Here is a 230,686-nt window from a genome sequence, read left to right as displayed (position 1 = left end):
AGCTTGGTTTTGCCAGAAAATCATCCTTTAGCTTCATTTCCCAAAGTTCCAATTCATTTATTAGCCAATGAACCATTTATCATGTTTCCACGTCATCTAGGTGCAGCATTTTATGATTTAATTATCAGCTACTTTTGGGAAAATAGCATAAGTTTAAACGTAGTTCAGGAAGCTATTCAAATGCATACGATTGTGAATTTAGTTGCTGCAGGAATGGGAATCTCTGTGGTTCCATCCTCAGTAGAAAGCGTAAAACGCTCAGGGGTTGTTTATAGAAAAATCCAAGAAACTACACCAAAAGTAAATTTATATGTTTCATGGAGACAAGATGAAACATCAACCGTCGCTGACCACTTTTTAACAGTTGTGAGAGAAGCCTATTTAAGTTCTCAGTCTAAATCATGAAAATCCAGCCAGGGTCAGCTGGATTAAAAAATAATGATCTATAAGACAGACTTAAAAGCTTTCACCTGCTATGTACACGTTTCAGGTATGATAGACATAATGGAAAGAAGGGTTGGTGTTCTATGATGATCTCTGAAAACATATTCACCGTTCGTGGTTTGACCTATCGTATTCGGTCTGCTGCAATTGGCGATGCCAAGCAGTTATCAGCTCTCAAACTGAAAATTGATGGTGAAACAGAATATTTAGACCGTGAACCAGGCGAAGCCTTTCTTCATGAAAAAGATTTTCAGGTGTTGATTCAAGAGGATACAAAGCAAAGCAGGCATTTATTTTTGGTCGCTGATATTGAAGGAGAAATTGTTGGTTTCTCCAGGTGTGAGGGACATTCACTCAAACGCTCTGCTCACAAAGTGACTTTTGGCGTCGCCATACAAAAGGATGCTTGGGGCTATCACATTGGCAAAGAGCTTTTAGCCGCTTCTATTGACTGGGCTGATCAGCAAGGCATCCAGAAGATGTCACTTCAAGTGCTGGAAACGAACCAAAAAGCCATTCGGTTATATGAGCACCATGGCTTTCTGATTGAAGGGGTATTAAAAAAGGATAAACGTCTGGCAGATGGACTTTATTACAATACTGTTGTGATGGGCAGGCAGCGGCCAAGCTTCTGACTACTTACATCACATAGCCCCATACCATTGAAATCGCACTGTATATTAGAAGCAGCCCCATGACATACTGGAACGGTCTTTCATAAGCAGTCAAAAAGCGCTTATACAAAGAACCAAATAAGCTCCAGCTAAATGTACCGAGAAATCCAATAAGTGCGAGAATCAGCGTCCATATGACATACTGCATATTCGATTGTCCATATGGCAAAACAAATGTTGAAATCACAGTCAATCCATACAAGATCGCTTTTGGGTTGATAAATTGCAGCATCATACCAGGGATAAAATGATTGTAGCGATCAAGTGTTTCGTCATCCCCGCCTTTACTTTTCATGATTTTGACCGCTAAATAAATCATGTATGCAGCTCCGATGAACGCCATGACCCAGCCTATTTTCGGCATCACTTGATAGAGAATGATATTAAAGAAGCAACTCAAACACAAAATAACGAGAAATCCGATACCCACACCTAAACAAAATCGAAATGTTTGCTTGACCCCATATTTATTCGTAAAAACCATGGCCATGATGTTGTTTGGCCCTGGGGTAAAGCTGCTCACAAAAGCATAGATCAACATAGAAAGAATCATAGTTGCCGCCTCCCTTGTACGTTATTAAGACTTTAATTACTTTATTGCGTATGTTACGCTTTATTGTAACGTTTGGTCTTTATAAAGTAAATAGAGAAAGGAGTTTTTTTCATGGAAGATGTACAATCGATTATTTCTAAAAATGTGAGGCTTCTTAGAGACCAAAAGAAATTAAGCCTCGAAAAGATGGCAGAATTAACTGGTGTCAGCAAAACCATGATTGGACAAATTGAAAGAGGAGAATCAACCCCTACCATCACGACTTTATGGAAAATCGCCAACGGATTAAAGGTATCTTTTAGTGAGCTCATTCACGCACCACAGCCTGAAATCAAAGTAGTACGCAATGAAGATGCACAGATTTTAACGGAAGATGATGGGCGATATCGCGTATATACGACTTTTCCTTTTGATGACCGGGGGAAATTTGAAGTGTACAGAGTAGAAATTGATCCTGGCGGGTCGCTGCATGCAAATGAACACATTGGCGGGACAGAGGAATTGATCACTGTTTTTGAGGGGACGCTTAATGTATCCATTGGTGATGAGCAATACAGCTTAAAAGCCGGCGACTCCATTCGTTTTAAAGCGGACCGTACGCATGCATATAAACAAACCGGAGAACAAATGGTCCGGCTGCAAATGATTCTTTATTATCCTCATGAAAAAAGCTGACAGGCTTGTCCACCTGTCAGCTTTGCATTTTATTTAATTAAATCCTGGATCGCGTACCACTGTTCCAGTAAATGTGACACTATATTTTCCTAATCCTAATTCTTTAATAGAGGTTTGTTTTAAAATACCGACCCAGCCATCCTCTGCATATACAATACTTTCTGGGATGTTTGATGTCGTATATGTTCTTGTTACTGAAACAGTTCGACTGGCCTGAGCCGTTATTTCACTGTTTGTTTGCTCCTTTGCTTCCACTGGAGTAGTTGTGACCCCAGCACCCGTTAAGACAATTGCTCCAACCAAAACAGAAGACATGACCTTTTTCATAAAAAAATCCCTCCCTTTTTTTGTAGAACATAATAACCATACCATAATTCAGTACTTATATAAGATATTTTTTCATTTTTTTGAAAATTATGATATGATTGTCTTATGTTGGATAGAGAGTGTTTTATACTTCTGTGCTTTTATCCTCATCTCATTCCGTCAAACAATTGTGTACGGAGGTGATTTCATGAAAAAATGGCTCATCTGTTTTCAACTTGTTTTCCTCTTCACCTTGACGACCACACCACTTGCTTCTGCTGCTTCATGCCCTACAGTGAAACCTTGTGTCATTGATCCTTAAGCATCAAAAAGGTCGATCAAGCCTATTCACTTGATCGACCTTTTTCGTTATGCTTGCTCTGCTTCCCAGCGGGCAACCTCTTCTCTTACTTTAGGAGCGACTTCTTTTCCAAATAACTCAATGGCTTTTAATACTTGATCATGCGGCATTGAACCAACCGGTACATGAAGCATAAAACGCGTGATTCCTACATTTTTTCTAAGGTGAATCACTTTCTCTGCCACGGTATCTGGATCTCCTACATACAGCGCACCTTCTAACGTTCTCGCTGCATCAAATGTAGAACGAGTATATGGTCCCCAGCCTCGCTCTCTTGCTAATGTGTTCATCACATGCTGTGTGGAAGGGAAGAATTGGTCTGCTGCCAGTTCTGTTTCTGCCGCAACAAATCCATGCGAATGTGATGCCACGGTTAATTTCTCTGGGTCATGTCCTGCGTGCACTGCCGCTTGCTTGTACAGCTGTACAAGCGGTGCGAATTGTCTAGGACTTCCGCCAATGATAGCAAGTACTAAAGGCAGTCCCAATAATCCAGCACGTACGACAGATTCACGGTTTCCTCCACTGCCGATCCAGATTGGAAGCGGATCTTGAACAGGTCTTGGGTATACCCCAACATCCTGGATAGCTGGGCGATGCTTTCCGCTCCATGTAACACGCTCAGACTGCTGTAATTTGAGCAACAAATCGAGCTTTTCTTCAAATAATTCTTCATAGTCATCAAGGTCATAGCCAAAGAGCGGGAATGATTCAATAAATGAACCACGACCTGCCATAATTTCTGCACGCCCGTTTGATAGTCCATCTAGCGTTGCAAAATCCTGAAAGACACGAACAGGATCTGCTGATGAAAGGACTGTCACTGCACTTGTCAGGCGGATATTCTTTGTCTGTGTTGCTGCAGCCGCTAAGACAACAGCGGGATTCGATGCAGCGAAATCTTGTCGATGATGCTCACCTACGCCAAATACATCGAGACCGACTTGATCTGCTAAAATAATTTCTTCTACTACTTCTCGAATACGCTGTGCGTGACTGACTGTTTTTCCTGTTTGAAAATCAGGTGTTGTTTCTACAAATGTACTAATTCCTAGTTCCATGAATGGAACCCCCTATCTTATAAATATGTCACAAATTCAGAGACAGGCTTTCGGTAGCCTCTCGGTTGTCTGCTCTCTACTTTTTCTTTTCCTAGTGTGATCATTAACACAGGAACTAAATCCGAATCGATGTTGAGCACCTTTTTCATTGCTTCAGGGTCAAAGCCGATCATTGGGCACGTGTCCCAGCCCTTGTTTTTGGCGGCGAGCATAAACAGCATCGCAGATAATGAAGCATTGCGGATTGCCTCTTCTTTCTGAAAATCCGCTCCTCTCTGTTCATAAAAGCTCATCGTCTCTCTGACCATTTCTTCGTATTGCTGCGTGTTTAAAATGCCAAGCATTTTCAGACCTTCATAAATGTTCGCCGCTTGCTGATAAGCCTTTGGGTCTCCCAGTACAATGATCGCTGCTGAGGCGGAATGCACTTTATATTGTCCAAATGCGGCTTCTCTTACTTGTTCTTTGAGACCTTCTGTTTGGACGACGACATACTGTGTGTGCTGTAAGTTAAAAGCAGATGGTGCCATTTTGACCTCTTCAAAAATGCTGTTAAGCTCTTCTCTTGAAATCGAGATATTTGGCAAAAAATTTGATGCGGATCGTCTTTCACGAACCAATGTATCAAAGCTGAGAGTCATCTTGTTTCCCCTTTTCGTGAAGTTGTTCTGCACCTAAACCAATTTTTTTTAGTAATTCAATGAGCTGTTCTTTTTCTTCTTTTTCAATAAAGGATAGGTTTTGTGAAATGACATCTGTGTGTTTAGGAAAAATGTCGTCAAACAATTGTTTTCCTTTTTCCGTCAGTAATACATGAAATACACGTTTATCAGAGGGCGCACATTGCCTTTTCACGAGCTCTTGTTTTTCTAGTTTGTTCACGACATATGTCATACTTCCACTTGGGATTGACAGGATGTCGCTGATCTTTTGGACGGGATGTGGCCCCTTACTATAAAGCAATTCAAGGATCTGAAAGTTTTCAAATCCGATATCATAACGTTCAATGTCTGTTTGGATATTTGTAAAAAGGGCTTGATAGGCTTTCATCCACACGCGGAATAGCCTTAAGTCTAATTCATGTTCATGCTGCACCATGGCAACTACTCCTTTTTCAAGAAATCCTAAAACTAGGATAAATTTATCCTAACACTAGGATATATGATTGTCAACGAGTTTGTTTCATAAAAAAAAGACCACCTCAGGTCAGTGATCCTCTTCTTTTAAGACAAAATGCAATTCAGCTATCTGCTTGTATTGTTTGACTTCTTTTAATGAAAACTTGGATTCTATATCCGCTGGGGAAAACAGAGGAATGCCTCTTCCAATCATGACAGGAGCGATTTGAAGGTAAAGCTCATCAACCAATCCTGCTTTGATGAAAAACTGAAGCAGTTCCCCGCCGCCGACAATCCAGATATGCTGACCTTCTTCATGTTTTAATTTTTTCACAAATGATAAGATATCTTCGCGAATGATGTGAGTTCCTTTCAGACTGTCTTGTAAAGTACGTGACATGATATAACATGTCTTTCCTTCATAAGGAAACTCATCTGGTGACAGCTGTAGAACCTGCTCATATGTATTTCGCCCCATGATCAGCGTATCAACTGACGCATAAAAGTCATCATAGTTCGTATCTTCTTCGCCCTCTGTTCCTATTAACCAATCGAGCCTGTGATCCTCTCTCGCTAAATAGCCATCGATACTCATTGCCCCATAAAAAAGCAGCTTCCTTTTCTGACTCAATCTCATCACTCCTTACCCTATATAAGAACATACATTCTATTTTAATTGTATCAGAAAGGAAAGACAAAGTATACATGGATTTTTCATCATCCGTTTTCATGCCTTCAACACCGTGATTCAATAAGGTATCCTCTTCAGGTAATGATATAATAAAATCAGTTCAATCAATGATCATACTTGGAGGAGAGACTGATGATACGACGACTTGATCATATCGTGTTGACTGTACAACATATGGAGGACACCATTCGCTTTTATACAAACGTATTAGGAATGAAGGAAGAAACCTTTGGAGAAGGCCGTAAAGCGCTTCGTTTTGGTTTACAGAAGATCAATCTTCATGAAGCTGGTCATGAAGATGAGCGGGCAGCGGCTCACCCACTTCCAGGCTCTAGTGATTTGTGCTTTATCACCGATTTAGATATGGACAGTTTGCTGCTGCACCTTCGCAAGCAAGTCGTTCCTATTGAAGAGGGACCAGTCAGGCGCACAGGCACATTAGGTCCGGTTGAATCTGTTTATATCCGTGATCCTGATCTGAATTTAATTGAAATATCTCGATATATAGAGGAGGGTGATCCGTCATGACCCGCTTATTTTTGAGACCGATTGAAGAACAGGATTATCCGGGGATTCAAAAAGGATGCCAGCATGCAGAAACACTTTACATGACTGGCACACGCAAAACGTTCACACTAGAAGAAATTCGTTCAGCCTACACCCGATTTTTACAAGATGACAGCAGACGAGATTTCGCCATTTGTCTGTTAGACACGAAAGAAATGATTGGGGATGCAGCGATAGTGGATATTGATTTAATCAATCATACAGCAAGCTTCCGCATTGCGCTTCATGGACCAGAACATTTCCAAAAAGGCTATGGCACTGAAGCTGTCCGAATGGTTCAAGCATTCGCCTTTGAGACGTTAGAACTCAATCGCCTTGAGCTCGAAGTCTTTTCCCACAATCCGAGAGCCTTCAGAAGCTATGAGAAAGCCGGATTTCAATATGAAGGAAAAAGGCGTCAAGCGCTTTATTTCAATGGTACCTACTCAGATGTGATCATCATGGGCATCCTTCGTGAAGAATACAATCAGATGAACAGTGGAGATGCCCCTGCTTAAGAAGGGACATCTTTTTTAAAAAATTGAATCGCTGTGACGATGATCAAACAAATCATGGAAGAGAGAACGATAGAGACGCTTGATATACTAAGTGCCAAGCCTTCCCATCTGCCAATGAAGAAACTGGCTATCAATAAAACCAATCCAAATAGAATGAAGCATATAGGGAGGATCAGCCCCGCATGACGGTTTCTGCCTCTTTTCCCTGCCCACCATGAGAGACACAATACAACAATTGTAAAAATAGCGGTTTGCAGCCAAAACATGTTGTTTCAACTCACTTTCTCTTTTTTTATTTTATGACGATGGAGGTACTTCCAATGAACATGAGACCCATTGAGCAAAAAGACAACCCGTATATCGCAGCGATTATCCGCCAGTCACTAGAATCGGCGAATCTGGCGATTGAAGGAACCGCCTACACTGATCCCCACCTTGACCAGCTGTTCGAATACTATCAATCATTGACTCATGCAGCCTATTGGATTGCTGAAGAGAATGGCGATATTATGGGCGGCGTTGGCATTGCTCCATTTACTAACGAAATATGTGAATTACAAAAGCTTTATCTGAGTCCAAAGGCACAAGGAAAAGGTGCGGGCAAAAAACTGATGGATACGGCGCTGCAATATGCCTCTACATACTTTGAAGCATGTTATTTAGAAACCCGCCAGGAATTAACTGCGGCTACAGGCCTTTATCAGCGATATGGCTTTTCTCTTCTTTCAGAGCCGCTTGAAGGCTCTGAGCATTCTGCAATGGATGCTTGGTATCTCAAAACCTTTTCATCATGAACAATAAAACAATCGATAGGTTTTTGTCCGCTGAAAGCCTAACTTTTTTGCCAGTTTGATCGAAGTTAGGTGATGGACATCGCAATCCCAATGCGGTGTCCTCTTATTTTCAAGACAACTCTTGATCATCTGCTGACCTGCCAGCTGCGCTAAACCTTTCCCCCGGCAGGCTTCCTCTGTCCAAATATCTATCTCCACACGATCTTCACTTGAAAAAATGGAGACACATTCACTCACCACGTTCTCACCATCTAAGATAGCAACTCCGATTCCTTTTGATAGGAAGCGCGCCGCTCTCCCCCAATAGGCTTCGTAATAGCTAGGAGGAAAAGCCCTGCTTGCCTTGATCACCTGTTCATTTGTCCGCTCTACTCTGTAGCCTGAATGAGTCGCAAGAACATAAGATTTTGCTTGCGAAAAAACGTACGCATGTCTTTCCATCTCATTCAGATGTGACCCAAGACATTTTTTCATCATCACATCTGTTGATTGATTCGCTGAAAATACGGTAAACCGGCCATTTTGTCTTCTCTGCCTTTCGTAAACATCCACAATGAACGCCGAGCAGTGTGACAACTCCTCCTCTCTCTTCCCTGCAACATAATAAATGCCGCATGCTGTTTCGAGAAAATAAATACGAGGGTGCACTGCATCATCTACATAAAGATCCCCTTGTATGAAACCATCCATGACCGCATCTACAAACACTGGATATGCCGGATCGATCTGGCGAATTCCTTCTTTTATCGATGCTGTCCTTTGCTTTTCCAAAAGATGCATGGCGCCCCCTTTTCCAAACATGTTCTTTTTTTCCATTATATATAAAAAAATGCGCGAATGCAGTGACTCTTTGCAACAAGAATTGTTATGCATCAAAATCAAAAAATGGCACAGGCATTGAATCGTCTGAAGCCACAGTCATAAAAAAAAGAGACCTCACTCAAGGTCTCTTTTCTGTTATTCTGCCGCAGGCTCTTCTGCCTTCCCCTTCCAAATAAGGGTTAAGCCTAATCCGAGAAATAAGACAACACCTGCGAATAGAAATGGGAAATGTATATTTTGATCGAATAAAATCCCGCCAAGGGCTGGGCCGAAAATCGTACCTAGGCTTGTGTAGGTAGAGTTCATCCCTGCGACAAATCCTTGTTGATTGCCAGCGATTTTTGATAAGAAGGTCGTTAATGCTGGACGCAATAAATCAAACGCTAAGAAAATCACACATGTGACAATGAGGACTACCATAAAGCCTGAGACGACAGTTGAAACAAAAGCGAGCACCGCTCCAACAATCAAGCATAGCTGAATGACTCTTTTTTCCCCAAGGGTATTTACGAGTTTTCCAAACACCAGCACTTGGATGATGACTGCCACAATCGAGCTGACCGTAATAATCACCGCAATATCTTTTGGACCAAATCCAAACTTATGATTTGTAAACAGGCTGAAGACCGTTTCATACGCAGACAGTCCAAACGCGAGGACAAACACAATGATAAAAGCGATGAGATAGCTTGGATGGATCGATTTTTTCAAATCCTTAAAGAAGGTGGATTCCTTCACTTGATCCATCTGCTTCGCTCGCTCTTCTTTTGTTAATGGCTCCTTTAGTAAAAGCATAGACGAAATGACAGCTATAAAGGCAATCCCTGCTGCAAAGAAGAATGGCAGGCGTACGCCGTATTCTGCGATAAAGCCACCAATTCCCGGACCAATAATAAAACCGGTACTAATGGCCGCTGACACATATCCCATTGCCTTTGATCTTTCTTGAACGGTCGTGATATCTGCGACATAAGCAGTGACAGCAGGCATGATAAATGCCGCACTAATACCGCCTAGCAGCCTTGCAAAATACAGCACATACACGTGTGTCCCAAGACCGAAGACAAGTTCTGATAACGCAAATAGAAATAGTCCTGACACAATCATAATCTTTCTTCCATAACGGTCTACCCATCTCCCTGCAATAGGTGATGCAATGAGCTGAGCCACAGCAAACGCCGCCACAAGGTATCCCATCGTACTCCCTGTTAGATGCATCACATTCATGAATAGCGGCATGACAGGAATAATAAGACCAATGCCTAAAAACGCAATAAATATGTTACTTAATAAAATAACGAGTACAGCTTTTTGCTCACGAATCGGTTTTTGCATGATGTTTGTTTCCCCTTTATTGATTCAATTGTTACTCATGATGGTTGATTCCGTGAATAATCAATGAGATCGCTTGTTTTTGTAATTCTTTTTTCTCTTCGATTGGATCATTTTTATACAACACGTCTAATCCGTAAAAAACGGATAATAATATTTTCACCGTTGACTCGACATGCTGGATCGACCAGCTGCCATCTTTGTTACCTTTAAGTATGATGTCTCTCATCACATCATCAAAGTCGACATCAATCTTGTTCAGCCGTTCCATGACCTCGTCTGATGTAAAGGCACTTGCACAAAATTCCTCACTTGCTCTCATTAATGGGTAGTTAATGCCCATTTGACTGAGCAGCTCTGCAAATCCTGCGAGCTGATCAATGGCCTGGTGCATCGTTTGTTTTTCCTGATGCCACGTCTCCATCATCAAGAGGTGATCCTCTTCCATGATATGAAGGAACAAAAACTCTTTTCCTTTAAAATGGTGATAAAGATTGCCTTTACTAACTTCAGCCGCCTCTAGAATATCTCGCACAGATGTTTCTGAATATCCCTTTTTTGCAAATAAATCACGTGAAGCGGTGACGATTTTTTGCTTCGTCTTCTCGCTCTTTTCAGCCCCGCTTTGTGTACTTGTCATCTTTCACAATCCCTTCTATCTTGCTTTTCTTCATCAGGACAATTCAAAACCGACCAGTTGGTTTATTTTTTTATTATAAATGGATCTTATTCAAAATACAATGAAAAAGTCATCGAAACAATCACTTATGCCATCTCTTCATTTAAACTATCTTAATATTTAACTTCACTTAACTATAAATATTGCCTATAATGAAATAGAGGTGATGTCATTGGATGCAGAAATCATTCATTACAGTAAAAAAATCATTGAATACTCGAATGCACTAGGCTCCATCTATGTAGAAGAGTATCAACGATTTTTAAAACATGAATATGCAGATTTATCAGCCAAACAAGAGCTGACACTTGAATTATTACGGACAAAAACAAGAACAATCAACGAACTAGCTGATTACTTTGCAATTTCGGCAAGTGCCGCTAGCCAGCTTGTATCAAAGCTTGAACAACTTGGCTATGTCATACGAGAAATTAATCCACATAACCGACGGGAAATCATTGTTGATTTTGCTCAAAAGGGGCATGACTTTCACAAGAATACAGAAGAAATTCAATTGCACCTCATTCAAAAATATTATGCAAAGCTTCCAAAAGAAGATTTAAAAACATTATTGTCTCTATACGAAAAAATCTATCAGATTGCGAAAGAAGCGCCTTAATACGGTGTTTCTTTCTCCAACATTTAAGCTAGATAAACTATTAAGGAGATGAAAGTATGGATAGCATTCTTTTAAAAGATGGTCGTCATATTGGTTTGTGTGAATACGGGGATCTTGAAGGATTTCCAGTATTCTTTTTTCATGGAACTCCTGGATCAAGAGTGATGTTTTTAGATGATGACCCCATTTCTAAAGAGCTCGGTGTTCGTCTCATCTGTTTAGACAGACCAGGATTTGGTTTATCTACCCCTCAACCTGACCGTACGATTTTAGATTGGGCAAAAGATGTGTTGGAAGTAGCAGATCATCTCGGCGTTCACCATTTTTCAGTGATGGGTGTATCTGGAGGCGGCGCATTCGCTGCTGGCTGTGCTTATCAATTGCCGAATCGAGTCCTTTCAGCCGCTCTGATTTCAAGTACAACGCCATTTCAAAACGGAAAACCGCCTAAAAGTATGCTCAAAGAAAACAAATTGGCTTTTTTCCTCAGTAAGAAGTTTCCTTGGCTATTAAGAGCAAGCTATCGTTCCCAGAAGAAAATGATTGAGAACAAACCAGAGAAATTTAAGAAGCTGGCTAAAAACGGGAACAAGCATTTACATCCGTGGGACCGTCAATTCCTTCAAACCGATGAGCAGTTAGAGATGATGATGACACATTTACACGAAGCCACTCGTCAATCGGTGGATGAATGTATTCATGAACCAGATTTACTCTCGTGTCCGTGGGCATTCGATATGAAAGATATTCAAATCCCAGTTGATGTATGGCATGGAAAAGAAGATTCCATGGCTCCGTTTGTCGAAATAGAAAAAATGGCTCCTAACATTCCAAACGTCAAAACCTATTATATCGATGAAGCGGGACATTTTCTTACGGATGTAGACGATATTTGGCGAGATATTTTACTCTCTATAAAAACACGTGCAGAAGAGCATCATCAGGAGCACGTATAAAAAAAAGACCCGAAGCTTCGGGTCCCTTTCTTCATTAATACTTTTCATAATATGCCTGCACTTTACTTGGATCTTTTGTCTTCGTTAGAGCGAGCATAAGCAGAATGCGTGCTTTTTGTGGATTCAATGAATCCGATGAGACAAAGTGATGTTCATCATCCATTTTTTCATGGGTCACAATTCCATTTCCTGCACGGCTTGATCTCACGAGGACCACGTCTTTCTTCACGGCATCTGTTGCCCCTTTGATGGCTTCTGTTGACATCGTTCCATTTCCGGCTGCGGCAACGACAATGCCTTTCGCTCCTGCTTTTACTGCTGCATCATACATGTATTTTTGATCATTTTGATAGCCGTATAAAATATCGACTTGTGGTAATTCTTTTATGTTTGATACATCAAATTCACTTTCAGACGTATGTTTTCTTGTTGGTTCGTTATAAAAGGAAACCACTTCACCAGCAATTTCTCCAATGTAGCCTTGCTCAAGAGACTTGAAGGAATCGGTTGTGGTCGTGTTTGTCTTTGTAATAAATCGAGCTGATGCAATTCGGTCATTTAATGTGACCATGACCCCTTTGCCTTTGGCTTCTTTTGTGGATGCAATTTTCACAGCATGATACAAGTTCAGCGGGCCATCCGCACTGATAGCAGACGCTGGTCTCATTGAGCCAACGACCACAACTGGCTTATTACTTTTGACAACCAAATGTAAAAAGTAAGCAGTTTCTTCAAGTGTATCTGTTCCATGTGTGATGACAATCCCATCGACTTGATCATCGTTTAAGAGTTTATTGACTCGTTTGGCTAATTTTAAAAGAAGAGCATCATCCACATTTTCACTGCCTACATTCGCCACCTGCTCACCTGTTACGTTTGCAATATCCTTCAACTGAGGAACTGAAGCAATGACTTTATCGATGCCAAGTGAACCAGATTTATACCCTGTCGTATCTGTATCACTGTCTGAACTGCCAGCAATCGTCCCGCCCGTCGCTAATACCTTAATATTAGACAAGGACTTATTACCTGTTTCTACGGCTGTCGTTTTGTCTTTTGATTCCTTAGATGCGGTTTCGTTTTCGCTTTGATTTTTCTCTTGGGTACTTGTATTGGCACAAGCTGCTGTCGACATTAATAAAACAGAAAGAAGGACAGCACCTAACCATTTTGTTACGTTCATTCGATCATCTCTTTTCTTAAATGTGATGGATTCAAAGCTATATCTCTTTCTATAGGGTTTACTTTATACCAATCCTTCATTCATCAGCATGAGGCGAAAGTTACAGAACCAAATAAAGGCAAAAAGGTCATTATCACAATCATTTCTTTACATCTAAATACCTAACTTTTTTTAAAAAAGATAATATTGAGGTTGTTCAATTATTAACAGTAAACGATGCTAGATCATCAATTTATGATAAAATATAGTAAATTTTACAAAAAGGAGTATACATATTGCAAAAGCTTCAATCATTTCACAAAATCCTAATAACACTATTCCTTAGTTCGATTTTACTCAGTCTGTTCGTATGCTTCTATCCACCGATTCAGGGTGAGCCTACGTTTATGGTATTTTACGTTCCCATCTTTTTTGTTTATTATTTCGTCTTTGCGGTTCCTTTGCAGTTGTTGTTTTCTTTGCAACCAAAGGTTTTCCATCCACTTTATCTAGCTGCTTATTTACTGATTGCAATGGTTGTCATGCTTTTTGTGATTGATGGAATTGGGAGTTCAGTATCTATACCTATCGTCATCATGAGCAGTCTCATCTACTGGATCTTTGATTCTTTGCTTTATCAAAGAACATATGAAAAAAACACCTAATGTGAAGGTGTTTTTAGCTGCTCGAGTATATGCTCACAATGATCCAAGTACGCTTGGCTCAGTAGGAAATCTTTCGGTGCGGCGATCGCCGCTAATGTGATCAGGGCATTGGAATGATGAATGAGCGGATTCAGCATTGAATGCTCTACGTCTCTTATTGTTTGAATATGCAACCATTGAGGTGCTACTTCTTTCTCGTAGATCGTTTTCGTTTCAGCGGAATCTACGTTTCGGTCATTTTGTGCCAAAACCAAATAGATCGGTGATTGGATGCGCTTGATATCTGAAGTGGCATCGGCTTTCATGTTCTTTTGTATGAATTCAAATCGATCTTTTGTCATCTCTTGATCGTCCGTTTTCTTTTGATATGTGCGAAATGCCGCGCCTTCTTCTAATAATTTGTTTTGCTCATCTTCTTTTTCGATTGTTTTTTGAATTTGTTCTTGAGATGCATTCGTTTCTTTTAATGTTTGAAGTGTATTGTACCTTCCCTGTCTCATCCAATTGATAGCAGGCCCGACAAGGATGGAGGCTGTGATATCGGTTCGATCTGTCATTACTTTTGGGATCACCCAGCCCGCTTGGCTTGCTCCCCATAAGATGATTTGTTTTGATTGAAGATTATGCTCTTTCTTCGACCATTTGATCACATTCTCTACTTCCTTTGCACGATCATCCATGGATTGATGCAGCCAGTTTCCTTCTGATTGACCCACCCCGGGCTTATCCCATGATATAGACGCATAGCCTTGCTTTGCAAAGCGTTCCATTAAAGGTCTGTATCCTCCGTCATATGTGGCATTTTGTGGACCATCTCCGTGTACAAAAAGGACAATTCCTTTTATTGACTCCTTCTTAGGTGTTGTGACGATACCTGATAATGTCCCATCCGCAGTCTCCATGACGACTTCCTTTTCATTCATAGCAAAGCTGTTTTCATAAAATACAAATGCTGTGATAAAAATGAATGCCGATGCAGCGATGATCAGCCAAATCCTTTTTTTCAAGTTCTATTCCCCGCTCTCTGTTCAACTGTATACACCATGGAATCTTGGTACGTGACAGAGACTGGTACATTCTCATATAAGATCATATAAGAAGGCTGGTCAAACGGAGCTTCGTGTAGAAAAGCCTCAATTTCTTCAATGACTTTCTCTTCATCTTCGGCTAAAAAACTTTTAACCGCGTAAGAACCTGCATCCAGTCTCACATCGTAATCCTGTTCATTTGATACATAATAAGAAATGGTTAAGTCATCTTGCAGATTGATCACATAATATCTCTCCTCAAAAAGAGACAGATCCAGCTCCTTTTGGTGAACGATTTGTTTAAAGTCGAGCTCTGTTTCACTCTTTAGAAGATGATCTGGGATCTGTTTCAAATAACGAATTGGCCGATCTTGAGTCGTTGTTTGATTAAGCTGAAGGCTGTTTTGAATCGACAGCATATGCTCCAGACGCTGTTTCACTTCGCTCAATTCCTGTAATTGCTTCTCGACCTGATCCAGCATACCTCGATAGGACAGGGTCATACCGGGTTCTTTCGAAAAGCTCTCGCTGATATCTTTTAAAGAAAACCCCGCCTTTTTTAAGAAGAGGATTTGATAAAGGGTGTAAATTTCTTTTTCATCAAATAATTGGTATCCATTTTGAGCGACCTTCGCAGTGCGGACGAGATCCTGTTCTATATAATGACGAAGCGTATACTTTGTGATGTTTAATAGCTTACATACTTCTCCACTTGTTACATACGTCACTAGATTCCCTCCTTGTGTACATAGTCTAAACCATGTGGTTACCACACAGTCAATCATGCCATAAAAAAATCACCGAGGACATCTTCCCTCAGTGATGTGTCATTTCTATTTCATACTTGGACCAGCATGTGAAAAAATCGGATCTTTCAATTCAAAATCAAATGTCTTGCCGTCAACAATACCGACTGTTTTTTCATGATCATACAGCTCGAGCAGACAAGCTGCCATTTCTTTTGATGTATGATATTTCTTGATATTGCCTTCATATTCGAATTGATCTACATCTAATGAACGCTTTGCAAATTCCGATTCTGTTGCAGAAGGTGCTAATATTTTTGCCTGTAACTTAGCTCCCTTTTCTTTCAACTCTAGTGCCAGTCCTTCTGTAAAGGCACTCACGTAAAACTTTGTGGCCGAATAGGTGACGGCATTGCCGACGACTGTATAGCCCGCTCTTGAAGAAATGTTGATCAGCTGAGCCCCTTCTACTTGCTCATAATCACGAACAAATAAAGTGGATAAAATCGTTAAGGCTTCGATATTCAGATGAAGCATATCTCCAATTTTACTTACATCCTGTTCTCCTATCGAGCCGAAATGGCCGAATCCTGCATTATTAATGAAGGTGTCGAGCTCATATTCAGCCAATGATTCATAAAATGAATACACTTGCTCCATGTCGGTTAAATCGACAGACTGTATATTTACTTCGATATCGGGATATTGATCAAGAATCTCCTTCTTCAGTTCTTGGAGTTTCTCGAGCCGGCGTGCAGCTAAAATAAGATTTTTGCCTCGTGCTGCAAAGGCCAGTGCCGCCTCATATCCAATACCTGAACTTGCTCCTGTAATGACTGTATAGCTCATTTTATATCCCCCTATGAACGTCTTCTAACTAGTTAAATTATAACGACAGCACTTTGCTCTAGTCAATTTTGAAGAGAATCACAGGGGTGACTTGTCTAGCTTCATTCATCATGTTGGAGGATGTCATGTTGAGATTTTTTTGTTAATTTGTGAAAAACCAATTGGTAGGAATGTTCGATTAACTCCTCTACAAATGAAGCTGGAATGTCTGCATCAAGGTAAATGGAATTCCAATGAGTCTTATTCATATAATAGCCCGGAATAATCCCCTCATGCATCTCTCTTAGTTCTTCAGCACGTTGAGGGTCACATTTTAAAGTGATAACAGGCTTTCGATTCGCATCTCCGCCCATCATAGCAAACATCTTTCCACCAATATGATATCGATCTGCCTGCCATTCTGGCTGATAATCATGGGTGACTCCTTTTAAAGAAAGACAAAATGCCTGTAGATTCTCTTTTTCCATTAGATTCGCTCCTTTTTTAAGTCTACTATTCTTTCTATTATATCGACTATAAAGGCATATATCTGATCTTTTTCATTCACTTCACAACAATAAAGCACAGGCCCGCTAGGTTCTGTGCTTTTCTATCAATGCTTCTTTCTTATTCAAACGCCTTCTTCAATTGATCACTCATGAGATGCCAAGCCTCTTCAGCTATTTCTAAATCTCCGGCATGCGTGAAGGCGTGGGGAACTCCTTTAAACTGTCTGTACGTGACGTCTATCCCTGCTTCTTTTAACTTCTCCGCATATTGTTCGGCTTCTTGAGCTAGCGAATCTCTTTCAGCTGTGATAACGAGAGCTGGTGGCATTTGTGCCAAGGATGAACGATCGGCAAAGATTGGAGAAACGAGCGGATTGCGCGGATCTTGGCCTTGCAGATAGAAGGCATTAAAGAGCCTCGCCATTTCAACTGGGATCGCTTCTTCAAACGCTGGCTTTTGTGCTGGATCAGTGGCTAAATCAAGTGGCGGATAATCAAGCACTTGATAGACAATCGGGAGTTGGTTCCCTTTTTGAATATTTAAGAGACAAGCAGCCGTTGCCAAGTTTCCTCCTGCGCTATGTCCGCCAATGGCTACTCTATTAGGATCTATTTGAAGCTCATCAGGGTGTTCATACAGCCACTTCAGCACATCATAGCATTCATGAAGAGCGGCTGGTAAAGGGTGCTCTGGAGCAAGCTGATACTTTACATTGACGACGATACATTGGGCTCGGTCTGCAATGACCGGACACCAGTGGTTATCCATTTCAGCACTGCCTAGAATAAATCCTCCGCCATGTAAATTCACAAAAACGGGCAGCGGCTGCTTTGAAGTGTTAACTGGCTTAAATACCCATACCTTTGTTTCGCCAGCACTTGTTGGAATGTCATATTCCATTTTATTCACTTCAGGAGGATGGACTGGTTTTAGTTCCGATTGACTCGGTAATGAACCTTCAGCCGGTTGACGTAATGACTCAGCGATTTTGATTTGTTCTTGTAAGTTCATGATCTCAGTCTCCTGTCTTATTTATTTCTTCTTAACTCATTCGTTTCTTTTTCATCTTTTCCTTCTACTGAATCAGCAGCACATTCTCATTGGTTCACTTTTTATCTATCTCCCCATTTTCGCCCTCTTTGAAACAAGCATTGAGAATATAAAAAAAGCACTGCGGCGCTAAGTCCTCAGTGCTTTTCATCTGTTTTATGAAACTTGCTGTTCTACCTTCACTCGTTTAATAAAGAAAGCGATGATCAAACCAATGACAGTCATGATCACAGCAAAGATAAATGCATGCTGGACGCCATTTGTAAAGGCGAGCAGCTTGTTCATCGGATTTGCAGGATCAGCCACATTTTCCATAAAGCTGCGGGTTCCTGATGAAAGGATCGAAATACCAACCGCAGTACCAATGGCTCCTGACACCTGCTGCAATGTATTCATAATCGCTGTACCATGCGGATATAGCTCTGGCGGCAGCTGATTTAATCCATTTGTTTGTGCAGGCATCATGATCATCGCGATGCCGACCATTAATGTAATATGAAGGGTCACAATGTATCCAATCGATGTATTCACACTTAGATTGGTAAAACCTAACATCGTCACTGCGACGATAGCAAGCCCTGGAATCACAAGCCATTTCGGTCCAAACTTATCAAATAAACCACCCATGATTGGAGATAGCAGACCGTTGATAATTCCACCTGGCAATAGCATTAAACCTGCTGTAAAGGTCGTTAGTGCCAAGGATGTTTGCAGATACAATGGCAAAATCATCATAGCAGACAGCATGACCATCATACACACTAAGATCAGCAGTAACCCAATGACAAACATCGGATATTTAAACGGGCTTAAGTTCAGCATCGGTTCCTTCATATTCAACTGTCTGAGAGAGAATACAAGAATCCCAATGACACCTACTGCAATTGCAACGATCACATGCATACTGCTCCAGCCGCCGCCTTCACCGGCACTACTAAAGCCATACACAATTCCTCCGAAACCAATGGTTGAAAGCACAATCGATAAGATGTCGATTTTCGGTCTTGTTGGTTCTGTGATATTTTGCATAAAGATAAAACCAAAGACGAGTGCAGCTATTAATAGCGGAAGTGAAATCCAGAAAATCCAATGCCACGTCAGCGATTTCAAAATAAGACCAGAGACCGTTGGACCAACAGCTGGTGCAAACATGATCACAAGACCTATAATCCCCATAGATCTGCCTCGTTTATGAGGCGGGATGATCACCAAAATCGTATTGAACATTAATGGAAGAAGCAATGCTGTTCCGACTGCCTGTACGACACGTGCCACCATTAAAATACTAAAGACTGGTGCAACTGCTGCGATAAAAGTTCCAATGATCGAAAAGACGAGCGACGTCATGAAAAGCTGTCTTGTTGTAAACCATTGAAGAATGAGTCCTGAAATTGGTACGAGAATACCAAGTGTTAATAAATATCCTGTTGTTAGCCACTGAGCTGTCGTCGCTTCAATTCCAAAGTCTAACGTTAAGCTTCTCAGCGCCATATTTAGTGCCGTTTCACTGAACAAGCCAATAAAACCGGCTGTAATAAATGAGATAATAATGGGCAGCGTTCGAATATGAGAAGCTGCTGCTTGCTGTTTGTTCATAGTAGGTTGGCTCCTTTTCTTTTTCAATTTAAATCAATCATAGGAAGTGAGGACGGTCAGAAATGAGCCACTTCAATGTCTATTGAAAACAGATAAAATCTGTTTTTCTGCAGCGAATTGAGCGATTTTTTCGATTGTATAACCAGATTCATGAATATAAAACATCATTTCAGGCGTCATCGGAGAGGACATACAAAGTGTCGTCAGTTCAATATTCTGTATATTCGCTTCCCCTTTTTCATCTGCTTCTTCTAGCAAATCACGAATCATTTGCCTAAGCGATTGACTGTAATGACAGTCATACACTTTGCTTGTCTGCTCTAAATTCCCAGATATCGTAAGCATCCGAATCCAGTCTAAATGATGACCGACAATGAGATGAATTTCTTCGAGCACATAACGCAAACGTTCACGAACCGGCTGGTCACTGATTTTGCTCAAGTAAAGATGCAAAGCAGGGATCAGCTGTTCAAATTTTTCTCCAAGGATCGAAAGGCACAAATCACTTTTATTGGCATAACGGCGGTAAAGAGTACCCTGCCCAACACCAGCTGTTTTGGCAATTTTATGCATGCTGACATTTTCCACGCCAAATTCCTGAAACAAAGTAAAAGCGACCTCTTCAATTTCCTTCCCAATATCCTTTTCCATGATGCTTCACCTTCTTTACCTTCATCCATATTGCACTTCTCTCTATGTGTTCAATCAAAATTTTTTAGTTTTCATTAGGACAATTGTACCGGTATTATCTTACGGACAACTGTCCGCTTTGTCAATCATTCTTTAGTAAATAGCCTGAAAAAGATCATTTTCTTTCGTAACTTCCTATGAAATAAGAGAAAATCTAGTAAAAAATCCTCTTTAATATCATATATTAGACCGATTTTCCATTTCGAGAGAATCATGTATGATCAATTAAGAAAGCGCTTTCAAAACAAGAGAGGGGAATGCCTACATGTCTTACCGTGTGAAACGAATGTTGATGCTGCTTGTCACTGGAATAGTATTGAGTTTATCCACATTTACTGCGGGTGCCTCGGCCCAAACAGGCGGATCGTTTTATGAGCCTTTTAACAACTATAATACGGGGTTATGGCAAAAAGCCAATGGGTACTCGAATGGAAACATGTTTAACTGTACGTGGCGTGCAAACAATGTCTCCATGACGTCGTTAGGGGAAATGCGATTATCGCTCACAAGTCCTTCCTATAATAAGTTTGACTGCGGAGAAAACCGTTCCACTCAAACATATGGCTACGGGCTTTATGAAGTCAGTATGAAACCAGCCAAAAATGTTGGGATCGTGTCTTCGTTCTTTACTTATACAGGACCGACTGATGGTACGCCTTGGGATGAAATTGACATCGAATTTCTTGGAAAAGATACGACAAAGGTTCAGTTTAACTACTATACCAATGGTGTAGGAAATCATGAAAAGATCGTCAACCTTGGTTTTGATGCAGCAAACTCTTATCACACGTATGCATTTGACTGGCAGCCCAACTCGATCAAATGGTATGTGGACGGACAATTAAAACATACTGCCACTACTCAAATCCCTCAAACTCCAGGAAAGATTATGATGAACCTCTGGAATGGTGCAGGTGTCGATGAATGGCTCGGCTCCTATAACGGTGTTACACCACTCCACGCGCATTATAACTGGGTGCGTTACACAAAAAGATAACCACACCACAAAACCTGTGACAAGTCACAGGTTTTTCTTCATTTAAATAGAGCTGGTTTTTAGTTGATGAACTAGCTTTTGTTCATAACTGTGGATAATATCTTCATAACTTTCTATCTTGTAATCTAATCGCTTAATCGTCTCTTCGATTTCCTTTTGCTTTTCTACAAGTCTTTCTCTCTCATTGACCAAAATACTTTTTCGCGAGGACAGGGTATGATCCTCGCCCTCGATAAATAAAGCCGTATATTCTCGAAGTGCATCAATTGAGAGACCCGCATTTCTCATACATTTGATAAATTCAATCCACTGAATATCCTCTTCTGCATAATCACGAACACCGTTTTCATCACGACGGATCGGTCGAATCAAACCAATATTCTCGTAGTATCTGAGCGTAGCAGTAGATAAATTGAGCTGCTTGGCGGCTTGTGCTATTTTCATTGTTTTCACCCTTCTCTTCTTCTTCTCTCACCTTATGAAAAATGAAATTCCTTCTTCTCATCATCTCCAATTTGATAGAGAACGCAAGATGCTTTTGGCTCAATTCTTTATTTAAGGATGTTGAAAAGCCTGAAGAGGGTTCTCTATTGACTTAGAGTTCACTTTAAGACGTACAGTATAGAAGTAGAACAGAATCTTACTTTTGAAAGGATGATTTAGAATGTGTCAGACGCACCAATCAAACGTTTTAAGTGTTTCACATGCAAAAGCGAACTTTGAACGGACAACCATTGAACGAAGAGCGCTTCGTCCACATGATATTTTAATTGATATTCAATTTAGCGGGATCTGTCATTCAGATATCCACAGCGCCTTTGATGAATGGGGCGGCGGTATTTTCCCAATGGTTCCGGGTCATGAGATTACTGGAGTCGTGGCCGATACCGGCGATGATGTGACGAAGTTTCAGATCGGAGACCGCGTAGGTGTTGGCTGTTTTGTTGATTCCTGCGGCACCTGTGAATATTGCCAAAATGGAGACGAGCAATATTGCAAGAAAGGAGTCGTCCAAACCTATAATAACCTCGATTATGACGGGGAACCAACTTACGGCGGCTATAGTCAGAAGATTGTCGTGACAGAGCGCTTTGTCGTCAGCATTCCAGATCAACTATCCCTTGATGTCGCAAGTCCTCTTCTCTGCGCTGGCATTACCACTTATTCTCCGTTAAAGCACTGGAAGGCAGGTCCTGGCAAAAAAGTCGCCATCGTCGGGATGGGCGGACTCGGTCATGTGGCCATTCAATTCGCACGTGCACTTGGCGCTGAAGTCACAGTATTGAGCCGCTCTATGAATAAAAAAGAAGAAGCACTGTCATTTGGTGCAAAAGACTATTTTGCTACAAGTGATCCTAATACCTTTCAGACACTAGCCGGACAATATGACCTCATTCTCAATACGGTCTCTGCCAATATCAATATAGACGCCTATTTGTCCCTACTTCGTGTGGATGGAACCTTAGTGAATGTCGGTGCACCACCTGAGCCAGATCAATTCCACGTCTTTTCATTGATTACTGGCCGCCGCAGCATTGCCGGTTCACTCGTTGGCGGCATCCAAGAAACACAAGAAATGCTCGATTTCGCAGCTGCTCACCATATCGCACCACAAATTGAAGTGATCAACGCAAGTCAAGTTGATGAAGCGTATGAACGTGTGCTGAAAAGTGATGTGCGTTATCGGTTTGTCATTGATATTTCGACATTATGATCGGATTCTATCTGGAAAGACCAGCTCAATGGCTGGTCTTTTTTAATGGTGGATTTCCTGTTTTTCTTGTAGTGAGATTCTAGAGGATAAGTTCAAAAATCATCCAACATTTTCATGAAATAATCTCTTTTTTTTAGAACTAAATTTATTGACAAAAAATAAATAAACATGTTATTATTAAAAATTTGATTATTTTACCCCTAAGTGTGGTACCCTTAAAGTAGATACATGATATGGAGGCGGATGATATGTTTCAAATTGGTGATAACATTGTTTATCCAATGCACGGAGCAGGTATAATTGAAGCCATAGAAGAAAAAGAATTTTCTGATGAAAAACAACAGTATTATGTGATTAATATGTCAATCAGTCATATGAAAGTGATGATTCCAACACGGAAAATATCGGGTTCACGCATTAGACCTGTTACAGATATACTGGCATTAAACAATGTGATGGACATTTTCCAGCATGGCGAATCAGTTCAAATACCGACATGGAAAGAACGGCATACAATTAATACAAACAAAATAAAAACGGGTAGCATCCAAGACGGTGCTGAAGTTGTACGTGACCTGATGCGTATGAAAAAAGAGAAAGCACTAAATGCAAGTGAAAAGAAAATGCTAGATGATGCCCATGAATTTTTGCTAAGTGAATTAGAGGTCATCGAAGGGATTACAGAAAAACAAATCAAAAGTTTCTGTTAAGAACTCTGCCGCTCTTTTGGGCATCCCTCACCATTTTTGAATTCAAGTTCTCTGATCCACCCTTCAATTAATGAAAGAAAAAAGAATTTATTTAGGCAAATTCCGCATATTGTAAATCCAATATGCTATACTGTTGATAAACCTTTGAAGCATGAATTTTTTTACGATTACCTTGTAACATCTCCCTACTTGTACGCTGAGTAGGGTTTTTTATTGAAGAAATAAATGAAAGCACAAAAAAAACAGGCTCTCTACAGAGAACCTGTTTTATAAAAATGAAGATTAAGCAGTTTTTTGAACGTTAGCAGCTTGAGCTCCACGAGAACCTTGCTCTACGTCAAAAGTTACTTTTTGACCTTCGTCTAAAGATTTGAATCCGTCACCTTGGATAGCTGAGAAATGTACGAATACATCGTCTCCTTCTTCACGTTCGATAAATCCAAAACCTTTTTCTGCGTTAAACCATTTTACTGTACCTTGTTCCATGTTTGTTGCCTCCTAGTGCGTTATCACACAATGTATTATACTATCCTTGCCCAAAGTATCCTCAAGACGAAAAGTCTTTCTTCATGCTATCCTTTACGCCGAACAAAAATAATTAATCTTATTGTAACATGATTCGGAAATAATTGCAATTTAGGATTTAAAAGAGCACAAAATGTGCTATGGTAACACAAATAATACAGGGATTTAATGATGAAACGTTCATTTAGCTATGTTCAATCATTTGCGCATAAAATATGTTATTTTCAGCACGAAAAGCAATCTTTATCTAAATTCTCTCTAAAATTGACTGAACAAAGTTAGTTTTTCCCTCGGCATATTTGTGTTTGTCTTTTTTATTTAAACTTGATAGGTTCAGTTTGAGCTGCTCGTACTCATTTCTCACTAATTCGTTACTTCTTAAATAATCCCTGAAATTTAACTGTTCAAGTAAATACCTATTGCCTGTTTGATACATATGGATTTGGTGTGTACGTGGTTCTCCTTTGTTGAAATAGTGTCTTTCAGGTAATACATTGATTCCTCTATATGAATAACCAAGCTCTTGCAAAGCTGTTACACACTGTTTCCCGTCAAGAAAACAATCTATTTCAATCGCAATATCTATAATGGGTTTCGCACTCAAACCATTTACTGCTGTACTTCCAATATGATGCACATTCACCGTGCACTGCCCAATGACCTCTACTATTCGTTTCTTTTCCCTTTCAAATTCTTTGCCCCATTCAGCAGACCAAGGAACTAAAAAAACTTCCCCTCTTGGTAAACCAAGCATAAGCTCCACCCCTCCTTATTATTTCGTTGTTTAGTTGGAAATTTCAATAGTTTGAAGCCTTTCGATCGATTAGAATGACATTTATTATATGATAACTCATACAAAAAGCCCACTCACATAAGATGAGTGGACTTTTTCGTTCAGAAACTATAAAAATCATTAATACAGCCACGAACCCGAATCAAGAAATTTTCTATTTATACAAAGGTGTACAACTACATATTTTTCGACTCAAGTCTGTTTAACCAGTTATGGACTAGTGAGTTAAATACATCGGGTTGTTCGATTTGCAGGTTGTGGCCAGCCATATCAAGCACTCCAAAGGTTGCCCTTGGATAGTCTTCGATCAGCCGCCACGCATCGTGATATCCAACTACATTGTCTTGACGCCCTGTGATAATGAGCGTGGGATACTGAAATTCAGATGAAATGTCGAAGGTATAGCCATATCCATTTTGAAGAATGTTATTGATGAATTCATGATTTGTTTGTTTAGAAGGAAGGTAAATTTCATCTCGAAACCTCTCCCATTCCGGTTTTCCTTGCACAACTGCCATGGAGCAAAATTCATCCGTCTCCTCTGGAGAGAGTTGTGATATCAAGCTGCTTTTATAACGGTCTTCTCTGGCACGACTCTTTGATCGAATACAGGTATAGTCATTGGGGCCACAAGTAGTAATCCACGAACGGTTTCTAGGCGTGAATGAACAATACCTCTAGCTATGTACCCTCCATACGAATAACCACAAACAATAAACTGTTCATCAGGGATAATTTCGTCCAAAAGACGCAATACCGCTTCTAACATATCATCAGAATTCTGAATAGATGGATGCGGCTCGGAACGTCCCATACCCGGTAAGTCTATGTATATTCTCTTCCAACCGCTTTGTTTTTCAAATACCGGTTCAAATGCATGTAACATCACTTGATGGTCAAGTGTCCAACCATGCAATATAACGATCGGAAATCCTTCTCCAATGACTTTATGATAAATTGACATGTATTTGCATCCCCTTTTCTAGCGCTTCCCTAGTAATCTCAAGATTTTTTGTTGTTTTTCTTCAACATAGCTTAAAGTGAATAAAATCTTTGTTAGGAAGCTATGCTATGATTCCCTAACGAATTTCTCACGTAGATGGATTTTATTATGACTTTGATTTTTCTAATTGGTTTTCGCCCCATAAAAGAAGTTGTTCAAATATAGGGATCAGCTCTAGTCCTGCCCCAGTCAATGAATATTCTACTCTTGATGGAACTTCATTATACTGAACTCGTTGAACAATTCCGTTTTCAATCAGGTCCTTTAATGATTGATTGAGCATTGTTCCTGTAATTCCATACACTTTACGCTTTAACTCATTATATCGAATCTCCTTGTAACTACATAGTACAGCTAAGATTTTTAAATTCCATTTTCCCGCTAATATATTTAATGCATAACTCGCTGGAGCTATCGCTTTATTCAGCTCACTTTCAGTCATATTTTATCCACCCCTTAGTCAGTTTTTCCTTCCTTAAGCAGTTTATATTGCGTACTTGTTAAATCAATTCCATTTATTATAATCAAATATGTAAACCGTGTCATCCATGTATTAGAGAGCCAAATTGATTATAAAAACCCTTCAAGTCAATACTTTTTCAAGGAGATGGAGTGAGTAAATGAAAAATGAACAGATGCGCGCTGCACAATACACTAATTATGGATCACCGAATGTTCTTTTTGAAGATTCTATATCAAAACCTGTTATAGAGTCTGGAGAAGTACTCATTCGTGTACATGGGTCGAGTGTAAACTCTATGGATACGCTGTTTCGATCAGGCAAGTTGAAACTATTAACGGGTAATCAATTCCCTAAAGGGACAGGGGCAGATTTTTCTGGAGAGGTTGTTGAAGTAGGATTGAACGTAAAAAGTTATCAATTAGGTGATAAAGTGTGGGGAGTTCTTCCTATGAATATCAGGAGCCAAATTGGTAGTGCCGCTGAATATGTAGCTATATCACCTGAGAAAATATCTAAAACTCCTACAAAGATTGATCTCATACAAGCCGCGGCATTGCCTGGCGTAGGTGCTACTGCAATTATTGCCTTAAAATATCAAGCTAAACTTAGAAGAGGCGAAAATTTACTTGTACGTGGTGCAAGTGGAGGAGTCGGAAGCATTGCGATTCAAATTGGAAAAATGTTAGGTGCTCATGTAACTGCTCTTGCAAACGAAAAACATCTCACTTTTCTTCAAGAGCTAGGTGCAGACGAAGTACTTGATTATAAAAAGACGTATCCTACTGATCTTAAAAAGTTTGATGTAGTCATGGACACAGTTGGAACTGACCTCAAACATTATAGGCGCCTGCTTACAAAGAACGGAAGAATGGTTACTATTGGATTTCCTAGTTTTTCGTCTTTCATATATATATTAGCTTCAACTACTTTCGGTTCTCGTAGAGTTCGCACATTCAGCGCAAACCCCAAAAATGAACTTTTAAAAGAATTAGCATCTTATGTAGATTCCAACAAGGTCAGACCAGTTGTTGATAGCATTTATCTTTTATCTGATGTTGCCAAAGCTCATCATTCCTTAGAAACTGGAGGTGGACGAGGAAAACGTATCATAAATTTACTTGATAACAAATAAACCATCAAATGACATGACATTATTCAATTTTTCTGTTGTAAGAGGTACATGCTTGGTAGCCATTTCAAATCTTCCAGCTCTTCTAAAGTATTCAGCTGCTTCTAATGCAAAGTCTTCAATATCACTATACATTTTCCTACTTTTTAAGAACCCAAAACATCGGTCTAACAAATGCTTATCTTCTTTTAAATACAGACCTTGAAGAATGTTAAATTTCGAAATATACTCGACATCCATACAATTCAAATATTTTACATGTTATGATGAATTTGTAATAAAACCAAACTGAGGGGGAAGTATTATGAATAAACTTTACAAGGGATTAATTGTTTCAGTATTATCAATTTCTTCATTAGCTCTTCCAGCTTTAACAAATCAAGCTTCTGCGCAAGAACCTGCAAAAATTCACAATATAGCAAAGCCTACAAATGAAATTGGAACGGTCGATTTCCATATGCTAAGAAACTCAAACGTTGGATTGCTGTATGGCTATACAAGATGGGAAATCATCTCTGGCAGTCACCTTATTAGCATTAGTTCTAGTGGTGTCGTATCTTCTTACTCATCACTGGGCACGGCGTTGGTTTATGCCTATGATATAAACGATAATTACGTCATTTTTAAGATTACAGTTGAACCTCGATAATTAAAAAAGTCCACTTACTTAAGGTAAATGGACAAATTCATTTAAAAGTGATAAAAAATTAAAAAACCAAAGGTTTACCACCTTTGGTTTCTTAGATGCGGCCGAGAGGACTTGAACCTCCACGGGTTATTCACCCACTAGGCCCTCAACCTAGCGCGTCTGCCATTCCGCCACGACCGCGTGTATGATGTGCTCATATATTCATAAGTGCACTGTTTGAAAAAACAATGCGGGTGAAGGGACTTGAACCCCCACGTCATAAAGACACTAGATCCTAAGTCTAGCGCGTCTGCCAATTCCGCCACACCCGCGTGACAATGGTGAGCCATGAAGGACTCGAACCTTCGACCCTCTGATTAAAAGTCAGATGCTCTACCAACTGAGCTAATGGCTCATCTGCTATGCAGAAAAACATATAAAAAAATGGCTGGGCTAGCTGGATTCGAACCAACGCATGACGGAGTCAAAGTCCGTTGCCTTACCGCTTGGCTATAGCCCAACGAATCAAAAAACAAAACATGACCCGTACGGGATTCGAACCCGTGTTACCGCCGTGAAAGGGCGGTGTCTTAACCGCTTGACCAACGGGCCATAAAATAATGGCGGAGAAGGAGGGATTTGAACCCTCGCGCCGCTCGCGCGACCTACACCCTTAGCAGGGGCGCCTCTTCAGCCACTTGAGTACTTCTCCATTATGGCTCCGCAGGTAGGACTCGAACCTACGACCGATCGGTTAACAGCCGATAGCTCTACCACTGAGCTACTGCGGAATAATAAGACATGTTTCATTATATATATGCCAGAAAAATGTGTCAAGAATTTTTAAGCGTTTCATCCCTGCTTCATTTGCGACGGCTTTTATAATTTAACATATACTAATATAACAGTCAAGCCTTTTTCCATGCCATTTGTTTACTTGGCATAAAGCCCCCGACCTCTTCACGTAGACCAAGGGCCTTGATGCAGCCTTCCATGAGATTAAGACAGATGAAACTTTCTCATCCATTTATAAAAAGTACTTCTTGGCACTCCTGCTAGCCTCGCTGCTTCTGACACATGACCTTTTGTTTTATGCAGTGCTTCTATCACTGTTTGCTTTTGAATGCGTTCCCTGAATGTGAGTTCTTTTGGAGTTTCAGTACACTCTGCTGGATACAGCTTCTGCTTTTTCTGATCAATCGCCTCTAATACTGAAGCATATTGCGATTCACCAATCCATCCGCCTTGCGGAAAGAGGACCCTTAGATGTTCAAATAGGTTAAAAAGCTCTCGTATGTTTCCTGGCCAATGATACTCCTGTAATTTCTGAAAAAATGATTCAGGAAACGCCGCATGCCAGTGGTGCTTCTTTTGATAATAGCGATATAAACCATGAATGTCTTCTTTTCTTTCTCTAAGCGGCGGGATGTTGATTGGATAGACATGAAGTCGGTAATATAAGTCTTCTCGTATTTTTCCTTCCTTCAGCAGTTCGTTCATATTACGGTGAGTCGCTGTAATGATTCGAATATCCAAAGGGATTTCGTGTGTCCCGCCAAGCGGTACGACTGCCCTTTCTTCTATCACCCTAAGAAGCGCTACTTGCATCGCATATGGGATTTCGCCAATTTCGTCTAAAAAGAGTGTTCCTTTATGAGCTTGTTCAAATTTCCCTTTAGCTCCGTGACGTTTTGCCCCTGTAAAAGCCCCTTCAGCATAGCCAAATAATTCGCTTTCTAAAAGGCTTTCAGGAATGGCTCCGCAATTAACAGCAATAAACGGCCCTCTATGCCTTTCACTGGCAGAGTGAATAGCTCTAGCGGCCAGTTCCTTTCCTGTACCTGTTTCTCCCCAAATATATACATTTGCATCTGTTTGTGCCGCTCGTTTCATTTCGCTGAGCGTCTGTTGAAATACCTTACTTGTTCCGGATTCCCCGGGAAATTGAGCAAAAGAAACGGTTATGCTGCTTTTCGCTGCTTCTTCAAGGGAAAGGGATATACCTAGCATCTTTCCATCTTGCTCTGATTGAATGATCTGCTTTCCTCTGATAACAAATGGATGATCCTTAAGCCGCTCGACATCCATTCCATACCAGTCTGAAAATCGTTCTCTAATCGACCTGCTGGCAGAAACAATTTGCTTTTTTTCATTACAGACCACATACGGTTCGTCTGCTTCCACCTGCTGGAGACAGTGAGTGATTAGCTCCATCTCCCTCCTTTTTTGCTGGACTTGAATTTCTCTCTCGATGGCATAAGCAACCGTTGAAGCCATTCCAAGCATAAAAGGGTGCTTGTTATCCGTCATACAGGAGATGTCAATCACCCCTATGATTGTACCGTCTGCATCGCGAATAGGAGCGGCTGAACAACTCCAATGGTGAGAGGCGATAGAAAAATGCTCAGTTCCATTGATCGTCACCGCTTCTCCGATGACGAGTGCCGTTCCGATCGCATTTGTCCCTACATCAGTTTCGGTCCAGCGCGAACCCTCCATAAAATTAATTCTTCTTGCTTCCACCATCGTTCTTTCGCTTCCTGTCAGACTTAGCACATAACCGTCTGCATCGATGAGTAAGGCCAGCATGTCAGATTCTTTTAATTGCTGACTAATTTTATTTAAGTAAGGGAGAGCCGCATTTAGGAATAATGAATATTTCTTTTTTTGGGCACTGAATCTTTCCTTTTCTAACAACGACTGTCCTTTATCTAAATACGGATTCACATTTGCCTGTTTACACCTGTGCCATGATTCCACCACTCTCTTATTCAGACGAGACTGATCAAGCAAACCTTCACGAACAAAACGTTTCCACGTATTTAAATAACAAGGCGTCGGATTCATTCCATCCTCTCCTCTAGGGGCTTTTTATTCATTATAGATAATTATAAAAGCGCTTTCAATTATCATTAGCTAACCCAAGAAGTCAATCGGATAGAAAAGAAGCCTTTTTCAGCAGTGTACCGCTCGTCCAATGGTTTGCAGCAAGGCTTCGTGTATCGCCTCTGAAAGTGTCGGATGTGCCGCAATAAACTGCTCTAAAGTATCAGCGGTCAGCTCTGTATGCATCATCACCGCCGCTTGTCCAATCAGTTCTGTTGCATTTGGTCCGATGATTGAAACACCTAATATTTCTTGATATTGCGGTTCTACAATGACCTTTACGTGACCGGCTGGTTGATTTAAGATTAATGCTTTTCCATTTGCAGAAAATGCACATGTCCCTATCCGAATCTCCTCATATTGTTTTCTAGCACTCTCTTCATTTAAACCAACACTGGCGATTTCTGGAGAGGTGTAGATGCACCTCGGAATCACTTGCTCATTCATCTTTACATGTTCACCTGATGCATGGGATGCCGCAACCGTTCCTTCATGAAAAGCAGCATGAGCAAGCTGGACCCCACCTGTTACATCACCGCACGCATAGATATGCGGGTGATTGGTTTGCATATGTTCATTGACGTAGATGCCGTTTCTATCAAAATCAATACCAACCTGATCAAGATTCAATTCTCCAAGCTGCGGATTTCTGCCAATGGCCACTAAGCAAAGATCCGACTGAATTTCACACCGCTCTCCTTGATTATTCTCCACCACTACTTTTCTTGAAGAGGAATTAAGCTGTTTGACTGCGGCGGACGTCAAAATGTCTACACCCGTTTCTTCGAGCTCATCGTGAAGACATTGTGCTGTATCACGATCTTCTTCAGGTAAAATGTGCACTGCCCGTTCAACCATGACAACCTTTGATCCCATTCTGCTAAAGATGCTCGCAAACTCACAGCCGATCACCCCGCCCCCAATGATGCAAAGCGAATTTGGTATTGAAGAAAGTGACATGGCATCCTTGCTGTGAATGATCCATTCGCCATCAAAAGGTGCAAAAGGTAAAGCAGCAGGCGCTGCCCCTGATGCAATAATGATTTGTTTTGCTTGAATGATGTCAGACTTCCCTTCACTTTCTATCAATAGCTCATGTGCTGATAGAAATGAAGCCTTCCCATTCACCACGGTAACTTTGTTTTTATTCATCAAGTAGCGAACACCATCAGTGAGCTGCTTGACGACAGACTGCTTCCGTTTTTGGACAGCATTCCATTGGATGATAGGCTCATGTTCTGGAAGCTCAATTCCAAAATGTCCAGCCGATTTCACATGCTCATACATATCGGCGCTTTGCAAAAGTGCTTTGGTCGGAATACAGCCTTCATTGAGGCAGGTCCCCCCCAGCTGACCTTGATCAATTAACACAACCTCCCTGCCGAAACGGGCGGCTGTTATGGCCGCCACATAACCTGCTGGTCCGCCTCCTATAATGACCAGTGTCATGGTACGTTCACCTCCTTCCTATAAAAGAGTGGATATTGGTTCTTCTAAATGTGCTTTGACCGTTGATAAAAATGCGGACGCCGGCGCTCCGTCCAGCACGCGGTGATCAAACGTAAGACTGAGAGGCAGGATGGTCCCTTTGCACAATTCATCATCTCGATAAACCGGGGTGTCATACATTGTTCCGACGCCCAGGATACCCGCTTCCGGCGGATTCAAAATTGGTGTGAAATGCTCTACACCATAGGCTCCAAGATTGGTCAATGTAAAGGTCGAACCTTGGATTTCATCATGGAGAAGCTTTCCTTCACGTGCTTTTTGGCCATAAAATTTAATGCTCTTCGCTAGCTCTATCAGCGTTAACCGCTCCGCATGCTGAATGACCGGTACAGCCAATCCGTTATCTAACGCAGCAGCAATCCCAAGATGAACATTCTCAAAGGTTTCCACAACTCCGTTATGATATTGACTGTTCATCGCAGGATGTTCTAACAACGAAAGGATCGCTGCTTTGGCTACAAAATCGGTGATGGTCAACTTTGTATCGTAACGTGCTATGGCTGTTCCATTTAGCTGTTGTTGTAAGTTTGTAAGTTGTGTCACGTCCGCTTTCATCGTAATGGTTAATTGTGCACTTGTTTGCAGGCTCTCCATCATTCTTGAGGCAATTGTTTTCCGCATCATGTTAATAGGCTGATGCTCTGTCTCATTTTGTTTTTTCTCTTCTTGTTTTTTCTCTTCCCGTTCAGGAAGCGCATGAAGCACATCCTCTTTCGTAATTCTTCCACCTGGTCCTGTCCCCACGAGCGTATCAATGTCTAGGTTTGCGCTATTCGCCATTTTACGGGCAACAGGTGAGATTTTCTTTCTCTCTTTCTTTGGTTTTGACTGGTTGTCTCTAGCTTTCTTTTCCTCCACTTGTTCATTTCCTTCACCGATATAGCAGATGACCGTGCCAGGCGGTACACCTTCTCCCTCTGACACTTTTATATCCAATATGGTTCCTTCAGCAGGTGATTCGATCTCCATTTCAATTTTTTCGGAGTTGATGCTTGCAATGCTTTCTCCTTTATTTACGGTCTCACCAACCTCCTTATTCCAGACAGATACCGTTCCTTCTTTCATCGACATGCCCAATTTAGGCATCACAACTTCGACAGCCATCTCCCTCTCTCCTTTCTTTAGTTCAAGATCTTCTCATGACTCTTGCCAATCATCTCTAATACAGTGTTCACAACTTTATCAGGTGTTGGCAGATATATATCTTCAAGAGGTGGTGAAAATGGTACCGGTGTATGAGGAGCCGTCACTTTTTTGATTGGAGCATCAAGTAAATCAAATCCTTTATCTGCAATCAAAGAAGAGATATCTGCGGCAATTCCGCACCTTGGATTTGCTTCATCGACAATGACAAGTCGATTTGTTTTTTCTACTGAAGTCAGAAGGGCCTCTTCATCGAGCGGCGACAAGCTTCTTGGATCAATCACTTCCGCTTCAATACCTTGAGCAGCTAACTCTTCTGCTGCTTCGAGTGCTGTATGCACTTGTTTGCCTACTGCAAAGATTGTTACATCAGATCCTTCTCTCTTCACATCTGCTTTACCAAGCGGCAGTGTGTAATACCTCTCCGGCACATCTCCTGTGATATTGTAAAGCGTCTTGTCTTCAAAAAAGATGACAGGGTCCTGATCCTCGATGGCTGCCAGCAGCAGCCCTTTGGCATCATATGGTGAAGAAGGCACAACTACTTTCAAACCAGGGATGCTTGTAAATAGTGCATACAAACTTTGCGAATGCTGGGCCGCTGCTCTAAAACCCGCCCCATGTGTCGTTCTAATTGTGATTGGCACCTCTGCTTTTCCGCCAAACATGTATCGAAATTTTGCGCCTTGATTCAGGACTTGGTCCAGACAAGTACCGATAAAATCATTAAACATAAGCTCCGCAATTGGTCTTAGCCCTGTTGACGCAGCTGCCATAGCCGCACCAACATATCCAGCTTCACTAATCGGTGTGTCAAGGACACGCTCACGTCCAAATTCCTGTACGATTCCTTTCGTTACACCAAGAACACCGCCCCATGCTTCATCATCCTGTAAGTGATCTACATGAGCGCCTCCCGCAACATCTTCTCCCATTAAAATGACATCTTCGTCTCTTCTCATCGCCAGTTTAATCGCTTCATTCAAAGCACTAGACATGCTGATTTCTCTTGTCATTTCCCTCTCCCCTTTCTGATTTATTGATACGAAACATACACGTCGGTCAATAATTCGGATTGATCTGGATATTCACTTTCTTCACTGAATCTAACCGCTTCATCTATCGCTTCTGCTACAGCCGCTTCAATACTTGATATCTCTTGATCCGTCAGCAGCTGCTCCTTTAATAATTCATTTTTAAAAAGCGTGATGGCATCTTTCTCTTCTTGGTGTTCTGTTTTTTCTTGGCTTGTTTTGTAGCGCTGGGCGTCTCCTTCAAAATGACCATAATTCCGATATGTCATGCATTCAATCAATGTCGGACCTTCTCCATTTTTTGCTCGTTCTATCGCTTGTTCTGCTGCTTGATAAACGGCTGTCACATCTTTTCCATCTACTTGAATACCCGGAATACCATAACTGGCGGCTCGATCCACAATCGATTTGCAGCTTGAAGCATAGGAAAATGGCGTCGCTTCCCCGTAACCATTGTTTTCTGCGATGAAAATGACTGGCAGTTTCCAGATAGCGGCGAGGTTGATTCCTTCGTGAAAAGTCCCTTGATTGTTTGCACCATCCCCAAAAAAGCAAACGCTTACATTATCTGTCTTTTTATATTTAGCTGTGAGGGCTGCCCCGCACGCAAGTGGAAAGCCGCCTCCAACAATTCCGTTGGCACCGAGCATTCCTTTATCAAAATCTGCAATGTGCATAGATCCACCTTTTCCTTTACAAAGGCCTGTGGCTTTTCCATAGATTTCTGCCATCATTCCTTTTAGATCACAGCCCTTAGCGATACAATGACCGTGGCCACGGTGAGTACTTGTAATACTGTCTTGTTCATTCAGATGAGCGCAGACTCCGACAGCAACAGCTTCTTCACCAGCATAAAGATGGACAAAACCTGGCAAGATCCCTTTTGTAAAAAGCGTGTGTACTTGATCTTCAAATTGGCGGATTTCCTGCATTTTTTGATACATCCAAACGGCTTTTTCTTTTGTGAGTGCCATTTCCATGATAAAACCTCCTATCTTTTTTGCTTGCACTTCTATACAAGCAAAAAGCGTGCCAACATCATGGCGCTTGAAAGCCTAGGCTTTGAGCGATTCACATCGATCAAAAAAGAGACAAAATGAGACTTGCGTCTCTATTTGTCTCAATGTGTCTACTTCATCTCACAAAAAAAGCATCCCTAAAGGAATGCTTATCACTCTGAACCGATTGTACGCTTCCATTTTAATTTTCCTTTGCAGACGCCGCACACATAACGAGAGGTATCAAACCGTCTTTTCCTGATAAAATACTGACCGCATCCTGTGCAGACATATTCATGCCGTTTCTGTACACGCCGTTTATTTTGTACGGTCTTTAGCGGTGTACAAAAACGCGGGGCTCCTACTTGTTTTAATAACTCTTTAAAGGAACGGTCACGATGCTGATAGCCTTTCCCCTCAAGATGCAGATGATAATGACACAGCTCATGCTTAATGATCCCGATTAATTCTTCTCGTCCATGTTCCTCTAGGTATCGGCGGTTCAGTTCGATATTGTGTGTACCAAGTAAATATCGCCCGCCTGTCGTTTTGAGACGGTCATTAAAAACAGCCTGATGGCGGAATGCCTTACCAAAGAAATGCTCAGAAATATGCTCTGTTAACTGCTGTAACTCGCTCTCCTTCAATCAAGATCGTTCCTTTCTATAAAAACATCGAACAGGACAATTTCCCCTTTGCATACATTGAAGGTACACCCACTGTTTTGATCAAAGGAGGAATGGGCGATGCCCAACTGGCTGAAAAATCAGATGCAGAAGGCTTTTTTCGAAAAAAATCATTACCAAATCAAGTTGCTGAATCAATGCTGGTACTTCTACAGAAAAAAAAATTCAGTCACATCAAGGCACACCCCATCCTAAGGTGCGCCTCGTTTTTTGTTTACTCTGGTTTCAGCATGGAGAGGGCAACGCGGCCTTTTACCTGTTCAACGGAGTCCACCCATACAGTCACAATGTCACCAACTGATACAACGTCAAGCGGATGCTTCACAAAACGGCTGCTGAGCTTAGAAATATGGACAAGCCCGTCCTGTTTTACACCAATATCAACGAATGCGCCGAAGTCTACGACGTTTCTTACCGTTCCTTGCAGCTCCATTCCTTGCTTCAAGTCCTCCAATTTCAACACATCTGTTTTTAAAAGAGGTTTTGGTACTTCATCGCGCGGATCACGCTCGGGTCTTGTCAGCTGATCGATGATGTCCTGAAGTGTAATGATACCAATATCAAGCTGCTCTGCTGCTTCATCCAGTTTGACCTCTGCGATTTTCTCCTTTAATTGCTCTGTGCCAAGATCATTTGGTGTCATCTTGATCATGCGTAAGAACTGTTTTGTTTCTTTATAGCTCTCTGGGTGAATACCTGTCCGATCAAGTGGATCTTGTCCATCTGCGATGCGCAGGAAACCGATACACTGCTCATAAGTCTTTGCCCCAAGTCTTGGAATGTCCTTTAGCTCTTTTCTGCTTGTGAATCTCCCAATCTCTTCGCGGCGCTTGATGATATTCCCTGCGACGGCTTTTGAAAGACCTGACACATATTGCAGCAGCGCCTGTGAGGCCGTATTGACGTTCACACCGACTTGGTTGACGACCGTCTCTACCACGAAGGTTAACGAGCTGTTTAATTGCTTTTGGCTCACGTCATGCTGGTATTGGCCCACTCCGACAGACTTCGGATCAATTTTCACGAGCTCTGCTAAAGGATCTTGTAATCTTCGAGCAATGGATATGGCGCTTCGTTCTTCGACTTGCAGGTCTGGAAACTCTTCTCGCGCCAGTGCAGACGCAGAGTATACGCTTGCTCCTGCTTCATTCACGATCAAATAGGAGACCGGCTGATCCAACTCTTGAATGAGGTCTGCAATGAATTGTTCAGTCTCTCTTGAGGCTGTTCCGTTTCCAATCGCAATGACTTCAATATTTGACGATTGAATGATCTCTTTCACTTTTTGTTTGGCTTCCGCTTTTTTCTGCACAGGCGGATGCGGGTAAATGACGCCGATATGATGGACTTTGCCCGTATCATCCACGACGGCTAATTTACAGCCTGTACGAAACGCAGGGTCCACTCCAAGTACACGTTTCCCTTTCATCGGCGGCTGAAGTAGTAGTTTTCTTAAGTTTTCAGCAAAAATATGAATCGCTTGTTCTTCTGCTTTTTCTGTCAGCTCTTTGCGTATTTCTCGTTCGATGGAAGGCTGAATGAGGCGTTTATACGCATCGTCAATTGCCGCTTCGATAAACGGTCTCGCCGTCGTCTGTTTGCCTTTTATGACTTGTTTGTCGAGATAGAAACGAATATTTTCAGCAGGTGGCTCGATGGCTGCCTTTAAGATGCCTTCTTTCTCTCCACGATTAACCGCTAGTACACGGTGAGGCACTATCTTTTTGATGGGCTCTTGATAATCGTAATACATTTCATAGACATTTTTTTCATCGCTTTCGATGTCTTTTCCTGATGTGACTAGACTGCCCTTTTGGTACGTTTCGCTGCGAATCCATTTCCGCATATCAGGATCATCTGCCAGCTGTTCAGCAATGATGTGCTGCGCGCCTTCCAGTGCCTCTTCTACACTTGTTACTTCCTTTTCTTCGTTGATAAAAGAAGCGGCCTTCTTCTCGATCTCATCGTTTGGTAGCGTGAGTACATATTCAGCCAGCGGCTCGAGCCCTTTTGCTTTGGCTACATTTGCTTTTGTTTTACGTTTTTGTTTGAATGGCCGGTATAAATCTTCGACCTCTTGCAGTTTATGAGCCTGCTCAATTTTTTGTTTTAATTCATCCGTCAGTTTGTCTTGTTCTGCGATTAATCGGATGACTTCTTCTTTTCGGTTCATGACATTTTGGATATATGTATAGCGCTCTGAAATGGTTTGAATTTGCACCTCATCCAGTGAGCCTGTCTGCTCTTTCCGGTAACGGGCAATAAACGGGACGGTGTTGCCATCCTCTAAGAGCTTGATGACACTTTCAATTTGTTTTGTTGAAAGCTTTAATTCTGTTGCAATTTGTTTCAATAAAAAGTCAGATGTCTTCATACTTTGCATCCCCTCACTGTGTCTTCTCTTTTAGTGTATCAAAAAAACCGGCAAAACAGAAAAAAGGTCAGCTATTTTACGTGAGCTGACCAAGTACATAGGTGAGATCGTCCTTCTTGTCTTGTGTGTATGTTTCAAGTTGTTTGGCAATGTCTGCAACTGAATGACTATGCTTTAAACACATTCTCATGTTTGGCACATTCAATCCGTCTGAATACATAATGAATGTTGATCCTTTTTCGTAGGAATAGGTGTATGTTTTATATTTTCTAGGTTTCCCTGATAAGTATCCTGATGTCGGAAGTGGATAAATATAGTCGCCAGAAGGGGCATTCAAGATGAACCGAATATTACCAACCGAACAATAGGTAAATTGCTGCTGGGAAAAATTCACCTTTAAGATCGCAACTGTGGCTCCGCGTTTATTTTTCATCGCCTGATTGCATCTTTCGATGAGGGTCGTCATATCCTCATGTCCATATTCTTCGACAATTTCGCTGACTAAAGAAGATGATTCATTGGCGAACTGACCGCTGCCTAATCCGTCTGCCACAGCACAAATTAGTTCTTCATCATCTGCTTTAATAAAAAAACTGTCCCCGCAGCATGATTTCCCTTCTTTATTCGATTGATAGATAATGGCATTCACATGCTCGTGCTGTTCAATCTGCTTCATTACCCTAGCTCCATAGACGCATCTTCTGATAATGCATCTCGTAGCTTTTTAACTGCCTTCCGTTGCAGTCTCGATACATGCATTTGGGATATCCCTAGTAAATCGCCTGTTTCTTTCTGACTCTTATTTTGCAAATAAGTCAGGTTGATAATCTCTTTTTCTCGATCTGTCAGAACATGAAGCACACTCTCAAGCATCATTTTTTGGTTTACACGTTCGTAGCCCTCTTCTTGTGAGCCGACAACGTCTAAAATGGTGACTGTACTTCCTTCAGAATCAGCCTCTACGCCTTGGTCAACAGACAGTGCTTGATAGCTTTTGCCCATCTCCATGGTTTCCAGTACTTCTTCCTCTGTCACATCTAGGTACTCTGCAATTTCTTGGACTTTCGGTGATTTTTGCGTCTCTGTTGTTAGATGATCAACGGCCATCTTGATTCTTGGTCCAAGCTCTTTGATCCGCCTTGGTACATGGACACTCCATGTTTTATCTCGTAAAAAGCGTTTGATTTCCCCGATGATGGTTGGAATGGCAAAGGCTTCAAATGATTTACCGACGAGTGGGTCATATCGCTTAATAGCGCCAAGTAAACCAATCATTCCAACTTGTCTGAGATCCTCATGAAAGCTTTTTCCTTTTGAATATTTTTTTGCCAACATATCGACCAAGTTTGTATAGCATTCGACCAGCGTGAGCTGCGCCTGCTCATCTTGGTTGGATTGATAGCTTTGGATAAGGCGATCCACTTCATCTTTAGTTAGTTTCATAGTTTTGGATGGTTGTGTCATGGTCAACTCGCTCCCTGTTTAAAAACTTTGTCATCGCAACGGTAACTCCGGAGTTTGCTTGCACCTCGACTTCATCCATCAATGTTTGCATTAAGTATAAACCAAGACCTCCTTCTGCCAATTGATCCACCGTATGAGCAGATGTGTAAGGCCCTAATCCTTCCTGCTTTTGCTTAAAGTCAAAGCTACCGCCTTTGTCAGCAACAATGATTTCTAGACGATCCTCATAGACAAGAAAGCGAACTGCTACCTCTCCATCTTCGCCATGTTCACCTTTATAGGCATGCTGAACTGCATTTGTACAGGCCTCACTGACGGCAATTTTTAAATCTTCAATCTCTTCGTAAACATAACCCATTCGGCTTGCTACGCCTGAAAGAGTCAGGCGGATGATGCCTACGTATTCTGGTTTCGCTGGGATTTTCATCTCGATTAGATCTACTGATTCGTTCATTGTACCCCACCCTCTGTCTTTGCAGAAATGTCAATGATGTCCTTTAGTCCAGTAATTTCAAACAACCTTACAAGCCGTTCTGACAAGTTCTCAAGCTTTAGTGTTCCACCTGCTTTTTGAGCCGCTTTAAACAGCCCAACAAATACACCTAATCCTGTACTATCCATATACGTAACATCCTTCAAACAAATTTCAAGATGCTCTCCCGCCTCGGCTTTAGGCATGAGTGTTTCTCTTAGCTGTGGAGCAGAGTACACATCGATTTCTCCGCTGACACTAATTTTCGTTTTTTGATCTATTTGATGCTCTTTCACTGTCATATTCATTATGCATTCACCTCGAAATTCTTGTTTCCTAGAATTTTATATACCCGCATCTTCACTTTCTAAACCTTTCTTTTGAGCACAAGTAAAGTGAAGTCATCGTGAAGCTGAAAATCTTGTAGCTTGAGTAAGCTGGCATAGATAGCATCGACCATTTCCTGAGCTGAGTAGGATAGGTGCTCTGCTATAAGCGCTTTGATATCCTCCCGCTCTAAAAAGCCGTCCTCCGACTTAGATTCTGTGACACCATCAGAGAATAAGATCACCATATCTCCTATGTCCAAATGCTTCTCATACTGCTTATAATCAAAATCTGGTGCGATTCCAAGTACAAGCCCTTTTGCATCTAAATCGTAAAATTGGTTCTCTTTATTGCAATAGAAAAAGCCCGGCTCATGACCAGCCGATGCATATTTAAATTCATGCGTTTCTTTATTATAACTGCCATAAAACATGGTGATAAACATACTTGGGTCTACGTTTTGCTCGACAACACGATTAAGGGTTTTCAGCACTTTAGTTGGACCGCTCCCTGACTCAGGCAAGGAATCCATCGCATATTTAATCATCGACATACAAAGCGCAGCTGGGATTCCCTTTCCAATGACATCTGCGATCGCAATATTAATCGTATCGTGATCCGTCACAAAATGGTAATAATCTCCACTCATCTGTTTTGCCGGTACACTGATCGCCCCAATATCGAACGTATCTCCTTCTGGAATTTTCGTTTCCAGAAGGGTTTGCTGAACATTTGCAGCAATTTCAATTTCAGATTTAATTTCTTGCTGGATGCCTCTAAGTGTTAAATGTTCCTGATAGGCAAGTCCGTACCCAATCATGACTTCAATTAAGAAGTCTAGTGAATGAAAAACATCTTCCGGCAAATCAGGGTAAAGCTCCTGAATCACTTTTCGGTGAACACTCACTATTTCTTCAGGAGGTATTTGATGCTCAATGGTTTTACGGCTAAATTTTTGAGCTTGATAAAGCGATGTTTCAGTTAAATCACTGATATAACGACTGAGCAGCTGATGGTACCGCTGCTCCATTACCTCCTTAAAATCCATGGTTTCCCTCCTAGCGAAGCCACTTAACAGCTTGTATCTCCGTTCCTTGTTCTGGTGCAGAATCTAATTTAAATTCATCCATCAGTCTTCTGACGCCCGGCAAGCCTGCTCCGAGTCCGCCTGATGTAGAAAATCCGTCTTCCATCACTTTACGTATATCCATGATGCCAGGCCCCTCATCGGCTGCGATGACCTTGAGTCCACGCTTTCCGCGCTCCATCACTTCTTCTATACAAATCTGACCTTTACCAGCGTATAAATAGATGTTTCGAGCTAATTCTGAAATGGCCGTCGTAATTCTTGCTTGGTCAACTGTTCCAAAACCAAGTTCTTTTGCAACATTGCGCCCCAATTGTCTTGCTGCGACTATATCCCATTCCGTCAATATTTTCACACAGGATTGGTCTTTCATATCTATTCCCCCAATTCCCGCTTCAGTGTCTCAAGCCCTTGTTCAAGATCTAGTGCTGTCTGAATTTCTTCCAGTGATATACCAAGTTCAATAAGCGTCACAGCGACTGCCGGCTGTATTCCTGTTAATACAACTTTTGCCCCCATGAGCTTGGACATGGTGATCACATCACCTAATACCTTTGCGATAAATGAATCAATCATATCGACAGATGTTAAATCAATGACAACACCGTTTGCTCCTGTTTCATGAATTTTATTCAGTAAGTCTTCTTGAAAGTGAAGAGCTGTTTGATCATCAAGCTCCCACTGTATTGAAATCAGAAGACAGTTATATAGTTTTAAGATTGGAATCTTCGGGTGATTTCTCAATTGGTTATCCCTCCAATGAAACAATTTTTCGATTTGTCATTTCCAAAGCAGTTTGAATTCCTTTTTGAAGGGTATTCTTTGTTGTAACCTGTGATAAATCAATTCCAAGGTTAACGATCGTTTGGGCTATTTCTGGGCGAATACCGACAAGTAAACACTTCGCTCCTACTAATCTCACAGCCTCTGACGCTTGAATGATATGGTGGGCCACCATTGTGTCCACGACAGGTACACCCGTGATATCAATTAAGACGACCTGTGAGCGATGTTTGACAACACCATTGAGCAGGTTCTCCATAATTTTTTTCGCACGATCTGTATCAATTGTTCCAACAAGTGGCATGACGGTGATGTGCTCAAATACAGGAATTAGCGGGGCAGAAAGTTCCTGCAGCGCCATTTTTTGAAGGCTGACGGTTTTTTCCCATGAGATGGAGTACTGGTTTAAGATCTCGTTATGGATAGGTGTGATGAATCGATCGATTTGCCAAATGAGGTCATGACTTTCTTGTGTTGTATCTTTGTCATCGTTCATTTTTTCATATAAATGTGTACGGATTTCCGTTAGACCGTTTGCCAGTAACTTAAGTGATATACCCATTTGAACAATTTTTAAAGCAAAATTTTGCACTTTTTCTTCAAAATCCTCACTATACCCCTCTGAAAGAGATGTAATGATTAGTTGAACATATTCCGAACAGATGGTTTCATACATTTTGTCGTTCAGCATCATGTCCGTTTCTTTTTCTCCGAGTCGTTTTAAAATGTCCGTCCACTCTTTTTCTAATTCCTTTTGATGCTTTCTTGCAAAAGCTAACACGATATGATTCGACATGTTTTACCCCCTACTTACATTTAAAGCTCTTCTTTAGTCTTTCTTCATTATAACGTTAATAAAAATTGAACACAAAAAAAAGTTGCTCCAGTAGAGCAACCATATCTCACCATATTAAAAATCAATAAGAGCCAAACTAACTTGTAAGGCTTCATCAACCTTCTCCATCATCTCATCATCAAGATGTGTGATTTTATCTGTCAATCTTTGTTTATCGATTGTACGAATCTGTTCCAAAAGAATGACAGAATCTCGTTCAAAGCCGTAGCGCTTTGCATTAATTTCGACGTGAGTCGGTAATTTCGCTTTTTGTATTTGGGCTGTTATGGCTGCAACGATAGCAGTCGGGCTAAAGCGATTTCCAATGTCATTTTGAATCACCAATACCGGGCGAACCCCGCCCTGCTCGGAGCCAACAACAGGAGATAAATCAGCAAAGTAAACATCACCGCGTTTAACAATCAAATGTTTAACCCCCGCTGACTAATCGCTCAACTGTATTCTCAGCCTCAAACTCTGCGTATTGTGCCTCTGAAGAGATATTCAGATTAATTTTCGCCATCTCCATGTAGCCGCGTCTCATCGATTCACGATTTTGTCGAATATTACGTTCACGAATATACGTTTTTGTCGCTCGGTAGATCAATTCATTTCTTGTTACCTTATCCTGCTCTGCTACTCGTTCGATCTCAGACATTAAAGCCTCCGGCAGTCGAATCTTCATTTCATTTGTTGCGCTGGATTCAGACAAAAAACATACACCTCCACAAAACTTACGGATACCGTATCGATCCATTCCAAGACTAATCATACCATTATTCAATGCACAAGCAAAGCTGTTTCATGATTTCTTTTTTAGATGATGATATTGCGTTCGGCCACCCGTAAATCAAGATGATAATGGAGTTCCTCTTTCCCATTATACGCTTTTTTCCGAAAATCATACGGTATTTCCAAAATCTCTAAAAAAGGGAGAATGTTTACCCTACTTTTGTCGAATAAAAAAGAACGAAGTCAGTTTGACTATCGTTCTTTTGAATGTTGTTTATAAAAAACTTGGCCCGCCTTGAAGGAGCGGATTCCGCACATGCACTCTTTCGCCGTCCTCTATATATACTCTTGGAACGCGGTGGCCAATCGAGCAAGTGACTTCATAGTTAATGGTTTCAAGCCTTTTGGCGATTTCATCGACTGATACCATGTCTTCTCCTTGCTGACCAATCAAAACGACCGGCTCCCCTACTGGAAGCTTGTCTTTCAGTTCAATCATGAATTGATCCATACAAACCCTTCCTGCGATCTTCCGGCGCTTTCCGCCAACAAGCACTTCCGTTCCTGCCAGCTTCCTGATCCATCCATCTGCATAGCCGACTGGAACCGTGCCGATCCACGTATCTTGATTGGCTGTATACGTCGCCCCATAGCTGACACTCTCACCCTTTTGAATATGCTTTACATGGGCAAGCTTTGTATGAAGAGACATGGCTTCTTCGAGCTTGAAAGGCAATTCATCTTTGATTTCTTCAGACGGTGACAGCCCGTACATACTGATGCCGAAGCGAACCATATTAAACAAAACGTCTTTAAACCTTAAAGCTGCAGCACTGTTGGCGCAATGAACGAGCAGCTTGTCCGTATGAAGCGGCTCAAGCAGTGTTTGAAAGGTGTCGACCTGCCGATCAAAGTAGGCTTCATCCTTTTCATCTGCTGTCGCAAAGTGAGTAAATACGCCTTCCAGCTGTAAATAAGAGTGCTCGCTGACAAGCTTTTTCACTTCGTTCACTTGCTCGATCGTTTTCACACCTAATCGGTTCATTCCGCTGTCTATTTTCAAATGAAAACGTATCGGTTGTCCCATCTGCCCTTTCACCATTTTGGTGACGTCTCTCAGCCAATCGATGGAGTAAGCGGTCATGATGACATTGTATCGAACGGCTGCTTTGACATATTCCGGCGGTACAGCGCCGAGTACAAGTATTTTTGCTGTGATGCCTTTATTTCTTAAAGAAACGGCCTCATCTAAAAAGGCGACGGCTAATACGTCTGCTCCTGCTTTGAGAGCAGCTCTTGCCACTTCTATATCTCCATGTCCATATGCATTGGCTTTCACCACAGCCATCAGTTGAACACTTTGACCGATATGATCTTTCATATGTGAAACATTATGCTTGATTGCTGATATATTAATTTCTGCCCATGTGTCTCTATAAAAGGCATTTGTGTCCATCCGTCACACTTCCCTATTGAATGATTCAATCCTCTCATATGATACTAAAAATCAAGAATAAAGTGAAACAAATCAAAGAAAATCAGCCCTTGCATAGGGCTGATTTTTCATTTCTAAGGCTCTCGCCTGAGGTATTTATTTAGCTGACTGACCTTCTACACTCTTTGCAACCATCAACAGCTCTTCCTTCGATAGATCACTTGAAGAAATCAAGTAGTCCACTCCGTCAGATGTCCATGAAAGGGATTGATCTGTAAGAACCCCAACTGTCATGCCAAGGTCGACTGGCTCGCCGTTCATTGTCACAGGCGTAGACGCTTCAGCGACTCTCGCTTTTTCCTGAATAAGTGTGAAGGATTTCTTTCCGCCATACGTCATGACATAACGCTTCCCGGCATCTGTCATCATTTCTTTCTCTTCCATCTTCTTCACACCCTCTGGCATGTCAACTGGCGTTTTCACCGCAAAGCTGTCAGATGGGTCTGCACTTGTGGCAACATCCATTTGAGAGAGTGTCATGTTTTTCTTCTCATCAAATGCATCTTTGCCAAAGGATTTATTGAATTCAAAGTGAGAGAATTCCACTTTCACCATTGGCTTTTTGTCACTATCCAGCACTTTCACACTGGCAGGCGCCATCGTTTTTTTATGAAAGGTAATCTCTTGGGTAGGCAACATTTGGTTGTGCTGATAATTGGTTTTCGTTTCGAACACATACTTTGAATCTTTCGCTTTGAACTGAGCGGCACTGTCATTTTTAATGTCCTTCACGAGTGACTCAAATAAGTAGACCTGACTGCTATTATTCGGCCAATCACTGTGGAAACGGAAGCTCTTGTTCAATGAAGGTGTCAGCACAAACACACCATTGCCATTTCTTAAAATGACTTGACTCTGATCCTTTTTCGGATTTTCTAAATAGACACGGTAAAGTTCCGGCTTCTTGTACCAAATTTCTACTTGATACTCCTGCGGGTCATTTCCTGTCTCAATGGTCATTTTTGCTTTGGCTTTGTATGATGTCATTTCCTCTGCCTTTTTGTTTAAATCTCCAACGATATCCTGCTGAGATTTTTGACCGCATGCGGAGAGAATCAGTACAAAAAGGATTCCCGTTACAAGCAAAACAAAGCTTTTTCTCACCCTTTTCAACCCCTTCGTTAATTGTGTTAAAAGGAAGAAACCGCTTGTTTGACTTTAACAGTACGCCTCAAGAGTTAACTGCGTACCGCGAACCATCAAAGCCTGTTAGCAACACGCCCTTCCTTATCGCACTACCCAATATATGAAGGGGGGACAAACAATATGCAGACTAGCTTGACAACCTTTCAATTAAAACTTGTGCAGCAGCATATTCGTTCGTGTGAGTGATGGACACATGAACCTGGTCACCCTTCGTCTTTTCGCTTTTGATGAAGGGTTTTCCAAGTTCGTCTTTATGGATTTCCATATCATGAAAGCTTAAATGCCGGCCGATTCCCGTTCCGTATGCTTTAGCGAAAGCTTCCTTTGCTGCAAAACGTCCTGCCAAAAACTCCAGCTGCCTCTTTTCACTGAGTGTGTGAAAGATGTCTTGTTCACTTATCGTTAAAATTCGTTCTGGTAAACGAGGCTGTCTGCTAAGCACTCGCGCGAGCCGGTTGATCTCTACTATATCAATACCTATTCCTTTGATCATGAGGTACCTCCTATGATACTCGTACTAATTTGGATGTTCTCTTCATAAACGTGTTACTATAAACTTACCATTATCTAGTCAAAAGGGGTTTGTTATGTTTATTCGAACGGAGAGCTTTCAACAATTTATTAGATCGTATCCAATCGTCACAACGATCCTTGCTTTGCAATTTGGTCTATGGCTTATATTTGCGCTTCCTATCCCTCTTATACAGCTTGGTCACGACCATCTCGTCGGTTTCAATTATGGTGTAGCTACTGGAGAATGGTGGCGGCTCGTCACACCTGTTTTCCTTCACGGAAGTCTGACCCATATTTTGTTCAATTCTATGTCTTTGTTCTTATTCGCTCCAGCGCTTGAGCATTTGCTTGGGAAGGTTCGATTTCTCATTATCTATCTTGGTGCAGGGTTCATTGGCAATCTCGGAACCTATTGGGTGGAGCCTTTAGAGTATGTACATGTCGGAGCGTCCGGTGCGATCTTCGGTTTGTTTGGCGTTTATTTATATCTTGTTCTATTTAAACCGCATATGATGGACCGCGGCAATTCTCAGGTGATCTTAACGATTCTTGCAGTCTCTGTCATCATGACGTTCGTCAACTCAAACATTAATATCATGGCTCACTTATTTGGATTGATCGGCGGCATGCTCCTAGCACCTCTTACGCTATTTTTCCATTCAAAAAAAAGACGCTATTAACCTCATAAAAAATGTCGATCACTCCTATGAACAGGAAGCGGATCGACATTTTTTGTTTAAGAAGATTTATTTTTTTCATACGAATACCAATCCATTACACGTGTTGCATCTTCTTCCTCAAGGTGATGCACACCAAAGGAATCAAGCAGTGCAGAGGATTTCACAAAGGTGTGAATACTCGCCACTCGGCCTTTCTTTTGGAAGAAAGATTGCGTCATCGTATAGTTTTGCATTCGTTTTCTCAAGACAATGCCGGTGGTTTTGCCAATGCCTCTTGATGTCAGTTGAATCAATGGATCTTTGATCGTATAGCCTGATTGTTTATAAGCTAAATAGCCAAAAACCAAAGCAATAGGAAGCGGAATGAGTGCCAAATACCCCCATGGCGGGAAACGGACAGATAGGATCACGCCGACAAGTAATGGTACAAAGCCGAAAGAGATCAGATAGCGCTTGAGTGAACGCTTTGGCACCTTTTTCAGTTCAGCTTCTGGCTCCAAATGATAATCATCTGTGAATTGAGAGAGCAGTTCGTTGATTTTTTTCTTCCGAATCAGTGGAAATAAGACGGAAGAGGTTTCTTTTTCTGCAATAGAACCTCCTGCACTCACAAGCATCACCGTCGCAAAGCCAAAGGGTTCACGGAGAATATTTTCTTTGATTTTCACTGCTTGAATTCTCGCAAGTGGAATGGTCATTTGATGCCTCTCAATGAGCCCTCTTGTGATGATGATGTCTTTCCCTTTTCGTTTTGCGGTAAAATTTGCATATTGAAGGGCTGTTACCCCAACACTAAGAATCCACGCAATCAATACGGCAATAAATATGAGAATCGCATAAATCTCAACACTCGCATGACTTAAAAAAGAAAACCGCTTGAAGAATCCGTCCAAAGGAAGAATTTCATCTATTTGTGTGTAAATGGCGAGACACCCAGAAATAATGACTCCGATCCCGCTTGAAGTGGTCGCAGCCAAAAGCAGCTCTGGTATACCCATTCGGTAGGAAACATTGATTTCTTTTTCTACAGGTTGCTGCGCTGTCAGAGGATCATGCGGGACATCCCCATTTTCATCCACCATTTCTTCTTGCTGCAAGCTTTTCTTCCGGTTGAAAATCGATTGCTTTAATTGTTCCGCTTCTGCTTTTGTAATTGCCGTCAGACTCACTTCCGGTCCGTCTGTTCCGCCAGCTGTTTCGATTTGAACCCGCACCAAACCAAAAATCCGCTGGAAGATACCTTCACTTGTATTCACCGTTTGAATTCGTTCTAACGAAATATATTTTTTCTTTTTTGTGATGACGCCCGATTCCACGCGAAATTCATCCTCTTCCATTCGGTAGGTAAATCGTCTCCATGCTAAAACGGTTGAAACAGCTTTCCATAAAAGAAGCACACCAAGAATGATAAATGCATAAAAACGAATGCTCGAGTTCGAGTTCACAAAAATAAGCACGAAAAAAGGGATAATGAAGTTTTTGACCATGGATACGGCATCTGATATAAAATCAATGAACATCGAGATTGGATGTACACGTTTTGGTTCAGACATCATCTTCCGTCACCCTTGCTAAACGAGATATGTAATCACGAAGCTCATCTGCTTCTTCTAATTCTAGCGCCGGTATATCATGAACTGTGGCAGCAGTCGATATTTGAACAGACGCCAAACGGTAGCGCCTTAAAAGCGGCCCTTGTGATGTATCGACATGCTGGACACGAACCATGGGTACAATCACACGTGTAACGCGAATGAGTCCATGCTGAATTTCAATTTCATTTTCGAATACTTCGTAGCGCCAGATGCGATGACGGATTTTCGGTATAAGCCAAATGCCAAAAATGACCTGTAAGACCCATAAACCGGTGAGGATGGCGCCAATCCAATATGGCCATTGAAGATAATAACTAGCAACAAATACCCCAATGATGATGAGTAAGAAAATCAATGAGATAATTCCATTTTGAAGACGCCATACCTTTAAACCATTTAAACTAATTTGACGTTGCGGCTGTTTTCTCACATTCTTCCCCCATTCTCTTACTTTTCTATCAATATATTACGAAACAAATCCTAAAAAGTTTCAGCAAACCTGTTAAAAAAAGCGAACCCTGCAAAGGATTCGCTTTAGATTGTTGACAAAGTGCTAAAATGATGTTTATTTTAGCACTTTGTCTTCTTTTCAACGTGATAGAAAACCTTTGAAGTCTAGGAAGGGCGAGCACTGATGCGGAGCGAATTGAACATTCGTGAGCACCAGCGCGCAGACCTGACAACGAATGCGAGGGTTTGTCTACACGCTGAAGCGAATCCTGCAAAGGATTCGCTTTTGAATTAGCTATTATAAGATTTCTTTTGACGACGATCGCTAGAAGAACGATTGCGGTCATTTGAAGAGCGCTTTTTATCACCGTAAGATGAGCGGCTTTTCCCGCGATAGCCGCCTCCGCCGCCACCGTCTCTACGTTTAGAAGAGCTGCGGTTGTTACGATTGTGTTTTGAAATCATTGGTGCTTCATCTGTCAAACGAACAGGAGTTGCATCTGGCTCTTTTGTCATCATTTTGATGGCAGCCGCAACCACTGTGACAGAATCATGATCTTCTAGCAATTCAGCAGCAGCTGTCATGTAGAAGTTTAAGTTGTTTTCACTGATGATTGTGCGCAGACGATCAATGGTTACTTGCTGTTGACCTTCAATTGCTTCATCTAGAGTTGGTTCTTTCATACGTTCCATTTTACGGTTAGTCGTTTTCTCAATCGCACGAAGCATATCTTTTTCACGCGGTGTGATGAATGTCACCGCCATACCTGTACGTCCAGCACGGCCTGTACGTCCAATACGGTGGACGTAGCTCTCTGGATCTTGTGGTACGTCAAAGTTATACACGTGTGTTACGCCTGAGATATCAAGTCCACGTGCTGCAACGTCTGTTGCTACAAGCACATCGATTGAACCTTCTTTGAATTTGCGAAGCGCAACCATACGTTTCGCTTGAGTTAGGTCACCATGAATCCCTTCAGCTGTATAACCTCTAAGGTTAAGCGCTTCTGACAATTCGTCAACACGGCGTTTCGTACGACCGAAGACAATTGAAAGCTCAGGTGATTGAATGTCAAGAAGACGTGTCAATGTATCAAACTTCTTACGTTCGTGAATATCCAAGTAGAACTGTTGGATGTTAGAGACAGTCATTTCTTTCGCTTTTACTTTTACGTGTTCTGGGTTGGTCATGAAACGTTCCGCAATGCGCTTAATTGGTGCAGGCATTGTCGCAGAGAATAAAAGGGTTTGGTGTTCACTTGGTACATTTGAAAGGATCGATTCAATGTCTTCGATGAAACCCATGTTTAGCATTTCGTCTGCTTCATCAAGCACAACAGTCTCAACATTTTGAAGACGCATTGTACGACGGTTAATGTGATCGAGTAAACGTCCTGGAGTCCCTACGATGATATGAGGATTTTTCTTGAGCGAACGGATTTGGCGGCTGATATCTTGTCCACCGTAAATCGGAAGTACGCGCGCACGCTTGTCTTGGCCAATTTTGTATAGCTCTTCAGATACTTGAATCGCTAATTCTCTTGTTGGCGCAATGATAATCGCTTGGATATTTGGAGACGCTGGGTCGATTTTTTCTACAAGAGGAATACCAAATGCTGCAGTTTTTCCTGTTCCTGTTTGTGCTTGTCCAATGACATCTTTATTCTGAAGACCGAGAGGAATTGTTTCCGCTTGAATCGGTGTCGCTTCTTCAAATCCCATGCGGTTAATAGCTTTCATGAGACTTTCGCTTAATTGAAAATCTTGAAACGTTATAGTCAAATTATTCAAACTCCTTCTAATTGCTGTTTCAGTAATCTCGTGAATGATCATTAAAAACTGCCCTTACCCGAAAGGACAGGTCCATTATATACAAAGCCCGAATTACCCTACCTTATATCTTACCATTACACTATTTGTTTTTCAACAAGACAGAAATGGATATATCTACTGTTCCACAATGACAGATTCACCATCACTTTGATCTCCATCCATCCATTTCCACTTTTCGAACAGTTGAATTTTTCCGTTATCCAACTGCTTAGGTGTAGAATTGCAAGACCCGCTTCTCATGCTACCGTCTTTGCTGACATGGTGGTACCTAAAATGAAGTGTTCCATCCTCATTTACAGTTCCTACAAGTACACCAGATACAATACTGCCGCCTTGATATGTGCCCGTTAATATATTCCCGTCCTGACGATATTGAAATATGGTGCCTGCCGATACTTCTCCGTTACTCGAATTAGACTGCGGGACAAAGGTTTTTCCGTCATATTGAAACAACCGAATCAGCCACCTTTTCTTTCCTATTGTACCATAGGCTTGTCACTCATTCGACAAAAATGATGCAATTTTTAACAAGTGGGATTCAATTTATATTAGTTTAGCCACATTTTCGCTTTTCTATAGATTAAATTGTTTTTTTTAGAAATTGCTCTACTTTTTCAAACAATTGCTGTGCACACGGCTCGTGACAAACATGGTGTTTACAGTCAGGTAAATAAAATATTTCTTTCTGTCGAGACGGGATTTTATGATCAATAAATTGTGCACTTGAAGCTGGCACAATCCCATCGCTTTCCCCTTGAACAATTAACACAGGGAGGTGAAGCTTCTCAAGGGAGCTCTTCGTTTGCTTCACCAGCTTCATAAATTCTACAGCAGCTGACAGCGGTGTGCTCGTTAGCTTATGACGGTATCTATCATACAAAGGATTCGTATCAATCAATCCAGACAATGATTGCTTCACCATCTGCCTTGTGTCTTGAATCATTTGTTTTGGATTCACATATTTCGCCGCAGCACTTAAAAGGACGAGACGAGCAACTGGATACTTCGCTGCAAGATAAGAAGCAATCATTCCTCCCATAGAAAACCCGATCAAAAAAATGGTATCACATGTTCGGTAAAGAGAAAGAAGTTCTAATTCAGCTGTCGCAATCCATTCTTGAAAGAGAATGCCTTTTAGTTGAAGTTCATCTCCATGCCCCGGAAGCGTGACAGACTGAACGTTCCAATCTGTCTTCTGCTTTAAATATTGCGCTAGCGGTTCCACTTCATAGGGGGCGCCAGTGAATCCATGTATACATAGACAGCCAATCATTCTGTCACCTTCTTTGCCGCTCTCTTTTTATAGTGCAGTAATGACTTCTTCTAATCTCATGCCGCGAGAGGCTTTGACGAGAACAACATCGTCAGGACCTGCTACGTCAGCAAGTTTTTTCTTCAGTTCCTCTTTGTCCATAAATGAGAACACGCGCGCGTCACCGAATGATTTCTTTGCTCCTTCAGCGATGAATGCACCTAGGCGGCCATACGTCATCACATGATCAATAAATTCAGGCTTGATATAGCGGCCTAGTTCATAATGATACGTTTCTTCTTCGCTGCCCATCTCAAGCATGTCTCCAAGGACAAGAATGCGATTTGCGAAGCCGTCCATATCTCCTACAAGATCAATGGCAGCCTTCATGGAAGTAGGGCTTGCATTATACGCATCATTGATAACAGTGATTCCTTTTTCTGTTTTAAACAGTTCAAGACGCATTCCTGTTAACTTTGTTTGCATGAGTCCTTGGGCGATTTGTCTTTCATTCAGTCCGAAATGCTGGCCTATGGCAATGGCAGCAAGGGCATTCTTTACATTATGTTTCCCTAATACAGGAATGAGAAACCCCTGGGCATACCCTTCGACCTGAAATTCAGTTCCTTCTGCAAGCTGGTTGATATGCGTTACCTTGATATCACAGTCCTCTGCTTCTCCAAAGGTTTTCACTTGCTGCGAAAGTAGAGTCGCTCTCTCACGGATCAAAGGTTCATCTCCTAAATAATAAAAGGTGCCATCCTCTTTTAGCCCTTTTGTGATCTCACATTTTGCATCAGCAATGGCTTCTCTTGATCCTAAATCTTGCATATGAGATTCTCCGATATTAGTGATGACTGCTGCATCAGGCTCAGCTAGGTTTGACAAGAACTCGATCTCGCCTTTTGCACTCATGCCCATCTCCAATACAGCTATCTCTGTACCTTCTGGCATCGCAAGAATGGTGAGCGGAAGACCGATATGATTATTAAAGTTACCGTCTGTTTTATGAACTTGATACGTTGTTTGTAAGACGGAATGAATCATATCTTTCGTTGTCGTTTTCCCGTTACTTCCTGTAATACCGACAACACGAGGGTTTTCTTCTTTTAAATATGATTTTGCCAATTGCTGAAGTGCTGCCAGAGTATCGTCGACAAGAATGACAGGTACACCGAACGGTGGATTGGCTTCTTTTTGATTCCAAAGAACGGCTGCGGCTCCAAGCTCCACTGCTTTAGAAGCAAATGTGTGACCGTTAAAATGTTCTCCAATTAAGGGGATAAACAATGCACCTTTTGATACTTTTCGTGTATCTGTCGTCACTCCGTAAATTTGCTCTTCGCCAAAAGCTTGATTAGATAGTGTCCCACCAGCCATTTGGGCGATTTGATTCACTGTACGTTTGATCATGATTTTTTCGCCTCTCTTTCTCATTTCACGTTTGAAGGAAAAGAGACACTACCTAAGGATAGTGTCTGCTTGTTGCTCACATTAAAAAGTCGTTTTAATGGTTTGTTTTTCTTGATGGCGTTCAATTGCAAGTGACACTAGCTTTTCAATTAGCTCTGGATACTCTACACCAGTGTGCTTCCAAAGCAGCGGGAACATACTGAATGGTGTGAATCCAGGCATTGTATTCACTTCATTGATCAACACTTCGCCTTTTTCTGTGAGGAAGAAGTCTGCACGTACAAGACCAGAACCGTCTAGGGATTTAAATGCCTTAATCGCCATATCATGAATCGTCTTGTATTCATCTTCTGACACACTCGCAGGAATGATCAAATCTGTATCGCCATCTTCATATTTTGCTTTGTAGTCATAAAAATCTGTTTTAGGTGCAATTTCACCAACGACAGAGCATTTCGGCTCGTCATTTCCTAATACACCAATCTCGATTTCTCTTCCTACAACGCCTTCTTCTACGACCACACGACGATCATATTGGAAAGCCAAGTCGAATGCGGTTTGTAGCTCTTCTTTGCTGCGGCATTTGCTTATTCCAACACTTGATCCCATGTTGGCAGGTTTCACAAAGCATGGATAGCCAAGTACTTGTTCCACCTGTTCTAAGCTGTCTGCCGTGGCTTTCTCATAGTCTTTTTTATTGAAGGAAAGGTGCTTTGCTTGTGCAAGTCCTGCTTGAGCAAAAACATCTTTCATCATGACTTTATCCATACCCGCGGCAGAAGCAAGAACGCCGTTGCCGACATACGGGATATTTAGCAGTTCAAGTAATCCTTGCATCGTTCCATCTTCACCATTTGGCCCGTGCAATAATGGGAAGACAACATCAATCTTCTCATCAGCGGATGCAGGCTGTGGAAACATGCTCTCATTTAAAGAAGTTGGTAAAAACGTCTTTGCGCTCTGTTCAAATTGAAGCATTCTGACGTTTGATACTGGTTCAGTGAGTTTTTCTCCTCTTAGCCATTCGCCCTCTTCTGTAATATAAATTGGATGTATATCGAACTTCTCAGTGTTAAGTGCTTTTGTAACTGCAAGGGCTGTTTGCAGTGATACATTATGTTCGGCTGACTTTCCGCCGTAAATCAATCCTAAACTTATTTTCAATGGATACTCCCCCCACTAAAATTCATCTTTACTATCTTATCACTTTCAAGCAAAAATGCTCTAATTAATTTTTGTTGTTACGGAATTGAAATGATTTGTAAAGTTGTAAGCGCCTCCCGAGCATTTGTATGTCATTCGCCTTTATTTTATATTAAAATGACATTGAAAAGGAGTTGTGACAAATTGAAAAAAATCACAAGTACTGAACAATTCAATGAAATCATTCAATCTGACAAAGAAGTCATCGTTAAATTCTTTGCAACATGGTGTCCTGACTGTACAAGAATGGACATGTTCATTCCAGACATCTTAGAGGCGTATGCTCACCATGAATGGTTTGAAATAAACAAAGATGATTTCCCTGAATTAGCAGAAACGTATCAGGTCATGGGTATTCCAAGCCTGTTAATTTTCAAAAATGGCGAAAAAACAGGTCATTTACACAGTGCAAACGCAAAATCACCTGAAGAAGTGACAGAGTTTCTTCAAGGGCACGTTTCTTAAATCGTGAAACGAAGGACATCAGCAAACACTTGCTGGTGTCTTTTTTTCTCCATCTCTTACATCAAATCTCTTCATAAGACGAATTGTTCAGTCAAAACGTTTCAATGAGCGAAAGAATGTTTTATATAGATGCTTCTCTTACGACATGAAATGACAGGAATTATTTCCTGGGAAAGAATGAGCGTCGACTAGGCTTCGAATTTGTCGATTACGTGAATTTTCTGAATATATTCTTTACTTCCGGCATCGCGCTTTGTATAATAGAGGCGCTAATTGAAAATGATTATCAATTTCATCTATGTGGAATCCTATAGACGTTTATTCTTATAAAGGAGCGATGAGTCACATGTCTAAGAAGAAAATCAAAACGTATCAGCAATTGATTGAAGAAAACAAGAAAGCCATCATGCGCGATCCTAAAATGATGGAAAGTATATACGAAACCATCGACAAAAAGCATCAGAAGCAGCTTGCAGTTGCTGGACGTGAATCATAAACATAAGGGGGAGCAGTCAAAGCTGGCTGCCCCTCTCTTTTGTCTTTTACAACAAAAAAAGCCGATAAAATCTATGCTGTGATTTTATCGGCTTTTGTTTTAATGTGATTTCGCTACACGGTCCTGCTTCATTCCTAAATAAATGAGCATATATGTGAGATAACCCATGGTCATTGTTAAACCACCGAAGAAGAACTGAGAAAAGACAGGCTCCTCAAATGTTGTGACAGCAGCAAGAATGATCCAGCTCGCATATAAATAAACCATGAACCATTTCATGTTTCTTTTAAGTGTATACAGAAAGAAAAGACCCGCTAACGAAAAGATTCCCAGCGCTAGTCTGAAATAAATAAGATGATCAAACTGGAAGGCAAAAGACACAAACGAAAACGACAGCAGCAACAAAATGGGTAAAGCCGTAATGAAATTTTTCACGATAGTGCCACCTCCAAGACTCCCTCTTATTATAAGACAAAATCAGCCGGTTATCGTGAAATGCAGATTCGTTTTCACAAAGATGTCACGAATTTTTCTTGTTATTTGACACAATTTTTACACATTTACATCACGCTTCCAAAAAAGAACCCAAGCCGTGCCAACAAAGAAAACAAAATGCGCCCCTACCATAAATAGAGAAAACAAAGGGCTCATGCCTTGGAAGGGCGGCGGTCCTTGAAAGCTGTACTGAGTAAAGTCCGTATTAGCAAAAAGCAGAATTTTCCCCCACTGATTTTCTAAAAGAGACATAATAGGCACAAGTGATTTAGCCACATATAAAACAAAAAACGAGGTCACAAGCGCAACGAGGCTGTTCCTAAACAAGCTGGAACACATAATAGCGAAACTTGCCATCATGATCACTTCCACCCATTGAGATCCGATCACAGCAAATGTATGCTGAAATAATCGTCCCGTACTTTCATCAAATGCAGTACCAAAGAAAATAAGGCCAAATAGGAAAGCAATGACATAATAGAAAACAAACAAATATATGACCGTCAGCACAAGGGTGATGTATTTTGACAGGAAAATTTGCAGCCTTGTTTTGGGCCGTATCAATAAAAACTTGATCGTCCTTTTTTGAAATTCTGTTGAGATCAAGGTCGCGCCAATGACAACTGCGAGCACCTGTAAAATAAACACGACATTCGTGGAATAAGCAAAATAGTTGGCGACAGTGTCTTGTCCACCAAAGCTGGAAATGACTCGTTTCAACGCTAAAGCCATCGCCAATTGAAACACAACGATCAATCCAAGTGCAATGAACGTGATCTTTTTCCTCATCATTTTCTTATGCTCATTCTGGATGAGTTGAAGCATCTGCCGTCCCGCCTTCCGTCCATTTCATAAATGCCTCTTCAATTGATGGCTTTTGAGGCGTCATTTCAAGTACATCAAATCCAGCCAGAACAAGCTGTTTGTTCAGCTCAGGCACTTGGTCTTTGTTCAATTGAAGTAATACATGTTCTCCGTTTCGTTCATATGTATAGGCATGTGTATCGAGCCACGAAACCGCCTTTTCCACTGGCTGAATATTCATGAGCATCTGTTCTTTCCCCTCTATGTCTCGAAGCATGGCACTAGCTTTGATCTGTCCTTTTTGAATGATGATCATGCGGTCACATAACTCTTCAACCTCATGCAATAAATGTGTGGCGAATAATACGGACGTTCCTTCTTCTCTTACTAGTGTTTGCAAGTGCTCCCTGAATTCCTTCATACCGGCAGGATCAAGTCCATTTGTCGGTTCGTCTAAAATGAGCAGGTTCGGCTGATGTAATATGGCTTGTGCAATCCCAAGCCTTTGTTTCATCCCCAGTGAATATGTCTTCACCTTTTGATGAATGGCGTGCTCCAGACGAACTCTTTTCACCACTTCCTGCATTCGTTCCTCTGTCACTCCATCGTGCATCGCCGCATACAGTTCAAGGTTTTCAAAGCCTGTTAAATAAGAATAAAATTCGGGGTTTTCTATGATTGCACCAACAGATGACATCGCATGTAGGAAATCCTCATCCTGTGAATATCCATTGATCATGATTCGGCCATTGTTTTTTTTCATCAAGCCAACGATCAAACGAATCAAGGTTGTTTTTCCAGACCCATTTGGTCCTAGTAAGCCGACAATTTCCCCCTTCCCTATTTCTATAGATATATCTTGTAAGATCATTTTCCGGCCAATTCGTTTATCGACTTTCTCTACTTTTAGAACAGCAGACTCCAACGTGGCTCCTCCTTCTGATGTAAAACCTTTGGCGGCAAATAAGACCGCTCATTCTGTTAAAAGTATATCACGCAAGACAAGGGACTCCATGAAAAAAAGGCTGATCGAGTCAGCCCTTCTTTTACATTACATGGATAGGTTCGGTGATGCTGCGTCTTTCTCGTGTTTTTTTTCCGTTTCTGTCACAATCACCGCACATGCGGCGTCACCTGTAATATTGACAACGGTTCTTGCCATATCTAATAAGCGGTCTATGCCAAGGATGAGCGCAATGCCTTCAACCGGCAGATTCACAGAGTTCAGTACCATAGCGAGCATGATGAGCCCAACTCCTGGCACACCCGCTGTACCGATACTTGCTAAGACAGCCGTTAAGACAACCGTCAGCATTTGGACAAGCGTCAGTTCAACTCCATACACTTGCGCGATAAAAATAGTCGCGACCCCTTGCATAATCGCTGTACCATCCATATTAATGGTTGCACCAAGCGGCTGTACAAAGCTTGAAATCGGCTCTGGTACCTTCAAGCGTTTCTGGGCTGTTTCCATCGAGACTGGGAGGACTGCGTTACTGCTTGACGTACTAAATGCGACAACCATTGCTGGAGAAAAACCTTTGAAAAATGCCATCGGATTTCGTTTCGCTAAGATGGCGACAGTTGACCCATAAGTCAGGAAGAAATGCAGCACGAGCGCAACTAACACGACCGAGAAATAGAGGCCCATCGCTTTCATCGCATCAAATCCCTGGCTGCCAATGGCAGTTGCGATCAAACCGAATGTTCCGTACGGTGCGAACTTCATCACTATGCCGACAAGGTACATCATTAATTCATTTCCTTGTTCAAACAGCTTCAGCAAACCTTCCGTCTTCTTTCCAAGCATGGCAATGCCAAGACCTAAAAATACACAAAAGACGATGATTTGAAGCATGTTTCCTTCAACTAAAGATTGGACTGGATTGGTTGGAATGATGTTGAGTAGTGTTTCTGCCATTGATGGGGCTTCCTCTGCGGAATAATCAGCCGCTTTCGTATCAAAATGACCGATTGCTCCCGGCTTGATTAATAAGGCTAATGAAATGCCAATGATGATGGCAAAAGTAGTAGTAAGCAGGAAATAAGTAATGGTTTTTGCGCCGATTCTGCCAAGCTTTTTCGGATCACCTAGACCTGCTACACCTAGTGTGATGGAAAAGAATACGATCGGCACCACTAACATTTTAATCAGATTTAAGAAGATTTGACCTAGAGGCGTAAATAGATAAGGGTCTAACACTTTGAATACATTTGGAGCAAAAATGTTAAGCAATAGTCCTGTGATTGCACCTACAAACAAGGCAATAATAATTTTCGTCGCTAGCTTCAATAAACTCTCCCCTTCCTCATCAAAAAAGACCCACAAGAGAGTTTTCTCGTGGGTCTTTGTTTCCATACATGTACCACTGTTTACTCTCTTCACGCCGATGAGGTTAGCTGACGGGTTAGGACGAAGAGATGTCCTTTTTTCTCACAGAGAAAAATTCACCCCAAAAACATGGGTCCCCCATTCCTTTAGAAGGATTAAGCGTGTGGTAATATGATATTTTCATACTATTTATACCTTATTTTCGGAAAATTGTAAACAGGTTCATATGAACTTTTTAATTACTTTCTTCCTTATTCGTGACCTCCAAAATATCTAAAATGAACACAAAGATCGGGATACCAATAATCAGTCCCCAAATGCCGATGTAGTGTTCAGAGAAGATCAGCACAATAAATGTGAAGAAAATAGGGAGTTCTGTTTTTGCTGACATGAGCTTTGGGTTTAAGAAGTAGGCTTCAATCGCATGGATGATGACGATCACAAGCACGATATACAGGACATACATGCCGCCTCCAAGCGTATACGCAATGATGCTAAGTGGAATAAGTGAGATGACCACACCTGCCACTGGGATTAAGCCTAGCAAAAAGACCATGACCGCTAATCCAAATAATTGCGGGAATCCCATAATGCCTAGCGCAATGGTTGTTAAGACACAGTTAACAGTTGCAATAATAAACTGTGCTTCGAGTACCTTTCCAAACGTTCTAGAGAATTTACGTCCAAAGAAGGCGATTTCATGGTAGAACACAGAGATTTTACTCGTTTTGAACTTGTTCATGAATTGAATGAGGCGTTCCTTTTCGAACAGGAAGAACATGCTTAATATTAAGGACATAATGACCTGGATACTGAACGTACTGAAATCAGTTAAGTATGTATAGAGGAAATTAAACCCTTTCTCAAAGTAAGATGATATTTTAAAATCTCCGAATACGTTCGTGATGACATCAAAGAAGGGTAAATCTTGTGGATGATCTGCAATTTTCTTTCCTAAATGAAATAGCTGTTCCACCTGCTTGGCGATGATTGGCACAAACACGAATCCACCAAACGTCAATCCACCAGCCAAAAGAATATACAAAAGGGTAATAACCGATTTCTGCCCTATTTTCAGGAAGCGACTTAAAAAGCCTCTAATGACCTCTTCTAACCGATTCATCAAAAAGGTCAATATGAAGGTCAAGAGAATTAAATTCATCATTCCTCTTAATAGATATAAGACTGTCGCTAATACTACAAATACAGAAAACCGCTTAACACCGGGTTTTTCGAACAATTTTAAAAATGCCGCCATTACGTTACACACCTGCCAGGACTAAAGTCTATTTTTATCGGATCTGATATACATTATATCGGATCTTTCTGTAAATTATATAATAAAAGGTCAATGAGGTCTTACGATTCGCCCTAAATTTATCAAGCTTTAATGTTTTTTCTTTTAAGCACAAGAAAAAACCGAACCCCATGTAGACATAAGGTTTCGGTTTTTGGTTGTTTTTATACTATACAGCTTGCTTCATATTTCGCATTTCTTGAAGGGCTGTTTTGCTCTTCGCTTCGTCAAATTCCCCTTCACTTTTCGCCACAACAATTGTCGCGATCCCATTTCCAATGAGATTTGTGATAGCTCTTCCTTCGCTCATGAATCGATCTACTCCAAGCAGAAGTGCAAGCCCCTCTAGCGGAATGACCTGTAGTGCAGCGAGTGTAGAAGCCAGCACGATAAATCCGCTTCCTGTCACCCCAGCCGCTCCCTTTGATGTGAGCATTAGAACAAGGATAATGGTGATCTGCTGACCGATAGACAAGTCTACACCAAACACTTGCGCTAAGAAGACCACAGCCATCGATAAGTAGATCGAGGTTCCATCTAAGTTAAAGGAATACCCTGTTGGGATGACAAGACCCACAACAGACTTAGAGCACCCGTAGCGTTCCATTTTATCCATCATTCTTGGCAGTACGGATTCTGATGAGCTTGTGCCAAGAACAATTAATATTTCATCCTTGATAAATCGCAAGTAACCAAACAGGCTGAAGCCATACATTTTACAAATGATATTCAGCACAACGAAGATGAACAGGAACATGGTCATATAAACGGAGAGCATCAGACTTGCGAGCGGTTTAATCGATGCCAAACCAAAGTGTCCGATTGTATAGGCCATTGCCCCAAATGCACCGAGCGGCGCAGCACGCATAATATATCCAATGATTTTAAAGAAAACAAGTGACAGCTTATCAAGCCACTCAATGATTCCTTTCCCCTTCTCGCCAAGTGCAGCCAGCGCAACACCGAATAAAATAGAGAAGAATAAGACCTGTAAAATATCACCCTTTGCAAAAGCATCTACCATGTTAGATGGCACGATGTGTGTGACAAATTCCATCCAGTCGATACCCTGTCCTCCATTTTGGGTATACTGTGAAACATCCCCTTTTTCAAGCTTGCTATAGTCCAGACCTGCACCTGGCTTCATAATATTTACGACAAAAAGTCCGATGACCAAAGCAAGCGTCGTGACGACTTCAAAATAAATAAATGCTTTTCCCCCAACTTTTCCAACCTTTTTCATATCCCCCATCTTGGCAATACCAAGAACAATGGTTAAGAAAATAATTGGTGCGATGACCATTTTAACGGCATTGATGAAGGTGTCACCAAGCGGCTTCATTTCTTTTCCGACGTTTGGCCAAACCATCCCGACAATGATTCCGATAATGACAGCTGCAATCACCTGAAATGTCAGGTTCTTCAAAAGCCTCTTCATAAAAAATCAACTCCCTCACCCTTTGATGTAAACGCTTAACTATTATCTGTAGCTAAATGATAGCGGTTTCACCAAAGACTGTGAAGCTTATGAACATATCGTACATTTTGGTCTTTTTGGTCTCTTAGTCAGAATGTACGATATATTTATTGACAGGCCGGCCTACCCCGCCATATTGCATATCTAATTTCAGCTCGCCTTCTTTCACTAAGAAGTCTAAATACCGGCGTGCCGTGACACGGGCAATGCCGAGTGCATTGGCAACTTCTTCTGCAGACTGCGGGCCTTCCTGCAAGCCCATATAGGCTTTAATTTCATTCATCGTATGCACATTCAGCCCCTTAGGGAGCCAAGTATCCTTCAGCTTAACAGCAGGCTTTCGTATGATATCATCCAGCATCTCTTGAGAAAATTCTGCTGCTGTACGAATTTTAGATTTAAACGCTTTATAGCTTTCAAGTGATTCTTTCATACGTTCGAATTTAAACGGCTTGATGATATAATCTCGTGCGCCATTTTGAAGCATGATGCCAATGGTCTCTTTGTCCTTTGCCGCAGAAATAACGATCACATCCACCTGTATCTTTTGCTTTCTAATGTCTTGAAGCGTCTTCACGCCATCTTTTTTTGGCATATATACATCGAGGACAACAAGGTCTGGATGAATTTCTTTGATGAGCTGGATGCCCTGCTCCCCATTACCTGCGACTGCCGCCACTTGAAAGCCAGGAACACTCTTAATGAACTCTTTATTCACTTCTTGCACCATCGGATCATCTTCAATTAATAGCACCTTAATCTGAGTCATCTGTCTCTCTCCTCTATGATCATTGGGAATTCGATTGAGAAGGTGGTACCAATGCCGATGCTTGATGTAACTTCTACATTTCCCATCCCTTTGTCGATAATCGTTTTTACAATATACAGGCCATAGCCTGTTCCGCCTTCTTTGCCGTGTGTGAAGCCTTTATCGAAAATATAAGGAATCATTTCCTCTTCAATCCCGGAGCCGTTGTCTTCAATTAAAATCGCGAGGATATCCTCGGTTTGATCAATACTAATAGAAATGCGTTTTGTGTCTCTTTCTACAGTATCATAGGAGGCAAAGGCATTCTCGATCAGGTTGCCAAGCAGCTTCGTCATATCATGTTGATCTAGACGCTCAGGGAAATCACGTAGACAGCTATGTTCATCTACTTCGACCTTTATGCCTAGCTCCTTGCCCCTTCTGATTTTACTCATCAATAATCCCGCAACGGCATCATGCTGAATGACGCGGTGAAGAAAGTCCATCACATGTTCTTGCTCTTCCGTCGTTTGAAAGGCTAGATCGAGTGCCTGATCGGGTTTACCAAGCTGAATCAGCCCGGCAATCGTATGAAGCTTATTCATATGCTCATGATTTTGCACCCGCAGACCGTCTACAAAGTTCTTAACACCGGTTAGCTCCTCTGCCAATTTTGCCGCTTCTGTCCGGTCCTGAAAAATGGCGACCGCTCCAATAATTTTCTTTTTCATGACAATCGGAATCCGGCTGCTCATAATCCGCTTTCCGCTCATATGAATTTCTTCATTATAGACGGGTTCTGCGCGATCAATGATCTCTGGAAGTCTTGTGTCAGACAGCACATCCCAAATATTCCGGCCTACGACATCCCCTATCACGCCAAAGATTTGCTTCGCCTTTTCATTAAAAATGGTGATCATGTGCTGATTATCAATGGCGATGACCCCTTCATTAATAGAGTGAAAGGTTGCGGTGCGCTCCTCTAGCATTCTGACAATCTCATGCGGCTCCAGCTTAAACATTTGCTGTTTAATATGACGAGCAAGCAAAAATGAACCTACAAGCCCAAAGCTGAGCGTTAGCAAAAGGATCATGAGGATATCCCGCTTCATTTCTCCTAATATATCGATCATACTTGGCAGTGTTCTCCCTACAAGGACGACCCCTGTTTGATTAAATTGATCATCCTTCACTGGATAAAAGGCTCTGATGGCGGTCCCAAGCTCTCCCTCTGCTTCTGAGAAATAAATATGCTCGGCAAAAGCAGGCTCTTCATCTGTCCCCTCCGAACGCTGGCCAATCCTTGCTTTCACTGGATGTGTTAATCTCAAATGATCCATATCCATGACGACAATGTAGTCAGCGTCTTGAATAATCCGAATCTCTTCGATGGCATGCTGTAATCGGTCACGTTCCTTTGTTTGATCAGCTAACGCCTGCTTTACCTCATTCATCTCGGCAACTGTTCTCGCCGTGTTCATGAGCCTTTTTCGAAGCTCTCGTTCCTCTGTTTGCTGGATTCCCCCAACAAGGACAATTCCTCCGATTAAAAGGGCGAAAATGACAACGAAATATGTGAGGATGGTGAGCTTCCATCTAATAGATAATTGTTGTATTTTCAATCGATTTCTCATCATTTTTTTCACCTGTATCTTTACGAATTCTTCCTCGGTCAAGTATGCTTGACATAAGGGGGATCGGACGCATGAAGAATTTACTCGCCTATACACTATTGCTCTTGATCGGTTTTGTAACCGCTTTATACTTTGGTTTTTATCATATGATGCCAAAAGCAGCGACGACCTTTGACGATGAACAGACAGGGCTGAAGGATCAGCTTGTGTTCAAATTTAGCCATGTCGTGGCAGATAATACACCAAAAGGACTTGCCGCAAAGAAATTTGCTGAGCTTGTGCACGAAAAATCCGATGGGAAGATCACCATTCAAATTTTCTCCAACGGAAGTCTTTATTCTGATATAGAAGAAATTAATGCACTCAAAGAGAATCAAGTTCAATTTATCGCACCATCTACCTCGAAGCTCGGCATGCTATCCTCTGAGTGGCTGGCACTTGACCTTCCCTTTGCTTTTTCTAATTATGATGCGGTTCAAGAAGGCTTGCACGGTGCAATTGGACAAAGATTATTTGGCACCCTGCAAAAAGACGGGCTAAAGGGAATGGCGTATTGGACAAATGGCTTTAAGCAAATCACCTCTAATAAAGGTCCGATCAAACAGCCTAGTGATTTAAAAAACCAATCTCTCCGCATTATGCAAAGCGACATGATTGAAAAACAATTCAAACTCCTTGGCGCAAAGCCCTATCAGGAATCGTTTAATTCGACGTTTCAGCTATTAGAAACAAAAAAAGTAGATGGTGAAGAAAATACCATTTCAAATATTTATTCAAAAAAATTCTATCATATACAAGACTATATGACGATTAGTAATCACGGGTATTTGGGCTATGTGGTCTTAACAGATCAATCCTTCTTTGATCGCCAGACACCTGAAACGAAACGAATTTTACTTGAAGCTATGGAAGAAACAACAGCTTGGAATGAAAAACATGCAGAACAGATGAACAAAGATCAACTGGAGGACATTAAACGGGAATCGCCAATTGCCATTCATGAATTGACGCCAGCAGAAAGACAAAAATGGATGAAAGCCCTCGATCCTTTGTATGAGGAAGCCGAAAAAACCATTGGTTCCACCCTAATCAAACAGATTCGTGAGCTGCGTGCGCGTTATGAACATTCTCCAATCCATGCTTTTCAAGAAGAGGATAAGACCAAATAAAAAATCCCTTTGAGTAAGGGGATTTCAGATTGTTGACAAAGGGCTAAAATGATCTTGATTTTAGCCCTTTGTCTTCTTTTCAGCGTGATAGAAAACCTTTGCAGCCCTAGGAAGGACGGCTACTTTTGCGGAGCGAATTTGACATTCGTGAGCACCAGCGCGCAGGACTGACAACGAATGCGAGGGTTTGTCTACACGCTGTTTTATGCACCAGATTCACTCTGTTCTTGCTGCGTGAGCTCTTCTAGTCTTGAGACAATTCTTCGCTTTCGGTATTGCATCATGCCTGTTTCGGCAATACTTTTTAGTTGTGAGCGGTTGGAAACTGCGCCAAATAAAATCCCTGCTACGGGAACAAGCTGAAATAGTTTCTTCCAGCCAAATGAATCTCGGTAATTATAGACTACCTCACGCCATCCTTGGATTTGTGAGAACATGTTTTCGTGTTTCCCTTCGGAAGCATGATAGCTCCTGAGTTCTTTTAATATCGATTTCTTCCCAACCACATCAGCAGAGGTCAGCTGCAAGCATTTTATGATGAAGACCCGCTCTTCTTTGTTTTTAGGATCATAGCCATAGGTGACGGCAATATCCTGTAATGTTTTAAGGGAGAGACCAAGTACCGCAGGAATATCTGCAGCCAGTGTAAACATACCACCGACACCCGTTGTCGCCCCTTGTACCGTGGCGAGATTCGTCCTATTTTTCCCCATATGTTCACTAATGGCATCCATGATTTCAATTGGAGCTTTTTCTATATCTTCTATACGCTGAATCGATTCGTCGGCACATTTCTTTTGAAATTGATGGATGATGCCTTTTTCTGATGTCAAATAGGTACCGCCTGATTGAATGTAATGCCCCATTTCATCTAGCAGCACACCGATTTTTTTTTGGATAAAGGCAGGCGTCAGCTTGTCCAGCATTTGAAATGGCAGGCGGCTGAGTTTCTCCCAAAACCATACCTTTTGCTGATCTTTCTCCCACTGTTCAATCTGCTTTAATTGTGCTTTTAGCCACTCTCTTTCCTCCATGCCTTTTTCCTCCTTAGATGCTGCTGAAGTATTTGTTTGTTATTATACACAATCCTTTTCCATCATACGTATAGAACATTGAATCGGTTTCGAAAGGTTTGAAACTTTTTCAAAACGGTTATTGCTTAATACACAAACAAAAAGAGGAGTGATCAACATGTTAGGATTTCTAATTTCATTAGTTGTGGCGATTGTCATCGGCCTTATTGGCAGTGCACTCGCTGGAGGTAGTGTACCAGGAGGATGGATCGGTTCAATGATTGCAGGACTTGCAGGTGCTTGGATTGGTCATGGATTACTTGGAACGTGGGGTCCTAGTTTGGCAGGCTTTGCGATCATTCCAGCAATCTTAGGTGCAGCGATCTTTGTCATCATCTTAAGCCTGATCTTCCGTAGTGTGGGATCAAGGGTATCTTAAAAAAACAAATAACAGAGGAAGCAGTAGGGACACCGTCTATAAAGGCGGTGTTTTTATGTGTTGGATTGACAAGGTATCTATTTTTTTCACTTACATATGATAAACAAACCTATTAGTTCAGATAGTTGACTTTTCATGAAGATGGGCATATGATGATTAAAAATTGCATCAAGGAAACATTTTGTGCCCAAGCAAAACTTTGTAGAATCTAGGTGATGACATATGACAAACAAATACATCGAGGCACAGGCACACATGTCAGAGGCAGCTGAGCGTGCACTTGAAGGAAAAGTCAAGGGATTTAGAAGACTCCTTCCTTTTCTCGGTCCTGCTTTTATCGCAGCCATTGCTTATATTGATCCAGGAAATTTCGCCACCAACATTGCAGCTGGCTCCAAATATGGATATCTCCTTTTATGGGTCATTCTCATATCAAATCTCATGGCTTTGCTCATCCAGTCTTTATCCGCAAAGCTTGGAATTGCGACAGGCAAAAACTTACCTGAAATCGCACGTGAAGAGTTTCCAAAGCCCGTTTCGATTGGTTTATGGATTCAGGGAGAGCTCGTCATTATTGCCACGGATTTAGCTGAGTTTATCGGGGCGGCACTTGGTTTATACTTGCTCTTTCGAATCCCGCTGCTTGAAGCATCCATTATCGCGGCTATCGGTTCATTTGCGATATTGGAGCTGCAAAGACGAGGGTATCGAGCATTAGAAGCAGGTATTACAGGCATGTTGTTCGTTGTCGTGATCGCTTTCGCTGTACAAACCTTTGTCGCCAAACCAGATATCGCAAGTGTCGCTGGCGGACTGTTCATTCCAAAATTTGATGGCGCAGACAGCGTGCTGCTTGCAGCTGGAATTTTAGGTGCTACTGTAATGCCTCACGCAATCTACTTACATTCAGCTTTAACCCAAAGAAGAGTCGTCGGCAGAACGGAAAAGGAGAAAAAGCAGATTTTTCGCTTTGAGTTTTTAGATATCCTCATTGCGATGATCGTCGCCGGGGCCATCAATGCCAGCATGTTGATTGTGGCAGCCGCTTTATTTTATAAAAATGGCCTCTTTGTTGAAGATTTGGATGTTGCGTTTCAGCATTTTGGTACACTCGCAGGGCCTGTATCAGCCATCTTATTTGGTGTAGGTCTGCTTGTAGCCGGACTATCCAGCTCTTCTGTCGGTACATTGTCAGGCGATATCATTATGCGGGGCTTTATTCAATACCGGATCCCGCTGTATGTTCGCCGGCTGATTACCATCATTCCTCCTATTGCGATTATTGCATCTGGAGTGAATCCGACCTCTGCGCTTGTGATGAGTCAGGTCGTCTTATCGTTTGGGATTGCTTTTGCTTTAATTCCGCTCATTTTATTTACAAGTAAAAAACGAATTATGGGTGAATTAACGAATGCCCGCTGGGTGACAGGAATATCTTGGGTGATAGCAGCTCTTGTTGTAGCACTTAATCTCTTCTTAATTGTAGATACGTTTATGTAAAAGACAGTGTTGAGCTGTCTTTTTCTTTCCATTTGGTTATGGTAGAATTCCCCTGAGAGGATGTGGGTACATGTTTGTTTATCAGGATCAAGAGATATCCATGCGGCTGCTTGAGCCAAGAGACGCAAGAAGTCTGTATTTGCTCATCCAGCGGTCGAGAGAGCATTTACGTGAATGGATGCTTTGGGTGGATTCAACGCAGACAGAGGAAGACAGTATGGCGTTTATCCAAGGCGCCATGGAGCAAGCGATGCAGAACAACGGTTTTCAAGCGGGCATCTGGTCACATGGAGAGCTCGTCGGCATTATTGGCACCCATCAAATTCATTGGATCAATAGAACCGTTTCAATCGGCTATTGGCTCGGAGAAGGCTATCAAGGAAAAGGCATCATGACAAAAGCATGCCAAGCGGTCATTCACTATTTATTTGAAGAGTGCGGGCTGCACCGTATTGAGATTAGGGCTGCTGTCGATAACCAGAAAAGCAGACGCATCCCAGAGCGATTATCCTTTTCGCTTGAGGGAATTTTAAGACAATGTGAATGGCTGGGCAATCGCTTCACCGATCATTGTGTGTACGCCCTTTTACAGCCTGAATATATGAAACAAAAAACGCATTCGATGAATCAGCCCACTTAATTGTGTCGATTGCATGAATTATTTTACAAAGTGAAGCTTTGTAGTATCCGTTGTGATCGGCATCTGATAAAATAGAAGGAAAAATCGAGGTATGATGTATGTCTCTTATTATTTTATTTTACTTATGGATTGTCCCTTTAGTATTTGGTATTTTCTTCTCATTTCTAACAAAGAAAGCCACCTACAAACGCCGCTTTGTCCCATCCTATAGCATGATAGGACTCAGCATCGTTTTTCTCATTTTGGCACTCGTCTTTTCAGCCAGCCATTTTCTATTTATTTGCGGTATGTTCCTATTTGCCACCACCCTTGTTGGCACAGGCATCCCCTTATTCTTAGCCTTTGGAAAAACACCATCCTAAACAAAAACCACCTTTTCGCGATGGAAAGGTGGTTTCTTTTTTATTGAAGCGGCATTCGGTATGTCATTGTGGCATTTGGATGTTCTTCAATCGTCTTCATCATGTCTTGAAGGATCTCGGCTGCGCGATCATTTGAGTCATACTTGCCGAGCATCTTTGCCCAAGAAGTACTCCCCAAGATCATCCCTTCAATTTTTTTGCCGCTTACTGAGACTTCTTGGACATGAATGATAGTTTGTTGGTTTTGTGTGAGGATCAGTAGCATGGGTTTTTCTCCTTTTTCAATTTGTAATGATTTCTATTCATTTTAAGCTTTTTTAACTGATAATTCATTTGACCATTGATCAGTCATTGAATTTTTCAGCATATATTAAATCTGATTCATTAGGTTCTTCCTTAAACTCTTTCACATTACCCTCTTTATCATATTTTATGTAAGTCATCTCTCGGCCAGCAATACATTCACATTCATACTTTTTATTTCCATTCTCAAAAAACTCCACCTGATATCCCTCTGTAGTGTTCTTCCTCATATATCCTATTTTTTTCACACTGCCATTTGGATAAAATTCCACATACTTTCCCTGTTTAATACCTTTCTCTACATAGAAGTAATTTTCAAGATGTCCGTTTTCGTACATATCATAGGCTAGTCCCGTAAATAGTTTTTCTTTCCCTCCTTGAGTATATTCTACAATCGCTAGTTCATAGGGCCCCCCATACTCTAGAGATTTTTCAAACTCAACACCACTTTCTACAACTAACTTCTTTGTCAATATATCATTCAATATTTAAAAACCCTTTCCGTTTCTAAGTTTGAAAAACAAAAAACAGTTGCAAATAATTATATAATCCGTTTTCATTTGGTGAATTGGCTTCTAGCTCTTTCTTGATAATTAAAAATTCCTTCACCATATTCATCAGTATCAAATAATTTTCTAAACTCCGATCAAGACAAGAAACCTTAAAAGACATTTAGCCATCAAGGTTTTTATTTCATAATACTCTAGTTCAATGCATCTTCTAATGTTTTCTTTTCATGTTCTAACATACCACTTATGAAAATACCACATACTACTTTTTCTTTATCCAAAGCAAATCCTACTGTATCATTTTGCAAAATAGATACTGCATCATTTTCTGAGAATGAAATGAATACCTTATCCCTCCCAATATACACGTTTAATTTACCTTTTTCGTCTATATAGGTATTATCATTAGATTCTTCTATCTGAAAACTCGGTACACCTTTAACCATATTTAATTCTTCCATATCTAATTTCAAACTGTCCATTTTGTGTACATTTTCACTTAACGTTAGTGTAATTGAACGAATATTACCTGTATATTTCCCTAAACCTATTTCAATTAAAGATTTTTTGAAATCTCCAGTTCTCCAATATATCGTTGACTCTTTTGATATATTCCAACTACCAAATTCTATATTAATCGGTGTATAAAGATCATACTCAATGTTTATAGGTTGACTGTCTTTATATTCTATTACTTTTAACATCATCATTTCTCCTTTTAAGGCATATACACAGCATGCTTTATTACTGGTAGTAATCCGTCTCCGCGAGGTTTACTAAATATTAATTCCCAATTACCTACCTTCATAATTTCTTCATATTTAATTCCTTGCTTAGCAGCATTGTTAACAGAGCTTTGGAAACTCGACAATAAAGTTTGACTATTTATCGGCATACCATGTGTAGTTGCATCTCTAGTTATATACTCAACCATATGTTTTGTTCCGTTAGGGTGCACCCAGAACTTTCCATCAACTGTTGCTAATTCAAAAGATTTTGGGATTTTAGTACCTTCATAAAGTGGTTGAGTAACTTTTATATCCTTCCACACTGTACCATTGGCTACATTCTTAACAGTACCACCTTTAACCCCCATTTTCCCATGAAACCCCTTCGCCCCAAACGGCAAAAGCATTCCCAGCGCCGCGTTCATACTCGCTTCCTGTTGTTCTTTCGAGATCTTATTTCCAAACATATCTCGCCCCGTAATCGCTTCGCTGAAGCCGTTTGTAGCAGTGAGACCATATAAACCTTTTTGAGATGTTTTTAAGGCGTCAAAAGATTTTTGCGATGTCTTGTAGATGTCGACTGCCCTGACTGCGGCTGAGGTGGCTTGGGTCGTTTTATAGACGGCTTTTCCGCCTTTGAAAATGCGTCCTGCCCAGCCGACGATTGGAATATATCCTGCGGCTGCCATGCCGCCTGCGGCGACGCGCTGTCCTGCGGTAAGTTCTTCGCCTGTGATCGGGTCAACGCCTGTTGCGGCGCGTTTTGCATCGTTCACGCCAGTCAGTTCATTCACGATATTCCCGCCATAATCAAGTGCTTTTTCATACCAAGGACGGTTGGCGAGTGCTTCTTGTTCCTTTGCAATCTCGCGGGCTTCCTGTTGTTCTTTTTTAATGTTGAGATATTCGGAAGTTTGCTTCTCAATATCGCTTTTTGCCTTGTAGATTTCGCTATTTTGATACGCTTTCTTGTCAAAATTCATCGGAGAAATCGCTTTTCCATCATATGTGGCATTCATCATTTCCGTATACAATGCCATTGTAGCTTGCTGCTCCATTTCTGACAAAGCATATTCATCTTTTAAATTTTGATCAAGCTCTCTTAGGTCTTTCACTGTCTTTTTTCGCTCGTCTTCCGTATCTGCAATTTTTTCATCAAAAGTTTGACTATCAAATACCTCTAGAGAAATGAGGTCGTCGATGTCTTGAAAAATCGTTTTAAGCGCCTTTTTTTGATCCTTCACAATGCTTTTGGCATTTTTGACGCCCATATGTACAGCGTTGTCTAAAAAGTGTTCTTCTACAAAGGTGTCGCCGCCAAAGTTTGTATCATCTAGTGTCCCAGAAACACCTTCATGAAAGGCTTTTTGCTTATCAATGAAGCTGATAAACATATCTACATTTCCAGCCAGTTCTTTATAAAAGCTTTTAATGTTATCGGCACCTTTTCCAGTGAAATCATCACCAAGATTAGAAACACCTTGTAATGCTTTTTTTAAATCTACCAATTGTTCGCGGAGTTCCTGGTAGTGTTTTGCCCTTGCATCCATGGCACTTGTTAGTTCTTTTGCATCAAGTATCTTACCCAGAAGAAGTCACTCCCTCCATTATTGATCATAAAGTCTATTTTACCTTTCTCAGTGAATTGGAAAAATAGGCTTTAAGTTACAAAAATAATTTCCAAATATTTTAATAGAGACGAAGGCAAGTGACAATTGAAATGATTTCCCTAATCATCACAAAAAAAAGTCAGCCTTCTTTTCAGAAGACCGACTACTTTGTGTTTAGAAAAAGCGTTTGAGGCTTTTCTTGAGTGGAGGGATATCCAGCTCACCTTTTTCAAAGAATTTTTTCAATAAATATTTACTGAAGCCTGCTGCTTGGGTGTAAGTGATTTTCCCAGGTAACGGAGGTTCATTGTCTACAGCGACATCAATAATGACTGGTTTATCGGATTGAAGGGCTGTATCAAAGGCTGGAGCTAATTCTTCATGTGATGACACGGAGATTCCTTTTCCACCACATGCTTCTGCAAACTTAGCAAAATCAATATCCTCCAGCTCTATACCATAATTCATGTTTCCTTTTACCTGTTGTTCATATTCAATCATTCCTAAATTGTTGTTGTTTAAGATAACGACAACGATCGGCAGCTTATATTTTACAGCTGTCACAAAGTCTTGCATGACCATTGTGAAGCCTCCATCACCACAGACGGCAATGGCTTGTCGGTTCGGTTCATTCAATTTAGCTGAAATCGCACCAGGTAAACCGCAACCCATTGTGGCAAGCCAGCTGGAGATAATGAAATCCTGCTGTTTCATTTCAAAATGACGCGCCATCCATACCGTCACATTACCAACATCAACTGAAAGAATGGCGTCGTCCTCGACTGCTTCTTCTAGTCTAGCAATGACTTGCTGTGGTTTAATCGGTGAAGTAGCAACAGATTTTTCTTTATCCATTTCTTCTCGCCACTTCATCATATGCTCTGTACAAGCTTCAAGAAAGCCACGCTGCTCTTTATATTCAATATACGAAGTCAGTTCATGCAAACCACTCTTGCTGTCGCTCACAATTCCCACATCTACCGGATACCTTTTACCGATTTGATCTGGTTTAATATCTAGTTGAATGGCTGGCGTGTCCTCTGGTAAGTAGTCTCTATATGGAAAGGAGGTGCCAAGCATAATTAAGAGATCACATTCTTCCATCGCTTCATATGCTGGCTTCGTTCCAATTTGACCTAGATTACCTAGAAAATATGGGTGCCTGTCTGGCACAACCCCTTTTGCGGGGAGCGTGATGACGATAGGAGCAGCTGCCTTTTCTGCAAATGAAAGAAGCTCTTCTTTTGCATGTCTTAATCCTTTACCTGCTAAGATGACTGGCTTCTTCGCATTGTTAATCAGCTGAGCTGCCTTTAGCAGTTGATCTTTCTTTGGCCGTACTTCTCCCTCCACATAAAGAGGAGATGTATAGACGGGTTTACGCTTTATTTTTTGAGAAAACAAGTCATCCGATACGGTGAGAACTGCCACACCTTTATGGGTATAAGCTGCTTTAATGGCTTGATTCAATAAGTCAGGCAGTGCCTCTGCTGTCTGTACCTGCTGATTAAAGACAGCGACATCGTCAAACATCCGCTCCAATTTGATTTCTTGGAATGCGTCTCTGCCTACTTCAGCCGAAGCAACCTGGCCTGCAATTGCTAAAACTGGTGCACCATCTGCTTTTGCATCATACAGTCCATTTAATAAGTGGACAGCACCCGGCCCAGCGATTGATAAGCAGACACCCAGTTTACCCGTTAGTTTGGCATCAGCCGCCGCTGAAAGTGCTGCCACTTCTTCATGTCTCGTTTGGATAAATTTTATTTGGCTTGATTCATGCCTAAGTTCTTCAATCAATTCGTTTATGCTGTCGCCGGGCATTCCATAAATATGTTTCACGCCCCACTCTTCCAGTAGCGCTGTTACTTCTTTTCCTGCGGTTCTTTGCGGCATGTGAGAAAACTCCTTTTTTCTTACTCCATACCACCGCATCCTTTTGATCAAACGTTTCAACTTGCTTCTGCTACTTTTTAAAATGATAAGGCAGAGTCGCCACCACAATATCCCGCTTCCATAATAGGCGGAATCTTAATAAAAAGGCAGATTGATTGTGCAAAATGGTGTGCCATCTTTTTTTCGGGATAAATTGAGGCACAAGCACCATCACTTTATATTGATGCGCATTTGCTTTTGCTTCAACGGTTTCAAGAAATTTATCAAGCGGGTGTATGAGGCTTCGATAGGACGAATGAAGCATCACAAGTCGTACACCGCTATTAAGTTTTTCCCAATCTTCTTCAATTTTCTTATCCTTTTCTTTATCAAAGGATACATGAACCGCTATGACTTGATCTGACAAAGACTTTGCATATTGAACAGATTGTTCGACAACACGTGTGACTCCTGCTATCGGTACGATGACCACATTTCCTTTAATCTCAACAGGCTCTGTTTCATTCAATAAACGCAGTTGTTCTCCAACAGACAAATAATGCTTTTTAATGGAATGAAAGATAAATAAAACAATAGGCAGGAAAACAAATATTGGCCATACGAGATGGAACTTGGTCAAAATGAGAATCATAAAAACTGTAAAAGAAATCAGTGCTCCGACGATATTGATTGGCATTTTCGTTTTCCAGCCCTGCGGTTTTTCACGAATCCACTTCACACACATGCCGGTCTGCGACAGGGTAAATGGAATGAACACACCGACAGCATATAGCGGGATGAGGTGTTCTGTCTTCCCATCAAACAACCAGATGAGCAGCATAGAAGCTACGCCTAAAAAGATAATGCCATTAGAGTAACCAAGCCGGTCTCCTCTTACCGTAAACATACGCGGCATATATTTATCCTTTGCTAAATTGACAGCCAATAACGGAAAGGCTGAAAAGCCGGTATTTGCCGCTAATATTAGGATTAGCGCTGTGACTGCCTGAATCACGTAATAGAAAAACGTACGTCCAAAAGTGTCTGATGCAATTTGTGATACAACCGTTTCTTCTGGCTTTGGCGAGATGCCGAAACCAAATGCAAGCAATGTGACTCCCACAAATAAAACAGCTAGCAATCCACCCATCATCAACAATGTTCTCGCTGCGTTTTGTGCAGCTGGTTTTTTAAAGGATGGAATCGTATTTGAAATGGCTTCTACTCCAGTCAGAGCAGAACAGCCAGATGAAAAAGCTTTTAATAACAAAAATAATGTAATGCCTTGTACGTGTGTGCCTACCGCTGTATGTTCAGGTGCTGGCGGTACGCCGCCTGTTAATAATTTGAAACCGCCTACTCCAATTAATATCAGGAGTGAAAATACAAACAAGTATACAGGATAAGCCAGAATAGATGCCGATTCTGTTAATCCACGGAGGTTGAGCACCATAATCACGATGACCAATGCAATTGAGATCAAGACATGATATGGATATAGTGTTGGAAAAGCCGATGTGACGGCATCGGTCCCCGCTGAAATGCTCACTGCTACAGTCAAAATATAGTCTACAAGCAATGATCCACCAGCGATCAATCCCGGTTTTTCACCTAGGTTTCTGCTAGAGACGACATATGCCCCGCCGCCTTCTGGATAAGCATAAATGATCTGGCGGTAAGACAGAATTAACGCCATTAAAAGAATTAATACACAACCTGCAATCGGGAGTGAGTACCAAAATGCTGCTGCACTAACGACAGAAAGAACAATTAAGATTTGTTCTGTACCATATGCAACTGATGACAATGCGTCTGATGACAATAATGCCAACGCTTTGATTTTTGATAGTTTTTGTTCTCCTGCTGCCTGTGATTTTAATGGTTTACCAATTAAAATACGCTTCATCAAACTGTACATGTGATGCCCGCTCCTTTAGTGTCAAACGATTTAAGTTGCAAAAGATGGATCGCCAAAAAGACACAGAGGCAATAGAATGCCCCTGTGCCTATTGTTTAGATCACAGGTTGGTCTTTGCTCTCTTTAACGCTTACGAGGTTAGCTGACGGATTCGGGCGCATGAGACTTTGCCCTACCTTAAAAGGATTCACCCCACATGGTGTTTTATACCACCAAAATTGGTTCCCCCGCTCATCGAAATGATTCAGCGATTGGTCTTTTATAAAAGAGATCATACTCCCGTTTGACACCAAAGTAAAGAGATTTTTTCGAGGTCTTTTGACCGTTTATTAATCAGTCTTTTTGCGGTTTTTTCGTACGAAATAAACAATCATCACAACGACAAAAATGATCAGTACAGCGATACAAGCAAAGTAAATCCAAGAATCACCGACGCCTTGCTTTTCACCTTTTTTAAGATCATTTTTTGCATTGCTGACTGTTTGGTGATTAGAGAATACATCTTTGTTTTTACTTTCTATTGCAACTGTTGCGGTCTCCGTATTTGTTTGAAGGAAACGTATCACTTCATTTGATATATCAGCGTCAGCTGCCGTCATTCCTGAAAAAACGGTCAGGGCTTGGTCTTTATTCCATACAGATGGCTGCGTCCATACAATACGAGCTGTTGTCTCGTTGATCATGCCAAATGAGGATACATCATATTGACCCTTTTTCGCTGGAACGATGAGATCGTCTGCTTTTTCTTTTAAAAGAGAGAATGTCTGGATACCCCCGATGAAAATGAGAGAGTTCTTTTTCAATTGTTCATCTGTCACATTCGATGCTTTGATCAAATGATAGTGAGCAGCTTCCGGTTGACTAAATGATTCGGTCAGCATAGCCATTTGATTGATTGAGGCTTGATTGATTTGATCTGGCATAATGATCAATGTGTTTCCTTGCTCCGTTTCTGAAGTGTAAGGAAGCGGCCATGCGGCTAAGTCCGGTGTATCATTAGTTGTTCCTTCTGGTATTTGAAGAGAGCTGTTCTTATCAATGTAAATCCAGCCTTCTTCATCTGTATGTCTACAAGATTCCATGTTTTTAAAACCTGTTGTGACAAACTGTAAGTCCACATATTCGTTCTTTTGAAGCACTTGTGAATCTACTGGAATCGACACATGGTAGAACCCATTCTCATCTTTGTTTCCTAGTTTTGTTAACGGTACGTCGTGCGGTTCGTTATTGATCATCACTGTTAGACGCTCTGCTTTGTTCGCTGGATCTGATTTTTTAAATGATAGATTTAGTTTTGCACCTGATTTTTGTTGAGCCATTAATGCTTTCGGATAATAGTAATGATCAGATGCTGTCTTTTTGGTTCCAACTTTGACATCATCTGCGCCAAAATCTATTAAACGAATATGATGAGATGGCTTAGAATCATTAGCTGTCACCTTTTGCAACAGCAAGTCGGTTCCAGTGAGCTGACCTGTCAGTTCTGGCTGAGTCAAGACATTGATTTTTTCAGCAATTGTCTTTGGCTGCTTCGCAGTGACAAATAAAATGGGCTGTTCTTTTTTCTTTGCTGTCAGGGTTCTCACCGCTAACGTAAGTTGATCACCTTCTGTTTTAATTCCAGCCGCTTGCTCGAGCGATTTCATTCGTCCATTCCAGCTTCCTTTTGCTCCAACAGCAATAGTTGGGTGCGCAATTTGCTCGACGTCCTTTTCTTGAACGAGTTTGAGGTCTGCTAGACGGTCTTTGTTTTTCAACGTACGATATACTTTCATAGCCGCTTCTAATTCAGCCGCTTCTGGTTTATTTGGAATCACAATATCTGTTTGTTCTTCCTGATCACCTGATGGAATAAATGGCGAAGGGAAGCTGTCTAACGTCACGTCTTTCGTTTGAACTCCTTTGAACGCCAGCTCACTTTCAGGATATACTTTCAGCCAATTGGCAGGCGTCTCTTGGTTGATACACACACCTTCTTTTAACACACCATAAAATGCGAGCTGAATTTGATGAGATCCTTTTTTCAATTGCGCTTTGTTCAATTTGATTTGAATCGATTTTTTTGAGTTTTTTCCTGATACAGGGATCGTCTTTTCAATCTCTCCATCGATCATCACTGTGAAAGACGATGGCGATATTAGTAATGGTGAAGCCTCTATATTTAATGTAAGAGTGCTAGACTCTACTTTTTCTTTCTCCATTTGATAGGAAAGATCAATGCGGTCTTCTTGACCATACAAGGTCACCACATCTTCTGATAAATGCTGCGTTTCTGTTTGATTTCCTTTTGATGAGTGAACCCAATCGTCTTTCACTTGTACTCGATTGGATTGCGCCATTGCTTGACTTGCCATGAAAAAAGGCTGAATGGCAAGGGATAGCGCTAATATTAAAAACATCCATTTGACCGATTTCAATTTGTCACCCGCTTTTCTTTTGTTGTTGATCGTAACGCTCTGTTTTGTACCATTTCACTTCTTGTTTCAATAATCGGCTCTTCACCTCTACACATAAGGAGTACACGACAAGCGCAATCCATACTTGAGAATAGGTGAAGTACATGAGAACCACAATGAGAATATTTTGTTTGGTGAGCTCTGTTTTCTCAATACTTAATGTAATCATCACTTCTGTTAGAAAGAGGAAGAAGGCTAATCCCCACAGGATCAGTGCGACAGCCCCTACAGATAAGTGAAGGTCAACAAATAGGTTTACAATAAAGATGCCATTTGAGAGCAGAACACCGAAGAAGAATAAGAAATACGTAAAGAAGAAATAAAACAAATCGAAAATCATTCGTTTTCGTTTCAGCTTCATAAACTGCCTTAAAAATTTAAGGACAACATATTGATTTCCTCTAGCCCAGCGCGTTCTTTGCCGCCACCAGACCTTCCATGTCTCAGGCTCTTGTTCCCATGTGATTGCAGCTGGGAAAAATCGAATCACATATCCTAGGTTATACACACGGATCGTTAATTCGGTGTCCTCAGCCAAAGCTTGGGCATCCCAGCCGCCGAGCTCTTCTAAAATGTGCCGGCGGATGGCGAAGTTGGTACCTGGTATTGTCGCAATACCAAACCATTTCCATCTCCCGCCCTGCGCCATCCATTGGAAACAGATGGTCTCAATATTAATAAATTTGGTCAGCAAATTTTTGGCTGCATTGATCACCCTGAATTTCCCGACAACAGCGCCTGCTTTTGGGTCATTTAATAACCCAAGAACCAAATAATAGACAGCCTTTGGTTCAGGCATGTTATCTGCATCGTATACGCAAATCACTTCTCCTGTTGAAGCCTTCAAACCTTCATTCAGTGCAGTGGATTTTCCCTTCCCTGCAAATGGCGGCTTCGTTTCAATCATATGGACATGATCATATTGCTCACTGAATGATTGCACAATCTCTCCTGTGCGATCAGAGGAATTGTCATTAATCACAATGATTTCAAGGAGGTGTTTAGGATATGATAACTGAACCATCGCTTTTAACGTCTGCCGAATGACGACCTCTTCATTATGAGCAGGAATCAGAATACTGACGGTCGGCAGCTCTTTCCCTTGTTTTGTCCATTTAGGCAGCACTTTTTCATAGGTGAGGTAATGTTGAAAGCCGCCCTGCATGAGAAACATGTGGTATAGGAGCATGATCCAAATGAGCATTAATGAAAGATAAAATAAGACATCAGCCACCTAATTTTCTCTCCTTAAAAATTCGTTTTTTCATTGTCAGTCTTAAATACAATGTGTATAAAGCAAATGCCGCAATAAACAGCATGACCACAACTGTGAGAATTCGCAGCATATTTTCCATGCCACTTCGTTTGACTTTTTTTGTTTCGGAAATGTTGGATTGCTCTACTTGAATATGTCCATTCCCTGATGTTTGGATTTTTACATGTGCAGTTTGGACCGTCTGTTTTGTTTTCTTTACATCCAGCCATTCGCTAGAAGGAATTGCCTCCATCTGTGTGATTAACTCCTGTAACCCTGCAATCCCTAACTCCACGTCATAGGACAGCCCAATTGCGGCTGATTGCAAATGCTGCACGGATTGAATCGTCTGTTCAGTTAAAACATTTGAACCTTCTTTGTCAGACACTTGCTCAACTTGCTGCTGAGGATATAAGGTCATGCCGTGTAACATGGCAGGAGACGTCACGAGCGGCGATGCACCGGCTGTTTTCCAAGTGCGGTCTGATAACTGCACCTGTCCAAATAGGCTGGATACATGCTTTGAAATTACTTCATAACCTTTTTGTGATATCGCATCATGCGGCACCTCGAACGCAAGAGGATATAAGCCTTGCCTAGCAAGAAGCTCAATGCCCTTTGTCAGTTTTTCTTCTGTATAGGCGACTTCTTGCTGCTGATACGATTTGGTATACGTATGAAAGTCTTTTTCATTTGGGAATTGGCTTTTACTTCGTTTCTTCTCTGCATTTTTTGGATCATTTGTCGTGATGGGCTGATCATATTTTGCATCCCAGAACTCAAATCCCTGACCAGATTCCGCCGTTCGATACGTACGGTTAAAGCCATGAAGAATGATACTCGCTCCATTGCCTTGCAATTGTTTTAACACACTCACAAGTTTCGGGCGGTCACTCAGTGTGACTTCATCACCTGTTGCTCGATCTATCCAAACAGGGGTCACTGCAATTTGATAAGGAATATGCTGTGCAGATACGTATTGTCCAAGTTCTAGCAGCTTCTTCTCGTCACTTGCTGGACTGATGTTCGCGAGCATTACGTATTTTGTCTTCATTTGCACAGAAGATGGCATGTATTTTTCTAGCACTTCTGCAAGAAGCTTGTTGTGCTGCACGACATCTAAGATACCGATATATGCCGCACCTTCTTTTGTTTGAGTCACAAATGGCAGATCAGATTGACGTTTCTTCACTAGAAATTCATTTTCCAAGTCTGCCCCTCGAACCGTTAACACATTGATCCTTCTCTCTAGCTGACGGTATGTCTGATCATGTGTATGTTTCAATTGACTGATATGGTCTTGTTTGTGAAAAGTAAGCTTGGAGAATGGGTGGAGCTGTTCCGCATTGTATCCAATGGCGATGAATTGCTGTGATTCGTTCATTGCACGAATGGTTTGTTTTGACAAGGTTCTCTTTATTTCACCAAGATAAATGACTTGCTGAAATTCATTGATCCTCTTTTCAGCCAAATGTTCATCAGATACAATCGTCGTCTGTTTGGAAAAATGACCGGCGAGTAGATCCAGCATATGAACGGCTGGAGTCACTTCCCCCGATGGTGTGGAATAAACGATCAGTGTATTTGGCTGCGTGACAAGCGCCTCGGCTGAAGCAATGTGTTTAAACGAAAGAATCGAAAAAAGCGTGATCATCAAACAACATTTCATCAAAGAATTAAAGTTCATTCATCATCATCTCTTTTTCTAGTTCTTCTAAAAACTGCTCTGGCGTACGATAATCCGAGCTGCTTGTTAAATGACAGACATGAAATGTCAAGGTCACTTCACGACCGTTTAATAGGACATGCGTTTGCAGTTTATCCTTTAGCTTATCAAGGACAACTGACACATTTTCTTCTGGTGTATGGGTTAGCAGCAAGCCCATTCGTTCTTCAGATAACCGAAATTTCTTATCGGTTTCTCTTATGCTTTCGCGTATCTTGAGACTTAATTGCTGAAATAGGTGCTGCATTTCTTTTTCTCCATATAACGATTTGAATTCCGCTGCGTAATTCATATGAAGAAGGATAAAGACAAATGGCTGTTTGTACCGTTCTGCCCGTTTCATTTCCTCAGACAATTCGAGCTTCATCCGCTCAGCATTGTCAAACCCTGTTGTCGAGTCAATCGCCACAAATTGTTTGATGGCCTGTTTTTGTTGTTCAATGGTGTGACGCAGCGTATTAATCCGTTCATGCAAGCTTCCCGCTGAAATAGCGAAAAAAAGAAGTGCTACGCCCCAAATTACTACATCTTGTAATGTTTGATTTGAAAAAAGGGGATTTTCATGGCCAAGCTCTGTAAAGAACATGACACTTCCTATAAAGAACAAAATCAGTAAGGTGAAAATTAATGCTGGTAGGATACCAAATAAAACACCACAGCCTAACACGACAAATGTCAGTGCGATGATCATAAAGCTCTCCGCATCTTGTACGTTAAGGTAGCCCATAAACAAAATAAGGCCTGCAAACGTGAGGAGCAGAGAATAGTACAAGCGATACGTGTTACTGAACAACCGATTCATTTAGAAGCTCCCTTTCTGCAATTAGAGGCAATAAGTTATCAAATGAGTGTGTCTCTTTTTCGTTCATGTATCCTCCGTAATAAGGCTTGAGAGGATCTTGGGTTTGTAATTCTTTCATGCGGTGATAGACAGCCTTTGCAAATTTCAGCTCGTTTTGTTTAAGGGCATACAAAATGACGAGTGCATATACCGAAGGCGATTCATATGTGACAGATGGCTGCAGTGTACTCAGTTTGTATCTTCCGTACAGTTTTCCTTCTTGTTTAAACGACGTTTTAAGCCATTTCTTGATCTCGGACGTATTCACCTTTGCATGATGTGCATGTAAAGCTGTATAAAGTTGATCGATCATATTGATTTCTTGATCGAATGAATAGGTTTTTTTCTTTATGTCATAGGATTTAGGAAAGAATCCTTTTTTTCTCGGTGCTTGTTTTAGAATGGCTAATTGGTTACTGGTCATTTGTTTCGTGAATATTTGGAGGGATTCCAATTCTTTGATTGCTTTTGGGTCTATATAAGAGAGTGTGATTGTATGTGAAGTTCGATTGGTTGATGCATCATAATAATCGGACAATATGCCTTTGAACATGTTTTTTTCTTTTAACGCTTGAGCGATTTCTTTTGCTGTCGTTTGATACGCTGACTTCTTCCACAAACGATTTGCCTTTTGAAGTGCCGCCACTACACGTAAATCATCAACTAAAGCATTGGCCTTACTTTTTTGATCAGATTCAATTTGCCAGCTGAGAAGATGGTGGTCTATTAAAAATTGATCTTGCAGAACATCAAATTGTTGGTCAAATGAATTTTGATCTTTTTTTCGAACAAGATAATCCATCCAAAGTCCAAGTGATTCAGATAAGTAGATGTGCTGCTCTGCAAAAGAGGTGCGAATTAAGCCTTGATCTGTCATTAAGTGGTGAGTGATAAAATATTCTCCAGGTAAAACGGGCTGAGGTGATACTGGATCAGCTGATTCTTTCTGCTGTTCCCAGGTACATCCGCCTAGTAGAATGACAATGAGTAAAACAATTGCTGTACGATATATGCGTGTATGCATTCGTGTCCCCTTTCAATTCCGCGTTCTCTAAGCATCTAACGATTTATTATAGAGCGTTTTTGTTTAAATTTAAATGAATATTTTATGCCAATTTACGAGCCTTTTCGCATATTTATTCCCATTTTCAGAAAAACAATATGTCGATATACTTGATAACACTGAAAAACCCATGCGTTTCCGCACGGGTTTTTATAGAACTATTGATCTAATTTTAATTTCTTTAATTGTTCAGCTAGTGCGTTATTAATTGGTTCTTCCACTTTCTTTTGTTTCTTCATATATTTAGACACATCGTGCTTACTGGCTTTCTTTTGATTGGATTGAGATTTGCGTTTTTCGAAGACAGACAGCTTTTCTCTATGGCCGCATACACAAGCAAAGATTTTGCCATCGCCTTCTCCGCGTAGCTCGAGCTTTTTATGACAGTTCGGGCAGCGTGCGTTTGTTTTCTTCGCCACATTTTTACGATGGCCGCATTCTCGGTCCTGGCAAACGAGCATCGTGCCATGTTTTCCATTCACTTTCAGCATGAGTTTACCGCAGTCTGGACAATGGGTGCCAGTGACATTGTCATGCTTAAAGGTCTGGTTCCTCTGTTTGATTTCAGATACAGCTTGTTTGGCATATGACTTCATTTCACTCATGAATTGAGAAGCTTTCAATTGCCCTTTGGCAATTTTAGAAAGTTTTTGTTCCCATTCCGCTGTTAATGCAGGAGACTTTAAATCTTCAGGCACTAACGAGAGCAGCTGCTTCCCTTTCGATGTGATGAAAATGTCTTTGCCCTTTTTTTCGATTAAGAAGCTATTGAACAGCTTTTCAATAATATCCGCTCTTGTTGCTACAGTTCCTAGACCACCTGTTTCACCAATGGTTTTCACTAAGTCCTTTTCCTCGTTCTGCATAAATGCCGCTGGGTTTTCCATAGCAGATAATAGGGTCGCTTCATTAAAACGTGCAGGAGGTTTCGTTTCTCCTCTTGTCTCTTTCAGCTGTCGTACATCTAGTGACTGTCCTTCTGAAAGCAGCGGCAAATGTTGATCTGCCTCGGCTGATTCCTCTTCTTCATATGAGTCATCGTACACGGCTTTCCAGCCAGCTGCTTGCACGGTTTTCCCTTTTGCTGTGAACGTTTCACTGCCTATTTTGGTGATGACCGTTGTTTCCTCATACTCGAAAGGATTCATAAGTACAGCAAGGAATCGTTTGGCAATGAGGTCATATAATTTACGCTCTTTATCGCTTAATACTCCTGGGTACAGCTCTTCCTCGGTTGGAATAATCGCATGGTGATCTGACACCTTGGCATCATTGACGAAGCCTTTGTGCGCTTTCACACCTGATTGTAAAATCCGGTTCACATGCTGCGCGTACGGTCTGACATTCATTCCTTTTAAACGATCTTTTATTGTAGGAACGATATCCGCTGAAATAAATCGTGAATCTGTACGTGGATATGTGACGAGCTTATGCTGCTCATACAATCGCTGAAGCGTAGATAATGTTTCTTTGGCTGAAAAACCATAGCGTTTATGTGCATCACGCTGCAATTCAGTCAGATCGTACAGTCCCGGCGCAAAAGCTTTTTTCGCTGTTTTTTTCAACGCATCAACCACTGCTGGTTTTCCTTCGCAGGCTGCCAAGCGATCTTTGATCACATTCTCTTGGAATGTCCGGTTTTGCTTTGTTTTGGCATCCTGCCAGGTCAAAGTCAGTCCATCTACTTGTGCAGTCAATCCATAGAACGGCTTCGGCTGAAATTGCTGAATGTCTTCTTCTCGTTTTGCGATCATGGCGATCGTTGGTGTTTGCACCCGTCCGCAGGAAAGCTGTGCATTGAATTTTGTTGTCAGCGCTCTTGTTGCATTGATGCCGACAATCCAATCTGCCTCTGCACGCGCAACGGCTGAGCGATACAGGTTATCGTATTCTTTGCCGTCTTTTAATCGTTTGAAGCCTTCTTGAATGGCTTTGTCCGTGACAGATGAGATCCATAGTCGTTTCAAAGGCTTTTTCACATGCGCTTTTTCAAGAATCCATCGAGCGACAAGCTCCCCTTCACGTCCTGCATCTGTTGCGATGACAATGTCTTTGACATCTTTTCTCGCAAGCTGCGCTTTCACTGCTTGGAATTGTTTTCCTGTCTTTTTCATCACCACAAGCTTAAGCGGTTCGGGAATGATTGGTAAATCCTCTAAACGCCAGGATTGAAACTCTTTTCCGTAGCCTTCAGGATCAGCCAGTGTGACCAAATGGCCAAGCGCCCACGTCACAATGTATTGATCTCCTTCTAAAAAGCCATTTCCTTTTTTATGACACTTCAGCACCCGTGCAAGATCACGTCCGACCGAAGGTTTCTCTGCTAATACAACTGTTTTTGACACTAGATTTCACATCTCTTTCTTCTATCCATTCTTTTATTATAGCAGACGTAGAGATGCGGTTCTAATGACGGATTATTTCTTCAATCGTGTGATGATTTCGTTTGTGACTTCTTGCGTTTGATAGGCGCCGCCGATGTCTGCCGTTAAAAAGCCATCTGCTGTGACTGATTCGATGGTTTCGAGCAGATGTGTGCCCAGTTCTTCCTCTCCGAAATGATCAAGCATGAGTTTAGCGGTCCAGATTTGACCGATTGGGTTGGCGATTCCTTTTCCCGCAATGTCTGGAGCTGATCCGTGTACAGGCTCAAACATGGATGGGTATTTGCCATTTACATTGATGTTGGCGGCAGGCGCTATGCCAATACTTCCCATAATGGCTGCCCCAAGGTCTGTCAAAATATCACCAAACAAATTACTGGCAACAATCACATCGAATTTTTCTGGTCTTGTTACAAAGAAGGCTGAGAGCGCGTCAATGTGCTGTGAGTCTGCTGTCACCTCTGGATAATCCTTTGCTACGTCTTGAAACACTTCATCCCAAAAAGGCATGGTATGAACGATCCCATTCGATTTGGTTGCACTCGTCACATGCTTTCGCCTTTTTTCTGCTAATTGAAAGGCAAAACGCATCGCACGCTCTGTCCCTTTTCTTGAGAATACCGCATTTTGAACAGCAAGCTGATCTTCCCCTTGATAAATACGGCCTCCAATTTCACTATATTCACCTTCACCGTTTTCTCTGACAACTAGAAGATCGAAATCCTTTGGCTGAGCAAGCGATGAGCGAATGCCGCTCAGCTGTTTTGCAGGTCTGACGTTTATCACCTGTTCAAATTCCCGCCTAATCTTAATAAGCAGTCCCCAAAGTGATATGTGATCCGGCACTAAATTGGCATCTCCGACTGCTCCTAAGAAAATGCTGTCAAAGGCTTTCAATTGATGTAATCCATCCTTTGGCATCATCTCACCATGCTCTAAATAATATTCACAGCTCCACGGAAAATCCCGAAAGGTAAAGGACAGACCGCCATGCACTTCTGATACCGCTTTCAATACTCGTATGGCTTCAGGTACAACTTCCTTCCCAACCCCGTCACCTGGTATCGCCGCAATTGAAACATGCTTCATTTATTTCTCCCCCTTTATTATCAGTCGACCGTCGACCGTTTAAATTTGAGTTTACTAGAGAGTACATGTTCTTTCAATGGATAAAGGCACTTTTTTGATCAAAGCGCCTTTTTATTCTGCAAAAGCATCGAGGGTTTCTCCTTCTTCCTCCCCGTACCTTTTTTATCTGAAAGGAGCAGTCCGCCTAAGGTCAGTGCCGTTCCGAGTATCGACATGAGGGTCAATCTCTCATGAAGAACGATCATTGAAATGACCATCGTAATAATAGGAACGCCATAAATATACACACTCGCTTTCACCACACCGAGCGTTTTCACTGAAAAGCTCCATGTTAGAAAACAAATGGCAGATGCGAACAGGCCTAAAAACAATAAGTGAAAGGCAAACGACGGGTTCGACAATCGCTCCCAGTCTATACGAATTTTAAAATGCCAGATCAGGGGAAGCATCCAGAGTAAGCCGTAAAAAAAGACACGTCTCGTCACTTGAATGATATGGTATCCATATTGGTTGATGATTTTCGATAAAATAGAATAGAAGGCCCAGACAATGGTCGCCGTTAATGCTAGCGCATCACCGATTGGATTCAATTGGAACGTCGTCATTCCATTAAAGCTAATCAGTACAATTCCTGTCATCGCGATGAAAAAGCCTATGAAAAACCGGCGATGCAAAGGCTCATCTTTCAATAAAAAATAAGCCAATAAAAATGAGAAGAATGGCACAACCGAGCTGATGACTCCTGCATTCGAAGCGAACGTATAGGTGAGAGCGACATTTTCTAAAAAATAGTATAAGACCACACCACATAACCCTGCGAGCGCAAACATCGCTTCATGCTTTTTACGGTGCACCTTCATAGTGACTGGGTATATCAACATCAGAGCGAGATATCCAAGAAAAAAGCGGAAAAATAATATTTCTGTTGGAGAAAAAGCCGTTAACAATATTTTGGTTGAGATAAAGGTCGATCCCCATAGAAAAATGGTGAATATGGCCGCTAGATGACCAAGAAGCTGGTTATTTTTCATCTACTGTTACCTGCTTTGCAAAAATGTGCTGATATTGCCCTGGTGTGAGCCCAATAAATTCTGAAAAGAAATGACTTAAATGACTTTGATCTGAAAAACCGGCGGAGACTGCCGCATCTACAGGCTTTACTCCTCGTGAGAGAAGCTCCTTCGCATAATTCACTCTCACTGTCTGTAAATAACGATACGGCGTGATCCCTCTGTACTTTGTAAAAGCACGCAGAAGTGAGTATTTGTTCATGGAGACAAGCTCTCCTAAGTCGTCTAACGATATATTTTCCGTAAGGTGTGTTTCAATATATTGCTGTGCGTCTTGAACTTTCTGTTCGGCAGCATGCGCTGCTGATGCTTTTTCCTCTGATGTATCAGCATAGGCTTCAATCAGCTGCTTCATAAAGAAATAAAACGTTTCCTGTTTATTCAAAGCTGGGGCTTCTTCTGTCATCATTTGATGAAGATCATATAATGGCTTTGTCAGTTCACTTTGTGAAAACACAGGGGCTTTAAAGTGTGGCTTGTGCTGAAACATCTTCTCTATCACATCTGCTTCTATATTTAAACAACGATAATCTAGTGTCCTGTGATCAATCTGCTCGCATGCGTGATTGTCATATGGATTGAAAAGAAGAATGTCTCCCTTTTCAATGATGTATTCTTTATTTTGGCAGATCAAACGTCTTTGACCATCCTCAATAAATCCAATTACATAGTATGTATGAAAATGATTCGGGAACTTTTGCATGATGCCATGAAAGCGATACGCCTCTATTTGCAAGTCCTGATCAAAATGTACCGTTCGTTCTTCTTGTGTTTTCATGTCGATCCCCTCTTTCACTGAACTGATCATTAGTGTAGCACACCCTTTTTCTCTTGAATTGTACGATATTGACTTTTCCGATGTAGGCTTGCCTAGAGGGAAAAACTTGGATAACATGAGACAAAAGATGATGTGTAAATGAGGGAATGACAGGATGAATTCATTCGAGATGGAAAGACCAGCACCATACCATATGCAATTTTATGAACAGCTGAAGCAAATGATATTTGATGGACAGTTTCAGCCGGGGGAACGTATCAATGAGACACAGCTTGCCAAACAATTTGGTGTAAGCCGATCACCAGTGAGAGAGGCGATGAGGCTTTTAGAAAAAGATGAGCTCTTGATCGCTGATCATCGGTCAGGCTACTCTGTCTATACGTTAACGGAAAAAGATGTCGAGGAGCTTTATCAAATTCGGATCGCCCTAGAAACGCTTGCTGTTGAGCTTGCATGCAAGGAAGCCGCGCAAAGAGAGCTGGAGGAAATTGGGCATGTTCTCACGCAGGCAGACGAAGCAATCAAGCAGCAGCTGGCATCTAAAGACATCGTCCAGTTACATGAAGCCTTTCATCAAAAAATCATTCTAGCTAGTCACAATCACCGCTTATGTAAACAATTGAATCATGTGAATGCACTCATTCATTTTTGCCGCATCTTTCATTTTAGCGGCGGGGCGCGTGCTGAGACGATTCAAACAGAGCATGCTGCCATTTATTCTGAAATGAAAGAGCGCCGCTCCACAGAAGCCGTTCAAGCGATGACGAATCATTTGTTACATGATGTGATGCACTTAAAGCAAGTACTCTCTGAAACAAACACGGATTAAGTGATTTTTCTTTTTTTCCATTTTTTAAGCATTACATGAACATATTTTGAATTTTCCGTAGATTTTAGCATGTCCGGACAATCTTTCGTTTATATTAGAAGATGAGAAACTAGGTTTTATACAGGAGGATTTGTCTATGCATACAAGTATTAGCCGTCTTCGTAAGGCGGGTTTTATTGAGGGTATGTCTCTTTTAACCCTACTTTTAATTGCCATGCCTCTGAAATATTTTGCGGATATTCCGATGGCAGTCACCATTGTAGGCTCTCTTCATGGCGCATTGTTTGTCATCTATATGCTTATTTTGGCATATGTGACCTTTAAAGTTCGCTGGCATTTGAAATGGTCGATCGCTGGTTTTTTTGCGGCGTTCATTCCTTTCGGCAACTTCGCCTATGATAAGGTGCTCCGCCAGTATGATACAAAAGCTTAATCAAAAAAGGCTAAAACGAAATTCGTTTTAGCCCTTTTTCTCCTTTTCAGCGTGATAGAAAACCTTTGCAGCCCTAGGAAGGGCGGTTACTTTTGCGGAGCGAATTTGACATTCGTGAGCACCAGCACGCAGGACTGACACCGAATGCGAGGGTTTGTCTACACGCTGAAGTATTTTTTAAATCGATGCATATTTCACAATGGCTGCTTGACGTGTCATTTCGTGATATGCCACCCATAGTTCATCACCCGGCAGTACGCTAGTGATTGGATCGATTGACTGTTTCACTTCATACATCATGCCATCTCGCTCAATCTGAATGATCGCTAGCGGCTGATTGCCGATGACACCAGCAAATGCGACATGGGTCACTTTTGCACTTCCTTGTTTCTCTTGCATGAGACTGATTTCTTTATCCAGCTCTTCTTGTTTTGTCTGGATCGTGATTGGAGTTCCTGGTGCGACCTGCATATGATCAGGGATGAATTGGCTGACCGTTTTTGTAATAGACTGATCTCCGCTTGAAACCGTCACATCCAGCATGACAGGCTTCTGTCCATGAATCGCAACTGGATATTGCTTTACCCGCTGGATGGTTCCAGTTAACGTTACATCTTTCCCCGATCGATTCCGCACTTCATGGCCATAGGCTGCCATTTTCAACTGACCGCTGATGTCGACGAGATCGGCTTTTTCTCCTGTTCTAAATTCAAAACCAGCGGCTTGAATCATCGGAATGGTATACCTTTTCTGATCTGCTTCAAATGTAAGCGATAAGACAGTGCCTCGTCCTACGGTTCCATATGATTCTATATTTCTTAAAACAGCGCCTTTGATGAACTTTGGCTCACTTGTCTGTGAGAAGTCCCTCTCTTTTAAGAGCATCGCCTTTTTCTTCTTCGGATTGTAGAGAATGGCGATACGCTGACCCGGCTGTGGTATCTGGGCATAGGATACAACCGTTTTAACTGTCTTCTCGATGTTTTCCCCATCATATTGAAATTGCAGCTGCATTTTGACAAGTGGCTGTTCGTTGATGTAGGTACCCGTTTCTTTGACAGATACAATATTGGCTTCTAATGTGATACTGTCCTTGATCTTGTTCTTTCTCACCAGTCTCAAAATCGGCGGCAGGAAGATGGCTAGCACAAATAACAGCAGTGGAATAAACAGCCATATCGCCCAGTTGAGAATGAGCGGTCCGCCTTTCATGACATATTGCATAAAGGTGTCAACAGACGTTTGGTGAGCAGGACTTGCGTTTTCGATTAAGATCATTTTTTTCAAAGGAAATTCCTTTAGCTCTTTGCTCTTCGTCTCAAATGCACCCGTTAATTGATTGTCGATTGAATAATAGATCCAATCGCTTTTCACATTTTTATTGAAAGAGAGTCCTTCTCTTTGTAACGTTTCATATGAAAACGACTGCAAAAGCTTGCTAACAGACGTCGCCTTATTCATGCGGTGGTTATAAATATAACCAGTCAGCTTGCCTTTTGCTTCGTCCTTTGCTGTAGAGCCTGCAAGAAGAACTTCTTCCTCATTAAGCTGGTAGATAAGGGTTTGATAAATCGGTTTTGGTGTTGGGACGACTTCCCCAAGCCTTCCCTCTGCATTCACTTTCCTTGGTCTTTTTGGATAGTTAGATTCGACAGCGACTGCAACATTTTGGGATGTTCCGATCGTTTTTTCCAGCTGCTGCTCCACTTTATCTTCAATGAGGCTAAACGGTTCAGCGTTTTTGGAGACATAGACCCCAAGCTGATGCTTATCGTTTGAGACTCCGCTGACATACGCCTTCTGGTCATTTTTCAAAGTCAATTCAAATATAGGAATAGGCGTCTGTCCCCTAAAGGAATTCATGACGACATCCATAGAAACTGGCCTTGCTGGCAGCTTTAGCTCGTTGAGATTGTGCACATGAAACTGACCATCCTTTAGCTCACCGAGGACCGCAGCGGCGCCTTCCATTTCTCCCGTAAACACAAGCCGTCCATTCCATTGATATGTATTCGTTTTTAAAAACGAGGGTATCTGTAGATTTTGCTTAACGAGCTCTTTCTTTTCTCCGCTTGGCGTTAGTTTCTCGATCAACAGCTGCCCGTCTTTATTTTTTAAAGCAAGTAAGAGATTGTTATCTTGAAAGGATGGCAGCATTTCATTAAACGAATCGCTTGCTGTGGTCCATTCACTGATTCTTTTTCCTGCTTGAGGATCATACATGGCAAAATGGAGCTGCTGGTTTTTTGATACAGCACTCACCACTCGTTTTCCTTCATCAAATGTAAACATTCGTTTGACGTCATATTCCGTCACTTTCCCTGCTGACAAATCCTCTTGGTAATGGTTCCACACCAAGACACTAAGAATGATCGCTGGAATAAAGAAGACAATATATCGTAAAAAAATCACTGGTATTCTTTTCACTTGATCGCTTCCTTTCATGAGGTTCCTTTATCTTATACGTCAGTGCAGCGAGAATGTTTCAAGCGCTAGAAGAATACCATTCTAACCCCTAAAATCCATATTTTACAAACTTGGTTATTTGCGATAAAATCCAATCATATTCAAAAAAGGAGTTATCTCATTGGATAAGCTATCATCTATCATTCTAACAGCTTGGCTGCGTGTTCCCCGTTGGCTCAAACAATGGGTGCTCGTATCCATTACCATTTTCTTTTTTTATATGTGCTTTGTAAAGGGGCTGACTAGCTGGCATACCTTGCCGCCCATCACTTTACTATCATGTATCATCGGTTCCTTCTTCATTTGGCTGTTATGGCTAAAAGGTCAAAAAAATAAGTGAAATGGGGAAAATCATGAAAGAATCCATCAGTTATTTTGCTATCTCTTTTGTTCTGCAATTGGTTTGGTTTGGCATTGTGCACCCAAATAGAGGCGTGACACTCTTGGACATGTTCATTTTTTCTATTTTGTTTGCGGTGATGTTCTTTTTTATTCAGAAGATTTGGCGGTATCAGAAGAAAGGTCGAAGTGAGTGATCATGAAATGAACTCAATGAAAAAGGCTGCCAAATAGATGGCAGCCTTTTCCTTGCTTTTTTCATGCAAATAAATAATCAATGTGTGATCTCCGTTAAGGAGTGTATGAATTAAGATTCGATCATATCAGTGTGTCATATGTGTTCCGAGTGAACCTACGTTTGAAAGTAAACGCCATGGAAGTTCTGGATAACAAGACAACGAAAGCCCTACCTCTCATTCGTCCTTACGGCTCCGAAGCCGTGCCAGTGTGAATTGTAAATCAAAACGTCTTTTTTCCACTCTTCCGCTTTTATAGGGGGCGGGTGCAGAAGGAAAAGAATAAGTTTGTTCGCTTTAACAGCGTCTCGTTCTTATCAAGTAGAAGCTCTATTGCTTCTCATTATGTCATAGAAAAAAGAAAGTTTACTTTCTTTATTTATTTGCTTATTTCAACACTTAATATAAAACTATAACACACCCCCCCATCTTACGCAAGTGTTAAAGTGATAATTCAGCTGGAGTACGGTTTCCTTCATTCATGTAACGAATGGAGGTTGGATCAATCTTCAGAATCACTAGGTTCGGATCATCTTTTCCTTTAAACCATTTCTCCATCTCCTCAGACCAAAGGCGGTCGATCAGTTCTGGATCATCGGTTAATGTAGCGGTACCTGCGATTTCTGCATACGTGTCACCGAATCCTTCACCTGAATAACCAATGAGAATATGGACATTCGGGTTTTTTTCAATTTCGTCTGCTTTATGTGTTTCTTTGCTCGTTGGTGTATATAATGTCAGCCCTTCATGGAAAAAAGTCATGTAGCGGGTATGCGGCTTATCCTGTTCAACGGTCGCCAGTGTTCCGACCTTTTGTTCATCTAATAGGTTGAGTACCTTTTGTTTTAATTCTTCTTGTGACATATCGTTTCACTCCTTCAAATTTCATCCGTACTCTTAGGTTTCCACGACAATCCATTCATTAAACAAAGAAATGTGTTTTTCATAAAAAGAGATCTTCTGGCTGATGCTATAGAAAACAGGCTCAATGAAGGGAGAAGTTGAACATGCATCATGAAACGATGTTCCATTTAAGTTCACTTGTCATTGCGGCAGTTGTTGTGGGCATTATCGTATGGTCTGTCTCATCTGTGCAGAAGAATCGCAAGAAATACTAAACACACCGCCCAATCAGGTGGGCGGTGCGCTATTGATCATGTATTCATAAAGGAACCGCCGTTGACGTGAAGTGTTTGTCCTGTCATATAAGACGATTCGTCAGAAGCAAGCAGCACATAGCAACCGACATGCTCTACAGGCTGTCCTGGTCTTCCCATTGGGGTTTCTGCCCCAAAGCTTTCCACACTATCCTCATCAAATGTAGATGGAATGAGCGGCGTCCAAATTGGACCTGGCGCTACACCGTTCACCCGAATCCCATCTTTCACAAGCGACTGTGCCATAGAACGCGTAAAGCCATTGATTGCGCCTTTTGTCGCCGTATAATCAATCAGCACTTTGTTGCCTCGATATGGGTTAATGGATGTTGTATTAATAATTGTACTTCCCGGTTTTAAGTAATCCAGTGCTTTCTTCGTAAAATAAAAATAGGAATAGAAGTTGGTTCTAAAGGTTTGGTGAAGCTGTTCACTAGATATATCCTGAATCCGTTCTTTCGGATGCTGTTCAGCCGCATTATTCACTAAAATATCTAATTGCCCAAAGGCTTCAACTGTTTTTTCTACCGCTTTCTCGCAAAAGGCTTCGTCACCGACATCTCCTGCAATCGTTAAACATTTGACGCCTTCCTGTTCTACGCGCTTTTGCGTATCCTTTGCATCCTCATGTTCATTTAAGTAAACAATGGCGACGTGTGCCCCTTCTTTTGCATAGGCAACAGATACAGCACGTCCAATTCCACTATCTCCGCCTGTAATCAGTGCAACTTTCCCTTTGAGCTTGCCAGACCCTTGATATGATTCATCCTCAAAGATCGGCGCAGGATTCATTTCCCTTTCACTGCCTGGCTGCTGATCTTGTGTTTGGCGCGGAATGCCATTTGTTAAATATTCACGTAAATCCATGTGTAAGCTCCTCCTTGATTTGTTGATGTATCCTTTCATTACCACCTCATTTTTCCACTCAAACATCCCTGTGCGGCACAGATGCGTTTTGAAAATCAGTATGTTTCAATATGGATAAAATCGGTTACTTGATCATTAAAAAGGAGCGTTCTCACATGCTGTCAACCATTTCGAAAACCTTTAGCAAACCAAAAGGCTGGCTCGGAAGCATCGCAGGCTTCATTATGGCAAAAGAAAATAAAGCATTGAATCAGTGGGCCATCCAGCACTTAAATCTGACAGATGGTGAAAACATTTTGGAAATCGGCTATGGACCTGGCTACAGCATCAAACATATGCTTAAGCATTATGAAGATCTTCACATTGATGGGCTGGATGCCTCCTCCACCATGCAGGAGCAAGCACAGTCCCGCGTCAGCAAACGGTCAAAAGACAAACAGGTCCGGCTGTATGTAGGAAAAATCGAGAAAACACGTTTGCCGGGAGAGCAGTATGACAAAGTACTGTCTGTGAACAACTTTACGATTTGGGATGATCCAAAGACTGGTCTACTCAACCTTTATCACACGTTGAAACCGGGTGGAAAACTCGTCATGGTGATGCAGCCAAGAGAAAAAGGTGCTGATGCGAGCCGGACAAAAGAGATGGGTGAAAACATATTGAATGATTTACAGTTTGCGGGGTTTGACCATTTTTCTGTTGAGTATGAGGAAATTCGTCCAACGCTTGCTGTCTGTGTCACAGCCAAAAAGCCGAGAAGCGAATAAGCTCTAGGCCCAGCGTGTAGACAAACCCTCGCATTCTTTGTCAAATCTGCGCTTCGGTGCTCACGAATGTCAAATTCGCTCCGCTCCGGTGCTCGCCCTTCCTAAACTGCAAAGGTTTTCTATTACGCTGAAAAGAAGACAAAGGGCTAAAATAAAAATCATTTTAGCCCTTTGTCTACAATCTGAACCGAGAAGCGAATATGCTCTCGGCTTTTTTTCTTACCACTTTGCCTCTTTGACAAATTGATAGAACAGCTGATGTAATTTCTGTTCAATGTCTCCCTCTGATCCATGACCATAAAGCGTCATGCTTTCCTCACTTTCAATAATGGATGAACTGATCAGACTAAACATTTCAGACACTTCCTTGCCAAGCTCTTGCGGCGCCAGCATCATGAGCATTCGTGACATTTGCTGCTGCCCACCGTCCATGCTTTTGACCTCGTATGCCTGATCAAGATCATAAATATGAAAGATTGGTTCCTTGATGAATGCATGCTTTAAATGAAAAAGAGCAAATTCTGTACTAGGAATCCCTAAACCACCTTGCTGTTCACGTTCTAGTAAACCATTTGCTACCACATCCGCATGTATGATAAATCCTTCCTCTTCAAGCTGACGAAGCAGCTGCCTGATTGTTGCCTCATGCTGCGGCATCGCCTTTCTATTTTTAATGGTGAAATGGGACAAGATGCTGCGAATCACAGACATGTAATTCGTCACCCGCTCTGCAACCGCCATCATATTAACGGATTCTTGTACCAATTCTTTGGCAGCTTCTTTCATCCTTTTTTTCTCAATCATATAAGGGATCTTTCGTTTAATATGAGCCTTCACACGCATAGCATCATCCTCGTTTAAGAGCGGACTGACCATGATGTAATCGACATGCTCATATGGGATAGGAACGGTCGAGACAATCATGTCATAGCTTGATGCATCGATTTCTTTTAGTTCCATCAAGGAAGACAGATCGAATTCGGCGATCTCTGGCAATTCTTTTTTTAACCGAGATGCGAGCATTTTAGAGGAACCGATCCCGCTTGAGCACACGACCAATGCATGAATGTTTGTTTCTTCTTTTTTGATTTCAAGCACTGAGCCAAAGTGAAGCACAATAAAGGCGATTTCATCCTCTGGAAATTCGATCTCTGGAAAGAAACGCTCGACTCCTTCTTCAATTGCCATGAAAAGCAAAAAGTAGTCCTTTTTAATTTGTTGTGTAAGTGGATTATAGATTCTCATCTTTTCCTTTAAACGGTTCATGGCAGGTTCGAGATGAGACACGAGTCCCTCATACAATGAATCATTCTCATTTAAATGGTAGCCAGTTTTATTAGAAATAAAATCAATGAGCTTCTTCGTTCTAATCGCGATATCCAGCTCGATTTCATCAATACGGTATTCTTTCTGAAAGCTACGATTGGCACTGCGCAGATGGATCGTCATATATCCGACCTCTGCTTCAGGAATCTCCACATTAAACATGCGTTCAAGCGCTCTTGCAATTCGCAGTGATGATTCAAATTCTTTCGTCCGCTTTAGTTCAAGCAGCTCTTCCTCTTCCATTCGAATGGTTTCGCCAAGCTGAATCCGTTCGATAGCATAGGTTAAGTGAACGACAAGCGCAATATAGGCACTATCAGATAAAGAGAGTGACAGTCGATTTTTCAAATGAAAGAGAAGTCTTTCTACCTTGAGCAGTTGCCCTCTACTGACAACGCCAAACACTTTTTCCGTCGCTTTCGTTCGATGCTTGATATTCATTTCGATCGTTTCTAAAAATAATTGAATATCGAGCCGGTCTACAATGAGGTTGCCGACAATCTTTCGTTTTGCTTCCTCGGGTCCTTTTAATTCAATGCCATACCCACGTTTTCGGATCAGCTGCAAACCGTATGGCGCGATCCACTCCGTCAGTTCATCTAAGTCATAGCTGATGGTCGCATTTGTGACCTGCAAATCGGAAGCGAGTGTATATAATTTCACCGGTTCCTTTGCTTCAAGCAGCGCACATAGGATTAAGAGCTTCCGTTCGTCAGAGCTATATTCAATTTGATCCTCATTTGACATATGAGCAAGAAGCCGCTGTTTATCCTCCTGTTCACCGACTGCCTTCAAGCCTTTCCCCGGCTGTTTATCTAGTGAAAGATCATAATTCTTTAATATGGGTTTAATCGATTTTAGTTCTCTATGAATCGTCCTTGTACTCACCTGAACAGAATCGGCTATCTCACGAATGGTGACATAACGATTTTGCTGAATGATGTATTTGATGATCTTCTGTTCTCGTGCCGTTATGTACATGAAATGCCTCCTTCTGCAAAAATAGGTCTATTGTCGCACCTTAATATAAAACGCTATCAACAAATGATGCAATTTTAAGTTGATCTGACTTTGGCACATAGGCTGTGACAAAATTAAATACAACGTCTGATCATACACTTCTCCAAAATGACGGTCCATAATCCTTTTGATGAAATTGAACCTTTTGTTCATGAAAAGGCAGTGAACCCCCAGCTTTTAAAGAATACGTCGGATTGTATATTGGAGAGCCAAAGCAATAATCCATCGTTCCTTCTTCCGGGCGGAAGATGACGGTTCGCATTGTTCCAAACAGCTCCTCATAATTGTGTACAGCCAGACCATCAGGATATTCTGTCTGAAACAGCTTAACAAGAGAATCACTTGTTTGTTGTTCTTTTAAAGCCTCTATTAGCATGTCATACCTGACAACAGAATGATGTTTCGTCACCCCTTTTGCTGTTTGATCAGCAATCGGATGATTTGTGGCTGCAATATAACCTTCCTCCGGTCTTCTCACCATTTTGCGGCCATCAATGATTTCAATCACAGCCGCTTCTCCTTTTCGATCGGCAAGCATGAGGTGAACATTTGAGGCAACGGGCATTTCCTGAATAGAGCGAACGGCTTCCTCAACCGTTCTACAGTTTTCCAGAACAGATCGAATCACATGATACACTTGCAAGCCGGCAACTGCTGGAGGCTTTAAACCGGGTTCATTTCCAACCGGTGGACCACAAGCAGAGAATGTGACAGAAAGACCATGCTCATTCATCCCATCAGATCTGCCAAACAAGAGCAGCGACGAGCCTGTATGATATGCCAAGCCCTTCACATGTGTCGTCACAAGACGCATATCATCAAATATCGGGGAGAAATCATAATTACGTAGCATGACCGTTTGTTGACCCGCCGCCTTATTTCCCTGCCTCACACAGTGGGAACAGCCTGGCTGTAGATGAGATGAATAGAAAAAGGTCAAATAGCGCTCATCTAATTGCAGTTCATCACAAAATCCAGCAATCTCTTCTTCTAACTGGGGAAGATATGGGCGCATCAGCTGCTTCGTTTCTTTCACAGCCTCTTTTGCAAGCGGTTCTGTTCGAATGTATTGTGTCTGTAGCCATTGCTTCTTCTTCATCCAGACAGCCTGCTGTTTTCCCACTTCATAAGCGGTTCCTGTCATTTCTTGAAAATATGCACTGATTTCCTCCATGCCTGCACACCTCTTTCGCTTTCGTTTCTTTTATCATATCGAAACCCTCCTTCATTTAAAAGGACGAAAAAAACTGCAATCCCAATGGATTACAGCTGGTTACAGGATTGTTGAAGCAATGTTTTTGCCATTGTTTCATATCCTTTATAGTTCGGATGAAATTGATCAATCGATAAGTACTCATTTTCATGTCCTTCAAACGCCCGGTACACATCCACAACCTCTACATGCGGATTTGCAGCAAGCGAGCGAAGCTGATGATTGTATTGCTGAAGCCACCGCCCGGCTATTGGTATTTGCGGAAAAGGATTATATAAATTCATGAGATACACGCAATAGGGCTGCTTCTGCCCTCTTTTGATCCGAGCGATTTCTTGAATCATTTTGCTGAAATTTGCTTGGCAATGCAGCGTCGCTTGCAGCAGTTTCTTTTCATCTTCACCCTTTTCATACTGCTGAATCGCTTGAACAAGGTCATTCCCACAGCCTGTAATGGTGATGATGTCAGCTGCTGCAATAGCACGCCTCACATCAGATCGTTTGAACAGCTGAAAAATCTGATCCGTCGTTAACCCTGACTTTGCAAATACAGACAGCTCGACTGGCGCATGTGCCTTTTTTTCAAGCATCCACTGATACCGCTCAGCAAATCCCCCGCCAAATAAACGTGCCCCCACCCCAACTGTTAAGGAATCTCCAATCGCAACATAGGATCGTCCCACTCTTATCCCTCACTCTCTCCTGCCTTCTCTTATATATACGAAATCGGAGAACAGATGCTTGTAGCAGATGACTTAGAGGCATTCATCTTTTTTTCATGAGACGTCTTTACAAACTCTTTACTTGCGAGATCGACTGATTTTTTGTTCAATAAGAATAGGTTTTTTATGGTGAAATCCGTATCTCAAGCGTTTCAGAAAAGTTGACAAACTTTTTATCTCGATTTCAAGACTTTATACCTTGACTTCAAACTACATTGTGATTACAATAAAAATATCAGTTTTTATGTAACTGTGCTTGTTACATCTTTTTCATAGCATTCCACTATGATTAAAGATGCCACATATTCAGTGTATCTTTGGGATACGCTAAAAAAACCACTGAAACAGAAAGGATTGAATAAACATGGCAAAAGTTTTATACATCACTGCACATCCGCATGATGAAACAGTTTCTTACAGTATGGCTACTGCTAAAGCATTTATCGAATCTTATAAGGAAGCAAATCCAAGTGACGAGGTTGTACATATCGATTTGTACAAAGAAAACATCCCTCACATTGATGCAGATGTATTCGCTGGCTGGGGCAAGCTGCAATCAGGTGCTGGTTTCGATACACTTTCAGCTGAAGAGCAAGCGAAAGTTGCTCGCCTAAACGAATTAAGCGATCAATTCGTTTCTGCTGACAAATATGTATTTGTTTCACCACTTTGGAACTTCTCATTCCCACCAGTTCTTAAAGCATACATCGACTCTGTTGCTGTAGCTGGTAAAACATTCAAATACACGGAGCAAGGTCCTGTTGGATTATTAACAGACAAAAAAGCTCTTCACATCCAAGCACGTGGCGGATATTACACTGAAGGTCCTGCTGCTGAACTTGAAGCAGGTCACCGTTACCTTGGTACAATCGCGAGCTTCTTCGGAATTCCTTCTTTCGAAGGTCTTATCGTTGAAGGTCACAATGCTGAACCTGCGAAAGCAGAGCAAATTAAAGCAGATGCGATCGAACGTGCAAAAGCTTTAGGTAAAACTTTCTAATAAACTGAACGCGAAAAGCCAATGATCTTAACGGTCATTGGCTTTTTATTTATCTAGATGAAAGCCTAATTCTCTGGAGATACCGCTCGCGGCTTTTTTGACTTGTTCAATTAAGTATGGAAGACGTTCCTTTTGATAACCTGCTTCAAACCCTGCAATGCTAATACCTGCTGTGACTTCTCCAAGGTGATTGAATATAGGAGCTCCAACCGCAGCTGTATAGTTTTCAAGCTCCGAATAACTTAACGTATAGCCCCGCTCATTTGATTCTTCCAGTATGTTTCGAAGAACCTCTTTATCTGTAATGGTTCCGATTCCGATTTTCCCTAGCTCAATCGAATCGATATAGGCGATTCTCTCGTTCTCTGGTAAAAAGGAGAGAATACTTCTCGCGCAGGCTCCTGCATACAGGGGAGAGCGCCTGCCGACGGCGGTGTAGAGACGAACAGGCTGCGTCCCTTCAATTTTATCCACGTAAATGGCTTCGTCTCCTTCACGAACGATGAGCTGTACAGCTTCTCCCACTTCATCCCGCAAGCCTTCCATAAATGGTCTTGCAAGTCTCCGAATATCAAGACGATCCGCCACAAGCTGACCGTATTCTAGAAACATCAGTCCTAACCGATAAGCGCCTGAATCTTGCTTTTCTAATAATCCCATATCGCTTAACGAGCTCGCCATCCGGTGCACAGACGTTTTCGGCATGCCGGAAAGCTCAATCATTTCATTCAATGTTAATTGGTCACGTGTGATAAACAGCCTCAAAATCTCCATTGATTTCACGACGGTTTTATTTGTGTTCTGCATGTCCATCCCCTTTTTCTAAACGAAGGCTTCCAGCTTGATTCTGGCACCCAGCTCCTTCAGTTCTGCTTCTTGCTTAAATAGCGCCTGCTCTGCGTCCTGATGATCGATTCGCTTAAAATACAAATTCGCCCCAGGCATCGCTTGTGCAATGAGCGGCAGATCGACCGTCGCAACTTCTCCAATCCGCGGGTATCCGCCTGTTGTTTGCCGATCTGCCAGCAGAATAATCGGCTGACCGTCAGGAGGAATTTGAATAGAACCAAAGGCAACCGCCTCAGAAATCAATTCAAGCTTTTCTTTTAAATGAACCGGCTCCCCCTTCAAACGGCAGCCCATGCGATCTGATTGAGGTGTGACCTGAAAAGGCTGTTCGAAAAAGGTGCTTTGAGATGATTCTTGAAAAAAAGAAAGGTGTCTCCCTGGCAGCACCCGAATCACGGGCGATTTCCGCAGCGGTAAAAAATGCGTATAACTTACAGTCCAATCGGGTGCGCTGTACGCCGCCTGTTTCAGATTGCTTTTGAGTCTATCAGACAATCGATTTGCTACGAGTGATGGCTTTCCAATGGACAGGACGTCTCCTTTTTCAAGCGGACGTCCGTTCAGTCCACCGATTCCTGCTCTCACATAGGTGCTTTTGCTCTCCATGACCGGCTCCACATCGAATCCACCCGCCACAGCAAGATAAGAGCCGCAGCCCCTCTTACAAGGACCAAAGGTGAGCGTGCTTCCTGATCGAACAAAGAGCGGTTTCCATAAAGGGGCTGGCTCTCCATCGATGTCGATCTCTACATCAGCGCCAGTCACTGCAATAAGCGCATCCTTTTGACACGTCAACACAGGACCCGGCCCCATTAATGTGATTTCCAGTACGGCTTCGCTTTCCTCGTTGCCTGTGAGAATGTTGGCAATTCTAAGCGAGAGCGCATCCATGCCGCCGCTCGTTAAGACGCCATACTTTTGATAGCCTTTCCGCCCTTTATCTTGAATGGTTGTGAACATTCCTGGCTTGATGACATGAATACTCAACGTTCTGCCTCCTTCATGCTGAAAAATTCCTTTTCAGACATTTGGACAAATCTGACCTCGTTCCCTGCTCTCAATAGACTTGGGACTTTCTCGTCTGGTCGAAAGAGTGGCAGCGGTGTTTGTCCAATGAGCTGCCAGCCGCCAGGTGTGGAAATGGGGTAAACGCCGGTCTGCTTTCCCGCAATGCCGACAGATCCTTTTGGAATGGACATTCTCGGTGTTTCCCTGCGCGGGGCTGCGATCTTTTCAGAAAGCCCGCCTAAAAACGGAAACCCTGGTGCAAATCCAATCATATAGACAAGATACGTCCCTGCGGTGTGAATACGCACGACTTCTTCTGGTGTTAAATGATTGATCCGGGCGACTTCTTCTAAATCAGGACCCAGCTCTCCCCCGTAGCAGACCGGTATGTCGATGGTGCGGCGCTTAGCCTGAACCCCCTCCTGCCATTTCTCTTCAAGGAGTGTTTCAATATAGCTTTTCACCCATTCATAGGGGGACAAATCTTGTTGTTGAAGATGGGCAGATTGATAAACGGTGTACGGCTCGTAAAAAACAGTCACGTTTGTAAAGGCTTGAACAGCTTCCACATATCCGGCAAATGGATGCTGTTCAATACACGAAAACAAATGCACAACACGCTCATGAATTTCTTCACATATGTCTGTTCCTGCTTGAATCACGATCGCTGCATCTCCTAGCGGGTGGAAGGTGATAGAATTTTTTATCGTTGAAAATGCCACTTGAAGACCCCTCTCTTTCTAAAGCACACCGAGCTGTTGATCTCGTTGATCTGTGATGAACATATGCCCAGGTGCATGGGTAATCGCAATGTCTGGTTTTGTATGCATGACAATGGCTTGCGGCGTCACACCACATGCCCAAAACACCGGGACCTCTCCTTCTTTGATCACGGATGGTTCTCCAAAGTCCGGCTGATCCACATTGGCAATTCCGATCATCGCTGGGTCACCTATATGAATGGGGCCACCATGAACTGACGGGAACCTAGACGTCACTTGTACACTTCTTGTGATCTGATGCGCCGGAATAGGTCTCATGCTGACGACCATCGGGCCATGAAATACCCCTGCCCTTTCACAAGCGATATTCGTTTGATACATCGGAACGTTATGACCGTTTTCAATATGGCGAACAGGGATATCATTCAGCATGAGCGCATGCTCAAACGTAAAACTGCAGCCGATGAGAAAGGCAACCATATCATCCTCCCAATAAGCAGAGATATCTGACACCTCTTCTTGAAGAATCCCTTTTCTGTAAATACGGTATTTAGGAAAGTCCGTACGAATATCCGCTTGGGGTGCTGACCGTCTCGGCACTGGATCACCCGGCTCCAGTACATCAAGCAAGGGGCATGCAGCGGGATTGCGCTGACAAAACAACAGAAAATCAAAGGCAAGTTCTTTTTTGACGATCATTAAATTGGCTTGAGCATATCCCTCTGCTAGACCAGCCGTTGGTCCTGTGATTTCTTTTTTACGAATCAACTCTCTGATCTGTGAAGGCTCATATGTTTGATAGATATTCATTCGATTCAGCTCCATAGTTTTGGAATTTCATTGATGATGGTATACCCGCCCATCATTGCCATGATGACAACGACAAATGCGCCTGATACTGTCAAAAAGAATGGATGTCGATAATCCCCGACAATGTCTTTCTTATAAGCCGCTACCAGCAAGGTGCCAAGCGCGAGCGGTAAGATCAATGCATTGATTGCCCCAACTAATATCAATATGTTCACAGGTCTTCCGATCGTAATAAAACAAATGGTCGAGAGGGCAATAAAGCCGATGATAATGCCACGTTGATTTTGCTCAATTTTTGGTGAGAAGGTTTTAAAGAAGGAAACTGATGTATATGCTGCTCCAATGACGGACGTAATCGCCGCAGCCCACATAATAATCCCGAACATTTTATATCCGATATTTCCTGAAGCTAGTTGAAATACAGAGGCAGGCGGGTTGGATGGATCAATCTGCAAGCCTTTTGCGACAACTCCTAATGTAGCAAGAAAGAGTGCTACACGCATGATGGACGTAATGAGGACACCGAAAATAGAGCTTTTCGTCACTTGGGGCAATGCTTCCTTCCCCTTAATACCTGCATCCAGCAAGCGGTGTCCGCCAGCAAAGACGATATAGCCGCCTACTGTTCCGCCTACAAGTGTCACAATGGATAAAATATCAATTTTCTCTGGGACAAATGTTCTCACTGCCGCTTCTCCAACTGGCGGTGCTGTTGAAATCGCCACATACAGCATCAGGCCAATCATGACAAAGCCCGCTATCTGCGTGAAACGGTCCATCGCTTTTCCAGCCTCTTTGATCACAAAGATCAGAATAGCAATAACAGCACTGACCCCTGCACCGATTCGTGGATCGACTCCGAAGATGACCTGAAAACCGAGACCAGCACCAGCGATATTTCCGATGTTAAAGGCAAGTCCCCCAATGACAATCAAAACGGCCAGGACATACCCAAGACCCGGCAGAACCATATTTGCAATATCCTGTCCTCGTTTTTCTGACACGGCGATGATGCGCCATACATTGGTTTGCGCAAAAATATCTAACAAAATAGAGATGAGAATGACAAACCCAAAGCTAGCCGCAAGCTGCTGTGTAAAGACAGTCGTTTGTGTTAAAAATCCCGGTCCGATGGCGGACGTCGCCATTAAAAAGGCTGCGCCCATCAGCATAGACCGGTTCCCCTTTGGTGCCTTCGTGTGCTTGACTTCCTCTTTTTTCATGCTGTTTCCCCCTTTGATGACGATTTTTATTGAAAGGCTTTGAGATGAATGCTCGCTTCTTTTAGCTTTGATGTAATGGTTTTGGCAAATTGGAGCGCATGGATGCCATCTCCGTGAATACAGACCGTATCTGCTTTAAGCGAAATGTCTTCTCCTTGAACGGTACGAACCTTCCCTTCTCTCACCATACGAACGACCTGCTGAACGGCCAGTTCATCGTCTTCGATGAGTGCATGCGGTTCGCGGCGGGATGTCAGCGTCCCGTCTGCTTGATAGGTCCGATCAGAAAATACTTCATGCGCCACTTGAAGACCCATTCTCTCACCTGCTAACGCAAGTTCACTGCCTGAAAGCCCGTATAATACAAGACTTGGATCGACATGATACACAGCTTTCGCAATTGATTCAGATAATTCAGTATTCTTAGCCGCCATGTTGTACAGGGCGCCGTGTGGCTTGACATGCTGCATGGTGCCGCCTTCTGCCTTGAGGAAGGCTGATAGAGCGCCAATTTGATAGACGACGAGATCATAGGCTTCCTCTGCTGAAATCGCCATTGGACGTCTGCCAAATCCGACTAAATCTTGCAGACCCGGATGCGCGCCAATTCGGACCCCTTTATTCAGTGCCATTCTGACGGTTTTTCTCATGACTGTTGGATCTCCTGCATGAAAACCACAAGCGATGTTGGCTGAGGTGACATATTCTAAAATTTGTTCATCCGAACCGATAGTATATTGACCAAAGCTTTCTCCCAAATCACAGTTGATATCTACTTGATACATAGGATCCCTCCTTGTTGTTCCGAATAACGGAACCTAAAGTCCGAATATTCGAATTTATATTGATTATATCAATTTTGGACAGATTGCACATGACATTGTCAGAAAACATAACAATAGAACTAGGACATAAAAAAGCGAGAGGATATCGCCTCTCGCTTTTTCATCATGTTCTTTATTTAGACAGCACCCAATGCTGGATCGCTTTTGCTACACCGTGTTCTGTGTTAGGAGCTGTAATCCAATCAGCGGCTTCTTTTACCACTTCTTGCGCATTTCCCATCGCAATGCCTAATCCGGCTTCTTGGATCATGGCCATATCATTTAGGCTGTCGCCAAGCGACATGACATTGTCCATCGTACAGCCAATGCGTTCTGCTACCTTTGCAAGAGCTGCCGCTTTGTTAATGCCAGCTGCATTGACTTCGATATTGGTTGGACTTGAATTTGTAATCTCTAGATGACCATTTGTTTTCAGTGTATTGAGCACTTCCTCACGAACGTCATCGTCATGAATTTCAAAGCCGAATTTCAGCCATTCGTGGTCATGAATTCGTTCTGGGAATTCACCTCTCCACACCTTCTCCACAGTGGAAGCCCAGTAATCGGTTTCGTACCTATTTTTTAGATCCCACATCATTTGGACATGATCAGGATGCAATAGATCTCGTTCGATCAGCTGGAAGTTTGAATCCCAGATTTCACTTCCGTTTGCTGTCACAAGGTAAGAAGACAGCTTAAGCGGCTCAACCAGCTCTCGGCATGTCATCAGCGTCCGCCCTGTGCTAATCACCACATGGACCCCTTTTGCTTCAGCATCTTTAATGGCTTGTTTATTTTCCTCTGGAATGACATGTTCACTGTTTAACAGCGTGCCATCCATATCAATAGCAATCAATCGAATGTCTTTCTTATCAGCTTGTATGGACAAATTGAGTACCCCACTTTGTATCATTTTTTGTAACTATCTTTATTTTAATATAAAGAGGGAGATGGCACAAAGGGACGAGTTTGATCCCATAGAAAAAAGACCTTGTTACAGGTCTCTTCGCATTGGCTTAGCGTTCACATGCAATCCCGTCTTTATCACGGTCAAGTCGCTTATTTTTTTGGTAAAGTGCTTTTGACACATACGGCTTGTACTTTGTTTTGCCGCCTTTGTTTTTCGTGTTTTTGCTTTTCGCTACGCCGCCTTTATAGACTTTGTTCAGCGCTTTGCAGTTTTTGTAGGACTTGACTGTTTTTGCATCTGCAGTGTGGGTGTCGACTTGTGTAACGCTTAGTAAAAGACCTAAGGACAAGACAGCCACCATGATTTTTTTCAACATGTAGAATCCCCCTATTTTTTTATTTTTACATTTTTATCATATGTCACCATTTTTTGTTTTTCAAGACTATTGAGCTAAATATATTGATTTTTTTGGAATAAAACATGCTTTATATCCTATGTGGTACACTGAGTGGGAAACCTTTCCGGTTTTGACACGTATATGAAGAGAGGAGTTTTTCACATGAAAATGAAATATACCATTCTATATGTAAACGATGTTGAGGCAAGTATTCATTTCTATCAACATGTACTTGGCTTTCCTATGAAACTTAGGGTTGAATCCTATGTTGAGTTTGATACTGGAGATGTGACCTTATCAATTAACTCACGTCAGGATGTCAAAGATGCACTTGGATTGCCTGTCCCTGAAGCAAATCAATCCTCTCAAACGTTTGAGATTGGGTTTGTTGTGGATGATGTGGAACAAACCATTGCATCAATGAAGGAAAAAGGGGTTTCGATCATCAAAGAACCTGCAAAAAAACCATGGGGTCAAACCGTCGCTTATGTCGCTGATCCTGATGGTCATTTCATTGAAATATGTGATGCCGTCTCCTAATCCTCTTTAAAGGAGTGAACCAGTATGAGAAAAAAACATGCCTTTATCGCCGGTGTTTGTTCGATGATTGTGATTTGCAGTGCAGCTATTATTTTGCAGCACCATGAGTGGATAGGATGGGTCAGTGGTGGAATCTCTATTATTGGCGTCATGATGTCTGGACTTCTAATGGGGGCTTGGACAAGCGGAGAAGAGACGCGAGCAACCTATCATTCTGAAACAAAAGAGCATCGCATGTGGCGTCTTGATACGGCCTTTCTCATGATGATCTTTGCACTTCCGCACATGGCAGTGTCGATCTTTTATGTTTTGATGTAAACACTTGCTAAAAGGAGTTAGTCATATGGCTGTTTTTATCTTATTCGTTGTATTTGGCTTCCCTATTATTTCTGTGCTGATTGGCATTTTTGGCACAATGCTTTTGAAGAATGTTTGGATGCCGACTTTGATTGTCCTGTTAGCCAGCGTCATTCTCATGTACTCATACATTGGCGGGGATGAATCCTTTTTCATTTGGGTCATCATCTACACCGTCTTTACGTTGATCGCTGCATGGATGACAAAGCGGTTTCGGTTCAAGTAAAAAAGAACAGTTTGCACTGTTCTTTTTTTGATCAAATATCGGCGCACCATAGCTCAATTTCAATTTTCAGCTCAGGCCATCCTAAAGCTGATACATAAGCAACCGTCATTGATGGGTAAGCTGTTTTGAAGATTGTATCCCACTGAGGATATAGATGATCCCAGTCGATTTCTTCTGTTGCCCATATATTGACCTTGATGACATGCTCTTCATTCAATCCTTCTGATTCAAGGATTTTTTTGATATTTTCAAACGTATTGGTTACCTGGTCGTTTAAACTTGATGGTACCTGTCCATCGATATCTGTTCCGACTTGACCGGATGTAACAAATAATCCCGCGCCCTTTGGTACTCTTGTGATATGACTATAGCTGCCAACGGGCTTCGGCATACTTTCTGGGTTTTTTCTCGTGATTTTTTCCATATGATGTCCCTCACTCACTTTGATTTTTCTGCTAGATTTCTCTTCACGTAGACAGACTTCACCAATTTCTATCTATCCTAAAAGAAAACAGCAGTGGAGTATCCATAGCCACAAGGTAAGAACATCAATATTTTCTTTTTCATGACCGGAACACTCCTTTTGATTGCGTGAGCAAGGTTTTGTTTAACTATATAGTACCTGAAAAGAGACGTTCAGTCAAAATGGTTTATAGACGATAACGCGCAATGTCTTGATTCAATCGTATGCTTAGTTCATTGAGCCTTTCTGCTGCTTTTGCCACATTGGATATGGCTGTCACTTGTTCGTCTGTGGATGCGGTGATCTCTTCAATCGCAGCGGCATTTTCTTGAGAAATATGGGCTGCGCCTTGCATAGCTTTTGTGATGAGGTCGTTTTGCTCTAGTAATGCATTCAGCTCTTTTGCCATTGCGTCTGTTTCAACGATGGTTTGTGCAATCGACGTAGAGATGGCATTGAATTCATGTTCTGTTGCATGTACCGCGTCATCTAACTCAGCGAAACGATCCATTGTGTTTGACATCATGCCGGCTGTTGCCGTCGTTTCTTCTTTAATGCCTTGTACCATTTGCTGAATTTGCACTGCTGATTGTTTTGTCTGCTCAGCTAAATTCCGCACTTCACTCGCCACAACCGAGAAGCCCTTGCCGTGCTCTCCTGCGCGTGCTGCTTCAATGCTGGCATTCAACGCAAGTAAATTCGTCTCATTTGAAATATTTTCAATCGTATCTGTAATTTTAGAGATATCCTGTACTTTTGTACTTAATTGCTCAATGCCTGCTCTAATGCCTTGAGACGCTTGAATGGATTGTTCATTTGATTGTTTTAATTGCTGAACAATTTGCTGGCCCTGCTGCGAAGATTGATTCGATTGGTCAGAGATTCGTTTAATTTGGTCACTTTGTTCTTTGACGTTCTCAATCGATTGATTGAACTGGGTCATTTGTTGATTGGCTACATCAAGGTCAGATGCCTGATGAAGCGTTCCAGTCGAAATGTCGCCAATCGCTCGGCCAATCTCTTCACTGCTAGCTGAGGTTTCTTCAGATATTGCTGATAAATCTGTGGCTGATTCGACGAGTTGACTGCTCGTTTCCTGTAGACCGCTTACAAGTGTCCGGAGTTCTCCTGACATATGATTAAAGCCTTTTGCCAGCTGTCCAATCTCATCTGTTGTTTCTTTTAAACTCGTGCGTTCAAGATTCCCCGCCGCAATTTCTTTTGAAGCAGCAGTGACTTGCTTGAGCAGTCTGACCTTTCCTCGAGCAGCTAAATAAAAGACGCCAAGACTGAGAAGAGCGACACCTGCTGTAATGAGCATGATATAGAGCTTCATCTGCTCTAATTCTTTATAAAATTCATCCTGGAAGACGGCGATGCCGATACTCCAATTCCAGGGCGTGAACTGGCTCATATAGGCAAGCTTTTGCTTTTCTTCCCCAGTGGCATCGTCCTTATCTAAATAGGTCACATAGTGTGCATCCTCGCCTTCTGATTTGGCTCCAGCGACCATTTTTTCACGATTGGTCGTGTTATCTGGAATGACGCCAATGTCATTGACAGGATGGACTTGAGAGGAATAATCTGCTCCATATGCGACAAGATAGCCTTTATTTTTATAGATAAAATCTGATTTTTGAAATTGGTACCCTTTCCCGTTGTCATTTTTTGGCCCGCTCAAGTAAATACGGGCTTGTTCCTGTGCCTGTTCAAGCGTCAGTTCTTTTTTCTCTACACGATCATTCAACTGTTCAAGTGTAGCCATTGCTCCGCTGACGATGTGCTTTAAATCTGCTTTCCCCGCATCAATTAAGACATGTTTCGCTAACAAATACCCCGTTGTCCCAACAAGTCCGCCGGTTAAGATCGTGATGACGATAATGGCAGACATTAATTGAAAAAAGACACTTCTTGACGCAAACATTTTCCTTTTCATATACAAATTCCCCCTTACTTCATATATCGACAAACGGGGTAAAGTATTAAAAAGTCATCAAAAAATCCCTTTCACTCGTTGGAAAGGGATTTTCTAATTATCGAGCTGTTTCTTTAAGAATGGCTTGATAGAGATCATCTGTTGGCGTGAGGCCACATACTTCTTCCAGCACACCTTCAATGCCTTTTTCTTTTCTTAATTCCTGCAAACGAACCGCTTCTTCGTCTTCGGCAAAGTCATAAGCGAGAGCTGCAGCAATGCCTTTGATTAAGTACACTGGCTGCTTGATCTTTTTCGCCGGACCGATTAAACGGTCATCTGCTCCTAGCTTTCTAAGAGGAGAGCGTGCGACACGAGTGACTTCGTCGGAGATAAAAACATTTTCGAATCGTTTGATGATTTTTTGAATATACGCATCATGTTCTTCTTTTTCAAAGCCATATGTGTCGATTAAATAACTGCCCGTTTCGTGCAGTGCCCCTTCAACCACCTGGCGAATCTCTGGTGTATCGACGGCTTCTTTAATCGTTTGAACGCCTTGCTGATACCCGACATAAGCCGCTAGTGCATGTCCTGTATTGACAGTAAAGAGCTTGCGTTCAATATACGGCGTCAAATCTTGTACAAAGGTCGCTCCGTCAATCTGAGGAACATCTCCAATAAAGCCAGTCTTATCAATGACCCACTCGAAAAAAGGCTCGACTGATACTTTTAGAATGTCCTCATGGTGCTGAATCGGCACAATGCGGTCCACAGCAGCGTTTGGAAAACCAACTGTTTTTGATAACGCTTCTTGTTCCTCTTCTGTTAGATGAGAGAAAACAGCTTCTTTTAAATGAGAGCTGCCTCCAATCATATTTTCACATGCCACGATATTGATGATATGGTCAGGCTTTTTCTGTTTCAATCCTTCAGCAATGGATGAAGCAATGATCTTCAAAACGGTTGGTCCAACAGCTGTTGTAATCAAATCAGCTGATGCCACTGCCTCTGTTAATGCCACTGGGTTTTGTGCAGAATTGATCGCTGTCACTGGGCCTACTACTTCTTGCTTCTGACCTGGTGCTGCGAGTTCAACTGGGTATTCTCCTCTTGCATTCAGCTCGTTGATGACCGCTTCATTTACATCAGTGAAGACAAGCTCAAAGCCTGATGTTTTTAACAAAGAACCGATAAATCCTCTGCCAATATTCCCTGCTCCAAAATGAAGTGCCTTCATGTTAGTTCACCTCGTTAAAGATGGCGATCAATTCATCCTGATCCTTTGCATGAATGATGCGCTCTACATTTTCCTCTTCTGAACAGACAATCGCAATTTGAGAAAGAATATCGAGGTGTTCATTGTTTTTACCTGCGATGCCAAAGACGACTTTGGCGATATTTCCTTCGCCGTATTCAACGCCATCTGGAATTTGAATGATGGAAATCCCAGAATGAAGGACAGCTGCTTTCGCATCCTCTGTTCCATGAGGAATCGCAATCCCGTTGCCCATAAATGTAGACGAAATATTTTCTCTTTCAAACATTTTGTCAACATAATCACTTGTGACATAGCCATTTGCCACTAGGACTTCGCCTGCTTTTTTAATGGCTTCTTCTTTCGAGCCTGCTTGTTCGTTTAGAAAAATATTGTCTTTTGATAGTACTTGTTTCATGAATGATCACACCTTTTCTTAGAATAGAAAATCAGGAAAACAACCAAAACGGGGAGTTCAATGATGAAAAATTGAACTCAACCCGTTTCGCCATGTTATTTTTTCAATTTCTCAATCAGCTCATCGTATTTCGGGCTGTTTAAGAAATTATCAACTGAGATATGCACAGCGCCTGGCAGTTTTGCCTTGGCTCTGTCTGTTAAATCTTTATGAGTGAAGACCACATCGGCATCATTTGGAATGTTGCTGATGGATGTGTTTGTCACATCAATATCAAGCTCTGCCTTTTTGACTTTATTCTTTAAGATGGATGCGCCCATCGCACTTGAGCCCATTCCTGCATCACAGGCAAAGATGATTTTGTTCACATCATCTGGATTGACATCGCTTGGAGAAGCTGCTTGTTCATTTGCTTCAGCACCTTCCTTTTGTGCTGTAAGAGCAGAGGCGGCTGCGCTTTTCTTCCCTTTCATGTCTTGCATTTTTTCTGTTGCTGCTGTTAAGTCTTCGTCAACTGCTTTTGATGCTTTTAAAATCACAGAAGCGACAAGGAATGATACGACGGTTGCCACGACAACACCTGCTAGAACAGCAAGATGTCCGCCTTTTGGTGACATCAGCATGAGAGCGATAATACTTCCTGGTGACGGCACAGCCTTTAAGCCTGCATTTAACAGGGTAAAGGTCAGAACGCCGCTCGCTCCCCCTGCAATAACCGCCAAAATGAGCTTTGGTTTCATTAAGATGTACGGGAAGTAAATCTCATGAATTCCTCCTAAAAATTGAATGACAATCGCACCCGGTGCAGACTGCTTTGCATTCCCTCTTCCGAAGAACATGTATGCAAGTAGAACACCTAAACCTGGCCCTGGGTTTGTTTCAAGTAAGAACAGAACGGACTGTCCTGTCTTCGCCGCTTGCTCTACCCCTAAAGGACCTAAGATCCCTTGGTTAATCGCATTGTTTAAGAACAAAACTTTCGCTGGTTCAATGAAAATACTTGCCAGCGGAAGCAGATGTGCATTCACAATGATATCTACACCTGCCGCAAGGGCTTTATTTAGACCAAGTACCACTGGTCCGATGGCGTAGAAGGCAATCGCGACAAGAATGGCACCTAGAATTCCTGCCGTAAAGTTATTTACAAGCATTTCAAAGCCCGATTTGATTCGATCTTTGAAGAGCTGATCAATTTTCTTAATCAAGTAACCGCCAAGTGGTCCCATGATCATGGCACCTAAAAACATTGGAATGTCCGAACCGACTATGACCCCAATCGTCGCGGTTGCACCGAGTACCCCGCCTCGATGGTCGTATACGAGTTTACCGCCTGTGTAACCGATTAAGAGCGGCAGTAAGTAGTTGATCATTGGGCCAACAAGTGAAGCTAACTGTTCATTTGGCAAATAGCCACTCGGAATGAATAATGCCGTAATGAGCCCCCAAGCGATAAATGCTCCAATATTCGGCATAATCATACCGCTTAAATAGCTTCCAAAGCGCTGTACTTTTACGCGGAATCCGCTTTTTTCCTGCATCTATGAAAACTCCTTTCTTCTTTCCCTTTATTTAGGGCTTTATAGGTCAAAAGATATAAGAACAAGTGTCAGTGAAGCCCTTAACTTTATCGTAAAACGCTTTCACTTTCCCTTCAATTGAAACTAAAAGTCACTTTGTCACTTAGTGTGTGACAAAATTGAAATATGATGTGAATTCTCTGTCAGAGCAAAGGACAAATGGGTTAAAAAGATTGACGTGCCGTGGTTTTGACGCAAAATTCATTGGAATTTCACAACTTTCAAATCGTCACTTCTTGTTTCCTCTTCTTAAATCGAATAGGCTTATACATGATCAAACCTATTCAATCAAGAAATGTCTGCGCAGACATGACACAGAAAAAGTGAACCATTTTGCTGTTTGTTTCGTTTACCTTTTAGAGTGAGCGGCACAATAGGAGGAGCGGTTTTTTCTGTGACTCACAGTTTACTGCCGCTTTCTTTCTGATACATGAGACATTTTCATAGGTAGAAAGGCGGTTATTCACTTGTTGAAACATAGTAAGTGGCTTCTGCTCCTTATCGTCACGTTCGCTTTTTTCATTCCAAAGGAAGCATTTGCTCATGCATACGTCGTCAGCTCGAATCCAGCGGCAAATGAAGAGCTGGAGAAGCAGCCTCCTTCGGTCTCTATCACATTTAGTGAAGGAATCGAAAGTGGATTTCATGCCATTAAGGTGCTAAATGCAAAAGGTGATCGTGTGGATCAAGGAGATACGGTCATTAAAGATCAAAAAATCATGGAAGCTGCTTTAAAAAAGGATTTACCAAAAGGAATTTATACCATTCAATGGAATGCGGTATCAGCAGACGGGCACTCTGTCTCTGGCATGATCCCGTTTAGTATTGGCAAAGCGGATGGCGGTTTTGACCAATTAGATCAAGGTCAAACGAATGAATCTATTGATGTTGCCTCGACCATTGACAAAGCCTTTCTTTATACGTCGTTTAGCTTATTTCTCGGGACCATTTTGTTTGGACTGTTTTGGTTTAGGGCAGCCATTTCACCTGTATTAGCGAAACGAATGAAATGGCTTTTGACATTGTCACTGGTCATGATGGGCGGAGCACTCGTGTTCCAGCTGCCGATTCAAACAAAATCAGCAGCAGACGTGTCCTTTTTGGGAGCATTTCAGCCATCGCTTTTACAAGAAACCATTGCGTCGACTTCTGGCGGTAGTTTGTGGATGATGCTCATGGTGTCATTTGTTCTTCTGACCATTTGGAGCATAGTTGCGATGAAAAAAGGGGATTTTACTTCTTTTCGGGTATGGTTGTTTCCACTGCTCCTATTCGCAGTGCTTCTCTGGCTGAAGGCGCAAATCGGACATCCAGCAGCAACCGATAATAAAATACTGACAACGTCACTTGATTTCATCCATCTCGTTTCTGCATCGATCTGGGTCGGTGGTTTAACAGCCATTGTGCTTTTATTGTTGAAGAAGCTGCCAAATGAAGATCAGCCGCTCATACGGAATACGTTAACGGCGTTTCATCCTTGGGCACTGCTCTCTGTTGGACTCATTGTGTTTTCAGGATTTGTAAATGCGATCTTTATTTTGCAATCGTTTGATGCTCTTTTCGAATCAGCATACGGACGAACCTTTTTAATCAAGCTTGGTTTATTTATCTTGATGGGCCTTCTTGGGCTTGTCCATTACTTGATGCTAAGATGGGAAAAGAAACAGAAACAAAACGTTTCGTTACGAGCTGAGTGGATCATCGGAATCGCTATATTGTTATTAACAGCTGTATTCACCAACATTCCGAGCCCTCCTCCGCCTGCACCTGAGCCGTTCTTCGGTGCAAACCAAGTCGAGCATCGTGACATTGTGTCCATGAGCATTACCCCGAATGCCCCGGGCAAAAACACATTCGAGGTCGCATTTACGAAGAAGGATGGACAAACGATTACTGATATTCAATCTGTGTCAGCCAAGATCCATAAAGTCGCCTTATTCGGTGAAGAGAAACCGAGTGAATTTCAGCTGAAACGATTAAAAAATGGTCATTACTCTGCTGAAAACCTCTTGTTAAATGAAAAAGGTACTTGGAAAATTGAAATCCATGCGTTAACTGGTTCTTTTGAAAATATCGATACCACATTTATTAGAAGAAACTAAAAGGAGTTCATACCATATGAAAAAATACGTTAAAGCTTTATTACCAATGCTTCTCGCTTCATTTTTATTGGCGATTCCTGTGAGTGCTCACGTCACAGTCAAACCTGATACGTCTGCGACAAATGCGTGGGAAACCTATACGTTAAAAGTTCCTTCTGAGAGTGACAGTCCAACGACTAAGGTTGTCGTGACAATACCTAAAGGCATAGAATTCCAACAATACGAGCCTGTCCCTGGATGGAAAACATCAACTGAAGAAAAAGATGGCAAGATGACAAGAGTGACTTGGGAAGCAACTGGTAAAGGCGTGCTTGCCGGACAGTTCCAGCAATTCGTTTTTGTAGCGAAAAACCCTGAAAAAGCAGGGGAAGCTGCATGGGATGCGTATCAATATTATAAGGATGGAACGGTCGTTGAATGGACTGGCGATAAAGATGCTGATAAGCCGCATTCGATCACAAACATTGTGGCATCTAATACGGTAACGGATTCCCATGGTCAAGAAAAACCAAAGGAAGAAAAGGCATCTGAAACAGCCTCCAATTCTCCTTCACCACTTGTGCTAGGGTTGTCCATTGCTGCTCTAGTCGTAGCACTGATTGCGCTTGTGCTTGTTTTTAGAAAGAAATAATTGATTCGTAAGCGATCGTTTTCACGGGAACGATCGCTTTCATTTCTTTCCACCTTATTTGAACACGAGATGCAAGGCTTTGCCTGCAAGCTAGGAAGATCACCCCCCATTTTCCCAACCTATTATTACCAATATAGGATTGAATAGGATGATGACGCATGCCATAATGAGACACATGACCACCTAGGAGGCTATAAGATGAACCATCTAATTATATTTGCTCATCCCCAGCAAAGCTTAAATCAAACCTTATTAGATCTTGTTGTCAGCACTCTTTTGAACAATGGTCATAAAGTGACTGTTCGTGATGTTTATGCTCTTGGTTTTTCGCCAGAACTAAGCATCTTGGAAAAGGCTGCGATCAAACGGGGTGATCTCCCAATTGCCATTCAAACTGAGCAGAAGCTGATTCAGCAAGCAGATGTCCTAACGTTTATTTTCCCCATTTGGTGGACAGGCTTACCCGCTATGCTAAAGGGCTATGTAGAACGCGTTTTTTCTGAGGGCTTCGCTTATCAAATCAATGAGTATGGGGCTATTGAAAACCTGCTTCGGCACAAAAAAGGTGTCATTATCAACACGCACGATGCTCCAAGGACCTTTCTTGACTCTAACCGGATCGTTTCCGCTTCCCACCGCATGACAGCAGATACAGAAGTCTTCAATTTTATTGGGGTTGAGCCTGTTGAACGGCTTTTGTTCAGCAGCATGGAGCAGGCATCAGCAGATTACATCCACGAAATTCTGAAAGAAACAAAAGAAACGGTGGAGCAGCTTTTCCCGCCGGCTGTTTAACATAAAAAAGACTGCCGAGATTCCTTATTCGGACAGTCTTTTTCACGTTTATTCGTCTAAACCAATGGATACATATTTGGTTTCTAAATAGGGTTCGATCCCTTCGATGCCGCCTTCACGGCCAATTCCGCTCTCTTTCATTCCTCCAAATGGTGCTTGAACAGCCGATGGTCCGCCATCATTCCAGCCAATAATTCCGTAATCAAGATTCTCTGAGATGTAGAGGCCGTTTCGATAATTCTCTGTAAAGAAATAAGCTGCAAGACCAAAAGGTGTATCGTTGGCTAATTCAATCGCTTCATCTAGCGTTTTAAATGTCGTAATCGGTGCCACTGGTCCAAAGGTTTCTTCATGCATGATGTTCATGGAAGGGTCCACATGTGTGAGAACCGTTGGCTGGACAAAATAATACGACTTTTCATCATCGAAATGCGTATCACCGCCGACAAGAATTTTCGCCCCTTTATCGACTGCATCTTGAATTTGGCAGACAATTTTATCAAAGCCGCGCTTGTTGATAATTGGGCCGATGGATGTGCCTTCTTCAAAGCCATTTCCCACTTTCAGCTTTTCTACCTCTTTGCCAAAGACTTGAGCAAATGCTTCATGAATGTCTTCATGCACAATTAAGCGGTTGGCACAGACACAGGTTTGTCCTGCATTACGGAACTTAGATGCCACTGCTTGTTTGACAGCTAGTTCAAGATTGGCATCTTTGTCTACGATGAGCGGGGCATGACCGCCAAGCTCCATGGATACGTGCTTGACTGTGCTGGCACTGTTTTTGATCAGATGCTTTCCGACTGGCGTTGAGCCTGTAAACGTGATTTTGCGAATCAATGGACTATCTGTGAAAATTTCACCGACTTCTTTTCCATCTCCAACCACCCATTGCAGGGCATCCTCAGGTATTCCGGCTTCGTGGCCTAATTTTACAAGTTCAATAGCCGTCAGCGGCGTGTCTTCAGCAGGCTTCACAATAAAGGTACAGCCCGCCGCAAGTGCTGGTGCTGCCTTTCTCGTGATCATGGCTGCTGGGAAATTCCACGGTGTAATGGCCGCAACAGGACCAACTGGCTGCTTTGTGACGAAAAGGCGTTTGTTCGTCGTATGTGACGGAATGGTTCTGCCGTAGATTCGTTTAGCTTCCTCTGCGTACCATTCAATATATCCAGCCGCATAAACGATTTCGCCTAATGCTTCTTGATACGGCTTCCCGTTTTCTTCCGTGATGATTTTTGCGAGCCTTTCTTTCTGTTCAATCATGAGATCAAACCACTTGCGAATGATATTGGCACGTTCATGCGCTGACGTTTTTGCCCATACTTTGAATGCTTTATGTGAGCGCGAAATGGCGTCTTCGATCTGTTCTTTTGTATGCTGAGCAACTGAAGCAATTTCTTCTCCTGTTGCAGGATTATACACTTTGAGTTCGTTTGTCATGCTCTACCGTCTCCTTCGTTCTTGGATTCATTACATATAGTATATACCCAATGAGTGCCCAACCTAAAAGCAATATCCATTCAGCTGGCCATGATAAGGAAGCCGGCATCCCTGGAAAATAAAATGAAAGAAAAAGGAGACTTAGCCCGATGGCTAAAACGCCTGTCGTCCGCCAATATTTAATGCGGTATGGACGCTCAAGCTCTGGTTCCACTTTGCGAAGTCTCATAAAGGCAATGGACACAATTAAGTACCCGACGATGATCCCGACACCACCTGCATTGACAATCCATACGAGGGCAGGGCGCCCTAATAATGGAGCGAAAAAAGCCAAAGCACCAAGAAATAAAATGGCATTTGTCGGCGTTTTATACTTTGGATGAATATACGCAAACCATTTTGAAATCATGCCTCTTTCCGCCATCGCGTATAGAATACGGCTGGCACCGATAATAAAAGCATTCCAGCTCGTCACAATCCCTGCTACACCGCCAATGACAAGCACTGTCCCAAATGCTTGATGACCGAGAAGCTGCACCATGGCATCTGCTGTCGCCAATGAAGAGGTTTCAAGCTGTCCTTTTGATAGCCCCGCAGCTACCCCAAAGACAATAAGCAGATAAAATACGACCGCACTCACGATGGAAATAATTAAAATTCTCCCAATGATTTTCTTTGGCGCATTAATCTCTGCTGCTACTTGCGGAATCACATCAAACCCAACGAATAAAAAAGGAATCATGACTAATACGGCCATAAGACCGCCAACCCCGCCTTGAAACATTGGCTCAAGGTTTGCAAAATCCCCATTAAATGTCGCGCCGCCTAAAAGGAGAAAACCTGTCAGAATAATCGCTACTGTGAACACAGACTGAAAAATGGCCGCAGGCTTTGCCCCAATGTAATTCAGTGCTGTTAAAAACAATGCACCGCCCGATCCAATCAATACCCATGTGAAATAAACGTCCCATCCCCCTATATTCCATAGGAAGCCAACATGCTGTGTTGGAATCACATAATCAATAACTGTTGGCAAGGCAACAGCCTCAAACGTAATGACGGACACATAACCAAACAATACGCCCCATGCTGAGATGAACGCTGATTTCATCCCAAATGCCCGCTGGACAAAGACGAGCCCTCCGCCTGTCTCTGGAATCGCAGACGAAAGCTCAGCATACGTCAGTCCAATAAAGATGACGAGAATACCTCCTATAACGAAGGCAATCACGCTGCCTAAAAATCCAGCTGTTAAAATCCAATCTCCCGAAAGTACAACCCAGCCCCATCCAAGCATTGCACCAATGGATAAAAACAGTACGTCAGACTGCGACATGGTTTTTGCCATTTGTTGTTTTTGCATACAACCATCCCCCTTTGTTGTTTAGCGTGCTTTGAAGGCGTCCTCGATGATCCCTAGTCCTTCGTGAAGCAGCTCAGCTGTGATGACAAGTGGTGTTAAGAAGCGAATAATATTCCCATTAATCCCCGCCGTTAATAAGAGCAGCCCATGCTCATTTGCATATGCTGCAATCGCTGCGGCTGTTTTCTTATCTGGTGTACGCGTAGTTTGATCTTCCACAATTTCAATTGCCGCCATTGCCCCTAACCGGCGGACTTCCCCAATGAATGGATACGTAGTTCTCCAATCATTTGCTTTCTCCTCAATGACTTGTCCGATGTGCTCAGATCGTTGATTCAGTTGTTCTGTTTCAATAATATCAAGAACCGCTAGTGCTGCCACACAGCCTAATGGACTTCCTGCATACGTTCCCCCTAATTCCCCTGGATCTGCCGCATCAAGCAGTTCTTTTCTGCCGACGACACCGCTTAGCGGCAACCCAGCAGCAAGAGATTTTGACACCGTGATTAAGTCAGGCACCACATCAAAGTGCTCAATCGCAAAATATTTTCCTGTTCTTGCAAAACCTGTTTGGATTTCATCTGCTACAAAGACAATCCCGTGCTGCTGACAGAATGAAGCGACATGCTGAACAAAACGTTTCGATGGTACAATGAACCCGCCCTCCCCTTGGACTGGCTCCATGACCACACACGCAACGGTTTCTGGTGCAACGGTAGCGACGAAGAATTGGTTGAATTGATCAATGATGTACTCATCGTAGGCTGCATCGCTTAATCCTTCTGGCTTCTGATAGTAATACGGGTATGGCGCTTGATACACCTCTGACGCAAATGGTCCGAACCCAAATTTATATGGCTTGACCTTGCTCGTCATGCTCATCGTCATATTCGTTCTGCCGTGGAAGCCTCTTGTAAACGAGACAACGGCCTGTCTTTTCGTATATTTACGTGCAATTTTCACCGCATTTTCAACAGCTTCTGCACCTGAATTAAGGAAAATGGCTTTCTTGTCATGGTCGCCTGGTGTGAGGCGGCATAGCTTCTCTGCCAATTCGATATACGATTCGTACATCATCACGTTGAATCCTGGGTGGATCAGACTGTCTGCCTGTGCTTTGACGGCTTCCACAACCTTTGGATGTGAATGCCCTACATTTAACGTACCAATTGCGCCAGCAAAATCGATAAAACGTTTCCCATCGATATCGAACAGCTCGGCCCCCTTCCCCTTTGCTGCAATATGACGGTTGCCATTACTCACGCCTCTTGCGACGTATTGATCTCTTTTCCCCTGCCATTCCTCTGTTGAAAAACGGTTTGTTGTCGTTTGACTCATTGTCATCCATCCCCTTTATGTCTTTTTTATTATTCTGAATATTTTTTGGTATGATAGAAAGTACCAATATCATTTTTTTCATGGTACCAGAGAGGAAGGAATGACGAGATGCTGACAATTCAACTAGATCAAACAGGGGCAAACGGATATATTTATCATCAAATTTATACGAAAATTAAAGGTGAAATTTTAAATCGAAACCTTCAGCCGCACGATCAATTACCATCCAAACGAGAATTAGCCGATGCATTAAACGTCAGCGTGAATTCAGTGAATGGCGCGTATCAGCAGCTGCTTGCCGAGGGATATTTATATTCGGTTGAACGGAAAGGATTTTTTGTGGAGTCACTAGAAACGTTTCATGAATCAGGTCAGCTGAAACCCTCTTCCCTTCCAGCAGATTTAAAGGAAGAGCCGATTGCACGAGACGATTGGTATTCCTTTTCACATATCTCAGTCGATACCACTCATTTTCCCTTTAAAAGCTGGTTGAAAAGTGAACAAAAGGCGATCAGCCTCCACCAAGAAGCGTTTGGCGAGCTTCCGCATCCACAAGGTGTGTACGAGCTTCGGGAAACGATTGCCCGGTTAATCGGGCTGGCAAGAGGCGTCAAATGCTATCCAGAACAGCTCATTTTAAGTGCAGGCACGCAGTCACTTATCCATTCGTTATCAAGCATTCTTCCAGCCGATCAAGTATACGGGTTAGAAAACCCTGGCTATCGCCGGCTCTATCAAATGCTAAAAAACAATCATCACCGAATTGAAACGATTGGCATTGATCAAAAAGGAGTGCGGATGAGTGACATTCAGAAGAAAGAGCCGAATGTGTTGATCATTACCCCTTCACATCAATTCCCAACAGGGGTGATTATGCCAATTTCCCGGCGAATTCAGCTCTTAAACTGGGCAGCCGATGAGCATGACCGTTATATCATTGAGGATGATTATGACAGTGAATTCAAGTATGGGACTGACAGCATTCCAGCGCTGCAAAGTTTGGATCGATATGACAAAGTCATTTATATGGGGACCTTTTCAAAATCATTGCTGCCAGGCTTAAGGCTAAGCTACATGGTGCTCCCGCAGCATTTATTGAGACGCTATAAGGAAGAACAGCACTTCTTCATTCAAACGGCCAACCTTTTTACACAATACACCCTTCTTCATTTTATAAAGGATGGGGCGTATCAGCGGCATATTAAAAAAATGAATGGTTTATATGAGGAAAAGCGGAAGCAGCTCATTGAAGAGCTCGACACGGTTTTTGCTGACAATGTACGGATTATTGGGGAAAATGCTGGACTTCATTTTATCGCAGAGTTCCGCTCAAACCGCACGCAGCATGAGATTTTACAGCGTGCCAAAGAAAAAAAGCTGAAAATGTATGGGATGGACCGTTTTACCCTTGATGAGCAATTACCGGGGCATCAGGAAGGCTTTGTTCCGCTCGTCCTCGGCTTCTCTCATATGCGGCCAGAGGATATTGAGCCGACGGTAAAACGACTGTATGAGTCGATTTATGGAAAATAAAACAGCCAGCTGCTTTACTAGACAGCTGGCTTACCACCGCTCTTTATCTACGGCTAAAATGGATGACACGAGTCCAGGAAAAGCGGTTTCGATGTCTTCTGTTCTTAAAGAATAGTAGCGGTGTTTTCCGTCAATTCTCACTTTCACGATGCCTGCCTCCCTCAGCACTTTGAAGTGATGAGAAAGCGTGGATTTGGCAATATTCATTTCATACGTGCCACATGTCCTCTCGCCTGCTTCTGCTAAGCAGCGGACAATTTCTAACCGGATTGGATCGGCCAATGCGTGCATCACAGAAATCAGTCTCATGTCTTCTTGGGTTGGATGGATTGGATTATTCATACGATAAATGTATCGTATTTTGTGCCAACATACAATCTCCTTACTCGCCTCAAAAAGTAACGATACATCCTTCGGAAACGACTATGACCATATAATAGCTTTCTTGAAGGGAAGGACCTCATTTGACACGAAAGATCTGGACTTACTTATGTATGATGTTACTCGCCATTTGCTTATGTGGATGCCAATCCGTTCGGTATGCCGATTCTAAACCACCTAGTGCAGAAGAGTTATTAGCTCTCGATGAACAGGCAGATTTATTTCAATGGGAAGAAACTGTCTATGAAGCAAATGTAGATTGGACCTATCAACTAACCGTCACTAAAGATCAGCAATTAGGTGTGATTCAGAAAACAGCTGCCGAACATTTTAATCACGGCACAGCTTCCCAGCTGAAAAAAGGGACAGCGATTTACTCTGTAAAGGAGCGAAAAGACCTTTTGATCGCCGAACTTAACGGTCAAATCATCATATATGCCGCACATGCGGAAGGATAAAACACCTGTCATAAGATAGGTGTTTTTTAAGTTTCTTTTCTTGTCATAGGTCATTGGTTTTGTTATCATTGCAAAAGTGACCACTCGGTTTCCATTGTGACCATATGGTTTTGCCGAATCGGAAAGGACTTATGAAGATGAACGAAAAGCAAGAAGAGATTTTGCGAGTTTCAAAGAAATTATTCTCTCAAAAAGGCTATATGAGTGTCTCCATGCAGTCAATTGCCGATGCCTGTAAAATATCAAAAGCGTCTATTTATAAACTGTTTGATTCAAAGGAAGCTCTTCTATTAGAACTGATTAAATACAATCAGTGCAAAATGAGAGAGATTTCTCAAATCATTCATTCAGAAACAACGCTGTCCAAAAAGGAAAAATTCACAAAGAAGATCAAGCTTGAGCTTGAAGAGTTTAAAGAGAATCATAAATTTTTGAATATGCTGTCCTTTGAAGCTTTTTCACAGCATTCACCCATTGTGATTAAGCATTTACGTGAGACACGCTCCATTATCATGCAGCGGCACAGAGACATTATTTTAAGCACATATGGTGAATCTGTTGCGCCTTACGTCTGGGATCTTGTGATTGTTCTCAACGGATTAATGAGAGAATTCATCTTAATGCTGGCCATCGAGCGCAAGAACATCCAATTAGAAAATGCCGCAGAAATGATTATCGGCGTGATGGACCGTGTGTCGAAAAAGCCTTGCTCTATTGAGCCTGTGCTAACAGATCAGCTGATGGACTCTTATTTGCTTTCCACACAGGACGAATATGATGAAGAAAAGCTTGTCATCTCGTACTTAACAAAGATCAAACAAGAGCTTCACACACTGTCAAACGGGGAAGAAAAGGACGATCTCCTCTCTGCGTTTGAACTGCTAAGTGAAGAATTATCAAAGGACCAACCGAGAACCTTTTTAATCAGTTCACTACTCGATTATTTAGGCAAAAGCAGCGTTTTATCACAAAACGTGTCACAGCTGAAAAGCATCATCTTATAGATAAAGAAGGGATAACATGAACCAATCTACAACATCGTATAATCGATCTGTGATTGTGGGGATTTTCCTCGTTGGGGCATTCGTCGCGATTTTAAACCAAACGCTACTCATTCCAGCGATCCCACATATCATGGAGGAATTCAATATTGATGTCAGCAAAGGACAGTGGCTCACAACTGCCTTTATGCTGACAAACGGGATTCTCATCCCGATCACGGCTTTCTTAATTGAGAAATTTTCAAGCCGTTCTTTAGTTTTAACAGCGCTTAGTATCTTTACAGCCGGTACCATTCTTGCTTCATTCGCAACGAATTTCCCTGTATTACTTGCAGCGCGTATTGTGCAGGCAGCTGGCGCAGGGATTTTAATGCCGCTGATGCAAACGATCTTTTTAACCATTTTCCCGAAAGAAAAACGGGGTCAGGCAATGGGCATGGTCGGACTTGTCATATCTTTCGCACCAGCTCTTGGACCGACACTTGGCGGCTGGATTGTTGATTCCTTCAGCTGGAAGTTCTTGTTCTATATTGTTCTGCCAATCGGTATCATTGATCTTATTCTTGCTTTCTTCTTAATGAAAAATGTAACGCAACAAAGAGAGGCACGTATTGATGTTTTATCTGTCATCTTGTCGTCCTTCGGTTTCGGCGGGCTGCTTTACGGATTTTCTAGTGTTGGCACATATGGCTGGACGAGTGCCACCGTCCTCATATCACTGATTGTCGGCGCTGTGAGCTTGTTCTTCTTTATTCTACGCCAGTCGAATTTGACAAGACCGATGCTTGAATTTGGTGTCTTTAAGTTTGCGATCTTTAGCTTAACGACCTTCCTTGGGATGCTTGTCTTTGCTTTATTGATTGGGACAGAGACGATTCTGCCGCTCTATACGCAGAATGTTAGAGGATTGTCTGCTCTTGATACAGGGCTTATCTTACTGCCAGGTGCTCTCTTTATGGGACTCCTCTCACCAATTATTGGACGGATTTTTGATAAAGTCGGCGGAAAAGGGCTGGCATTAGGCGGGTTTACGATACTTACCGTGACAACCTTGCCATTTATGCTGCTCACCCTTGATTCATCCATCGCCCTCATTACGGTCGCTTACACACTGCGCTTAATTGGGGTTGGGATGATCATGATGCCGCTGACAACAGCAGGTATTAACTCTTTACCGCCTCATTTGATCCCGCATGGGACAGCGATGAATAACACGATGAGACAAGTGGGTGGTTCCATTGGGACGGCAGTGCTTGTCTCCATCATGAGCAGCTCTGCTGCAAATGCAGATTTGGCCAGTCCATTAAAATCAGCCGTTCACGGCATGAACACATCATTTATCGTGTCTGGTTTGATTGCGGTCCTTGGGCTTGTCCTCTCCTTTTTCTTAAAGGAAAAACGCGAGAATAAAGTGATGAAACAGGAGCTATCTTCCTCCTCATCTTCTTCATAAGAATAAGAGTCGGCATATGGCCGGCTCTTTTTTCATATACTCACGCTATATCGTCCTCCCCTAAAACACATTTGTATTTCTAGTGAAGAAAAACCTTGATAATATAAAGAAAAGAGTTGATAATAGGAACTATTCAATTTGTGAGAAAATTTTTACTATAGGAGATGTATGCATTGAAGGTCGTTAAATTTGGTGGCAGTTCACTTGCCTCTGGCAAGCAGCTGCAAAAGGTATTTGACATTGTAACAGCAGATCCAGCTCGAAAAGCAGTCGTTGTTTCCGCACCAGGAAAACGGCATTCAACGGATACGAAGGTCACCGATCTATTAATTAGCTGTGGTGAGCAATATTTACGTTTAGGCGAAGCACACGATTTACAGGAAGCCGTCATCAAGCGGTATGCCTCGATTGCGGATGAACTCGGGTTAAGTCATGACGTGATTGGCACCATCCGGCAAGATCTAGATGCCCTCTTGCAGGCTGATACGTCTCATCCTGAGCGATATCTTGATGCCATCAAGGCAAGCGGTGAAGACAATAACGCAAAGCTCATTGCCGCCTATTTCCGCTATCAAGGTGTCGAAGCTCACTATGTGAACCCAAAGGAAGCCGGTTTATTTGTGAGCGATGAGCCTGGTCAAGCGCAAGTCCTTCCGGAGTCATACGATCATTTGTACAAATTAAGAGAGCGCTCTGGCATCATCATCTTCCCTGGCTTTTTTGGCTTTAATCTATCGGGAGATATCGTCACCTTTTCTCGCAGCGGCTCCGATATTACCGGCTCGATTTTGGCAAATGGTTTGAAGGCAGATGTGTATGAAAACTTTACAGATGTGGATGCTGTCTATGCTGTCAATCCAACGATCGTTCATGAGCCGAAGGAGATTACAGAGCTAACGTACCGGGAAATGCGCGAGCTATCCTATGCTGGTTTTTCCGTGTTCCATGATGAAGCACTCATTCCGGCCTTCCGTGCAGGCATTCCAGTACAGATTAAGAACACCAATAATCCCTCGGCAAAAGGCACAAAAATTGTGAACCAGCGGGATCATACAAATGGACCCGTTGTCGGAATCGCTTCAGACAGCGGATTTTGCAGCATTTATATTAGCAAATATTTGATGAACCGAGAAGTCGGTTTTGGGCGTAAGGTGCTGCAAACGCTAGAGGAATATGGGCTTACGTATGAGCACGTCCCTTCTGGCATTGATGATATGAACATTATTTTAAGGCAGGATCAACTGGAGGAGCAGCATATTGAACAAGAGCTACTCGATCGCTTAAAGCTTGTGCTTGATGCAGATGAGGTCGTATTAGAGCCGAATCTCTCCCTCATTATGGTTGTAGGAGAAGCGATGCGTCACAATGTTGGCACCACAGCAAGAGCAGCAAAGGCGCTGTCAAAAGCGAAGGTCAATATTGAAATGATCAATCAAGGATCTTCAGAGGTCAGCATGATGTTTGGCGTCAAAGCGGCTCAAGAAAAAGAAGCCGTTCAAGCGTTGTATGAGGAATTTTTCTCTATGTCTACCGTCCCTGTCTCTCTTTAATCAGCAGGCTGCCAGATCTTAGGATCAGTAGTCTTTTTTGTTCTCACCCGATTCACATGGATTCGCGCATTAAAGTATATCTATTTCTCGTTTGATTTTGTATGATAGAGACAAACCAACTATTGTTCCGGCCTATGATCGGAGCTACAAGGAGTCCTAAAACAATGCCTCGTCAACAACTATTAAAACAGTTTCGCAATTTTCATGATGCTTCTACGAGTATTCTAAATATGATGAGTCAGTTCACTGATGTGAATACACTGTTTATTGCTAAAAACGATCAAACCACCAATCAGATTGTCAAGGTGCTAAATCATGACGAGCAGCTTCTTGAAGAAGGAGAAGAAATTCCTTACGAGAAGACATTTTGCAAGCTGGCGGTCGATCATCAGGATACGCTTGTGATCCCTGATATATCATTGGATGATCGTTCTAAATACTTAGAAGTCACGAAACGTCTTCAAGGCGGATCATTCATCGGAGTGCCGATTGATTTTACAGATGGTACGAACTACGGAACGATTTGCGGGCTTGATCTAAGACCGCAGCAATTCACAGAAGAGCATGTGCATATGTTTGAAACGATGGCTTCTCTATTAAGCTATGTCCTTGAATTAGACCGTGCCAACCGGCAGATTCAGCAATTATCTGTACCGATCGTCCCAGTTGTTGACGGTGTTGCCGTGCTTCCTCTCCTAGGTGATATCGAAGAGACACGTGCTCAGCATATATTAGAAACCATTTTACAGGAAAGCTATAGGCTGTCGCTCTCTCATTTGGTCATTGATGTATCGGGAACAAAACGCCTGAATGAACAGAGCATTCAATATTTGGTCAGCTATGCACAAACGCTGAGACTTTTAGGGATTTCAGCTGTTCTAACAGGGATTAAGCAAGACCTTGCTTTAAGTGCGATTCAATCGAATATTTCATTTAAAGACATCACCATTCGGAAGGACTTGCCGCAGGCACTTGCTCATATTGGCTTGACGTTTACCAAAATGGAATAAGAAATGATACTCAAAAAGGGCTAAATAAATTTTAGCCCTTTTTCTTCTTTTTAAATCATGCCAACTGCTGCAAATAAGAAGAATCGTTTCCGTCTTCAATAACTTGTGAAACCTTCTGTGCATGTGATGCGTCTGTGACACTGTTTAATTTTTGCATGATGTCTTCTTTCGATAGTGCATGGCCTGGTGCTCCGCGCGGAATATCGACTCGTTTGCTGATGATGGTGCCATCAGATAAGGTAAGCTTCACAATCGTAAAGCGACCTTTCGGGACAGCGTCTGGATGGGGTTCTATCGTTTGATCATATTCTCTAATCACCCGCTTCATCCATGTGCGCATGTGTGATGGAATGGTTTTTTTCGTAAAGTGATCCAGCGTTAGCGTCTGTCCATACACGGCAAGTGCGATCACATATTCAACACTGAATCGTCCTTCTTCTCCAGTCGAAGGTGCCCGCTCAATAAGCGCTGCATCTCCGCCAGGCGGGAATAGGACATCTACTTGTTTCACCTGCTCCGGTAAGAAAGTACGCTCTTTCATTAATGCTAGGATCGCATCGGCTGCATGATGCGCAGCTGAACAGAACGGGTATACTTTGAACCATAGCCCTGGCGAGACAATACGCCACGTTGTACCATACCCCTCTAGTAAACGACTTTCCGCACGCTCCTGATCTCCATAGAGAGAAAAGAAACCGAGCGCACCATCAAGAACCGATTCATTCCCGCCAAAACCTGAACAAGCTAAGTCCATAGACCAGACGGCTGTTCTAGCCGCTAAGCCGGCTTGTAATGGTTTCATATCAGAGCCGAATTGCTTTCGCATTCCAGCAGATTGCGCTCCAGCAAAGCCGATTGCCTTCATCAGCTCTTCCTGCGAAACCTTTTTTAAATACCCAATGGCACATACTGCCGCAATGGCTCCGAGGGTTCCGGTATTATGCCAGCCCCGTTCATAATGCGCCTTGCCGATGGATTCGCCAAGCCTTGCCATCACTTCAACGCCTGTGATGTAGGCTGCTAAAAATCGATCGCCATACCCTTGACCGTCTGTCAGCTGTGAAAGCAATGCTGGGATGATCACCGCACTCGGATGCCCTCTCACATCTGAATGCACATCATCATAATCAAGGGCGTGGATCAGGTAGCCGTTCAGCATGGCTGCGGATTGACGGCTGACCTTCTTCCCTTGTCCAATGACAGGAATTTGAGCTGCTCCGCCTTCTTGTTCCACCAGTGCCATGAGCTTTTGAATTCCTTCATCCTCTTTCGCAGCAAGCGCTGCTGCCGCAGCATCTAACAGACCATTTCTAGCCATTTCTACCGCCCGCTGATCTTGAAGTGGATGAGCAGACAGTACAGCCTCTGCCAGTTGTTTTGTTAGTTCCATGATCGTGACTCCAATGCCCGAACAGCAAGCTCGGCAAAGAAGGCAGCGGCAACAGGGAGTGCGCCTTCATTTAACGTAAAGGCAGGGTGATGCCATTCCTCCGTACCGCTTGTCCCCATCCATACGAAAAAGCCTGGAATGTGTTCTTGATAAAGGGCAAAATCTTCTCCGCCCGGTGACTGCTCTGCCTGAACTACTGTGAGATCCAGCGCACCTGCCGCTTCTTCGACCACCTTTGTCAAACGATCGTCATTTAACACAGAAGGCAAATACGGATGCCATCTCACATCACCTTTCGCCCCAAATCCCTCGGCAATCCCACTCACGATTTGTTTCATGAGATCGGGAATCATCGCTCTCACTTCAGGCTCAAACGTCCGAACGGTTCCTTCCATCTCAACACGATCAGGAATCACATTCCATGATGTACCGCCTTGAATGCGTGTGATACTGACGACTGCATGATGCAATGAGCTGATGCGGCGGCTGACAATTTGCTGAAGAGCACTTGTGATCTGCCCGCTGATGGCAATCGGGTCCACCGTATGATTCGGAATACCTGCATGACCACCCGTTCCTTTAATATTGATTTCAAACCGGTCTACACTTGCCATCAACGCTTTTTCTCTAATGCCTATAGTGCCAACTGGCAGGTCAGGTTTGTTGTGCATACCAAAAATCGCATCCACTCCATCTAAAACGCCTGCCTCTATGACATGTTTCGCTCCTTGCGCGACTTCCTCAGCCGGCTGGAACAAAATGCGGACCGTTCCTTTGATCTCGTGTTTCCGTTCTTTTAATAAAAGAGCCGCTCCAAAGATAGAAGCTGTATGAAAATCATGACCGCAAGCATGCATTTTCCCCGGTACCTTTGAGGAAAATGGTTCGCCAGATGCTTCTTCAATCGGAAGTGCATCAATATCAGCCCTCAGGGCAATCGTTGGCCCCTCTTGTTCTCCTTTGATTTCACAGACAACACCTGTTTGAAGAGCTGGAAAATCGAGTACGGTAATTCCTTCTTCTTCTAACCAGCCGCGCAGTTTTTTAGTCGTTTCATGTTCTTCAAATGCCAGCTCTGGATGCTCATGAAGCGCTCGGCGAATGTTAATTAAACGTTTGTTTAAAGCATCATTTCCTAATGATTTCACTGATACTCACCCCTCTAAAGAGTAAAAAGCAGCTTATGCTTCTTCAGCCGCTGCTTCTTTTTGAATAAATCGTTTTGTCCGTTCATTCTTCGTTTCATCAAATAGCTCAGTTGGTGTGCCCTGTTCAATAATATGACCATCCGCCATGAAAATCACATGGTCTGCCACTTCTCTAGCAAACGTCATTTCGTGTGTGACGATGATCATCGTTGTTTCTTGAATCGCAATGGACTTAATGACTTGAAGCACACCTGAGACAAGCTCTGGATCAAGCGCTGACGTTGGTTCATCGAGTAAAATCGCATGTGGATCAACCGCTAATGCGCGGGCAATCCCGATTCGCTGCTGCTGTCCGCCAGATAACGTGACTGGATAGCTGTCAGCCTTTTGCTCTAATCCTACCTGCTTCAGCAGCTTCATTCCTATCTCATTTGCCTGCTGCTTCGTCATTTTTTTCGTCACAAGCAGTGATTCTGTGATATTTTGCAGTGCTGTCTTGTTTTTAAATAAATTATAGTTTTGAAACACCATGGCCGTTTGTTGACGCAGGTGATGGGCTTCTTTTCGTGTATATTTAGACGCATCGAGCTTCGCATCGCCAATTTCAATCGTGCCTTCATCTGGTATTTCTAATAAATTTAAGCAGCGCAGCAAGGTGGATTTACCGGAGCCAGAAGGTCCGATAATGGCCACAACCTGCCCTTTTTGCACATCGAGATTGATTCCGTCTAAGACGACAAGGTCGCCGAATGATTTCTTCAAATTGGTGAGCTTGATCATGTCCACACCTCCTTAATTCCGGTAAGGTTTGCTAATTTTTCGTTCAAATAGGTCTTGAAGGAAGCTATAAATGATGGTCATCACCCAATACACAATCCCTACAGCTAAATAGGTTTCAAAGTATTTATAGTTCGCCGACGCAATCATCTTCCCTTGTGCAAACATTTCTGCCACACCAATCGTAAAGGCAAGAGATGTTTCTTTTAAAAGACCGATAAAGGTATTTCCCGTTGCTGGAATGGCATTTCTAATTGCCTGCGGGAAAATAATTCTCACGTAAGACTGCCATCTTGTCATGCCGACAGATAGACAAGCTTCCAGTTGCCCTTCATCTACAGAATTAAGGGCCGCTCTGAAAATTTCTGCTAAGTATGCTGAGTTTTTAATACTTAATCCGATAATGACCGCTGTTAGGGCATCCATTGAGGTCATCGCAGGGAATAGCTGCGGAAGACCAAAATAAATGAGAAAGAGCTGAACCAAGGTTGGAACCGCTCTGAAAAAAGAAATATACAGCTTGGCAAATTGGTATAAAACAGGTATCCGGTTTTTCGTAATGAGAGCGAATACCACACCAATGATAATGGCAAATACCATGGAGACAATCGCCATGAAGATCGTTATCGGCAAGTATTGGATCAATGTCGGAAAAACCGTCACCATATACTGCCAATCAATTTTGTTCATGTCTGCTCTTCACCGCCGCTGTCGTTATTTTTTAATTGGCACTGTGACATCGTCTTTGAAATACTTCTCAGACAATTTCTTAAGTGTCCCGTCTTCTCTTAATTCTTTGATCGCTTTGTTAAATTCTTCTCTTAGCTTGTCATGCTTTTTATCTTTGGCAAATGGGTAGCCTACTTCTTCATACACAATTGGGTTGCCAACGATTTTGAGAGGCAGACCTGTTTTTTCAATTTGAGCAAGTAATACACTGCGTCCGTTGACATAAGCATCTACACGGCCATTTGCCACTTCATTTAAGACACCGTCTTGCGTTTCATATGTTTTAATATTGATTTTTTTGTCCGGATCTTTGCTCTCTAAGTTTTTGGCGTGGTTAGAGCCAAGAACCGCGGCCACTGTTTTTCCTTTTAAATCATCAAGACCTTTGATGTCGTTGTTGTCCTTTTTCACGATGATTTGTGTTCCTGCGTAAGCGTACGTATCAGTAAAGTTAAACGTTTGTTTACGCTCATCTGTGACTGCGACTTGGTTTGACACTGTATCCAGCTTACCAGATGTCAGCTGCCCCATGAGTCCGCTGAATTCACTCAGCTGCCAGTCTAGTTTGTAGCCTAGTTTTTTTGCGATGGCTTCAGTTACTTCGACATCGAAGCCAACAAGCTTGCCATTGTCTTTATAAGCAAACGGATAGCTTTGCCCTGTGGCACCTACTTTCAACACTTTTTCGTCTTTGCCTTCACTCTGATTGTTACCGCCGCAAGCTGCTAAAACTGCCAACATTGCTGCAAATAGAACGACTAGCCACTTTTTGTTTTTCATGATCGTATACCCTTCTTTCCTCTTATGGTTGTGTGATATCTGACCTTAGTTGTTTTTTAAAATAAACCGTGATGTGACCCTTGCCTAAATCCTTTTCTCCTGCTCTGACGTAGCCTTTGCGCTCATACATGTCTATGAGCCACGGATGCTTATCAGCTGTACCAAGAGATACGTATGGCACCTTCAAGGTATCTCTTAACACTTCGGTTTCCACCCATTCCAGCAAGACAGAGCCTGTCCCTTTTTTGGCGGATGGTTCTGAGGCAAACCACCAAATATGAGGGACGCCGAACGGGCCTGGCTGTTCTCCCCAAGGCATACGGAGCGTCAAGGTAGATAGAAGCTCTCCGTTTTCTTCCATCACATAGCAAAGATTCTTTTGTACATTTTTTTGAACGAGAGCGAAATCAGCATGTGCTGCTTGGAACTGGATGCCGAGCTCACGAATTGGCTCATAGGCTCTTGTTGTCAGTTCAAGCAGCGCCTCTATATCTGCCTCTGTTGCCAGACGAAACGTGTATCCCAACGTTAGTCACCTCACCCTTATGTCGTGTAGCGATTTTTTGGCTGTGTTAATCCTAGATTTTCTCGTAAGGTTTGTCCTGTGTATTCTGTTTTGAATAAGCCTCTTTCCTGAAGGATTGGGACGACGCGGTCTACGAACATGTCCAGCCCTTCTGGCAATAGCGGCGGCATGACGTTAAAGCCGTCTGCTGCTTCTTCATTGATCCATGTTTCCATCACATCTGCGAGCTGCTGAGGTGTACCAATGAAAATATTATGACCACGAGAGCCGGCAACCGATTGATAGAGCTGGCGAATGGTCAGGTGATCCTTTCTCGCCATATTCATCACGAGATCAAAACGGCTTTTCACCGCATTTGACGTGCTTGGATCAATCTCTGGAAGCGGTCCGTCTAAAGGATACTGAGACAGATCAATCCCACCTAAGTAGTTTTGCAGAATGCTCAGCCCAATCTCAGGAACAATCAGCTCCTGTAATTCTTCATATTTCGCTTTGGCTTCTTCCTCTGTATCAGCAATAATCGGGAAGATCCCCGGCATGATGCTGACGTCCTCTCTAGCACGACCAGCAGCCTCTACTTTCTCCTTTAAGCTTTGATAAAATTCCTTCGCTTTTTCGAGATCGTTTTGTGCAGTGAAAATGAGTTCAGCTGTTTTCGCTGCAAGCTTTTGACCATCTTCGGATGATCCTGCTTGAATGATCACTGGCTGCCCTTGAGGCGTGCGTGATACGTTGAGAGGACCCCTTACTGAGAAAAACTCCCCTTTATGCTGGAGCTCATGAAGCTTACTAGATTCAAAGAATTCTCCCGTTTCCTTGTTTCTGACAAGGGCGTCTTCCTCCCAAGAATCCCAAAGACCTTTGACGACTTCAACGAACTCTTCTGCTCGCTCGTATCGTTTATGGTGTGCTAAATGCTCTTCGCCGCTAAAGTTTTTCGCTGTTTCTTCAATAGAAGATGTGACCACATTCCATGCCGCTCTTCCGCCTGATAAATGATCAAGGGAGGCAAACTGTCTTGCAATATGGAAAGGTTCACTGTATGTAGTGGATGCTGTTGCTGCTAAACCAATTGATGAAGTAGACTCAGCAATGGATGAAAGCAGGGTGAGCGGTTCAAATCTCGTGAGTACATTCGGATGAGAGGTTTGGTTAATGGATAAGCTGTCAGCTAAAAAGAGTAAATCCAGCTTTCCTTCCTCTGCTTTTTTCGCTAATTGTTTAAAATAATCAAGGTTCATGGCTGCATCTGATACGGCGTTCGGATGTCTCCAAGAGGCAACATGATGTCCAGTTCCTGCAATGAATACGCCTAGCTTGAGCTTCCTTTTCGGCTGTGACACTTGTTCTTCATCCTTTCTATATCCTGCTGTATCAAACTGAAGTCCTCAGAAGATACATTTTTCTGATTGAATTAATCGGTTTTATCAATAAAAAAAGGGCAAATGTTGCGAAAAATGAAAAATAATTATTACTATATGCCCTTTTTACAGGATTGTCAACCGCCTTCTGAACCTCCAAAATCAGAAATTTAACTCGTTCATCACGGTGTATCGATTTCAATATTTCCGATGAGCCGGTCTGTGGTATGTGTCACCAATTGACTGCGTTCAAGCATGTTATGGGCGATCACGGAATGAGTGGAAGAAATGGTGCGGACGGCAATCGCTTTTTGAGGAGACAAATTAATGATGTTATTCCGCAGCACACGGGCTGAGGCGGCTTGATCAATAAAGATCGCCGTCGGCTGTCCGAACGAACGATTTAAATAAAAGCGGTTATCTCCGATTTGTGGTGAACCGTTTTTAATATACATCACGACATATAAAGATGATTCTTCAAAGGAATTGTCTTTGATTTCTAATGGCCCCGTCGTGCTACTGTATACGGCGTAGTTTTGGTAGTGCTTAAAGCGATTATGCCAAATGAAAGCCTTTGCATTTCCAGTGACACTGATCGTATACGAAGACGCAAGCTCTGGGTGTCCCTCTTGAATAAAGTGATTGCCGTTGATTCCAGCTTCTCCATCCTGCACCCAGATCCCTCTGCTGAAATCTTTGAATTGATTGTGCTGGATCAGGATATTCGTTCCTCTCACCATCGCCCCATCGATCACCGAATAGATGGTATTGTTTGAAAAGACGACGCTATCCGATTGATAGATACGCAGTGCTGCGCTTCTTTGCCCTGTATTCGTCCCCGATTCAATATGATTTCCTTCTATTAGAATACGATTCGCCATATAAACGGACAAAGCCGCATCTTCAAATAGACTGATCTTATTCCCTGTAATGTGAACACTGTCGCCCCTCACATCAATCCCTTTTTCAAACCCTTCAATCATATTACCGATAATTATCACATTGTTTTCCGATTGATCAAGAGAGACACCTAAGCTCGTAATTCCTGCTTTTGTTACGCCTCCTCCTACTGCACGGATCAAATTGTTTGCAATGATTGTTTCGGTGGCAAAGCCATAGGAGATGCTACTGTCTGTATGATTGCCTTCGATGATGACACCATAGCCATTGAAGTTATAAATGGAGCTTGCGGCACCACCTCTTACAATGTTATTTCGAATTTGAATATTCAGTGGTTCCTCCATATTAACCGCGTTTTCTCCGTAGCCTTCAATATCAATGCCCATTCTTGGCTCGACTCCGTTTACTCCTGCTCTCTCCAGCAGACAGTCCTCCACAATGACCCCGTCACAGCCTGTAATCGAGATATTGTTTCGTCTTGAATCTGTGATGTGGCAGCCGGAAATATGAATAGATGAAGCAGGCGAGTATGATTCAGCTTGTGATAATAAACCGTGGGGACTGACAATAATGCCGTCTCCCGTACAATTCTTGATTTGCACACGGTTCACTTCCACATTAGAGGCCCCTTCAATACATATCCCAAAACCCCACTCATGGGTTTTTCGTTCAGGGGGAAGCAAGTTGTACACATGCTCATGGCGATCTCCTTCGATTCGCCCGCCCCGGATGGTCACATGCTGAACCTTTCCTATATAAAAGGCCGCATACCCCCATGAATTATTTGGTTTTACCTTAATCACGGCATCCGGCGCCATCTCAATGGTCATATGACTTGGCACACGTATACCCGCACCTCGGAAAGGAAAAAATCGATCCCCTCTGTACACTGCATCGATGACATACGTTCCGCTCGGCAGCCAGACGTGAGAATACCCCTGTGCTTTCGTCCATTGTAAGCATTCATTGAGCTTCGCTGTACAGTCCGTTTTCCCATCCGCCAGCACACCAAAATCTTGTACATTGACAACAGGCTTTTTTAGATCAGATTCATTCAATTCCCCCAACCTAAACCCCTCCTATTCACACATGTCCTCTTGTCATCCTATGCATGTGTAAAAGGTTTGCTTGTACAATCCTTCAAATTTTAAATAAATTCTTCCAATATAACTTTCTGACCATTCTTACTTGAAAGAATTTTTCGTTTTTTGAGTCTTTACGCCTATTTAACTAACATTTTCCTGTTTTAGAATAGTTTTATATTGACACAAGAACTATACAAGAATATCATTTTTCTCATATCTCTTTTTTTAAGAAAGGATCTATGCCATGTCTACAATTGACCACGATAAAATTGTTAAAAGTGTTCCTCAAAAAGGGTTTTTTGGACATCCTAAAGGACTTTACACACTGTTTTTCACTGAATTTTGGGAGCGTTTCTCTTATTACGGCATGCGTGCACTGCTTATTTACTATATGTACACAGAGGTGACAAAGGGCGGTCTTGGTTTTGATCAGACGACAGCCAATTCGATCATGTCTGTCTACGGTGCGCTTGTCTATATGTCAGGCATTATTGGCGGATGGCTCGCCGACCGGGTATTCGGTTCGTCCAGTACGGTCTTTTATGGCGGGGTGTTCATTATGCTTGGACATGTCATTTTGGCTTTGCCAAGCGGAGCAACAGCGCTCTTTATTAGTATGGGACTGATTATTATTGGGACAGGTCTTCTGAAGCCGAACGTTTCAAACATTGTTGGCGACCTGTATTCCAAAACAGACCCACGCAGGGATTCTGGCTTTAGTATTTTCTACATGGGGATCAACATGGGCGGTTTTATTGCCCCATTAATTGTCGGAACACTCGGTCAAAAAGTGAACTTCCACCTCGGATTCTCACTTGCTGCCGTTGGGATGCTTGTTGGACTGATTACATTTGTGATCACGAAAAAACCGAATCTTGGTCTTGCCGGTACTTTTGTAACAAATCCGTTATCAGCTACTGAACGCAAGAACTTCAAAATTTTCGGAACATTAATTGCCATTGTGCTCGCTGTTTTTGTCGTCATTGGCATTCAAACTGGCGCTCTTACGATTAATCTATTCACTTGGTTTGTCAGTGTTCTTGGGGTGCTTATTCCGATTGTGTATTTCATCGTCATGTATTTCAGTAAAAAGACGAGCCCAGTGGAGCAATCCAGGGTTCTCGCTTATATTCCATTGTTCCTTGCTGCGGTGATGTTCTGGGCGATTCAAGAACAAGGCTCAAACATTCTAGCCACATATGCAGATCAACGAACAAACTTGAATTTCCTTGGGATGACACTTGCCTCTTCATGGTTCCAATCATTGAACCCAATTTTCATTGTGCTCTTGTCTCCTGTGTTTGCTTGGTTGTGGATTAGACTAGGGAAAAAACAGCCATCTACCCCGATTAAGTTCTCACTTGGCCTTCTGTTTGCAGGATTATCCTTCATCATCATGATCATTCCTGCCTACATGTCTGGCCCGAATACACTTGTAAGTCCATTATGGCTCGTTCTGAGCTTCTTCCTTGTCGTGATCGGAGAGCTCTGCCTATCACCAGTTGGGCTGTCAGCGACAACAAAGCTTGCACCTGCTGCCTTCTCAGCGCAAACGATGAGCCTTTGGTTCCTTTCAAATGCGATGGCACAGGCGATCAATGCGCAAGTGGTCAAACTGTTTGATAAAGTGCCAGAAACCGTCTATTTCGGTATCATCGGATTGCTTGCCATCGTTTTATGCGGTGTGATGCTATTACTTACACCAGTGATTAAGAAAGCGATGAAAGGCGTTCATTAATAAAAAACTGGACATGAGTACATCATGTCCAGTTTTTTACTTTATTTATGATCAGTCTTCATTTAACCTAAAAAAATGTATTGCGTTTCTAAGTCATTGAATAATATCAATGACTATTTAACAAAAGAACTTAAATCAATCTGTTAATAAAAGTAATATCTTACTGTATTATTAATTCGTTTTCATTGGTACTGTCTCTCATTTATTTCAATGTTAAAATAATTCACGGCATTGTTATAACAAATATCTTTGACTATTTTTCCTATAAATTCGTAATCCCTTGGAAGCTCACCATTTTCTATCCAAGTCCCAAATAAATTACATAAAATTCTTCTGAAATATTCATGGCGAGGGAACGATAAAAAGCTTCTTGAGTCTGTAAGCATACCTACGAAAGTGCTAAGCAAACCTATATTAGATAATGTTTTCATTTGATCTAGCATGCCGTCTTTTTGATCATTAAACCACCACCCGGATCCAAATTGAATTTTTGCTCTGGTATCAGAAGACTGAAAATTCCCTATAGTAGAGGCCACAATAGCATTATGAACGGGATTTAAATTATAGATAATGGTTTTAGGTAAAAGGTTATCTTTGTCTAAGTCATTCAAAAAACCATTTAAATGTCTTGCTAGGTGGAAGTCAGACATAGAGTCGTACCCACTATCTTTTCCCGTTAACTTGAACATTCGTGTGTTATTATTCCTTAAAGCACCTATGTGTAATTGCATGGTCCAATGAAGAGAATGATATTTTTTACTCAGGTGAATAAGAGTGTTTGTTTTAAATTTATTTATATCCTCTTGGGATAGTGTTTTTCCTTGCAGCGCACGTACAAATATAGAAGACACTTCTTGTTCAGTAGCTGGTGAAAATGGAAATATTTCAAAACCATGATCAGAAATTCTGCATCCATTCGCGTGAAAATAATCAATTCGTGAATGTAATGAAGCGATAAAGTTTTCATATGTTAAAACAACGCCGTTGATTGACTCACCTAATTTTTCTATATAATTCACAAAATTTGATTGTTCAATATTTAAAGCATGATCCGGTCTAAATGTAGGTAGGACCCTAGTTGTAATTCCTACATCTTTACGTATGATTTGATGAATTTCTAAAGTATCGATTGGATCATCAGTAGTACATACAACTTTCACATTAAATTTTTCTAAAATTCCATTTGTGGACATGTTACTTTCATTTAATCTCTCATTACAGATATCCCAAACTTTATGTGCATTTTTTTCTGAGAACAACTCATTTATATTGAAATAACGACTTAATTCTAAATGTGACCAATGATAAAGAGGGTTTCCTATTGTATATGGAACAGTTTGGGCCCAAGCTAAGAATTTTTCCTTGTCACTTGCATTCCCCGTGATAAATCTTTCTTCTACGCCTAACCATCGCATAGCCCTCCATTTATAGTGATCTCCATTAAGCCAAATATCAGTCATATCTTCATATTTTTTGTTAATAGCAATGTCATCAGCCATTAAATGCGTATGAAAATCATAGATTGGCATATTTTTCGCGTAATCATGATAAAGAACTTTTGAACTTTCGTGATTAAGCATCATATCTTCGCTTAGGAATGTAGACAATATAGTCACCTCTATACTTATGTTTAGAAAATCTCAATTAAATGAAATAAGGTGTTATTAACAAAAATAACACCTCACTTTTTTAGATCTTACTTAATTCAAACTCCGTATTTACGTAGATTGCGTCTCGTTGTGCAATTAAGCATAGTTCTGCGGCTTTAAAAGTATGTTCTTGAGTCATAGCATTTTCAGTATCGTTTAAACAATCTAAAATAAGTTCACTAAAGTAAGGGAATCCTACTTCTCCATTTAGAGAAAAATGTTGCTCTGTATGTTGATTTACTAAGTATAAATGGTCTCCTATTTTATCCCTTGCTATGTCTACGTATTTGCGAATTTCAATATACCCATCTGTTCCAAGAATGAATGTGCGCCCATCCCCCCAAGTGCTAAGGCCATCAGGAGTCAGCCAGTCTACTCTAAAGTAGTTTGTAGCCCCATTATCAGCAATCAAAGTAGCATCGCCGAAGTCTTCCAATTCTGGATATTGATGATGTTTGTAATTGCCCACTTTACTATGTACAACTTTTGCATCTTTTGCGCCAGAATAGTAAAGGAATTGTTCAATTTGGTGACTACCAATATCACATAGAATACCTCCGTAATACTCCTTTTCAAAAAACCAGCTTGGTCTGCTTTCTACATTACTACGATGTGGGCCAGTTCCAAGAACTTGTACCACTTTTCCAATTGCTCCTTGTTCAATCAATTGACCAGCAAATACGGCACTCTCCACGTGCAAACGTTCACTATAATAAACAGCCCATTTAAGCCCCGTTTCAGCTGTTTTTTTGCGAGCAAGCTCCAATTGTTCTAACGTTGTAAATGGTGATTTATCCGTAAAGTAATGCTTACCACGATCTAAAACACGCAGTCCTAAATCACAGCGTTTAGATGTAATGGCTGCGCCTGCCACGAGCCTTACATCTGGATCTTCGAGAATTTCTTTCTCACTTTTGGCTACCTGTACCTCCGGATATGCTTTACAAAATTCTTGTACTTTTTTCTGATCATTATCATAAACCCATTTTAATGTAGCCCCAGCCTCGGTTAATCCATTGCACATTGCATAGATGTGTCCATGATCAAGACCTATAGCTGCTATTACGAATTGTCCTTCTGTAACGACAGGGGCACTTTTTCCCTTAGGAGCATAATTCATTCCATCACTTTTCTGCATGATTGTTCCTCCTCTAGCTAGCTTCCAGTTTATTTTTAATAATTTAATAACGTTAGACTCATAGTTTCTCGTAATTTCCTCCAACGGTTATCGTATCGTCTGAAAAATTTTCTACACTGCTTTGTTTTTCATAAAAATGCTTAACGTTCGCGAGCATGCCTTCACGTGTGTAAAAAGGATCGTCTGCTAAAAGTGGAAGCTTCACATTAACACCTAGGTTTTCAGATTTATAGATGGCTGTAATAAGTTCTAGTGTATTTCTTCCTTCTGTTCCATCAATCAGAAGCTTCTGGTTACCCTTGATAGCCATTAAAAAATTATTTATTTGTCCTTTATGCCCTTCAAATAGTAATTCCGGATATTGATTAAAAGCTTCCTGAATACGATTTTCTAAATCCTCATCATTTTTCTCTTGAGGAAACCCATTTTCTTTAGCTATTTGAGCATTTACTTTCCACGGGACAGATACTCTAGCTTTTTCACCTTGAAAAATCAGTTGTTGTTCTTCTCCATGATGGACAACAGAACTGGTTACTTGTGCTAAGCTACCATTTCCATAGCGAAGTACAGCAATAGAAAGGTCTTCAACCTCTGCATTATCATGCAGGGTATTACTAGTTGCTGCAAAAATGTCAGTCGGCAATCCTAACATCCATTGCAACATATCAATATGATGGACAGCATGATTAAGTGTACAACCTCCACCTTCTTTTTCCCATGTACCGCGCCACCATAAATCATAATAACTATGACCACGCCACCAAAAAGAATCCACTTGAGTATGAGCGATTTTTCCAATTAGGTTTTGATCAAGGACATGTTTTAATCTCATAATGGGAGTCATAAACCTGTTTTGAGCAACAACGGATAAAAGCTTCTGGCTTTCAATAGATGCTTTTATCATTTCGTCACATTCTTTTAGAGAAGAAGCCATAGGTTTTTCTACTAAGACATGTTTGCCTGCTTTAAGAAAATCGATAGCAATGGTTGCGTGCATATAAGGAGGTGTACAAATGGAAACGGCATCAATAGTAGGATCATTCAATAACTCTTGGTAGTTAGCGACAACTCGTGCTTCTAGGTTATATTTTGTTGCTGCAGACATTGCTTTTTCAGGATAAATATCAGCTAAAGCTACAATTTTACTGACTTCATGCATTGCAAGATAAGCCTCAATATGGGCAGTTGCAATAGATCCAGTTCCTATAATTGCGATGTTGGACATATCAATCTTTCCCTTCTGCAAGAAGATAAATTTTCACTTCTAATAATGAGATAGCGCTTTCAAAAAACTTAATGATTCACCTAACTGATAGATCAGAGTACCGTTCGTTTTATTAATATTCTAGTTATACTAGTATGGTAGATCAAAAACATTATAACTCAATCTTTTTGAATTTTGTATAGTTTTTTGAATTTTCTTTTTAATCTCCCACACTTTTATTATTGATCATGGCTTACATAGTTGGAATCATCAAGAGTTATAAATACTCACAGGACAAATAATCAGAAAAATTAAATTAGTGTCTACCATTCTAATGCACTTGTATGGTAGTATGTTAGAGAAAGGAGATTAGAATAATGAATATCGATTTTAAAAACCAAAACCTCTCTACGAGGGAACAAGTTTACAATATGCTAAAAGATCAAATATTAAGCCTGAAGCTTCCACCTGGGACAAATATTTCTGAAAAAGAAATATCCGTTCAATTTAATGTTAGTCGAACTCCTGTAAGAGAAAGCTTTTTAAAATTATCTCAAGAAGGATTATTAAGTATCTATCCTCAACGAGGTACATTTGTTTCTTTAATTGATTTGAACCTTGTGGAGGAAGCACGGTTTATGCGAGAACATCTCGAGAAGGCAGTAATTAGACTAGCCTGCCAGGAACCTTCTGAAGAGTTGATTATTGATTTAGATATGAATTTAAGTATGCAAAAAATTTGCGTTAAGAAAAAAGACTATAAAAAAATGTTTGAATTAGATGAGGAGTTTCATAGAACTATTTTCAAACGGTGTAAAAAAGAAAAAACATGGTTAGTTATTCAACAGATGAATGTACACTTTAATAGGAGTCGCATGTTAAGACTAGTAACAGATTATAATTGGGATAATATTTTTTCTCAACATGTAAATATCTTCAAAGCTATACAAGATCAAGATGCTGATAAAGCTGAAAAAATCATGGAAGAGCATTTGAAAATTGCACTTGTTGATAAAGAATTATTGAAGAAAGAATATCCAAATTATTTTAAATAAAAATAGGTTGTTACTTATATTTTTAGGGGTGATGGTAGATGAGGATGACATTTAGATGGTTTGGAGAAGGAAACGACACTATAACACTGGAACAAATAAACCAGATTCCAGGAGTGGAAGGAATTGTTTGGGCACTGCATGATGTGCCCGCAGGAGAAGAGTGGCCAATAGAAAGAATTGTAGAAATGAAAAAATTAGCTGATAAACATAACCTTCATATTGAAGTGGTTGAAAGCGTGAATGTTCATGAAGACATTAAGCTCGGACTTCCAACTAGAGATCGATACATAGAAAATTATAAGAAAACAATTCAGAAGCTAGCAAAGGTGGGTGTTAAAGTCATATGTTATAACTTTATGCCTGTATTTGATTGGATCCGTACAGACTTAAATAAAACACTTCCTGATGGCTCTACAGCTCTATTTTATGAACATAGTCGAATTAAAGATATTGATCCGAAAGACTTAGTAAATAAAATTAGTGAGAACTCCAGTTTAACCATGCCAGGTTGGGAACCAGAGCGGTTAAATCACCTCCACCAACTTTTTGAAGCCTACAAAAATATAACAGAAGATGATTTATGGGCCAACTTGAAATATTTTTTAGATCAGGTTATTCCAATTGCAGAACTTCATGATATTAAAATGGCTATTCATCCTGACGATCCACCTTGGCCTGTCTTTGGTCTACCGCGAATAGTAACTAACCAAAAAAACATCAGAAAAATTTTACAACTAAATAGTAGCCAATATCATTGTATAACGCTCTGTACAGGATCTTTAGGAGCAAACTTAGAAAATGATTTAGTTTCTATGATTCACGAATTTATTGATAGGATACCATTTACTCATATAAGAAATGTACGTGTATATGATAACGGGGACTTTGTTGAAACATCGCATCGATCAAAAGATGGATCAGTAGATGTTTCAGCCATTATACATGCTTATTATGAAAGCGGATTCAAAGGTTATTGTAGACCCGATCATGGAAGACACATTTGGGGTGAACAATGTAGGCCTGGATATGGTCTTTATGATAGAGCACTTGGAATTATGTATTTGTGGGGAGCTTGGGATGCATTAAAAAATAAACATTCTGTACTAAAAGAAGCAAAGGAGGAAGCTACATGGTAAACATACAAGAAAATAAAAATTTAGCTGGTAAAGTAGCTGCCATAACAGGAGGAAGTGGAGTACTTTGCAGCGCCATGGCAAAGGAACTTGCTAGACATGGCGTGTCTGTGGCTATTTTAAATAGAACAGTCGAAAAGGGTGAAAAGGTAGCCGAAGAAATTAACCTTTTGGGCGGGAAAGCGATTGCGATTAAATGTGATGTTCTGAATAAAGATAGTGTTGAACAAGCCGAGAAGATTGTAACAGAGGAATTAGGCATGTGTACAATATTGATAAATGGAGCTGGTGGTAACCACTCCAGTGCAAATACAACCAACGAAATATTTCAAACAGAAGACCTTACTAATCCTAAGATAAATACTTTTTTTCATTTAAGTACAGATAGTGTGCAAAATGTATTTGATTTAAATTTTATGGGGACTTTCATTCCTACACAAATTTTCACTAAAAATATGGTTCATCAAAAGGGAGCAGTTGTCATCAACATGTCATCTATGAGTGCCCCTTCTCCAATGACCAAAGTGCCTGCTTATAGCGCGGCAAAAGCAGCAATTGAAAATTTCACCAAATGGTTAGCTGTTCATATGGCTGAGGCAGGAATTAGAGTAAATGCTATTGCACCGGGCTTCTTTTTAACCTCACAAAATAAAAACCTTCTCTTAAATGAAGAAGGAGATTATACAGAGAGGTCTCATAAGATTATTTCGAACACACCAATGAGAAGGTTTGGTACGCCAGAAGATCTTCTTGGTACCCTATTATGGCTTGTTGATGATCATATGTCAGCATTTGTTACCGGAGTGACAATTCCTGTTGATGGAGGTTTTATGGCGTATTCAGGTGTTTAATATTTTTATTTTTTTCCTTGTCATACATCTTTATTTTATATATTTTTTTAAATTTATAAGTAGGCTTGGAAAGGAGAAATAAGAATGCAGACTGAGAACAGGAAACTAACACTCAAAAATTATATTGGTTATGGAACAATGGATTTATTTGGAGGGGGAGCATTCGCTATAATAGGCGCATGGATGTTATATTTTTTCATTACATACTGTGGTCTTACCCCTGTTGAAGCAGGATCTATTATTGCAATTGCTCGTATTATTGATGCTATAGCAAGCCCAATTATGGGCCATATCACTGACAATTTTGGTCGTACAAAACTTGGGAAAAAATTTGGAAGACGCAGGTTCTTTTTACTAGTTGGAAGCCCTTTGATGGTTATTTATTCTCTTCTTTGGATTTCTGATATGAATTACTGGTACTATTTAACGGTTTATATTTTGTTAGAATTCCTTGCAGCAATGGTATTAATTCCATTTGAAACACTTGGAGCTGAAATGACTAATGATTTTAATGCACGGACCAAGCTCTCAACAATAAGATTAATCTATTCAGGACTAGGAACATTTTTAGCTACCTTTATTCCAGGTAGATTATTCGAAATATTCGGAAAAGATTCACCTCAAGTTTTTCTTTACAATGGGATTATCTTCACCTTTATTTTTATGGCTGCATTATTAATTACACATAGAACAACATGGGAACGTAAAATAGAAGAAGACATTATAGAACCTTATGGTGTAGAAAAAGTACCTGCTATAGAATCCATAAAAAAATTCATCATTGACTTAACATCTACTTTTAGAATTAGAAGTTTCCGTCAGCACATCACTATGTATATTTGTTCGTTTACTGCCATGGATATTTTAAACGCTGTCTTTGTCTACTTTATTGTGTTTTCTTTAAATAAAGATGCAGTGTTGGCATCAGATTTGTTATCTATTGGTTCATTACTTCAAATGTTATGTACATTATTGTTTGGTTGGCTCGTGATTAAAATAGGTCCTGCGCCATCTTTGAAAATATCTTATATTGCTATTATTACATGTATAAGCGGTTATATATTTTTATACTTCACACAACCAACTTTTATGATTATAGCGCTATATGCTTTCTCTGTTATCTTAGGCATCGGAAAGAGTGGATTATATTATATACCATGGAATATTTACACTTTCATTCCTGATGTAGATGAAATGGTAACTCGTAAAAGAAGAGAAGGAATATTTGCAGGTATCATGACTTTTACACGCAAGAGCACTACAGCTTTAGCCACATTCTTGGTAGGAGTTATTTTACAGGAAAGTGGATTCGTTGCAAGCGCGACGACACAGTCTACTACAGCAATAAATGGGATTGTAGGTATTCTGTTTTTCGGAACTGTAGGGCTAGTCGGTATTAGTTTAGTTATTTCATTTAAATTTAAATTATCTAAGAAAACTCATTCCATTATGATTAATGAAATTAATAGGTTAAAGAATAATGGTTCAATGGAACAGGCTGATGATGAAACAAGAAGTGTTTTGAAAGCGCTAACAGGATGGGATTACGAGAACCTTTGGGGTAATAATAACGTAGGATATCAGAATAAGCTCCAAAATTTTGAACAACAAGATTTTAAACAGCAGGATATGAACTAACTTTTGTTGTTAGTTGAGAACTGCAGCTCAGTTAAATAGTACTTCTATTGATATGAGCAGTTCCAGAATCACTTCAAGAAAAAAACACCTTCAGATTTATATCAGAGGTGTTTTTAAATATCTTAAATTTAGTGCTTCTTTTTGATCTTAAAACCGGATCTCATCATCTCCATGAATTTGCAGCTTAAGCGGTTCACTTTTCGCTTGATGCTTTTTCACATAGCGGTGATAGACGACATACCCAATGATCATGAGAGGAACGCCGACATATAATCCGATGCGCTGCTCCTGATCAAAGGCAAGGCTGATCAACACAACGGTGTTGAGAGTAATCGCAATAATCGGCAGCACCGGATAGAGAGGGGTTTTAAATTTTAAGTTTTCCAGCTTTCCGCCTGCTTTAAGATATCTTCTGCGGAAAAGCATCTGTGATAATGTAATGGTGATCCAGCCAGTCTGGGCACTCATGCCGGCAATGGACACGATCCAGGCAAAAACTGTTTTCTCTGCAAAGAACCCGGATAATAGCGAAATCCCTGTAAACAGGAACGTGAGCAGTAAGGCATTCATCGGAATACCGCGCTGATTCACGCGTCTAAATGCTTTTCCTGCCATTCCTTCTTTCGATAAGGAATAGAGCATTCTCGTCGATGCATACAAGCCAGAGTTGGCAACAGATAATAAAGCGATGATAATGACAAAGTTCATGATATCTGCCGCAAAAGGAATGCCCGTTCTCTCAAATACAGTAACAAACGGACTTTGCAGCACACTCGCTTCCTTCCAAGGCACCATACCCGCTAAGACAAATATAGATAAGACGAAAAAGACGAGTGTACGCCAAACAGTCTGATGTATCGAACGAGGAACGGTTTTCTCAGGGTTTTCACTTTCTCCTGCCGCAATCCCGATCAGCTCTGTTCCTTGGAATGAAAAGTTCACGGTAATCATCGTGACCACAACGGCGAGCAATCCATTTGGAAACAGCCCATCACTCACAAAATGACTGAAGTAAGGGGCAGGTTCACCGCTCGTTGTTTCAATAAAACCAAACATCGCCGCTCCGCCTACACCTATAAAGAGTAAAATCGCAATGATCTTAATGGTTGAAAAGAAAAACTCCGACTCCCCGAACGCTTTCGCCGACCGGGCATTTAATAAGAAAAGACACAGTCCAAATATGAGACACCAAATCCACACATCCACTTGCGGGAGCCAGCGCCTCATCAGCTGTCCTGCTGATAAAAATTCAAGGGCGACCGTTGCTGCCCAGCCAAGCCAATAAATCCAGCCGACCGCAAAACCCGCTGCAGGGCTGACAAATTTCGTCGCATACGTATGAAACGACCCGGACACAGGAAGTGCAACCGACAGCTCTCCAAGACACAGCATGGTTAAATACATAATCAATCCGCCCACAATATAAGAAAGAACGGCTCCGACTGGTCCTGCTTGTCCAATCGTATAGCCCGTTCCCAAGAAAAAGCCTGTCCCAATGACACCGCCAAGTGAAATCATAAATAAATGACGGGAGGTCATCGCCCTTTTCAATTGCTCAGGCTGATTTTGTCCAACATCCACAATGATGCCCTCCTTCTTCTAAGATGATAACTTATCAAAACATGTCTCCATGTGATTCATTCCATTTTCAAAACAACCTACTAATTATACATCTTTTATAATAAATATGCTTCCTTCTATGGTCACTGTCTCAAAGTCTTTATTTTAGTAATGTTCGCACAAATAAAAGATGAAAGGCTTTGTAGACGAGAGAGGTTTGAAAGAAATGGGTTGCGGGCATAAAGTTGGTGAGATTCGCTCAAGCTAGTTTCAAATGCTTTACTTTTAGGTTGCTTCTCTGTAAGATCATATGTTGTAAATACCAACAAGAAAAGTGGGGAATAAAATGAAAAAAATGTTCTTTGCCATTATGTTAGGCGCTTGTGTTGCATTGATCACGGCATGTGGATCAGGTGCAAACGACAACGCGAACAAACAATCTGGGTCTAAGGAATCAGGTGACCTTTGGAAATCCGTTCAGGATAAAGGTGTTCTGACGATCGGAACTGAGGGTACTTATGCTCCTTTCACATTCCATGACAAAAAGACAGATAAATTAACTGGCTACGATGTCGAAGTCATCACAGAAGTAGCAAAACGTCTTGACTTAAAACCCGAATTCAAAGAAACACAATGGGACAGCATGTTTGCTGGACTGAATTCGAAACGTTTTGACGTGGTAGCGAACCAAGTTGGTAAAACTGGACGTGAAAATCAATACGAGTTCTCTGATAAATACACAACGTCTCAAGCCATTGTTGTGACAAAATCAGATAACAACGACATCAAGAAACTATCTGATGTAAAAGGCAAAAAAGCAGCACAATCATTAACAAGTAACTACAATAAACTAGCTACAGATGCTGGCGCTAAAATTGAAGGCGTTGAAGGTCTTGCACAATCGATTCAATTGATTCAGCAAGGACGTGCTGATCTGACGTTCAATGACAAGCTGGCTGTATTGAATTACTTGAAAACAAGCGGGAACAAAAACCTAAAAGTTGCATTTGAAACAGGAGATCCTCAAGAAACTTACTTTGCATTCAGAAAAGGCAGCGGCGAAGTCGTTGACAAAGTGAATGGCGCATTAAAAGAAATGAAAAAAGACGGTACACTTGCTAAGATTTCTAAGAAATGGTTTGGTGAAGATGTTACAAAGTAATACCCTAGGAGTCGTCATTCCTTGGGATCTTCTTCAGCAATCTTTTTGGCCAATGGTGATGCAGGGGATTTATTATACAATCCCCCTCGCCATCATTGCCTTTATTATTGGTATTTTCATCGCGCTTGTGACAGCTCTTGCTAGAATGTCTAAAATCAAAGCCCTCAGATGGATTTTTTCCATCTATGTGTCGGCCGTTCGTGGAACGCCGCTTTTTGTGCAATTGTTTATTATTTTCTATTTCTTTCCGACATTTAATATCACACTGGATCCATATCCAAGTGCCATTATCGCTTTTTCATTAAACGTAGGTGCGTATGCGTCTGAAATTATCCGTGCATCCGTCCTATCTGTTCCTAAAGGACAATGGGAAGCTGGTTATTCAATTGGGATGACGCATCGTAAAACGCTTGTCCGCGTGATTTTACCGCAGGCAGTACGTGTTTCGATTCCGCCGCTATCTAATTCATTCATTAGTTTGGTGAAGGATACATCTCTTGCCTCCCAAATCCTCGTAGCAGAGCTTTTCCGTAAGTCTCAGGAAATTGCTGCGGCGAACTTAGATCAGATCTTGTTCATTTATATGGAAGCAGCCCTAATCTATTGGGTATTCTGCTTCATTCTATCGCTCGTTCAGCACCAAATTGAAAAACGACTTGATCGATATGTCGCAAGGTAAGGAGGGAACGACATGCTAACAGTCAAAGGTCTTAAGAAATCCTTCGGTGAAAATGAGATTTTAAAGTCAATAGATTTTACGATCAACAAAGGGCAGGTTATCGCCATCCTTGGCCCATCAGGTTCAGGAAAAACAACGATGCTTCGCTGTTTAAATGCACTTGAAACACCAAATGGCGGCTCCTTAACCTTCGATGATTTCTCGATTGATTTTTCGAAAAAGAATAAATCAGCTGATCTGCTAAAGCTACGCCGGAAATCGGGAATGGTGTTTCAAGATTATCACCTGTTTCCACACCGCACTGTGCTTGAAAATGTGATGGAAGGTCCTGTCCAAGTGCAGCGCCGTCCAAAGGAAACAGTTCGAAAAGAAGCCATCCAGCTCTTGCAAAAGGTCGGTCTGGAAGATAAAAAGGATCTGTATCCATTCCAGCTTTCAGGCGGCCAAAAGCAGCGTGTCGGGATTGCCCGTGCACTTGCCATTCAGCCAGAGCTCATGCTTTTTGATGAGCCCACCTCTGCACTTGACCCTGAGCTTGTCGGGGAAGTCTTAAAGGTCATGAAGGATTTAGCGAAAGAAGGCTGGACGATGGCAGTTGTCACACATGAAATCAAGTTTGCCCAAGAAGTGGCGGACGAAGTGATTTTTATTGATGGCGGCGTCATCGTCGAACAAGGTCCTCCCGAAGAAATCTTCAAACGACCGAAGGAAGAACGAACAAAACAATTCTTAAACCGGATTTTGAATCCAGTATGATGAAAAAAGGCTGTTCTCACGTGATGAGAACAGCCTTTTTTCATATTTCTTTTTGCAGGCGAAGCGCCAGTAAATCTTGCAAGAGCAATCTCGCTCCCTCTGGACTGATAACGACTCCACCCGATAGCACTTTGTTGGAGCCTGTTACTTCCCCTGTAACGATACAAGGTTTATCCTGCCAATACGGCTTCATGACAATTTGGTCTTCTTCTCGATAAATCTCCATAAAATCGCGAGGATGAATTTTCAACCGTTTTCTTATATCTGTCGGAAGAACAATTCTTCCAAAGTTATCTATATATCTTACATAGTCTTGATTTAACAAATTGACCCCCTCCTGCATCTCTATAGATATAGGCGATTCCCTTTTTATCAAGGAATGAAGCGCTCTAATCGGTTAGTGAAAGGATAAGTTGCAGGCTGATCCAGTGGCTAAACACGCTTCCCATATATGATATATCTGTTTGGTGCAGGACCAATGAAAGAAAAAGGATAACATGTGGTGAGGATAAGTTCTTCCTTTCCCTGTTGCAATGTAATAATACTTTGATCATCTTTTTTCACAATCTTTGTTTTCTCAATTTCATAGGTAAATCGTCCATATGAAAGTTCAATGACGAGTTGATCCCCTTTCACCAGTTCTCCTGTTCGTCTAAACACAGTATCACGATGCCCAGATAAAACGATTTGTCCTTGTTCATTAGGTAAATAGCTTTCGTGATAATGACCAACGCCCTTTGCTAAATCCTCCGCTTCTGTTCCTTCTACAATTGGTAACTCAGCATTTAACTTTGGAATGTGCAAGAGCCCAATGGTTTCACCAGCCTTCGGGACAAGAGGGGAATCTGTTTGCCCCTTTTGCTGGATGGCTGCTTGGGCAGACTGGAAAGATTGATCTACTTGCCTTTGCCCATCAACAATCCTCATATATCCTATAATCACAAGACAAATACCTGCTGAAATCAATAGCGTTGAGATGATTTTTTGAAACATGGACAATTATTCGTTTCTTTTTCTTCTTTTCCATACAATAAGGGATGCACCTATTAGCACAAGTGCAAATCCTGCTAGTAAAAGGTTGTACATCGCTGTTGCTGTATTCGGCAGGTGATGTCCGGGTGTGTCCGGGTTTGACCCAGAAGGCTGCTCTGGATGTTCAGGCACCTCTGGCACATGCGGTGGTTCTACCGTTGTGGAGTTTTCAGGTTTGTCTGGTTCGTCAACATTCTCACCCTTCACAACTGCGATATTTTGAATGGTTTTACCTTCATATCCTTTAGCGACCTTCGCTTCAAAAGTAATCGTATGCCAGTCCGTATCTTTGATATCGCCAAATTGACCGGTTACTGTGCCTTTTGTGTAGTCTCCGTTGTCGTCATCTTTTGCATCTGTGACGGCTTGCCCATCTACTTTTAATGACCCTTCGACATACTCAAGACCTTCTGGCAATTGATCTGCGATGACTAAATCTTTGATAACACTGTCTTCTACACTATTTTTTGTTTTGATGGTGTAAAGAAGGGTGTCGCCTACCTGAACTTGTTTTTCATCTTTATTTCCTTCTGCTTTTTGAGAGATCTCAGATGTTTTTTCCGATTCAAGCTTTGGATCTCTTGGATCAATTTTTGTTTCGGTTGTCGGCTCATCTGGTGGTGTGTTTTCGCCTGTTACTTTCGCTGTGTTTTGAATGCTTTTATCCGCTTGGCCTTTAGCGACCTTCGCTTCAAAAGTAACTGTATGCCAGTCCGTGTCTTTGATATCACCAAATTGACCGGTTACTGTGCCTTTTGTGTAGTCTCCGTTGTCATCATCTTTTGCATCTGTGACAGCTTGTCCATCTACTTTTAATGATCCTTCGACATATTCAAGACCTTCTGGCAGTTGATCTGCGATCACTAAATCTTTAATAACACTGTCTTCTACACTATTTTTTGCTTTGATCGTGTAAAGAAGGGTGTCGCCTACTTGAACTTGTTTTTCATCTTTATTGCCTTCTGCTTTTTGAGAGATTTCAGATGTTTTTTCCGATTCAAGCTTTGGATCTCTTGGATCAATTTTTGTTTCGGTTGTCGGCTCATCTGGCGGTGTGTTTTCGCCTGTTACTTTCGCTGTATTTTGAATACTTTTATCCGCTTGTCCTTTAGCGACCTTCGCTTCAAAAGTAATCGTATGCCAGTCCGTGTCTTTGATATCGCCAAATTGACCGGTTACTGTGCCTTTTGTGTAGTCTCCGTTGTCGTCATCTTTTGCATCTGTGACAGCTTGTCCATCTACTTTTAATGATCCTTCGACATATTCAAGACCTTTTGGCAGTTGATCTGCGATCACTAAATTTTTGACTAAGCTGTCTTCTTCAAGATTCTTTGTTTTGATCGTATAAAGAAGGGTATCGCCTACCTGTGGTGTCTTTTCATCTGTGTTACCTTCTGCTTTTTTCTGAATACTTGCTGCCTTTTCTGATGATAGTTTTGGTTCACGTGGGTAAATTTCTGTTTTCGTAGTTGGATCATCTGGCGGCGTGTTTTCACCTGTTACTTCGGCAGTGTTTTGAATGTCTTGACCAGACTGTCCCTTTTCAACTGTGACTTCAAACGTCACGGTATGCCAGTCCGTGTCCTTCACATCACCAAAATAACCCGTGACCTTTCCATCTGTGTAGTCACCGCTATCGTCGTCTTTCACATCTGTGACGGATTCTCCATCAATTTCAAGAGACCCAGCAACATACTCCAGCCCTTTTGGCAATTGATCTGAGATGACTAGATTTTCAATAAGGCTGTCTTCTACCGTGTTCTTTGTTTTAATCGTATAAAGAAGGGTGTCCCCTACTTCTGGGTGCTTCTCATCTGTGTTACCTTCGGCTTTTTTCTGCAAGACGGCTGATTTTTCTGATTCAAGCTTTGGATCACGCGGATAGATTTCTGTTTTTGTTGTTGGATCGTCTGGTGGTGTATTTTCACCTGTGACACTCGCTGTATTTTGAATGTCTTTACCAGACTGTCCTTTTTCAACCGTCACTTCAAACGTCACGGTATGCCAATCTGTATCCTGAATGTCACCGAATTGTCCTGATACGGTTCTGTTTGTGACATCCCCATTGTCTTGATCTTGCTCATCTGTCACCGCTTGTCCGTCTACCTCAAGTGAATTCGGCACATATGCTAATCCTTCTGGCAGTTCATCTGAGATCACTAAGTTTTTAACGAGACTGTCTTCTATCGTATTCTTTGTTTTAATCGTATAAAGAAGTGTGTCACCAACCTCTGGATGCTTCTCATCTGTATTACCATCTGCTTTTTTCTGCAAGACGGCTGATTTTTCAGAAGTCAGCTTCGGGTCACGAGGATAGATTTCTACATTCGTTGTCGGCTCGTCTGGCGGTGTGTTGCCGCTTGTGACATTGGCTGTATTTTGGATGTCTTTGCCTGCCTGACCTTTTTCAACTGTGACTTCAAACGTCACGGTATGCCATTTCGCATCTTTCAATTCACCGAACGTTCCAGTAACAGTTCCGTCTGTCATATCACCGTTATCATCATCTTTTGCATCTGTGACTGGATTTCCATCTACCTGAAGTGAATTTGGTACATATGATAACCCTTGAGGTAACTTGTCAGAAATCACAAGATCTTCAATGAAGCTGTCTTCAACAGTGTTACGGGCTTGAATGGTATACAGCAATGTGTCGCCTACTTCCGGGTGCTTCTCATCTGTATTACCATCTGCTTTTTTCTGTAAGACCGCTGATTTTTCTGATTCAAGCTTTGGATCACGAGGATAAATTTCTATGTTTGTTGTTGGTTTGTCTGGCGGTGTGTTTTCCCCTTTGACATTGGCTGTATTTTGAATATCTTTGCCAGCTTGACCTTTTGCTACTTTCGCTTCAAATGTCACGGTGTGCCATTCGGTGTCTTTCACATCACCTATTTGACCTGTAACAGTGCCGTTTGTATAATCACCTTTGTCTTGATCCTTTGCATCTGTTACGCCTGCGCCATCCACCTTAAGTGAGCCTGGAACATAGGCTAAGCTGCTCGGAAGGTTATCTGATATGATCAGATTTTTAAGAATGCCGAATTGCACCGTATTTTTGGCTCTAATTGTATAAAGCAACGTGTCTCCTACTTCTGGATGCTTCTCATCAGTGTTTCCTTCTGCTTTTTTCTGTAAAGTAACAGACTTTTCTGATTCAAGGTTAGGTGGGAATGGATCAAATTCTGGCTTTACCCGTGATGCTAAGTCGTATGATAATGAATTACCTGCAATGCCAATATATTTTGTACTTAATGATTTTGCATCAAGTGTAAAAAGAGTAGAATGGCCTATAGATGCATCTTTACCTGATTGTAATAGCATTTGTCCATTTGGCAAAAAGCTAATTCCTCGTACGCCTCCCTCAATAGGTTTACCATCTGCATTTGTGATTGGAATCACTCGAATTACTTCAGCTGTATCAGGATTCATTTGTGCAATGGCGCCACTTCCATTTGATGCGAACCAAAGATAGCCATCCTTATCGACTACAAGGTCTCCGCCAACGCCAGAGCCGATGTCATAGCCGACAATTTTTTTAGACGTTTTTTGACCGGTCGTTAAATCGTATGATCCAAGGAAGTATTCACCACCCGAAGCATAAGAATGCAAATATTTACCTTTGTAGATGACAGCATTCGACGCAGCATACGAACCTCCAGCTAATACGCCTACACTCTGAGCTTGTCCTGTCGTCGGATCTATTTTATAAAGAACAGGTTCTCCAGTTGCTGTCGTCGTTGCATACACAAAATTTTGCTGATCATTAACTGCAACACCGTTGACTAAAGTGCTCGGAATCCCCTTCACCGGCACACTAGCCTTTACGCTGGTTGGATTATTCCCATCAAGTTGATAAAGGGTCATTGGAAGACCTTGGCCACTTTGGCCAATCATGTAGGAATCTGTGTTATTGACAACCACCGTCCCAGCGGCTTTTGTAACAGCTGGTGAGACTGTTAATAAATTTCCAGAAATCAGCACCAATATAAGAAATAATTGACTCGTTCTTTTTAATATGTTCATTCTTTGACATCCCCTTTCCATGCTTCAGATCATAATGGTATGTACCAGTTCACCTCCCACACTTTGGTAAAGAATATCAATAATATTTCAAAAGCCTCAACATGACTAAATGACTATTTTCGACAAAAATAGACATTTAGAACTATATACCTCTCAACGATTGATTCGCTTATGTCTTTCCAATAAATTAACCTTTTTCCATCTCAAATTTCATCATCTATCTATCTTTACAAACAGGTCTTATGATGCGAATCACATACAATCCTTTCTATTTAAAGATAAATATTCTTTTATTGGGTGACGATTAATTTTTTGTTAATATATATTGAATTTTTTTCTTTTTTTATTAAAAAAAGGGAATGATTGGTTCACTTTGTTAAAAAAAACAAGCCGAAAGTCTTGCTGCTTGTTTTGATGTTTTGACTTTTACGATGCGAAAAAATTCTTTTTATAAGTAAGCGATTACAATTGAGCAAAGCCATTTAAAGGGGCGTGGGAGTATGTTACGATTGAATTCGAGTGTTTAAGAAAGAAGGGAAAGCTTTTGAAGCGGGAACATCTTTTACGTTGGTTTTTTTATTTTGTTGGATTAATCGTATTAGCTTTTGGACTATCGCTTACAGTGAAAGGAAAGATTCTTGGGATTGGTCCTTGGGACGCTTTCCACTACGGACTGTTTCAGCACTTTGGACTTACGATTGGACAATGGTCCATCATTATTGGTGCACTGATTGTGACACTAACATCTGTTTTTACGAAATCATTTCCAAAGATCGGCGCATTACTGAACATGGTGCTGATTGGTATGTTTATAGATTTCTTTAATGCGGTATTGCCTGCACCACATGGGTATTTACCCGCTTTATATGTGTTTATTACGGGCGTTGTGGTTTCAGGGTATGGTGTAGGCATTTATGTCTCAGCAAATCTTGGCGCTGGGCCAAGGGATTCACTAATGCTGCTCATCTCAGCGAAAACAGGGTTGAACGTGCAGTGGGTGCGAAATGGCATTGAGTTAACAGTGCTTTTATTTGCATGGATGCTCGGCGGACCGATTGGCGTTGGCACGATTCTGACGGCTATTTTCACAGGCCTCGTCCTTCGATTCTCCTTGCCACAATCAACACGGCTCCTGCAACTGCTTATTACAAAAACAGCAGAGAAACCTGTTCAGACGCTTATCCGATAAGAACAAGCCATTCTATAAAAAGAATGGCTTTTCTTGTGTTAAAAAGAATAAACGGAATATTCTATTATTGGAGATGAGACCTCATGCAGCTTTTCAACTATCATTACTGGACACCATTTGTTGAAGAGCCCGAGCAGACGTATCGCTTGTTAGGCTTTGAAGTAAAGGCGCGTTTCACAAAGGATGGCTCCTTTCATCCGCCGCTCACATGGGATGATGTTAGAGAAGAGCAGCCGACCTTTCGAATCGTCGAAATGAGAAAGGGACAAATGAATATCACATTCGGTTAAAGTAAAAAAGTCCTTTCTGATCATACAGGCTTAGAATGCAGCGTGGCTTGCTGTCACTTTGTGCTTTGATTGTATAGGATTTCCCTTTTGTACGGCGCTCTCCAATGGTACAATCAATGTAAAAAATTAGAGGTTCATTATGAAGATTTTCGCTATCCAATTACAACATTTAGATGACATCCATGCACGAGAACAAATCGATCAATTGAAACCCTTTGTTTCAGCTGAAAAGCGTGCTGCGGCTGAGCGTTTTCGCTTTTTGGTCGATGCAAGAAGGACTTTGTTAGGTGAGGTGCTGGTTCGTCAAATGATCCATAGTATGTACGATCTGCCTATTGATCAGATCGTTTTTCAAACAGAGGGCAATGGCAAGCCTGTCGTCCGGCACATTCCTTCTTTTCATTTTAATCTTTCTCACTCTGGTGATTGGGTCGTATGCGCAATAGATGATGCACCCGTTGGTATTGATATTGAGGAGATCAAACCGATTGATCTAGCGATTGCTAAACGATTTTTTTCAGCAGATGAGTATGAAGATTTACTTTCACAACCGGCAGAACGGCAGGAAGCCTACTTCTTTCATTTATGGTCAATGAAGGAGGCCTTTATCAAGCTGACTGGAAAGGGATTATCTTATGGTCTTTCGTCCTTTACAGCCCACCTGTCAGAGGATGGACAGGCGACGCTTGCATTACCTGATCATGAAGCGCCCTGCTTTGTTCAAACATACTCACTCGATCCTGCCTACCAAATGGCGGTGTGTACACGAAAGCCTTCTGCGGCTGAACGTGTAGAGATACTCTCTTGCCGTGATGTGCTGTCTCGTCTTTAATATCGCCCAATTTGCTGAAATGCTGTCTTTAACAAATCGACTCCACGTGTGATTTGTTCTTCTTTCACATGCCAAATGTTCAACTGAAGAATAGAGTCTTTTTGAAAGGTCGACAGATAATGGCGGTCGATTGACTGAATGGAAACAGATGCCTTTTTCAGCTGCTGAATGAGCTGGTTCGTCGGAATTGACCGATCGAGACGTACATGTGTATGAGTAGCTGGCTCCTCTTCTCCTAGTTGATAAGCGATTTGATCGCTTTTCAGGCATGTCACTAGTTGTTTGGATCGGTTGCGATAGGTTGTCTGCATTCTGTCTCGATGCCGTTCAAACATCCCGCTTTTTAAATATATTTCTAAGGCTGCCTGTGACAGCATGGAGCTGTCGATGTCAATGAGCCGTTTGTGTTCGCTAAAAGGTCTAATCAGTTCCTCAGGTAAGACGACCGCTCCTGTTCGAAGTCCTGGAAAGATGATCTTGGAGAAGCTTTTTAAATAAATGACCTTACCCGCCTGATCGTACGAATAGATCGGGTCTCTTTTTGCATCGAATTCTAAATCGGCTATATAATCATCTTCAACGATATAGACATCATATTTCTCGGCAAGAGCTGCAATCGCTCTTTTCTCCAGTTTTGACAAGCTCGTTCCAAGCGGGTTTTGAAATCTTGGCATCGTATAGAAAAAACGAATCTCCTCTTCTCGAAAGATGCGCTCCAATTCCTGAAGGTCAATTCCCTTTTCCGTCCGCTGAATCCCCATCACAGGCAGTTGATTTTTTTCTAAATATTGAAGGTATAGGTGATAGCCTGGCTGTTCGACTAGTATGGTCTGTTTGCCATTCGGAAAAGGGATGGTGCTTAAAATAGATAACGCCAGTTGAATACCAGAAGTCATAACGATCTGTTCTGGATTTGCAAACACTTGATAATCCATTAATCGCTGAGAAATGACTGGTAGCAGCGAGGGTAATCCGTTGGCTGTGCCGTATATAAACAAGTCATTTTGATACAAATCGATCGCTTGGTTAATGCAGTGCTGGAAATCAACATATGGAAACACGACGGGATCAGGTGCAGATGAAGCAAAATCAATCCATGTGCTATCCTGTTTCCCCGCTGACTGCTTCGTTTTCACGACATAATAGCCGCTTCTTTCTACAGAATAAAGCAGATGTTCATGTTCCAATGTGTCTAGTGCTTTGATGACAGTGCTTTTACTCACTGCATATTGAGCCGCCAAACGGCGAATGGAAGGGATCTTCATGCCAGCATTGTATTCACCAGACGTCATCTTCTCTTTTAAGCTGAGAACAAGCTGATCATATTTCCTCACACCACTTCCTCCTTGTACCGGTACAGATATCATGTTCTCTTATTGTACACCTTAGATGATCCGATTACGATAGAAGAACAGAACCGGTCAATTCATCCGAAGCATGCATGCTCGTATAAGGAGTCAAATTGTGGACATTTCAAAACAGAAAGCGTATGCTGCCGCGATAGGCTACGCCACGATCATTGGTTTTTCATTTTTGTTTGTCAAAATTGCATTAGAATCAGCAAACCCGATCGATTTATTGGCACACCGCTTTACAGTTTCTTTTGCAGCCGCACTATTGCTGTATCCATTTTTACGAAAGAAAATCCGCCTCTCCATTCAATGGCGAGATCTTCTCTACATCGTACCGTTTTCCTTGCTTTATCCTGTGTTGTTTTTTGCTTTTCAAGTATGGGGGCTGATGTATACCTCTTCGTCAGAGGCTGGTATTATTCAGGCAACGATTCCTATTCTGACAATGGTGCTTGCCGCGTGGTTTTTAAAGGAACGCGCGACATGGATACAAGTGCTGTTTACCATTCTTTCTGTGTGCGGGGTGATGCTTCTCTTTGTCATGAAGGGAATTGATGTGAAGCATTCACACATGATCGGCTATGGACTGATATTGCTTTCTGCCTTATCATCCAGTGCATACAGTGTATTTGCCCGGGTGATTACACGGCGCTTCCATGTGATTGAACTCACCTTCGTGATGACATTCTTTGGATTTGTCTTCTTCAATGCCACTGCGCTCATCCGGCATTCAGTAAACGGGACAATGCCGCAATTTTTCAGCCCATTTACACAACCATCCTTTGTATGGTCAATGCTCTTTTTAGGCATTCTTTCTTCACTTCTCACGGCATATTTATCAAACTATGCCCTCTCTCAGCTTGAAGCGGCAAAGGTCAGCATCTTTAACAATTTATCTGCGTTTATTACAGTCGCCGCTGGGGTCCTCATTTTACATGAAACAATCGATTGGTATCATCTCATCGGAGGTGTACTGGTCATTGGCGGAGTGATTGGCGGGAATGTGGTGAAAAAGCGGAATTCATAAGAAAAAGCGGTCCCTTTAAGGAGGACCGCTTTCTTTTAAAGTTTCATTAATTGTTGTTTAGCTGCAAGGTCGATCACATGTCTCATCTGTTCTGCGAAGGGCTCGAGGTGTGTGTTGATATACATGTGCCCTCCTTCGAAATTGGTGCGTTCGATGGTTTTTGCCCATGGCAGCCAGCCGTTTGCATCTTGCATGCATTTTTCATCTTGTGTTCCATTGAATAAATAAACAGGTGTTTCGATGATGGATTGATCTTTGTGTTGGAAGGTTTCCAGCGCCTGATAGTCTGCACGTAAGGACGGCGTAAAGTAATCCATCATTGGTTTGTTCTCTAATAATTCCTTTGGAATCCCGCCCATTTCGGCAATATGCTGAACAAATGCTTCATTCGATAAATGGGTCAGGATCTGTCGTTTTGTTTGCGGCGGCTGAATGGCTGAGATCACGACTGCTGCAGGATCAATTCCTTCCTTTTCTAACAGCTGCGTCAGTCTATACACAACAAGTCCTCCCATAGAATGTCCGAACAGGATAAACGGGCGGTTCAAGTTGCCCGAGAGACCTTCTTTGTACAGCTCAGCCAATCGGTCAATGCTCGTTTCGAGCGGCATGAGATTGGTTCCATGCCCTGGGGGCTCTGCTGCTGTTACTTCGGCAGTGCCTTTTAGCTGTTCAAAAAGCGGGCGGTATGAGGCGGAATAACCGCCTGCAAAAGGAAAACAAATAAGTTGAATAAGATCTGGTTTTTTTTCAAAGGTTTTAAATAAATGATTCATACGTTCTTACCCCTTTATCATCGTTTGAAGAATTCGTGCCAGTTCATCCGCCTGCGGCCTTTTCATCATGGTGACATGGTCTCCTTTGATGTGATAATACGAGCACGATCCTTTCGTATAAGCCTCCCAGTCTGAGAACTTCTTCTGGAAATCAATGGCGTGATCACTGCTTTGTACAATATAAAACGGCACACCGAATGGTTCTTTTTCTAATTCAATGGCTTGTGACATGATTGTATTGTGCGTTTGCATTTGCAAATATTTATCTAAATACTGATCATTCATAAATTGATGAACCACTTCATCCTTTTCTGCCTCTTTGAGTATTTTTTGCTTCACTTCTTGGAAGCTCAGCCCTTGTAATGCTTCTGGCTGAATGCCGACGAGATTCCCCATTCCAAGGACAAGCGCAAGCATTTTCACTTCTTCTTCGTTCATATCCGCATGGAGCGCCTGATCTGCCTCATCTCTTAACACCGGGACCGTATCTAAAATGATGAGTCCTTTCGGCGCTTTTCCTGCATGGCAGAGCCGCTGATTCATTCCGTAGGCAAGGTGCCCGCCCATTGAATGCCCTGCTAGATAGTCAACACCAGGTCGATAGAAGGTCTCAATGGCTTCAACAAATATGGACACAAGCTCTGTGTAATGGAGGAATTGCGGTTCTTCATCCTCATATAAGCCAGGAGACTGCAAGGCGTACACAGCGCCTTGATGTGTCATCAGCTTAGCCACATCGATATAGCCCATTACCGTTCCACCGGCAGGCGGTGCAAAGAAAATCCTCGGCTCGGCTGGATCGCCTTTTTTCAGCTCAATCACGTAGTCCTTTGGAGACCTTTCGACGTGCTCCCCGGCCTCTGGCATTGCATCCACATGTGCGGCTAGCTGAGCCGGTGCTGGATGCATGAAAATCCATTTCGGATCCACACGAATCCCCTGTTCTTTTAATTTGGCAACGGCTTGGATACTCATAATTGAATCACCGCCTAAATCAAAAAATGAGTCATGTATGCCTACTTGTTTGACACCAAGCACGTCCTTGAAAGCTGTGACAATCAACTGCTGTGTTTCGGTGACTGGTTTGTCATCTCCTTGAGAAAGAGAGATCGTTTCTGCCGGGTCTGGCAGTGCTTTTTGATCAACCTTTCCGTTTGTTGTAACTGGCATTTCGTCCAGAACGATAAAGTAACTTGGAATCATGTAGCCTGGCAGGCTTTCCTGTAAAAATGCTTTCCAGCCTGGAACAGGATTCGCTCCGTCTGTGACAAGGTAGGCCGCCAGCCGTTTTGAGCTGCCATACGTTTTGGCGATGACTGTACATTCTTTTACTTGTGGATGCTTGAGGAGAGCTGTCTCTATTTCTCCACATTCAATCCGGTAGCCTCTAATTTTCACGAGGTTGTCTTTTCGGCCGAGATATTCAATGGTGCCATCTGAACGCCATGTACCAAGATCACCTGAACGATACAGCCTGTCTCCCCCTAGTTCAGGGAATGGATTGTCTATAAACCGTTCATGCGTCCGCTCTGGATCATGAAGGTAGCCTTTTGCGAGCCCTGTGCCGCCGATATAAATTTCTCCTTTGACGCCTGCTGGCACTGGGTTGAGCGCATCATCTAGTATGACGACAGTTGAATTCGATACTGGGACACCAATCGGAACTGACCTTGCTCCCTCTGGCATGTGCGTGACTTGATGTGTTGTGGCTAAGGTCGTGTTTTCTGTTGGGCCGTAAGCATTGATGAGTACACCCTCCATATGCGGCAATGCCTTTCGTGCATGCTCACTGGACATCGCTTCTCCGCCAACGAGTAATGTGCGGTAGCCTGCTACACTTTTTGGATCGTGCTCCACCAGCCGATTGAATAAAGCGGTTGGCAGACAGTTGGCTGTCACTTGATGCACTTTGATCAGCCGTGATAATTCATCCATATTCAGTGCGGCATATTTCGGAATCAGAATGAGCTGACCGCCATTCAGCAGCATGCCCCACAACTCAAATGTAAAGGCATCAAAAGCATAGTTTGAGAGCTGAAGCATCTTATCATCTGGACCTAGTTTCATATAGTTTGTTTCTCGAACCAGACGGACGACTCCTGCATGGGGGAGCATGACGCCTTTTGGTGTACCTGTTGAGCCTGATGTATAGTTGACATAGGCTAACTGTTCTTCTCCAATGATTGATTGTTCTCTTTGATACACTGCATCTGTTACTGGTAATGGCTTGTCCATCTCAATCTTTGTACCTGTAAAGTCTACTAGACGCTCTATTAAATGAGACTGAGTGATGATCACATCACTTTGCGTATCGCGAACAATGAGGCGGATTCGCGCATCTGGATATTCTGGTGACATTGGAACATATGCAGCACCAGATTTGATGACGCCAAGCACTGAGACAATCATGTCAAAGGAACGATCAAAAAGCATCGGTACAAGTGAACCTAGTCCAACTCCTTTTGACTGCAAGTAAGCAGCAAGCTGTGTTGCCTTCTCATCCAACTCTTGATACGTCATGTGCTCTTCCAAATAAGACAAGGCAATGCGGTGCGGATCACGCTGTACCTGTTCTTCAAACAGCTCTTGAATGGTCCGTTTTGGATATGGCGTAGCCGTTTGGTTTTTCCCTATGATCATCGCAGCCTGTTCCGCTTTGTCCATTAAGCAATAATTAGAAAATGTACGTTCAGGCTGAGCCGTCATACCATCTAGCAGATGAAGATAATAATTCATATAACGATGAATGGTCTCTTGATCAAATAAATCTGTATTGTATTCCACATGGATCGACAGCTGATCCCCCTGTTCAAATACATGCAGGGTGAGATCAAATTTAGACACTGTATGATGGACCATCACATGTTCACTTGTCAGCCCTTTGAGATTGACATGGAGTGAATCTGTTACATAACCCATCGCCACTTGGAAAATAGGCGATCGACTTAAATCTCTATCTAACGAAAGATCATCGACAAGCTTGTCAAATGGATAACGCTGATGCTCGAAGGCTTTTAACGTCATCTCTTTCACGTTTTCCATGACATCAGCAAACGTATCTGCTGTGGAGATATCCTGTCTCAGCGCGAGTGTATTCACAAACATTCCAACAAGCTTCTCTGATTGCTTGGCACCTCGCCCTGCGATCGGCGAACCAATGATGATATCTGTCTGTCCTGACAGCTTGTGAAGCAGGACGTAGTACGCCGACAGCATCGTCATGAACAGCGTTGTGCCCTGCTGCTTGGACAAAGCCTGCAAACGGCGGATAAGCGTATCTTCCAAGACAATTTGCTCTGTAGCGCCGTTAAATGTTTGAACTGGCGGACGAGGACGGTCAAACGGCAGCTCTAACACCGGAAGATCACCTTGTAAATGATCGAGCCAATAGGCTTGGTCTACTTGATGATGCATTACTTGCTCATTTTCCCAATGAACATAATCTGTCCACTCAATTTCCAGTGCTGGGAGCTGCGGCGCTTCATCTGCAAGCAGCCCGTCATATGCCACTTCTAACTCCTGAATGAGCAGACTGAGCGACCATGCATCTGAAATGATATGGTGCTGCGCGCAAAGAAGATAAAATTCTTCATTGCCCATATCCACAATCGTCCACTGCGCAAGAGGCCCTCTTTCTAAATCATAAATGCGGTTCGCTTCTTGCTGAATAAGCTGATTGAGTCTTCTCGTTCTTGTTTTTTCATTAAATAATGAGAAGTTCGCAACTGTGACGGATGGCGGTAGGTCTTCACGTATCAGTTGAACCGGCTTGCCGCCAAGCGATTGAAAGGTTGCACGCAGTGCTTCATGACGTTTCGTTAAGAGACCAATCGCTTTTGTTAACGCTTGAATGTGCAGTTGTCCTGTCAGCTTCCAAGCACCTAATATATTGTAATGATGGCTCTTTTCTAATGTGGATAAGAACCAAATACGCTTCTGAGCATGTGACAGCTCATAGCTTGTTCGCTTTTCCAGCTTTGGAATATTGGCTTCCTGAACAGCCGGTGCCTCTTTGATGTCATCCACCATTTGCGCCAAATTTGCCAGATGCTTGCTTTCAAATAATATTTTTAAAGGCGCCTTGATTGAAAACTCATGATTGATCCGAGAAATGGTTTGAGTCGCCTTTAATGAATGTCCGCCAAGGTCAAAGAATTGATCCTCTTTGTACACACGATCAACGTCTAAAATGTCCTCCCATATGGCAGCAAGCATTTGCTCTGTTTTCGTTTCAGGCAATTGTTTTTCAAGGGGTTGTCCATTTTTGTGATGATTCAGCTTAAGGGCTTCATGATCAATAGAGCCATCTAGTTTTTTCGGTATTTCCTGTACTTGCTGAATATCCCAATCACCTTTTGTTCCACCTGCAATATCTTCAACATGCACTTCTTTGCCAGACCGAACCGTGTAAAAAAGCTTTTTCTCAAAAGTCGGTATTGGCGCTGGCTGAAGATACGCTGCGATTTCTGGATTGGCTCCATCTAGTCCGATAAATAGATGCGCTTCATTCAGCCGAGCACCTAGACATAATGAATGGAGACCTTGCTTCTTTCCAATCAATTGAAATCCCTTGCGGACGGTAAGGGCTGCGCCGGTATGCCCCTTAGACAAACCGAGATTATCCCACATACTAAAGTTTAAAGAGATCGCCCGTCTTCCTTCTTGAAAGGTGAGCGTGTGCGCAAGCCCATCTAAAAAGCTGTTGGCCGCAGAGTAAGCTCCGAATGTTGTACCGCCAAAAAAGCCATTTACTGATCCAAAAAAGACGAGTGGTACTGCCGGGTCATGCTTGAAGGCTTCCTGCAGGACAAACGCTCCATCTGCTTTCCCTGACAGTTCCTTTGTAAAATCCTCTTCTGACGTATGCGCCAATGAATACTTATCTGTATGCTGAAAATGCTCAGACACATTGCCAGCACCGGCTAAATGCAGCACACCCCGGATGGATTGACCAAAATGTTTTTCTGCTTTGTAAATCGCTCGCTCCACGTCAGCTAAATCGGTCACGTCCGCTTGCACATAGATGACGCCACCAAGGTCTTTTAGCTGTGAGAACGCTTCTTTCTTTTCCAAGCTGTCTTCCAGAGAAGTCCTTCCAATCAATACAAGCTTTAGGCCAAATTGGAGCATCTGCTTAGATAGTTCAAACCCAATACCGCCGAGTCCTCCGGTCAGCAAATAAAGACCTTCATATTCTAAAAACCCTTCTGTTTGAGGTGCTTTCATCATATCGACTTTTTCCAGCTTTGATACGAGCCTGTGCCCTTTTCGGTATGCCACCTCTGCTTTTATATGAATCGCCGACAGCTCATTAGCAATGTGCTTTGCATCCTGTTCCACTTGCTCCGCTTCAATATCAATATGGGACACCTCTGCTCCTTCCCATTCTTGCGGGATGGTTTTTAATAAGCCAACGAGCGACGTTTTCTCCACATGGAGATCGTCTTCAGGTCTTACATATTGACCACCCTTTGTCACTACAACAAGCCGGACTGGCTCTTTGTTTTCTTGCCTCCATGCTTGATACAAGTACAAAATCGATTGATTGGACCTCGCGTGCATTTCTGTGAACTGCGCAGACTCAACAATGGCTTCTTTGTCTGTCACATTCCACAAATGGAGTATGCACCCTGTCTTTAATTCATCTGCTTCAAGTGCTGCAGCGAGCCTGACATAATCCCCCTTGATTCTCGGGTTCATCTGGTACATCCCTTTGGACAGACGCAAAAATTCATGTCCTTTTTTCACAGAAACATAGGGCTGATTTCTTTGTTCCAATTGGGCGTAAAGTGATTGGTAAAGCCCTTTTTCATCCTCGAAAACGAGTACATGATCAGCAGCAGGCTGAGACAGACCAATATGTTCCTTTGCCCAAGTGCGTTTGAAAAACCAATCTGGTAGTGTTTGTTCATTTTCAGAAGCAAGATCCAGTGCCCTTTCAATGTCACGGAATACCCCTTCTTTTAGCGCCGCGCCTAACTGAGCACGTTGGATCTTTCCACTTTCTGTTTTCGGAAATTGGTCTTTTTTCACTGGAATGATGTGATCGGGCTCTATGCCAATTTTACGAATAATGGCCTCTCTAATCTGCTGAATCATCGTGATTTGTTCTTCTAGCGATTCCTTTTGTGTGACAAAGAAGACGGCAAGCGTGTCGTTGCTTGATTCGGGATTGTAGATGCCGTACGCAGCGGCAAAGGTGACTTCCACCCCGTATACCTCTTCCACAACTGCTTCAATTTCGTAATTCAAATAGTTGGCTCCGTTGATGACGATGATGTCCTTTTCCCGGCCCGTCAGAACAAGACGCCCTTCGTGGATAAATCCTAAATCCCCCGTGTGAAACCAGCCATTTTCCGCAAATACCTCTTGATTGGCTTCCTCATTTTGATGATACCCCATCATAATCGTCGGACTCTTCACCTGTAAGCGGCCGACCTGATCTTCTGGCAGCACATGATGATGCTCGTCTACAATCCGAATCCATACAGACGGAATCGGTGCGCCGACTTCTGTAAACGTCATTTTGTGCGGATGATCTTGCGCCACGTATTGAATGTCACCTGTTAACGAGGTCTGATCAATCGTCAGTTGTCCATCCTGATCACCATGCCGCATGAATTTCTTTGATTGAACAATGGCTGAGGATGTTTCAGACATGCCGTACGCCGGCACCATCGCATGATGGCTTAATCCGTGCTGACCCATCATATGCATGAAGCGCTGCGTCACTTTTGGCACAACCGCTTCGGCTGCATTCATGATATAAGTCAGTGTGGAGAGATCCCAGCTCCCCTTGCGAATGTCGTCCTCATATTCATTCATCATCGCAAAAGCAAAATTCGGTGCCCATGTCCTTGTGACGCCGTATGTTTCTACCCAATCCAGCCACACCATCGGCCGCTCGATAAATTGATCGATGGATGGACTAATCTGCTGGCAGCCAAGGTAGACATCATGCACATGAAACATGACAATGCCTCCTACATGATCAAGCGGCATCCAGTTAAGCGACACATCCTCATGCGTAAAGCCATTTGTCTGCTCAAAGGAGATGATTCGAGATAAAATACTTTGATGGTTGTGACGAATACACTTTGGCACACCCGTACTTCCTGAAGAGAGCAGCTGAAGCACAGGCTCATCTGGCTCTGGCTCATAATGCTGTTCATCCGGTTCACACGCAAGCAATGTTTCTACTGTTAAAATAGGTATTTCTTTTGCCTCAAATGTCTCACGCAGCCCAGCAATGTCCTCAGCACTTGCTTCATTCGTAATAATGAACGGTTCATTTTGCAGCTGAAACACGCCCTTGAGCTTGTTCACTCCTTGATTCATCTCATCATAAACAGGCGGCACAGAGACTGGGGTCGGAATGATGCCACCGAGAATACAGCCCCAAAACACAGTGATGAAATCGTGATGATCTTTCAATTGAAGTAACACTTGATCGCCGTTTGTCAGCCCTGCTTTCCTTAAACCAGACAGAACCCGTTCTGCGTTTGTGAGTAACTCAGGATAGGTTTGGGTCAACGTGCGCCCGCCTTCTTTGATATAGATCACCCCGCGGTCAGATGACATAAAGGCTGATCGAATCAACACCTCTGTCAGTGTGACAGGTGTGCCTGTTTTTTTGATGACATCCCCGCCATACACAAGTGCAGGCGTCTTTTCATGAGCGGATGCTTGCTTTGTTTCGCCCTCTTCATCCTTCGAGATCGATACGTTCCCTTGCGCACGCTGCCGATTAGGAAACAGATCATCTAGGTGATAAGGCGTTTGTTTTTCTGTCTGACTTTCAATGAGAGCAGCCACTTCCTCTACTCCATCTATAGCTTTCGTACGATCTTCTATCTTTCTCAAACTCTCTTCATCAATGATGTCAATCGAAAGCAGTGCTTCTGTATCGACCGCTCCACTTTCTGCCCTTGGCAAGGAAGGCAATAAGACGAGAGCGGCTGGCACTTCATCAGGGTGAAGCGCGCCTGTCATCAGATCCTCTCTTGTTAGCGAAGGGACCTTCGCCTGTGCAAATAGCACAAGCGAGAGGCTTCCTTCTTCATTTTTCTTCGGGATGAGTGCACATTCCTTTAGCGGAAAATGAAGCATCATGACCTGTTCTAATGCTTTGAGATCGATTCGTTTTCCGTTGATTCTGACGATATGATTTGCTGCATGTCCTTTTTTTCTACTCATTAACATCGTTCTTCTCCTCCTACACCCAATCCAAAATTTGAATCTTGTTTTTTTCAGTCCAAACGCCGACATCACCTGTCGGATAGAGGTATTCGCCTGTTTGATGTTTGAATGGATGCGGAATTTTATGCGTCTCCATCCAATCGGCAAGCTCTCCGCAAAGTGCCTTGATATCCTCTGCACCGATAAAAATATCTCCAGGAAACTCTACCGGCATGAGCTGATGCTCTTCGCTCAGGACATAGATTTCTGTCTCACACGAAGGATCATGCACACCTGAGTAGACCTCTTCTTGATCTGGGTACAGCACGCTGACTTGTGCGTTTTTCGCCCAATCGGTGATCATCCACTCTTTTTCTTTATTTGTCACGATCGTGAAGGAAGAGAGTGGTGTCTCCACTTGTTCTGTCATGGCTTCAAGTGTGTGGACCAGCTGCTGCATCAGCGATTGTATTTGTTTTTCTTTATATTGATTGAAGCGGTATGTGACCCGAAGCTCCAGCGTATCTCCCGGGACAGCCACAAGGGTCAGGTCATAGTTTGTTTCTTCATGACTGGCTATGTCTAAGATCCGTACACCATACGGCTCTACAGATTCAATCGGGTAGTTTTCAAACACGACAATGCTGTTAAACAATGATTCTCCATTCGGAATTTGGGTCATCTGCTGAATATCTGGCAGTACGGTATACTCGAATTCTCGCATGTGAAAAACCGTTTCCTGCGTCTGCGTAAGCAGCTCGGCAATGGTCCTGTCTGGTGTGATCGGCAAACGGAGCGGCAAGGTGTTAATAAAGAGACCTGTCATGCTTTCAACCTCTGGTAAGTCCGCCGGCCGGCCAGATACTGTGACACCGAACACAACATCCTCTGAGCCTGAATGAAGGTGCAAGAGCAGACCCCATGCCGCCTGAATCAGTGTGCTCATCGTGACCTTCTGTGTCCCTGTCATTTTCTCCAGCTTTTCCTGCATTTCAGGCGTCAGTTTGATACTAATTTGATCAATACCTGCTCCTTCATCCGAAGCTTGCTCTCCGTCTCCTGGAAGTGGTGTGACTTCCTCTACTCCTGACATATAATGTTTCCAGAACTCTTGCGCCTTCTCTTGATCCTGCTTTTGCAGCCACTCGATAAAATCTTTATATGGACGTACAGCAGGAAGGTTCATCTCTCGTTCATCCACAAGCGAGCGATATATTGAAAAGGATTCCTCAATCAAGCCGAACAGGCTCCAGCCATCAATTAAAATATGATGAAAGCTAAAAACAAACGTGCAAGTTTTCTCATCACGATGGAATAAAGCAATACGAATGAGCGGTTCAGCCGCATCTTCTAATTCAAAATCCTTTGAACGATCGGTTTGTAAATACTGCTCAATGGTTTTCTTCTGATCCATTTCACTCAGGTGGCGCACATCGTGCTGAGTGAGGTGAATGCTTCCTTCTGATTGAATCAATTGGACAGGCTCCTTTAGCCCCTCCCAAGCAAATCTTGTCCGTAAAATCGAATGACGTTCCACAAGCAGATTCCATGCTTTTTCATAGGCTTCGCCGTCCGTTAAGCCTTCGAGTGTCATATGCACCTGACCAAAATACGCCTGTGATGCTTGATCTAACAGTGCATGAAACAGCATCCCTTGCTGCATCGGAGATAGTGGATACACATCTACCACATTGTCTGGAAGCTCATCTATTTGCTTTTGCGTAAGCTGGATCATTGGAAAGTCAGATGGTGTAAAGCCGCCTTTTGTCTCTACACAATGCGTCAAAATGTCCTCCATTTTTTCTTTAAATCGTTCAGGTAACTGACGCACTTCTTCCTCCTGAAGCAGTTCACGATTGATCATAAAATTCATCTGAAGCTGACCACTGACAACGTATCCGTATACATCGATCAAATGCTGTCTTTCTGCTTTTGGGTCATGTACATGTCCATTTCGCTCATCTGCAATATACAGATTTGCCTCACCATCTATTTGATCTAACTGTCCAAGGTAATTAAAGCTCACCTGCGGCGCTGCCGTTTTAAGTAAACGAGATGCTGTCATGTATTGAAGTAAGCCATAGCCGATCCCCTTTTGCGGCACAGCTCTTAAGGTTTCTTTGACATCTTTAATTTGTCTCTCAACATCGGTTTGAATAAAAGGAATAAAAATAGGATAAGAGCTTGTAAACCAGCCGACTGTCCGTGACAAATCCATCTGTTCAAATAAATCCTCGCGTCCGTGCCCTTCTAACGTAATCAGTATTGGCTTTCCAACAGCTTGCGCAAGTGCTGACAGGAGTAAATCGTTGACCTCTGTTCGGTACGCTTGTGATGCGTGCCTTAGTAAAATGTCTGTTTGATCCTTCGTCAATTGAACAGTCAGGATCTCTGCATGTTCTTCTATATTGAAAAGCGCAGGTGGTTGAAAAGGAGAACCTTCTTCCTTTTGATTCATGATCTTTTCCCAAAAAGGAACCTGCTCTTGTAATTGATCGGTTTGTGCATATTCATAGAGTGCCTCTGCCCACTGCTGATAGGAAGCGGTTTTCTTTGCAAGCGTGATCTCCTGCCCTGCCGCAGCCTGCTTCAACCCATTTAATACATCTTCCTGTATAATGCGCCACGATATTCCATCCATCACAAGATGGTGGGCTGCGATAAAGAGTTCAGACGTACGATCACTTGTCTGAAAAAGAATGGCTTTGATCACTTCTCCCCGCTCTAATGACAGTGTTCCTTGACAAGCGCTTGTCTCCAAGCGGATTTGATCCAGCGCTTCCTCATGAGAAACATTCGTCAAATCAAAGAATGTGACACAAGGGGTGATGCCAGGCGCACGAATGGTTTGAATCCATGTGCCGTCTGCTGCTTTTGTATAAATCGCTCTCAGCATATCGTGATGATCGACAAGCTTTGAAAGAACTTGTGATAACTGCTCGGGTAGTATAGATTGCTTGAATTCAATATGAGCTGATAGATTCCAATAATCTTGGTTTGTCATCGATTGCTCAAGGAACCAAGATTGGATTGGAAGCAGACGAACATCTCCTGTAACAGGTGATTGATCATAAGACACAGATACATCTGATTTTTTCATAGCACGTGCCAGCTGTGAAATGGTCTGTTTTTCAAATACATCTCTCGGCTGTATGATGTAGCCTTCCTGTGCAAGGCGTGCCACCATTTGTATGACAATAATAGAATCTCCGCCAAGCTCAAAGTAGTTATCATGAACACCAATTGAAGGAGTGCCAAGAAGCTGAGTCCACACTTTTTCCAGCACTCGTTCTTCCTCACTGAGTGCCTGTTCTGCTGGTTTGTCTGCTTCTTCCTGTCTCCACACTGGCGGCGGGAGACGCTTTTGATCTACCTTGCCGTTTGGCGTGAGCGGCAGTTCCTCGAGCTCTATGAATAGGCTCGGTACCATATAATCTGGCAGTCTATCATTTAATTTGCGGCGAAGGTCTTGCTGGGTCCATGCACCTTTTTGGACAAAGTAACCGATGAGGCGCTTATGACCACTCCCGTGCTGATGCGGAATGACCGCACATTCTATGATGTCTTCAACACTCAGCATAGCGACTTCAATTTCTCCACATTCGACGCGATGTCCGCGTATTTTCACTTGATGATCGATTCTTCCAAGGCAGTCGATGATGCCATTTGGGAGCCAGCGGCCCATATCACCTGTTTTATATAAACGCTCTCCTTTATGGAAAGGATGCGGGATAAATGATTGCGATGTTTTTTCTTCATCTCCAAGGTAACCTAGTGCCAGCCCTGTTCCTCCAACATAAATCTCTCCAATGACACCTTGCGGAACCGGCTGCAGCTGGTCGTCTAATACATAGGCTTGTGAATAAGCAATTGGCTGACCGATAGGGACGGTCGTCTGCCCTTCGTCTAATGAGTGAATGTGATGCACACAAGAGAACGTCGTGTTTTCAGTTGGTCCATAGCCGTTTAAAAGCCCTTCAGGTAAATACGGAAGTGCCTTACGAATATGAGCAGCTGAAAGCGCATCACCACCGACCAATAATGCATCGAATCCAGATAAAGCTTCTGGATGTTCCTCTGTCAATCGGTTGAACAGCGGCACTGTCAGAAATCCTGTTGTGATCTTGTATGATGTCAGCGTGTTAGCCAGTGTATCCATTGATAAAACCGTATTTCGATCGGTGAGAATCAGTCTTCCCCCGTTTAGAAGAGCTCCCCATATTTCATACGTAAAGGCATCAAAGGAGAAGCTGGCGATTTGTAAAATACGCGTATGTTCATCAAGGGTGACATAATCTGTTTCACAGACAAGCCGGATGACTGCTTGATGCGGGATCAATACCCCTTTTGGCTGTCCAGTTGATCCTGAGGTGTAATTGATATAAGCGAGTCCATCAGGTTTTAAGGCAGCAGGTATGAGTTCTGCTTCTGATAAAAATTCTTCATATCCCTCATCAAGACAAATGAGTTCGGTTTGACTGATGGACACCTTTTTCAGCCATTCATTCTTTGTCAGTAACAGCTGAATACCTGTATCCCTCAGCATATAATCAATGCGGGCATCTGGATATTCAGGATCAATCGGCACATAGGCGCCTCCTGCTTTCACAATCGCCAGCACCCCAAGAATCATTTCAGGCGACCTGTCGATGAGCAGCCCTACTGGTTCATGCGGTGTCACACCTCGCTGCTGAAGAGAAGCCGCAAGCCGGTCGACTTTCTCTTGTAACACACGATACGTCCACTGCTCTTCCCCGAATTCGAGAGCGATGGCATCGGGTGACTTTCTCACCTGCGCTTCAAACCGTTCCGTGATGAGAAGCGGGCCTGCATGCTGATCTGTTTTGCCGCTCCATTCATAGAGCAGCTGATGCTTCTCTTTTTCTGGCAGGTAATTCATTTGTCTAATCGGCTGTGCTGGATTTTCACAAATACGCTCAAGCAGATGCTCGTAGTACCGAAGGAACCGGTCCATCGTGTCGTCAGAAAATAAGTCCACATCATACTCCAGTTTTAGTTGAAGACCCTCCGCTCCTTCAAAAACAAACAGAGATAGATCGAATTTGGCGGTATCGTTATCTTCAATGGCTAAAACAGATGTCGCCTCTCCCATCGGACAAGCCTCAAGCGGCAGATTTTGCAAAACGAACATGACCTGAAACAGCGGCTGTTTGCCAGCTTCACGTACAATATTCAGCTCATCTACGACCATTTCAAACGGCACATCCTGATGCGCATAAGCGCCCATTGTTGTTTCTTTCACCCGTTCTAATAGGTCAGTGAAAGCAGGATTCCCGCTATGATCGATCCGAAGTGCCAGCGTATTGACGAAAAATCCGATGAGCTGCTCCATCTCCGTCCGATTTCTCCCAGCAATGACTGACCCAATCACAAACTCATCCTGTGAAGACAAACGGTGAAGCAATGTAGAAAAGGCAGTCAGTAGCGTCATATAAAGGGTACTGTCAGTTTTTTTAGAAAGCTCAGCCAGCTGATCTGAAAGCGACTTCGACAGGTGGTATTTTTTCGTTTTTCCCTTGTAGGATTGAACGGCTGGCCGCGGGTAGTCATACGGCAAAACCAAATCTTCTACAGGGACTGCAAATTGCTCCTTCCAATAGGAAACCTGCTTTTGCAGCGTCTCTCCAGTCAAATACTCCTTCTGCCATAGGGTGTAATCCGCATATTGAATCGGCAGTGGTGAAAGATCAGGTTCTCGGCGGTCAATCATCGCTGTATACCATTCAGACAGCTCTCTTGCGGCAATCCCAACCGACCAGCCATCTGACACAATGTGGTGAATGGACATTAGCAGCAAATGATCTGTTTCCGACAGACGAATCAGTTTTACCCGAAAGAGCGGATCACGCTCTAAGTGAAAAGGTGTGCTCGCCTCACTTTTTGCCCATTCAGCCGCTTTTTGTTCTTTTTCTTCCTGTGACGTCAGATCTGATAGATCCACCACTTCAATCTCTGGAAGGGTCATATGCTCATGGATGATCTGCACCGGTTCATCGCCGCTCATGGTAAAGGAAGTTCTAAGCGACTCATGCCTTTGCACCATTTGCTGAAGACTGCGCTGAAGCACCTTCACATCTAAAGGGCCATTCATCCGAAAGGAAATTGTATTATTGTAAAAAGGCAGATCAGGCTGTAATTGATAGAGAAACCACTGTCTTTGCTGGGCATAAGACATCGGAATCTCCTGACCCTTTGCCATTTTCCGCACCTGTACCGCTTCATCCACTTTTGCATGCGAATCGATCCATGCCGCTAATTCCCCAAGTCTCGTATGCTCAAAAAGAACAGCGAGCGGCACGTCAAATCCCATTCTTTGTCTCACCGCAGACAGCATTTGCGTTGCCTTGAGCGAATGACCCCCGAGTAGAAAGAAATGATCACCACAGCTGACATTTGAGACATCAAGCAACTCGGACCAAATGCTTGCCAACAGTTTCTCCGTCTCCGTTTGAGGCGCTCTGTCCTCGGCTTCCTGGCCACTTTCCTCAATGAGTGCTTTGAAATGCGCTTCATCCGGCATGCCATCCTCTGATTCTTTCCAGTATTCCTCAGGAAATAGATGGACGGAATATTCACCAGATAGATGAGTCTGCAAACACGTATAAATGGACTGATACAGCCGTTCTTCAATGGCTTTTGTTTTGTCGGTTTTGTAAAAGACATACACGGCTTTCTCTGTTCGGCTCTCCGCATGAAGCATCTCTTGAATGTCCTGCTTCGACCGATCTAATCCCATATAAATGAGAGGTGCATCTGTCATCAAACATGCCAGCATCGTCTGCAAGCCCGCCCGCTTCGGAATCGGAAGATAGCCTCTTTCTTTTAAGATGCCTTTGATCATCGAACCCTCGCTCATGCCGATCTCATCCCACATGCTAAAGCTAAAGCAGTACGGCTTCACGGTAGATGTCAGCCTCTGATAATGAGCAAATTGTTCAACGAACTCATTGGCAGCGCAATAAGCGCCTACGGTCATCCCGCCCTTTAATGTTCGTGCTGATGAGCTAGAAAGAAATAAGACGTTCTGCCGTTTAGAAGCCGCTTCATGAAGCGCAATCGTGCCATATACCTTTGCTTCGTACATCGCATGTAAGGACACAGACGTCATGTCAGCAAGCAGCTCTTCTTGAATGATGCCAGCGAAATGAATCACGCCATGCAGCCTTTTGCCCCGAGCCACCTCTTGTCTCGAGATAAGGGCTTCAAGGGCTTTTGCATCCGTCAAGTCCACTTCTTCATAATGAACAGTGCCGCCGCGTTTTTCCGCTTGTTTCTCAAGTGAGGTCAATACGTCTTGCTGCTCCGCAGATAAAGCTTCTCGTGCCTTTCTTCCAAGCAGCACAAGATGCGCTTGATAGGATGTTAGAAGATGCTCACTTAGCATCCGTCCTATTCCGCCAAGCCCGCCTGTCATCACGTAAAGCCCCGATGATTCAAATGGCGGTTTTTTCCTCTTTTGTTCCCTTTCCAGATGAAGCGGCGCTATAAGAGGAATATAACGAACACCTTCGCGATAAGCAGCGACATGATGACTTGTGCCATGTATGAGCTCTGTCATGATCGCCGATACATGAGAATGACCAACCGATTCTGTTAGAGAAAAATCAAGACATCGCACCTTGATAAACGGCCATTCATGATGGACAGCTGTCATCAATCCCGCTGTTGTTGCTTTTTCCACATGATGTACTTTGTCTTCTGGCAAATTCATCGCATGAGCGGAGACAAAGGTCATCTCTACAGGTTCCTCATAGGCGGCGATCGCTTTTGTTACATACAATGCACTCATGCTGCCAGTCTTCTGGGCTTCCTTCGCTATTTCCGCCTGTAATGTGTCTTTCTTGTTTGTGTAGTTCCAAAGGTGAATGATTTGTTTCACCGAAACGCCATACGAACGGAGCGTCTCAAAGAGTTGTTCGTAGTCTGACGGCCGATTCGGATGGATGATGAAGTGAGTGGGTGTGAGTTGTGTGAATGCTTGACCCGGCTCAACCGTGATATAGGTTTGTTCATGGTTTGAGAGGAATTTCAATTGATCTGCAAGCCCTAACTCATCTGCAAAGATCACCATGTCCCCTGCTGTTTGCTTTTCGGTTTCATGAAGCGGAGCGGGTGTCCACTTCTTTTGATAACTCCAATCAGGCAAGGTGTGTTCATTTTCAAGTCTGATGTCCAGTTCCTTGATGATTTCGTCGAATTCACCTTCCTGCCACCTTGTCTTGAGCTGTGCCCTTTCTATTTTTCCAGAGCTTGTTTTCGGAAAGGCATGCTTCTGGACCGGAATAATCCTTGATGCATAAAGACCCATTTTTGTTGCAATATGGGTTTTGATATGCTGGCTAGCCCTCATGATATAAGCAGGCTCATACAGCTTCGGTGTAAAAAAGAGAATCAGTTCATCGGATGCAGATGCCTCCATCCGAACGGAGCAAGCTGCCACAAAGCTTGTTTCTACGCCGGGTACTTCCTCTGCCATGGCTTCAATTTCATAGTTGTAATAATTTTTCCCGTTGATGATGATCATGTCTTTTTCTCTACCGGTTAATGTCAGCCTTCCTTCATGCAGAAAGCCTAAATCACCCGTGTGGAACCAGCCCTCTGTTTGAAAAACCTCTTGATTCGCTTCGTCATTCTTGTAATAGCCCTTCATTGTCGTCGGCCCTTTGATTTGCACGCTGCCAATATGATCTTCGGGAAGAAGCTCATGCTCATGGTTGACAATACGAATCGTGATACCCGGAATCGGTTTCCCGAGCTCTGTAAAGCTGACTGTTCCAGTTTCGCGTGCCTCTGCTGGTCTTAGCTGCTCTGTCAGCGATGTTTCTTCAAAGGTCAGCACCCCGCTGTTTTCATCTCCCCGCTCAATCGCAAAAGAGAAGACAACAGCTGATGAGATTTCTGACATGCCGAATGCCGGTCTGATGACGTCTCCTTTTAAGCCGTGCGGAGCGAGCAGGTGTAAAAACCGGTGGATCGTCTTCGGTACAACCGCTTCTGCCCCATTGATCATACAAGTCATAGCAGAAAGATCCCAAGACCCTGAAGAGATTTCTTTCTCATAATCATTGATCATCGCAAATGCGAAGTTAGGTGCCCATGTCTTCGTTGCACGATAGCGGTCCATCCAGTCAAGCCAGCGCAGCGGCTGAGCGATGAAGTCATCTGTTCTTGCTCGAATTTGCTCACAGCCTGTGTACACATTGACAAGATGGAACATGACAATGCCGCCAATATGATCTAATGGCATCCAGTCTAACGAGACATCTTCTTGTGTAAACCCATTGGCTGCCACTGTTCCTTTGACATTTGCCAGCACACTTCTATGAGAATGCTCTACGCATTTGGGCATCCCTGTACTTCCAGACGTTAAGATAAAAAAGACGGAATCATCGGGCGTGACTGGGTGTGCTTCTAGATCTCTTTCTAAAGTAAGCATTGGTTCAACGGCTGCAACACGTAATTGATCTGTATGCCACAGTAAAGCTAATCCTTGCACCTCATCAATCAGCGAGTCATCCGTGAGAATGAGCGGATGCTCCAGCAGGTTCCAAGCGTGATGAAGCTTCTTCACTGAGGCGTTCATTTCACGATAGGTCGGGGCTGCTGATACAAGTGTTGGGACAAATCCGCCTAATACACATGCCCAAAAGGCCGTGACCATCGCATGATTCGATGAAAATTGAAAGAACACAGGATCTCCAGGCTCAAGGCCTAGTGCCTTTAAACCCGTCAGAACTCGCTCGGCATCCTCCTTTAACTGCGCGTAGGATTGCGTGAGTTCATTTTCACTATTGATGATATAAGTCAGCCCGTTTGTTGTTTTGACTGCCTCAGTTAGAGCGTCCTGCAAGGTTTGAGCTCCTGCACGAACATCTATATCCCCTCCATAGGAAATGGCAGGGGGCATGTCCGCTAAAGCAGGTGAAGCCATTTGCGTTTGTATCCATTCAGCTGCGGCCTCCTGCTCCATGTGATGGTCTAGAAATAAATGAGAGAGGTGATATGGCCGAGGTCGAATGGTTTTTTCACGAGAAAAAACAGCGAAGCGTTCGATTTCGTTGGTTTGTAAAATGGTATTCTGTACATCTTGTAAAATCGTATCCATTGATTCATGTACATTCGATTGATTAATGATTGATGGTTTCATATGAGTTCCTTCCCTTTTTTGTCAGGCAGGGCTGCCAGTGTGCATCCCTGCCTCATCTAAAGTTTACATGACTGTTTCTCTATTTTTATGATGGACTATTTCTTTAATTAGCTGTGCATTTCGGGCGGCACATTCTTTGTTTTTGAACATGTCCGCGTGCTGACCATAGCCTTGATATTGGCGATAAGCACCGGTCGTCGCAGCTTCCCAACTTTCCATCCAGTCTGGTATCGCGATGTGCTCTTCGGATTGGATAAAATCAATGTCTGCTTGTATCTCTCCCTGGTTCACCCCCTTAACAAAAGTTTCATAGTAAGCCCTCGTTTTTTGAGCAAGCTCGTCTTGAATGAGCTCCGCTTGGGCAAGTTCACTTTGCTTCGACTGATGGACGATCGCTGCGATATCGTCATCAATGGATCGTCCTTCTAAATCACTTTCTCCTATTTTCTTATAGGAATCGATCATGATGACTTTTTCGACGGTCCGCCCTGCTTGTTCGAGCGATTGAACAAGCTCAAAGGCTAGGTAGCACCCGCCAGAGTAACCCATCAAAGTCAGCGGCCCTTCAGGCTGAAGGTGCTGGATATGCTGAACGTATTGCGTGATTCGGTGATCAGCTTCAATAAAGTCAAAGGCGATCAAACGAACACCATCGAGCGTTTTTGCGGCTTCCTGATAGATAAAGCCATAGCCTGGTAATGGCGGTAGAGCAAAGACTGTTGGCGTTTGAGATTCATTGAATACAAGATAGCCGGCGGCTTCCTGATCCTGCTGTTGAATATAACGGCTGATTGCTTCAATGGTAGGCGTCTCAAACAGCAAGTGAATGGGCACCTGAACATCGAATTCCTTTGACACCTTGGATAAAAGCGACATCGCTTTTAATGAATGCCCGCCAAGCTCAAAGAAATGGTCATCTGTGCTGATATCTTCTCGTTCAAGCACTTCCCGCCACATCACAAGTAGCTTTTGTTCTACCTCATTTATCGGAAGCTTCACATGACGGTTTCCTTGAGACACCTCTGGCTTTGGCAGCTGACGTTTATCAACCTTTCCATTTGGCGTAAGTGGCATTTTCTCAAGTCTGATCAGGTCATGAGGCTGCATGTAAGCCGGAAGTTTCCCCTTCAGCCCTGATTTGATCACATCCAGTTTATCCTTCCACTCCTCCTCACACGTCATATAGGCGAGCAGCCTTGTATGCTGCGTGTTATGCTGATCAGCTATAAGGGCCACTTGTTTTACACCTGGATGCATGAGAAGGTGGGCTTCAATTTCTGTCAGCTCAATTCGGTGACCGCGAATTTTCACCTGATCATCCACTCTGCCTGCATACTCAATCAAACCGTCCGTTCGAAAATAAGCCAAGTCTCCTGTACGATACAGCCTTTCTCCCGTAGCGAATGGATGCGCGATAAAGGCTTGTTTTGTCAGATCAGGACGATTCAAATACCCCTTCGCAAGCCCTTTGCCGCTCAGACAAAGCTCTCCGACCATTCCAATCGGCTGAAGCTGCCTGTGCTGACTCAATATATAAGCACCCGTCTGGTTGAGCGGCTTTCCGATTGGAATCGAACGGGCTTCCATCGGCAGAGCCTCATCGACTGGATAATAAGTGGCGAATACTGTTGATTCGGTTGGGCCATAGACATTGATGAGTCTGCCTTTCCCCATGACAGCAAAGGCTTTCCTCACATGCTGTACCGATGCCCGCTCTCCGCCGAATAGCACCTTGCGCACACTGCGCATCCAGTCGGTTTCTTCATCAACAAGGAGATTAAATAATGCCGTTGGAACAAACATGACAGAAATGTTTTCCCTTTTAATCAATCCCGTCAGCTCGCCCATGTTTAAAATGGTCTCTTTTTTCGGCAAGACAAGCTTCGCTCCGTTTAAAAGTGCGCCATACACATCAAATGTAAAGCCATCAAATACGCTGTTGGATAATGACAGCAGTGTATCTGTTTCTGAAATGGTTAAGTAGTTTGTATTTTTGACCACCCGGGCAATATTCGAATGGGTCGTCATGATGCCTTTTGGCTGACCTGTTGTACCAGACGTATACATGATGTAAGCCGTATCGTGTAAACCTGCTTCAAGCGGCAGATTCTCTGAGCTCATCAGTGAAATTTCTTGATCATCTGCAAACAGATACTTTCCATCAAACGCAAGTGCCTTCACTTGACCGATAAAGGATGAGTGAGTCAGAACATGCGTTGCCCCGCTGTCTTTAAGCATGTATTGAATGCGGCTTTCGGGATAATCGGGATCAATAGGCACATAGATTGCACCTGCTTTTAAGACAGCCAGCAGGCTGACAATCAGTTCAGGCGTGCGGCCGGCTAAAATGGCGATGACCGTTTGATGCGTGACCCCATTTTTTTGCAAATGTCTTGCCAATCGGTTAGCTTGTTCATTCAGCTCCGCATATGTCATCGTGTGCTCACCTGCTGATAATGCGACCGCATTCGGCTGTTTGCGGACATTATGCTCAAACCATTTCGACAAATATAGCTGGTCATGCTCAAGCTCGGGCGCATTCCATTCCTCAAGAATCAGCTGCTTTTCCTGTTTCATGACAAGTGTAAGTGTATGAACCGATTGATCAGGATGCTTGATCGCCTCGCTCATCAATAAACTCAGCTGCTCCTTTAACCGTTGAACAAATTGAGGATCAAATGCTTTTTTGTTAAAGGCCAGCTTCAATTGCAATTGTTCTCCTGGTGATGCCAGCAAATTGAGATCATAGTTCGATTTTTCATACACATTCATGTTTTCCACAGTAAATCCTAACCGCGCCTCTTGCTCGTCCTTCTTTGCGGCTGGGACATTTTCAAACACGACAATATGATCAATGAGTGGCTGATGACCTGTCTTTGCCTGAATATCATAAATCGGAATATATTGATGCGGCTCAGCCGCAAGAGACTGCTGCTGCGTTTCTGACAGAAGAGAACGGAATGTCATGTCATCTGTCAGCTGAATTCTTCTTGGGATGACATTGATGAACAAGCCAACCATTCTGTCAACACCAGCCAAATCTGCCGGACGCCCCGACACAACCGTGCCAAACAGCACATCATTTGAACGCTGATATCTGCTCAGCAGAATTGACCAGACCGATTGCAGCACACTGCTTAACGTTGCATTTTGCTGGAACGCTAACTCTGATAAAGCAGCCGTTTCTGCCTTACTCATCGACCATTCCAATTCGCCTAATTCATGTTCATTCGTTTGCTTTCTCTGTTCTTTAAAGGTAGATTGCCCATCAAACCCGGCTAATGATTGCTGCCAATATTGAAGTGATGCTTGTTTATCTTGTTTTTCAAGCCATTGAATATATTCTTTGTACGGTTTAACCGGTTCCAGCTTGTAAGGGATGTCATGTAAAAGGGCATGATAAATCGCAAATAACTCCTGCACCACAAGCCCAAAGCACCAGCCATCAAGAAGGATATGATGATAGCTCCATATCCAGCGATAGCTGGCAGGGCCCGTTTGGAAAACAGTTGCCCGCATGAGAGCATCCTTCGAAAGGTCAAATCCTCTCAGGCGATCCTGTTGTTTAAATGTCTCAAGACGTACAAGCTGTTCGTCTTCAGAAAGATTCTGCATGTCCACCACATCAAGCGTAAAAGGACGTTTCTTCAGCACAACTTGGACAGGGCGCTTCACTTTTTCGTGGAGAAATACGGTACGAAAAATATCGTATCGCTCCACGATGACATTCATGCTTTTCTCAAGTAAGTCATGACGCAGTGTACCCTTTACGTTCATATCCATTTGCTCTACATAAAAGCCCTTTTCTTGGTGATGGAGGGTATGAAACAGCATGCCTTCTTGCATCGGTGACAGATAATACATGTCTTGAACTTGATCCCTTTTAAATGAACTCATCTATTTCATCCTCCCTTCCCGTTTTTATGACTGATCTCATGTTGTTAGGTCAATTTCTCCTCAAGCATGTCAAATATATCGTCCATTTCATCCATATCAAGGTCACCAGCAGAGAAATCACTTGGCGTAAATTCTCGTTCGTGCTGCGCTAAACAATGAGTCATGATGGATTGGATTTTTTCCTTTAGCAATGCCATGAACCGCTGTATCGTCTGTTCTTCATATTCATCTGAACAATATGAACAAGACAACATGAATCGATTGTGTTGAACAAGACCACTGAGGTTCAGCTTATAGACAGCTTCTGAATCAGGGCTTGCTTGTCGTCCCATATCATAGGCGGATGGTCCAAAGAGTTCTGTCGTCACTTCCTGATCAATCTGCCCAAGATAGTTCAAGCTGATTTCAGGTTGTACATGTTTTCCTGACGACTCAGTGAGATATTTTAAAATCCCGTAGCCGATCCCTTTATTCGGGACACGCCGCAGCATTTCTTTCGTTCCTTTAATCTCCTCAGCTATGCTCTGATCCGGCTTTGCTTTCAGTACGACTGGATACATACTCGTAAACCAGCCAACCGTGCGGGAGACATCCAGCCCTGATAAAATATCCTCTCTTCCATGACCTTCAAGCTGCACATGTACATGGGATTCACCTGTCCACTCCTGAACGGCAAGACCGAGCGCACATAGAAGAATATCGTTCATTTCCGTTGTGTAAGGTAGATGAATGTCGGTCAAAAGATGCTCGGTTTCAGACTCTGAAAGCTGCATCTGTACTGCTTTTGTTTGAGCAACTTTTCTTTTCGTTACTTCATGATCAACAGGTAAAGTGGTCATTGGGGTCCTGTCAATCTCATTCCAGTACTCACTTTGGCTTTTTAACGGTTTGGACTGTGCGTATCGTTCGATCGCCTCTGCCCATTCTTTAAAGGAGTGGGTTTTGTGCGGCAGGACGAGCGTTTGTCCTTGAGCTGCCTGTTGATAAAGAGACATAAAGTCCTCTAGTAAAATTCGGCATGAGACACCATCAATCACAAGATGGTGTGTCACGATAAGTAAGTGATCGCCATCTTTTGCACGGAAACAGATCACTTTCATGAGCGGACCTGTTTCGAGGTTCAGCTGACGCTGATACTCGTTGGCATAGGTGGAAATGGCTTTTTTCACGTCGTGCTCTTTAGAGACATCATGAGAAATAACCGCAATCGGTTCAGTGAGCTCCCGCTGATTGTATTGCAGGATGCTGCCATCCTCTTGCCTGTATACCATGCGCAGTGCATCATGATGTGAAAGTAATTTCTGCATCACTTGTTCTGTCATCAAAAGGTCAAATCCATTTGGCGCATGAAGCATCATCGAGAGATTCCAATGATGCTGGTCAGTGAATGTTCGTTCAAAGAACCAGCGTTGAATTGGAGTCAACATGACTTCCCCTTCGACAGGTGATTGGTCAGCTGTCAGTTGATCAGCTTCTTCGATATATGGGCGTAGCTCCGCAATCGTTGGGTACTGGAATAGTAGTTTCATATCAATCTTCCAGCCCGCTTGTGTGAGTCTGCTTGCCATTTGAATGCCTTTAATCGAGTCTCCGCCAAGGAAGAAGAAGTGATCGTGAATGCCGACTTGGCTGACGCCAAGCACGTCTTCCCAAATGCCGCATAGAAGCGTTTCGACTTCGTCTCTTGGCGCTTCGTATGCTGTTTGGTTCGCTTCCATATCAGGTGCTGGCAATGCTTTCAGATCGACCTTGCCATTTGCCGTCATCGGCAGTTGGTCAAGCTTGATGATCCATGAAGGCACCATATAGTCTGGCAACGTGCGTTTTAGACTTTCTTTTAGGTCGGTCGTTTCTTCAGCTGTGATGACGTAAGCGGCAAGGGCATCCTGTTCGCTGGCATCTTTGACCGTTGTCACAACTGCTTCTTTGACTTCTGCCAGCGCAAGGAGCTGCGCCTCAATTTCTGACAGCTCAATCCGGAAGCCACGGATGTTGACCTGATGGTCTTTTCTGCCGAGATAGATTAGCTCGCCATCCTCTGTCCATTTCACCAAATCACCTGTCAGGTACATGCGCTCACCTGGATAAAATGGATCTGGGACAAAACTTTTCTCTGTTTCCTCCGGAAGATTCCAGTACCCTCTTGCCAGTCCTTTTCCTGCGATCACAAGCTCACCCGGTACGCCTGGCGGCGAGAGATCATATAACGAACCCATAATGTAAAAACGAGTATTAGCAATCGCTGTTCCAATCGGAAGCGTGCCTTGATCTGGATCGATAATCCCACTTGTCGCCACGACGGTGTTTTCAGTCGGACCGTAGTTATTCACGAGTTGATAAGGAACAGGCTTTACCTGTTTCAACTTGTCTCCTCCTGTTAGTAAGTAACGCAAGGAGTGATTGTCCATTGACATAAACTGCTCGCATAGCTGAGTCGGCAAGAACGCAATGGTGATATTTTCATCATTGAAATACGCATTGAGCTTGATCATATCGAGACGAATCGCTTCATCAATGATGTGCAGCTCTGCACCGGCAATCCATGTCGGGAACATTTCCCAAATAGAGGCGTCAAAGCCAAAGCCGGCATATTTGGCGGTTCGGTCCGCATTGGTCACTTGGAAGGCATCATTGTGCCAAAACGCTAGATTCACAAGGGACTGGTGCTCGACCATGACACCTTTCGGCTGTCCTGTCGTTCCAGACGTGTAAATCATATAGGCGAGATCTGTTGGTTTGACATGAACCTGAATTTCTTGTGCTTCGCCTTCTACCGCATCTTCTATGAACAGGACATGCCCTGCGAATGAAGATGGTGCAGTCAGTCCTTTTTGCATGAGAAGAACCTCTGTCCCGCTGTCTTCCAGCATATAAGCAATGCGCTGATCAGGATAATCCGCATCAATTGGAACGAATGCCGCACCTGCCTTAAGGACGCCAAGGACGGCTGCCGTCATATCAAGTGATGGGCGAGTGAAAATACCGACACGGTCTCCTCGTTTTATGCCGTTTGAAATGAGTCTTGAAGCGACTGTATTTGAACGGCTGTTGAGTTCTTCATACGTCCAGCTTGTTCCGCGGAAGGTCGCCGCTTTTTGGTGCGGTGCTTCAAATACCTTAGCCTCAATCAGTGCATGAACCGTTTGATCTGACGGAACGTTTAGGACAGGACCTGACCATTCATTGATCAGCTCTTGTTTTTCCTCTTCTGTTAAGATCGAAAGCGATGAAATTGGTTCATTTAGCTTCGCCAGCATCTCGTCTATGATTTGTTCATAATATCGACTCCAACGCTGAATGGTCTTCTTTTTAAACAGCGCTGTTGCATACTCAAAGCGTAAGCCCACTTGGTTCTTTTCTTCGAATACACCGAGCGTTACATCAAATTTTGCATGAACTGTCTCTTGCTGTTTTTGCGAAAGCTTGAGTCCATTTAGATTCGGTAACGTCATATCACGGTCATCCGTTGTCAGCATGACACTAAACAATGGGTTGCGGCTCGTGTCTTTCGGCAGATCTAACTGTGCCACCAATTCCTCAAACGGAAATTCTTGATGTTCATAGGCTGATAGACTTCGATCTTTCATTTTTTCAAGTAATTGTGCTGTCGTTTCCTCGAGCTGCACTTCATGTCGAAGAGCCAGTGTATTCACAAACATGCCTGGAACCCGTTCGATTGAAGCATGTGTACGTCCTGCTGTGACAGCGCCTATCACGATATCTGTCTGCCCAGTTAATTTGGAAAGGAAAATAGCAAATGCCGTTTGCATGACCATGTTCATGCTCACACCTTTTTCAGCCATGAGTGCTTTAATGGTCTGCACCTTTTCAGAAGATAACCATCTATCGACTCGGTCTCCTTCAAATGACTGTACATGAGGGCGCGGAAAATCAAGTGGCAGTGCCAAATCTTCAGGTGGCTCTGCGTATTGCTCCAGCCAATATTGACGCTGTTTTTCGAGCAGCGCTTGCTGCTTTTCTTCCTGCTGCCACACCGCATAATCCTTATAGTGCAGCTGAACTGGCGGTAACGTCTTTTTCTCATACAGCTCTGCCAATTCTTGAATGAGCAGACTGCGTGTGACACCATCTGCGATGATATGGTGCATATCCATCATGAACATATATTTTTCTTCAGAAAGCTTCGCCACCTTTGCCCTCATTAATGGTGCTTGATGTAATGAGAATGGGGTGATGAATGCGTCTATGACAGGTTGCTCATGACCTTTCTCTACTTCAACAACCTCTAACGTAAACGGCACTCGGCGATACACTTTTTGAACGGGTACGCCATCAATTTCTACAAAGGCTGTCCGCAATGATTCATGTCGTTCGATCAAGGCTTGCAGCGCTTCTTCTAGCTGCTTTACATCTAGACTGCCTTCCATCATCAATACGGCAGGCATATGGTAAGTCACTGCTTCTGGATGCAGCTGCTGCAACACATACATCCGCTTTTGAGCAGAAGAGACAGGATAGAAATCTTGCTTCTCCGCCGGCTGAATGGATGTCATGTCCGAGGAACCCACTTCTTCTAAATAAGCTGCCATCGCCCGTATCGTTGGCTTTTCAAAAAGGACTTTGAGCGGCACATGCTTGTTCAGCTTGGCTTGTACCTTCGAAATGAGCACCATGCCTTTGAGAGAATGACCTCCCAATTCAAAGAAGTGATCATGAACACCTATTTGTTCAACCCCAAGTACTTCTGACCAAATGTCACACAGCGACTGCTCAAGTGCCGTTTCTGGTGCTACATGCACCGCGCGATTCATATGCACCTCGTGCGGAAGCGGCAGAGATTTCGCATCTACCTTTCCGTTTTGCGTGAGCGGGATGTGGTCGACTTTGACAAAGTACGTTGGGATCATATAATCCGGCAGTGTCTCCGCAAGCTTTTCTCTAAACGTCAGTGTTCCAATCGGTTCAGGCGACGTGTAATAAAGTGCAAGCTCTGGTAAACGGGACATATGAAGTACTTTCACATACACCTCTTGAATGGATAATCGTGCACGTGCGGCATGCTCAATTTCCTGCTTCTCAATACGATAGCCGCGGACTTTCACTTGATCATCTATTCTTCCGAGAAACTCAATGTCTCCATTTGCATGCTGTCTGACCAAATCTCCTGTACGATACATCCGCTCTTCAGAAAAATACGGATTTTCTAGAAAACGCTCTGCCGTTAATTCAGGCTGATTCAAATACCCTCTCGATACACCTTCCCCTGATATATAAAGCTCTCCAGGTGCACCATACGGGACGAGGCGCTGCTGACGATTGAGTGCGAGCGCTCTTGTGTGAGCAATTGGCTGTCCGATCACAGAGCGATCCTTCGATTCGCCTAGCTCTTGCTTTGTGATCAGCTTGGTCACAGTTCCAATGGTTGTCTCTGTCGGGCCGTAGTGGTTCATCACAGCCACACATGGATGCTGTTCCATAAATATCTCAACGTCTTCAGAGACAATCGGTTCTCCTCCAAGTATGACAAGGCGTAAAGCGTTAAATGCATGATCTTTCGAATCTGCCATCATATGAAATAAGGATGGTGTCATTTTGATATAAGTCAGCTCTTGTTCATCAATTAAACGCATGAGTCGTACCGGGTCTGTATACACATCTTCACGAGGCACATACAGGGTTCCTCCTGCCTTTAAGACAGGGAAAATGCTTGTGTAACCAAGATCGTATGCATAAGAAGAAAGAAGTGCCGTCCGATCGCATTCTTGCAATGTCACCTCATTTGTCAGCCAGTTAACGTAGTGTGATAGATTACGATGCGTGAGCTGAACACCCTTCGGTTTTCCTGTTGTCCCAGATGTGTAAATCACATACGCAAGTTGATCGGCTGATACTTCCGGCAAATCTAGCGTGCGGCTTTGTAGTACTGCTTTTTCAATCTGCACGACCTGAATCGACTTGTGATGTTGATAGGACCCTGCAAGAGACTCATTTGTTACGATCACTTGTGCACCTGAATCTTCTAATGTGTAATTGATACGTTTCTCAGGAAAGGCCGGATCAATTGGCACAAATGCACCTCCTGCTTTCATCACACCAAGCATTGAAACGATGACATAGACAGAGCGATCAAGAATCAGCGCTACAGTCTTTTCTTTCTCGACGCCTCGTATCTTCAGTTCACTGCCAATTACATTTGACATGTCTTCCAGCTCGCGGTAAGTGAGCTTCCGTTGATCATCCATCACCGCAATGGCATCTGGTGTTTCCTTTGCCTGACGTGAAAGTTGGACGTGGAAAGGCTCATGATGATTTGTTTGCACTTCGTCTTTTTTCTCCAACCGCTCTATTTGCTCATGCTGTTCAAGAATAGGGAGCAAGCCGATCTGTTCATCCGGGTGTTGGACCGCTTCATGAATAATCGCCAGAAGATGAGTTCCGAATCTGCGGATCGTCTCTTCTTTAAATAACGCCGCTGCATAGTCAAAGCTCAGCTTTAATGCTCCTTCTCGTTCAAATGCTTCTAGAGACAAGTCAAATTTGACTGAGTGATGCTGTATGGCATAAGGCGAAATGTGCAGGTCACCGAGCTTTAGCGCGGGAACCTCCATGTTCTGCATGTTAAATGACACGCTAAAGAGCGGGCTTCGGGTTGTATCACGATCTAACGGAAGACGTGCAATTAACTCTTCAAGCGGATAGCTTTGATGAGCAAAAGCATCAACACTCGTTTCTTTTATTTCTTCAAGCAGCTGTAAAAATGTTTTCGTTTGCTCTGGTTTTCCGCGTATCGCAACGGTGTTGATAAACATCCCTGGCATGTCCTGTATATCAGGATGTGTCCGTCCTGCAACAGGGGAACCAACGATGATATCTTCCTGACCGCTATAGGTGGCAAGCAGCACCTGAAAAGCAGATAACAAGAACATGTACATGGTCGTATCTGTTTTCTGAAGCAGGTCATGAATCCGCTGAGTCGTCGCTTGATCACAGCCAAACATGAATCGTTCTCCTGAAAAATCACGTTCCGCTGGACGCGAATAATCCGTTGGCAGCTCTAATACTGGCAAGTCTCCTTCGAATTGCTTCAGCCAATAGGCTTCATGCTCCTTCTGTTTCTCCGTCTCTTCTTCACTTAACTGCCAGACAGCGTAATCTTTATAATGAATGGTTCTTTCTGCAAGAGCTTCGCCATCATAGGCCTTCGCCAAATCTTGTATGAACGTCTTCATGGAGCTGCCATCTGTAATGAGATGATGCGCTTCCAAGACGAGAAGATGACGGTTTTCACTGACCTTCAACAGCTGAGCTCGCAAAAGGGGTGCCGCTGTTAAATCAAATGGCGTCTGACGTTCAGAAAGAAATGCTTCCGCCTCTTCTTCCTTGATGTCATGGACGGGAAGATCAAATGCCGTCCAATCATTCACTCTTTGAACAATGTCTTCTCCATTCATATGAAAACTCGTTCTTAGAATTTCATGCGTTTGGATCAACTGATCGAACGCTGATTTGAGCCGCTGATATTGGAGTGTTCCTTCAAGCGTTAAGACGATTGGAATATGATAATTCGTGCTGTCTGGTTCGAGTGTCTGCAAAATGTATAAACGACGCTGAGCTGGTGATACCGGATATTCATCCGCCTGCTCTGCTGGTATAATCGGATGTCCCATTTCTTCTTGACCATCCTGATCGATATATGCCGCTAATGAACGAACCGTCGGCTTCTCAAAAATCACTTGAATCGGCACTTCCTTTTGTAGCACCTCTTGAATCTTCGCAGACATCATCATCGCTTTGAGAGAGTGCCCGCCAGCCATGAAGAAATGTTCATCTACTCCGACCGTTTTTCCAAGGAGCTCCTCCCAAATTTGAGCGAGTGCCTTTTCTGTCTCCGTCTCAGGCGGAATGATTTCCTTTTTCTCCTGATGCGCTTCGTCCGGCTTTGGTAAAGCTTTTCGATCTACCTTGCCGTTCGATGTGAGTGTAAAAGCATCCAGCTTCATCACATGGTGCGGCACCATATAAGCCGGGAGCTCTTGATTAAATAAATCTCGCACTTCTTCTTCTGTCATTGTCCCTGTGAAGTAAGCGGTGATTTCCTTTTCATCTGAGGAAAACGAATGGACAAGCACAACCGCATCATCTATGCCCGCTTTTTGCTGAAGCACTGTTTCAATTTCACCAAGCTCAATACGGAAGCCTCGAATTTTCACTTGATCATCTGTCCGGCCGAGGAATTCGATCTGGCCATCCGCGCCATACCGAGCCCAATCCCCTGTTCGATACAAACGGCCTGACGGCTTAAAAGGATCTGCCAAGAATACTTGGTTGGTCAAATCTGGACGATGGAGATACCCTCTTGCGACACCATCTCCGCCAACATACAGCTCTCCTGGCGCTCCAATTGGCTGCAATCGTTGATCATCATCTAAAATATAAGCCGACGAATGGTTAATCGGCTGACCAATTGGAATCGGACCCGTTTCATCTCCTCTTACTTCGTAAATGGTCGAGATGGTTGTATTTTCTGTTGGACCATAGGCATTCAGCAAGACAAGTGCTGGATGATGCTGTTTCACAAGCTCCGCACTCTTCACATTGATCACGTCACCGCCTGTAATTAATGTGGTTAATCCTTTGAACATTTGCGGCCGCTGCTGAGCGAGCTGATTAAATAACCCAGTCGTTAAAAAGAGCGCCGAGATCTGATGTGTTTGGATAAATTGTTCGAATCTATTGATATCCAATAAAGTATCACGGTCAACAGGATACAGCGTCGCACCACCCAGTAGCGTGGTAAAGATTTCAAAGGTAATGGCGTCAAAGCTGACCGCTCCTGTATGCGCCATACTATCCGACTTATTCAAGCCTAATTTCTCCTGAGAGCAAGCCAATCTCACAATATGCTGATGCTCAATTTGCACCCCTTTTGGCTGTCCAGTTGATCCAGATGTATACATGATATACGCCAAGTGAGATGGAGACGTCTGGGCTGATACATCCATGTGTGAGTGATGAGGCTTACTCGTCACATGTACAGCCTTGATCTGTTCATCAACTGGCGGCTGACTGTCAGCATGAAGCAAAATGGATGCGCCGCTATCTTCAAGCATCCATCGGATTCTCTCCTCAGGCTGGGAAGGGTCAATTGGTACATAAGCTGCCCCTGCGTGTAGAACTGCTAAGATGGCGATCACCGCATCAGCTGATCGATTCATATACACTGCGACAGCATCTCCTGGCTGTACGCCTTTCTCTATAAGACTGCCAGCTAAACGACTGATTTCTTGTCCGAGCTCCTCGTACGTGAATGTTTGATCGCCTTCAACTAATGCCAGATGGTCAGGCTGCGCCTTCATACGTTCTTTGAGCAGCTCAGGAATAGACAGATGCTTCGGATAATCTCGCTCCGTCTGATTCCACGCTTTTATCTGTTGCTTCTCTTCTTCCGTGATACATGTCACGTCATGAAGGCGTACATCAGTGTTTTGGATGATTTGCTTCATGAGATTAGTTAGATGTTTCGATATGTTTTCAATGACCTTTTCTTCAAAAGCTATGGCGTTGTATTTGATTTTCAATGTCCACGTTTCACCGGGATACACAAGGACATTTAGGTCAAAATTCGTTTGTTCAAATCCGTCCTTTACATCAATGGAAAAACCAAGACGCGCAGACATGGTGTCACCAGACAGCTCCTGATCTAAAGGATAGTTTTCAAACCCAACCAAATGATCAAAGAGCTGCCCTCCAGCAGCTGTTTTCTGCTGAATGTCATAAAGCGGCATAAAATCATAGTTTTCCGCTTCCAATGCATGCTGCTGTACCTTTTGAAACAACTGTTTGAACGTCTGCTTCTGATCCAATGTCACTCGAACGGGTATCGTATTGATAAACAGCCCTGCCATGCGCTCAATTCCAGATACACTTGGAGGTCTGCCCGATACAACGGTGCCGAATGTGACATCATCAGCTGCATGATAGGTGCCTAAAAGAACAGACCAGACCGCCTGAAACAGGTTCGGGGCTGTCACTTGGCATTGTCTTGCTACATTTTGAATGGCTTGTACCGTTTGAGCATCCCATGTAAATGTCCATTCCTGATGGTCGTATTGTCCGTTCGCTTCTTTTTGCTGCAGTAGCCCTTGATGCTGAACCGCTCCATCTAGACGCTCCTGCCAATAGCTTTCCGCTTCTTGTTTATTTTGCTTTCCAAGCCACTGGATATAATCTGCATAAGGCTTACCCTGTGAGCGATCCGGCGTTCGACCGTTCCGAAAAGATTCATAGTAATGAAACAGTTTTTTCATTAAAACACCCATGGACCAACCATCCATGATGATGTGATGGTTGCTCCAAATGAGATGCCAATTTGTTTCATTTAGTTGAAAAACAGCGACCTTCAATAACAGATCATTTGTTAAATGAAATCCTTGCTTTCTCACTTGTTTTTTATATTGATCCAATACCTTTTGCTGCTCTTGATGATTCAGATGTGATAGATCCTCTCGATACACATCGAGATGACGTTCAGCCAGTACAACCTGACGAGGCTTTTGTAATTGTTGATAAACAAAGGCTGTACGGAGAATGTCATATGTCCGTATGAGCTCATTGAGACTTTTTTCAAAAAGAGCGTGATCAAATTCTCCGCTTATTCCAAGCTCAAGCTGTGTGAAATAAGAGGAGGAATTAGGGTCTAGCATGGCATGATAGAGCATGCCCTCCTGCATGGGTGTTAAAGGATATACCTTTTGAATCTTCTGCTTGCTCATATGTCCACCTCTTCGTTTGCTTAAAATATATCCATTAGCTTTTCAAGTTCATCCATCGTGAGATCTTCATCACCCACATCACTAGGTGTCATCTGGGTTTCCTCCTGTGATACGCAATGTGAGATCAGCGCCTTCACATTCTTTTCAAGAAGGTCCTTGAATTGTTCCATCGTACGTTCTTCAAATTCAAGATGATGATAAGAAATCGTCACATGGAGCATGGCTTGTTCGACGAAACCAACAATATCAAGTGCATGAGGTTTCTCTGATTCAGGACTCAGCGATTGGCCTGCATCCCACGTTGAGCGGCTTAACTCACCGATGATCTGTTCATCAAACTGACCAAGATAGTTAAAGCTGATATGTGGCACGAGATCAAATGAGATATCGTCCTTCATCTTGTCAGGGGTTAAATATTTTAATATGCCATAGCCGATTCCCTTGTTCGGGATGTGCCTGAGTTCCTCTTTTAAATGCTTGATCTGATAAGAAAGATCGTCTGCATGCGACATATCCAGTAACACAGGATACATACTTGTAAACCAGCCAATCGTCCGTGATACATTGACCGCAGGGAGGATGTTCTCTCTCCCGTGTCCTTCAAGATGTATAAAGTGTCTATCTTCACCTGTCCACTCTTTCATGGACAATCCGAGTGCTGTCAGCAAAATATCATTGATGTCTGTTTGATATGCTTCATGTACATCTGTCAGCAGACTGCGTGTTTCCTCCTCAGACAATGTAAAACGAATGGTCTGTGTATGAAGCATCCGCTGATCCTCCGTCACATGATCCTTTTGAAGCGGCGTAACGGAATGCGCAAGTACCTTTTTCCAATAAGCTCTTTCCGACAGCAACTCATCTGACATCGCGTATTCCGTCAGCTTCTGGGCATATTCTTGGAAAGAGTGTGTTTTTTCAGGAAGTGTCAGGACTTCCCCGCGCTTCGACTGTTCATAAAGAGCCATAAAATCTTCAAGGAAAATACGCCATGACACACCATCGATGACAAGATGATGTACAGCGAGCAGTAAATGATCCCCTTGATCCGTTCGGAAAATGGCTGGCTTTACTAAAGGTCCTTCCGCTAGCGATATACTCGCCTGCACTTCATTTGCCAGCTTTTCTACCTGCTGGATTTGCTGCGACAGTTCCCCTTGTACTTCTACCACATCAACAGCCACCAAGTTTTCTTCGATTTTTCGATGACGCTGGATCACGCGTCCTTCTTCAAGCGGATACACCATTCGCAAGGCATCGTGATGGATCATGAGCTGCTCCAACACTTGCTGAACGATGGTTTCATCCAAGCCATTTGGCGCTTGGAGCATAACTGATTGGTTCCAATGGTGCTGACTCGTAAAGTTTCGTTCAAAGAACCAGCGCTGAATCGGTGTGAAAATGACTTCTCCTTCGACAGGTGATTGGTCAGCTGTCAGTTGATCGGCTTCTTCGATATATGGGCGTAGCTCCGCAATCGTTGGGTACTGGAATAGTAGTTTCATATCAATCTTCCAGCCCGCTTGTGTGAGCCTGCTTGCCATTTGAATGCCTTTAATCGAGTCTCCGCCAAGGAAGAAGAAGTGATCATGAATGCCGACTTGGCTGACGCCAAGCACGTCTTTCCAAATGCCGCATAGAAGCGTTTCGACTTCGTCTCTTGGCGCTTCGTATGCCGTTTGGTTCGCTTCCATATCTGGTGCTGGCAATGCTTTCAGATCGACTTTTCCATTTGCCGTCATCGGCAGGTGGTCTAGCTTGATGATCCATGAAGGCACCATATAGTCTGGCAACGTGCGTTTTAGACTTTCTTTCAGGTCGGTCGTTTCTTCAGCTGTGATGACGTAAGCGGCAAGGGCATCCTGTTCGCTGGCATCTTTGACCGTTGTCACAACTGCTTCTTTGACTTCTGCCAGCGCAAGGAGCTGCGCCTCAATTTCTGACAGCTCAATCCGGAAGCCACGGATGTTGACCTGATGGTCTTTTCTGCCGAGATAGATTAGCTCGCCATCCTCTGTCCATTTCACCAAATCACCTGTCAGGTACATGCGCTCACCTGGATAAAATGGATCTGGGACAAAACTTTTCTCTGTTTCCTCCGGAAGATTCCAGTACCCTCTTGCCAGTCCTTTTCCTGCGATCACAAGCTCACCCGGTACGCCTGGCGGCGAGAGATCATATAACGAACCCATAATGTAAAAACGAGTATTAGCAATCGCTGTTCCAATCGGAAGCGTGCCTTGATCTGGATTGATGATCCCACTTGTCGCCACGACGGTGTTTTCTGTTGGACCGTAGTTATTCACGAGTTGATATGGAACAGGCTTTACCTGTTTCAGCTTGTCTCCGCCTGTTAGTAAGTAACGCAAGGAGTGATTGTCCATTGACATAAACTGTTCGCATAGGTGAGTTGGCAAGAACGCAATGGTGATATTTTCGTCATTGAAATACGTATTGAGCTTGATCATATCGAGACGAATCGCTTCATCAATGATGTGCAGCTCTGCGCCGGCAATCCATGTCGGGAACATTTCCCAAATAGAGGCGTCAAAGCCAAAGCCGGCATATTTAGCGGTTCGATCCGCATTTGTCACTTGGAAGGCATCATTGTGCCAGAACGCTAGATTCACAAGGGACTGGTGCTCGACCATGACACCTTTCGGCTGTCCTGTCGTTCCAGACGTGTAAATCATATAGGCGAGATCTGTTGGTTTGACATGAATCTGAATTTCTTGTGCTTCGCCTTCTACCGCATCTTCTATGAACAGGACATGCCCTGCGAATGAAGATGGTGCAGTCAGTCCTTTTTGCATGAGAAGAACCTCTGCCCCGCTGTCTTCCAGCATGTAGGCAATACGCTGATCCGGATAATCCGCATCAATTGGAACGAATGTCGCACCTGACTTCAGGACGCCAAGGACGGTTGCCGCCATATCAAGCGATGGGCGAGTCAGAATACCGACACGGTCTCCTCGTTTTATGCCGTTTGAGATGAGTCTTGAAGCGACTGTATTTGAACGGCTGTTCAGTTCCTCATACGTCCAGCTTGTTCCGCAGAAGGTCGCCGCTTTTTGTTTCGGTGCTTCAAATACCTTAGCCTCAATCAGTGCATGAACGTTTCGATCTGACGGAACGTTTAGGACAGGGCCTGACCATTCACTGAGCAGTTTTTGCTGCTGCTTCGGTGATAATAGCTGCATTTGATCTAGCGATTGATCTGGCTCTGATACCATTTGTTCCAATAAATGAAGGAAAAACTCCTTCCACTTTTCGATCGACGACTGTTGAAAGATAGAAGAATTAAAATCGAACACAAGCTCAATGTGATCAGCCGATTCGTTTCCAGTTAAGGTCAAATCAAATTTGGCGATATTCTCTTCGAATGGCTCTGGAACAATGTGAAGTCCATCCATCGTTAAATCACGGATATCCGCATTTTCCATTGAGAACACCACATCAAAGATTGGATGACGGCTAGTGTCTCGAACCGTTTGTACTTGGTCTACCAATTCTTCAAATGGGTACAACTGATGCTCATTTGCCTCTAACACAAGCTGATGAACATTTGACGCAAATTCCGCAGCTGTCAGATGTCCTGCTGGCTTTGTTCTAAGTGCCAGCGTGTTCACAAACATACCAATGACAGATTGAATATCCGGATGAGTTCTGCCCACAATCGGCGAACCGATGATGATATCTTCTTGTCTTGATAGCTTGCTTAAAAGGGTACTGTAGCAAGTGAGCAGGACTGTATACGTCGTACTGTTGAGCGCTCTGACCAGCTCATCCAATTTGGCTTTAAGCGGCCCATTGATTGTAAATGAGACGCGATCTCCTGCGAATGTTTGCACTTTTGGTCTTGGCAGGTCTTCAGGCAGTGCCAGTACAGGCAGGTCTCCTTGTAATTGCTTCAGCCAAAACGCCTCTTCAGCTTCTATTTGTGCAGCAAACGTCTCGCTTTTTGACCAAACCGCATAATCCTTATATTGAACAGGTAATTTCTCTAATTTGTCTCCTCGATACAAGGCTGAAAGCTCCTCAATTAAAATGCCCACAGATGCACCATCTGAAATGATATGATGCATATCAATCAGCAAATAATGGACATTTACGGAAGCAGAAACTAGACCTACTCTGAGTAGAGGCGCCTTTTCTATATCAAATGGACGGATAAAGTCATTCATCAATTCCTGTATGTCTCTTCCGTTCCCTTCGATTGTCTCAATGTCTACGGAGATGTTTGGTTCAATCCGTTGAACAGGTTCATTCTGAACAAAATCAAAGCTCGTTCGGAATGCTTCATGACGATGGGCAAGCTGTTCAATCGCTTTTTTAAATCGTTTTTCATCAAAAGCACCTTCTAGCTTTAAAGCAGCCGGCATATGATAGCTTTGCTCCGCGTCGGTCATTTTCTCCAATACAAACAGCCGTTTCTGAGCAGATGTCACTGGATAATAGGCCGCTTCTTCTGCAACCTCCACCCGCTTGATCTCCGTTTGATCCGCTTGATCAACCGCAAAGGCAAACGCCTCTAATATTGGGGATTCAAATAAAGACTTTAAAGTGAGCTCCACGTGCATCTCTTCATACAGCTTGTTCAGCATTTTCATGCCGCGCAGCGAATGACCACCGCATTCAAAGAAATGATCGTGCCTGCCGATTCGCGGCACTTCAAGAACTTCTTCCCAAATGCGCGCCACGAGACGCTCCGTTTCTGTTTGAGGAGGGATGTACTCATTTACCCCTTGCTCACTTAGGTCAGGCACCGGTAGCGCGCGCCTATCTACCTTGCCGTTATTCGTCAGCGGAAGCTCGTCTAATTGCATGAAGAATGACGGCATCATATACACAGGCAGTTCACGCCCTGCTTGCTCGCGTAAATCAGTTAATGAGACAGACCCTTCGGCTGTAAAATACGCACATAATGTGTCATTTGGAGCTGCAATGACGACGGCTTCCTTTAATTGCGGATGGCGCAGCAGCTGATGCTCAATTTCTCCAAGTTCAATACGCTGACCTCGAATCTTCACTTGATGATCGATTCGTCCAATGAATTCAATCTCTCCATTTGAAAGCCAGCGTGCAAGATCACCCGTTTTGTACATGACCTCACCAGGGCGGAAAGGATTTTCCACGAATTTTTCACTTGTGAGTTTTGGCTGCCCATAATATCCTTTTACCAGTCCATCACCAGCGACACATAACTCTCCTGCTACACCTGGCGGTTGCAGCTGTCCAAATTCATCTACAATATAAACAGCCGTTTGACTCACTGGCTTTCCGATTGGAATGGATAACGCCTGCTCCTCAATGTGATTCACTGGATAATACGTAGTGAAAATCGTACTTTCAGAAGGACCGTACATATGAACAAGTTTGCCTTCCCCTACCGTTTCAAGTGCAGTCATGACATGAGGCACGGAAGCACGTTCTCCGCCAAATAGAACTTTTCTAACGTTCTTCAGGCTGTCTTTTTTCATATCGATAAGTAAGTGAAAAAGAGCTGTCGTGATCATTAAAATACTGACTTTCTCCTTCTCAATCGCTCCAGAAAGCTCATTCATGTTTAAGATATGATCCTTTGGCAGAACAATCAGTTTCGCACCGTTTAATAAAGCACCAAACACATCAAACATAAAAGCATCAAATACATAGTTTGATAGGCTCATCACCGTGTCTTCATGATGAATGGTCAGATAATTTGATTGCTTCACCGTTCTCAAAATATTCCGGTGTGTCACCATATTTCCTTTAGGTTTTCCTGTTGTACCAGATGTATAGGTCAAATTCGCCAAATCCTCTGGTAAAACACCAACATCTATAGGGCTGTCTGATTGCTGAACAATTGCCCGATCTTCTGTTTCGATGATGGTTCCTTCGAAAGAAGCAAGTACCGAACGATGGCGCAGCACTTGATGTGTCAATAAGAATTGCGCACCGCTGTCTGTTAAAAAGTGCTTCACGCGTTCATCAGGGAAATCAGGATCAATTGGTACATAGACGCCGCCCGCCTTAAGTACAGCTAGAACAGAGAGTACCATCTCATTAGACCGTTCAAAGAATAAGGCTGCTTTCATCCCTCTTTCAAACCCATGTTCACGTAAATAATGAGCCAGCTGATTCACACGGTCATTTAGTTCTTGGTAAGAAAGAATCACACCTTCACATTGGAGGGCAGACTCATGACCGTGCGCCTTCACCTGTGCTTCAAACTGCGTCACAATGGTTTCTTCTGACGGATAAGGCGTCGTTAACGGATTCCACAGATTCAGTTGAGCTTCTGCTTCTTGTTCAGAGAGTAATCGATAAGATCGAATCGCCTCCTCCGGCGCTTGAACCATCTGCTTCAGCAAATACATATAATGATGCAGCATCTGCTCGGCTGTACTTCGTTTAAATAGCGCCGTACTGTAATCGAGGACAAAGGATAACCCTTGATCTGACTCCATCGCTTGCAGCGTTAAATCAAACTTTGCAATATGGAAATTGGTTTCTTCGATTTCAACTTGCATTTCTCCTATATGCTGGGCTGATCCATGATCTGGCATGAGTGTAAAAACGGTATCGAATAATGGATGACGGCTAAAATCCCTTGGCACATTCAGTTTTTCAAGCAGTCGTTCAAATGGATATTGCTGATGCTCAAATGCATGCATCGTCTTTTCCTTCACTTGCTCGATCAACTGCGACATGGTTCCATTCGGATCAACCTCGGACCGCAAAGCAAGTGTCTGGACAAACATGCCAATCATGTCATCCAAATCTGCATGCACTCGCCCTGCCGCCGGTGTTCCAACCACGAATTCCTTTTGACCCGTGTACTTCGCAAGCAATGTATAGTAAGCAGAAAGCAGAACCGTATACAGTGTCGTGTGGTGTTTTGCCGCAAGCTCCTGCAATTGCACCTTTAACGTTTCATTGATTTCTTTGATCACACGATCCCCTACAAACGACTGGACTGCTGGGCGCTGATAATCGGTCAGCAGCTGTAAAGCAGGAAGATCACCCGAAAATTCCTGCAGCCAGAATGCCTCTTCTTTTTGAAAACCTTGTTGTTCTTGCCAAACAGCATAGTCCTGATATTGAAGCTTCAATGGGTCTTTGACCGATCCCTCGTAAGCATCTGACAGCTCACGCAGCATCAAATCAATCGAAAGACCATCTGAGATCAGGTGATGCATATCGAAAAAGAGCAGGTGCTCCTGGTCATGTAATGACTTCAAGCCAATACGAAGAAGTGGTGCACACTCAAGGTTAAAGGGTCTGACAAATCGCTTCATATTTTCTTCCATCGTGCCGCCTGTTAGCTGTTCGATTTGAAATGGCACGGATGGAGCTATCCGATGACGAGGAATACCTTTCAACGTATGAAAAGACGTACGCAGCATATCATGACGTATGATGAGTTTTTCAAAGGCTTCCGTCAGCTTCTCTTGGTGCAGTGTTCCTTTTAACCTCACAACAGCTGGCATATGGTATGCAGTGCTTTGCTCCAATTGGCTCACCATATAAACGCGCTGCTGTGGAGGTGACAATGGATAATGGTCTAAGGCAGGTGCTTTAGGTATCACCGTTTCAGAAGATGTTTCCGCTTGCTCAATGTAGGCAGCCAAAGCGGCAATGGTCTGCTGTTCAAATAAAATGGACAGCGGCACCTCCACCTGAAAATCTCGCTGAACATGTGTGAGTACAGTCATTGCTTTCAGCGAATGCCCCCCTCGTTCGAAGAAGGAATCATATATACCAATCTTCTCTTGACCAAGGATTTTTCCCCACAAACGCACAAGCTTCGTTTCGATCTCGTTTCTAGGCGCAGCATAAACAGCTTGAACGGCTTTATCACCTTTTAAGGCAGCAAGTGCACGACGATCGACTTTGCCGCTGACTGTGAGTGGAAATGCATCGAGCTCTTTGAAATAGAGCGGCATCATGTAAGCTGGTAGCTGATGTTTGATAGCAGCTTGCAGCATGTCAACTGACACATTTTCATGACGAGCTTGATAGTAAGCACTTAACACCTTTTCCCCGTCTGCTTCTTCGACAACAAGTACAATAGCTTGATCCACTCCATCTACCTGCTCCATCACTGCTTCAATTTCGCCTGTTTCTATGCGGTAACCCCTTATTTTCACTTGATCATCCATTCTGCCAAGATAATCAATTGTGCCATCCGGAAGCCATCTGACTAGATCTCCTGTTCGATACATCCGCTCATCTGGAGAAAATGGATCTGCCGTAAATACTTTCTCCGTCAATTCAGGCTGATTCACATAGCCTCGTCCAACACCTATCCCTGCAATGCACAGTTCTCCAGCAGCCCCCTGTACCTGTAATTGATCATGGTCATTTAAAATGTAAAGACGGTGATGACCGAGCGGCTTTCCGATCGACACATAACGCTGCTGTTCAGAGGATTCGCGCAGCTCACTTAGTTCTAGGCGATGAACCGCCGCATCGACACACGTCTCAGTCGGACCATACACATTCCACAAATTAAAATCAGGCTCACTCATCCGAACCGCTTCGATAAGAGAATATGCTGCTTTCGCAGGCAATGCTTCTCCCCCAACTAACATATGCCTCAAGGACAGCCCATCTAATTCCGCTGCAAGTAAAAGCTGCACATGCGCCGGTGTTCCGTCCGCTGCTTCAATTTGATGTTTTCTATAATAAGCCGCTAATTGAACACCATTTCTCGTTGTTTCTCGCGGGATGATATGAAGCGTATGCCCAAATAATAGTGCAGCAAAGATTTGTTTCACCGATGCATCAAAATGGAATGGTGCAAGAAGCGCCATTTGAAGCTCACTCGCCTCTTCATAAACCTCATGATGCAAGGCATGGACCAAATGATGTAGCTGAAGATGCTCAATCATGACGCCCTTCGGCTTTCCAGTCGTCCCCGATGTATAAATCATATATGCCAAATCCTCTGGTACCGACTGATCTACAAGCTGTGGCAACAGTTCATCATCTAATGCGATTTGCTGCTGCACGACCATTTTTTCCGAGAGGACACGGTATGTTGAAACGAACGATTCCTCAGTTAACACAATGGAAGCACCAGAGTCCTCCACAATATATTGAATACGCTCCTCAGGTAATGCTGGATCAATCGGTACATACGCCCCGCCAGCCTTTAATATGCCGAAGATCGCCACCATAGCCTCTGCCTTCCGATCCATTAGGACAGCAACAGGCACATCACGCGAGACACCTTTCATTTGTAAAAAACGCGCCAGCTTTTCTGCCTTTTGAAACAGCTCTCCATAAGTAAATGCTCCATTTTCTGCTACAACAGCTGTCCGCTCTGCATACTTATTGGCTGTCTCATCAAACAAGTGGTGAACCGGCTTTTCAGCTGGCTTTTCAAACGGTTTTCTCTCAGATAATTGAAGCAGTTCCTTTTGTTCATCTGGTGGAAGTAAAGGGAGTTTCCCGATCAGCTGGTCAGGCTGAGAGACCGCCGCTTCTAGTATGATCAAGAATCGATCAAACATCTTACTGATTTCTTCTTCGGTGAATACATCTGTACGGTAGTCCAAATCAATGGTCAATGTATCTGTATCCCAGCGGTCCTTTACATGAATTGAAATATCATTCATTCCGCTCCCGCTAAAGATCGGTTCAGTAATAAAAGACAGATTCTCTTTTTTCTGCCACTGCATGACCTGGTATTCTAAAGAAATATCAAAAAGGCGTCCTGTAAACCCTTCTCTTTCACGTAAATCATTCATGAGGAGATTGTAAGGGTACTTTTGGTGACGCAAAATCTTCATTTGATCCGCCATGACCTGTTTGACGAAATCAAGAAATGATTGCGACCCTTGAACAGATGCACGCATCGGAATGGTGGAAACAAACATACCAATCATCTTTTTTTCTTTGGCATTCGTTCGGTTGCCCATAAAGGTTCCAAGGACAACATCCTCCATACCGCTAAAACGATGCAAATACATATAAACAGTAGACATGAACATCGAGAGCATACTGACTTTCTGCTCTTCACAAAACGTACGAAGTTTCTCCTTCAAAGAATCTGGAATATCCCCTGAAAATCGCTCCGCATGTAAACTCATCTCGTATCCCTTATGCGGTTTTAAAGAAGCGAAATCTGGAATATTGGCAAATTGTTCATTCCAAAAAGCTTGGTCTTTTTGAAATCGTTTAGAAGTTTCATAGCTTTGCTCACTCATAATGTGGTCAACGAAGGAAATCTCCTCAACCGGTGAGATGTCTACCCCCTGCAGCATGTCCTGGTACAAGTCGATGATGCGATTTCCCATTAAGATGATGGAGATACCATCCGCCACAATATGATGTGCTTTACAAAACAGCCAGCACTCTTGATCACTGATTTGAAAGACCGTAAATTCAATCAAGAGGCTGTCAATCAACGGCATCGGCTCACGGATTTGTTCATTCGCCCAAGCCCTCACTTCTTCTTCACTCCAGCCCTTCTCCATGCGAATCGGCTGTTCTTCATAAGGCTTGATATATTGAACAGGCTCCTCCTGCTCATGCCGATACACCAGCCTCAACCGAAGGGAGTCAGTTTGGCGAATGTACGCTTGAAGCACGTCAACGACCAAAGATGGATCTAAACCTGATACCGATCTCAATCTGGCGAATCCACCCAAATTAGAAATACTTGTACCTGGATAAAATCTTTCCGTGTAGAATACTCGCTTTTGCGCATGTGTTAAGGGGTAATAAACTGTATTCATTTTCATCCTCCGCCTCTTCTGTGTTTTCTCCACCAATGTGACAACCCTGCACCCTCTATATCAAAAGAACCAAGTCTATTCCATTAAAATAGACAGAATACGGAAAGAAGCCCACCCCGAATAAAACGGAGGGACTCCCATTTTGATTCGGTAACCTGCCGACCATAGTAAAAAAGCAACATTTACCTTAGGACATGGCTTTGCGTCTCTACGTTTCCATAGATTTGCCTTTTTCTTCTTTTCTTTTTAAATATTTTCTATTTACGTCCACTTTATATGAAATTATTGTTTTTTTCACCGAAAAATGGGTGTAAAGATTCATGCGTTATGCCGAATGAATCACATAATAATTTACGATATTTACCGAAAATAACTAATAATAGTTGCGTTCAACCGAAAATAATCGACTAAATACCGCAAAAATTTCATCTTTCCCCTTAAATTTTGCAAATATGACCGAAAATGTAGGATAGAGGTCTCCGTCCACCCTCCACAATTTCTTAAATCTTAAGAACTATATTTCCTAAAAAATTGAAAATATTTACCGTAAAAACAACACAAAAAGAGCTGCCATTTCAAATGACAGCTCCCTTGTTTCTTCATTATATTTACATCACCTTAGACAGGCCAATTGTTTTTTCAATAATGAGCAACGCAATGATAGAAATGATAATAAATATGACAGATATCGCATTGACACTCGGATCAAAGGTTTGCTCAATGTAATTAAACGTCCTGACGGGAATCGTAATCGTTTGAGGAGAGGAAACGAACAAACTAATCGATATTTCCCCAAATGACGTCACAGCTGAAAACACCCCGCCTGCAATAATTCCTGGCTTTATCAAAGGCAGCGTCACTCGAAAGAATGTGCGAATGGGTCCTGCGCCAAGATTCATTGAAGCTAGCTCAAGCCGTGGGTCCAAATTCGATACACTGACGCCTACTGTTCGAACCACATAGGGAAAGCCAATAATGACGTGACCTATAACAAGCGCCCACAAAGACCCCGTAAACCCCATAGCCGTAAACAAATAAAGCATGGCAATCCCTAACACTACTTGAGGAATCATAAGAGGTGACAAAATGAAGGCTTGAATGGCCTCCTTTCCCTTAAAGGAAAGCCTTGCTAAAGCATACGAAGCCATCGTGCCTAAAAGAACCGTGAGAGGCGTTACGATGAATAGCAAAATCACACTGATACGCAGAGACTCCATCCATTCTGGATTCGACACGACCTCTTGAAACCAACGAACAGAGAACGAAGTCGGCGGAAATTCAGGAAAGGCATTTGGACTAAAAGCAGATAAGACAATGACAAGAACAGGTATGGTCAAAAAGAGATAAACCAATGACCCAGCAGTCCAAATCAGGATGGAAAGCAAGCGATCACCTAATGATTTTTTACGCATGCATCCTCGCCTCCCAGCGCTTCAATAGATAGCTTAATAAACTGACCGCCACAAGCACACAAACCAATAACGTAAAGGACATCGCTGCAGCAAGAGGCAAGTTATACACCTGCATGACTTGCTGATAAATAGACAGCGGCAGCAGCGGCTGCATTCTTCCGCCGACTAAGAGCGGAGTGATATAGCTCCCAGCTGCCAGCGAAAAGACAATGATAGCCCCTGTCACCATCCCTGGAATGGTCAATGGAAAGGTCACATGAAAGAAGGTTCGAATTCGTCCAGCTCCTAGACTCATAGAAGCCGGTCGTAAATGACGATCCATATCGGTTAAGCTCGTCGCAATAGGCAGCACTGCAAAAGGCAGCATGACCTGAACATAAGCAATAATCACCGCATTCATATTCCACAACATAGAGAGCGGCTTCTCAACCACATGTAAATCTAATAACATGCCATTGATCAGACCATTTTGTGAAAGAAGGACAATCCATGCAAACGTCCGAATCACAACACTTGTCAAAAGCGGGGAGACAAGTAAGATATAGAAAAATGCCCGCAGACGTGGATGAGGTGCCTTGACGAGCACGTATGCTGCAGGGTATGCCATCAATAAACAAATCACCGTTGTCTGTAAGGCTACCCACACTGTACTTCCAATCGCCTTCACATACGCATCTGTCGTGAACACATGTATATATTGAGAAAAGCTATACGTTTGTAATGTGTTCATCATTGAATCCACATCACGAAAACTGAGGACGAACATCATCACAAGCGGTGCTAGAAGAAATACAACAAGGAACAAACACGCCGGCAGCAGCATGAACCAATGAAATCGCTGATTCTTTTTCTTGATACGCATCACGTATGCACCTTCGAATCTAGGAAAACAATATCTTCAGGCTGCCAATTGATATGAATAGCTTCTCCAGCTTTCGGCAGTTCAGGAAATGCTGCATCGGAAGCATGGACAATCATTTCACCGCTATCGAGCTCTACCACCAAACGTAATGAGTGACCAATATAACTGACATCTGCCAGCACGCCTGATACATGGTTAGACTGAACGTCTTCCCGCTCAGAAGATATGTTGATTCTTTCCGGACGGAGCATGAGTAAATGCTTCTCCTTCTTCTCTTGGTGTGCCGCTGCCTTTAACTGAACTTCCTGCCTGTTTGACTGGATTAAATGAGGAACGATAAATATAGCTTTCGCTTCATCATAGACTGCCTCGAATAGGTTCACTTGTCCGATAAATTCAGCAACAAATCGATTGTTTGGCTGGCGGTACACCTCTAAAGGCGTTCCAATCTGCTGGATTTTCCCCTCTCCTAAAATCCCAACCCGATCAGAAAGACTTAATGCTTCCTCTTGATCATGGGTCACGAGAATGGTGGTAATTCCGACATTCCTTTGAATATTTCGAAGCTCCGTCTGCATATTTTTTCTTAGTTTTGCATCTAGGTTGCTGAGCGGTTCATCAAGAAGAAGAACAGATGGCTGAATCGCAAGCGCCCTTGCAATCGCTACCCGCTGCTGCTGTCCACCACTTAATTGATGCGGCATACGTTTCGCAAACGCCTCTAATTGCACAAGAGATAAACTCTCCATTACCTTCTCTTTGATTTCAGCCTTCTTTTTCTTTTGAACCTTTAACCCATACGCCACATTATCAAATACGGTCAGATGCGGAAAGAGTGCATAGCTTTGAAAAACCATACCCGTTTTTCTTTGATAAGGCGGTAAATTCGTCACATTCTGATCACCAATATAGACGACACCTTTTGTTGGTTCTAAAAAACCGCCAATGATGTTTAATAACGTTGATTTCCCGCAGCCGCTAGGACCAAGAAGGGAGAAAAACTCTCCCTCTTTCACCGTAAGACTGACATCGTTAAGAGCAATCTGCTCGCCGAAATGCTGGCTGATATGTTCTAAATGAATTCCACTCATACGATCACCTATTTTCCTCCGCCTAATACTTCGTTCCATCGATTTGTCCAATTTCCCAGCTCCGAAGTTGCTGTTTCGTAATCTACCCAAGTCAGCTTGCTATAATAATTCTCTCCAACCTTGACCTTCCCCTTAATCTTGTCACCGTATTTCACATCAGAATTCGACATACCATAATAAGATTTTTCCGAGAAAGCTTCCTGAGCTTCTTTTCCACTTAAATAGTTTAATAGTTTGTAAGCCGCTTCCTCATGCTGACTTCCCTTCGTTAAAGCCCAGCTCGCAACTGCTGCAACAGCGCCTTCTTTCGGATATGAAAAACCAATACTCATTCCTTCTTCTTCAAGTGCAAATGCTCGTCCATCCCAATATGGAACTGCTACGACGTCACCACGTTCTAACAAGGTTTGAATAGACCCTGGATTATCTGGAAAAGCAGCAACATGCCCTTTTAATTGCGAAAGGCTTTTAAAGGCTTTATCAATATCCTTAGGATTTGATTCTGTCCCCCCTTGAGCATGGACAAGCGCAGAGAAAAATTGCAACCCGGCTGAATAAGTCGGAGATGAAATGGCTACCTTCCCTTTTAGCTGACTGCTCCATAGGTCTGTCCAGCTGTTTGGTTCCTGCTTTACGAGGTCTTTTCGATAAGCAATTCCAAGCTGACCCATACTAAAGCCTGCTGCATATTGTTTTCCATCAACAGTGAGCTTCTTTTGGACAGAACGGTAAAGTTTTTTGACATTCGGTGCTTGATCTTCATCGATAGGTGCAAGAACGTTTGCTGCAATGCCTCTTTGAATCGTATCAGGCTGTAAAATAAGCAGGTCATACGGTGGATTTTTACCATTTGACGCTTTTAATTTTGTAAACCATTCAGAATCCGCACCAGAGACGGTTTGGACTTTAATTCCCGTATCTTTTTCAAACTTTTCGAGGATCGGTTTGATATTCTTTTCCCAATCGCCCCCGTATACGCCAACGATCACAGTCTGCTGCTGTTTACCTTGATCCTGTCCATTCCAACCGCAAGCTGTCAGCAGTAAAATCATTGACAGAACACCTGCAAAAATAGTGATTAATCTTCTTTTCATGATTCATTTCCCCCTTTTTGTCCATCCATATGACGAAGTGCTTGAATAATATCTTTCTTTGTTAACGGCTCATTTCTATGACTGAAATATTGATGAACTGCATGTTTATAATGTGTACGTTCATTGGCTGGGTAGGAACGCAGCCGCACAGCAAGCTCGCTACTGGCTTCATCCGTCCATACTTTCTCATAAGCTTCTCTGTGTTCTCCGACATCCCACATGATATTAGCAGGATGATTACCCTTTTCACGAAACTGATTCGTTTGCTCCTCATCAATCTTCCATTCATTTTGGTCTAGATACACTTTAACGCCATATTGCTGCAGCGCTCTTTCTTCACTTAATAAACCTGCTTCCACTTCATGAAGGACTTTTTCTTTCTCTCTTGCAAATGGATTTCCCCAACCGCCTCCACTTGGTGATATCAATTGCACAATATCGCCTTTTTCAAGACGCAGAACATCTATTTTCGGCTGGTCTTGTTTTTCACCTATTGCTGTGACTAGCTTGACCTCACCGATAGCTCCCGCTCGTCCGCCCATTAGCCCCCAAGGCTGAAACTTCATACGTTCCATACCTCGTGCGGTCACCATGGATTCAGGCTTGATCATTTCAAATTCCAAACCAATCGCATGTCCGCCTCTGTTTTCTCCTGCTCCGCCTGTGTTTGGCAAAATCTCATATCGGTGAACATGAATATCAATATGCTGTTCTAAACTCTCAATAGGTGTATTCTTCAAAAAGCCAGACGAATGATCAATACCATCTACTCCGTCCGTTCCATTTTGAGCACCACCGCCTCCGCCTAATGGTTCGACAACAGACATTTTCCTGCCGCCTGTTTGATTATCAGGAACAGAGAGAACAACAATAGCTGATTGACCTGCACCTGCTGCCGGCACTGCTTCAGGTAACAGCTTACCAATGGCGCCTAGCACGACATTGAACAACCGCATCGTAATTGAATGCCGAATACCAACAGAAGCCGGGTATTCTGGATGCACTAGCGTCCCTTTAGGGGAAATCACTTCAATCGGATATGTGATTCCGCCATTAATCGGTATATAGGGATCTTTACTAATAATGTAATTAATCAATCCTTGATATAGGAAGGAATGCTTCTGACCATTGGTGACAAGGTTAAAAGCTGTTTTCACTTGCGGGTCACACTCAGAAAAATCAAGCGTTAGCCGCTTTCCTTTGACCGTTAACTTAATTTTCAACCGTATCGGCACATCCGAGATCATATCATCATCTAAATAATCAGCGAATTCACTCGTTCCATCCGGAATGGCTTCAATGACCTTTCCTGCACGAACCTCAGATTGTTTCAGGAGGTCCATCATTCCTTGTTTCACTTCATTTATTCCAAATTTCCCGATCATTTCTTTTAAGCGAATTTCTGCTGTATTTACTGCAGCAATCATTGCATTGATATCCCCATCATTTAAATGACTGGCTCGGCTGTTGGCTCTTAAAAAAGTACGTACGACCTGATTCTCTTTTCCGCCTTCATAAATTTTCACTGGCGGTATTCTTAATCCTTCTTGATGAACATCGGTCGCTGTCGGCGAAATACTCGAGGGCACAAGTCCGCCCACATCACTTACATGAACAAAAGACCAAGCATAGCTGACAATTTCACCATCTACGAAGATCGGCTTAATGATATGGACATCCGGCAGGTGAGTCGCTAAACCATCTGTCGTATAAGGATCATTTGTGATGATAATATCTCCTGGCTGCATCGGTCCGCTCTCTTCAATCGCTTTTTTAAGACTCAGCCCTAAAAAGATCGTGACACCCACTGTCTTCGGATAAACGAAGAAATCTCCAGAAGGCGTGGCTAACGCTGTCGCAAAGTCAGCTGATTCTTTGACGAAAGTCGTAAAAGACGTCCGCTCAATGACATGTCCCATGCCAGATGCAATTGCATTAAAATAACTGCGCATCATCTCAAGCTTTGCTGGATCAGTTCTCATGTAAAGCCGCCTCCCTTGAAATCACCAAGTTCCCTGATTGATCAATGCCGCCTGCCCAATTTGGCAGAATCAATATTGTTGTATCATCCTGCTCAATGATGGCAGGTCCATTAATGACAGAACCTACTGACAAAGTATCTCTGTGATAAATAGCTGCTTCATATTCTTTTTCTTCTATAAAAATTCGCCTGTATTCATGTGGCTTCAAAGATTGTCCGCTGCTTTCATGAACAGGTGTGAAAGGCAGTGGCGGCGTCTCGCCTATGACTCGAACTCGTAAATGAGTAAACTCGATGTTCGCCTGATCATCTCTATGACCATATTGACGCTGATGTAGTTTGTGAAAGGCTTCAATGAGTTGATGGATATCTTGTTCTTGCTTCAGCCATTCAGCTGATAATGGTAATTCAATCTCAAAGGCTTGTCCTTGATAACGTGCATCTGCCAATAATAGTATGGATGTCTGTTTAATATGCTGAATGTTCTGCTGACTGAACCAATCAGTCGCTTTTCGAGAAAGCATCTCATAATCTTGTTTTAGTTGATCTATCGAGTAGTCTTGTAAACATATTTTCTTCGACAGTACCGCATCATGAATAAAATCAGCGTTCAAGGCACCTAATGCACATAATGTTCCTGGACTTGGAGGAACGACCACGTTTTTCGCATGAATTTCTCTCGCAAGGAAATTCGCTACAACCGGTCCTGCTCCGCCAAACGCTAGTAAACTAAAATCTCTTGGGTCAAACCCTTGCTGCTCCATGACATTGCTTAATTCTGTGTACATATTGGCGACAGCTACTTGAATCAGCTGGTCAGCCGCTTCTTCTACCGTTTTGTTGAGCTGGTCAGCAATTGGCTGAAAGGCCTTTTCCGCCGCGAACAGCTGTAGTTGTAAATGTCCTCCGGCAAAACGCTCTTGATTGAGATAACCACATATGAGGAACGCGTCAGTTAAGGCGGCTTTCATTCCCTTTCCATACGAAGCTGGTCCCGGCTGTGAGCCAACTGATTCTGGTCCTGCTTTGAGAAGCCCACCCTGATCAATCCATGCAACCGAACCCCCGCCTGCCCCTATTGAATACATCGCAACAGATGGAAGAATGATCGGAAAACCTGAAAGCTGATTTGACTGAGCCATTGTAGGCTGTCCATTTTGAATAATGGAGATATCTGCACTCGTCCCCCCAACATCAAACGTGATCAGATTGGATTCGTTTGCAGCGGCTGCAATTCTTGCCGCACCAATGACACCAGCTGCCGGACCAGAAAAAAGTGTTTTAACAGGTGAAGTTGCTGCACTTTCTGCATCCATTAAACCACCATTTGATTGTGTAATGTATGGAGAAATTGGTACACCTTCTTCTTTCAAACGGCTTTTCAATGTTTGTAAATACTGTTTCACCTTTGGTTGGATATACAAATTGACAACAGACATCACAGTACGCTCGTATTCTCTCATTTGGGGCCATAATTCAGATGAAGTAAGGACTTCTAATTGCGGATAATGGTGTTTGATATAGGCTTTTGCCTGTAATTCATGAACTGGATTTTGATAGCTATGTAAAAAAGAAATGACAATACCTGCTAGTCCTTTAGACATAACCTGCTGGACAGCATGATCTAATTGCTGCAGATGGAGAGGTTTTTTGATCGTACCATCGTGTATCAACCTTTCAGAGATTGGATATACATGCTTTCGAGGTATCAATGGTTCTGGCAAACGAGAATTGAAGTCATAAGGAATGGGTAATCGTAAACGCTGTAGTGACAATATGTCTTGAAAGCCTTCCGTCACAAAAAGGGCCAAATCTGCTCCTTTTCTCTGCAATAATGTATTAAGACCGATTGTCATGCCATGTACGAGATATTGGATTTTAGATAAATCAACACCTCTGTCTTTTAGAAGTTTTAGCCCATTGATAATTCCCTGAGCTGGGTCGTCAGTCACTGTGGGTGTTTTGAGTTCAGTTAGCGCCCCTGTTGCTTCATTCATCAGCGATAAGTCAGTAAATGTTCCGCCTATGTCTATGCCAAGCCGATAAGAGACATCCGCCATTTGTACTTCCCTCCTACAATGTAAATAGAATGATATTTTGATAAATTACGACATTTTTTGATATTTGACTCCATATTATTAAAGCATATCGGTCTAGTCAATTTTATTTTTTCAAAATTTCTGTGTGTTAAATTCTTGAAATTAGCCCAAAAAGCAGTGATAAAGCCATTTTGATAAAGCATAATCTTTTTATGAACTGAAAAATTAAAATTTTTATGAATTTTTACAAATGTGAAAAGCAAGAAAATGGATAAAAACCGTTTTTCGAACTTTAAAAGGCGTTTTTTCAAAACCAGGAGAAATTGGTAAGTAATTCTGCTATACTTCTGTTTACAAAATACGCAAACAAGAAAGAGAGCTAGCATCTATGAAACTTCTTAAAATCATTCTCTTGCTTTTACTGATCGTCGTTGGTGTAGCAACAGGCTATATTCAGCTGGAGCAAAGTAAACAAGAGACGACGAATTCATCTTATGACAAAACGATTCACTTCCCATCAGATCGTTACCCCGAAACCGCTAAGCACATAGAAGAGGCCATTGATGAAGGCCATTCATCCGTATGTACGATTGACCGTAAACATAGCGATGAACAAAGAGAACAATCACTTCATGGCATCCCAACAAAGCGCGGGTATGATCGGGACGAATGGCCGATGGCGATGTGTAAGGAAGGAGGAACAGGAGCTTCAGTCAAATATATTAATCCTTCAGATAATAGAGGAGCAGGCTCATGGGTCGGTCATCAATTATCGGATGATCCTGACGGCACAAGAATACAATTTATCATCGATTAACGCCATTTCCCTTTTCTATCTAAAACAATTTCCTTGTAACTGCATTCAGGTATTTCAAACATTTTTTTCATGCCGATAATCCTTAAGGAGGTTTATCCTACCTTATACCTAAAGGAGTCAAAAAGCATGAAGAACAAGGGGAAACTGAGGCTTGGTGCCAAAATTTTGCTGATCTTTTTAAGTGTCATCATCATCTTTTCAGCAATTGTTGGTTATGTGGTGAATCGTGAAATGACAGAAAACATCAAGCACATGGCCACTGAAAAAGCAAAAGGTGATGTAAAGCTAGGCTATGCCTACTTGCTCAAAACGCAGCAATTGAAGCAGCACGAGCAGACGAGCATGGGAAAGGATTTGCGGTTGTCGCAGACGAAGTGAGAAAGCTCGCTGAGGAATCACAAGCATCATCAAATTTGATTTCCCATCTCATTTCTGAAATCCAAAAAGAGATGACTCATTCAACAAATGCGATCAAACGAGTAAGAGAGGAAGCGGCTCTAGGGACTGTACTTATTTCTCATACAGAAGAATCATTTATTGATATTCAACAGTCAATGAGAGAAGTGGCAGATGGCATCAAGCATTTATCTAGTGCATCACAAAAAATCGCAGCTTATACAAACGATGCGAAACGATCCTTTGCCACTATTACAGAAGGGGTTAAACTAACGAGTGAACATTCACAGCAAGTAGCCGGTTTACCAGAAGAACAATTTGCCGCAACGGAAGAAGTAACTGCTTCATCAGAAGCTCTTGCTCATTTAGCAGGAGATTTAAAAGCAATGGTTTCACAATTTCACATCTAGATTCCTCATATAGAAGCGCAAGACGGCGACAATCGTCTTGCTGCCTAACATTCTCTTCAAGAATCATTCTTTCAACCATTCACATTCCAATGAAAATCTTTGTATAAAGGAGTTTTTTAAATGAATAACTTAAACCAAGCCTATTCCCTATCTATCTCCTATCACCAAATCACCGTATACACCGGAAGCAAAACACCACCTGTGATTGACTGGTCAGATGATGACATTCTTCAAGGATTCGCCATGGGAGATCACGGTGTATCCTTTGAAGGGGTCAACAACGGAAAAGCATCTGTTACCGTAACTTTAAATAGCAATATGCCCCCAGCTTCGGCTGATAGAACGGTCACAGTGCCTTTTACGCATGCAAGCGATCAAGTTTATATCACAAGCGTCATGGCTCAGGTGCTGTCTTTCCCTATTCCAAAGGGAGACTATCAGCTCACCTGCTATACTTCTCAGCAGCCTGATCAAGACCTTTATCATATGAATTTCCAAACGGTGTAGGTCACGACTGATCGTACAAATCAAGCCACTTTTCCGCAAAGTCTACCGATTCTCTCACCGGTAATAAATATGAACTGGCAAGCCCGATTTGACCGTGATGATGAGTGCCTCCTGATAGAAGAAAGTCACGGCCGATCTGCTCAAATAGTTCTTCTCTTGTGATAATATCTTGGTACTCTTTCCATACCCTCCATCCATTTTCTAAGATGGGAGCTCCTCTTGTCATGAAGTCTTGCTGAGGGATGCGATATTCAGCCAGATGGAAAGCTGTCAGACTTTCAAAAGACGTACCAATCAGCAGCACCTGAGCCTGAAGATCATACATGCGGGCTAGAGGCGAATGTTCCCCTAATCCAAAAGAAAGTGCGTGGTGTTTCAGAAGCTCATGTTTCTTTTTCCCCCAGGCCGTGAATGAAAAATGAGGATGATTGCTTCTCGCCACGCCCGGGTATTTCCAAAACGTTTCCGCTACCTTTCCCATTGCTGTTGGCATCGAGTAAGCTGGATCAAATGCAGGCATCGTGTCTTTGATCGATTTCCACCATGAAAAAGGAACAGGCGGATCGATCCAATCAGCGGGATCAGAAATCTCTAACGTTTGTGCCGGCATGATCAGTGTCCCCTCTTCTGTTAAGGTTTCCATCAATGCTTGTATGAGGGCAACAGCGCCTCCGTTTACCCAGCCGATAGATGATAAGGATGAGTGAACACATAAAATCATGCCTTTTTTCACACCAAGTTGAACCAAGTCTGCTTTGATTTTTTCCTTTGTCACCGGTTCAGCTTGATTTTCGATTAATTTTTTCATCGTTCTTTTTCCTCCTGCGTCTCTTTTCTTACTGATGAATGAGACGCTTAACCGCAATAGACAGTTTATAATTTGCGTAATTTGTCAGCTCCGTTAAAAACAGATCCAGTTCATCATGACTGAAGAAATGGCCTTCAGCCATATAGCAGCCCTCACCACTTATTTTAAATAAATTCTTGATCTCTTCCTGTCGGTCGAGAAATGACAGAAGTGGTTCGTGATGATGACTGCGAGTATAGAGCTGCATAAATGTTTGGATGGTCTTTTGCGTCCGCCAGTCAATCGAAATGGTATATGCTTCAATCACACCCTCTTCTTCAAGCTTTAACACACGATTTGCAACAGCTTGACCCGTTAAATGAACTTTTTCACCTAGCGCTTTCATAGTTAATCGACTGTTTTTTGAGAGCTCTTTTAAAATATCCATATCGGTTTGGTCTAACATTGGCTCACCTCTTTCAAAAATCAAGTCCTCCTGATGAAAGACTTTCACAACCCTCTGTCACATGGAACTCTTTTAATATACTGTAAACTTAATCAGAAAAAAAGGAGGCCTTTTCATGAAAATCACGCTCATTCGGAATGCTACTTTCTACCTTGAATATGGTCAGGCAACTTTCTTCATTGATCCCTTTTTAGCAGCAAAAGGAACATATCCACCGTTTCCTCATACAGCCAATCAACATTTGAACAATCCGATTGTTGATCTGCCTGTAAACATTGACTTAGACAACATGCTACACCCAGATGCTGTCTTACTCACTCATTTGCACATGGATCACTTTGATGACGAGGCGAAACAAAAATTAGCCCAAGACCAACCAATTTATACGCAATCGGATAATGACAAAAAAGAAGTTGAAGAGGCCGGTTTCCAGCATGTCACATGCATTGAAGATGAAATAGACATTTATGGTGTTCATATTCAGCGGACAGGTGGACAGCATGGGACAGGAGAAATTGCAAAGCGGATGGGACAGGTCAGCGGTTTTGTTTTCTTTCACCCTGATGAACCTACCCTTTACATTGCAGGTGATACCATTTGGTGTGATGAGCCGAAGGAGGTTATCAATACTTGCAAGCCAGATGTCATTGTGGTCAATAGCGGAGCTGCTCAATTTTTAGAAGGCGATCCAATTACGATGACGAAGGAAGACATTTTAGACGTTCACCGTTCTCACCCAACAGCACAAATTGTCGCTACTCACCTTGAGGCAGTGAATCATTGCTTACTAACAAGAGCCTCTTTACAAGCTTACATTCAAGAGCATCAAGCAGCACAAGCCATTTTTGTCCCTAAAGATGGTGAAAGTCTCTCCTTCTGAATAGATTGATAAACAATAAAAAACCGGCACCTCGCTGCCGGTTTCATCCTTATGGTCAATGGTGCTGTGGTTTTTTCAGCAATGGCACAAATCCGTTGTTTTTCAAATGATTGTAATGTTCATCCATTCGTTTCGTAATATGTGTACCTTGTTCCTTTGTTAACACACCATATTGGACGTACTTCTCAATCACTTCTTTTCGTTTAGAAAGAATTTGCTGCTCAAGCGTTTCAATTTGTTTTTGTTGTTCTGTCGTTAGTTTTACTTGATGCGTTACTGGACGCTTTTCCATTTGGGGTGTTTCTCCATGAGCTGTTTCCATATAAAAACCAGACAACAGCATCACCGATAATATGATCAAGCCACTTATTTTTTTCATCATTTTCTTCCCTCCTTTATTCGCATTTATTTTGTACACACTTTCCTTTTTTATACATTATCTCACGTTGCAAATTGCACATAATATTCTTACTTTTTCGCTTTTCTTCTGAAAACGTTGTCCTAACAGAAAAAGCGTGCTATGTTTTGTTTTGTATAAAAAATAGAGGAGGATTCTTAAATGAGTCGTTTTTATCATAGAAAATCGATCTGGGTAATGCTTGTTGTGTCTGCTTTCATACTTGTCTTGTCTGCTTGCAGTCAATCAGGCTCTTCTCAGTCTGGAGATTCAAAGTGGGATGAGATTCAAAAGAAAGGGAAAATCGTGGTTGCTACTTCAGGCACCCTTTATCCAACGTCATATCATGATACCGCTAATGGCAAGGATCAATTGACTGGTTATGAAGTGGAAGTGGTCAAAGAAGCATTTAAACGCCTGGATGTGAAAGTAGAATTTAAAGAAATGGGCTATGATGGCATGCTGAGCGCCATTAATTCTGGTCAAGTGGATGCCGCTGCAAATGACATTGACATCACAGATGACAGAAAAGATAAGTTCGCCTTTTCAACTCCTTATAAATATTCTTATGGCACAGCGATCGTAAGAAAAGATGATTTGTCTGGCATTAAAACGTTAAAAGATTTAAAAGGAAAGAAAGCAGCTGGTGCTGCCACAACGATTTATATGGATGTCGCTCGCAAGTACGGTGCGAAGGAAGTCATTTATGATAATGCGACAAACGAGCAATACTTAAAGGATGTCGCTAACGGTCGTACAGATGTCATTCTAAATGATTATTACTTGCAGACACTAGCTCTAGCTGCATTCCCAAAATTAAATATTACGATTCACCCTGACTTAAAATACATGCCAAACGAACAAGGTTTTGTGATGAAGAAGGACAACACAGAGCTTCAAAAAGAATTAAATCGTGTCTTAAAAGAAATGAAAAAAGACGGAACCATGAAAAAGATTTCCGAAAAATTCTTTAATCATGCAGACGTCTCAAAGAAAATAGATGCTGATGTCGAAGATGTCGACATTTCTAAATAAGGAGCCGCAAGCGTGGGAGATATTCATTTAGAATATATATTTAATCCTGCACTGGCAAAGGCGTCATTTCCATTTGTCATGAAAGGCATCTGGCTGACGCTGCTCATTTCCTTTGTGAGCATGTTTTTTGGCACCATTCTTGGCTTTTTTATTGCGCTTGCCAGAATGGCGAATACGTGGATGCTTTGGCTGCCTGCACGGCTGTATATCTCATTCATGCGTGGCGTGCCCATTCTGGTGATTTTGTTTATTCTTTATTTTGGATTTCCTTATATCGGCATTGAGTTTACAGCGGTCACTGCTGCCATTATTGGATTCAGCTTCAATAGCGCTGCCTATATTGCAGAAATCAATCGGGCGGCCCTCTCATCTGTGCCGAGTGGACAGGTGGAAGCTGCCAAATCACTAGGTCTCAACTATTGGCAAACGATGCGCGGTGTCATTTTGCCTCAATCCGTCCGCATCGCACTGCCACCATTGACCAATGTCATGCTCGATTTAATCAAAGCCTCCTCACTAGCTGCGATGATTACTGTCCCCGAGCTATTCCAGCAAGCAAAGATCGTAGGTGGGCGCGAATTCGATTATATGACCATGTATATTTTGGTCGCCCTCATTTACTGGGGCATTTGCAGCGTAGTCTCATTACTTCAGGACTTTTTAGAAAAACGCTATGCAAAATATCTGTAACAAAAAAGAGCAGATCCAAGCGACCTGCTCTTTTTTATATTCAGCTTTAATGTATGAGCCATAACCACGCATATAACCCCAATAAAGTAAGGATCAAGGTTGGGATGGTCAGGATGATTCCGGCTTTCATGTATGCACCCCAAGAGATATGGACGCCCTTTTTCTTAAGAACATGAAGCCACAGCAATGTCGCCAATGAGCCGATAGGGGTCATTTTCGGACCAAGGTTAGAGCCGATGACATTGGCATAAATCAATCCGTCTCTCATGACGCCTGCTGTATCTGTATGACCGATCGCAATCGCATCAATTAACACAGTAGGCAGATTGTTCATGACAGAGGACAGCACTGCGGCAAGCACACCCATAAACATCGTTCCCGCAAGCAAGCCATGCGATGCTCCTTGTTCGATCCATGCCGCCAATATTTCTGTGAGACCGACATTCTTCAGTCCATATACGACGACATACATGCCGATTGAGAAAAAGACAATGGACCACGGTGCTTCTTTTACGACACGTTTTGTCGCCACTTGGGGACTTCTTCTTGCCAGCCACAAGAAGACAAGAGCAATACCGCCCACAATGATGGAGACCGGAACCCCAATGAGTTCCCCTGCAAAATAACCGACAAGCAGACAGCCAAGCACGTACCAAGACAAGCGGAACATGCGGATATCCCGGATAGCTGATGCCGGTTCCTTCGCCTGTGATACATCGTATGTTTTTGGGATAAGCTTTCGGTAAAACACATAAAGCACTAACATGCTTGCTCCAAGTGACACAAGGTTTGGCACGAACATGTTTGCTGTATATTCAAGAAACCCAATATGAAAATAGTCGGCTGATACGATATTGACCAAGTTACTAATGACAAATGGCAAGGAGGTTGTATCTGCAATAAAGCCGCTCGCCATCACAAAAGGCAGGATCATCCGCTCATCCAGCTTTAACGCTCTCACCACAGACAAGACGATCGGGGTCAAAATCAGTGCCGCTCCATCATTCGCAAAAAAAGCAGCCACGACAGCGCCGAGCAATGTTAAATAAATAAACATGCGGACACCGTTCCCTTTTGCGGCTTTTGCCATATGCAGTGCAGCCCATTCGAAAAACCCAATTTCATCTAAAATTAACGAAATAATAATAATGCCAATAAACGCAAATGTCGCGTTCCATACTATTTGCGTCACTTCCCACACATCGCCCAGATGAACGACACCAAAGGCAAGTGCAAGAATGGCGCCTCCACATGCTGACCATCCAATGGTTAAACGTCCTGGCTGCCAAATGACAAGGACGAGGGTCAGGATGAAAATCAAAATGGCCAAGGTGACTGCTCCCAAAGGTGGCCCCCCTTTCATAAAATCCTTATCTATCATACAACGAAACACGGCCGTTGTATGCCATTTTCACATGAAAACCCGCAGGTGATCCCGGGCACCTGCGGATTCGATGACTATTGATCTTTTTTCATCAGCATCAATTCAATAAATAACTCACATCGCTGGCTGAAGTGACTTAAATCGATTGAGGTCATATCAAAGATTTGTTTCATTCGATAGTTTAATGTATTTTGATGAATAAACAACTGCTCTGCGGCTGGCTTTAGCTTGCAGTTATTCAATAAATAGACTTCAAGCGTTTTTAAAAATGAGGTTTGGCTGTCTCGGTCTTTTTCCTTCAAACGTAACAAATCTGGATTGAAGTCATTTTTCTTTTTTTGATGGCTGTAAATCGAGTCTAAGAAGCGGAAAACCCCAAGATTCTCGTAATCATATGGAATCAGCTCTTGTCCCCCCACAATTTTCACAGCCTTCACGACCTCTATCGCTTCAAATCGACTTGTGCTCATTTTCATGACATCTCGATACTCTCTTCCCATCCCAATATACAATGGAGAAGGATGGGCATGCGCTTTCGATTGCAGATGAGCGATGACGTCAGCCGCAGTCGCTTTCGGTGAGTGCCGGTCTGACAAGCTGCCCAATATGACGACAATGTCGGCTTGAACGGAGTATACGTGATTCACCTTATCTTCTAGCTGCAAATACGTTCGAATGACATCCTTCACATCTTCTGCCGTCTCACTTTTGTTATCGGCAGCGTGTACGACCATGACAGTAAATACGGCTGGCAGCGGGATGCTTAAATTCTCAGCCTCCCACTTCAGTTCTTCTTCTGTATAAAAATGATCATCCATGACCTTTTTGAAAAATTCTTCAATCTTGCCTTCCTTTTTCTCCAGCTGTTTCTTATTCTTATAAATCACTTTTCCCACTTGAAAGGAAGCTTCATGCAAAAATTGCAGCTCCTCCTGAGAGAGAGAATCTTCAATGTCCTGCACCCAAATAAAGCCGACAACCTCTTGTTTATGCTTGGCGCTCACAGCCACCCGCCGATTAAACCCGAGCTCGTCATGACCGCTCACATAAAAAGGCTTTGACTCCTTGTGAAGCCGCTCAATGACCCCTGTTTTCTTTAACCAATCGACTACAGACCCCGGACATTCCTTTGAGAAAATCGTTTGCTGATTGACTGGGTCAAACTGCTGAATGCTGTAAGAATTATAAGCAAGGAGCTGACACTCTGTGCTTTCTAAAATGACTGGTTTTTTTAAATACCCGCTAATAAATGCAATTAACTTATCGACATCAAAAAATGTATGAAGCTTTTCTAATATCTCTTCCATCCCGATTGCTCCCTGAATTAAGTAATACATTTATCATACTTCTTTCCGGACAGATTTGCATAGAAACAAGTCGTAGACAAGCAAAAAAAAAGCATGAACCCGTGTGCACAGGTTCATGCTTTTCCAACTTAAAACATTTCACTAATCGTTTTTGCCTGCATGTGTAGAGCTAGGTAATCTGGACCGCCTGCTTTTGAATCGGTTCCTGACATTTTGAATCCGCCGAATGGGTGATATCCTACGATGGCTCCTGTGCAGTTACGGTTAAAGTAGAGGTTCCCTACATGGAACTCCTGCTTCGCACGGTTGATATGATCACGATTATTGGTAATGACAGCACCTGTCAAACCATATTCCGTGTTGTTGGCTACTTCAAGTGCCTCATCAAAGCTAGATACTTTCGAGAAGGCCAAGACAGGTCCAAAGATTTCTTCTTGCATCAAGCGAGATGTTGGCTCAAGATCTGCAAAAATGGTTGGGTGAATGAAGTATCCTTCTGAATCATCACTCGTTCCGCCAGTGACTAAGCGGCCTTCCTGTTTGCCCACCTCGATATAATCCGTGATCTTGTCAAAGGACGCTTGATCAATGACAGGTCCCATGTAGACATCCGCAGAAAGAGGGTTCGCTGTTGTTTTCGTTTCTGTGATTTCCTTCACTCGCTCGATCACTTGGTCATACAGCTTCTCGTGGACGACAGCCCGAGATCCAGCTGAACATTTCTGACCTGAAAAACCGAAGGCTGATGTGAAAATGGCATTAGCCGCTAATTCGACGTCTGCATCCTCATCTACAACCACTGTATCCTTACCACCCATTTCAGCAATGACACGCTTTAAATGCTGCTGACCTGGCTGTACTTTTGCCGCGCGTTCAAAGATACGTGTCCCTACTTCTCTTGAGCCAGTGAATGTAATCAGGCTTGTTTTCGGGTGATCGACTAAGTAATCTCCAACCTCTGCTCCGCTTCCTGGTACAAAGTTCACCACACCCTTTGGAAGACCTGCTTGCTCAAGCTCTTCCACAAAACGTGCCGCAATGACAGGAGTTGCACTTGCAGGTTTTAAGACAACTGTGTTCCCTGTAACGATTGGTGCTACTGTTGTTCCTGCCATAATGGCAAACAAGAAGTTCCACGGCGGAATGACGAGCGTCACGCCAGTTGGTGTGTATACGTATTGATTGTGTTCTCCTTCGCGGCTGTTCACTGGTTTGCCTTTCGCCAGCTCCAGCATTTGACGAGCATAATATTCAAGGAAGTCGATCGCTTCTGCTGTATCTGCGTCCGCTTCATTCCAAGGCTTACCTGCTTCTTTGACAAGAAGGGCTGAATACTCATGCTTTTTACGGCGAATGCTTGCCGCAGCACGGAAGATGACGCTGGCTCTTTCTTCTGGAGACGTATAGCGCCAAGTTTCAAATGCTTTCGCCGCAGCCTGAACCGCTTGTTCTGCCTCTTCTTTTCCGGCCTTTGATACGGTTCCAACAACTTCATCCTTTTTCGCTGGATTGATCGAGACAATTTGATCTTTCGTTTCGATTCTTTCTCCATTAATCACGAGCGGATAGGTTTGACCCAGTGATTCTGTTACCTTTGCTAATGCTTGTTCAAACGCTTTGCGATTTTCTTCCTGGCTAAAATCCGTGAATGGTTCATGTTTGTAAGGTGTTGTCATCTTTGTCACGCTCCCGTTTCAAATTATTTTCTCGTCATCCCTTTTAAAGCAAAGGCAATGTTTGCCGGCCGTTCTGCAAGACGTCTCATGTAGTAGCCATACCACTCTCGTCCATATGGGGTATAGACCCTCATTTGATAGCCCTCTTTCACAAGTGCCTGCTGCGTTTCTGACCTCATGCCATACAGCATTTGAAATTCGAACTGACTTGTCGGTATATTGTGTTTTTTCACAATATTTTTCGTAAACTCGATCATTTGATCGTCATGTGTCGCAATGGCTGTATAGTTCCCTGTGAGTAATTGCTTTTCGATCAGTTTCTTGTAATTCTGATCAACGTCTTTTTTGTTTGGATACGCCACTTCGGCGGATTCCTTATAGGCACCCTTTACAAGTCGTAAAAATGGTTGCAGCTCATTGAGGTCATCAAGATCCTTTTCTGTTCTGTACAAATACGCCTGCAGGACCGTACTGACATACTCATATTGAGATTTCATTTCTTTAAAAATGTCCAGCGTTTTTTGACAGCGCTGTTCATCCTCCATATCGATTGTCACCATGATACGGTGTTTTTCTGCCGTATCTAAAATACGTTTCATATTGCGATACACAAGGTCATCGTCAATATCCAGGCCGAGTGATGTCATTTTGAGTGACACGTGGGAATTGAGTCCCGCCTCAGCAATCCGCTGAATGGTTTGAATACACTCATCCGTCCGCTCATTTGCAATCTCTGCCTTAGTGACAAACTCACCAAGGTGATCGACTGTTACAGCCATTCCTTGATCATTTAATCGTTTAATGACAGAGATAGCGCTCTCAAAATCTTTCCCACCGATGATTTTCTTAGATGCAACAGCACTTCCCCAATTACGAGCAATATGGTTCAAGAGACTGCTTTTTGACAAAAACAAGAAGAAATTTCTTGTGACCGACTCCATAAAGGGCACCTCCCACTCTTTGTAAGCTATGTCTTTATTGTAAGGCTCATAAGCTGTCCGCTACAATATTTGAAGATGACAAAAATTCTGACTTTTTTTGTGGTTTTATCACAATAAGAGAAAAAAAAGAGCCTGCCGCTATCCGGCTGGCTCTTCCCTCCTACGCCCACACCTCATCAAGGGTAGACTGCAGCAGCTCATTTAATTCTTGTATCAGATTGTCTTTCGGCTGATTGTAGCTTTTCACCAATTCATCAAAACGCGCCAGTTCTTTATCAATAAATGGATGGACATGAGCGAGACGGTTCTCTACATTCATTTCTTCTCCATCCATTTTACGTTTGAGCAGTTCGTGAATTTCTGCTAAAAGCGGGCCTTCCTCCACTAGCTCCTTGAGCAATTCATGAAAGTCCATTGGTGGAACTGTTCGGTAACGTTCAATCCACTGACAGGCAAGAAGCGGACGAAGCACATAGAAATACTTCTTGATTTGCACCTGCTCTCCTCGTAAATGCCGGCTCTCATTCCGCTTCGCCATATTGAGGTAATGATACATCAAAGCCGCAGGGTAAAACGCTCGATCCTTTAATTCTCTTAGCTGCTTTGCCAAAGAGAAAGATTCAGCATAGATAATATCAGAAGACAGCCATTCCATAATGGATGGATTTGATTTATTGAATAAGCGAAGTGCCTTTCTAAGCTCCCAGCCGCTGATATCAAGCACGTCATCAATCGGTCGTTCAATGACATCACGATGCTCTTCCATCGCCCAATACCATTCTTTCCGGGGAACATATAAAAAACGAACATCATAATCACTATCGGTCGAGGGAAATCCCCATGCCCTACTGCCTGATTCGACGGCAAGACAAATCTTTACGTCATACGTTTCTTCGATGATTTTCAGCTCTTCCTTAATTCTCTCTCTCAAGCGTTCATCAACTCTTTCTATAGAATTCTGCATGACTTCTTCACGTTTTGGGAAAATACGAATAAGACATATATGAAAAAGGAGTTGGATCTGATGTCTATATCTCGCATTATGAAATGGATCACTGGGATTTTTGAAGCTTGCCTTGCCATCCCTGTGATCGGAGGTCTATTCGTTATCAGCAATGGCTATTCACCGCTTATGGTCATGCTTATTCTGCATATTATCACACTCGTCTTATCGAGGCGAGACCAGGGACCAATGATTGGAAGTATCATCGGAATTGTCACATCCTGCCTTGCATGGATTCCGATTCTCGGATTCATTCTTCATATCATCACTGCCCTTGCCCTGATTATCACCGCGTTAGTGCCTGATGAAAAAACGAGACAGAA

At 42.7% G+C, this 230,686-nt stretch carries 192 protein-coding genes, 7 tRNA genes, 1 pseudogene and 3 riboswitches (2 of these 203 cut by a window edge); of the genes and pseudogenes, 60 read left to right on the top strand and 140 right to left on the bottom strand.

The genetic code is table 11. The features are described 5' to 3' along the window. Both MKY18_RS02845 and MKY18_RS02840 read left to right on the top strand, forming a co-directional pair. Window positions 1-405 carry the final stretch of a LysR substrate-binding domain-containing protein gene (locus tag MKY18_RS02845; RefSeq protein WP_034620209.1) on the top strand. 489 nt of this gene lie to the left of the window's left edge, so 405 of the gene's 894 nt are visible here — the last part of the coding sequence; its start codon lies off the left edge, out of view; the stop codon is at window positions 403-405. Between the two features lie 122 nt (window positions 406-527). Further along, complete coding sequence (locus MKY18_RS02840) at window positions 528-1,079, top strand: GNAT family N-acetyltransferase (protein WP_268454489.1); 552 nt, start codon at window positions 528-530, stop codon at window positions 1,077-1,079. A gap of 4 nt (window positions 1,080-1,083) precedes the next feature. On the opposite strand, the gene MKY18_RS02835 is transcribed toward MKY18_RS02840, so the two are convergent. Next, complete coding sequence (locus MKY18_RS02835; RefSeq protein ID WP_065097486.1) at window positions 1,084-1,671, bottom strand: LysE family transporter; 588 nt, start codon at window positions 1,669-1,671, stop codon at window positions 1,084-1,086. A 111-nt stretch (window positions 1,672-1,782) separates the two neighbouring features. Here MKY18_RS02835 and MKY18_RS02830 point away from each other — a divergent pair, with 111 nt between their 5' ends. Continuing rightward, window positions 1,783-2,346, top strand: a complete 564-nt coding sequence (locus MKY18_RS02830; protein WP_113768742.1) for an XRE family transcriptional regulator — start codon at window positions 1,783-1,785, stop codon at window positions 2,344-2,346. Between the two features lie 33 nt (window positions 2,347-2,379). On the opposite strand, the gene MKY18_RS02825 is transcribed toward MKY18_RS02830, so the two are convergent. From MKY18_RS02825 to MKY18_RS02805, 5 genes are all read right to left on the bottom strand, one after another. Next, complete coding sequence (locus MKY18_RS02825; protein ID WP_044140610.1) at window positions 2,380-2,673, bottom strand: hypothetical protein; 294 nt, start codon at window positions 2,671-2,673, stop codon at window positions 2,380-2,382. Between the two features lie 348 nt (window positions 2,674-3,021). Next, window positions 3,022-4,074: an LLM class flavin-dependent oxidoreductase gene (locus tag MKY18_RS02820; protein WP_265209094.1), complete on the bottom strand. Its 1,053-nt coding sequence runs from the start codon at window positions 4,072-4,074 to the stop codon at window positions 3,022-3,024. 17 nt (window positions 4,075-4,091) lie between these two features. Further along, window positions 4,092-4,715: a nitroreductase family protein gene (locus tag MKY18_RS02815; RefSeq protein ID WP_003214133.1), complete on the bottom strand. Its 624-nt coding sequence runs from the start codon at window positions 4,713-4,715 to the stop codon at window positions 4,092-4,094. Further along, window positions 4,699-5,172 carry a MarR family transcriptional regulator gene (locus MKY18_RS02810; RefSeq protein ID WP_044140608.1) on the bottom strand — a complete coding sequence of 158 codons (474 nt, stop codon included), beginning with the start codon at window positions 5,170-5,172 and terminating at the stop codon, window positions 4,699-4,701. Before MKY18_RS02810 ends, MKY18_RS02815 begins: the two co-directional genes overlap by 17 nt. A 108-nt stretch (window positions 5,173-5,280) precedes the next feature. Further along, entirely contained in the window at window positions 5,281-5,823 is a 543-nt protein-coding gene (locus tag MKY18_RS02805; protein ID WP_260406875.1) for a dihydrofolate reductase family protein, read from the bottom strand. A gap of 192 nt (window positions 5,824-6,015) precedes the next feature. Between MKY18_RS02805 and MKY18_RS02800 the strand changes: the two genes are divergently transcribed. Beyond that, entirely contained in the window at window positions 6,016-6,411 is a 396-nt protein-coding gene (locus MKY18_RS02800; protein ID WP_126741622.1) for a VOC family protein, read from the top strand. Next, complete coding sequence (locus MKY18_RS02795) at window positions 6,408-6,947, top strand: GNAT family protein (protein ID WP_113768737.1); 540 nt, start codon at window positions 6,408-6,410, stop codon at window positions 6,945-6,947. Before MKY18_RS02800 ends, MKY18_RS02795 begins: the two co-directional genes overlap by 4 nt. Here the strand turns inward: MKY18_RS02795 and MKY18_RS02790 are convergent. Further along, window positions 6,944-7,213: a YesK-like family protein gene (locus MKY18_RS02790; RefSeq protein ID WP_342497711.1), complete on the bottom strand. Its 270-nt coding sequence runs from the start codon at window positions 7,211-7,213 to the stop codon at window positions 6,944-6,946. The genes MKY18_RS02795 and MKY18_RS02790 overlap by 4 nt on opposite strands. Before the next feature lie 54 nt (window positions 7,214-7,267). On the opposite strand from MKY18_RS02790, the gene MKY18_RS02785 reads away from it, so the two are divergent. After that, window positions 7,268-7,741, top strand: a complete 474-nt coding sequence (locus MKY18_RS02785) for a GNAT family N-acetyltransferase (RefSeq protein WP_185108423.1) — start codon at window positions 7,268-7,270, stop codon at window positions 7,739-7,741. Here MKY18_RS02785 and MKY18_RS02780 read toward each other — a convergent pair. The 3 genes from MKY18_RS02780 to MKY18_RS02770 form a co-directional block, all read right to left on the bottom strand. Further along, window positions 7,736-8,542 (bottom strand): GNAT family N-acetyltransferase, encoded by an 807-nt coding sequence (locus MKY18_RS02780; RefSeq protein WP_342497710.1) that lies wholly within the window; start codon window positions 8,540-8,542, stop codon window positions 7,736-7,738. The two genes, MKY18_RS02785 and MKY18_RS02780, sit on opposite strands and share 6 nt — an antisense overlap. 156 nt (window positions 8,543-8,698) lie before the next feature. Next, entirely contained in the window at window positions 8,699-9,898 is a 1,200-nt protein-coding gene (locus MKY18_RS02775; RefSeq protein WP_044140601.1) for an MFS transporter, read from the bottom strand. 31 nt (window positions 9,899-9,929) lie between these two features. Beyond that, on the bottom strand, window positions 9,930-10,535 hold the full coding sequence (locus tag MKY18_RS02770; protein ID WP_003213833.1) for a TetR/AcrR family transcriptional regulator: 606 nt from the start codon (window positions 10,533-10,535) through the stop codon (window positions 9,930-9,932). Between the two features lie 205 nt (window positions 10,536-10,740). On the opposite strand from MKY18_RS02770, the gene MKY18_RS02765 reads away from it, so the two are divergent. Together MKY18_RS02765 and MKY18_RS02760 are read left to right on the top strand one after the other, a co-directional pair. After that, window positions 10,741-11,193 (top strand): helix-turn-helix domain-containing protein, encoded by a 453-nt coding sequence (locus tag MKY18_RS02765; protein ID WP_342497709.1) that lies wholly within the window; start codon window positions 10,741-10,743, stop codon window positions 11,191-11,193. 56 nt (window positions 11,194-11,249) lie between these two features. Next, window positions 11,250-12,149 carry an alpha/beta hydrolase gene (locus tag MKY18_RS02760; protein ID WP_185108421.1) on the top strand — a complete coding sequence of 300 codons (900 nt, stop codon included), beginning with the start codon at window positions 11,250-11,252 and terminating at the stop codon, window positions 12,147-12,149. A 34-nt stretch (window positions 12,150-12,183) separates the two neighbouring features. Here the strand turns inward: MKY18_RS02760 and MKY18_RS02755 are convergent, their stop codons facing one another. Further along, window positions 12,184-13,332 carry a type II asparaginase gene (locus MKY18_RS02755; protein ID WP_185108419.1) on the bottom strand — a complete coding sequence of 383 codons (1,149 nt, stop codon included), beginning with the start codon at window positions 13,330-13,332 and terminating at the stop codon, window positions 12,184-12,186. A gap of 275 nt (window positions 13,333-13,607) precedes the next feature. Here MKY18_RS02755 and MKY18_RS02750 point away from each other — a divergent pair, with 275 nt between their 5' ends. Further along, entirely contained in the window at window positions 13,608-13,976 is a 369-nt protein-coding gene (locus MKY18_RS02750) for a UPF0715 family protein (protein WP_081277116.1), read from the top strand. On the opposite strand, the gene MKY18_RS02745 is transcribed toward MKY18_RS02750, so the two are convergent. The 7 genes from MKY18_RS02745 to MKY18_RS02715 form a co-directional block, all read right to left on the bottom strand. Continuing rightward, a complete protein-coding gene (locus tag MKY18_RS02745) occupies window positions 13,973-14,983 on the bottom strand; it encodes an alpha/beta hydrolase (RefSeq protein WP_065097492.1) in 1,011 nt (336 codons plus the stop codon). The two genes, MKY18_RS02750 and MKY18_RS02745, sit on opposite strands and share 4 nt — an antisense overlap. Next, window positions 14,980-15,732 carry a MerR family transcriptional regulator gene (locus MKY18_RS02740; RefSeq protein WP_065097493.1) on the bottom strand — a complete coding sequence of 251 codons (753 nt, stop codon included), beginning with the start codon at window positions 15,730-15,732 and terminating at the stop codon, window positions 14,980-14,982. The genes MKY18_RS02745 and MKY18_RS02740 overlap by 4 nt, the downstream gene beginning before the upstream one ends. A gap of 105 nt (window positions 15,733-15,837) precedes the next feature. After that, entirely contained in the window at window positions 15,838-16,599 is a 762-nt protein-coding gene (locus MKY18_RS02735; RefSeq protein WP_050945638.1) for an SDR family NAD(P)-dependent oxidoreductase, read from the bottom strand. Between the two features lie 101 nt (window positions 16,600-16,700). Continuing rightward, on the bottom strand, window positions 16,701-17,066 hold the full coding sequence (locus MKY18_RS02730; protein ID WP_003213869.1) for an MmcQ/YjbR family DNA-binding protein: 366 nt from the start codon (window positions 17,064-17,066) through the stop codon (window positions 16,701-16,703). A gap of 139 nt (window positions 17,067-17,205) precedes the next feature. After that, window positions 17,206-18,099: an alpha/beta hydrolase gene (locus MKY18_RS02725; protein ID WP_342497708.1), complete on the bottom strand. Its 894-nt coding sequence runs from the start codon at window positions 18,097-18,099 to the stop codon at window positions 17,206-17,208. Between the two features lie 195 nt (window positions 18,100-18,294). Further along, window positions 18,295-19,734 carry a DHA2 family efflux MFS transporter permease subunit gene (locus MKY18_RS02720; protein ID WP_044140593.1) on the bottom strand — a complete coding sequence of 480 codons (1,440 nt, stop codon included), beginning with the start codon at window positions 19,732-19,734 and terminating at the stop codon, window positions 18,295-18,297. Window positions 19,735-19,806: 72 nt separating this feature from the next. Further along, complete coding sequence (locus tag MKY18_RS02715) at window positions 19,807-20,385, bottom strand: TetR/AcrR family transcriptional regulator (protein ID WP_044140592.1); 579 nt, start codon at window positions 20,383-20,385, stop codon at window positions 19,807-19,809. A gap of 304 nt (window positions 20,386-20,689) precedes the next feature. Here MKY18_RS02715 and MKY18_RS02710 point away from each other — a divergent pair, with 304 nt between their 5' ends. Further along, window positions 20,690-21,421: a glycoside hydrolase family 16 protein gene (locus MKY18_RS02710; protein WP_065097497.1), complete on the top strand. Its 732-nt coding sequence runs from the start codon at window positions 20,690-20,692 to the stop codon at window positions 21,419-21,421. A 42-nt stretch (window positions 21,422-21,463) separates the two neighbouring features. Here MKY18_RS02710 and MKY18_RS02705 read toward each other — a convergent pair whose 3' ends face one another. After that, window positions 21,464-21,865, bottom strand: coding sequence for a MerR family transcriptional regulator (locus MKY18_RS02705; RefSeq protein ID WP_044140590.1), 402 nt, complete (start codon window positions 21,863-21,865; stop codon window positions 21,464-21,466). Window positions 21,866-22,085: 220 nt separating this feature from the next. Between MKY18_RS02705 and MKY18_RS02700 the strand changes: the two genes are divergently transcribed. Both MKY18_RS02700 and MKY18_RS02695 read left to right on the top strand, forming a co-directional pair. Then, a complete protein-coding gene (locus MKY18_RS02700) occupies window positions 22,086-23,135 on the top strand; it encodes an NAD(P)-dependent alcohol dehydrogenase (protein WP_044140589.1) in 1,050 nt (349 codons plus the stop codon). A gap of 248 nt (window positions 23,136-23,383) precedes the next feature. Then, window positions 23,384-23,845: a CarD family transcriptional regulator gene (locus tag MKY18_RS02695; protein WP_044140588.1), complete on the top strand. Its 462-nt coding sequence runs from the start codon at window positions 23,384-23,386 to the stop codon at window positions 23,843-23,845. A gap of 282 nt (window positions 23,846-24,127) precedes the next feature. Here MKY18_RS02695 and MKY18_RS02690 read toward each other — a convergent pair whose 3' ends face one another. The 4 genes and pseudogenes from MKY18_RS02690 to MKY18_RS02675 all read right to left on the bottom strand — a co-directional run bounded on the left by MKY18_RS02690 (window position 24,128) and on the right by MKY18_RS02675 (window position 26,608). After that, window positions 24,128-24,331, bottom strand: coding sequence for a cold-shock protein (locus MKY18_RS02690; protein ID WP_003214229.1), 204 nt, complete (start codon window positions 24,329-24,331; stop codon window positions 24,128-24,130). Between the two features lie 286 nt (window positions 24,332-24,617). After that, window positions 24,618-25,124 (bottom strand): GrpB family protein, encoded by a 507-nt coding sequence (locus MKY18_RS02685; protein WP_185108413.1) that lies wholly within the window; start codon window positions 25,122-25,124, stop codon window positions 24,618-24,620. Between the two features lie 215 nt (window positions 25,125-25,339). Continuing rightward, window positions 25,340-26,127: pseudogene (locus MKY18_RS02680) on the bottom strand (alpha/beta hydrolase). A gap of 145 nt (window positions 26,128-26,272) precedes the next feature. Next, window positions 26,273-26,608 (bottom strand): helix-turn-helix domain-containing protein, encoded by a 336-nt coding sequence (locus MKY18_RS02675; protein ID WP_034666063.1) that lies wholly within the window; start codon window positions 26,606-26,608, stop codon window positions 26,273-26,275. Between the two features lie 178 nt (window positions 26,609-26,786). Between MKY18_RS02675 and MKY18_RS02670 the strand changes: the two genes are divergently transcribed. After that, entirely contained in the window at window positions 26,787-27,761 is a 975-nt protein-coding gene (locus MKY18_RS02670; protein ID WP_185108411.1) for an NAD(P)-dependent alcohol dehydrogenase, read from the top strand. A 301-nt stretch (window positions 27,762-28,062) separates the two neighbouring features. After that, window positions 28,063-28,407: a hypothetical protein gene (locus MKY18_RS02665; protein WP_034620217.1), complete on the top strand. Its 345-nt coding sequence runs from the start codon at window positions 28,063-28,065 to the stop codon at window positions 28,405-28,407. 96 nt (window positions 28,408-28,503) lie between these two features. Here MKY18_RS02665 and MKY18_RS02660 read toward each other — a convergent pair. The 13 genes from MKY18_RS02660 to MKY18_RS02600 all read right to left on the bottom strand — a co-directional run bounded on the left by MKY18_RS02660 (window position 28,504) and on the right by MKY18_RS02600 (window position 36,603). Beyond that, window positions 28,504-28,587, bottom strand: a tRNA-Leu gene (locus MKY18_RS02660). 48 nt (window positions 28,588-28,635) lie between these two features. Then, window positions 28,636-28,718: transfer RNA gene (locus MKY18_RS02655), tRNA-Leu, on the bottom strand. A gap of 7 nt (window positions 28,719-28,725) precedes the next feature. Continuing rightward, a tRNA-Lys gene (locus MKY18_RS02650) sits at window positions 28,726-28,801 on the bottom strand. Between the two features lie 30 nt (window positions 28,802-28,831). Further along, a tRNA-Gln gene (locus MKY18_RS02645) sits at window positions 28,832-28,906 on the bottom strand. A gap of 20 nt (window positions 28,907-28,926) precedes the next feature. After that, a tRNA-Glu gene (locus MKY18_RS02640) sits at window positions 28,927-28,998 on the bottom strand. A 9-nt stretch (window positions 28,999-29,007) separates the two neighbouring features. Further along, window positions 29,008-29,098: transfer RNA gene (locus MKY18_RS02635), tRNA-Ser, on the bottom strand. Window positions 29,099-29,102: 4 nt separating this feature from the next. Continuing rightward, a tRNA-Asn gene (locus MKY18_RS02630) sits at window positions 29,103-29,177 on the bottom strand. Between the two features lie 208 nt (window positions 29,178-29,385). Next, a complete protein-coding gene (locus tag MKY18_RS02625; protein ID WP_185108394.1) occupies window positions 29,386-31,233 on the bottom strand; it encodes a sigma-54-dependent Fis family transcriptional regulator in 1,848 nt (615 codons plus the stop codon). Between the two features lie 108 nt (window positions 31,234-31,341). Beyond that, window positions 31,342-32,721, bottom strand: a complete 1,380-nt coding sequence (gene lpdA, locus MKY18_RS02620) for a dihydrolipoyl dehydrogenase (protein WP_268507531.1) — start codon at window positions 32,719-32,721, stop codon at window positions 31,342-31,344. Between the two features lie 18 nt (window positions 32,722-32,739). Continuing rightward, complete coding sequence (locus MKY18_RS02615; protein WP_185108390.1) at window positions 32,740-33,885, bottom strand: dihydrolipoamide acetyltransferase family protein; 1,146 nt, start codon at window positions 33,883-33,885, stop codon at window positions 32,740-32,742. 17 nt (window positions 33,886-33,902) lie between these two features. Beyond that, window positions 33,903-34,940: an alpha-ketoacid dehydrogenase subunit beta gene (locus MKY18_RS02610; protein ID WP_185108388.1), complete on the bottom strand. Its 1,038-nt coding sequence runs from the start codon at window positions 34,938-34,940 to the stop codon at window positions 33,903-33,905. Window positions 34,941-34,960: 20 nt separating this feature from the next. After that, window positions 34,961-35,938 carry a thiamine pyrophosphate-dependent dehydrogenase E1 component subunit alpha gene (locus tag MKY18_RS02605; RefSeq protein ID WP_185108386.1) on the bottom strand — a complete coding sequence of 326 codons (978 nt, stop codon included), beginning with the start codon at window positions 35,936-35,938 and terminating at the stop codon, window positions 34,961-34,963. 191 nt (window positions 35,939-36,129) lie between these two features. After that, entirely contained in the window at window positions 36,130-36,603 is a 474-nt protein-coding gene (locus MKY18_RS02600) for a SprT family protein (RefSeq protein ID WP_065097540.1), read from the bottom strand. A gap of 99 nt (window positions 36,604-36,702) precedes the next feature. Here MKY18_RS02600 and cmpA point away from each other — a divergent pair, with 99 nt between their 5' ends. Next, window positions 36,703-36,837 carry a cortex morphogenetic protein CmpA gene (gene cmpA, locus MKY18_RS02595; RefSeq protein WP_113768720.1) on the top strand — a complete coding sequence of 45 codons (135 nt, stop codon included), beginning with the start codon at window positions 36,703-36,705 and terminating at the stop codon, window positions 36,835-36,837. A 19-nt stretch (window positions 36,838-36,856) separates the two neighbouring features. Here cmpA and MKY18_RS02590 read toward each other — a convergent pair whose 3' ends face one another. From MKY18_RS02590 to acpS, 14 genes are all read right to left on the bottom strand, one after another. Further along, a complete protein-coding gene (locus MKY18_RS02590; RefSeq protein WP_185108385.1) occupies window positions 36,857-39,016 on the bottom strand; it encodes a Tex family protein in 2,160 nt (719 codons plus the stop codon). A 76-nt stretch (window positions 39,017-39,092) separates the two neighbouring features. After that, window positions 39,093-39,692: a PP2C family serine/threonine-protein phosphatase gene (locus MKY18_RS02585; RefSeq protein ID WP_044140574.1), complete on the bottom strand. Its 600-nt coding sequence runs from the start codon at window positions 39,690-39,692 to the stop codon at window positions 39,093-39,095. After that, window positions 39,692-40,480, bottom strand: a complete 789-nt coding sequence (gene sigB, locus MKY18_RS02580; protein WP_012009000.1) for an RNA polymerase sigma factor SigB — start codon at window positions 40,478-40,480, stop codon at window positions 39,692-39,694. Before sigB ends, MKY18_RS02585 begins: the two co-directional genes overlap by 1 nt. Further along, the gene (gene rsbW, locus MKY18_RS02575) at window positions 40,446-40,934 is read right to left on the bottom strand and encodes an anti-sigma B factor RsbW (RefSeq protein WP_044140573.1); all 489 of its coding nucleotides are present in this window, start codon (window positions 40,932-40,934) and stop codon (window positions 40,446-40,448) included. Before rsbW ends, sigB begins: the two co-directional genes overlap by 35 nt. Continuing rightward, on the bottom strand, window positions 40,931-41,260 hold the full coding sequence (locus tag MKY18_RS02570; RefSeq protein ID WP_044140572.1) for an anti-sigma factor antagonist: 330 nt from the start codon (window positions 41,258-41,260) through the stop codon (window positions 40,931-40,933). Before MKY18_RS02570 ends, rsbW begins: the two co-directional genes overlap by 4 nt. Window positions 41,261-41,319: 59 nt before the next feature. Further along, window positions 41,320-42,327 (bottom strand): PP2C family protein-serine/threonine phosphatase, encoded by a 1,008-nt coding sequence (locus MKY18_RS02565; RefSeq protein ID WP_185108382.1) that lies wholly within the window; start codon window positions 42,325-42,327, stop codon window positions 41,320-41,322. A 10-nt stretch (window positions 42,328-42,337) separates the two neighbouring features. After that, complete coding sequence (locus tag MKY18_RS02560) at window positions 42,338-42,739, bottom strand: anti-sigma regulatory factor (RefSeq protein WP_003214085.1); 402 nt, start codon at window positions 42,737-42,739, stop codon at window positions 42,338-42,340. A 2-nt stretch (window positions 42,740-42,741) separates the two neighbouring features. After that, window positions 42,742-43,110 carry an RsbT antagonist protein RsbS gene (gene rsbS, locus MKY18_RS02555; RefSeq protein ID WP_003214235.1) on the bottom strand — a complete coding sequence of 123 codons (369 nt, stop codon included), beginning with the start codon at window positions 43,108-43,110 and terminating at the stop codon, window positions 42,742-42,744. Window positions 43,111-43,114: 4 nt separating this feature from the next. Then, window positions 43,115-43,945 carry an RsbT co-antagonist protein RsbRA gene (locus tag MKY18_RS02550; RefSeq protein ID WP_044140569.1) on the bottom strand — a complete coding sequence of 277 codons (831 nt, stop codon included), beginning with the start codon at window positions 43,943-43,945 and terminating at the stop codon, window positions 43,115-43,117. A gap of 114 nt (window positions 43,946-44,059) precedes the next feature. Continuing rightward, window positions 44,060-44,410 carry a type II toxin-antitoxin system endoribonuclease NdoA gene (gene ndoA / locus MKY18_RS02545; protein ID WP_003214169.1) on the bottom strand — a complete coding sequence of 117 codons (351 nt, stop codon included), beginning with the start codon at window positions 44,408-44,410 and terminating at the stop codon, window positions 44,060-44,062. A gap of 4 nt (window positions 44,411-44,414) precedes the next feature. Continuing rightward, complete coding sequence (locus MKY18_RS02540; RefSeq protein WP_003214273.1) at window positions 44,415-44,696, bottom strand: hypothetical protein; 282 nt, start codon at window positions 44,694-44,696, stop codon at window positions 44,415-44,417. A 294-nt stretch (window positions 44,697-44,990) separates the two neighbouring features. After that, entirely contained in the window at window positions 44,991-46,172 is a 1,182-nt protein-coding gene (gene alr / locus MKY18_RS02535) for an alanine racemase (protein WP_185108379.1), read from the bottom strand. A gap of 135 nt (window positions 46,173-46,307) precedes the next feature. After that, a complete protein-coding gene (locus MKY18_RS02530) occupies window positions 46,308-47,324 on the bottom strand; it encodes an outer membrane lipoprotein carrier protein LolA (protein ID WP_113754968.1) in 1,017 nt (338 codons plus the stop codon). Window positions 47,325-47,484: 160 nt separating this feature from the next. Then, window positions 47,485-47,850, bottom strand: coding sequence for a holo-ACP synthase (acpS, locus tag MKY18_RS02525; RefSeq protein WP_044140566.1), 366 nt, complete (start codon window positions 47,848-47,850; stop codon window positions 47,485-47,487). A gap of 94 nt (window positions 47,851-47,944) precedes the next feature. On the opposite strand from acpS, the gene MKY18_RS02520 reads away from it, so the two are divergent. Then, a complete protein-coding gene (locus MKY18_RS02520) occupies window positions 47,945-48,550 on the top strand; it encodes a rhomboid family intramembrane serine protease (protein ID WP_126741642.1) in 606 nt (201 codons plus the stop codon). 56 nt (window positions 48,551-48,606) lie between these two features. Here the strand turns inward: MKY18_RS02520 and MKY18_RS02515 are convergent, their stop codons facing one another. From MKY18_RS02515 to MKY18_RS02485, 7 genes are all read right to left on the bottom strand, one after another. Continuing rightward, window positions 48,607-50,106, bottom strand: coding sequence for a PH domain-containing protein (locus MKY18_RS02515; protein WP_185108377.1), 1,500 nt, complete (start codon window positions 50,104-50,106; stop codon window positions 48,607-48,609). After that, complete coding sequence (locus tag MKY18_RS02510; RefSeq protein WP_044140563.1) at window positions 50,096-50,575, bottom strand: PH domain-containing protein; 480 nt, start codon at window positions 50,573-50,575, stop codon at window positions 50,096-50,098. The genes MKY18_RS02515 and MKY18_RS02510 overlap by 11 nt, the downstream gene beginning before the upstream one ends. Before the next feature lie 311 nt (window positions 50,576-50,886). Beyond that, complete coding sequence (locus tag MKY18_RS02505; protein ID WP_044140562.1) at window positions 50,887-52,377, bottom strand: DEAD/DEAH box helicase; 1,491 nt, start codon at window positions 52,375-52,377, stop codon at window positions 50,887-50,889. A gap of 165 nt (window positions 52,378-52,542) precedes the next feature. Further along, entirely contained in the window at window positions 52,543-52,881 is a 339-nt protein-coding gene (locus MKY18_RS02500; RefSeq protein ID WP_003213982.1) for a hypothetical protein, read from the bottom strand. 127 nt (window positions 52,882-53,008) lie between these two features. Beyond that, entirely contained in the window at window positions 53,009-53,701 is a 693-nt protein-coding gene (locus tag MKY18_RS02495; protein ID WP_065097548.1) for an alpha/beta fold hydrolase, read from the bottom strand. Window positions 53,702-53,728: 27 nt separating this feature from the next. Further along, window positions 53,729-55,093, bottom strand: a complete 1,365-nt coding sequence (gene murF / locus MKY18_RS02490; RefSeq protein ID WP_044140560.1) for a UDP-N-acetylmuramoyl-tripeptide--D-alanyl-D-alanine ligase — start codon at window positions 55,091-55,093, stop codon at window positions 53,729-53,731. A gap of 81 nt (window positions 55,094-55,174) precedes the next feature. After that, window positions 55,175-56,257 (bottom strand): D-alanine--D-alanine ligase, encoded by a 1,083-nt coding sequence (locus MKY18_RS02485; protein WP_044140559.1) that lies wholly within the window; start codon window positions 56,255-56,257, stop codon window positions 55,175-55,177. A gap of 183 nt (window positions 56,258-56,440) precedes the next feature. On the opposite strand from MKY18_RS02485, the gene MKY18_RS02480 reads away from it, so the two are divergent. Both MKY18_RS02480 and fbpB read left to right on the top strand, forming a co-directional pair. Beyond that, the gene (locus MKY18_RS02480; protein ID WP_034663973.1) at window positions 56,441-56,761 is read left to right on the top strand and encodes a thioredoxin family protein; all 321 of its coding nucleotides are present in this window, start codon (window positions 56,441-56,443) and stop codon (window positions 56,759-56,761) included. Window positions 56,762-57,107: 346 nt separating this feature from the next. Beyond that, complete coding sequence (fbpB, locus tag MKY18_RS02475; RefSeq protein WP_065097549.1) at window positions 57,108-57,257, top strand: Fur-regulated basic protein FbpB; 150 nt, start codon at window positions 57,108-57,110, stop codon at window positions 57,255-57,257. Between the two features lie 99 nt (window positions 57,258-57,356). On the opposite strand, the gene MKY18_RS02470 is transcribed toward fbpB, so the two are convergent. From MKY18_RS02470 to MKY18_RS02435, 8 genes are all read right to left on the bottom strand, one after another. Continuing rightward, a complete protein-coding gene (locus MKY18_RS02470) occupies window positions 57,357-57,692 on the bottom strand; it encodes a hypothetical protein (protein ID WP_003214381.1) in 336 nt (111 codons plus the stop codon). A 117-nt stretch (window positions 57,693-57,809) separates the two neighbouring features. After that, window positions 57,810-58,577, bottom strand: a complete 768-nt coding sequence (locus MKY18_RS02465; protein ID WP_065097551.1) for an ABC transporter permease — start codon at window positions 58,575-58,577, stop codon at window positions 57,810-57,812. Further along, window positions 58,555-59,481, bottom strand: coding sequence for an ABC transporter ATP-binding protein (locus MKY18_RS02460; protein WP_065097552.1), 927 nt, complete (start codon window positions 59,479-59,481; stop codon window positions 58,555-58,557). The genes MKY18_RS02465 and MKY18_RS02460 overlap by 23 nt, the downstream gene beginning before the upstream one ends. 126 nt (window positions 59,482-59,607) lie before the next feature. Continuing rightward, window positions 59,608-60,849, bottom strand: a complete 1,242-nt coding sequence (locus MKY18_RS02455) for a dicarboxylate/amino acid:cation symporter (RefSeq protein WP_044140556.1) — start codon at window positions 60,847-60,849, stop codon at window positions 59,608-59,610. Between the two features lie 78 nt (window positions 60,850-60,927). Further along, a riboswitch (cyclic di-AMP (ydaO/yuaA leader) is annotated at window positions 60,928-61,060 on the bottom strand. A 63-nt stretch (window positions 61,061-61,123) separates the two neighbouring features. Further along, window positions 61,124-62,146, bottom strand: coding sequence for an AI-2E family transporter (locus MKY18_RS02450; protein WP_268454535.1), 1,023 nt, complete (start codon window positions 62,144-62,146; stop codon window positions 61,124-61,126). A gap of 208 nt (window positions 62,147-62,354) precedes the next feature. Then, entirely contained in the window at window positions 62,355-63,623 is a 1,269-nt protein-coding gene (dctP, locus tag MKY18_RS02445; RefSeq protein WP_034666695.1) for a C4-dicarboxylate transporter DctP, read from the bottom strand. Between the two features lie 124 nt (window positions 63,624-63,747). Further along, window positions 63,748-64,431 carry a response regulator gene (locus tag MKY18_RS02440; RefSeq protein WP_111913348.1) on the bottom strand — a complete coding sequence of 228 codons (684 nt, stop codon included), beginning with the start codon at window positions 64,429-64,431 and terminating at the stop codon, window positions 63,748-63,750. After that, entirely contained in the window at window positions 64,428-66,032 is a 1,605-nt protein-coding gene (locus tag MKY18_RS02435; protein WP_165840241.1) for a sensor histidine kinase, read from the bottom strand. Before MKY18_RS02435 ends, MKY18_RS02440 begins: the two co-directional genes overlap by 4 nt. Before the next feature lie 83 nt (window positions 66,033-66,115). Here MKY18_RS02435 and MKY18_RS02430 point away from each other — a divergent pair, with 83 nt between their 5' ends. Continuing rightward, window positions 66,116-67,213: a DctP family TRAP transporter solute-binding subunit gene (locus tag MKY18_RS02430; RefSeq protein ID WP_044140552.1), complete on the top strand. Its 1,098-nt coding sequence runs from the start codon at window positions 66,116-66,118 to the stop codon at window positions 67,211-67,213. A gap of 203 nt (window positions 67,214-67,416) precedes the next feature. Here MKY18_RS02430 and MKY18_RS02425 read toward each other — a convergent pair whose 3' ends face one another. Next, the gene (locus tag MKY18_RS02425) at window positions 67,417-68,247 is read right to left on the bottom strand and encodes an EcsC family protein (protein WP_342497707.1); all 831 of its coding nucleotides are present in this window, start codon (window positions 68,245-68,247) and stop codon (window positions 67,417-67,419) included. A 157-nt stretch (window positions 68,248-68,404) separates the two neighbouring features. Between MKY18_RS02425 and MKY18_RS02420 the strand changes: the two genes are divergently transcribed. From MKY18_RS02420 to MKY18_RS02405, 4 genes are all read left to right on the top strand, one after another. Next, window positions 68,405-68,665: a GlsB/YeaQ/YmgE family stress response membrane protein gene (locus tag MKY18_RS02420; protein WP_003214275.1), complete on the top strand. Its 261-nt coding sequence runs from the start codon at window positions 68,405-68,407 to the stop codon at window positions 68,663-68,665. Between the two features lie 222 nt (window positions 68,666-68,887). Next, window positions 68,888-70,165: an Nramp family divalent metal transporter gene (locus MKY18_RS02415; protein ID WP_065097557.1), complete on the top strand. Its 1,278-nt coding sequence runs from the start codon at window positions 68,888-68,890 to the stop codon at window positions 70,163-70,165. Window positions 70,166-70,235: 70 nt separating this feature from the next. Next, entirely contained in the window at window positions 70,236-70,805 is a 570-nt protein-coding gene (locus tag MKY18_RS02410) for a GNAT family protein (protein ID WP_113768710.1), read from the top strand. A 98-nt stretch (window positions 70,806-70,903) separates the two neighbouring features. Further along, the gene (locus tag MKY18_RS02405; protein ID WP_012008971.1) at window positions 70,904-71,167 is read left to right on the top strand and encodes a hypothetical protein; all 264 of its coding nucleotides are present in this window, start codon (window positions 70,904-70,906) and stop codon (window positions 71,165-71,167) included. Window positions 71,168-71,207: 40 nt separating this feature from the next. Here MKY18_RS02405 and MKY18_RS02400 read toward each other — a convergent pair whose 3' ends face one another. The 15 genes from MKY18_RS02400 to MKY18_RS02330 all read right to left on the bottom strand — a co-directional run bounded on the left by MKY18_RS02400 (window position 71,208) and on the right by MKY18_RS02330 (window position 90,772). Beyond that, on the bottom strand, window positions 71,208-71,432 hold the full coding sequence (locus tag MKY18_RS02400) for a hypothetical protein (protein WP_065097559.1): 225 nt from the start codon (window positions 71,430-71,432) through the stop codon (window positions 71,208-71,210). Window positions 71,433-71,511: 79 nt separating this feature from the next. Then, window positions 71,512-71,958: a hypothetical protein gene (locus MKY18_RS02395; protein ID WP_113768709.1), complete on the bottom strand. Its 447-nt coding sequence runs from the start codon at window positions 71,956-71,958 to the stop codon at window positions 71,512-71,514. Window positions 71,959-72,173: 215 nt separating this feature from the next. After that, window positions 72,174-72,683, bottom strand: coding sequence for a hypothetical protein (locus MKY18_RS02390; RefSeq protein ID WP_111913338.1), 510 nt, complete (start codon window positions 72,681-72,683; stop codon window positions 72,174-72,176). Window positions 72,684-72,697: 14 nt separating this feature from the next. Next, a complete protein-coding gene (locus MKY18_RS02385) occupies window positions 72,698-74,296 on the bottom strand; it encodes a T7SS effector LXG polymorphic toxin (protein ID WP_342497820.1) in 1,599 nt (532 codons plus the stop codon). A gap of 195 nt (window positions 74,297-74,491) precedes the next feature. Continuing rightward, the gene (locus tag MKY18_RS02380) at window positions 74,492-76,213 is read right to left on the bottom strand and encodes a pyruvate oxidase (RefSeq protein WP_113768594.1); all 1,722 of its coding nucleotides are present in this window, start codon (window positions 76,211-76,213) and stop codon (window positions 74,492-74,494) included. Window positions 76,214-76,283: 70 nt separating this feature from the next. Next, window positions 76,284-78,110: an APC family permease gene (locus MKY18_RS02375; RefSeq protein ID WP_065098830.1), complete on the bottom strand. Its 1,827-nt coding sequence runs from the start codon at window positions 78,108-78,110 to the stop codon at window positions 76,284-76,286. 112 nt (window positions 78,111-78,222) lie between these two features. Continuing rightward, window positions 78,223-78,370: riboswitch (cyclic di-AMP (ydaO/yuaA leader) on the bottom strand. Window positions 78,371-78,439: 69 nt separating this feature from the next. Beyond that, entirely contained in the window at window positions 78,440-80,527 is a 2,088-nt protein-coding gene (locus MKY18_RS02370; RefSeq protein WP_342488050.1) for a cellulose biosynthesis cyclic di-GMP-binding regulatory protein BcsB, read from the bottom strand. A gap of 4 nt (window positions 80,528-80,531) precedes the next feature. Beyond that, on the bottom strand, window positions 80,532-81,800 hold the full coding sequence (locus MKY18_RS02365) for a glycosyltransferase (RefSeq protein ID WP_113768591.1): 1,269 nt from the start codon (window positions 81,798-81,800) through the stop codon (window positions 80,532-80,534). After that, window positions 81,793-83,508, bottom strand: a complete 1,716-nt coding sequence (locus MKY18_RS02360; RefSeq protein ID WP_342497706.1) for a DUF2334 domain-containing protein — start codon at window positions 83,506-83,508, stop codon at window positions 81,793-81,795. The genes MKY18_RS02365 and MKY18_RS02360 overlap by 8 nt, the downstream gene beginning before the upstream one ends. Beyond that, window positions 83,498-84,349, bottom strand: coding sequence for a GGDEF domain-containing protein (locus tag MKY18_RS02355; protein WP_283924163.1), 852 nt, complete (start codon window positions 84,347-84,349; stop codon window positions 83,498-83,500). The genes MKY18_RS02360 and MKY18_RS02355 overlap by 11 nt, the downstream gene beginning before the upstream one ends. Beyond that, on the bottom strand, window positions 84,330-85,412 hold the full coding sequence (locus MKY18_RS02350; protein ID WP_126741428.1) for a glycosyl hydrolase family 8: 1,083 nt from the start codon (window positions 85,410-85,412) through the stop codon (window positions 84,330-84,332). The genes MKY18_RS02355 and MKY18_RS02350 overlap by 20 nt, the downstream gene beginning before the upstream one ends. A gap of 197 nt (window positions 85,413-85,609) precedes the next feature. Next, window positions 85,610-87,796 (bottom strand): DNA topoisomerase III, encoded by a 2,187-nt coding sequence (locus tag MKY18_RS02345; protein WP_185108358.1) that lies wholly within the window; start codon window positions 87,794-87,796, stop codon window positions 85,610-85,612. A gap of 72 nt (window positions 87,797-87,868) precedes the next feature. Next, a complete protein-coding gene (locus MKY18_RS02340) occupies window positions 87,869-88,924 on the bottom strand; it encodes a tartrate dehydrogenase (RefSeq protein WP_342497705.1) in 1,056 nt (351 codons plus the stop codon). Between the two features lie 98 nt (window positions 88,925-89,022). After that, window positions 89,023-89,955: a DMT family transporter gene (locus MKY18_RS02335; RefSeq protein ID WP_268453337.1), complete on the bottom strand. Its 933-nt coding sequence runs from the start codon at window positions 89,953-89,955 to the stop codon at window positions 89,023-89,025. Then, window positions 89,945-90,772 (bottom strand): AraC family transcriptional regulator, encoded by an 828-nt coding sequence (locus MKY18_RS02330; RefSeq protein WP_065098822.1) that lies wholly within the window; start codon window positions 90,770-90,772, stop codon window positions 89,945-89,947. The genes MKY18_RS02335 and MKY18_RS02330 overlap by 11 nt, the downstream gene beginning before the upstream one ends. A gap of 154 nt (window positions 90,773-90,926) precedes the next feature. Here MKY18_RS02330 and MKY18_RS02325 point away from each other — a divergent pair, with 154 nt between their 5' ends. After that, on the top strand, window positions 90,927-91,601 hold the full coding sequence (locus MKY18_RS02325; RefSeq protein WP_065098821.1) for a GntR family transcriptional regulator: 675 nt from the start codon (window positions 90,927-90,929) through the stop codon (window positions 91,599-91,601). Between the two features lie 136 nt (window positions 91,602-91,737). Next, window positions 91,738-92,034 carry a DUF3817 domain-containing protein gene (locus tag MKY18_RS02320; RefSeq protein WP_003214125.1) on the top strand — a complete coding sequence of 99 codons (297 nt, stop codon included), beginning with the start codon at window positions 91,738-91,740 and terminating at the stop codon, window positions 92,032-92,034. 177 nt (window positions 92,035-92,211) lie between these two features. On the opposite strand, the gene MKY18_RS02315 is transcribed toward MKY18_RS02320, so the two are convergent. Next, complete coding sequence (locus MKY18_RS02315; RefSeq protein WP_268453338.1) at window positions 92,212-94,461, bottom strand: hypothetical protein; 2,250 nt, start codon at window positions 94,459-94,461, stop codon at window positions 92,212-92,214. 160 nt (window positions 94,462-94,621) lie between these two features. Here MKY18_RS02315 and MKY18_RS02310 point away from each other — a divergent pair, with 160 nt between their 5' ends. Beyond that, complete coding sequence (locus tag MKY18_RS02310) at window positions 94,622-94,840, top strand: hypothetical protein (protein ID WP_044140533.1); 219 nt, start codon at window positions 94,622-94,624, stop codon at window positions 94,838-94,840. Between the two features lie 676 nt (window positions 94,841-95,516). Here the strand turns inward: MKY18_RS02310 and MKY18_RS02305 are convergent. After that, a complete protein-coding gene (locus MKY18_RS02305) occupies window positions 95,517-95,939 on the bottom strand; it encodes a pyridoxamine 5'-phosphate oxidase family protein (protein ID WP_003213986.1) in 423 nt (140 codons plus the stop codon). A gap of 290 nt (window positions 95,940-96,229) precedes the next feature. Beyond that, the gene (locus MKY18_RS02300; RefSeq protein WP_034664026.1) at window positions 96,230-97,099 is read right to left on the bottom strand and encodes an SDR family oxidoreductase; all 870 of its coding nucleotides are present in this window, start codon (window positions 97,097-97,099) and stop codon (window positions 96,230-96,232) included. A 155-nt stretch (window positions 97,100-97,254) separates the two neighbouring features. Between MKY18_RS02300 and MKY18_RS02295 the strand changes: the two genes are divergently transcribed. Next, window positions 97,255-97,866, top strand: a complete 612-nt coding sequence (locus tag MKY18_RS02295; protein WP_065098819.1) for a class I SAM-dependent methyltransferase — start codon at window positions 97,255-97,257, stop codon at window positions 97,864-97,866. Between the two features lie 219 nt (window positions 97,867-98,085). Here the strand turns inward: MKY18_RS02295 and MKY18_RS02290 are convergent, their stop codons facing one another. The 3 genes from MKY18_RS02290 to MKY18_RS02280 form a co-directional block, all read right to left on the bottom strand. Then, a complete protein-coding gene (locus MKY18_RS02290) occupies window positions 98,086-100,173 on the bottom strand; it encodes a transcription antiterminator (protein WP_185108349.1) in 2,088 nt (695 codons plus the stop codon). A 130-nt stretch (window positions 100,174-100,303) separates the two neighbouring features. Then, window positions 100,304-101,386 carry a C45 family peptidase gene (locus tag MKY18_RS02285; RefSeq protein WP_065098817.1) on the bottom strand — a complete coding sequence of 361 codons (1,083 nt, stop codon included), beginning with the start codon at window positions 101,384-101,386 and terminating at the stop codon, window positions 100,304-100,306. Window positions 101,387-101,475: 89 nt separating this feature from the next. Beyond that, entirely contained in the window at window positions 101,476-102,108 is a 633-nt protein-coding gene (locus MKY18_RS02280) for a GDSL-type esterase/lipase family protein (protein WP_342497704.1), read from the bottom strand. Between the two features lie 403 nt (window positions 102,109-102,511). Here MKY18_RS02280 and MKY18_RS02275 point away from each other — a divergent pair, with 403 nt between their 5' ends. Continuing rightward, window positions 102,512-103,147, top strand: a complete 636-nt coding sequence (locus tag MKY18_RS02275; RefSeq protein WP_003214444.1) for an FMN-dependent NADH-azoreductase — start codon at window positions 102,512-102,514, stop codon at window positions 103,145-103,147. Window positions 103,148-103,192: 45 nt separating this feature from the next. Here MKY18_RS02275 and MKY18_RS02270 read toward each other — a convergent pair whose 3' ends face one another. The 8 genes from MKY18_RS02270 to MKY18_RS02235 all read right to left on the bottom strand — a co-directional run bounded on the left by MKY18_RS02270 (window position 103,193) and on the right by MKY18_RS02235 (window position 109,869). Beyond that, window positions 103,193-103,954, bottom strand: a complete 762-nt coding sequence (locus MKY18_RS02270) for an IclR family transcriptional regulator (RefSeq protein ID WP_044140525.1) — start codon at window positions 103,952-103,954, stop codon at window positions 103,193-103,195. A 15-nt stretch (window positions 103,955-103,969) separates the two neighbouring features. After that, window positions 103,970-104,983 carry a biotin-dependent carboxyltransferase family protein gene (locus MKY18_RS02265; RefSeq protein ID WP_342497703.1) on the bottom strand — a complete coding sequence of 338 codons (1,014 nt, stop codon included), beginning with the start codon at window positions 104,981-104,983 and terminating at the stop codon, window positions 103,970-103,972. Further along, on the bottom strand, window positions 104,980-105,726 hold the full coding sequence (pxpB, locus tag MKY18_RS02260; RefSeq protein ID WP_065098814.1) for a 5-oxoprolinase subunit PxpB: 747 nt from the start codon (window positions 105,724-105,726) through the stop codon (window positions 104,980-104,982). Before pxpB ends, MKY18_RS02265 begins: the two co-directional genes overlap by 4 nt. 18 nt (window positions 105,727-105,744) lie before the next feature. Continuing rightward, window positions 105,745-106,536, bottom strand: coding sequence for a putative hydro-lyase (locus MKY18_RS02255; protein ID WP_065098813.1), 792 nt, complete (start codon window positions 106,534-106,536; stop codon window positions 105,745-105,747). Between the two features lie 5 nt (window positions 106,537-106,541). Continuing rightward, a complete protein-coding gene (locus MKY18_RS02250; RefSeq protein ID WP_065098812.1) occupies window positions 106,542-107,759 on the bottom strand; it encodes an NRAMP family divalent metal transporter in 1,218 nt (405 codons plus the stop codon). A gap of 26 nt (window positions 107,760-107,785) precedes the next feature. Further along, window positions 107,786-108,544 carry a 5-oxoprolinase subunit PxpA gene (locus MKY18_RS02245; protein ID WP_185108345.1) on the bottom strand — a complete coding sequence of 253 codons (759 nt, stop codon included), beginning with the start codon at window positions 108,542-108,544 and terminating at the stop codon, window positions 107,786-107,788. A gap of 172 nt (window positions 108,545-108,716) precedes the next feature. Beyond that, window positions 108,717-109,472: a Cof-type HAD-IIB family hydrolase gene (locus tag MKY18_RS02240; RefSeq protein ID WP_003214460.1), complete on the bottom strand. Its 756-nt coding sequence runs from the start codon at window positions 109,470-109,472 to the stop codon at window positions 108,717-108,719. A 127-nt stretch (window positions 109,473-109,599) separates the two neighbouring features. Further along, entirely contained in the window at window positions 109,600-109,869 is a 270-nt protein-coding gene (locus MKY18_RS02235; protein WP_003214076.1) for an excalibur calcium-binding domain-containing protein, read from the bottom strand. Window positions 109,870-110,052: 183 nt separating this feature from the next. Between MKY18_RS02235 and MKY18_RS02230 the strand changes: the two genes are divergently transcribed. The 3 genes from MKY18_RS02230 to MKY18_RS02220 are packed head-to-tail and all read left to right on the top strand — an operon-like array spanning window position 110,053 to window position 111,013. Beyond that, window positions 110,053-110,430 carry a VOC family protein gene (locus MKY18_RS02230; protein ID WP_003214168.1) on the top strand — a complete coding sequence of 126 codons (378 nt, stop codon included), beginning with the start codon at window positions 110,053-110,055 and terminating at the stop codon, window positions 110,428-110,430. A gap of 24 nt (window positions 110,431-110,454) precedes the next feature. Then, the gene (locus MKY18_RS02225; RefSeq protein WP_185108343.1) at window positions 110,455-110,748 is read left to right on the top strand and encodes a DUF5316 family protein; all 294 of its coding nucleotides are present in this window, start codon (window positions 110,455-110,457) and stop codon (window positions 110,746-110,748) included. A gap of 25 nt (window positions 110,749-110,773) precedes the next feature. Then, window positions 110,774-111,013 (top strand): DUF2651 family protein, encoded by a 240-nt coding sequence (locus MKY18_RS02220; protein ID WP_065098809.1) that lies wholly within the window; start codon window positions 110,774-110,776, stop codon window positions 111,011-111,013. Window positions 111,014-111,044: 31 nt separating this feature from the next. On the opposite strand, the gene MKY18_RS02215 is transcribed toward MKY18_RS02220, so the two are convergent. From MKY18_RS02215 to MKY18_RS02195, 5 genes are all read right to left on the bottom strand, one after another. Then, window positions 111,045-111,437 carry a RidA family protein gene (locus tag MKY18_RS02215; protein ID WP_034664057.1) on the bottom strand — a complete coding sequence of 131 codons (393 nt, stop codon included), beginning with the start codon at window positions 111,435-111,437 and terminating at the stop codon, window positions 111,045-111,047. 226 nt (window positions 111,438-111,663) lie between these two features. Then, window positions 111,664-113,412 carry a methyl-accepting chemotaxis protein gene (locus MKY18_RS02210; RefSeq protein WP_342488034.1) on the bottom strand — a complete coding sequence of 583 codons (1,749 nt, stop codon included), beginning with the start codon at window positions 113,410-113,412 and terminating at the stop codon, window positions 111,664-111,666. A gap of 97 nt (window positions 113,413-113,509) precedes the next feature. After that, window positions 113,510-114,631 (bottom strand): mannitol-1-phosphate 5-dehydrogenase, encoded by a 1,122-nt coding sequence (locus MKY18_RS02205; protein ID WP_342497702.1) that lies wholly within the window; start codon window positions 114,629-114,631, stop codon window positions 113,510-113,512. 1 nt (window position 114,632) lies between these two features. Next, complete coding sequence (locus MKY18_RS02200; protein ID WP_012008933.1) at window positions 114,633-115,067, bottom strand: PTS sugar transporter subunit IIA; 435 nt, start codon at window positions 115,065-115,067, stop codon at window positions 114,633-114,635. Between the two features lie 95 nt (window positions 115,068-115,162). After that, the gene (locus MKY18_RS02195) at window positions 115,163-116,605 is read right to left on the bottom strand and encodes a PTS mannitol transporter subunit IICB (RefSeq protein WP_106066468.1); all 1,443 of its coding nucleotides are present in this window, start codon (window positions 116,603-116,605) and stop codon (window positions 115,163-115,165) included. Between the two features lie 506 nt (window positions 116,606-117,111). Here MKY18_RS02195 and MKY18_RS02190 point away from each other — a divergent pair. From MKY18_RS02190 to MKY18_RS02180, 3 genes are all read left to right on the top strand, one after another. Next, the gene (locus tag MKY18_RS02190; protein ID WP_113768570.1) at window positions 117,112-118,746 is read left to right on the top strand and encodes a copper resistance CopC/CopD family protein; all 1,635 of its coding nucleotides are present in this window, start codon (window positions 117,112-117,114) and stop codon (window positions 118,744-118,746) included. Window positions 118,747-118,762: 16 nt separating this feature from the next. Continuing rightward, window positions 118,763-119,377, top strand: a complete 615-nt coding sequence (locus MKY18_RS02185; protein ID WP_342497701.1) for a DUF1775 domain-containing protein — start codon at window positions 118,763-118,765, stop codon at window positions 119,375-119,377. 198 nt (window positions 119,378-119,575) lie between these two features. Further along, the gene (locus MKY18_RS02180) at window positions 119,576-120,172 is read left to right on the top strand and encodes an NAD(P)H-dependent oxidoreductase (RefSeq protein ID WP_113768568.1); all 597 of its coding nucleotides are present in this window, start codon (window positions 119,576-119,578) and stop codon (window positions 120,170-120,172) included. Window positions 120,173-120,220: 48 nt separating this feature from the next. Here MKY18_RS02180 and MKY18_RS02175 read toward each other — a convergent pair whose 3' ends face one another. Genes MKY18_RS02175 through gabT form a run of 3 tightly spaced genes read right to left on the bottom strand, consistent with a single transcriptional unit; the run spans window position 120,221 to window position 124,316 of the window. Further along, the gene (locus MKY18_RS02175) at window positions 120,221-121,615 is read right to left on the bottom strand and encodes an NAD-dependent succinate-semialdehyde dehydrogenase (RefSeq protein ID WP_217012720.1); all 1,395 of its coding nucleotides are present in this window, start codon (window positions 121,613-121,615) and stop codon (window positions 120,221-120,223) included. Then, window positions 121,590-122,978, bottom strand: a complete 1,389-nt coding sequence (locus tag MKY18_RS02170) for an APC family permease (RefSeq protein ID WP_113768565.1) — start codon at window positions 122,976-122,978, stop codon at window positions 121,590-121,592. The genes MKY18_RS02175 and MKY18_RS02170 overlap by 26 nt, the downstream gene beginning before the upstream one ends. A 21-nt stretch (window positions 122,979-122,999) precedes the next feature. Beyond that, window positions 123,000-124,316 carry a 4-aminobutyrate--2-oxoglutarate transaminase gene (gene gabT / locus MKY18_RS02165; RefSeq protein ID WP_342497700.1) on the bottom strand — a complete coding sequence of 439 codons (1,317 nt, stop codon included), beginning with the start codon at window positions 124,314-124,316 and terminating at the stop codon, window positions 123,000-123,002. 108 nt (window positions 124,317-124,424) lie between these two features. Between gabT and MKY18_RS02160 the strand changes: the two genes are divergently transcribed. After that, window positions 124,425-125,849 (top strand): PLP-dependent aminotransferase family protein, encoded by a 1,425-nt coding sequence (locus tag MKY18_RS02160; RefSeq protein WP_342497699.1) that lies wholly within the window; start codon window positions 124,425-124,427, stop codon window positions 125,847-125,849. Between the two features lie 30 nt (window positions 125,850-125,879). Here the strand turns inward: MKY18_RS02160 and MKY18_RS02155 are convergent, their stop codons facing one another. Then, complete coding sequence (locus tag MKY18_RS02155) at window positions 125,880-126,191, bottom strand: metalloregulator ArsR/SmtB family transcription factor (RefSeq protein ID WP_185108327.1); 312 nt, start codon at window positions 126,189-126,191, stop codon at window positions 125,880-125,882. Between the two features lie 122 nt (window positions 126,192-126,313). On the opposite strand from MKY18_RS02155, the gene MKY18_RS02150 reads away from it, so the two are divergent. The 5 genes from MKY18_RS02150 (at window position 126,314) to MKY18_RS02130 (ending at window position 131,702) form a co-directional block, all read left to right on the top strand. Beyond that, window positions 126,314-126,688: a hypothetical protein gene (locus MKY18_RS02150; protein WP_185108325.1), complete on the top strand. Its 375-nt coding sequence runs from the start codon at window positions 126,314-126,316 to the stop codon at window positions 126,686-126,688. Window positions 126,689-126,825: 137 nt separating this feature from the next. After that, window positions 126,826-127,692, top strand: coding sequence for a TetR/AcrR family transcriptional regulator (locus tag MKY18_RS02145; RefSeq protein WP_254110916.1), 867 nt, complete (start codon window positions 126,826-126,828; stop codon window positions 127,690-127,692). 16 nt (window positions 127,693-127,708) lie between these two features. Further along, a complete protein-coding gene (locus MKY18_RS02140) occupies window positions 127,709-129,142 on the top strand; it encodes an MDR family MFS transporter (protein ID WP_185108321.1) in 1,434 nt (477 codons plus the stop codon). A 173-nt stretch (window positions 129,143-129,315) separates the two neighbouring features. Further along, complete coding sequence (locus MKY18_RS02135) at window positions 129,316-130,692, top strand: aspartate kinase (protein WP_044140503.1); 1,377 nt, start codon at window positions 129,316-129,318, stop codon at window positions 130,690-130,692. Window positions 130,693-130,856: 164 nt separating this feature from the next. Next, the gene (locus MKY18_RS02130; protein ID WP_113768560.1) at window positions 130,857-131,702 is read left to right on the top strand and encodes a GAF domain-containing protein; all 846 of its coding nucleotides are present in this window, start codon (window positions 130,857-130,859) and stop codon (window positions 131,700-131,702) included. Window positions 131,703-131,757: 55 nt separating this feature from the next. Here MKY18_RS02130 and MKY18_RS02125 read toward each other — a convergent pair whose 3' ends face one another. From MKY18_RS02125 to MKY18_RS02090, 8 genes are all read right to left on the bottom strand, one after another. Beyond that, window positions 131,758-133,092 (bottom strand): MmgE/PrpD family protein, encoded by a 1,335-nt coding sequence (locus tag MKY18_RS02125; protein WP_185108317.1) that lies wholly within the window; start codon window positions 133,090-133,092, stop codon window positions 131,758-131,760. After that, entirely contained in the window at window positions 133,083-134,240 is a 1,158-nt protein-coding gene (locus MKY18_RS02120) for an amidohydrolase (RefSeq protein ID WP_185108315.1), read from the bottom strand. The genes MKY18_RS02125 and MKY18_RS02120 overlap by 10 nt, the downstream gene beginning before the upstream one ends. A gap of 33 nt (window positions 134,241-134,273) precedes the next feature. Then, a complete protein-coding gene (locus tag MKY18_RS02115) occupies window positions 134,274-135,020 on the bottom strand; it encodes an amino acid ABC transporter ATP-binding protein (RefSeq protein WP_044140499.1) in 747 nt (248 codons plus the stop codon). 12 nt (window positions 135,021-135,032) lie between these two features. Continuing rightward, window positions 135,033-135,707, bottom strand: a complete 675-nt coding sequence (locus tag MKY18_RS02110) for an amino acid ABC transporter permease (protein WP_003214174.1) — start codon at window positions 135,705-135,707, stop codon at window positions 135,033-135,035. 24 nt (window positions 135,708-135,731) lie between these two features. After that, window positions 135,732-136,526, bottom strand: coding sequence for an amino acid ABC transporter substrate-binding protein (locus MKY18_RS02105; RefSeq protein WP_113768556.1), 795 nt, complete (start codon window positions 136,524-136,526; stop codon window positions 135,732-135,734). Window positions 136,527-136,548: 22 nt separating this feature from the next. Further along, window positions 136,549-137,052, bottom strand: a complete 504-nt coding sequence (locus MKY18_RS02100; RefSeq protein WP_340908855.1) for a GNAT family N-acetyltransferase — start codon at window positions 137,050-137,052, stop codon at window positions 136,549-136,551. 17 nt (window positions 137,053-137,069) lie between these two features. After that, window positions 137,070-138,395 (bottom strand): LLM class flavin-dependent oxidoreductase, encoded by a 1,326-nt coding sequence (locus MKY18_RS02095; protein WP_106032984.1) that lies wholly within the window; start codon window positions 138,393-138,395, stop codon window positions 137,070-137,072. A 200-nt stretch (window positions 138,396-138,595) separates the two neighbouring features. Next, entirely contained in the window at window positions 138,596-140,380 is a 1,785-nt protein-coding gene (locus MKY18_RS02090; RefSeq protein WP_342488026.1) for a right-handed parallel beta-helix repeat-containing protein, read from the bottom strand. A gap of 262 nt (window positions 140,381-140,642) precedes the next feature. Here MKY18_RS02090 and MKY18_RS02085 point away from each other — a divergent pair, with 262 nt between their 5' ends. After that, window positions 140,643-142,136: a peptide MFS transporter gene (locus tag MKY18_RS02085; RefSeq protein ID WP_113768554.1), complete on the top strand. Its 1,494-nt coding sequence runs from the start codon at window positions 140,643-140,645 to the stop codon at window positions 142,134-142,136. Between the two features lie 182 nt (window positions 142,137-142,318). On the opposite strand, the gene uxaC is transcribed toward MKY18_RS02085, so the two are convergent. The 3 genes from uxaC to MKY18_RS02070 form a co-directional block, all read right to left on the bottom strand. Beyond that, on the bottom strand, window positions 142,319-143,743 hold the full coding sequence (gene uxaC, locus MKY18_RS02080; RefSeq protein ID WP_342497698.1) for a glucuronate isomerase: 1,425 nt from the start codon (window positions 143,741-143,743) through the stop codon (window positions 142,319-142,321). An 82-nt stretch (window positions 143,744-143,825) separates the two neighbouring features. Beyond that, on the bottom strand, window positions 143,826-144,923 hold the full coding sequence (locus MKY18_RS02075; protein ID WP_106066484.1) for a Gfo/Idh/MocA family oxidoreductase: 1,098 nt from the start codon (window positions 144,921-144,923) through the stop codon (window positions 143,826-143,828). Window positions 144,924-144,981: 58 nt separating this feature from the next. Further along, window positions 144,982-146,148 carry a Gfo/Idh/MocA family oxidoreductase gene (locus MKY18_RS02070; protein WP_217012728.1) on the bottom strand — a complete coding sequence of 389 codons (1,167 nt, stop codon included), beginning with the start codon at window positions 146,146-146,148 and terminating at the stop codon, window positions 144,982-144,984. A gap of 356 nt (window positions 146,149-146,504) precedes the next feature. Here MKY18_RS02070 and MKY18_RS02065 point away from each other — a divergent pair, with 356 nt between their 5' ends. From MKY18_RS02065 to MKY18_RS02050, 4 genes are all read left to right on the top strand, one after another. After that, window positions 146,505-147,182, top strand: a complete 678-nt coding sequence (locus MKY18_RS02065; RefSeq protein ID WP_113386708.1) for a GntR family transcriptional regulator — start codon at window positions 146,505-146,507, stop codon at window positions 147,180-147,182. 38 nt (window positions 147,183-147,220) lie between these two features. Continuing rightward, on the top strand, window positions 147,221-148,318 hold the full coding sequence (gene uxuA / locus MKY18_RS02060; protein WP_106066487.1) for a mannonate dehydratase: 1,098 nt from the start codon (window positions 147,221-147,223) through the stop codon (window positions 148,316-148,318). Then, window positions 148,312-149,166, top strand: coding sequence for an SDR family oxidoreductase (locus MKY18_RS02055; RefSeq protein ID WP_342497697.1), 855 nt, complete (start codon window positions 148,312-148,314; stop codon window positions 149,164-149,166). The genes uxuA and MKY18_RS02055 overlap by 7 nt, the downstream gene beginning before the upstream one ends. An 84-nt stretch (window positions 149,167-149,250) precedes the next feature. Then, window positions 149,251-150,804, top strand: coding sequence for an MFS transporter (locus MKY18_RS02050; protein WP_113768549.1), 1,554 nt, complete (start codon window positions 149,251-149,253; stop codon window positions 150,802-150,804). 147 nt (window positions 150,805-150,951) lie between these two features. On the opposite strand, the gene MKY18_RS02045 is transcribed toward MKY18_RS02050, so the two are convergent. Beyond that, complete coding sequence (locus MKY18_RS02045; RefSeq protein ID WP_238153605.1) at window positions 150,952-152,343, bottom strand: amino acid permease; 1,392 nt, start codon at window positions 152,341-152,343, stop codon at window positions 150,952-150,954. Window positions 152,344-152,710: 367 nt separating this feature from the next. On the opposite strand from MKY18_RS02045, the gene tcyA reads away from it, so the two are divergent. Genes tcyA through MKY18_RS02030 form a run of 3 tightly spaced genes read left to right on the top strand, consistent with a single transcriptional unit; the run spans window position 152,711 to window position 154,961 of the window. Next, the gene (gene tcyA, locus MKY18_RS02040; RefSeq protein WP_265208775.1) at window positions 152,711-153,526 is read left to right on the top strand and encodes a cystine ABC transporter substrate-binding lipoprotein TcyA; all 816 of its coding nucleotides are present in this window, start codon (window positions 152,711-152,713) and stop codon (window positions 153,524-153,526) included. After that, window positions 153,513-154,205 carry an amino acid ABC transporter permease gene (locus MKY18_RS02035; protein ID WP_034325166.1) on the top strand — a complete coding sequence of 231 codons (693 nt, stop codon included), beginning with the start codon at window positions 153,513-153,515 and terminating at the stop codon, window positions 154,203-154,205. Before tcyA ends, MKY18_RS02035 begins: the two co-directional genes overlap by 14 nt. Window positions 154,206-154,217: 12 nt before the next feature. Further along, window positions 154,218-154,961: an amino acid ABC transporter ATP-binding protein gene (locus MKY18_RS02030; RefSeq protein ID WP_034325164.1), complete on the top strand. Its 744-nt coding sequence runs from the start codon at window positions 154,218-154,220 to the stop codon at window positions 154,959-154,961. Between the two features lie 40 nt (window positions 154,962-155,001). Here MKY18_RS02030 and MKY18_RS02025 read toward each other — a convergent pair whose 3' ends face one another. The 3 genes from MKY18_RS02025 to MKY18_RS02015 all read right to left on the bottom strand — a co-directional run bounded on the left by MKY18_RS02025 (window position 155,002) and on the right by MKY18_RS02015 (window position 160,019). Further along, complete coding sequence (locus MKY18_RS02025) at window positions 155,002-155,286, bottom strand: AbrB/MazE/SpoVT family DNA-binding domain-containing protein (RefSeq protein WP_050945487.1); 285 nt, start codon at window positions 155,284-155,286, stop codon at window positions 155,002-155,004. Between the two features lie 107 nt (window positions 155,287-155,393). Further along, window positions 155,394-155,954, bottom strand: coding sequence for a class D sortase (locus MKY18_RS02020; protein ID WP_340962281.1), 561 nt, complete (start codon window positions 155,952-155,954; stop codon window positions 155,394-155,396). Between the two features lie 6 nt (window positions 155,955-155,960). After that, complete coding sequence (locus MKY18_RS02015) at window positions 155,961-160,019, bottom strand: isopeptide-forming domain-containing fimbrial protein (RefSeq protein WP_342497696.1); 4,059 nt, start codon at window positions 160,017-160,019, stop codon at window positions 155,961-155,963. Window positions 160,020-160,563: 544 nt separating this feature from the next. Between MKY18_RS02015 and MKY18_RS02010 the strand changes: the two genes are divergently transcribed. The 3 genes from MKY18_RS02010 to MKY18_RS02000 all read left to right on the top strand — a co-directional run bounded on the left by MKY18_RS02010 (window position 160,564) and on the right by MKY18_RS02000 (window position 162,330). Next, on the top strand, window positions 160,564-161,208 hold the full coding sequence (locus MKY18_RS02010; protein ID WP_044140485.1) for a YitT family protein: 645 nt from the start codon (window positions 160,564-160,566) through the stop codon (window positions 161,206-161,208). Window positions 161,209-161,291: 83 nt separating this feature from the next. Beyond that, window positions 161,292-161,498: a hypothetical protein gene (locus MKY18_RS02005; RefSeq protein WP_342488023.1), complete on the top strand. Its 207-nt coding sequence runs from the start codon at window positions 161,292-161,294 to the stop codon at window positions 161,496-161,498. Between the two features lie 139 nt (window positions 161,499-161,637). Then, window positions 161,638-162,330 carry a 4'-phosphopantetheinyl transferase superfamily protein gene (locus tag MKY18_RS02000; RefSeq protein ID WP_113768546.1) on the top strand — a complete coding sequence of 231 codons (693 nt, stop codon included), beginning with the start codon at window positions 161,638-161,640 and terminating at the stop codon, window positions 162,328-162,330. On the opposite strand, the gene MKY18_RS01995 is transcribed toward MKY18_RS02000, so the two are convergent. After that, window positions 162,327-163,664 carry a PLP-dependent aminotransferase family protein gene (locus MKY18_RS01995; RefSeq protein ID WP_268453420.1) on the bottom strand — a complete coding sequence of 446 codons (1,338 nt, stop codon included), beginning with the start codon at window positions 163,662-163,664 and terminating at the stop codon, window positions 162,327-162,329. The genes MKY18_RS02000 and MKY18_RS01995 overlap by 4 nt on opposite strands. 103 nt (window positions 163,665-163,767) lie before the next feature. Here MKY18_RS01995 and MKY18_RS01990 point away from each other — a divergent pair, with 103 nt between their 5' ends. After that, complete coding sequence (locus MKY18_RS01990; RefSeq protein WP_221450748.1) at window positions 163,768-164,709, top strand: DMT family transporter; 942 nt, start codon at window positions 163,768-163,770, stop codon at window positions 164,707-164,709. A 35-nt stretch (window positions 164,710-164,744) separates the two neighbouring features. On the opposite strand, the gene MKY18_RS01985 is transcribed toward MKY18_RS01990, so the two are convergent. The 12 genes from MKY18_RS01985 to MKY18_RS01930 form a co-directional block, all read right to left on the bottom strand. Beyond that, window positions 164,745-165,485, bottom strand: a complete 741-nt coding sequence (locus tag MKY18_RS01985) for an alpha/beta fold hydrolase (RefSeq protein WP_126741461.1) — start codon at window positions 165,483-165,485, stop codon at window positions 164,745-164,747. A gap of 6 nt (window positions 165,486-165,491) precedes the next feature. After that, window positions 165,492-173,687, bottom strand: a complete 8,196-nt coding sequence (locus tag MKY18_RS01980; RefSeq protein ID WP_342497695.1) for an amino acid adenylation domain-containing protein — start codon at window positions 173,685-173,687, stop codon at window positions 165,492-165,494. Between the two features lie 13 nt (window positions 173,688-173,700). Further along, a complete protein-coding gene (locus tag MKY18_RS01975; RefSeq protein ID WP_342497694.1) occupies window positions 173,701-183,831 on the bottom strand; it encodes an amino acid adenylation domain-containing protein in 10,131 nt (3,376 codons plus the stop codon). A 63-nt stretch (window positions 183,832-183,894) separates the two neighbouring features. Further along, on the bottom strand, window positions 183,895-187,728 hold the full coding sequence (locus tag MKY18_RS01970; RefSeq protein ID WP_342497693.1) for an amino acid adenylation domain-containing protein: 3,834 nt from the start codon (window positions 187,726-187,728) through the stop codon (window positions 183,895-183,897). 44 nt (window positions 187,729-187,772) lie between these two features. Further along, window positions 187,773-198,461 (bottom strand): amino acid adenylation domain-containing protein, encoded by a 10,689-nt coding sequence (locus MKY18_RS01965; protein WP_342497692.1) that lies wholly within the window; start codon window positions 198,459-198,461, stop codon window positions 187,773-187,775. A 20-nt stretch (window positions 198,462-198,481) separates the two neighbouring features. Further along, the gene (locus tag MKY18_RS01960) at window positions 198,482-209,188 is read right to left on the bottom strand and encodes an amino acid adenylation domain-containing protein (protein WP_342497691.1); all 10,707 of its coding nucleotides are present in this window, start codon (window positions 209,186-209,188) and stop codon (window positions 198,482-198,484) included. Between the two features lie 146 nt (window positions 209,189-209,334). Then, window positions 209,335-209,427, bottom strand: a riboswitch (cyclic di-GMP riboswitch). Between the two features lie 369 nt (window positions 209,428-209,796). Next, the gene (locus MKY18_RS01955) at window positions 209,797-210,600 is read right to left on the bottom strand and encodes an ABC transporter permease (RefSeq protein ID WP_003214190.1); all 804 of its coding nucleotides are present in this window, start codon (window positions 210,598-210,600) and stop codon (window positions 209,797-209,799) included. After that, on the bottom strand, window positions 210,593-211,462 hold the full coding sequence (locus MKY18_RS01950; RefSeq protein WP_185108290.1) for an ABC transporter permease: 870 nt from the start codon (window positions 211,460-211,462) through the stop codon (window positions 210,593-210,595). Before MKY18_RS01950 ends, MKY18_RS01955 begins: the two co-directional genes overlap by 8 nt. Next, window positions 211,462-212,553 carry an ABC transporter ATP-binding protein gene (locus MKY18_RS01945; RefSeq protein ID WP_265208784.1) on the bottom strand — a complete coding sequence of 364 codons (1,092 nt, stop codon included), beginning with the start codon at window positions 212,551-212,553 and terminating at the stop codon, window positions 211,462-211,464. The genes MKY18_RS01950 and MKY18_RS01945 overlap by 1 nt, the downstream gene beginning before the upstream one ends. An 8-nt stretch (window positions 212,554-212,561) precedes the next feature. Beyond that, window positions 212,562-213,647 carry an ABC transporter substrate-binding protein gene (locus MKY18_RS01940; protein WP_065098776.1) on the bottom strand — a complete coding sequence of 362 codons (1,086 nt, stop codon included), beginning with the start codon at window positions 213,645-213,647 and terminating at the stop codon, window positions 212,562-212,564. After that, complete coding sequence (locus MKY18_RS01935) at window positions 213,644-215,629, bottom strand: hydantoinase B/oxoprolinase family protein (protein WP_065098775.1); 1,986 nt, start codon at window positions 215,627-215,629, stop codon at window positions 213,644-213,646. The genes MKY18_RS01940 and MKY18_RS01935 overlap by 4 nt, the downstream gene beginning before the upstream one ends. Beyond that, window positions 215,619-217,688, bottom strand: a complete 2,070-nt coding sequence (locus MKY18_RS01930; RefSeq protein WP_268484564.1) for a hydantoinase/oxoprolinase family protein — start codon at window positions 217,686-217,688, stop codon at window positions 215,619-215,621. The genes MKY18_RS01935 and MKY18_RS01930 overlap by 11 nt, the downstream gene beginning before the upstream one ends. Before the next feature lie 367 nt (window positions 217,689-218,055). Between MKY18_RS01930 and MKY18_RS01925 the strand changes: the two genes are divergently transcribed. From MKY18_RS01925 to MKY18_RS01910, 4 genes are all read left to right on the top strand, one after another. Continuing rightward, window positions 218,056-218,484 (top strand): NucA/NucB deoxyribonuclease domain-containing protein, encoded by a 429-nt coding sequence (locus MKY18_RS01925; protein ID WP_044140469.1) that lies wholly within the window; start codon window positions 218,056-218,058, stop codon window positions 218,482-218,484. 126 nt (window positions 218,485-218,610) lie between these two features. After that, on the top strand, window positions 218,611-218,862 hold the full coding sequence (locus MKY18_RS01920; protein WP_268484570.1) for a hypothetical protein: 252 nt from the start codon (window positions 218,611-218,613) through the stop codon (window positions 218,860-218,862). Beyond that, a complete protein-coding gene (locus MKY18_RS01915) occupies window positions 218,802-219,290 on the top strand; it encodes a methyl-accepting chemotaxis protein (protein WP_342497819.1) in 489 nt (162 codons plus the stop codon). Before MKY18_RS01920 ends, MKY18_RS01915 begins: the two co-directional genes overlap by 61 nt. 120 nt (window positions 219,291-219,410) lie before the next feature. After that, window positions 219,411-219,797 carry a competence protein ComJ gene (locus tag MKY18_RS01910; protein ID WP_113768527.1) on the top strand — a complete coding sequence of 129 codons (387 nt, stop codon included), beginning with the start codon at window positions 219,411-219,413 and terminating at the stop codon, window positions 219,795-219,797. 1 nt (window position 219,798) lies between these two features. Here MKY18_RS01910 and MKY18_RS01905 read toward each other — a convergent pair whose 3' ends face one another. Continuing rightward, window positions 219,799-220,605 (bottom strand): AAC(3) family N-acetyltransferase, encoded by an 807-nt coding sequence (locus tag MKY18_RS01905; RefSeq protein WP_065098771.1) that lies wholly within the window; start codon window positions 220,603-220,605, stop codon window positions 219,799-219,801. Window positions 220,606-220,633: 28 nt separating this feature from the next. Beyond that, the gene (locus tag MKY18_RS01900; RefSeq protein ID WP_044140465.1) at window positions 220,634-221,050 is read right to left on the bottom strand and encodes an Lrp/AsnC family transcriptional regulator; all 417 of its coding nucleotides are present in this window, start codon (window positions 221,048-221,050) and stop codon (window positions 220,634-220,636) included. 115 nt (window positions 221,051-221,165) lie between these two features. Between MKY18_RS01900 and MKY18_RS01895 the strand changes: the two genes are divergently transcribed. Next, on the top strand, window positions 221,166-221,930 hold the full coding sequence (locus tag MKY18_RS01895) for an MBL fold metallo-hydrolase (RefSeq protein WP_113768526.1): 765 nt from the start codon (window positions 221,166-221,168) through the stop codon (window positions 221,928-221,930). A gap of 55 nt (window positions 221,931-221,985) precedes the next feature. Here the strand turns inward: MKY18_RS01895 and MKY18_RS01890 are convergent, their stop codons facing one another. Next, entirely contained in the window at window positions 221,986-222,309 is a 324-nt protein-coding gene (locus MKY18_RS01890; RefSeq protein WP_044140620.1) for a YckD family protein, read from the bottom strand. Between the two features lie 180 nt (window positions 222,310-222,489). On the opposite strand from MKY18_RS01890, the gene MKY18_RS01885 reads away from it, so the two are divergent. Together MKY18_RS01885 and MKY18_RS01880 are read left to right on the top strand one after the other, a co-directional pair. Further along, the gene (locus MKY18_RS01885) at window positions 222,490-223,362 is read left to right on the top strand and encodes a transporter substrate-binding domain-containing protein (RefSeq protein ID WP_003214277.1); all 873 of its coding nucleotides are present in this window, start codon (window positions 222,490-222,492) and stop codon (window positions 223,360-223,362) included. A 12-nt stretch (window positions 223,363-223,374) separates the two neighbouring features. Continuing rightward, on the top strand, window positions 223,375-224,052 hold the full coding sequence (locus tag MKY18_RS01880; protein WP_065098770.1) for an amino acid ABC transporter permease: 678 nt from the start codon (window positions 223,375-223,377) through the stop codon (window positions 224,050-224,052). A 46-nt stretch (window positions 224,053-224,098) separates the two neighbouring features. On the opposite strand, the gene MKY18_RS01875 is transcribed toward MKY18_RS01880, so the two are convergent. The 5 genes from MKY18_RS01875 to MKY18_RS01855 form a co-directional block, all read right to left on the bottom strand. Beyond that, the gene (locus MKY18_RS01875; protein WP_065098769.1) at window positions 224,099-225,397 is read right to left on the bottom strand and encodes an arsenic transporter; all 1,299 of its coding nucleotides are present in this window, start codon (window positions 225,395-225,397) and stop codon (window positions 224,099-224,101) included. Window positions 225,398-225,510: 113 nt separating this feature from the next. Continuing rightward, on the bottom strand, window positions 225,511-226,743 hold the full coding sequence (locus MKY18_RS01870) for a helix-turn-helix domain-containing protein (RefSeq protein ID WP_044140461.1): 1,233 nt from the start codon (window positions 226,741-226,743) through the stop codon (window positions 225,511-225,513). Window positions 226,744-226,871: 128 nt separating this feature from the next. Continuing rightward, window positions 226,872-228,419 (bottom strand): L-glutamate gamma-semialdehyde dehydrogenase, encoded by a 1,548-nt coding sequence (gene pruA / locus MKY18_RS01865; protein ID WP_058015278.1) that lies wholly within the window; start codon window positions 228,417-228,419, stop codon window positions 226,872-226,874. Window positions 228,420-228,442: 23 nt separating this feature from the next. Then, complete coding sequence (locus MKY18_RS01860) at window positions 228,443-229,360, bottom strand: proline dehydrogenase (RefSeq protein ID WP_065098768.1); 918 nt, start codon at window positions 229,358-229,360, stop codon at window positions 228,443-228,445. 160 nt (window positions 229,361-229,520) lie between these two features. Next, entirely contained in the window at window positions 229,521-230,324 is an 804-nt protein-coding gene (locus MKY18_RS01855) for a nucleotidyltransferase domain-containing protein (protein WP_126741567.1), read from the bottom strand. A gap of 60 nt (window positions 230,325-230,384) precedes the next feature. Between MKY18_RS01855 and MKY18_RS01850 the strand changes: the two genes are divergently transcribed. Further along, window positions 230,385-230,686, top strand: the 5' portion of a protein-coding gene (locus tag MKY18_RS01850; RefSeq protein WP_044140457.1) for a hypothetical protein. It continues 13 nt past the right edge of the window; the window shows 302 of its 315 coding nt (coding positions 1-302); it begins with the start codon at window positions 230,385-230,387; the stop codon falls past the right edge of the window.

The sequence above is a fragment of the Bacillus sp. FSL R7-0672 genome, assembly GCF_038601465.1.
In the GTDB taxonomy this organism is placed as follows: Bacteria; Bacillota; Bacilli; order Bacillales; family Bacillaceae; genus Bacillus; species Bacillus pumilus.
The sequence above is the reverse complement of the archived record's forward strand: the minus strand, read 5'-3'. Positions and strand labels throughout refer to the sequence as shown.

Excerpts from the sequence above, each read along its gene's own strand:
- MKY18_RS02840 (WP_268454489.1), top strand. The coding sequence starts at position 528 with ATGATGATCTCTGAAAACATATTCACCGTTCGTGGTTTGACCTATCGT.
- MKY18_RS02835 (WP_065097486.1), bottom strand. The coding sequence starts at position 1,671 with ATGATTCTTTCTATGTTGATCTATGCTTTTGTGAGCAGCTTTACCCCA.
- MKY18_RS02830 (WP_113768742.1), top strand. The coding sequence starts at position 1,783 with ATGGAAGATGTACAATCGATTATTTCTAAAAATGTGAGGCTTCTTAGA.
- MKY18_RS02825 (WP_044140610.1), bottom strand. The coding sequence starts at position 2,673 with ATGAAAAAGGTCATGTCTTCTGTTTTGGTTGGAGCAATTGTCTTAACG.
- MKY18_RS02820 (WP_265209094.1), bottom strand. The coding sequence starts at position 4,074 with ATGGAACTAGGAATTAGTACATTTGTAGAAACAACACCTGATTTTCAA.
- MKY18_RS02815 (WP_003214133.1), bottom strand. The coding sequence starts at position 4,715 with ATGACTCTCAGCTTTGATACATTGGTTCGTGAAAGACGATCCGCATCA.
- MKY18_RS02810 (WP_044140608.1), bottom strand. The coding sequence starts at position 5,172 with ATGGTGCAGCATGAACATGAATTAGACTTAAGGCTATTCCGCGTGTGG.
- MKY18_RS02800 (WP_126741622.1), top strand. The coding sequence starts at position 6,016 with ATGATACGACGACTTGATCATATCGTGTTGACTGTACAACATATGGAG.
- MKY18_RS02795 (WP_113768737.1), top strand. The coding sequence starts at position 6,408 with ATGACCCGCTTATTTTTGAGACCGATTGAAGAACAGGATTATCCGGGG.
- MKY18_RS02790 (WP_342497711.1), bottom strand. The coding sequence starts at position 7,213 with ATGTTTTGGCTGCAAACCGCTATTTTTACAATTGTTGTATTGTGTCTC.
- MKY18_RS02785 (WP_185108423.1), top strand. The coding sequence starts at position 7,268 with ATGAACATGAGACCCATTGAGCAAAAAGACAACCCGTATATCGCAGCG.
- MKY18_RS02780 (WP_342497710.1), bottom strand. The coding sequence starts at position 8,542 with ATGTTTGGAAAAGGGGGCGCCATGCATCTTTTGGAAAAGCAAAGGACA.
- MKY18_RS02775 (WP_044140601.1), bottom strand. The coding sequence starts at position 9,898 with ATGCAAAAACCGATTCGTGAGCAAAAAGCTGTACTCGTTATTTTATTA.
- MKY18_RS02770 (WP_003213833.1), bottom strand. The coding sequence starts at position 10,535 with ATGACAAGTACACAAAGCGGGGCTGAAAAGAGCGAGAAGACGAAGCAA.
- MKY18_RS02765 (WP_342497709.1), top strand. The coding sequence starts at position 10,741 with ATGTCATTGGATGCAGAAATCATTCATTACAGTAAAAAAATCATTGAA.
- MKY18_RS02760 (WP_185108421.1), top strand. The coding sequence starts at position 11,250 with ATGGATAGCATTCTTTTAAAAGATGGTCGTCATATTGGTTTGTGTGAA.
- MKY18_RS02755 (WP_185108419.1), bottom strand. The coding sequence starts at position 13,332 with ATGAACGTAACAAAATGGTTAGGTGCTGTCCTTCTTTCTGTTTTATTA.
- MKY18_RS02735 (WP_050945638.1), bottom strand. The coding sequence starts at position 16,599 with ATGAGCTATACAGTCATTACAGGAGCAAGTTCAGGTATTGGATATGAG.
- MKY18_RS02730 (WP_003213869.1), bottom strand. The coding sequence starts at position 17,066 with ATGGAAAAAGAGAATCTACAGGCATTTTGTCTTTCTTTAAAAGGAGTC.
- MKY18_RS02725 (WP_342497708.1), bottom strand. The coding sequence starts at position 18,099 with ATGAACTTACAAGAACAAATCAAAATCGCTGAGTCATTACGTCAACCG.
- MKY18_RS02720 (WP_044140593.1), bottom strand. The coding sequence starts at position 19,734 with ATGAACAAACAGCAAGCAGCAGCTTCTCATATTCGAACGCTGCCCATT.
- MKY18_RS02715 (WP_044140592.1), bottom strand. The coding sequence starts at position 20,385 with ATGGAAAAGGATATTGGGAAGGAAATTGAAGAGGTCGCTTTTACTTTG.
- MKY18_RS02710 (WP_065097497.1), top strand. The coding sequence starts at position 20,690 with ATGTCTTACCGTGTGAAACGAATGTTGATGCTGCTTGTCACTGGAATA.
- MKY18_RS02705 (WP_044140590.1), bottom strand. The coding sequence starts at position 21,865 with ATGAAAATAGCACAAGCCGCCAAGCAGCTCAATTTATCTACTGCTACG.
- MKY18_RS02700 (WP_044140589.1), top strand. The coding sequence starts at position 22,086 with ATGTGTCAGACGCACCAATCAAACGTTTTAAGTGTTTCACATGCAAAA.
- MKY18_RS02695 (WP_044140588.1), top strand. The coding sequence starts at position 23,384 with ATGTTTCAAATTGGTGATAACATTGTTTATCCAATGCACGGAGCAGGT.
- MKY18_RS02690 (WP_003214229.1), bottom strand. The coding sequence starts at position 24,331 with ATGGAACAAGGTACAGTAAAATGGTTTAACGCAGAAAAAGGTTTTGGA.
- MKY18_RS02685 (WP_185108413.1), bottom strand. The coding sequence starts at position 25,124 with ATGCTTGGTTTACCAAGAGGGGAAGTTTTTTTAGTTCCTTGGTCTGCT.
- MKY18_RS02675 (WP_034666063.1), bottom strand. The coding sequence starts at position 26,608 with ATGACTGAAAGTGAGCTGAATAAAGCGATAGCTCCAGCGAGTTATGCA.
- MKY18_RS02670 (WP_185108411.1), top strand. The coding sequence starts at position 26,787 with ATGAAAAATGAACAGATGCGCGCTGCACAATACACTAATTATGGATCA.
- MKY18_RS02665 (WP_034620217.1), top strand. The coding sequence starts at position 28,063 with ATGAATAAACTTTACAAGGGATTAATTGTTTCAGTATTATCAATTTCT.
- MKY18_RS02625 (WP_185108394.1), bottom strand. The coding sequence starts at position 31,233 with ATGAATCCGACGCCTTGTTATTTAAATACGTGGAAACGTTTTGTTCGT.
- lpdA (WP_268507531.1), bottom strand. The coding sequence starts at position 32,721 with ATGACACTGGTCATTATAGGAGGCGGACCAGCAGGTTATGTGGCGGCC.
- MKY18_RS02615 (WP_185108390.1), bottom strand. The coding sequence starts at position 33,885 with ATGGCTGTCGAAGTTGTGATGCCTAAATTGGGCATGTCGATGAAAGAA.
- MKY18_RS02610 (WP_185108388.1), bottom strand. The coding sequence starts at position 34,940 with ATGACAAGAGAAATCAGCATGTCTAGTGCTTTGAATGAAGCGATTAAA.
- MKY18_RS02605 (WP_185108386.1), bottom strand. The coding sequence starts at position 35,938 with ATGGAAATGGCACTCACAAAAGAAAAAGCCGTTTGGATGTATCAAAAA.
- cmpA (WP_113768720.1), top strand. The coding sequence starts at position 36,703 with ATGCCCAACTGGCTGAAAAATCAGATGCAGAAGGCTTTTTTCGAAAAA.
- MKY18_RS02590 (WP_185108385.1), bottom strand. The coding sequence starts at position 39,016 with ATGAAGACATCTGACTTTTTATTGAAACAAATTGCAACAGAATTAAAG.
- MKY18_RS02585 (WP_044140574.1), bottom strand. The coding sequence starts at position 39,692 with ATGAAGCAGATTGAACAGCACGAGCATGTGAATGCCATTATCTATCAA.
- sigB (WP_012009000.1), bottom strand. The coding sequence starts at position 40,480 with ATGACACAACCATCCAAAACTATGAAACTAACTAAAGATGAAGTGGAT.
- rsbW (WP_044140573.1), bottom strand. The coding sequence starts at position 40,934 with ATGAACGAATCAGTAGATCTAATCGAGATGAAAATCCCAGCGAAACCA.
- MKY18_RS02570 (WP_044140572.1), bottom strand. The coding sequence starts at position 41,260 with ATGAATATGACAGTGAAAGAGCATCAAATAGATCAAAAAACGAAAATT.
- MKY18_RS02565 (WP_185108382.1), bottom strand. The coding sequence starts at position 42,327 with ATGGATTTTAAGGAGGTAATGGAGCAGCGGTACCATCAGCTGCTCAGT.
- MKY18_RS02560 (WP_003214085.1), bottom strand. The coding sequence starts at position 42,739 with ATGAAAGACCAATCCTGTGTGAAAATATTGACGGAATGGGATATAGTC.
- MKY18_RS02550 (WP_044140569.1), bottom strand. The coding sequence starts at position 43,945 with ATGTCGAATCATATCGTGTTAGCTTTTGCAAGAAAGCATCAAAAGGAA.
- alr (WP_185108379.1), bottom strand. The coding sequence starts at position 46,172 with ATGGACACAAATGCCTTTTATAGAGACACATGGGCAGAAATTAATATA.
- acpS (WP_044140566.1), bottom strand. The coding sequence starts at position 47,850 with ATGATCAAAGGAATAGGTATTGATATAGTAGAGATCAACCGGCTCGCG.
- MKY18_RS02520 (WP_126741642.1), top strand. The coding sequence starts at position 47,945 with ATGTTTATTCGAACGGAGAGCTTTCAACAATTTATTAGATCGTATCCA.
- MKY18_RS02515 (WP_185108377.1), bottom strand. The coding sequence starts at position 50,106 with ATGATGTCTGAACCAAAACGTGTACATCCAATCTCGATGTTCATTGAT.
- MKY18_RS02495 (WP_065097548.1), bottom strand. The coding sequence starts at position 53,701 with ATGATTGGCTGTCTATGTATACATGGATTCACTGGCGCCCCCTATGAA.
- murF (WP_044140560.1), bottom strand. The coding sequence starts at position 55,093 with ATGATCAAACGTACAGTGAATCAAATCGCCCAAATGGCTGGTGGGACA.
- fbpB (WP_065097549.1), top strand. The coding sequence starts at position 57,108 with ATGTCTAAGAAGAAAATCAAAACGTATCAGCAATTGATTGAAGAAAAC.
- MKY18_RS02465 (WP_065097551.1), bottom strand. The coding sequence starts at position 58,577 with ATGCTTCAACTCATCCAGAATGAGCATAAGAAAATGATGAGGAAAAAG.
- MKY18_RS02450 (WP_268454535.1), bottom strand. The coding sequence starts at position 62,146 with ATGGCGGCATTTTTAAAATTGTTCGAAAAACCCGGTGTTAAGCGGTTT.
- dctP (WP_034666695.1), bottom strand. The coding sequence starts at position 63,623 with ATGAAGAGGCTTTTGAAGAACCTGACATTTCAGGTGATTGCAGCTGTC.
- MKY18_RS02440 (WP_111913348.1), bottom strand. The coding sequence starts at position 64,431 with ATGACTCAGATTAAGGTGCTATTAATTGAAGATGATCCGATGGTGCAA.
- MKY18_RS02430 (WP_044140552.1), top strand. The coding sequence starts at position 66,116 with ATGAAGAATTTACTCGCCTATACACTATTGCTCTTGATCGGTTTTGTA.
- MKY18_RS02425 (WP_342497707.1), bottom strand. The coding sequence starts at position 68,247 with ATGGAGGAAAGAGAGTGGCTAAAAGCACAATTAAAGCAGATTGAACAG.
- MKY18_RS02420 (WP_003214275.1), top strand. The coding sequence starts at position 68,405 with ATGTTAGGATTTCTAATTTCATTAGTTGTGGCGATTGTCATCGGCCTT.
- MKY18_RS02415 (WP_065097557.1), top strand. The coding sequence starts at position 68,888 with ATGACAAACAAATACATCGAGGCACAGGCACACATGTCAGAGGCAGCT.
- MKY18_RS02410 (WP_113768710.1), top strand. The coding sequence starts at position 70,236 with ATGTTTGTTTATCAGGATCAAGAGATATCCATGCGGCTGCTTGAGCCA.
- MKY18_RS02405 (WP_012008971.1), top strand. The coding sequence starts at position 70,904 with ATGTCTCTTATTATTTTATTTTACTTATGGATTGTCCCTTTAGTATTT.
- MKY18_RS02400 (WP_065097559.1), bottom strand. The coding sequence starts at position 71,432 with ATGCTACTGATCCTCACACAAAACCAACAAACTATCATTCATGTCCAA.
- MKY18_RS02390 (WP_111913338.1), bottom strand. The coding sequence starts at position 72,683 with ATGTTAAAAGTAATAGAATATAAAGACAGTCAACCTATAAACATTGAG.
- MKY18_RS02380 (WP_113768594.1), bottom strand. The coding sequence starts at position 76,213 with ATGCCGCAAAGAACCGCAGGAAAAGAAGTAACAGCGCTACTGGAAGAG.
- MKY18_RS02375 (WP_065098830.1), bottom strand. The coding sequence starts at position 78,110 with ATGTACAGTTTGATGAAGCGTATTTTAATTGGTAAACCATTAAAATCA.
- MKY18_RS02360 (WP_342497706.1), bottom strand. The coding sequence starts at position 83,508 with ATGAACTTTAATTCTTTGATGAAATGTTGTTTGATGATCACGCTTTTT.
- MKY18_RS02355 (WP_283924163.1), bottom strand. The coding sequence starts at position 84,349 with ATGAATCGGTTGTTCAGTAACACGTATCGCTTGTACTATTCTCTGCTC.
- MKY18_RS02350 (WP_126741428.1), bottom strand. The coding sequence starts at position 85,412 with ATGCATACACGCATATATCGTACAGCAATTGTTTTACTCATTGTCATT.
- MKY18_RS02340 (WP_342497705.1), bottom strand. The coding sequence starts at position 88,924 with ATGAAGCATGTTTCAATTGCGGCGATACCAGGTGACGGGGTTGGGAAG.
- MKY18_RS02335 (WP_268453337.1), bottom strand. The coding sequence starts at position 89,955 with ATGAAAAATAACCAGCTTCTTGGTCATCTAGCGGCCATATTCACCATT.
- MKY18_RS02330 (WP_065098822.1), bottom strand. The coding sequence starts at position 90,772 with ATGAAAACACAAGAAGAACGAACGGTACATTTTGATCAGGACTTGCAA.
- MKY18_RS02325 (WP_065098821.1), top strand. The coding sequence starts at position 90,927 with ATGAATTCATTCGAGATGGAAAGACCAGCACCATACCATATGCAATTT.
- MKY18_RS02320 (WP_003214125.1), top strand. The coding sequence starts at position 91,738 with ATGCATACAAGTATTAGCCGTCTTCGTAAGGCGGGTTTTATTGAGGGT.
- MKY18_RS02305 (WP_003213986.1), bottom strand. The coding sequence starts at position 95,939 with ATGTCACAAGAAGAATTAAAACAAAAGGTACTCAACCTATTAGATGAA.
- MKY18_RS02300 (WP_034664026.1), bottom strand. The coding sequence starts at position 97,099 with ATGGATTTACGTGAATATTTAACAAATGGCATTCCGCGCCAAACACAA.
- MKY18_RS02295 (WP_065098819.1), top strand. The coding sequence starts at position 97,255 with ATGCTGTCAACCATTTCGAAAACCTTTAGCAAACCAAAAGGCTGGCTC.
- MKY18_RS02290 (WP_185108349.1), bottom strand. The coding sequence starts at position 100,173 with ATGTACATAACGGCACGAGAACAGAAGATCATCAAATACATCATTCAG.
- MKY18_RS02285 (WP_065098817.1), bottom strand. The coding sequence starts at position 101,386 with ATGGAGGAAATCAGTGCATATTTTCAAGAAATGACAGGAACCGCTTAT.
- MKY18_RS02275 (WP_003214444.1), top strand. The coding sequence starts at position 102,512 with ATGGCAAAAGTTTTATACATCACTGCACATCCGCATGATGAAACAGTT.
- MKY18_RS02270 (WP_044140525.1), bottom strand. The coding sequence starts at position 103,954 with ATGCAGAACACAAATAAAACCGTCGTGAAATCAATGGAGATTTTGAGG.
- MKY18_RS02255 (WP_065098813.1), bottom strand. The coding sequence starts at position 106,536 with ATGAATATCTATCAAACATATGAGCCTTCACAGATCAGAGAGTTGATT.
- MKY18_RS02250 (WP_065098812.1), bottom strand. The coding sequence starts at position 107,759 with ATGAAAAAAGAGGAAGTCAAGCACACGAAGGCACCAAAGGGGAACCGG.
- MKY18_RS02245 (WP_185108345.1), bottom strand. The coding sequence starts at position 108,544 with ATGTATCAAGTAGATATCAACTGTGATTTGGGAGAAAGCTTTGGTCAA.
- MKY18_RS02235 (WP_003214076.1), bottom strand. The coding sequence starts at position 109,869 with ATGTTGAAAAAAATCATGGTGGCTGTCTTGTCCTTAGGTCTTTTACTA.
- MKY18_RS02230 (WP_003214168.1), top strand. The coding sequence starts at position 110,053 with ATGAAAATGAAATATACCATTCTATATGTAAACGATGTTGAGGCAAGT.
- MKY18_RS02225 (WP_185108343.1), top strand. The coding sequence starts at position 110,455 with ATGAGAAAAAAACATGCCTTTATCGCCGGTGTTTGTTCGATGATTGTG.
- MKY18_RS02220 (WP_065098809.1), top strand. The coding sequence starts at position 110,774 with ATGGCTGTTTTTATCTTATTCGTTGTATTTGGCTTCCCTATTATTTCT.
- MKY18_RS02215 (WP_034664057.1), bottom strand. The coding sequence starts at position 111,437 with ATGGAAAAAATCACGAGAAAAAACCCAGAAAGTATGCCGAAGCCCGTT.
- MKY18_RS02210 (WP_342488034.1), bottom strand. The coding sequence starts at position 113,412 with ATGAAAAGGAAAATGTTTGCGTCAAGAAGTGTCTTTTTTCAATTAATG.
- MKY18_RS02205 (WP_342497702.1), bottom strand. The coding sequence starts at position 114,631 with ATGAAGGCACTTCATTTTGGAGCAGGGAATATTGGCAGAGGATTTATC.
- MKY18_RS02200 (WP_012008933.1), bottom strand. The coding sequence starts at position 115,067 with ATGAAACAAGTACTATCAAAAGACAATATTTTTCTAAACGAACAAGCA.
- MKY18_RS02195 (WP_106066468.1), bottom strand. The coding sequence starts at position 116,605 with ATGCAGGAAAAAAGCGGATTCCGCGTAAAAGTACAGCGCTTTGGAAGC.
- MKY18_RS02185 (WP_342497701.1), top strand. The coding sequence starts at position 118,763 with ATGAAAAAATACGTTAAAGCTTTATTACCAATGCTTCTCGCTTCATTT.
- MKY18_RS02180 (WP_113768568.1), top strand. The coding sequence starts at position 119,576 with ATGAACCATCTAATTATATTTGCTCATCCCCAGCAAAGCTTAAATCAA.
- MKY18_RS02175 (WP_217012720.1), bottom strand. The coding sequence starts at position 121,615 with ATGACAAACGAACTCAAAGTGTATAATCCTGCAACAGGAGAAGAAATT.
- MKY18_RS02170 (WP_113768565.1), bottom strand. The coding sequence starts at position 122,978 with ATGCAAAAACAACAAATGGCAAAAACCATGTCGCAGTCTGACGTACTG.
- gabT (WP_342497700.1), bottom strand. The coding sequence starts at position 124,316 with ATGAGTCAAACGACAACAAACCGTTTTTCAACAGAGGAATGGCAGGGG.
- MKY18_RS02160 (WP_342497699.1), top strand. The coding sequence starts at position 124,425 with ATGCTGACAATTCAACTAGATCAAACAGGGGCAAACGGATATATTTAT.
- MKY18_RS02155 (WP_185108327.1), bottom strand. The coding sequence starts at position 126,191 with ATGAATAATCCAATCCATCCAACCCAAGAAGACATGAGACTGATTTCT.
- MKY18_RS02145 (WP_254110916.1), top strand. The coding sequence starts at position 126,826 with ATGAACGAAAAGCAAGAAGAGATTTTGCGAGTTTCAAAGAAATTATTC.
- MKY18_RS02140 (WP_185108321.1), top strand. The coding sequence starts at position 127,709 with ATGAACCAATCTACAACATCGTATAATCGATCTGTGATTGTGGGGATT.
- MKY18_RS02130 (WP_113768560.1), top strand. The coding sequence starts at position 130,857 with ATGCCTCGTCAACAACTATTAAAACAGTTTCGCAATTTTCATGATGCT.
- MKY18_RS02125 (WP_185108317.1), bottom strand. The coding sequence starts at position 133,092 with ATGGAACTAACAAAACAACTGGCAGAGGCTGTACTGTCTGCTCATCCA.
- MKY18_RS02115 (WP_044140499.1), bottom strand. The coding sequence starts at position 135,020 with ATGATCAAGCTCACCAATTTGAAGAAATCATTCGGCGACCTTGTCGTC.
- MKY18_RS02110 (WP_003214174.1), bottom strand. The coding sequence starts at position 135,707 with ATGAACAAAATTGATTGGCAGTATATGGTGACGGTTTTTCCGACATTG.
- MKY18_RS02105 (WP_113768556.1), bottom strand. The coding sequence starts at position 136,526 with ATGAAAAACAAAAAGTGGCTAGTCGTTCTATTTGCAGCAATGTTGGCA.
- MKY18_RS02085 (WP_113768554.1), top strand. The coding sequence starts at position 140,643 with ATGTCTACAATTGACCACGATAAAATTGTTAAAAGTGTTCCTCAAAAA.
- MKY18_RS02075 (WP_106066484.1), bottom strand. The coding sequence starts at position 144,923 with ATGCAGAAAAGTGATGGAATGAATTATGCTCCTAAGGGAAAAAGTGCC.
- MKY18_RS02070 (WP_217012728.1), bottom strand. The coding sequence starts at position 146,148 with ATGTCCAACATCGCAATTATAGGAACTGGATCTATTGCAACTGCCCAT.
- MKY18_RS02065 (WP_113386708.1), top strand. The coding sequence starts at position 146,505 with ATGAATATCGATTTTAAAAACCAAAACCTCTCTACGAGGGAACAAGTT.
- uxuA (WP_106066487.1), top strand. The coding sequence starts at position 147,221 with ATGAGGATGACATTTAGATGGTTTGGAGAAGGAAACGACACTATAACA.
- MKY18_RS02055 (WP_342497697.1), top strand. The coding sequence starts at position 148,312 with ATGGTAAACATACAAGAAAATAAAAATTTAGCTGGTAAAGTAGCTGCC.
- MKY18_RS02050 (WP_113768549.1), top strand. The coding sequence starts at position 149,251 with ATGCAGACTGAGAACAGGAAACTAACACTCAAAAATTATATTGGTTAT.
- MKY18_RS02045 (WP_238153605.1), bottom strand. The coding sequence starts at position 152,343 with ATGACCTCCCGTCATTTATTTATGATTTCACTTGGCGGTGTCATTGGG.
- tcyA (WP_265208775.1), top strand. The coding sequence starts at position 152,711 with ATGAAAAAAATGTTCTTTGCCATTATGTTAGGCGCTTGTGTTGCATTG.
- MKY18_RS02035 (WP_034325166.1), top strand. The coding sequence starts at position 153,513 with ATGTTACAAAGTAATACCCTAGGAGTCGTCATTCCTTGGGATCTTCTT.
- MKY18_RS02030 (WP_034325164.1), top strand. The coding sequence starts at position 154,218 with ATGCTAACAGTCAAAGGTCTTAAGAAATCCTTCGGTGAAAATGAGATT.
- MKY18_RS02020 (WP_340962281.1), bottom strand. The coding sequence starts at position 155,954 with ATGTTTCAAAAAATCATCTCAACGCTATTGATTTCAGCAGGTATTTGT.
- MKY18_RS02015 (WP_342497696.1), bottom strand. The coding sequence starts at position 160,019 with ATGAACATATTAAAAAGAACGAGTCAATTATTTCTTATATTGGTGCTG.
- MKY18_RS02005 (WP_342488023.1), top strand. The coding sequence starts at position 161,292 with ATGCAGCTTTTCAACTATCATTACTGGACACCATTTGTTGAAGAGCCC.
- MKY18_RS02000 (WP_113768546.1), top strand. The coding sequence starts at position 161,638 with ATGAAGATTTTCGCTATCCAATTACAACATTTAGATGACATCCATGCA.
- MKY18_RS01990 (WP_221450748.1), top strand. The coding sequence starts at position 163,768 with ATGCATGCTCGTATAAGGAGTCAAATTGTGGACATTTCAAAACAGAAA.
- MKY18_RS01985 (WP_126741461.1), bottom strand. The coding sequence starts at position 165,485 with ATGAATCATTTATTTAAAACCTTTGAAAAAAAACCAGATCTTATTCAA.
- MKY18_RS01980 (WP_342497695.1), bottom strand. The coding sequence starts at position 173,687 with ATGTTAATGAGTAGAAAAAAAGGACATGCAGCAAATCATATCGTCAGA.
- MKY18_RS01975 (WP_342497694.1), bottom strand. The coding sequence starts at position 183,831 with ATGAAACCATCAATCATTAATCAATCGAATGTACATGAATCAATGGAT.
- MKY18_RS01970 (WP_342497693.1), bottom strand. The coding sequence starts at position 187,728 with ATGAGTTCATTTAAAAGGGATCAAGTTCAAGACATGTATTATCTGTCA.
- MKY18_RS01965 (WP_342497692.1), bottom strand. The coding sequence starts at position 198,461 with ATGAGCAAGCAGAAGATTCAAAAGGTATATCCTTTAACACCCATGCAG.
- MKY18_RS01960 (WP_342497691.1), bottom strand. The coding sequence starts at position 209,188 with ATGAATACAGTTTATTACCCCTTAACACATGCGCAAAAGCGAGTATTC.
- MKY18_RS01955 (WP_003214190.1), bottom strand. The coding sequence starts at position 210,600 with ATGCGTAAAAAATCATTAGGTGATCGCTTGCTTTCCATCCTGATTTGG.
- MKY18_RS01950 (WP_185108290.1), bottom strand. The coding sequence starts at position 211,462 with ATGCGTATCAAGAAAAAGAATCAGCGATTTCATTGGTTCATGCTGCTG.
- MKY18_RS01945 (WP_265208784.1), bottom strand. The coding sequence starts at position 212,553 with ATGAGTGGAATTCATTTAGAACATATCAGCCAGCATTTCGGCGAGCAG.
- MKY18_RS01940 (WP_065098776.1), bottom strand. The coding sequence starts at position 213,647 with ATGAAAAGAAGATTAATCACTATTTTTGCAGGTGTTCTGTCAATGATT.
- MKY18_RS01935 (WP_065098775.1), bottom strand. The coding sequence starts at position 215,629 with ATGAGAACTGATCCAGCAAAGCTTGAGATGATGCGCAGTTATTTTAAT.
- MKY18_RS01930 (WP_268484564.1), bottom strand. The coding sequence starts at position 217,688 with ATGGCGGATGTCTCTTATCGGCTTGGCATAGACATAGGCGGAACATTT.
- MKY18_RS01925 (WP_044140469.1), top strand. The coding sequence starts at position 218,056 with ATGAAACTTCTTAAAATCATTCTCTTGCTTTTACTGATCGTCGTTGGT.
- MKY18_RS01920 (WP_268484570.1), top strand. The coding sequence starts at position 218,611 with ATGAAGAACAAGGGGAAACTGAGGCTTGGTGCCAAAATTTTGCTGATC.
- MKY18_RS01910 (WP_113768527.1), top strand. The coding sequence starts at position 219,411 with ATGAATAACTTAAACCAAGCCTATTCCCTATCTATCTCCTATCACCAA.
- MKY18_RS01905 (WP_065098771.1), bottom strand. The coding sequence starts at position 220,605 with ATGAAAAAATTAATCGAAAATCAAGCTGAACCGGTGACAAAGGAAAAA.
- MKY18_RS01900 (WP_044140465.1), bottom strand. The coding sequence starts at position 221,050 with ATGTTAGACCAAACCGATATGGATATTTTAAAAGAGCTCTCAAAAAAC.
- MKY18_RS01895 (WP_113768526.1), top strand. The coding sequence starts at position 221,166 with ATGAAAATCACGCTCATTCGGAATGCTACTTTCTACCTTGAATATGGT.
- MKY18_RS01890 (WP_044140620.1), bottom strand. The coding sequence starts at position 222,309 with ATGAAAAAAATAAGTGGCTTGATCATATTATCGGTGATGCTGTTGTCT.
- MKY18_RS01885 (WP_003214277.1), top strand. The coding sequence starts at position 222,490 with ATGAGTCGTTTTTATCATAGAAAATCGATCTGGGTAATGCTTGTTGTG.
- MKY18_RS01870 (WP_044140461.1), bottom strand. The coding sequence starts at position 226,743 with ATGGAAGAGATATTAGAAAAGCTTCATACATTTTTTGATGTCGATAAG.
- pruA (WP_058015278.1), bottom strand. The coding sequence starts at position 228,419 with ATGACAACACCTTACAAACATGAACCATTCACGGATTTTAGCCAGGAA.
- MKY18_RS01860 (WP_065098768.1), bottom strand. The coding sequence starts at position 229,360 with ATGGAGTCGGTCACAAGAAATTTCTTCTTGTTTTTGTCAAAAAGCAGT.
- MKY18_RS01855 (WP_126741567.1), bottom strand. The coding sequence starts at position 230,324 with ATGCAGAATTCTATAGAAAGAGTTGATGAACGCTTGAGAGAGAGAATT.